Here is a 227,663-nt window from a genome sequence, read left to right on the forward strand (position 1 = left end):
TCAGCCGGCCGAAACGACGACCTGATCCACATCCTTCTTGGCTTCCGCCGTCGAGCGGAGCGACAGTTCGCGCATCTGCTTGTTGCTGGGCAGGCTGGGCGCGCCCATCAGCAAATCCTCGGCGCGCTGGTTCATCGGGAACAGCGAGATCTCACGGAGATTCTGCGCACCGCAGATCAGCATGACGATCCGGTCAACACCGGCGGCCATGCCACCGTGCGGCGGTGCGCCGTACTGGAAGGCGCGGTAGAGGCCGCCGAAGCGCTCCTCGACATCCGCCTTGGACAGGCCGACCTTCTCGAACGCGGCGACCATCAACTCGGGCGACTGGTTGCGGATCGAACCCGACGCGATTTCGAAGCCGTTGCAGACCAGATCATATTGATAGGCCTTCAGCGACAACGGATCGGCGGAGTTCAGCGCCTCCATGCCACCCTGCGGCATCGAGAAGGGGTTGTGCGCGAACTCGACCTTCTTCTCGTCCTCGTCCCACTCGTAGAAGGGGAAGTCGACGATCCAGCACAGGCGGAACGCGCCCTCCTCGATCAGGCCCAGCTGCTCGGCGACGCGGGTGCGTGCGAGCCCTGCCAGCTTGGCCGCCGCCTCGACCTTGCCTGCCGCGAAGAACAGCCCGTCATCGGGGCCGAGGCCAAGTGCAGCATAGAGCGCTTCCATGCCCTCGGTGCCATGGTTCTTGGCGATCGGACCGCCGAACTCGCCACCCTTGCGAGTGACATAGCCCAGGCCCGCATGACCTTCGGCGCGCGCCCACTCGTTCATCTCGTCGAAGAACTTGCGGCTCTTCTCGGCGGTCTTCGGTGCCGGGATCGCGCGGACGACGCCGCCCGAGCCGACGATCTTCTCGAACAGGCCGAAGCCCGAGGTCGTGAAATGCTCCGAGACATCGGTGATGATCAACGGGTTGCGCAGGTCGGGCTTGTCGTTGCCGTACTTCAGCATCGACTCCGAGTACGGAATGCGCGGGAATTGGCCGATCGGCGTGACGGTGCGACCGTCGGCGAACTTTTCGAAGATGCCGCCGATCACCGGCTCCATCGTCTCCCACACCTCTTCCTGGGTGACGAAGCTCATCTCGAGGTCGAGCTGGTAGAATTCGCCCGGCAGACGGTCGGCGCGTGGATCCTCGTCGCGGAAACAGGGTGCTATCTGGAAGTAGCGATCGAAGCCCGCGACCATCAGCAGCTGCTTGTACTGCTGCGGCGCCTGGGGCAGCGCGTAGAACTTGCCCGGATGGATGCGGCTTGGCACCAGGAAGTCGCGCGCGCCCTCGGGCGACGACGCGGTCAGGATCGGAGTCGAATATTCGGTGAACCCGCCCGCTTCCATGCGACGACGCATGTCAGAGATCACCTGGGTCCGGCGCACGATATTGGCGTGCAGCGTCTCGCGGCGAAGGTCGAGGAAGCGATAGCGCAGGCGGATATCCTCCGGATATTCCTGCTCGCCCGCGACCGGCATCGGCAGTTCCTCGGCCGCCGACAGCACGGTCGCGCCGCGCGCGAACACCTCGATCTCACCGGTCGCCAGATTGGCGTTGACGGTGCCCGCCGAGCGCGCCTTCACCACGCCGTCGATCGTCACGACCGACTCGACTCGTACGCTTTCCAGAATGGCGAGCGCGGGCGTGTCGCTGTCCGCGACGATCTGGGTGATGCCGTAATGGTCGCGCAGATCGACGAACAGCACGCCGCCATGATCGCGCTTGCGATGGACCCAGCCGGACAGGCGGACCGTCTCGCCGACCGCCTCAGCAGTCAGCGCGGCGCAGGTGTGGGTACGATAGGCGTGCATGGCGGACATTCTCTGTACGTCTGGGGAAAGTGCTGCCGCTTCCCCGCCCACCCCCAATTTGTCAATCCCAATGTGCCCAGGGTGGGCGTTTGCGCGTTCCTCTTTGTCAACCCGCGCGGGTCGGGCTATGTGCATGCGATGCACGTTCATCCGTTGATTACCGACAGCGCCACGCTCGCCAATCTCTGCGCCCGTCTCTCGCAGGCCGACTATGTGATGGTCGATACCGAGTTCATGCGGGAAAGCACCTATTGGCCGGAGCTCTGCCTGATCCAGATCGCCGACACCGAAGAGGCCGCCGCGATCGATCCCAAGGCGCCCGGGCTGGACATGACTCCGCTGCTCGACCTGCTGGTCAACAATGATCAGGTGCTGAAGGTCTTCCACGCGGGCGGCCAGGATATCGAGATCATCTACAACCTGACCGGCAAGACCCCGCATCCCCTGTTCGACACCCAGATCGCGGCGATGGCGCTGGGTCAGGGCGAGCAGATCGGTTACTCCAATCTGGTCGACAGCTGGCTGGGCATTTCGGTCGACAAGGGCGCGCGCTTCACCGACTGGTCGCGCCGCCCGCTCGACCAGCGCCAGGTCGATTATGCGATCGGCGACGTCACCCATCTGGCCGCGATCTTCCCCAAGATGCTGGAGCGTCTGCGCAAGACCGGGCGCGGCGCGTGGCTGGACCAGGAAATGGAGCGGCTGGCCGACCCGGCGCATTACGCCAACGACCCCGATGTCGCGTGGAAGCGTGTCCGCGTCTCGGGCCGCAAGCCCGATATGCTTGGCCGCCTGAAGGCGCTGGCCCGGTGGCGCGAGCTGGAGGCGCAGGCCAAGGATCTGCCGCGCGGTCGCATCGTCAAGGATGAGACGCTGGCTGACCTCGCCGGGCATCCGCCGCGCAAGCAGGCCGATCTTGCCAAGGTGCGTGGATTGTCGGCCACATGGGCGGGCAACGACATCGGCGCGCGCCTGATGGACGCGCTGGAGGCCGCCGAACCGCTGAGCGCCGACGAACTGCCCGCGCGGGACGATCGCAAGCCGGGACTGGGTCGCGAGGGCGCGCTGGTCGCCGATCTGCTCAAGCTGCTGCTGAAGATCCGGGCGCGCGACATCGACGTGGCACCGCGCCTGCTTGCCCGCGCCGACGATCTGGAAATGCTGGCGGCAGGGGTCCGCTCCGACCTGTCGGTGCTCGACGGCTGGCGGTTCGAGCAGTTCGGGCGCGACGCGCTCGATCTGGTCGAGGGCCGCACCGGCTTCGTCGTGAAGGGCGGCAAGCTCAAGATGGTCCGCACCGCCGAGGACGCGGCATGATCCGCCCGGCCGTCCTCCTCGCCCTACTGCCGCTCGCGGCCTGCATGACGACTCCGAAAGCCGAGGGACCCTCCGATGGGTCGGGATGCGGTGACGCCAAGGCGGCCGACCTGATCGGCAAACGCTGGACCGAGGCGCTCCGCGCGCCGACGCAGAAGCGCACCGGTGCGCGGGACCTCCGGGTCATTGCGCCGGGCGATGCGGTGACGATGGATTATCGACCCGACCGGCTCAACATCGAAACCGATGCCGAGGGCAAGGTCGTCCGGCTCAAGTGCGGGTAAGCCGCACCGGTGTCTTGCCCAGGGCAGTGGCGAGCGTTGCATGGCGACGCTCCACCGCTTCGCCATAAAAGCCCCGATCTGCTTCCAGCATCTCCAGACCGAGACGGGTGTCGTCCAGCACGAGCCCCGTCCGCTCCAGCGGTCCGGCCAGCCCGCCGCTGAGCCGCTGGCCCAGCCGGATCGCCAGGCCCCAGCTGGTCGCCAGCTTCAACTGCGCAGGGCTGGCCAGTTCGGCGAGCGGTGACGGCACGTCCAGGCCGCCGCCCAGGCTGGTGTGGAGGGCCTGCGCCAGCATCGCCCGCGCCTCTGCATCAATGCCGACCCAGTTGCCGTGAAGCGCGATCTCGACCCCGCGTTCGGCGCGGAATTCCGGGTTCGCTCGCCAGCCCACATCGGCCAGCAGACAGGCCGCGTGACGCAGCCTCGCCTCCGCCGCCGCTTCGCCCGCGAAGAGCGGTGCGATCCAGCTTTCCAGCAGATCGCCATGCTCGGGGAAGCGACCCAGCAGCCGCCCTTCCTCGCGCGCCGCGACGATCAGCGGATCGAGCGCCCGCGTCTTGGCGTCCAGCCCGCCATAGAGAAGCCCCTCCCGAAGGCCGAAGGCCGACACCACGGTCGTGCTGCTGCCCAGATGCTTCAACAGCACGCTGAGCAGCGCGGTCGCGTCCGCCAGCGTCGCGGCGCGGCTGGACGACAGCCCCTTCACTTCGCGCAGGCGGGCCTTGCTGAGATGCGGGATGGTCCGCGACAGGCGCAAAATGTCGAGCGGCGTCAGTTCGTAATGATGGATGATCGGCAGCGGATAATCGGCCAGCGTCATGTCCAGCCGCGCTAACGCCCGCCACGATCCGCCGACGAGGTAGAAGGGCAAACCACGCCCGCGCCCTTCCCAGCCGGCCTCCTCGATCAGACGGCCGATCAGCCGCTCGAACGCCTTGCTGCCCTTTTCGCGCAGCGCCGGGATACGCAATACGCCAAGCGGGAAGGACACCCGGTCCTCGACGCCGCCGTCCCGGACACGCACCAGTTCCAGGCTGCCGCCGCCCAGATCGCCGACGATCCCATCGGCATCGGGAATGGCCGAGAGAACTCCCTCCCCGGCCGCCTTGGCCTCCTGTTCCCCGGACAGAAGCTCAACCTCCAGCCCCAGCGATTCGGCACAGGCGATCAGTTCGCCGCCATTGGCCGCATCGCGCACCGCCGCCGTCGCGACCGTGCGGAGCGTGGTGACACCCATTTCGCGCGCGAGACTGGCGAAACGGGCCAGCGCGACCTGTGCCTTGCCGAGCGAAGCCGGATCGATCGCCCCCGTCGCCGCCAGTCCGCGCCCCAGCCCCGCCATCACCTTCTCGTTGAACAGGATCGCGGGGAGGCGTGGCGGCCCCTGATAGACGACCAGGCGGACCGAGTTGGAACCGATATCGATGATAGCCGTGCGCGGCGCGCGGGAACCTGCCATCTTTCAGCGCGCGCCCGTCAACGCTGCCGCCGGAGCGACAGGGTCGGCACCGCCTTGCTGGTGTCGAGCGCGGCGCCGCGCCCCGAAAGCGAGGGATTGGTCATGAAATACCGATGCAGGTTGAAGGGGCGCTGATCGCCGGGCTGATCGCGGACATAGCTGCCGTCCGGCTCCAGTTCCCAGCTCTGTTCGTTGTCGAGCAGATTGGCGACCATCACCTGGTCGAGGATCTGGTCATGGACGGTCGGGTTGAGGATCGGGAGCATATATTCGACCCGCCGGTCGAAATTGCGCGGCATCCAGTCGGCCGACGAAATGAAGACCTTGGCCGCGTCATGGGGCAGCACCTTGCCGTCGCCGAACGCCCAGATACGGCTATGCTCCAGAAAGCGGCCGATGACCGACTTGACCCGGATATTTTCCGACATGCCCGGCACGCCGGGACGCAGGCAACAGATGCCGCGTACGATCAGGTCGATCTCGACCCCAGCGCCGCTCGCCTCGTACAGCTTCTCGATCACCTGCGGATCGACCAGCGAGTTGACCTTCGCCCACAGGCTGCCGGTCCGCCCCGCCCGGGCATGGGCGATCTCGGCATCGATCAAGGCCATCAGATTATGGCGCAGATCGCGCGGCGACAGGCTTACCCGGTTCATGGCCACGGGTTCGACATAGCCGGTGATGTAATTGAACATCTGCGCCGCATCGCGCCCCAGCAGAGGGTCGGCGGTGAAGAAACTCAAATCGGTATAGATGCGCGCGGTGATGGGGTGATAATTGCCCGTGCCGAAATGGCAGTAGGTGCGGAAGTCGCTGCCCTCGCGCCGGACGACCATCGACACCTTGGCGTGCGTCTTCCAGTCGATGAAGCCATAGACGACCTGCACCCCCGCCCGCTCCAGCGCGGAGGCCCAATACAGATTCTGTTCTTCGTCGAACCGCGCCTTCAGCTCGACGATCGCGGTCACCGACTTGCCTGCCTCGGCCGCCGCGATCAGCGCGTTGATGATCGCCGACTGCTTGCCCGCGCGGTAGAGCGTCTGCTTGATTGCCACGACATCGGGATCGACCGCCGCCTGTTTCAGGAAGGCGATCACCACCTCGAACGTTTCATAGGGGTGATGGACGACAATGTCCTTGGCCTTGATCGCGGCGAAGCAATCGCCCGCAAACTCTCGGATACGCTCGGGAAAACGGGGGGAATAGGGCGGGAATTTCAGGTCGGGCCGATCCTCGTCGACCAGCATGTCGAGATCGCCGATGCCCAGCAGGTTGCCGCTCTCGGTGATGATCGCATCGGACCCGCCCAGTTCGCCGCGCAGCACATCGGCGAGTTCGTCGGGCATGCCCGTCTCCAGCTCCAGCCGGATCACCCGCCCGCGCCGCCGCCGCTTGATGGCGTTGGCGAAGTAGCGGACCAGATCCTCCGCCTCTTCCTCGATCTCGATATCGCTGTCGCGCAGCACGCGGAAGGTGGCGGCACCGTTGACGACATACCCCGGAAACAACAGCCCCGAGAAGCGGCGCAGGATCGTCTCGATCGAGACATAGCGGGCGCCCTCGCCGGGCAGGCGCACGAAGCGCGGCATGGTCGACGGGATCATGACCAGCTCGCGAATCGGCGCCTTGTCCGACACGCGGGTCAGGTCGAAGATCATCGACAGGCCCTTGTTGGGGATGAACGGAAACGGGTGTGCCGGATCGAGCGCCTGCGGGGTCAGGATCGGGAAGATCTGTTCACGGACATGCGTTTCCAGCCAGGTGCTCGCCTCCTGGTCGATGGCATCGCGTCGCAGAACGAAGATACCCGCCTCGTCGAGCAGGTTGCGCAGGTCGCCCCAGACCTCCTGCTGGCTGGCCATCAGGCGATCCGCCTCGGCAACGATGCCGCTCAGCTGCTGCCCCGGTGTCAGGCCGTCGACCGACCGCTGTTCGACATCCTGCGCCTGCTGCCCCTTCAGGCCCGCCACACGGACCATGAAGAACTCGTCGAGGTTCGATCCCGAAATCGACAGGAAGCGCAACCGCTCCAACAGCGGGTGCGCCGTATTGCACGCCTCTTCCAGCACACGCCGGTTGAAGGCCAGCCATGACAGCTCGCGGTTGAAGTACCGCCCGTTCGGCTCCGTCGCGAAATGATCGTCGTCGGGTTCTGACATTTGCGCGATATGGGCAGGACGGGTCATCATGTCTCGCTTAGGGCTTACGGCTCGGCGATCAGACCGGCCGCGATCAGAGTGGATCGTGCAAGGGGAATGGACAAGCGCGCGCGCCGTTCCATCGCCCCCTGGTCCAGCATATCCACCGCGCGGATGACAGAAAGGTGACTCCGTTCGATCCGAAGCGTCAGCCACTCGATGAGATCGGGGCGCGCATCCAGCCCGCGCCGCTCGAACAGATGCTCGAACAGCCCGGCGACCAGTTCGTCATCGGGCGCGCCGATCTCGGCGAGACTGCTGTTCGCCAGGCGCGAGCGGAGGTCGGGCAGCTTCACCTGCCAGCGCGGCGGCGGCGAATCGGCGACGATCAGCAATGGCAGCCGATCGGCCTGCGCCCGGTTCCAGGCATGGAAGATCTGCACCTCGGGCACGCGCTCGGCATCGTCGATGATCGTGCCCCCGCTCTTGGCCGCGAAGATTCGCGCCAGCAGCGACCGTCCCGACTTGCGCGGGCCGGTGAGGATCGCGGCCATGGTCGGCCACGCTTCCCATTGTTCGAGCATCCGTGCCGCCATTCGGTTGGAATCGGTCAGCAGGAACGCATCGGATCGGGGGTCCGCCGGCCATTGCAGCGGCAGCGCCATCTGGTTCATCCGGTAATCACAGTATCCGCAGGAGGCACCGGCGCGGGCACTTGCGGTGCGCGCCGGATGCGAAGGGTGGTGCCCGATCCGGACACCTGAAGACCGCGCTGCTCAAGCGCGCGGCGAAGCTGATCGGGGTCGCCGTCATAGGTGACGGCCATGATCGACACGCCGCCCAGCGCCAGGCTGGTCGTGCCCGCGCGCACCACGCCCGGGATGCCCCGGATCAGGCTTTCGGCATTGGCGACAGCACTGGCGGTCGGCGCATCATATTGCAGCGTGACGGCGATCCCCGCGCCGGACGACGCGATGGTCGCATCCAGCCCGGCAATCGGCTCCTCGCCCGGCGTCGTATCGTCGATCACGACGGCCTGCGGCTTGGGCGGCGGGGCAAGCGCGGCGTCGGGGTGCAGCGCACCGCTGGCCAGCGCCTTCTGATACAGCCCGTCGAGTCGCGCGACGCCGGTGTCCAGCAACTGCGACAGTCCATCGGTGCTCCCGACCCGCAAGGTGATCGTGCCGAGCAGTGTATTGTCGGGCCCATGTCGGGCCTCGAACACACCGATCACCGGACCGCCAGGCCATTGCCGGTAGAGGTGCACGACGGGGATCAGGATATCCGACGCGCCATATTGGTCGAGGATCGAGCGCCACCAGCCACGCGGGCGCCGCCCGATCTGCCCGGCATTCATCAGCAGCGGCTCTGCCCCGGTGCCCGAGGGGCGGATATAATCGATCGTGCTGTTGCCGGTGCGGAACCGGGCCCAGGCCTGTTGCCAGGGGGTGCGCGCCTCGAACATCTGCGACACGCCGCCCGAGACTTGCAGCGGCATCACCAGCATCGGCGGCGAGCGATCGGCATAGGCCGACACGCCCAGCACCGAGGCGGCGCGAACCCGGTCGAACAGCACACCCAGCTTGGCGACATAGCGGGTCGGGCCGATCTGTTCGTTCTCGACCACGATGCCGCTGACCAGCGAATCGAGCAGCCCGTCCGACGCCGCGGCGCCGCCGCGCCCCAGCCGCTGCGCCAATATCGCCCATGCCTTGCGCTGGGCGATCCGCCAGCCGCCGAGCCGCGCGGCCTCTGGCGTCTTGCCCGACACGTCGACCGCGACGCCGGTGACTTCGTAGGACCCGCCATTGTCGACCGGCGCGACGCCGCGCGTCTGCCCTTCGATCTGGGCGAGCACCGCGCCGCCCCCTATGCCGAGCCCGGCAAGGGCGGCCAGACCGGCCATGATGGAGGGCAATCGCAAACGCATCGCGGCCTTTTGGCGAAGCAGGCGTGGAAATCCAAGCGCGATATAGCTAACGGGCAAACATGACCGACAACAGCACGCCGTCCGCCAGCCCTTCGCCCTCCGATAAGGGCGCGTCCTACACCTATGCCGATGCTGGCGTTTCGATCGCCGCCGGTAACGCGCTGGTCCGCGCGATCGGCCCGCTCGCCAAGGCGACGCGGCGGCCGGGCGCGGATGCGGACCTGGGCGGCTTTGGCGGTTTCTTCGACCTGAAGGCCGCCGGTTTCACCGATCCGCTGCTGGTCGCGGCCAATGACGGCGTCGGCACCAAGCTGAAGCTCGCGATCGAGCATGACCGCCATGACGGGGTCGGCATCGACCTCGTCGCCATGTGCGCCAACGACCTCGTCGTGCAGGGCGCCGAGCCGCTGTTTTTCCTCGACTATTACGCCACCGCCAAGTTGGAAGGCGATGTGCCGGAGCGCGTCATCGCCTCGATCGCGGAAGGATGCCGCATCGCTGGATGCGCCCTGATCGGCGGCGAAACGGCCGAGATGCCGGGCATGTATGCACCGGGCGATTACGACCTGGCGGGCTTCTGCGTCGGCGCGGTCGAGCGCGACCAAGTGCTGACCGGTGCGACGATCGGCGACGGCGACGTGATCCTGGGTCTCGCCTCCTCCGGCGTTCATTCCAACGGCTTTTCGCTGGTTCGCCGCCTGGCCGCCGACAAGGGCTGGAAGCTCGATCGCCCGGCGCTGTTCGATCAGGACGTGCTACTGATCGAGGCGCTGATGGCACCGACTCGGATCTATGTCCGCTCGCTGCTTCCCTCGCTCAAGGCGGGCACGATCAAGGGCCTCGCCCATATCACCGGCGGCGGCCTGCTGGAGAATATCCCGCGCGTCCTGCCCAAGGATGCCCATGCCGTGGTCGATGCGGATGGCTGGGAACAGCCGCGCCTGATGGCCTTCCTCCAGGCGCAGGGCGGGATCGAGCCCGAGGAAATGGCACGCACCTTCAATTGCGGCATCGGCATGGCGGTGATCGTCGCAGCCGAGCAGGCGGAGGCACTGGCCGAAACGCTGCGCGCGGCGGGTGAGACGGTCGTCACCATCGGCCGTGTCGAAGCGGGCGAGCGCGGCTGCACCGTCAAGGGATCGGCGGGTACGTGGAGCGCCAAGGCGGACTGGACCGCGACTCATGTCGGCTAAGGTGCCGGTCAAGGTCGGCATCCTGATTTCCGGCCGCGGCTCAAACATGCAGTCGCTGGTGGCGGCGTCCCAGGCCGCGGACGCTGCCTATACCGTCGCCCTGGTTGCCTCCGACAAGCCGGAGGCGGCCGGACTGGCCTGGGCGCAGGAACAGGGGATCGCCACCTTTGCCCTGTCGCCCAAGGGGATCGGCAAGCCCGCCTATGAGGCGGCGATCGACCAGGCCCTGCGCGGTGCGGGTGTCGAGGTCATCGCACTGGCGGGCTATATGCGGCTGCTGTCCGGCGATTTCGTCTCGCGCTGGCGGGGTCGCATCCTGAACATCCATCCTTCACTGCTGCCGCTCTACAAGGGCCTCGACACGCATGAGCGCGCCATCGCGGCGGGCGATGCCAAGGCGGGATGCTCGGTCCATGTCGTGACCGAGGAACTGGATGACGGCGAAGTGCTGGGCCAGGCGGAGGTTCCGATCCTGTCCGGCGACGACGCAGCGGCACTTGCGGCGCGCGTGCTCGTTGAGGAGCATCGATTGTACCCGCAAATACTCACGGAGTTCGTGCGTCGATGACCGATTTCCTGTCCCGCATCCGCGACATCGCCCTGCTGCTGCCCGACACGACCGAGCAGGCTGGCGACGGCGAAACCCGCTTTCTGGTCGAGGGTGCGCCCTTCCTCCGGGTTAGCGGCACGTCGTCGGCCATCCATCTGTGCGTCGCCGATGAAGGACAGGAACCGCATTGGAGCGACGTGGTGCTCCAGACCGACAGCGACTGGACGCTGATCGAGGATCGTATCGCGCGCAGCTGGGAGCTGGTCGCGCCGACCGAGCTGCTGGAGGCGGGCGGGCGATGAGCGAACCGGCGGGCACCGAAGCCGCCGAGCGCGCCAAGTCGCGGCGGCGTCTGCTGACGCTGGCGGAGTTCGTCGCGGTCGCCGGGTTGATGGTGGCTGCGCTGACGCTGTACCTGAACTGGTCGCAGCGACGCAGCGATGCCGAGGACAAGGCCGCCTCCGCCACCGCCCAGCGGCAGGAGCGCGCCCGGCTCGACCTGACCGTCACGGTCGAGGGGGATGGCCGCCGCCTGGTGCTGCGCGATCCGAATCACGACCTTCAGGATGTCATGATCGACTTTCCCAAGGCGTCGGGTATCGGGCGTCAGGCTCCCGTCGGCGATCCGGCCATCGAGGCGGAGCCCATTGCAGGGCCGATCCTCGCCCTGACCGACGGCAAAGCCGATACTCGGGAGGGTCGCCTGCCCGCGCTGATCACCGTGCGGTACTGGGACGGCGATACTTCGCGGACCGTCACCGGCCTTTACGACATCATCTGGAGCACCCATGGCCGCCTGCTTCGCGGGCGGACGCTGCGACTGGAAGGATTGCGGCTGCGCGACCGGAACGGCACGCAAACCAAGCTCGACGCCGCCTGGGCGGCGCGCCGAGGTTAAGGACGCTACATTCCTCCCCTTGCAGGGGAGGAATAAGAGGCTGGCGGGCCTTCACAACTCTCGCGCATAAATAACATCGTCGAAGACGGTGTCGCCAACCCGGAACTGCCGGGTCCCCGCAAGCCTGAAGCCTTCCCGCTCGTAAAAGGCCCGCGCGCGTTCGTTGATGCCGAGTACGCCGAGAAGCATGCGCTGGCGCCCCATGGCGCGGGCGTCATCGATCGCCATGGCCATCAGCCTGTGGCCGAGACCGGTGCCGCTCGTCAGGGACAGGGTATAGATGCGGCGAAGCTCGATATCCCGCGCATCCGTCTCGACCGGCAGATCGGGTGATGTGAGCAGCGTATAGCCGACCGGCGCCGCGCCGTCGGGATGCTCCGCCAGGGTCGCCACGCAGGCCGGAACCGAAATCCAGGCGTCGAACTTGGCGGGCGAGCTGTTCAGGGTGCAATGACGCACCATGTCGGGACCGGCGATGGTCCCGGCAAAGGTCTCGAGGAAAGTGGCGGCCGCGACGAGCGACAGCGCGGGCGCATCGCCCGGCCCGGCCCGTCGCAGCCGCCATTCCATCAGCCGACGATTTCTTCCGGCTTGAAGAAGTACGCGATCTCGATCTCGGCATTCTCGTCCGAGTCCGAACCGTGGACCGTGTTGGCTTCGATCGACTCGGCCAGTTCCTTGCGGATCGTGCCCGGCTCGGCGTTCGCCGGGTTGGTCGCGCCCATGATGTCGCGGTTGCGCTGCATCGCGTTCTCGCCCTCGAGCACCTGCACGACGACCGGGCCCGAGATCATGAACTCGACCAGATCGTTGAAGAAGGGGCGCTCCTTGTGGACCGCGTAGAAGCCCTCGGCCTGCTCGCGGGTCATCTGGATGCGCTTCGAGGCGACGACGCGCAGGCCGGCTTCCTCCAGCATCTTGGTGACGGCGCCGGTCAGGTTGCGGCGGGTCGCGTCGGGCTTGATGATCGAAAAGGTACGGTTCGCGGCCATGATGGTCACGCAGCTCCTGAATAAATGAGTTGGCTGGAAGTGGCGCCGCCCTAGTCGGGGCGGGAGGCCAATGCAATGTCTTATAAGGGCAGACGCTCCCAACCTTTTCCTCCCCTGCAAGGGGAGGGGGACCAGCGAAGCTGGTGGAGGGGTGTAACCGCTGATGGGGATACCCCTCCGTCAGCCCTTCGGGCTGCCACCTCCCCTTCCAGGGGAGGAATATGCTACGCCGCCTGTTCCCAGCGGCCCTGATCGTTCTGTTTCCAGTATCGCCGCTCGACGCCTTCCCGGTCGGCCAGTGCCTTCCATGCGGTACGCGCCTCACCGATGCGGTCGCCGTCGAAGAAGTGAAACGCCCGGTCGAAGGCCAGCGCCTCGTCGCGCCAAACGCCGTCGGCCAGCGCGACATGACGGGCGCCATTGGTCGGCTGAACCTCGCCCGCGATCAGCACCGGCTGGGCGGCATCGTCGCCCTCACCCGCCTGGGCATGGGGAAGGAAACCATCCGCCGGGATCATCCAGAGCTGCCGGTCGAGCGCGGCGCGCTGGTCCGCGTCGCCGCTGACGATCAGCAACCGGCCGCCGCCCGCCATCACCCGATCGGCGATGACGGGCAGCAGACGGTCGAGCGGTGCGATCGTCAGATGATAGAAATCAACCTGCATCGCGCCGCCCCCTACCAGACTTACGCCTCGAACCGGTCCGCGACGAACTGGTCGAGCAGGCGAACGCCGTAGCCGGTCGCGCCCTTGTCGTGATTGACGCCCGGCTTGTCCGACCAGACCATGCCCGCGATATCCAGATGCGCCCAGGCGACGCCTTCGTTGATGTAACGCTTCAGGAACTGGGCCGCAGTGATCGAACCGGCGCCGCGCGGGCCGACATTCTTCATGTCCGCGATCTGGCTGTCGATCAGCTTGTCATAGGCATCGGCCAGCGGGAAGCGCCACAGCTTCTCGCCCGTCGCGGTGCCCGCCGCCAGCAGCGATTCGGCCAGCGTGTCGTCATTGGCGAACAGGCCGCCATGCTCGCTGCCCAGGCTGATGATCATCGCGCCGGTCAGCGTGGCGAGATCGACGATGGTCGAGGGCGCATGCGTCTTCTGAACCCAGGTCAGGGCATCGCACAGGACCAGGCGGCCTTCGGCGTCGGTGTTGATGACCTCGATCGTCTGACCCGACATGGAGGTGACCACGTCACCGGGACGCTGCGCATTGCCGTCGGGCATGTTCTCGACCAGACCCATGACGCCGACGACATTGGCCTTGGCCTTGCGCGCGGCGATCGCCTTCATCGCGCCCGCGACCGCGCCAGCGCCGCCCATGTCCCACTTCATGTCTTCCATGCCGGCGGCCGGCTTGATCGAGATGCCGCCGGTGTCGAAGGTCACGCCCTTGCCGACCAGCGCCAGCGTTTCGGCGTCGGCCGCGCCGCCATTCCACTTCAGGACGAGCAGGCGGCCTTCGCGCACCGAACCCTGGCTGACGCCCAGCAGCGCGCCCATGCCCAGATCGCGCATCTGCGCCTCGTCCAGCACGGTGACTTCCAGGCCCAGGCCCTCGACGTCGTTCAGGACGCGTTCGACGAAGGTTTCCGGGTACAGCTTGTTCGGCGGCTCGGAAACGAGCGTGCGGGTCAGCTCCAGCCCGCCATTGACCGCATGGACACGCGCATAGGCCGCCTCGGCCTCGTCACCCGCGCCGACGACGCTGATACGGGTCAAGGTCGGCTTCGACGTTTCGGGCAGCTTGGTGCGGTACACGTCATGCCGCCAGCCGCGCTGCACGGCGGCACCGGCAAAGCTCGCCACCGCATCGGCGGCAGGCTTGGTCGACAGGCCGCTGAGGTCGACCGATGCCGAGGAAGCGTTGGTCAGCAGCTTGGCGGTCACCGCCCCGCCCGCCTTGCGCCAATCGGCCTCCTTGCCTTCACCGACACCCAGCAGCAGGACGCGGCGCGGCGTGCCTCCGACTGCGGCGAACAGTTCGACGATCGAACCGGCCTCTCCCTTGAAGCGCGCGGCGTCGACCGCCGCCTTGGCGAGCGCGGCCGCACCCTCCCCTTCGATCCGGCCGGTATCGACCGCATCCTTCGGGAAGGGAAGGACGAGCACGTCACCGGCTTCGACGGTGGAGGTAAAGGCGATCTGCATGGAAACCCTCTGCTGAACTGGTAACAGTTGCTATCATCTAGGCTCTTGGACCGTGGTGGCAAGCGCGCGATTGCAGCAAGCCGCCGGTGATGCGATAGGCAGGCCTTTCAAGGCGTCGCCCTGCCGGGGGAGGCTTCATCATCGTGTCGGCAAGGACGGAACAGCTATCATCGTGCGCAGAATGACGCTTCTGACCGGCAGCGCCCTGCCCTTCGCCCTGTTCATGGCCATGCCTGCCGTCGCGCAGGACCTTCAGGATCGCCCCGTCTCGCCGCCGCCCAGCGAGGGCCCGGCTCCGGCCAATCCCGATCAGGTCCGCTTCAGCGCCGACCAGCTGGAATATGACATCAACGCCGATATCGTGACGGCGACCGGCGAAGTCCGGATGCTGCGCGAGGGCGAGCGGCTGCGCGCCGACAAGGTCACGTGGAACCGCAAGACCGGAAAGGTGCTGGCCACCGGCAACATCGCCGTCACCAATCCGCAGGGCGACATCGCCTATGGCGACCAGATCGAGCTGACCGATTCGCTGAAGGACGGCGTGGTCGACAATATGCTGGTCGTGCTCGAACAGGGTGGCCGCCTGGCCGCGGTTCGCGGCACCCGCCAGCAGGACGGTACGGTCAATCTGGAACGCGCCGCCTACACCCCTTGCGCGGTCGAGACGTCGGAGGGCTGTCCCAAGGAGCCGTCCTGGAAGATCACCGCCGTCCGCGTCACCTATCGCCCCGATCGCGAGCGCGTTTACTTCAACGGCGCCAAGCTCAACCTGTTCGGCCTGCCGACCATCCCGCTGCCGCGCCTGTCCGCGCCCGTAGGCCCTGGCGGCGACAGCGGGTTCCTGACGCCCGACATCCGGCTGGACCGGGTGAACGGGGTCGAGGTCGCGGTTCCATATTACTGGCGTCTGGCCCCCAATAAGGGCCTGACCGTCACGCCGCACGTCTTCACGGCGGTTCTGCCGATGCTGGAGGCGCAGTATGAAGCGCTGACCACCAAGGGCGCGTTCCGCGTCACCGGCTATGGCACGGCCAGCCGTCGCAGCGACGACCTGAACACGCTGAACCCGACCGATACCAGCCAGGCCTTTCGCGGCTATCTGGATGCGGTCGGCCGCTATCAGTTCTCGCCGGAATGGAGCCTGTCGGGATCGATGCGGATCACCACCGACCGCACCTTCCTGCGCCGTTATGACATTTCCCGCGACGACCGGCTGCGCACCACCGCCAGCCTGGAGCATATCGACGCCAACAGCTATTTCTCGCTGACCGGCTGGTATGTCGAAACGCTGCGCGTCAACGATCCACAGGGGCAGCAGCCGATCGCGCTGCCCGAGCTCGACTATCGTCGCCGGTTCGACGACGGGCTTCTCGGCGGCAAGTTCGAGGTGCAGCTCAACACGCTGGCCATCAGCCGGACGGCGGGACAGGATACGCAGCGCGCTTTTGCCAGCATGCGCTGGGACCTGCGCCGCCTGACCAACTGGGGCCAGGAGGTGACCTTCACCGCCTATGGCCGGGCCGACGCCTATAATGCCAACAACATCGCCTCGACGCCTTTGGTCTATCAGGGGCTGGCCGGGTTCCAGGGGCGCGGCATCGGTGCGCTGGCGGTGGACGTCAAATGGCCGTTCGTCGGCGAACTCTGGGGCGGCAGCCAGCGCTTCACCCCGCGTGTGCAGATCGTCGCCAGCCCGAAGATCAAGAATATCGAAATTCCCAACGAAGACGCGCGCTCGGTCGATCTGGAGGATTCCAACCTCTTCGCGCTGAACCGCTTCCCCGGTTACGATCGATTCGAGGATTCGACGCGCATCACCTACGGCGCGCAATGGGCGCTGACCCTGCCGGGCTTCACCTTCGATACGATCGTCGGACAGAGCTTCCGCCTGAACGACCGGCCGACCATCCTCTACCCGGGCACCGGCCTGTCGGATCGCTGGTCGGATATCGTCGGGCGGACGGAGATGCGGTTCCGCGACTTCGTCTCGCTGACCCATCGCTTCCGGCTCGACAAGGACAGCTTCGCGGTGCGCCGGAACGAGATCGACGCGACGGTCGGATCGCGCACCACCTATGCGCAGGTCGGCTATCTCCGCCTGAAGCGGAACATCTTCACCTCGATCGAGGATCTGCAGGACCGCGAGGAAGTGCGTCTGGCGGGCCGGGTCCAGTTCGCCCGATTCTGGTCGGCGTTCGGATCGACCGTCATCGACCTGACCGACCGGTCGGAGGATGCACTGTCGCTGTCGAACGGCTTCGATCCGATTCGGCACCGGGTCGGCGTGCAATATGAGGATGACTGCCTGCGGCTCGGCTTCACCTGGCGGCGCGACTATGTGCAGACGGGCGACGCGCGGGCGGGCAACAGCTTTCTGTTGACTCTGGCCTTCACCAATCTCGGTCGCTAAGCCGGTATTCAGCATGGGCGAAGCATATCGCGACGGTTACGCGCCTTCGTCAGGCGCGATGGGGATCACAGACACGGTGAAGCACGACATTCGTACCAAGGGCCGCGGCATCCGCGCGGGCGCAACGCTGATGCTGGTCGCACTGGCGACCGGCGCGCTGGCGCAGACCGTTCCGGATCAGGCCGTACCGGACACCGGCGGGCTGAACATCCCCTCGAACATGCAGCTGTTCGGCAAGCTGGACCCCAATGTCCGCAAGCCGACCGCGATCGTCAACGATACGGTGCTGACGCAGACCGATATCGACCAGCGCATGGCGCTGGCCATGGCGCTGAACAATGTGAACAACCTGTCGGCCGAGGATCGCGACCGCCTGCGCATGCAGATTCTGCGTCAGCTGATCGACGAGACGTTGCAGATCCAGGAGGCCAAGACCGCCGAGATCACCGTCACGCCCGACGAGATCAACCAGGCTTATGCCCGCTTCTCGCAGCAGTTCGGCAAGACGTCCGCCGCGATGACCACCTTCCTCCGTCAGGTCGGTTCGTCCGAAAAGTCGATGCGCCGCCAGATCGAGGGTGAGCTCGCCTGGAGCCGCTATCTGCGCAAGAAGGTTGAACCGTACGTCAATGTCGGCGACGAGGAAGTGACCGCGATCCGCAATCGCCTGGAAGCCGCCAAGGGTACCGAGGAATATAACCTCAAGGAGATTTTCCTCTCCGCCAACGAGGCGACCGGGCAGCAGGTGTTCAACAACGCCCGCCAGATTATCGGCGAAATCCAGAAGGGCCAGCAACCCTTCGAATATTTCGCACGCAGCTTCTCCGAGGCCTCGACCCGCGCGGTGAACGGCGACCTGGGCTGGGTCCGCGCGGCGCAGCTGCCGCCCGAGCTTCAGGCCGCCGTGGGCCAGATGCAGGTCGGTCAGGTCGCCGGGCCGATCCAGATTCCGGGCGGCTTCTCGATCCTGTACCTGACCGACAAGCGTCAGGTCCTGACCGCCGATCCGCGCGATTCGCGCCTGTCGCTCAAGCAGTTGACGGTCAAGTTCCCGGCGGGCACCACCCAGGCGCAGGCCAGCGCACGCGCGGCCGAGTTCGCCAAGGCGACCCAGGCGATCCGCGGCTGCGGCGACGTGCAGCGTGTCGCGACCGCGCTGAAGGCCGAGGTGGTCGACAACGATCAGGTGACGATCCGCCAGCTGCCCGCACCGCTTCAGGAAATCCTGCTGAAGCTGCAGGTCGGTGAGGCGACGCCGCCCTTCGGCTCGCCGGAACAGGGCGTCCGCTCGCTGGTCCTGTGCGGCCGCGAGGAACCACGCTCGGGCAACCTGCCGACCAACGACCAGATCCAGAATCAGGTCGAGCAGCAGCGGGTGAACCTGCGCGCGAACCAGAAGATGCGCGACCTTCGTCGCGACGCGGTGATCGAATATCGCTAAGATGATCCGGCCGCTCGCGATCTCGATGGGCGACCCGGCCGGGATCGGGCCGGAGATCATCGCCAAGGCCTGGGCCGCGCGCCGGGAGGCGGGGCTGCCGCCCTTCCTCGCGGTCGGGGACTCGCGCGCGATCGCGCGGGTCTGGAACGGGCCGACCATTCGCGTCTCGGACATGGCGGCCGCGGTGGCCGCGTTCGACGAGGCACTGCCGATCCTGTCGGTCGACGATGCGGGCGAAATTCGCCCCGGCCAGCCCGATGTCGAGGGCGCACGGTGCGCGCTTCACGCGCTGGAACTGGCGGTCGGGCTGGTACGCTCGGACGCGGCCAGTGCGCTCGTAACCGGGCCGGTCAGCAAGTCGCAGCTCTATGATATCGGCTTCACCCATCCCGGCCAGACCGAGTTCGTCGCCGAACGCTGCGGCGTCGCGGGCGAGAATGCGGTGATGATGCTGGCGGGCCCATCCTTGCGGGTCGTGCCGATCACCACCCATGTTCCGCTGGCGGCGGTGTCGAGCCTGTTGTCGGTGGAGCTGATCGTCGCCAAGGGCCGTGCGACCGCGCGCGGACTGTGCAAGAATTTCGGCATCCGCGAACCCCAGCTCGTCTTTGCCGGGCTGAACCCCCATGCGGGCGAGAGCGGCGCGATCGGGCGCGAGGAAATCGACTTCATCGAACCCGCCATCGCGCAGCTTCGCGCCGAAGGGATCGACGCGACCGGCCCGTTCGCGGCCGACACGCTGTTCCATCCGCGTGCCCGTGCCCGTTACGACGCCGCGCTCTGCTGCTATCACGACCAGGCGCTCGTGCCGATCAAGACGCTGCATTTCGACGAAGGCGTCAACATCACCCTGGGCCTGCCGATCGTGCGGACCTCGCCCGATCACGGCACGGCCTTTGGCCTGGCGGGGCAGGATGCCGCGCATCCCGGTGCGATGATCGCCGCCATCGCGATGGCCGGTGACGCCGCGCAGCGTCGGGCCGAAGCGGCCGCCTGACATGGATCCCATCACGCCGCTTCCCCCCTTGCGCGACGTCATCGCGCGCCACGGCCTGTCCGCCGCCAAGTCGCTGGGTCAGAACTTCCTGTTCGATGGCCAGTTGCTGGCCCGGATTGCCGCCATCCCCGGCGATCTGACCGACAAGCCGGTGCTGGAGATCGGTCCCGGCCCCGGCGGCCTGACCCGCGCGCTGTTGATGGCGGGAGCCAAGGTCACGGCGATCGAACGCGACCGTCGCTGCATCCCCGCGCTGGCCGAACTGGCGGGAGCCTTTCCCGATAGGCTCAAGGTGATCGAGGGCGATGCCCTCCGCATCAACGCGCCTGAGCTGTTCGAGAGCAAGCCGCATATCGTCTCCAACCTGCCCTATAATGTCGGGACGCCACTGTTGGTCGGCTGGCTGTCGGGCGCGTGGCTACCCTGGTGGCAGTCCTGCACGCTGATGTTCCAGAAGGAAGTGGCGGAGCGGATCGTCGCGGCGCCCGACCAGTCCTCCTATGGCCGTCTGGCCGTGCTGACCCAATGGCGGAGCGAATCGCGGATTGCGATGCCGGTCCACCGTTCGGCCTTCACACCACCGCCGAAAGTCATGTCCGCGGTCGTGCACATCACGCCCAAGCCTGCGCCCGAGGGGGTGAGCTTCCGAACGCTGGAACGCCTGACGGCGGCCGCCTTCGGCCAGCGCCGCAAGATGCTGCGCCAGAGTTTGAAGCCGGTTACCGGGGCCGTGGAGGCGATGGAGTCCATCGGCCTCGATCCCGCCCGTCGGGCCGAAACGCTTTCGGTGGACGAGTTCGTCGCCCTCGCTCGCGCTTTGGGGTGAACTATCCTCTCCGTTTCGGGGAGGTGGCAGGCCGAAGACCTAGCGGAGGGCGCTTGCTACCAATGACGCGGGCGAGAGCAGGATGATGTCAGGTTGATCCACCCCTCCCCTGAAGGGGAGGGGCTCAACTTGGGTCAACCCTATGTCATCCCGATCTAAGCCCCCCATTGGTGAGGGGTAACAGGCTTACGGCGTCGGTGGTGTCTTGCTGTCAACCTGCGCCGTCGTCACCGGTGCGGGCGGCCCCTTGGCGATTTGCGCAGATAGCGCGGTCGCGTCGGCACAATCGGTTTTGCAGAGCGTCTTGATCTTGGCGAGATTGTCCTTGGCGCGCGCCACCGCGCCGCGCTGGACCAATGCCTCGCCCTGCCCCCGCAGCGCCCGCGTGTCGTTGGGATCGAGCAGCAAAGCTTCGCGGTACAAGCGGATCGCCTTGCCCGGAAGGCCGCGCGCATCCGCGACTTCCGCGAGCAGGATAAACGCCCCCCGATTGCGCGGATCGACCGTCACGGCCGTCTCCAGCATGTCGGTTGCGCCATCGAGATTGCCTGCCGCCTTCAGCCCACGCGCCTGTTCGAGCAACTGCATCGAGCGGGCGTCGATCTGGCTGTCCGGGCGCTGACCGCTGAGCGAAGTGGAAAGCGAAACCACCGCCAATGCGGCGGCAGCAGCCAGGGACGACAAACGCATGAGGAACTCCGGACGTGGCACTAGGCCGAATGCTAGCATGGCGCCCGGAGGCAGGCGACAAAAAAGCCGTCCGTACCATAGGTGGCGGGATCAAGCCGCTGACCCAGGCCATGCGCTGTTCCGATCCCCGGTTCGATCGGTGCGACCGACCAGCCGGGATGGCGCGACAGGAAGGCCGCGACCTGCCCGCTCCCTTCTGCATCGAGCAGCGAACAGACGATATAGACCAGCCGTCCGCCGGGCTTGACCAGACCGGCACCGATGTCCAGCACCTGCGTCTGCATCGCACCCAGACGGGCCAGCCGCTCCGGGGTCAGACGCCAGCGCGCCTCGGGATTGCGCCGCCAGGTCCCGGTTCCGGAACAGGGGGCGTCGATCAGCACGCCATCCGCCCTGGCTGCCCAGTCCGAAAGCATTTCGGCTTCGCGCCCGGGGTTGAGCAGGCGGCTCTCTATGATCGTCGCCCCGGCCCGCTCGGCTCTCGGCGCCAGTCTTTGCAGCCTGGCACGGTCGATATCGCAGGCGAGCAGCGCGCCCTGATTGTTCATCGCCGCCGCCAGCTGAAGCGTCTTGCCCCCCGCCCCGGCGCAAAGATCGATCAGCCATTCCCCCGGCTTCGCCGCCAGCGCTTCGCCGACCAGCTGGCTGCCCTCATCCTGCACCTCGACCAGCCCGGCGCGGTACAGATCGGACTGTTCGACCGGCGTTCCGTTGGGCAGGCGGATGCCCATCGGCGCATGCGGCGTCGCAGTGGCGTCAGGCCATTGCTCCAATACCGCGTCCCGGGTCGTCGCCAGGCCGTTGACCCGCAGATCGAGCGGGGCTCGATCAACCAAGGCGGCCTGCTGCCCGGCATCCAGTCCGGAGGCGGTCAGAGCCTCGACTAACCAGGCGGGAGCAACCCCGCCCTCGGCGCGCGGCTCGTCGGGCGTCATCGGCGCAGGCCCATGACCCGTTCCGTCGAACGTTGCGGCAATCGCCGGATCCTGCTCCGCCACCGCCAGCACGGCCGCACGCCCGGACGACGGCACCGGCCCGGCCTGCCGGATGGCGGCATAGACCAGCTCACGCACCGCGCGCCGATCCTTCGATCCGGCATAGCGGCGCGCGGCGAAATAGCGTGCGATCAGCGTGTCCGCCGCCGCGCCGCCGCTGGCGGCCGCGGCGACGATCTCGTCCAGCAACTCGATCGCCGCCTGGGTGCGGGCGCCGGGGGTCATGCGAAGCGCTCCGTCAGCTTAGCGGGTCGGGTAATTGGGAGCTTCCCGCGTGATCGTCACGTCATGGACGTGGCTTTCCTTAAGCCCTGCGCCGGTGATCTGGACGAACTGCGCCCGCTCGCGCAGATCCTTCAGCGTCGCCGAACCGGTATAGCCCATCGCCGCCTTGATGCCGCCGACCAGCTGATGGATGACGTCGCGCGCCGGGCCCTTGTAAGCGACCTGACCCTCGATGCCCTCGGGCACCAGCTTCATCTGGTCCTTAATGTCGCCTTGGAAGTAGCGATCCGCCGAACCACGACCCATCGCCCCGACCGAGCCCATGCCGCGATAGGACTTATAGGCGCGGCCCTGATACAGGAAGGTTTCGCCTGGCGCCTCTTCGGTGCCAGCCAGCAGCGAGCCGACCATGCAGGCGCCAGCCCCCGCCGCCAGCGCCTTGGCAAGATCGCCCGAGGTGCGCAGACCGCCATCGGCGATCACCGGCACACCGGCCTTCCAGCCTTCCTCGGCACAGTCCATGACGGCGGTCAGCTGCGGCACGCCGACACCGGCGACGACGCGCGTCGTACAGATCGAACCCGGCCCGATGCCGACCTTGACCGCATCGGCCCCCGCATCGATCAGCGCGCGGGTGGCGGCGGCGGTCGCGACGTTACCGGCGATCACCTGCACCGTGTCGGACAGCTTCTTGGCGGCCTCGACCGCGCGCGCGACGTCACGGTTATGGCCATGTGCGGTGTCGATGATGACACAGTCGACCTCGGCCTCGATCAGCGCGCGGGTGCGCTCGAAACCCTTCTCGCCGACCGTCGAGGCCGCCGCGACACGCAGGCGACCCGAGCCATCCTTGGTGGCCGACGGATAGGTGACGGCCTTTTCGATGTCCTTGACCGTGATCAGGCCGACGCAGCGATAGCTGTCGTCGACGACCAGCAGCTTCTCGATCCGGCGGGCATGGAGCAGGCGACGCGCCTCGTCCTGGCCGACGCCGACCTTGACGGTGGCCAGGTCTTCATGGGTCATCAGCTCGGAGACGGGCTGCTGCGGGTTCTCCGCGAAGCGTACGTCGCGGTTGGTCAGGATGCCAACCAGGCGACCGTCGAACTCGACGACGGGAATACCGCTGATCCGGTGCCGCGCCATCAGCGCCTGCGCCTCGGCCAGCGTCGCGGTCGGCGAGATGGTGATCGGGTTGACCACCATGCCGCTCTCGAACCGCTTGACCTGACGGACGGCGGCGACCTGCTGCTCGACGGTCAGGTTGCGGTGAAGAACGCCCATGCCGCCCAGCTGCGCCATGACGATCGCCATGTCGGCCTCGGTCACGGTGTCCATCGCCGCCGACAGGACGGGGATGTTGAGCGCGATCGAGCGGGTCAGTTGCGTCCGCGTGTCTGCGGTGCTCGGCAGAACGTCGGACTCCTGGGGTATGAGGAGCACGTCGTCGAAGGTGAGGCCGAGGCGGATATCCATGGGGCTGCCAAATCCTGCGGAGGGAACAAGTGGCGGGCCATGTAACCAAAGCAAGCCGTTCCCGCTAGGCCCTTGGTGCATCGCCATGCTAGAACACCGGCGGACCGATTATGGGGGAAGCCGTCCATGGGCCTGATTATCGCCGCGCTCGCCGTCCTGCTGGTGCTGATGTATCTGATGATGTCGATCAAGATCGTCCGCCAGGGCTATCAATACACCATCGAACATTTCGGCCGCTATACGGGCACGGCGATCCCCGGCTTCAACTTCTACCCCGCCTTTTTCTATCGTGTCGGCCGCAAGGTGAACATGATGGAGCAGGTGATCGACATTCCGGGGCAGGAGATCATCACCAAGGACAATGCGATGATCTCGACCGACGGGGTCGTCTTCTTTCAGGTGCTGGACGCGCCCAAGGCGGCCTATGAGGTGTCGGACCTCTATGTCGCGCTGCTGAACCTGGTCACGACCAATTTGCGGACCGTCATGGGTTCGATGGATCTGGACGAGACGCTGTCGAAGCGTGACGAGATCAACGCCCGCCTGCTCAACGTCGTCGATCACGCGACGACGCCTTGGGGGGTGAAGATCACCCGCGTCGAGATCAAGGACATCCGCCCGCCGGTCGACATCGTCAACGCCATGGCGCGCCAGATGAAGGCGGAACGCGAGAAGCGCGCCAATATCCTGGAGGCGGAGGGCTCGCGCGCCTCGGAAATCCTGCGCGCCGAAGGGCAGAAGCAGGCGCGCATCCTGGAGGCCGAAGGCCGTCGCGAGTCGGCGTACCGCGACTCCGAAGCCCGCGAGCGTGCCGCCGAGGCGGAGGCCAAGGCGACGCGCGTCGTGTCCGAGGCGATCGAGTCGGGCGGCACGCAGGCGATCAACTATTTCATCGCGCAAAAATATGTCGAGGCAGTCGGCAAGTTCGCGACCAGCCCCAATGCCAAGACGATCCTGTTCCCCGTCGAGGCGACCCAGCTGATCGGCACGCTGGGCGGTATCGGCGAACTGGCCAAGGAAGCGCTGGGCAGCAGCAAGTCCGACGCCGCGACCCCACGCGTTACCACCAAGCCGGGGCCGTTCGACCAGTCACCGTCATGACGATCGGAGACCTCGACGCCGCCGCACTCTGGCTGGCGGGGGCCTTGGCGCTCGGGATCGCCGAATTGCTGGTGCCGGGCGTATTCCTGATCTTCCTTGCCGTGGCCGCGGGCGTGACCGCGCTGACGACCTGGGCGCTACCGGACTTGCCGGTCGGGCTGCAACTGGCCGATTTCGCGATCTGGAGCGTGGTCTGCGTCGTCATCGGGCGGCGCTGGTATCGCGACTTTCCCGTGGAAAGCGACGCCCCCGTCCTCAACGAACCCGCCCGGCGGCTGCGCGGGCAGATCGTCACCGTCACCACCCCGATCATCGGTGGCGAGGGCCGCGCCCGGCTGGGTGACGGCGAATGGCCGGTGCGCGGGCCCGATACGGTCAGCGGGACGCGTTTACGGGTCGCGCATGTCGATGGCGGCACGCTGCTGGTCGAGCCGATCGAGCCGGAGGCCTGAACCGGCCGGTCAGCCGCGCTGCTGGGCCAGCACCTCATAGGCCATGACCGCCGTCGCCACGGCCGCGTTCAGGCTATCGGCCTTGCCCAGCATCGGAATCTTGACCAGCGTGTCACAGGCCTCGGCATATTCGGGCGGCATCCCCTGCGCCTCGTTGCCGGTCAGCAGGAAGGTCGGCGCGGTATAGCGCGCGGCGCGATAGTCCGAGTCGGTATCGAGGCTGAGCCCCACCAGCTGCCCCTGCCCCTGCCGTAGCCAGTCGAGGAAAGGCTGCCACTCGGTCCGCACGATCGGCACGGTGAACAGCGCGCCCATGCTGGCCCGCACGGCCTCGACCGAGAAGGGATCGACGCATTCGCCGATCAGGATCAGCCCCCCTGCCCCGACCGCATCGCCGGTGCGCAGGATGGTCCCCAGATTGCCCGGATCGCGCAGACGCTCGGCGACCAGCCAGATACCGGATGCATCGCGGTCCAACTCGTCGAGCGTGACGCCCAACTCCTCGAACACGCCGACGACCGCCTGCGGGTTGTCCTTGCCCGACAGCTTCGACAGGATGTCCGGCGTCGTCTCGATCGCCTCGCCCTCCGACGCTTCGACCGCCTCGATCAGGTCACGGACCAGCGGATGACCCGCCGATGGCCGGGCATAGAATAACAGGGTCGGCAGCCGCCCCGTCTCTCGCGCCTCGGTCAGAATGCGCAGGCCTTCCGCCAGGAACTGGCGGGATTGCTTGCGATGACGCTTGTCGCGCAGGTCGCGGGCCCACTTGATCAGCGGGTTGGAGTAAGCGGTAATTTCACGGGGCATCAGTCTTCGCCGAACTTCGCTTCCACCAGCGCGGCCAGCGCTTCCACCGTCTCGCCCGCGCCGTCACCCGCCGCGCTGATCGTGATGGTATCGCCCATCGCGGCGCCCAGCATCATCAGGCCCATGATCGAGGTGCCCGTCACCGTGCTGCCGTCCTTGGCCACCCGCACTTCGCAGGGCTGGGTCGAGGCGAGCGTCACGAACTTGGCGCTGGCCCGCGCATGAAGGCCCCGGCGGTTGGTGATCAGGACGGATCGCGTCTGCTCCGTCATGCGGCGGCCTCGCCCAGCACTTCGGACGCGACCGAGATATATTTCCGCCCCGCCTCGCGCGCGGCGGCGACGGCATCGACGACCTGCATCGACTTGCGCGCAGAGCCCAGCCGGATGAGCATGGGCAGATTCATTCCCGCAATCACTTCGACCCGGCCCCGCTCCATCAGCGAGATGGCGAGGTTGGAGGGCGTGCCGCCGAACAGGTCGGTCAGGACGATCACGCCGCGCCCGGCATCGACGGTGGCGATGGCGGCGGCGATGTCGGCCCGTCGCTCCTCCATGTCATCCTCCGGCCCGATCGCGATGGTGGCGATCCGCTCCTGCGGGCCGACCACATGTATCATCGCGGTCACGAACTCATCGGCGAGCCGCCCGTGCGTCACCAGAACCAGACCGATCATGTCAGACACGCATATCCATCATTGTTTGGCCGGCCTGGCTTCCAAAGAGTCTTTCGGCACGGCACCCAAATCACGATGCACCACCGTGGGGGAAAAACCGCTCTGGCGCAACCGTCCCGCGATGCGTTCGGCGACATGCACCGACCGGTGTCTCCCGCCGGTACAGCCTATCGCGATGGTGATGTAAGATTTTCCGCTCGCAATATAACGTGGCACCAGCGTGTCGAGCAGCGTCTCGATCTGCCCCACGGCCGTCTCATAGGCCGGGTCATGCCGGATATAGTCGATGACCCCCTTGTCCAAGCCGGTGCCGGGACGCAGCTCGGCCGACCAGTGCGGGTTGCGCAGGAACCGCATGTCGAAGACCAGGTCGGCGTTGCGCGGCAGCCCCTTGGAAAAGCCGAAGGACATGACCGTCAGCACCGGCTCGCTGAGGCCGTCGACCGCGTAATTGGCGCGCAGCCAGTTGCCGAGGTCATTGCTGGTCATGTTGGTCGTGTCGAGCAGACGGTCCGCCATGTCGCGGACCGGGGCCAACAGGGCGCGCTCATGCGCGATGCCGTCATCGGCGGCCCGGTCCATCGCCAGCGGATGGCGGTGCCGCGTCTCGGCATAGCGGCGCTTCAACTCCGCGCCGCCGCAATTCAGGAACAGCGTCTCGATGGCCAGATTGGGGCGCTCGTTCAGACGCCGAATGCTCTGGGTGATCTGGTCGGGTGCGAAGTCGCGGGTCCGCACGCCGATGCTGATCGCCAGCGGCCGGTTCTTGCCCTCCATGCCCTGGGGCGGCGCGGCCTCCAGCAGACCGTTCAGCAGGAAGAGCGGCAGATTGTCGACCACCTCCCAGCCCAGGTCTTCCAGCGTCTTGAGCGTGGTCGAAGTGCCGGCCCCGGACATGCCGGTCACCAGCAAGATGCGTTTTCGGTCCATTACGGGCATTCCTTGAGGCGAGACGCCAGCAACTCGACCTTGATCGGGGCCGAAGCGGGACGCGGATTAAGCCTGTATATTGGGAGTGAGACGCCCGCGATCACGGTCTGTCGTGCCTCGGGCAGACGTTCTTCGGTATCCGGGTCGACATGCAGTTCGACGACGAGGTCGATGGTCGCGCTGGCCCGGTACGGATAAGGCAGGATGCCGACGCCGCGAACCTCGATCAGTCCGGCGATCCGCTCCGGCACGGTGACATGCAGAGTACCGTCCCTGGCCGTTGCCTCGACATAATCGTCCCCGATCAGCGCCGCTCCCCGGTCGATCAACCGCAGCGCCAGATCGGATTTTCCGGTTCCCGACGGTCCGCGCAGCATCACCCCGATGCCGCCGATCGTCACGCAGGTGGCATGGATGAGCTCGCCCATCAGACGATCGCAGCCAGCGGCAGGCGCACCACGAAGCGTGCTCCGCTCATCCGGTCCTCGCGCGACTCGACATGGATGCGCCCCTGATGCGCCTCGACGATCGTCCGGGCGATGGCGAGGCCCAGCCCGGAATGGCGTCCGAAATTCTCCGAGCTCGGCCGTATCGAATGGAAGCGGCGGAAGATCGCCTCGCGCGCTTCCTCGGGCACGCCCGGCCCCTCGTCCTCGACCCGCACGACCCAATCGTCCGGTTCGCCCGCAAGGCTGATCGCGACCACCGCCTCGTCGGGGGAAAAGGATAGGGCATTGTCGATCAGGTTCTCGAACACCCGCTCCAACCGTGCTCCTTCGCCGGATACCATCGCCGGGCCGGGCTCGGTCGAGTCGAAACGGAGGCGGATGCCCCGTTCGACCCCGCGTGCCTCGCGCTGCGCGATCAACCCGGCGAGAAGCGCATTCAGATCGACGGGATCGAATTTGGCCCGGCTCAGCTGGGCATCGAGCCGGGAGGCGTCGGAAATGTCGGTGATCAGCCGATCGAGGCGCCGCACATCGTCGCGAACGATCGCCAGCAACTGCGCCTGGAGGTCCGGGTCGTGGACCGTCTCTAGCGTGTCGACGGCGGAGCGGAGCGAAGCGAGCGGGTTCTTCAACTCGTGCGTCACGTCCGCCGCAAAGGCCTCGGTCGCGTCGATCCGGGCACGCAGCGCCAGGCTCATGTCGGAAAGCGCGCGGGCCAGCATCCCCAGTTCGTCGCGACGATCGGGCAGGCGCGGCACCACGACCTCCCGCGCCCGGCCCAGCCGAACCCGCACCGCAGCGCGTGCCAGCCGCCGCAACGGGCGGACGATGGTGCGCGCCAGGAACAGCGACAACAGCACCGAAATCAGCGCCACCAGCGCCAGCAACACGCTCAACCGAAACCGTTCGATCCGAACCGTCTCGGTGATGAAGCGCGCATTCTCGGTCGCCATGAGCGCCCCGCCGCTCGGCAACGGCGCAGCGGCGGTGATGACCGGCGTGCGATCGGGCGCACGCCAGACCGAGGCGGAGACACGTCCGTCCCGCGCCGCACGGACGTCCGGCCATTCGGCACCGCCGCGACGCTCACGATAGAGCGGCGGCCGGGCGGCGCCGACCACGGTGTCGATCCCCGCATCCAGGAAGCGGGCGATCGCCTGCCCCCAATCCTGCTTGTCCGGATCGCGGAGCACGACGTTGCGCACGCCCAGCGCCCGGCTGTCGGCGACCAGTCGCCCGGCGGCATCGAACAGCCGGATGCGCCCGCCCGTGTCGCGCGCCAGCCGGACGACCAGCAGGTCGCGTTCCTCGCTGCGTACCGAACTCAGCGCCTCGCCCATCAGCCGCACTTCGCGGAGCGACTGGGCCTCCCGGTTGTCGAGCAATCGGGCACGATAGGAATCGAGATAGAAAAAACCGCCCGCCAGCAGCAGCAGCGCAAAGATGTTGAGCGCCAGAATCCGCTGGGTCAGCGAAATCTGGCCCGACCAGCGCAACGCCAGGTCGGGGGCTTCACTCCTCGGAGAATCGGTAACCGGCGCCATAGAGCGTCTCGATGGCGTCGAATTCGGGGTCTACCTGACGGAATTTGCGGCGCAGGCGCTTGATATGGCTGTCGATCGTGCGGTCGTCGACATAGATGTCGTCCTGATAGGCCGCATCCATCAGCTGGTTGCGGGTGCGCACGATTCCGGGTCGCTGCGCCAGCGTCTCCAGGATCAGGAACTCGGTGACGGTCAGCGTGACTGGCTCTCCCTTCCACGTCACACGATGCCGCGCCGGGTCCATGGCAAGTCGTCCACGCGTCAGCGGCCCCTGCACATCGGCGGCGGGCGTGCCCTGCGGCGCACCGACATATTCCGACCGGCGCAGGATCGCCCGGATGCGGGCGATCAGCAGCCGCTGCGAAAAGGGCTTGGCGATGTAATCGTCCGCGCCCATCGCCAGACCCAGCGCCTCATCCAGCTCATCGTCCTTGCTGGTCAGGAAGATGACGGGAATCTGGCTCTTCTCACGCAAGCGGCGGAGCAGCTCCAGCCCATCCATGCGCGGCATCTTGATGTCGAAGATCGCCAGGTCGGGCGGGTTGTCGATCAACGCCTTCAGCGCCGCCTCGCCGTCCGCATAGACGCGCGTCACGAAACCCTCGGCCTGTAGCGCGATCGATACCGAGGTCAGGATGTTCCGGTCGTCATCGACCAGCGCAATGGTGGCCGTCATGCGACCGCTCCCGGACCCGTGTCATGCGAAAAGACCGCCATGGCCCTCGGTTAAGCCAAAGTGAGACACGGCTCAACCATCTTCGCCATACAGCGTGTTTGACGTGTTAAACAAATGGCGTATGGGACGATCCAACGCATACGTATTCGCGTGCGGTGAAACAGCGCCGGGCCGTCAGGACCCGCCGCCTTGGGGAACGAGGAAGCTCTTATGAACGAACGGATTCCGGAGATCGGTCTGCAGGCCCAGGGGATCGAGACCCGTGCCACCCTGCATTGGAACCTCGTCACCGCACGGCTGATCGAAACCGCCGTCGCGCGCGGTGAGGGCAAGCTGTCGGCCGACGGTCCGCTGGTCGTCGAGACGGGCGAGCACACCGGCCGTTCGGCGCAGGACAAGTTCATGGTCCGCGACGACACGACCCGCGACACCGTCTGGTGGGGCAAGACCAACAAGCCGATGAGCCCGGACGATTTCGCCGCGCTGAAGGCCGATTTCTTCGCCGCGCTTGGCCAGAAGGAAGACCTGTTCGTCCAGGACCTGTATGGCGGATCGCAGCCCGAGCACCGCGTCCGCGTGCGCGTCGTGACCGAGCTGGCCTGGCACAATCTGTTCATCCGCACGATGCTCGTTCGTCCCGAAGAGCATGAGCTGCGCAAGTTCGCCGCCGAATACACCATCATCGATCTGCCCAGCTTCCGCGCCGACCCCGCGCGTCATGGCTGCCGCTCTTCGACGGTAATCGCGGTCAACATGACCGAGAAGCTGATCCTGATCGGCGGCACGCGTTATGCGGGCGAAATGAAGAAGTCGGTCTTCGGCCTGCTCAACTATCTGCTGCCGACCACCGGCGTGATGCCGATGCACTGTTCGGCGAACATGGGCGCGGACGGCTCGACGGCCGTGTTCTTCGGCCTGTCGGGCACCGGCAAGACGACCCTGTCGGCCGATGCCAGCCGGACGCTGATCGGCGATGACGAGCATGGCTGGTCGGACACGGCGGTCTTCAATTTCGAGGGCGGCTGCTACGCCAAGATGATCCGCCTGTCGCCCGAGGCCGAGCCGGAGATCTTCGCGACCACCAAGCGCTTCGGCACGGTGCTGGAGAATGTCGTCATGGACCCGGTCACGCGCCAGCTCGACCTGAACGACAATAGCTTGGCCGAGAACAGCCGGGGTGCCTATCCGATCGACTTCATCCCCAATGCGTCGAAGGACAATATGGGAGGCGTACCGCGCAACATCGTGATGCTGACGGCGGACGCCTATGGCATCCTGCCGCCGATCGCCAAGCTGACGCCCGAACAGGCCATGTATCACTTCCTTTCAGGCTATACCGCGCGCGTGGCGGGTACCGAGATCGGCGTGACCGAGCCGGATGCGACCTTCTCGACCTGTTTCGGCGCGCCGTTCATGCCCCGCCATCCCTCGGTCTACGGCAATCTGCTGAAGGAGCGGATCGCCAAGGGCGGGGTCGATTGCTGGCTGGTCAACACCGGCTGGACCGGCGGCAAGTATGGCGTCGGCAACCGTATGCCGATCAAGGCGACCCGCGCGCTGCTCAACGCCGCGCTCGACGGCAGCCTGAACCAGGTCGAGTTCCGGACCGACCCGAATTTCGGCTTCCAGGTTCCGGTATCGGTGCCCGGCGTCGATGCAGCGATCCTGAACCCGCGCGACACCTGGGCGGACAAGACCGCCTATGACGCGACGGCCGCCAAGCTGGTCGGCCTGTTCAACGAGAACTTCAAGCAGTTCGCCGACCATGTCGACGAGGGCGTTCGCGCGGCGGCGCCGAAGGGTAAGGTTGCGGCCTGATGGATCGGGGAGGCGTTCTTAAGGGACGCCTCCCCGTCATTTGAAACTGGTATCCCAGGTTATCGCGAGATGATCGCCAACCCGGCAACCGCCCCCGCGAAATTTGGGATTTAGGGGCAATCGACAGCTATGCTGCCTGCACTTCCCTCTCCCCTGGATAGGGGAGAGGGTTAGCGGAGCTTGCCAGCCTGCTGGCTAGCGCAGCTTGGGTGAGGGGTTGAGCGAGCCTTTGGCTCGCGCGCTCGCAGAGCGAGCGCAACACCCCTCACCCAGCTTCGACTAGGCCTTTGCTTTCGCAAAGACCAAGTCTGCGCAACCCTCTCCCCTCTATGAGGGGCGAGGGGAAAGAATGTCGATCAGATTGACGGAAAAACCCTACTCCGCCTCCGCCTCGGTTAGATCCGCCACCGGCAGCAGCTTGGTCAGTGGACGCACCGCCTGTTCGCCGATCGGTGGCGAGTCGATGCTCTTGCCGCCGGTGTCGATATTCAACGCCTCGAAGCGTCGCGCGCTGGTCAGCACCTGGCTCTCCAGGCTGCCGACAAAGGCGTTGTAGGCCGTCATCGCGGTATCGAGGTTCTTGCCCAGCTTCGACACATGGCCGCCCATCACGGCAAGACGTGCATAGAGTTCCTTGCCCAGCGCCCCGATCTGCCGCGCTTCCTGCGCCAGCTTTTCCTGCCGCCAGACCGCCGCGACCGTCCGCGCGATCGCGATCAGATTGGTGGGCGTCGCCAGCAGCACACGCTTGTCGAACGCGAAATCCCACAGCGTCGGGTCATTCTCCAGCGCCGCCGACAGGAAATGCTCGCCGGGGACGAACATGATGACATAGTCCGGCGCGTCCTCGAACTGGTTCCAATAGCTCTTGTTGCCCAGGCCGTTGACGTGCGCGCGCATCGCGGCGGCATGGCGGGCCAGCCCCAACTGCCGCTCGGGCTCATCGACCGCGCCAAAGGCATCCTGATAGTCGTTGAGCGACACCTTGGCATCGATCACCAGTGCCTTGCCGCCCGGCACGCGCACGATCGCGTCGGGGCGCAGGCGACCGCCCTCGCCGTCATCGACGCTGACCTCGGTCTGGAAATCGGCATGTTCGGACAGACCGCAGCTCTCCAGCACGTTGCGAAGCTGCTGCTCGCCCCAACGCCCGCGCGCCTTGGGAGCGTTGCGCAGCGCATTGACCAGCTTGGCCGCCTCACCCGAGACGCGCTCCTGGCCGATCCGCATCGCCTCGATCTGACCCTTCAATTCGCCGAACGCATCGCGGCGCTCGTCCTCGACCTTGCGCACCCCTTCCTCATAGCGCTGGAGCCGCTGGTGAACGGGATCGAGCAGGGCCTTGAGCGTCTGGCCGGAGGCCTCTTCCGACTGGCGGAAGCGCGCCTCGGCGCGTTCCAGAAACTGGCGCTGGGCGACTTCCAGTGCCCGAGCAGCGGCCTCGCCAAACTGGGCGTTGATCTGTTCGCGGGCCTGCCCCAGCGCCTCCAGCGTCTGGGCATAGGCCGTTTCGCGCTCCTGCGCGCGAGCCCGCAATTCGGCCAGCTCGCGATGCGCGGCGTTGCGCTCGGCTTCGACGGCGTCGCGTGCCGCCCGGATGACATCGAGATCGGCGGCGCGGCCGCGCAGTTCGGCCAGCGCCTGAAGCGCCTCGCTCCGTTCGCGCTCGGCGGCGTCGCGGGCGGCGCGCAGCGGCTCCACTTCCCCCGCACGGGTCCTGGCGGTCGCCAGTTCGGCGGCCAGGCCATCGGCCTTTCGCCGCGCGGCCAGCCAGCCGACCACGCCCCCCAGCAACAGGGCGAGCAGGGCAACGGCGATCAATTCGGGCATTTCGACAACCTGTCAGACTGAGGGACAGGGCGGAACATAGAACGAACGAAGCCGGTCGAACAAGGTCATTCGACCGGCCGAGCCGGGAAAGGTCAGCCCTTGCGCATCTTGTTCAGCTTGCGCATCAGCATGTCGCGCTTCAACCGGCTGACATGATCGATGAACAGCACGCCGTTCAGGTGATCGATCTCATGCTGCATGCAGGTCGCGAGCAAGCCGTCGAGCTCCGCCTCATGCCCCTCGCCCTTTTCGTCCAGCCACTTCACGCGGCAGGAGGCGGGCCGCTTCACCTCGGCATATTGCTCGGGGATCGACAGGCAGCCCTCGTTATAGGTGGACAGCTCGTCGCTGACCGACAGGACTTCCGGGTTGATATAGGCCTTGGGGTTCTTGACCGGCTTGCCTTCCTCATCCTCTTCCTCCTGAAGGTCGATGACGAGAATGCGCTGATCGACGCCGACTTGAATCGCGGCAAGGCCGATGCCGTGCGCGTCGTACATCGTCTCGATCATGTCGGACACGAGCTGGCGGACGGTGTCGTCCACCGTCTCGACAGGCTTGGAGACGAGACGCAGGCGGGGGTCGGGAATTTCGACGATCGGAAGAATGGCCATGACGATTTCGCTACGGTCAGCGACCCGAACCGTCAAGCCAGCGGATCAGACCACCGGCCGCCGGGCGCGCAACGCCTGGGCCAGCGTGCCTTCATCCAGATAGTCCAGTTCGCCACCGACCGGCAGGCCATGGGCGAGCTGGGTCACGCGCACCGGGAAACGCTCGATTCGCTCGGCGATATAATGGGCGGTGGTCTGCCCCTCCAGCGTCGCGTTCATGGCCAGGACGACCTCGTCGACGCCGCCACCCTCGATCCGGCGAACCAGCGCGTCGATGGTCAGGTCTTCGGGCCGCACGCCCTCCAGCGCCGAGAGCCGCCCGCCCAGCACATGGAAACGCCCCGGAAACAGCCGCGACCGCTCCAGCGCCCAGAGGTCGGCGACCTCCTCCACCACGCACAGCGCGCCCGCGTCTCGCCTGGGGTCGGCACAGATCGCGCACGGATTGGCGGTGTCGATATTGCCACAGGTCGAGCAGGTCTCCAGCCGCTCCTCCACCGCCCCCAGCGCGGTCAGCAGCGGCACCAGCGCCGCCTCCCGCTTTTTCAGCAGGTGCAGGACCGCGCGGCGAGCCGATCGGGGGCCAAGGCCAGGAATACGCGCCAGCGCCTGGGTGAGCGCCTCGATCTCGGGGGATGCCATGTGTGAACAGATAGGGGGTTGCGCGCCGTCCCGCCAGCGCAGAGAGGCGTTGCCATGCGGATCATCTTCATGGGTACGCCGGGCTTTGCCGTCCCGGTTCTGCAAGCGCTGGTCGAGGCCGGGCATCAGGTCGTCGCCAGCTATAGCCAGCCGCCGCGTCCCGGCGGGCGGCGCGGGCGGCAGCTGGTCCCCTCGCCTGTGCAGCAGACGGCGGAAGGTCTGGGCATAACGGTGATGACGCCGGTGTCTCTGCGCTCGGCAGAGGAGCAGGCTCGGTTTGCCGCGCTGGAGGCCGATATCGCGGTGGTCGCGGCCTATGGGCTGATCCTGCCGCAGGCGATCCTCGACGCGCCGCGCCTAGGGTGCTTGAACGTCCATGGCTCGCTGCTTCCGCGCTGGCGCGGCGCGGCCCCCATCCAGCGTGCGATCCTGGCGGGCGATGTCGTGACGGGCGTAGGCATCATGCAGATGGAGGCGGGCCTCGACACCGGACCGGTCCGGCTGGAAGGATCGACGCCGATCGGACGCAAGACGACGGGCGACTTGACCGACGAACTGGCGACGATGGGGGCCGAGCTGATGGTCAAGGTCCTGGCCGACCCGGAACGCTATCCGGCGCGGCCCCAGCCTGCCGAGGGTGTCACCTATGCCGCCAAGATCGACAAGGCCGAGACGCGGCTGGATTTCGCCAGGAGCGCGGTCGAGCTGGAGCGGCAGGTCCGCGCCTTTCATCCCGCCCCCGGTGCGTGGTTCGAATATCAGGGTGAGCGGATCAAGCTGCTGTTGGCCGAGCCGGACGACGGCCATGGTGCCCCCGGCGAGGTTCTGGACGACCGGCTGACCATCGCCTGCGGCGAAGGCGCGCTCCGGCCGGTCAGCGTCCAGCGGGCCGGGCGTGGCGTATCGAGCGCCGACGATCTGCTGCGCGGCTTTGCCATCCCGGCGGGGACGCGGCTTTGACGCGATTTGCGCTGACGGTCGAATTTGACGGGCGGCCCTTCATGGGCTGGCAGCGCCAGTCGCATGGCCCCAGCGTTCAGCAGGCGCTGGAGGATGCCGTCCATGCCGTCACCGGCGAGCGCACTGCGGTTCACGCCGCCGGACGGACCGATGCGGGCGTGCACGGTCTGGCGATGCGCGCGCATGTGGACATCGCCAAGGTCATCGCCCCCTTCCGCCTGATGGAGGCGATCAACGCGCGGATCAGGCCGAACCCGGTCGCGGTGCTGAATTGCTTGACGGTGCCGGACGACTGGCATGCGCGCTTTTCGTGCATCCGGCGATCCTATGAATATCGCATCGTCAATCGCCGCGCGCCGCTGACCCATGAAACCGGATTGGCGTGGCAGGTGCCGCAGCCGCTCGACGAAGCCGCCATGGCGGACGCCGCCGCGCGGCTGGTCGGGCGGCATGACTTCACGACCTTCCGCTCGGTTCATTGCCAGGCGGACAGTCCGGTGCGGACGCTCGACCTGCTGTCGGTCGAGCGGGTCGATACACGGCTGTACATCCGCGCCGCCGCGCGGTCCTTCCTGCATCACCAGGTGCGGTCGATGGTCGGGTGCCTGGCACTGGTCGGCATGGGCCGCTGGTCACCCGGCGATGTCGAAGCGGCGCTGAACGCCCGCGACCGCGCGCAGCTGGGGCTGAACGCGCCGTCGGACGGGCTGTTCTTCGTCGCGGCGGATTATCCGGACGAAGGCTGACGCGAGAAACGGGCCGCCAGTTCGACATGGGTCGACCAGCGGAACTGGCCCACCGGCTGCACCCAGTCGAGCTGCCACCCCTGATCGACCATCGCCTTGGCATCGCGCGCGAAACTGGACGGATTGCACGAGACATAGGCGACCGCGCGCACCTCGGCGCTGGCCAGCGCATCGGCCTGATCCCGCGCGCCTGCACGCGGCGGATCGAGCACGATGGCGTCGAACCGGTCCAGCTCCGCCTTGGTCAGCGGGCGGCGGTACAGGTCGCGATGCTCTGCAAAGACCATCTTTCCTGCGCTATTCGCCGCACCCTTCAGCGACAGGATAGCATCGCGCGCGCCCTCGGCGGCATAGACCTTGCCCGGCAGCGCCAGCGCGAAGGTGCCGAGCCCGGCGAACAGGTCTGCGGTGGTGCGGGGATTGCCCACCGCCTCACGCACGGCGGCGACCAGAGCCGCCTCGCCATCGGCGGTCGCCTGTAGGAAGGCGCCGGGCGGCAGGGGAACCCCGACACCGCCCAAAGTGATCGTCACGGGCTCGGGCTCCCATCGCGTTTCCGCGCCCAGGCCGTCATCGACCGAGAAACGTGCAACGCCGTGCCGCTGGCAGAAGGCGATGATCGTCTCGGCCGCTTCCAGCCCGTCGGGTGAGAAGCTGGTGACGAGGATGTCCGCGCCCTGATCGGCCAGCGCCAGATGGACGTCGCCGCGGCGCTTGAACCCCAGCCGCTGGAGCAAAGCACGAAGCGGGGCGACCAGCGCGAACAGCGTGGGGTGAAGGATATGGCATTCGGCCATGTCGACGATGGCGTGGCTCTTTTCCTCCGAAAAGCCGATCAGCACGCGTCCGCCCTTTGCCTCAGCATGGAGGGTCGCGCGACGGCGGCTGTGCGAGGGCGAGCAATGCGCGGGGCGCAGCGGCGCGGTCAGGCCCTGCGCGTCGAGCGCGGAGGCGATGCGGTCGGTGACGAACCCGGCATAACTTTCGTCATCGAGATGCTGGAGCTGGCACCCGCCGCAGCGCGGGAAATGGCCGCAGGGCGGGGTCTGGTGATGCGGGCCGGGCATGACGGTGCCGTCGGCCGACAGGGTGTCGCCGGGTGCGGCAAAGGCGGCGTGGCGGCCGGTCGCGGTCACGCCGTCGCCCCGGGCGGCGACGCGGATGATGGTATCGCTCATGCGATCAGCCTCTGACGGCGGAAAGCGCGTCTGCCAAGTCGTCCGCGATGAAAGCCTTGCCCAGGCGTCGTGCGGCCTGGGCATGGAGCCATACCCCCGCCTCCGCCGCTGCCAGCGGTTCGAGCCCCGCCGCCAGCATTGCACCGATCGCTCCGGCCAGCACGTCGCCGGTCCCTGCGGTGGACAGCCAGGGGCTCGCCTCCGAACAGAGGATCGCCTGGCCATCGGGGGCGGCGATGACGGTATCGGCGCCCTTGTGCACGACGACCGCTCCGCTTTGCCGGGCGGCACGGCGGGTGGCGCTAAGCTTGTCGTCGGTGACTTCGCCGAACAGATGGGTGAACTCGCCGCCATGCGGGGTGAGGATCTTGGGTCCGGCATGGGCGGCCAGAGTCTCGATATCGACCGACCGGAGTGCGTCGCCATCGATGACCAGCGGTCGTCCGCTCGCAAGCGCTGCTCGAAGCCGTTGCGACGCATCGGCGTCCCGACCGAGGCCGGGGCCGATCACGACCGCACCGATCCGATCCTCGCCCAGTGCGTCTGCCCTATAGTCCCGCCGCACGATGGCGTGCGGGGCAGCCGAGCCGGATACCCCAGTGGATGCAAGGTGGAGCACATAACCCGCCCCCGCCCGCAAAGCCGCGAGCGCCGCCAGTTCCGAAGCGCCTGACATGCTGCCTGCGACGACGGCGACCATGCCACGGCTGTATTTATGCGAATTCGCATCCGGCTCGGGCAGGTTCGGTCGTGTCAGAGTACGCGCGTGCGATCGGGTAGCAACGCCGATATCCAGCAAGCGCACTTGACCCATGAGGCTGGCGGCGGGTTGCAGCAGATGCGACGGCTTCACCGCCCCCAGCGCAAGCGTGACGTCGAAGTGCGGCACCCTGCCCAGCGCCTTGCCGTTATCCGTCGCCACGCCGGTCGGAAGGTCCACCGCGATGCGCAGCCATGCCGCCTCGGCAAGTCGGGCCAGCACATTCTGGATTTCGTCGGAAGGCGGCCGCGACAGACCCGTTCCGAAGATCGCATCGACAAGGACGGGTGCAGGCGCCGCCCCATCCAGCGCTTCGACCGCGCCGCCCCAAATTGCGGCTGCCCGGCAGGCTCTGGTACTGCGCGGCGCTTCGCTGGCAGCCACCCGTACCGCCAAACCCTGCCGCTTGAGCGCCGCAGCCGCGATATAGCCATCACCGCCATTGTTGCCCGGGCCACATAGCACCAGTATCTCGCGCCCGGCGGCCAACCGGGCCACCGCCTGTGCAATGGCAGAACCGGCGCGATCCATCAGGGTCGCCTCGGTCACCTCCCCGACCATTGCCGCCTGTTCGGCCGCACGCATCTCGGCCCCGGTCAGGACGGGCAGGCCATCGATCGGGATCACCGTGTCCCCACCGTGGCAGGCAGGCGATAGCGGTCGCCACCGACTGCTATCTCAATCGTCCGGTCCCCGACGACCGTTACCGATGCGGGCTGGGCGCCGTCAGCAGCCTCTACGCCGCGCCCGTCACGCGTCACCTGAAGCCGCCGGAACCCACCATCGGGATGCCGCACGGTCAGCACGACCGCATTCCCTGCGCCCGATTGCTCCACCGTGCAGTCACGGGCGAAGGCCTGTGCCCCCGCCATTGCGCATTCGATCGCGAGACCGGGTTTCTGTTCGGCGGCGGGGCCGTTCTGTGCCGCCGCCTGCCGCTCTTCCTGTCCGCCCGAGCAGCCGGCCAGCGCCAAGGCGCCGACCAGCCACCGCGGATCAGATATCCGCATAGACGTGGCGCTCGGACTTGGCGCCGGGGTGCGTGACCGCGCCCTGATGCGCGGGGCCGACATTCTGGGCATAGCGCCACAACACACCGGCCTGATAATCGTTCACGCGCGGCGTCCAGCGCGCGCGGCGCTCGTCCAGTACGGCGGGCTCGACCAGCAGGTCGATCGTGCCCGCCTCGGCATCGATGCGGATGGAGTCGCCATTCTCAACCAGCGCGATCGGGCCGCCATCGGCCGCTTCGGGACCGACATGGCCGATGCAGAAGCCGCGCGTACCGCCCGAGAAACGGCCATCGGTGATCAGTGCGACCTTCTCGCCCAGCCCCTGGCCATACAGCGCGGCGGTGGTCGACAGCATCTCGCGCATGCCCGGACCGCCCTTCGGCCCTTCATAACGAATGACGACGACGGTGCCCTCGGTGATGGCGCGCGCCTCGACGGCGGCGAAGGCTTCTTCCTCGCAGTCGAAGACCTTGGCGACGCCCTCGAACTGGAGACGCTTCATGCCCGCCACCTTCACGATCGCTCCCTCGGGCGCCAGCGAGCCGCGCAGGCCGACCACGCCGCCCGTCGGGCTGAGCGGGGTCTTCACGTCGTAGATGACCTTCTGGTCGGGGTTCCAAGTGACCTCGTCGATATTCTCGGCCAGCGTCTTGCCGGTCACGGTGATGCAGTCGCCGTGCAGGAACCCGCCCGCCAGCAGCGTCTTCATCAGCATATAGACGCCGCCCGCCTCATACATATCCTTGGCGACATAGCGGCCGCCGGGCTTCAGGTCGGCGATATAGGGCGTGGTCTTGAAAATTTCGGCGACGTCGAACAGATCGAAGTCGATCCCCGCCTCGTTCGCCATGGCAGGCAGATGGAGCCCGGCATTGGTCGACCCGCCGGTTGCCGCCACGACGCGCGCGGCATTCTCGAACGCCTCGCGGGTGCAGATGTCGCGCGGACGGATGTTGCGTGCGATCAGCTCCATCACCTGCTCGCCCGCCGCCTCGGCGATGCCGTGGCGGTCGAGGAAGGGCGCAGGCATCATGTTGCTGTTGGGCAGCGACAGGCCGATCGCCTCGCCGACGCACGCCATGGTGTTGGCGGTGAACTGACCCCCGCACGCGCCGTGACCGGGACAGGCCACCTTTTCGAGCGCGATCAGGTCGTGGAGCGGGCAATTGCCCGCCGCATGCTGCCCAACCGCCTCGAACACGTCGACCACGGTCACGTCCCGGTCGTGATGACGGCCGGGCAGGATCGAGCCGCCATAGACGAAGATCGAGGGCACGTTCAGGCGCAGCATCGACATCATCATGCCCGGCAGCGACTTGTCGCACCCCGCAAAACCGACCAGCGCGTCATAGCAGTGGCCGCGCACCGACAGTTCGACCGAATCGGCGATGACCTCGCGGCTGACCAGCGAGGACTTCATGCCCTGATGGCCCATCGCAATGCCATCGGTCACGGTGATGGTGTTGAAACGGCGCGGCATGCCGCCACCGCGAATGACCCCCGCCTGCGCGGCATCGGCCTGCGCGTCGAGCGTGGTGTTGCAGGGGGCCGAGTTGTTGCCCGCACTCGCCAGCGCGACGAAGGGCTTGGCGATATCTTCTTCCTGGATGCCCATCGCATAATAATAGCTGCGATGGGGTGCGCGCTCCGGGCCGACGGAAACGTGGCGGGACGGCAGGCGAGACTTGTCGAATTGGCGTGTCATGGCGCAGGCCTATGTCGCCAGACAGCCCCCAGACGCAAGCAAATTTCGCAACGGCCCGCAATCCCGGGCCTTTGCAGGCGTCAGCGGGTCAGAGCGAACCCAATGCTTTCGCCACGCCATCCATCGTGAACGGCTTTTGCAGGCGGGGACGATCACGGAACCGCTCGTCCACCGCATCGTCGGCGCCGCCGGTGGCGAAGACGAACGGCACGCCACGCTCGGCCAACGCTTCGGCGACGGGGGTGCTCTTCTGGCCGCCCCGCAGGTTGACGTCGAGAATGGCGGCATCGATACCGCCCTCGGCCACCCGCGCGAGCGCATCGTCGACGCTGTCCACGGTGCCCGCGACCTGTTTGTCGAGGACGTCCAGGAAATCCTCGAGCATCATGGCGATCAGGGGTTCGTCCTCGACGATGAGGATCTGCACGGGCTCTGTCATCAGCATCGCCATAACATGCTTTGCGCCCCGCGCCAGCCGCTAGTTGCGATCCGGCCCCTGCCCGCCATCTTGCGTCAGCGCCGCCTGCGTCGCCTCGGCCAGTTGCTGGACCGAGAAGGGCTTTGGGAGAAAACCGACATTGGGCAGCGTGATCGACTTGCGCAGCTGTTCCTCGGCATAGCCCGACATGAACAGCACGGCGAGGTCGGGATAGCGTTTGCGGACCAGACCGACCATCGTCGGCCCGTCCATGGTCGGCATCACCACGTCGGAAATCAGCAGGTCGGGCTTGCCATGCTTGTCGAGCATCTCCAGCGCCGCCTCGCCATTCTCGGCGGAGATGACGGTATAGCCCTGTCGCGACAGCGCGCGTTCGGCGACGGCGCGGACCATATCCTCGTCCTCGACCAGCAGGATCGTGCCCGAGCCCCAAGGGGTCGTGACCTTGGCCGGTGGCTTTGCCGGACTTGCCTTGGTCGGCGAGACGGCCGGGGCGGCATGGACCGGCAGGTAGATGGAGAATTTCGCCCCGCCGCCCGACGGCGAATCGGCGAAGATATAGCCGCCCGATTGCTTGATGATGCCGTAGACGGTCGACAGGCCCAGGCCGGTCCCCTTGCCCAGTTCCTTGGTGGTGAAGAAGGGCTCGAAGATCTTGCCGAGGATTTCGGGTGGAATGCCGGTCCCGTTGTCGCTCATGATGAGGGCGGTGTAATCGGCGGCGGGCAGGATATCGTTGTTGAGCGCACGCGCGTCGGCCATCGACACGGCGCGCGTCTGGATGGTCAGGATGCCGCCGCCCGCCGGTTCATTCTCCAGGATCGCGTCGCGCGCATTGACCGCGAGGTTGACGACCACCTGCTCCAGCTGCCCCGGATCGGCGCGGACCGGGCCCAGATTGCGGCCATGGCTGACATCCAGCCGCACCCGCTCGCCGAGCAGCCGCTTCAGCAGGTTCGACACCTCGGAGACGACGTCGGGCAGTTGCAGGATCTGCGGCCGCAACGTCTGCTGGCGCGAGAAGGCGAGCAGCTGGCGGGTCAGGCTGGCGGCGCGGTTGGAGTTGGTGCGGATCTGCTGGATATCGTCATAGTCGCTGTCGCCGGGCGAGTGACGCATCAGCATCAGGTCGCAATGCCCGATGATCGCGGTCAGGATATTGTTGAAATCATGCGCGACGCCGCCCGCCAGCTGGCCGACCGCCTGCATCTTGGTCGCCTGCGCGACTTCGCGCTTCAGGCGGCTTTCCTCCGAATTGTCCTTCAGGCTCAGCAGCACTGCCGCTTCGCCAAGCCCGCGCGCGCCCGCGATGGTCAGCGCGACCGGCTCTTCGGGATGATCCTTCAGCCGGACGGCCATATCGGCCGAATGCGTCGCCCCGCTGGCGAAACGCCGGATCGCATCCGCCACCGCCGCCTTGTCCTCGCGCACCACCAGATCGCCCGGATAGAGCGGCGGCGCGGTGCCGTTGACCCCGGCGGCGCGCATAAAGGCCGAGTTCATCTGGATGAAGCGCCCGTCGCGGTCGACCAGCGCGATCCCGAAGGGCATCAGCGAGACGAGGCCACGAACATGGCTGCCCGCGCTCGTGCCTGTGGGGGCGATTAGTTGCTCATCTTCGTCGAGCAGCGCGACCAGCATCGGCGCGGCCTCCCCCTCGACAAAGGGAATTTGCAGGATGCGCAGGGGCTTGCCTTCGCCCTTCGCCAGTTCGGCGGCGAAGCGGACCTGCCCGCCCGGATCATGGGCCAAGAAGGTCGCGAAGTCGCGGCCGACGATCGAGATCATCTCGCCGCCCATCGCCCGAGCGCACAGCACGCGGTTGGCAGCGCGCACCCGGCCGTCGGGCGCGATCAATGCCGCCATGATGCCCGCCGTGCCCAGTCGGTCGCCATGGATGCCGCCGATCAGCCGCTCGACCGTCTCGGCCATGTCCTGTTCCTCGGCGATGGCGAAGCGCCAGACCAGCAAATCGGCCTCGTCACCGGCGCGCGTGACCAGCACCGACAATTCGGTGCCCATCACCGCGATCCGGTCCGCCCGGCCCAGCCTGTCGCGCCAGGCGGTCCGTCCAGCCTCCGCCAGCGTCTCCACCGACGCCGCATCGAGCGGCACGCCCGGCGGGGTCGGCATCGTCGGGAAGAGCGAGGCATAGGCGTCATTGGCGCAAACCAGCCGCCCGGCCCGGTCCGTGACGGCGATCGCATCCAGGCTGGCATCCGCCACGACGCGGGCAAAATCCCAGTCGACGCTGCGTCGGCTATGCTCGACCTTCGGCGTCAGGATGCGCCAGACCAGGATGACACCAAAGGCCAGCAGCGCGGCCGCCAGAAACCCCGCCGCGACGACCCAGCTGCGGATCGCCACGAACAACAGGGCGGCCGCGCCCGCTCCGCTCGCGACCGATACGGCGGCGGCAACGCGGGTGGGGTGAAATCTCTCGAGGGACGCGATCGCCATCGCTAACCCATCATCCGGCAACCCGGCATGGTCAAGCCCGATCCCTCGGACGGACGGCCCATGCCGGGAAGCGGATGCCGTTTACCAGATCCGGACGCGCTGTTCCGGCGTCAGATACAGCTTCTCGTCCGGCTTGGGGCTGTAGGCCGCATACCAGGGGTCGAGATTGCGCACGACCCAGGCGCGCTGCTGCGACGGCGAGTGCGGATCGGTCAGCAGCCGGTTGCGAAGATTCGCCTCGCGATAATTGCGCCGCCAGACCTGCGCCCAGCCCAGATAGAAGCGCTGGTCGCCGGTGAAACCGTCGATCACCGGCGCCGCCTTGCCCTTCAGCGAGGCGTGATAGGCATCATAGGCAACCGACAGGCCTGCCAGATCCGCGACATTCTCGCCAAGGGTCAGTGCCCCCTTCACATGCAGGCCGGGCAGCGGCTCATAGGCGTCATATTGCTTCACCAGAGCGCCGGTGCGTTCCTTGAACGCCGCGACGTCCTTGGCCGTCCACCAGTCGGTCAACTGGCCGTGCGCATCGAACTTCGAACCCTGATCGTCGAAATGATGGCTGAGTTCGTGGCCGATCACCGCGCCGATCCCACCGTAATTGACCGCCGGATCGGCCTTCGGATCGAAGAAGGGCGGTTGCAGGATCGCGGCGGGGAAGACGATCTCGACCATGCCGAAATTGGCATAGGCGTTCACCGTCATCGGGGTCATGCCCCATTCCCAACGCTGGATCGGCTTGCCGAGATGGCCGATATTGTCCTCGTGCCGCCACTGGGCCGCGCGCAGTGCGTTGCCGAAGGCGTCGCCGCTGACGATCTTCAGGCCCGAATAATCCTTCCAGCGATCGGGATAGCCGATCTTGGGGGTGAAGGCGGCCAGCTTGGCATGGGCCTTCGCCTTGGTTTCCGGGGCCATCCAGTCGAGCTGGTCGATCCGCTTGCCCATCGCGGCCAGGACGTTCTTCACCAGCGCATCGGCGGCCAGCTTGGTCGCGGGCGGGAAGTAGCGCGCGACATAGACCTTGCTCACCTCGTCGCCGAGCGCGCTGCTGGTGAAGTCGACCGCCCGCTTCCAGCGTTCCTGCTGCTGCGGGGTGCCCGACAGGACGGTGCCGTAAAAGGCGAACTGCTCGCGGTCGAACTGGGCGGGCAGGACATCGGCGAACTCGTCGAGTGAGCGGAGCAGCAACTGGTCCTTCAGCACCGCGATCGGCGTCGACTGGATCAGCGCGGCGATACCCGTCACCGCCGTCGGCTGCGCGACGACCAGCGTATCGACCGGCGTGCCCACGCCCTTCAAATAGGTCGCGAAGTCGAAGCCCGGCGCGCTCTTCGCCAGATCGGCCACGGTCATCTTGTTGTAGGTCTTGGTCCGGTCGCGGCTGTCGATCCGGGTCCAGTGCACCTTGGCGATCTCCGTCTCGAAGGCGACGACCGCCTGGGCCCGTGCCTCGGCATCGGGTTCGCCCGCCATGGTCAGCATCTTGGACAGATGCGCCTGATAGGCTGCGCGCTGGGCGGCGATCTTCGGATCGTCGCTGAGGTAATAGTCGCGGTCCGGCATTCCCAGACCCGCCTGGCGCAGACCGACGGTGTAGAGATTGGGCTGGCGTGCATCCTGCCCGACACCCGAGCCGAAGGGGATGCCGACGCCGTTGCGATCCGCCTCAGCGAGCAGGGTGGCATAGCCCGACTTGTCGGTCAGCCCCTTGATCCGGTTCAGCCAGGGCTGGATCGGTGCCAGTCCCTTTGCCTCGATCGCGGCGGTGTCGAGATAGGTGGCATAGGCGGTACCGATCTGGTTCCGCTGCCCCTTGGCCTGTTCCAGGATGGTGTGGGTCCGCTCCCGCGACAGGTCGGCGAGCTTGTCGAACGCACCATAGCTGGACTTGTCGGCGGGGATGGCCGTGGTCTTCGCCCATTCGCCATTAGCAAAGGCATAGAAGTCGTCACCAGGGCGGACGGACTTGTCCATGCCCTTTTCGTCGAAGCCGAACCGCCCATAGGTCGGGCCGTTGGCAGTGGCGGGGCGGTCTTGCGCGTTCAGCGCCACGGCCCCCGTGATCGCGGTCGCGCCGAGCAGCGCGGCGATAGCCAAGCTCTTCATCACTCTCTCCAAAACGCAAAAAAGGCCCTCCGGTCGGTGCCGGAGGGCCTGTCATTCAGTCGATCACCAGATGCGGACGCGCTGCTCGGGCGTCAGCGCCATCTTGTCGGTCGGCTTGACGCCGAACGCCGCATACCAGGGGTCGAGGTTGCGCACGGTCAGCACGCGCTCATGTCCCGGCGAGTGCGGATCGGACAGCAGCGCCTGACGCAGTGCCGGCTCGCGCCATTTGGTCCGCCACACCTGCGCCCAGCCATAATAGAAACGCTGGTCGCCGGTCGTGCCGTCGATCACCGGTGCCGCCTTGCCGCCCAGCGACTTGTGATAGGCGTCGAGCGCGACGGTCAGGCCCGCCAGATCGGCGATATTCTCGCCCAGCGTCAGGCCACCCTGGATATGCTGGCCGGGCAGCGGCTCATAGGCATCATATTGCTTCACCAGCGCGTCGGTGAAGGTCTTGAACCGCGCGACATCCTGCGCCGTCCACCAGTCGGTCAGCTTGCCGGTCGCGTCGTACTTCCGGCCCTGATCGTCGAAGTGGTGGCTGATCTCGTGCCCGATCACCGCGCCGATGCCGCCATAGTTGACCGCCGGATCGGCCTTCGGATCGAAGAAGGGCGGCTGGAGGATCGCCGCCGGGAACACGATCTCGTTCATCGGCGGGTTGGCATAGGCATTGATCGTCATCGGCGTCATGAACCATTCGCCGCGATCGATCGGCTGGCCCAGCTTGTTCAGGTCCCGCTGGAACTCGAAGGCATTGGCGCGCGCGACATTGCCGACCAGATCACCGCGCTGGATCTGCAGCGCGGAATAATCCTTCCACTTGTCAGGATAGCCGATCTTGGGCGTGAAGGCGGCGAGCTTGGCCAACGCCTTCTGCTTGGTCTCGGGCGCCATCCATTCCAGATTGCGCAGCCGGTCGCCCATCGCCGAGATCAGGTTCTTGACCAGCGCGTCGGCGGCGGCCTTCGACTCCGGCGGGAAATACTTGGCAACGTACTGCTTGCCGACTTCCTCGCCAAGGCCGTTGGAGACGAGGCCGACGCCGCGCTTCCAGCGTGCCTGCTGCTCGGGCGTGCCCGACAGGGTGGTACCGTAGAAGGCGAAGTTGGTCTTGTCGAAATCACTCGAAAGATAACCCGCATAGCTGCGCAGCACCTTCAGCATCGCATAGTCCTGAAGGACGTTCAGCGGCGCTTCGCTGTACAGCTTGGCTTCGCCGGTGATCGCGCTGGGCTGCGCGACCAGATAGGCGGAGCGGCCCGAGACGCCCAGCGTCTGCATATATTGCGCCCAGGGGAAGCCGGGCGCCTTGGTGGCGAAATCCGCCGCCATCCACTTGTTGTAGGTCTTGTCCGCGTCACGGCTCTCGATGCGGGTCCAGTGAACGCCCGCCAGCCCCTTTTCGAAGTTGAACACGGCCGCCGCACGCGGCTCGGCATTGGGTTCGCCCGCCAGCGTCAGCATCTTGGCGAGATAGGCCTGATAGGCGGTCCGGATCGTCGCCAGCTTGGCGTCGTCCTTCAGATAATAGTCGCGGTCGGGCAGGCCCAGGCCGCTCTGGCCGAAGTTCGGGATATAGGTGTCGGGCGCCTTGTCGTCCTGGCCGATATAGACGCCGAAGGGCGCACCGACTCCCTGACGCTGGAGCTTGGCCATCTCGACGGCCAGCGCGTCACGGCTCTTGGTCGCCTTGATGGCGCTCAGCCACGGCTTGACCGGGGTCGCGCCCTTCGCATTGACGGCGGCCTCGTCCATGAAGCTGGCGTAGAAGTCGCCCGCCTTGTTGCCCGGCTGCTTGGTCGCCTCGTCCAGGATGGTGCGCGTCTGCTCCAGCGAGCGGTCCTGCAGGACGTGGAACATGCCGTAGGACGAGCGATCGGCGGGGATCGTCGTGCCCTTGTACCAGGTCCCGTTCGAGTAATCGAAAAAGTCGTCGCCCGGCTTCACGGCCGTATCGCGGCCCGCCATGTCGAAACCGAAATCGCCGATCTCGGGACCGTTCTTGGCATTGGGCTTCACCGGGCCCACGGCGGCCTTGTCGACAGGGTTCGCCGTCTGGGCCATGACGGGGGAAATGGCGGTCGTAAGAAGAGCGGCGATCAGCAGAGAGCGCATCTGAATTCCCGAAAAGGAGATGGATGCCGCTGTTGTAGCGAGCCGATACGCCCAGTCAAACCGTTAGAAAGTCACGTCAAACCGCGATACCGCTATCAGATTGCCACGCTTTTCCGTCGGTTGCGCCATTTGCGCGCGATCCAGACGCGCCAACCGAGCGCCGAGGCGGCATAGCCGATCACCGCGCACCCGCCGGTCAGCACGCACAGGCCCAAGCCGAAGGCAGGCCCCTGCTCCCACAGCCAGTGAAACGCGCTCAACGCCCATTGCAGCCAACCGGTCGCGGCTTCGGCCACCGGCTGGGTGTTGATCGGCGTTTCGCTGCGCAACAGGAAGGTGCCGATGCGATAGGCGATGACCCAGATGATCGGCGTGGTCAGCGGATTGGTGATGAAGGTCGTCAGCGCCGCGACCGGCACATTGGCGCGGAAGGGCAGCGCGAAGACCGCAGCGATCGCGATCTGCGCGACCGGGAACAGGAACCCCGCGACCACCCCCAGCGCGACGCCACGCGGCACCGACCGCCGGGTGAAGCGCCACAGCTCGGGCGCCAGCACACGGTGGGCGACCGGCCGGAGCAGCCGATTGTTTTCCATCGAATCGCGGGTCGGCATGTTGCGCCGGACCCAAGCCAGGGAACGGCCCCACAAGGTGGGCACGGCCGAGGCCATCAGCCGCGATCGCGCAGGATACGGCCCTGCTCACGCTTCCAATCGCGTTCCTTGATCGAATCGCGCTTGTCGTGCGCCTTCTTGCCCTTCGCCAATGCCAGCTCCACCTTCGCGCGACCGCGCGAGTTGAAATAGATCATCAGTGGCACCAGGGTCATGCCCTCGCGCGCCACCGCACCGTGGAGCTTTTTTATTTCGCGCTCATGAAGGAGCAATTTACGAGGGCGCTTGGCTTCGTGATTGAAGCGGTTGCCGTGGCTGAATTCGGGCACGTTGGAATTGACCAGCCACACCTCTTCCCCGCGCACCTCGGCATAGGATTCCGCGATCGACCCCTCGCCGAAGCGAAGCGACTTCACCTCGGTCCCGGTCAGGGCGATACCGGCCTCATAGGTCGTCTCGATGGCATAATCGAAGCGGGCGCGCCGGTTCTCGGCGACGATCTTCTTCTTGTCGAACGTTTGGGGTTTCGGGCGCATGGACGGGCCGATGTAGGCGCTGAATGCCGTCATGAAAAGCCGCTGATGACGGCATCATCCCGTTTCTGGATCGGGGCGTTCAGGGCTTGCGGCGGCCACCCAGCGGGATGGTTAGCCGGATCATGGCCCGCTTGCTCGGCATGCCGCCGACATCCACCTGCTCGGCCTCCGCGGAAACCGTGCCGACGCCCGCTATGTCCGTGCGCGCCTTCGGTAGGGCCATGGGTTTGGAATAATCGGGAATGGTGCCGATCCGGTCCGCGTCGGACGAGCGGCCGCAGACCACCACATCGTCGCCCGTATCGCCGGGCGGACAACGCCGCGCCGTCGACGGCTTGCGCGGCGCGGGCAGGACGGGCCCGGCCACGGCACCCGCCTGCAAAGCGATCATCACCAGCGTCCACATCGGCCGACTCTCCCCATGCCGCCCATCGATCACACCGATGGTCGGCCGGGATTGCGGCCGAAGGAAGGCCGGGAAACGAACGTTGGGGTCAGATCAATCCGGCATGGGCCAGCGCCGCATCGACCTGCGCGCGCGAAGCCTCGGACGGCCAGGTCATGGGCAGGCGCACGCCTTGCGGGAAGTGCGGCATGATGCGGCTGAGCGCGTATTTGACCGGGCCCGGCGAGGCGTCGGTGAACATCGCCTCGTGCAGCGGGAACAGCCGGTCGTGCAGTTCCAGCGCCCGCGCCATGTCGCCGGCCGCGCAAGCCGCCTGGAAGTCGGCGCACAAGCGCGGGGCGACATTGGCCGTCACCGAGATGCAGCCCACCCCGCCCATCGCGTTGAAGGCGAGCGCCAGGTCGTCATTGCCCGACAGCTGACAGAAATCAGGCCCCAGCGCCCCGCGATGATGCGACACGCGCGCAAGCGCCCCGCTGGCGTCCTTCACGCCGACGAAGACTTGCGGCGCCGCCTTGACGACGCGGATCAGCGTCGCGGGCTGGATGTCGGTGACGGTGCGCCCGGGCACGTTATAGAGGACGATGGGCAGCGGCGCGTTCTTGGCCAGTTCGGCGAAGTGGAGCGCGATACCCTCTTGACTCGGCCGGTTGTAATAAGGCGGCACCATCAGCGCAGCGTCGGCACCCGCTTCCTGCGCGGCCTTCAGGTTTTCGATCGCGACGATCGTGTCGTTCGAGCCTGCGCCCGCGATCACCGGCACCCGGCCGCGCGCCTGGTCGACGCAGACGCGCACGACGTGGAAATGCTCGTCCTTGGGCATGGTCGCCGCTTCGCCCGTCGTGCCGCAGGCGACCAGCGCCGTCGACCCTTCCGAAATCTGCCATTCGACGAAATCCCGGAATTTCGCCTCGTCGAACGCTCCGCCGACATGACCGCCCTGATCGTCGAACGGCGTCACAAGCGCCGGAATGGACCCTGAAAACATGAGAGGAAATGCGCTCCTGCTGCGCCGAGTGGGACAATTTGTTCAGGACATGTACGGGTAGAGTCCCTATTCTGTCCACCATGATGGCATTGACGAAGGCGGGGGCGCTCCTCGCGACATTGGCTGGATCGATGATCACGCCGGGCGGGCAGGACCAGCTCGACCGGTATCGCACGCAAATGGCGAATATGAGCCCCAACCAGTCGACGCAGGGGATGCCCGCCCCCGCCGACGGGGCGATCGCGGCGGCGCTGGCCCAGTGGCGCGCGCTGCAACAGACCGATTCGCTGCCCTTCGACAGCTATGCCGGGTTCCTGATGGCGCATCCCGGCTGGCCCGGCGAAGCGGGCAACCGCCGCGCCGCCGAAAAGCAGGCGGCGAACTTCACCGCCGCACCGTCGAGCATCGTCGCCTATTTCCGTCGCTTCCCACCCCAGTCGGCGGCGGGCGGCGTGGCCTATGCCCGTGCCCTGCTGGCGACCGGCGCACCGGCGGACGCGGCGCAGGCCGCGCGAACGGCCTGGCGGCGCGGCGCGCTATCGCCGAATGACGAAGCGCTGGTCATGTCGACCTTCGCCTCCGCGCTGACGCCGGAGGATCAGGATGCGCGGATGGATGCGCTGCTCTGGTCGGGGCAGACAAGTGCGGCGGCGCGACAGCTGAATTATACCAGCGTGGCGCGACGTCCGATCTTCGCGGCCCGGCTGGCTTTCCGCACCAAGTCGGTGGATGCGCCCAGCCTGTCAGCGTCGACCGCCGAGCTTTATGCCAATGATGCGGGCTATGTCGCCGACCGCGCCAGCTGGCTGCGCGACACCGGTGACAGCCTGACCGCACGGTCGTGGCTCGCCCGGACGCGGCAACTGGCGACGCGCCCCGGCAATGTCGAGAAATTCTACGAGGCGTTGCTGGTCAACGCACGGGCGGCAGCGGCCGATGGCCAGTTGCAAACCGCCTATGACATCGCACGGCAGGTCGATGACGCCTATCCGGCGGGCACCGACGTCTCGACCAAGCCTTATGGCGAGCGCGACGACTATACGAGCCTGGTCTGGCTGGCCGGGCAGAGCGCGATGAAGCTGGCGCGCCCCGCCGATGCGATGACGCTGTTCGACCGGTACGGCCGGGGGAGCCAGTCGCCGCAGACCCGCGCGAAGGGCTTTTACTGGGCGGGTCGCGCGGCCGAGGCGGCGGGTCGGTCGACCGAGGCGGCAGGTTTCTACGGCCGGGCCGCGCAGTATCGTGACCAATTCTATGGCCAACTGGCGCTGGAGCGGACCGGCCGCCCGCTCGTCGCGCCGCCCGCGATCGCCGCGACCAATGTCGCGCCCGCCGTGCGCGCCGCCTTCGATGCGCGCGAGACCGTGCGCGCCGCCAAATTCCTGGGCATGATCGGCCAGTGGCAGGACCAGAGCGCCTTCATTCGCCAGATCGCGGCCGATGCGGAGGACGAGAACGACCATCTCCTCGCCGCCGACCTGTCGCGGAGCATCAACCGTCCCGACCTGGCGGTCATGGTCGGGCGCAGCGCGATGCAGAACGGGCTGACCGATTATTCGGCGGCCGGCTTCCCGACCATCCCGGTCCCGAGCGGCTATGAGCAGAGCTGGACGATCATCCATGCCATTGCGCGGCAGGAAAGCCAGTTCGACCGTGCCGCCGTCAGCCATGCGGGCGCGCGCGGGCTGATGCAGCTGATGCCCGCCACCGCCGCCGAGCAGTCGGGCAAGATCGGCCTGTCCTACTCACCCGCCGCACTGACCACCGATCCGAACCTGTCGATCCAGCTGGGCGCCAGTTACTTCGAGAGAATCCGCAACAATTACGGCAGCTATCCGCTTGCGATCGCCGCCTATAATGCGGGGGGTGGCAATGTGAACAAGTGGCTGCGCGCCAATGGCGATCCGCGCACCGGCACCGTCGACATCGTCGACTGGATCGAGTCCATCCCCTATATGGAGACGCGCAACTACGTGCAGCGGGTGCTGGAGAATGCGGTCGTCTATGACCTGATGAACCCCGCCCGCGCGACCAGCCGGGGACCTACGCCGCTCAGCTGGTATCTGGGCAAGTCGTCGCGGCCGGGTTGATCGCGGCTACATAGGCAATAGAGGGGGGCGATGGATCGTCCCAACTATATCACCCCGGCAGGCTATGCCGCGCTGCGTCAGGAATATGAGGCGCTATTCGCGGTCGAGCGCCCCAAGCTGGTCGACACGATCGCCTGGGCGGCGGGCAATGGCGATCGATCCGAGAATGGCGACTATATCTATGGTCGCAAGCGGCTGCGCGAGATCGACCGGCGGCTGGGCTGGCTGTCCAAGCGGATGAAGGCCGCCAAGGTGATCGATCCTGCCCGGCAGGAGGATCGCGGCAAGGTGTGGTTCGGCGCGACCGTCACCATCGCGGACGAGGATGACAATGAGCGCGTGCTGACGCTGGTCGGCGATGACGAGGCCGATGCGGGCCAGGGACGCGTCGGCTGGAACGCCCCGCTCGTCCGGGCGCTGCGCGGGGCGTCGGTCGGCGATCTGCGGCGCGTGACGCTGCCCGCGGGCGAGCGCGAATATGAGGTGATCGCCATCGCCTATCCCGATCCGTAACCGCATTCGCAACGGTTCGTTTCGCATCCGGTTCTTGCTGCGATTCAGACGGAAGGCAAAATATGCTCAAGGGACGGCGATCGTCGCGGTCCTTCGTGAATGAGTATCGGCCATGCCCGTCCCCGCCCGTTTCTCCGCCCCGCTTCTGTCGCTGTTCCGCGCCGTCTTCGGCCTGATGTTCCTGGCGCATGGCGTCTCGAAATTCTTCGGGCTTCCCCCCTTCCCCATGCCGCTCAATCCCTTGCTGACGGCGGCGGGCGTGTTGGAACTGGTCGGCGGCGCACTGCTGTTCGTCGGACTGTTCACGCGACCGGTGGCCTTCCTCCTGTCGGGCCAGATGGCGCTCGCCTATTTCATGGCCCATGCACCACAGAATTTCCTGCCGCTGGCCAACGGTGGCGAGGCGGCGATCCTCTATTGCTTCGCCTTTCTGTACCTCGCGGCGGCGGGTAGCGGTTCGATCGGCGTCGATGCGATGCGGCGTGGCGGCTGATCCGTTGCTCTGATAGTCAGGGCGGCATGAACGCCCTGACCCGCAACATCGCGCTGCTCATCGATGCCGACAATGCCCAGTCGGCGGCCATCGACCCCGTCCTGACGGTGCTTGCCGAGCTGGGCACGGTTAATGTCCGCCGCGCCTATGGCAACTGGTCCAAGCCCGGCCTGAAGGGCTGGCGCGACGTCATGGTCAAGCACGGGATCGAGCCGCAGCAGCAGTTCGACCTGACCAAGGGCAAGAACGCCACCGATATGAAGATGACCATCGATGCGATGGACCTGTTGTTCCGGGGCCGGATCGACGGGTTCGGCATCATGTCGTCGGACAGCGACTTCATGCCGCTGGCTACGCGCATCCGGCAGGACGGCTTTCCCGTCTATGGCTTCGGCAACAGCCGTACGCCCGAGGCATTCAAACAGGCATGCAGCCGCTTCATCGATGTCGGCGCGCTGATCGGCGAAGCGACCCGCCCCGCCAGCGCCAAGCCGGTTTCGGCCGATGTTCCGCTCGCCGACTCGCTGCCGCCCTCGATCGAACAGGCGAAGCGCACGGCGGGCACCCCGCGTCCGATCGACGAGGAACTGCTCAAGCTGCTCGTCGACGCCTATAATTCCGTAAAGCGTGACGAGCGGGGCTTTGCCAGCCTGTCGGCGATGGGCCAGCTGGCGGGCAATCGGTCGAGCTTCGACACGCGCAATTTCGGCTTCAAGCGGCTGTCCGACCTGATCGAGGCAGTCCCCAATTTCCAGACCGAGCGGCGAGAGGATGGCCGGACCTTCGTGAAGCGGGTGCGGTGAACGATCAAACTCCCTCGTAAGGGAGGAATCGGTTCAGTCCCTCGGATCGGGCATGGTCAGCGTCGCACAGGTGCCCGGCGATGCATCGTCGAACCGCACCTCACCCCGCAACTGCCGGGCAAGGCTGGTGATCATCCGCATGCCCAGGCTGTGGCGGGAAGCGACCTTCATGTCGAAATCAGCGGGCAACCCCTTGCCCTTGTCGCGCACCGACAGGACGATCTGCCCATCCCGCGCGTGAAGGCACACATCGATCACGCCGCCTTCCTCGCCATAGGCATATTTGATCGCGTTGGTCAGCAACTCGGTCAGCATCAATCCGATGGGGATCGCGGTATCGGCGTTCATCTCGATCGCCTCGATATCGCAATGCACCTCATGATCCTTGGCCTGCTGGGCCAGTTGCTCCGCGATGCCGCAGGCCAGATCGTCGAGCGACACCATGCCGACCCGCTCGCTACGCCACAGCCGGTCATGGGTCTGCGCGATGGCCGCGATCCGCGCCTGCGCGTCGTTCAGCATCCTCAGGACGCGGGGGTCGTCATCCTCCTGCTTCTGGAGGTTCAGCATCGCCGACACCAGGGCCAGGCTGTTCTTGACCCGGTGGCTGGCTTCGCGGGTCAGGAGCTGCTGATGCTCCACCGCCTCGGCCAGACGGCGCTCGGCCTCCTGCCGCTCGATGGCGACGCCGATCAGATTGGCGAACCCCTGCATGAAGGCGAGGTCGGCCTCCTCGAAACGGCCCTCATCCGGGCTGTCGACCTCCAGCACGCCGTAACGCTGGCCGGATGCCTCGACCAGCACGTTGATGGCTCGGCGGATCTTGTGGTCGGCCATGAACTGCGGCGTCCGGAACCGCTCTTCCTGGTCGAGATGATTGGAGATGACCCCCTGCCCGGTCTGGAGTGCAAAGCCCGCAGGTGAGCCCATATCAGTGCGCATCTCGGTCGAGCCGACGACACCCGGCCCCCAACCCACGCCCGTGCGAACCAGAAGCGTTTCCTGGTCCGCCTTGTATTCCAGAAACTTGCAGAAGGAAGATCGCATCCCTTCTGCACAAAGCTCGGTCGCCCGCTGGAGCATCGGGTCCAGGTCGCGGGCGCGCAGCGCCTCGATTCCGAAGGCGGCGAGGACGGATTGTTGGCGGAGCCGATAATGCAACTGCCCTGCGCCGGCGATCTCACGATCCTCGCCTTGCGCCTGCTCCACTACCGCCATTCCCAACCGCGCCCTTTGTTACCCTGTCGTTATAACGGTCGAAATGGGAATTGGCCGCATCGGTTTAAAGCCGTGGGCCAGCCCCCGATATGACGACGCCCTCCCCGATCGCTCGGGAAGGGCGCCATCCGAAACCGACGTCGCTGGGATCAGCGGGTCAGTTTCTTATAGGCCAGACGCGTCGGACGATCGGCGGCATCGCCCATGCGGCGACGCTTGTCCTCTTCATACGACTCGTAATTGCCTTCGAACCATTCGACATGGCTGTCGCCCTCGAACGCCAGGATGTGCGTGCAGAGGCGGTCGAGGAAGAAGCGGTCGTGGCTGATGACCACGGCGCAGCCCGCGAACGTCTCCAGCGCCTCTTCCAGCGCGCGCAGCGTTTCCACGTCCAAGTCGTTGGTCGGTTCGTCGAGCAGCAGGACGTTGCCGCCCTCCTTCAGCATCTTGGCCATGTGGACGCGATTGCGCTCACCGCCCGACAGCTGGCCGACCTTCTTCTGCTGGTCGGGGCCACGGAAGTTGAACGCGCCGACATAGGCGCGCGTGCCCAGCTCCTGCTTGCCGAAGCGGAAGACCTCCAGTTCGTCGGAGATTTCCTGCCAGACATTCTTGTTGGGATCGAGTTCGTCGCGGCTCTGGTCGACATAGCCGAGCTTGACGGTCGAGCCGATCTCGATGGTGCCCGCGTCGGGCTGTTCCTGGCCGGTGATCAGCTTGAACAACGTCGACTTACCCGCGCCGTTCGGCCCGATCACGCCGACGATACCGCCCGGCGGCAACATGAAGTCGAGACCTTCGAACAGCAGCTTGTCGCCGTACGACTTGGTCAGGCCCTTGGCCTCGATCACCTTGCCGCCCAGACGCTCGGGGATCTGGATCAGGATCTGCGCCTTGCCCGCGACGCGGTTCTCCTGCTTCTCCATCAGCTCCTCGAACGCGCGGATACGCGCCTTCGACTTGGTCTGGCGCGCCTTGGGCGTCTGACGCATCCAGGCCAGCTCGTCGGCGATCGCCTTCTGCTTGCCCGCCTCGTCGCGCTCTTCCTGCTCCAGGCGCTTGGCCTTCTTTTCCAGATAGCCGGAATAGTTGGATTCATAGGTGTAGTAACGGCCGCGATCGAGCTCGAGCACCCAGTTCACGACGTTGTCCAGGAAGTAACGGTCGTGGGTGACGAGGATGACGTTGCCGGTATACTCCTTGAGATAGTTCTCAAGCCACGACACGCTCTCGGCGTCGAGGTGGTTGGTCGGTTCGTCGAGCAGAAGGATGTCGGGCTTTTCGAGCAGCAGCTTGCAGAGCGCGACGCGGCGCTTCTCACCGCCCGACAGGCGGGTGACGTCGGCATCGCCCGGCGGGCAGCGCAGCGCTTCCATCGCCTGTTCCAGCTGGCTGTCGAGCGACCAGCCGTCGACCGCATCAATCTTGGCCTGAAGCTCGCCCATCTCTTCCATCAGGGCGTCGAAATCGGTGTCGTCCTTCGGATCGCCCATCTCGGCCGAGATGGCGTTGAAGCGATCGACCAGATCGGCGATCGGGCGCACGCCGTCCTTGACGTTGCCCATCACGTCCTTCGACGGATCGAGCTGCGGCTCCTGCGCCAGATAGCCGACGCGGACACCCTCGGCGGCCCAGGCCTCGCCGGTGAAATCGGTGTCCATGCCCGCCATCACCTTCATCAGCGTGGACTTGCCCGCGCCGTTCGGGCCGATGATCGCGATCTTCGCGCTCGGCAGGAACTGAAGGTGGATGTTGTTGAGGACAGGCTTGTTGGCGCCGGGGAAGGTCTTGGTCAGACCCTTCATCACATAGGTATATTGGACGGCCATGGCGGCGCGGGGCTCCGTGCTTTTGCGACTGTGGGATATTTGCCCGCCCATGTAGTGGTTGCGCGGGCGGTTGGCAAACGGGACCGGCTGCGTAACACTCCGGCCCATGAAGCGCTTTCTTCTCGCGGCCTTGACCGCCTCCGCCCTGTCCTCCCCCACCTTGGCGCAGCGGACCCCTCCGCCCCCGCCCGCCACCGTCGCACCCGAGATCGAACGGCTGCGCGATGCGGCGCTGAACGATACGGTCGCCTGGGATATCGTCGAGGGCCTGACGACCGAAGTCGGCCAGCGGCTGGCGGGCACCGAAGCCGAGGCGCGCGCCCGGGCATGGTCGGTCGCCAGGCTGACGGCGCTGGGGTTCAAGAATGTGCGGATCGAGCCCTATCGGATGCCGGTGTGGGAACGCGGCGCGGAGAGTGCGGAAATCCTGGCCCCCTTCCCGCAGAAGCTGACGCTGGCCGCGCTGGGCAATTCGGGTGCGACACCGGCGGGCGGTCTGACCGGCGAAGTCGCGGTCTTCGCCAGCATGGCGGCGTTCCAATCGGCGCCTGATGACGCAATCCGGGGCAAGATCGTCTATATCGGCAACGCCATGCCCCGGACCCAGGACGGATCGGGCTATGGCGCCTATGGCACGGCGCGCTTCACCGGCCCCGCGCTGGCGGCCAGGCGCGGCGCGGTTGCGATCGTCATCCGTTCGATCGGCACCGACCATCATCGCTTCCCCCATACCGGCACGACCAACTTCCCCGAAGGCGTGAAGCCCATCCCTGCGGCCGCCCTTCCCGTTCCGGACGCCGAGCAACTGGAACGAATCGCCAGCCGGGGCCAGCCGATCCGCATGAAGCTGGTCCTCACCCCGCGCATGGTCGGCACCCGCGAATCAGGCAACGTGATTGCCGAGGTGCCCGGCAGCGATCCGTCGGCGGGTATCGTGCTGGTCGGTGGCCATCTCGACAGCTGGGACCTGGGGACGGGGGCGATCGACGATGCCAGCGGGATCGCGATCACCGCCGCGGCGGCCAAGCGGATCATGGACGCGGGGCAGCCACGCCGCACCATCCGCGTCGTCTGGTTCGGCGCCGAGGAGGTCGGCGGCATGGGCGGCGAGGCCTATGCCAAGGCCCATGCCGGTGAGCGGCATGCCACGGCATCGGAAAGCGACTTCGGCGCGGACCGGGTCTGGCGGTTCGAGGTCAACCTGCCCACCACCGCCAAGCCGGTCGCGGACCGGTTGCAGACCGCACTGGCGCCGCTGGGCATCGCGCGGGGCAGCGGCCTGGGCGGTGACGGCACCGATATCGGCCCGACGATCAAGCTCGGGACCGCCGGGATCGACCTGAACCAGTCGGGATGGGATTATTTCGATACCCACCATACGCCCGACGACGTATTGGACCGCGTCGATCCGGCGGCCCTTCGCCAGAATGTCGCCGCCTGGACCGCCATGCTGGCGGTGGTCGCCAACGCGCCCGAGGCCATCGGCCCGGTCACCCCGCGCTGATCCGTCGGCCTGACGGTAACCTTTTGGTAACGCCAACGCCTTGAAAAAGCCCGATCCGTGCCATCGGTTCGTCGCGAACCTTGCGATCCGATGAATTTTGCGGATTGACCGCGATGAACCGCACGTTATTTGAGCCGCTTCGCGACGGCATTCGGGCCGGCCGCGATTTTTGCTTTGCTTGGGAGCATTCGAATGAAGAAGATCGCTTTCGTTCTCGCTGCCGCCGGCCTGATGTCCGTCGCCGCCTGCAACAAGTCGCCGGAAGCTGCCGCTGTTGAGAACAACGCGGACATGCTGGCTGACAACATGGAAATGTCGGCTGACAACCTGGATGCCGCTGCAGACAACACCTCGAACGCTGCTGCTGCCGCGACCCTCGAGAACGCCGCCGACAACATGAACGCCGCTGCCGACAACGTCCGTGACGCTGCCGACGCCAAGGCGGACAACATGCAGTAATAGTCGCCTCGGACCTTCGGGTCCGAAGCGCCGACTGCTATGTCGGAAAAGGGCGCTTCCCATGCGGAAGCGCCCTTTTTCTTTGCCCGATTTCCTGTGCAAAGTTGCCGCACGACGCTTGCGAAGTCCGGCCGCATCACGCTAACGACATTCGCGGTGGGGCCTGTAGCTCAACGGTTAGAGCTGGCCGCTCATAACGGCTAGGTTGCGGGTTCGAGTCCTGCCGGGCCCACCAATTTCCCGCTTAAAGAATTGTTTTTCCACAATTTTTCGGCTGAATATGTCTAACCCTAGGCCCAAGGTTAGACAAATCGGGTCATTTTTGATCCGAAAATCGGTTGATAGTCCGGTTGATCGCACCATCGGCGAGGCCTTCTTGATCGGCAGCGGCCGTATAAATGGCCACTTCGCTATCTCCCTTCCAACCGCCCACGGCCTTGATTTCCAGCTGGGTGGCTTGGCTCTGGGCCATTCGGCGGGCGATCGCCTTGCGGAGGCCGTGCGAGGTGCATTGGGGCAAGCCTGCCTCATCGCACCATTCGCGCATCTTGTTGCCGAAGCCATCCTTCGTGAAGGTCTTGCCAGCGGTGGTGACTAGGAACGAGCGCAGACCCACGCTGTCCATGGCGTCGATCGCGCGGCGTAGGTCCGGGGCCATCGGCAGCCAAAGGTCGGCCTGATTCTTTGCCGCTGTGAAATTGATTTTGCTCCGTACGACATGCGCCGGGCCGAACAGGCGTGCATCCCCTCGCCGCTGCCCCGTCCACAGCATGATTTCCAGCGCCAGCCTTGCGCGGGTGCCCAGCGGGTGCCGCGCCTTGTACTGCGCAATCTCCTGCTCGGTCCAAGTATGAAAGCCGGTCAGCTTGGTCTTCCCGATCGTCGCGGCATCCTCGACGGGGTTATGTTCGATCCACTTCAGCTTTTTGGCATAGGCGAACAGACGCCGCAGTTCCTTGCGCAGCTTCACCGCCGCGACTTGGCCGCCCATCGTCCGTTTGCGAGTGTCGTCCCAATGCTTCTCGGTGCGGGCCAGCAGGATCGCCTCGATATGCTCGAACCCGAAGTCCGACACCAAATCGTCCACAAAATCTTGTCGGAAACTGTCGATAAGATATTTGCGACGCGCTTGCGTGTCTGGCGTGCCTCGCCCTTTGAAATCGCCCGCCGCGTAATAGCGCGATACTAGATCGCCCACGCTGCCCGGCACGGCCGGACGTACGACGATCATCGGCCGCTCGGCCAACAAAGCCTCATATTCCGCTTTGAAACCTTTTTCGTCCGGCAGGTGCTTCATATAGACGGGCTTGCGGCCAGCCTTACGAAACCGCGCGCGAAGTTTGCCGTGGCGGTCGGGGTTTACCGTGACATTCTTATAGCGGGTCTTCACTTGGGCAGCAGCCTGTCGAGCGGGTTCGTGCGAGCAACTATTGTTGGTAAGTCACTGGCGTCGATAACCATGTTACCATGAACATCGATGGCGACGCGAACATGGCCAAAGCCCGCGTCTCGCGCGCCCTTCATGGCCCTGGTCACATCGGTCTTCGTAAAACGCGCGGGCGCAGTCATTGGACCGCCCTCCCCTTTTCCATTTCAGCCAACCGCCGAGCGCAACCCTGTGGGTCACTCGCGTAATGGCGATTTGTTCGATGCATTATGCGGCCGCCCGATCACGGCTGGCGGTATGTCGAACATAAGACGCCGCGATCCAGATATGGGGCATCGAGCCGGGGATGACCGGTTCGAAATGCCATGCCAGTGCCACGGCGCAGGCCGCCATGTCCTGATCGGGGCCCGTCACTGCGGCCTTGGCCACTGCGCGCAGGTCGATCAGGATTTCCGACCAGCTGGCCCCGTAGGTGCGCGGCCAGTCAATCGGCTCGATCAGGTCTGCCAGCCGCTCGACGTCCCGCCAGATAGCGACGATCGCGGCCATGACGCGCTCACGCTGGCGGGCGGTGTCGGGCGTCATGCGGCGCTTGGCGATCGATGCCGGATCACGCGCGCGCCTGCTGGCCAGCAACTGTTCGGCCGCCTGCGCCAGCTGCGACCATTGATCGCGCAGGCGCGGGGCGTACAGCGTGCGCCGCGTGTCGCGGTCGCGAAGGACCGCCTGCCAGTGGCGGCGATCCGCGGTGTCCGGCTGGGCGTCGGACAGGAGGCTGAAGCCGATCATGCCGCGGCGCCGTTTGCCGTGGAAATGGCCTTTGCCATCAGCACGGCACTCCGTCATCGGGGGAGAAGTTCTTGAGGAGGGCGCGGGCGTGGGCGGGGCCAGCGTGCGTGACCAATTCGTCCAGGCGGTCCACCATGTCCGCGCCGATCGGGCGCAGGCTGATAATCAGGCGCAGGGTGCGTTCGGCCATGTCCATGGCGGCCGCGCCGCATGTGTTTTCATGGCATTGGCACGCGCATTCCGGCGGAAGCTGCGAGGGGCCGCCTTCGGTATCTTGAAAAAGGCGGCGGCCGCGCGGTGTGGGCGCGTCGTCAATGAAACGCGCCGCGATCGGTTCGCCGCCCGTCATCATCACGATGTTAGCCCGATGGTAGATGAAGCCTTTCGCGGTCCTGACACGCCAGAAGCCGCCATTGGAAAGGACGCGACTAAGCCCCCGGTCTGTCCCCTGCCACGCCAGCAAGCGCCGGGCAGTCGAGAGTTTAAAGCGTGGGGGGAGGCGATCGAACTCGCTCATGCGTGACCTCCGATCCAGAGGCCATAGGCGACGCCACAGACGACATAGAGCGCCAGCGCCAAGGCCACGGCAAGGAAGGCCGCGCCAGCGCTGTCATTGCGGTTCGGGTCTTCGGGCTGCTGCTGGGGTTCGTCGCGATCGGCGGGCGTGCCCGCGTGGTGATCGCGGATCAGTGCGGGCAGCGCTTCAGGTGCGGCGCGCCAGCGTTGGACGCGGCCGGACAAGTCGGCAGGGTGGTGATGCACGATGGCCTCCATCGCCGCTCCATGCGGCGTGGCCATCTTGTGCGATTATCGCATTTACCGTGTCAATCTAAAACTGCGATAATCGCATATATTGACGTGGATCGGTTTTTGTTCCTAATCTGTTCCACGTCTAGTAGCGCGTTTGGGAGGACGTCGGGTGAGTTTGTTTTATCGGGTCAGCGTGTTTGGCGTGCCTAAGGGTCCATGGCGCGCGACGATACCGGCCGTCCGACGTGATGCCATAGAGGCAGGCGTTGGTAGTTATGACGAAGATCACAGATTCTTTCTGGATGCCGTTGCGAGCATAGACGCTGCACACGAAAATGAACTTATCCGTTCCGGCGCGGAATATCCCGGATCGTATAGGAGAAAACCCGGCCAAGGATTGTTATTGGCTCACCGCCAAGCATGATATCCGCATGTTCGTCATTAGACGAACAAGGAACCAGCCGTGCAGGATCAGCCTGAAATTCCTTGAAGGTGGTCCGGCCATCTTGTGTTTGTACAACGTACCGGCGACCGGGCCACAAAGCTTTGTCGTCGGGATCAACAATCAGCGTAGTGCCGTCCGGGACTATTAAGTCCATCGAATCGCCCTTCACTGTCAAACCATAAGCATGTGGCGGCGTTTCCGGGTCGGCAACCGGAATCCATCGCCCTGCGCGTTGCTCAGCCTCAGTGGGGCGACCCGCCGGAACTTCACCTAAAAGCCGTATCCTTCGAAGTGCGGGCTCTGGCTCGGGGTCAGCGGAAAATTCGCGTTCTATCGCGGCCATTTCATTGGCTTTAAAGCTACGTGTGCCGCCCAGCGCCTTCGTTAGATAATTCGGGTTCATTCCGATCGCATCAGCGAGGTCGGTGATGGACATGTTTCGCGACGCGAGTTCGGCGCGGATTTCCTGGGGCGTCAGCATGCCCAAACCATTCCGACGAACTGCGATAGTCGCAACTTCGATAATCGCATATTGTTGTTGCAGTACAAATGCGAATATCGCATTAAACGCACATGACGACCGTATCCGACCGCATCATTGACGCTCTCGGTGGCACGACTGCCGTGAGCCGGAAGGCCGAAACACCGCTCTCCACAGTCCATAGCTGGCGGAGAAACGGCATTCCCGCTTCGCGGCTCGCCCATCTCAAGCTGATCGCATCTGCCGAAAACATGCAGATTGATTGGAGTACGGGCGAACGGCTGAATCATGACGCAACCGATACGGTCGCTGTCGTTGCGTCGTCACCCAATATTTCGCGTCAGATTATCGGGCAGGTGCCCGCATGAGCGTGACCCGTCAGGCGCTGAAGCGCGCCACCGATGACATGTTATCGTCGCTGGGCGGCCAGACCAAGGCCGCGCCCTTCACTCGCGTCGGGCAGTCGACGCTCAGCACCTATGCTTCCAGGAACAACCCGGATGCCTTCGCGCCGATCGACGTCATCGCCGATCTGGAGCCGCTGACCCGCGAATTTCCCGACTATCCGGCTGTCACGCGCGCGCTGTGCGCGATCAATGGCGGTGTTTTCGTGCCGCTGCCTGATGTTCCGACCAGCGACGCGGACCTGCTGACCATGATGGGCCGCCTGTCGAAAGAGGCGGGCGACGTGACGCAGGAAATTTGTGCGGCGCTGTCGGACGGCCGGATCGATCGCGTCGAACAGGCCAAAATCCGGCGGGAAGTCCGCCACCTTCTGGAAATCGCGGTCGCGCTGGACGCGATCGTCGCCAACGTCCCTACCGAGGAACCCCGCTCATGAAGCTGAACCTGCCTGCTCGCGTCCCCAATGAGGGGGCGCGCCGCCTCGCCTATTACCTGAACGACAAGCCGGGCGCGTTCGCGCGGTTCGTCCGCAAGGCCGAGGTGTCGGAAACGATGGCGCAACGCCTGATCAATGGCGAGGTCATCCCCGACAACGATCTGGCCAAGGCCATATACCTCGCCACCGACTGCGCCGTCTGGTCGCGTCATTGGGTGTTCCGGCCGGAGGGCGGTTGGTTCGATCGTCCCACTATCCGCGTCGCGGCCTAATTCGGGAGGCGCGGGGATCACCATGGGGGGGCTTGCTGCCCAAACTAACGGTGCAACGCTGGCCGCGTCCGAGGCGGCGCTGCGGGCATGGGTTTTCACGGCGCAGCCCGGCGCGCGCCTGACCATCGCGACGGGGCAGGAACCGCCGCGTGACCAGCCGATCTGGTCGGCCGTGCGGGCCATGGTCGATATGGGGCTGATCAGCATGTTCAGCCCGCGCCGTCCCGATGGCCGGGGCTTCGACTATGTGGCGCATCGCCTGCCCAGCCCGGTTGCCGTCCATCGCGACGATGCCAGCCGGGAGGCGCGCGTTTTCGCGGAAATCGAACGGTGCGTGGCGATCGGCGAGCCGATGCCCACGGACAGGCAATTGGCCCGCCGCTGCGGCTTCGGGCACGCCGATGAGGCCAGCTATGCCCTGCGCAAGCTGAAGGCCCGCACCGCCGGTGATCGCCGCATTTGCGTCATCAATCACGGGCCGTTGGAGCATCGCCAAGCGATCATCCTGTCCACCGGCCTGACGACAATCCGAAGGAAATTCGTGGTGGAGGCCGCACATGGTTGACCCGTGGGAGGGCTGGACGGCCGGGGCGTTCGATGCGCTGGGCGTTGCTGAAGTTGGTGGTGGCTGGACGCCGTATCGGGCGGCGGGCTGGATCAAGGGCGCGTTTGCCTTGGATTTCCGCCCGATGCTGCCCCATGTGTGGGACGCGACGCCGAACGGGACGCCGCCCTTCGTCTGGGTGCTGACCCATCTGCCCACCCAATATGGGATGTGCGCGATGGCGGCTCCGGCGGAAACGGCGGTCGTGCTGGCCGACAAGATCGCGGCGATGACCGATTGGTCGGCCGTGACGGTGGAGTCTGCCCCCTTCCTGAATGGTCGGATGCAGGCGTTCATGGCGCAGCATCGCCGCATCTTCGTGTGTAATGGTAATCAGACGATCCCGCCCTGGGGTGACGTGGCATGAGCGGTCGTCTCGCCAAGACGCTCCGGCGCGATTTCGCGCTCTATCGCAGCCATATGGACGTGGCGCGCGATCCCGATGTCTATCCAGCCGATCGGCGAAAGGCGTGGGATCGTGCGGCAAATGCCCGCGTCCGGGTTGAACGCCAGATTGCCCGTATCGAGGCGGCGGGGCTGTGATGTGGCTTTGTCCTGTCCGTGGCTGCGGATCGTCGCGGCGCAAATGGCAAGCGGTGTGTGATCGCTGCTGGCCGAAGCTGCCCCGTGATCGGCGGGCCGATATCATGGAGACACGCGCCAGCGGTGCGAAGCATCTGGAGGCGCGTGCATCGATGGCTGCGGTGGACTGGCTGAACGCGCGCATAGCGCAGGCCGCGCGGCGGGTGGGCGATGATCCGCCCTGATCGGGCAGGCCCAGCCGCCACCATTTCCGACGATCGGGCGCGGCCCGGATCGTCACGACAGATTGAATTTCCGGGGGATCGCCTGTGACTTCGCAAACCCCGCTTAGCCCTATGGGGCAAGCGGCCCTCACTTATGCGCGCCGTGGATGGGCCGTTTTCCCATGCCGCGAACGCGACGAAACCGTTCAGATTGCCGGTGGCGGCGAACGAACGTTCAAGGCCAAGGCCCCGTACACGGGCAAGGGCCTGAAGGATGCGACGCGCGATGAGCGTCGCATTACCGCGTGGTGGCGTCAGCATCCGAATGCGCTGATCGGCGTCCCGCTGGGCGATAACGGGCTGTTCGTGCTCGATTTCGATCCGCGCGTGGATGACGAAACGGGCGAAGTCTTCACGCTGGAGCGGCTGAAGTACGATCTGGAGGCGCAGATGGGGTGCCCCCTGCCCCGGTCGGTCACGTCCATGACACAAAGTGACGGCGTGCATGTCTGGCTGAAACAGCCCGAGGGCGAGCCGATCCGCAACCGTGGCAACCTGCCCGATCATGTCGATGTGCGTGGCCTTGGCGGTTATGTCTGTGTGGCGCCGTCCGTGATGGCCGAAACGGGTGCGCGGTATCGCTGGCTGGATCGCGGGGACTGGCGGGACGATAGCGCCTTTGCCGAGGCCCCGGCCGCGCTGGTCGACATATTGCGCACGCGCGGTGGCAAGCCCGCCAAGCTGAAGCCCGCCCCGGCCGGGGGCGCGGCTGCGCCGCGATCGGCCGTTGACCAGGCGCTTTCCGAAGATGCGGCCGTGCGGAAGTATGCGCTGGCCGCGCTCGATGGCGAATTGGGCGAGGTTCGGCGCGCGGGCACCGGCAAGCGCAATGAGCGCCTGTTTGAGGCCGCGCTGAAGCTGTCGTCATTGGTGGCGGCCGGGGCGCTGGACGGGGCGATGGCGCGGCACGCACTGGAGGCGGCCGCGCGAGACAATCCCGGCCGTGATGATGAGGGCCAGCTGCAAGCCACGATCAACTCCGGCTGGTCAGCAGGAAGCGATAGCCCTCGCAATCTCAGCGAGATTGCGGCCGCTTCACGAGAGAGAGCGAACCGCCGTTCCCAAGGGCGATCCTCCCACCGTTCCGCGCCCGGCCCCGCCCCCGCTCCGGGGGGAGAGGCGGAACAAGACCGATCCTTCCACCGTGGAAGGGAGGAAAATCCAAACCCCGACATGGGGTGGGAGGCGCGCGAGCGGGTTTTTCGCCTTGCGGACGCGTGGTTGGGCCGGACCGTCGAACGATGCCTGCCCGTCGAGCATGACCTGAAGCGCGCGGCGTTCGGGATCGGGCGGCGTGTCGCGGCCGGGCTGTTGTGCGAATCGCTGGCGCGCGCTGCGCTGGCGACGGTCTATGACGGGATGGCCGACGCGGTAGCGCTGGGCAGTGCGGTGGATCGCGCCATTGGGGACGGCTGGAACCGGGGCTATTCGCTCGACCAGTCGGCCACCGGGCTGCAATGCGCTGTGTTCCCGATGACGGATTTCGGCATCGCCGAGCGGTTTCGCGCCCGTTACGGGGCCGATTACCGTTATACCACGGCAAAGGGTTGGCTGGGCTGGGACGGGCGGCGCTGGCGGGTGCTGGATCAAGACGAAAAGACGCCCCCGGCCGAGGTGATATCGGCCGCGTTCGACACCATCCGTTCGATACAGGAAGAGGCCCGCCTGATCCGGGACACGGGCGTTCAGGAAGCGTTGGTGACGGTCGGGAAAAGCACGTTCCTGCCCGAAGTGCATGTCGACGCGGCCGCCATGGATCGGTGGGTTCTGGTCGGCGTCACATGGAAGCGCCATTCCGACCTGATCGCGGCATGGGGTCGAAAATCAGAGACGGTCGACAAGCCCGCGTCCGTCGCGAAACTGGCGCGGCGATGGCTAACCGTGCCGATCGAAGCGTTCGACCACGATGCCTTCGCAGTGAATGTGCAGAATGGCACCCTCCGGTTCCGACGTGAGGAACGCCCGGACGGCAAAATCAAGGCCAGCGTGGAGTTGGGCGAGCATAGGCGGGAGGATCTACTGACCAAGCTGTCGCCTGTGGTTTATGATCCAGATGCGACATGTCCGCTGTACGATGCCAGCCTTGAATGGGCGCAACCCGATGAGGCCATGCGGCGCTACCTGCATCAGCTGGGCGGCTATTCGCTGACCGGCGATGCCAGCGAGCAAAAGCTGTGGTTCTGGTGGGGGCGCGGCCGAAACGGCAAGGGCGTGACCATCGAAAGCTGGACGCACGTAGCCGGTGACTATGCCGACACGATTCCGATCGGTTCGTTTCTGGATCAGGGCATTAAGAAGCGCGGTGATGCTGCCTCGCCCGATCTGGCCAAGCTGGGCGGCGTCAGGATGCTGCGTGCGTCCGAGCCGGGCAAAAACGAAACGCTGGACTCTGCGTTGATCAAGCTGGTGACGGGCGGTGAGCCGGTCGCGGTGCGCATGTTGCATCGCGGGTTCTTCAATCTGGTCCCTCTGTTCAAGCTGATCATCATCGGGAACAGCAAGTTCAACATTCCCGACACGGATGACGGCATTTGGGGCCGCATGAAGCTGGTGTCCTGGCTGCGGAATATCGAGAAACCGGAAGAGGGTGTGGCCAACTGGCCCAAAAAAGACCCGCATCTGGTCGACAAGATCAAAAAGGGTGAAGGCCCCGGCCTGCTGAACCGATTGGTGGCTGGCCTGCTGGACTATCTGGAAAACGGGCTTGTGGAGCCTGCCAGCGTCACGCAGGCCACGGAGGCTTATCGCGACCAGTCCGACCCGCTCGCGCGCTTCCTGCGCATGTGTACGGTCGCCGAGGCATCAAGCCGCGTGCAGTCGTCGCAGTTGCATGAGGTGTTCGTGGCGTGGGCCAAGGCGGCCGGTGAGCGCGAATGGTCGAACAAAGGTTTCTCCAATGCCCTTGCCGAGAAGGGTTATCAGAAAAAGGCGTCCAACGGGATGCAGTGGTTGGGGCTGAAGCTGATCAAGACGGTGGACGATTTTGTCGACATTCATGGCAAAGTGGTGCCATTGGAGGATCGGGACGACGATGATGTCCCGCCTTCAGTCGGTCAGCCGCCCCCCGGCACCGCGCCCCCGCCGCCACCGGATGACGATGGCGATGCGCTCTAAATCTCTCCTATCCTTCCGGTTGGAAGGGTCGTGGAAGGGTCATTGGAAGGCGAAAACGGCGGATATCTGCGCCTTTGGAAGGTTCGGAAGGATAATCGGAACATAGCATCGTTAGGCACATGCGCATGCGCATTATGCGCGCATGAAAGAATATCTCTTTTATCCTTCCTATCCTTCCAATCCTTCCAAACGAAAAAGATAAGGTAATAAAACCAATGGCATATGACTTCAGCAATGCCGGAAGGGTTGGAAACGAAGGTTCCGAGACCGGAAGGTTCATGACCTTTGAAGCGGTGGAGGCCCGTTTGGTGGAGGCAGTGCGGCTCTGCTGGCGGATGCCGGGCAACCACTGGCCGTTCGCCAAGGATGGGCCGTGGAGCCTGATCCAGAAGGACTGGTGGGATTGGGATGCACGGGATGAGCGGCCGATCCCGCGCAGCCCGCTTAGCCGGGTGGAGGTGATGGAACGGGATGAGGCCGTGGCATGGCTGCGCCTGATCCCCGGCGATGAGGATCGCCGCTTGGTGCTGCTGGCGGTGACGCAGCTGGCCAAGGCGACCAGCGACCGAGCGCGTGTGTCGTGGCTGAAGCTGCTGCGCCCGCTTGGCAAGACGCACGGGGCCGATGGGCTGCGGATGCGGTACGGCCGGGTGTTGAACGCCCTGACGGTCCGTATCAACGCTGTACGGGGCTGAAATGGCGGTTTTCCGCGTCCGGACATGTCAATCCACTTTAGGTCCGGACATGAAAATATCGCTGTTCGTTTCCGGACCTATATTGGCGTAAATATCAGTACGTTGGGGACGGGCCTTTAGCGGCGCGACTTCCACTCCTTCTTCGGCCTTTCAGGGCGGCGCGGCTTCGGCCTCGCCGCCCTTTCCTTTGGTGGTGCATGACGAAACTCAGGATGATGGGCGGGCCGCTTCGCGTGATGCGGTCATCCATGATCCGCGTGCCCACCAATGAGCGGGAGCGGGATGCTGCGCGGCGGGATCGGCCATGGCGGAAGTGGTACAAGACGGAGCGCTGGCGCAAGCTGCGCATAGCGACGTTCGTCCGGGATCACTTCACTTGCCAGTGGCCGGGCTGTGGCCGGGTGGAGGGCAACACCTCCAAGCTGGTCGCGGACCATAGGCGGCCGCATCGTGGTGACGAACGCTTGTTCTGGGATGAGGGCAACCTCCAGACCTTGTGCAAGCCCTGCCACGACAGCGCGAAGCAACGTGAGGAAGCCCGGCATCATCGCTGATGCGGGGAGGCCCACCCCCCTACCAAAAGTTCTGAACGGGCCGCCCCTCTGGACCCGCATTGGCCCCATTCGGAGATTTTATTTTCATGTCGGATAATAATGGCGAGGTGATCCAGGCGGCGTTGCCGTTGGTGGATGGCCACGGCATGCCTATCCGCATCTGCAAGCGGGGCCGCGGCCGTCCGGCGTTCGAAAAAACGCCGGAAATACAGCGGCTTGTGGCCATCATGCTGACTAAGGGCGCGAGCAAGGATGAGATCGCGGCGGCTATCAGCTGCTCGGTTCGCACCTTGGAGCGCTATTTTAGTCCTGAATTGGAGCGGGCCGGTTCGGCCCGTCTGCTGGCCGAAGCGCGCAACGTCGACCGCCTCATGAACGCGGCCGACAAGGGCAATGTCTCCGCCATGGTCCAGATCGACAAGAAACTGGATCGGTGGGCCATCGCCGCGCCGCAGGCCAAGCCCAAGCTGGAACCCAAGGTTCGGAAGCTGGGCAAAAAGGAACAGATCGTCGCGGAAGCGCACGAAGCCTCACAGAGTGGTGAATGGGGCTCGTTGCTGAAGCACTAGAGCGCCGGTTCGCTGATCCGTCCTGGGCCGTGTTTGCGTGCCCTGATTGGGCGGATCGGTTGGCCGGACGGCGTTCGCTGATACCGGACGAACTGCGCGACCTGCTCGACTATGCCGAGGCGGAACGGGCCGTCGCCATCTTCAACAAACTGCGCCTGCCGGACGTGCCGGGGCAGCCGACGATGGCGGAAGCCGCTGGCGAGTGGCAGCGCGATATTATTCGCGTGCTGTTCGGGACGATCGATCCCGACACGCGGGTGCGTCTGTTGCGCGAAATCTTCGCGTTGGTGCCGAAAAAGAACGCCAAGACCACGGGCGGCGCTGCCATCATGATTACGGCGCTGCTCATGAATGAGCGGCCCCGCGCCGAGTTCGTTCTGGTCGGCCCGACGCAGGAAGTTGCCGACACGGCTTTTCAGCAGGCCATGGGCATGATCGAAGCCGATGCGTTCCTGCAAACCCGGTTTCACGTCGCTGCCCATAACAAAACGATCACGGATCGGGTCAGCAAGGCCCGGCTGAAGGTCAAGACGTTCGATATGAAGGTTGCCACCGGGTCTAAACCGGCGGGCATCCTGTTGGACGAATTGCACCTGATGGCCAGCATGGCCGATGCTGGGCGTGTTATCGGCCAGCTGCGAGGCGGCATGATCGCCAACCCGGAAGCGTTCATGGTGATCATCACCACGCAATCCGACAAGCCACCGGCCGGGGCGTTCAAGACCGAGTTGGATTACGCGCGCGGCGTGCGAGACGGCCGGATCGTGCAGGACGTGGCCATGTTGCCGCTGCTCTATGAAATGCCCGAGGCAATGCAGCGGGATGGTTCATGGCGTGATCCCGCGCACTGGCACATGGTGCTGCCCAATCTGGGGTTGTCGATCACGCTGGAGCGGCTGGCATCCGAATATCGGGCGGCGCGGGATAAGGGGGTTGAGGAAGAACGCCGCTGGGCTTCGCAGCACCTGAACGTGCAGATCGGTCTGGCGCTTCATACCGACCGTTGGCTGGGGGCCGATCACTGGGAGAAAAGCGAGGATAAAACCGTCACCCTCGCCCAGATGCTTATCCGCTGCGAAGTGATCGTGGGCGGCGTCGATGGCGGCGGGCTGGATGACCTTATGGCGCTGGCGCTGCTCGGTCGGTGCGCGGAAACCCGCGACTGGCTGGGATGGGTCAGGGCATGGGCACAAGATGCGGTCTGGGAGCGGCGGAAGGAAATCAGTCCGCTTCTCGACGACTTCATTGCCGATGGCGATTTGATCCGTTGCACCAGCCCGACGCAGGACTTGGAAGAAATCGCTGCCTTGCTGGTGACGGTGAAGGACGCGGGGTTGCTGCCGGAAAAGGACGGCGTGGGGCTTGATCCCTTTGCCATCGGCCCGTTGATTGAAGCCTGTCTTTCCGCTGGTCTGACCGATGAGGACATGTTCGGCATCCGACAGGGCAGCGCGCTTTCGCCTGCCATCTGGACGGCCGAACGCAAACTTGCTGACGGGACACTCTGGCACGCCGCTCAGGCGTTGATGGCGTGGTGTGTCTCGAACGCGAAGGTGGAGCAACGTGGCAACGCGGTGCTGATCACCAAGGCCGTCGCAGGCAAAGCAAAAATCGATCCGCTGATCGCGTTCTTCAATGCGGTGATGCTGATGAGCCGCAACCCTGAAGCGCGACGGCGACCTGTTTACCTGAAGCGCGGCGTTCGCCGCATCTGAGGAGGCCCATGTCACCTGACGACTATCGCCGGGCGGCGGGCTATCGCCGTTCCGCCTCCGCTGGCGCGCCCGCAATGGGGCATAATCGTGGCCCGGACGTAAAAGCCTTTGAGACGCTGGACCTGACCAGCCCGCTGCTGCGCGAGTTCATGGGGGCCGGTCGCACGGCGGCATCGGGCGTGACTGTCACGCAGATGATCGCCCTGCGCAACAGTGGCTTTTTCCGCGCGACGAACCTGATTTCGTCATCGGTGGGAATGCTGCCGACCCAGCTGCACCGCCGCATGGCGGACGGCACGACCGAAAAGGCCAAGGATCACCCGCTCTACCGCGTGCTGCACAAGCGCCCGAACGGCTACCAGACGGCGTTTGAGTTCAAGAGCTACATGCAGTTGTGCGCGTTGCTCGACGGCAATGCCTATGCGCGTGTGGTCTGGGGGATGCGCAAGGGCCGCAGGGCGGTCCTGGCGCTGTTGCCCTTCCCGCGCGGATCGGTGCAGCCAAGCCTGTCCGACGGTCTGGAACTGACGTTCAAGTACAACCCGAAGAATGGCGGGCAGCAGACGTTGGCCGCATCCGAAGTTTTCCACTTCCGCCACCCCGTGACGCTAGACGGGATCAAGGGCGTGAGCCTGCTGGACGTGGCGGTCGAAACGCTCGGGCTGGCGGCTGCGGCCGAACGTGCGCTGGGCAAACTGATGGCGCAGGGCGTGCTGGCGGGCGGCGCGATCGAGTATCCCCGCGAACTGGGGGATGAGGCATTTGAGCGACTTCGCTCCAGTATGCACGACGATCATTCGGGCGTGGAAAACAGCGGGTCGTGGTTCATCCTAGAGGACGGGGCCAAGGCCAATCCGTTTCACAATGCCAAGGACAGCCAAACCGACGAAACCCGCAGGCGACAGACGGAGGATTTGGGGCGGTTTACCGACATTCCCCGCCCGCTGCTGATGCTGGACGAAACCAGCTGGGGTTCCGGCATTCGGGAATTGGGTCTGTTCTTCGTCAGCTACTGCCTGACCAAGTGGTTTGTCGCATGGGAACAGGCGATTGAGCGTTCCTGCCTGACCGAAGCCGAGCAAGACGACGATGAACTGTACGTCAAGTTCAATGACGGCGCATTGCTGCGCGGCTCGCTGAAAGAACAGGCCGAGTTCTTTTCCAAGGCCCTTGGCAACAACGCCGCGTGGATGGTGCCGAACGAGGTTCGGGGAGCCTTTGAACTTAACCCGCACCCGGATGGGGACGGGCTTCCACAGCCAAAGCCGTCCGGGACTTCGCCCACAACCAAAGAGGACAACAACGATGACTGACCAGCGCCCCGCGTCGCCTGCATCCGGCGCGGTCAAGACGATCAATGGCCGCCCGGTTCCGGGCAGCAAGCCGAGTGGCCAGACGCCCGGCCGCCCTCGCTCGATCATCGGCGGGGTTCAGGCGCGCGCTCGCCCGGCTGCTCTGCCCATTCCGGCTGATCGCCGGGTTTCGGCCTTTTCGCCGTTGCCGGTCATGGAGCGGTGGGGCGAGGACGCGGCGGGCATCCGCCCGTCCGCGCTGGAATCCGGTGACAATGTGATCACCATGTTCGACGTGATCGGCGAGGACTGGTGGACCGGGGGTGGTGTCACCGCAAAGAAAGTGGCGTCGCAGCTGCGCGCGATCGGCGATCGGCCGGTTGAGGTGCAGATCAATTCGGGCGGCGGGGACATGTTCGAGGGCCTCGCCATCTACAACGTGCTGCGCGAACATCCCCAACCCATCACCATGAAGGTCATGGGCATGGCGGCGTCGGCCGCGTCGGTGATCGCGATGGCGGGCGATAGCGTCCAGATCGGCGCGGCCTCGTTCATCATGATCCACAATTGCTGGGTGATCGCGTCGGGCAACCGGCACGACTTCGCAGAGGTCGCGGCCTATCTGGCTCCCTTCGATCAGGCCATGGCCGATGTGTATGCGGCGCGCAGCGGTCAGACCACGGCCGATTGTGCCAAGTGGATGGATCAGGAAAGCTGGCTTTCCGGCTCGCTCGCGATCGAACGCGGCTTTGCCGACGAACTGCTGGCGGCAGATCAGATGAAGGTCGACGACAAGGCCAAGGCTTCCGACCGTGCCGCCAACGAGGTCCGCGCCCTCGAAATGACACTGATCAACAGCGGGATGACGCGCACTCAGGCGCGCGCCCGCATCAAGAGCCTCAAGGGTACGCCCGGCGCTGCCCCTGACGATGCCGACACGCCTGGCGCTGGCGGCGACCCCGAGCTGCTGGCTGCCATGCAGTCCCTGCTCAACGACTTCCGCAGCTAACCAAAGAGGCAACCATGAAGTATCAGACGAAGACTGCCCTTGCGGCGGTGGCGACGGTGCTCGCCCATCCCATTCGCGCCCTGCTCGGCACCGGCAAGCCGCAGCTGACCCTGACGGCCCCGACGCTCCAGCCGCGCGGCCGGGTCAATATCCTTGGCGACCTAGGCGAATATGGCGAACTGGATACGTCGCCCACCGTTCGCGAAGTCATCGCGGCCATGCCGCGTGCGCTGATCGCGACGCCGATCCGCGCCGATGTGACGGGCGATCCCAAGGCCATGATCGCGGCCCTTCAGACTGCCCATAATGAGTTCAAGGGCACGATCGAAGCGAACTTGGGTGCGAAGGCCGATAGCGCCGAGGTGCAGGCCAAACTGGACGCGATCAACGGCACGCTGAACACGCTGGAGGCGGCGCTTAACGATCATGCCTTGAAGGCGGCAGGATCGGCGCTTTCCGGCGGGCGGATTGCCCCGTCCGACCCGGAATATTCCAACGCCTTCGCATCGTTCATGCGGGCCGGTGGCCGTGAGGACGAGTTTAAGCTGTCGGCCGAACAGAAGAAGGGGCCGCGCGCTGCCATGTCCGAGGGCGTGCCCGCCGATGGCGGCCTGCTGACGCCGCAGGAATGGGACCGTTCGATCACCGGCCGCCTGAAGCTGATCACGCCGATGCGGGCCGAATCGACCGTCATCACGATCAGCAAGGCGGGGTTCACCAAGCTGTTCACGGATCGCGGCGTCGGCTCGGGCTGGGTCGGTGAAACCGCGTCGCGCCCTGCGACGGCCACGCCGCAATTCAAGTCGCTGCCCTTCGGGCTGGGGCAGATTTACGCCAATGCGGCCGCGTCGCAGGACGTGCTGGATGACGCAGAGATCGAACTGGAAAACTGGCTGATCGGTGAAATCGACACCGAGTTTTCCCGTCAGGAAGGCGTCGCGTTCGTGGCCGGTGACGGCACCAACAAGCCGCATGGCTTCCTGAACTATGCCACCGGCGGTTCGGCGGCCGATCGTCATCCGTGGGGTGCGATCGAAGTCGTGGCCAGCGGGGCCGCAACGGCGATCGGGGCGGATGCGGTGGTGAGCATCGTCTATAAGCTGCCCGCCATCTACACCCCCAACGCCAAGTTCTACACGAACCGTTCGACGCTGGGCAGCATTCGCAAGCTGAAGGATGGCCAAGGCAACTACCTGTGGCAGCCGACTTTCGTTGCAGGGCAGCCTTCGACCCTGGCGGGCTATCCCCTGATCGACATGCCGGACATGCCCAACGTCGAAGCGGGGGCACTGGCGCTGGGCTTCGGCGACATGCGGGAAACCTATCTGGTCATCGACCGGACCGGCTTCCGCGTCCTGCGCGATCCCTACACCAACAAGCCCTACATCAGCTTCTACTGCACCAAGCGGGTCGGGGGCGGCGTGAAGAACGTCGACTCGATGAAGCTCATGAAGATCGGCGCCAACTGATCGCTCCGGGCTGGCACTTCGCCAGCCCGGTTCATCCAAGGCGTGCGTCCGGCACGGTTTCGGTGAACCCCAAGGAGGATGTTATGGACGATGTGACGAAACTGCTCGATGGCAGCATCGACAATGTGAAGGCGGGTCTGTCGGGGTTGAGCCACGACGATTTGCTGCGCCTGAAGGCGGCGGAAGAGGCAGGCAAAAACCGAAAGGGCGTGCTGGACCTGATCGGCGCGGCATTGACTGACGTGGATGCGAAGCGGGCGGGCGGCTTCGTGCAGAACGCGCCGATGACCAGCAATTCGGTTGCGGCGGATACCGTCACCACCGCCCCCGCGAATATCCCTCCCGCGACCACGATCGACACGTCCGGAGCGCCGCAGCAGATCGTCGGTGACGTCGATATGTCGCACCCTGCCGTGGATGCCGACCCGCGCGCGGGCACGACCGACGATATGAACCGGATCGACTTCAACGATCCGAACCTGTCCGGCCCCGATGCCGTCGCCAAGATGCTCGACGCGAACAAGGGCTGATCAATATGGGCCGCCCGGATCGGGTGGCCCTTTTCATGCGAGGGGACGATCATGGCGGGCATCACGCTGGATGAAGCGAAACGCCAGCTGCGCCTTACGCCGAGCAACACGTCACAGGACGAGGAAATCAAGGGTTTCCTTGCCGACGCGCAGGCTTGGGTGACGGGTTATACGGGATTCCTGTTCTCCCCGCAGGCCGTGACCGAAAAATTTCGTGTGCCGGGGCGGCGGATTGAATTGCGCTCATGGCCGGTGAAGCCGGGGGCGATCGTGACGGTTTCCTATCCCGATACCAATGGGAACCCGGCCATTTTTCAAGGCGCGCAGGTCCAGTTCGATGCCGGGCGGGTCAGCCTGACGCTACCTTCGGGGCGGGGTTGGCCGTTGTCGGATACATCGCAATCCTTGACGATCACGACCGAAGCGGGCTTGCCTGATGGAGTCGCGGTGCCCGGCGAAATCCGGCGGGCGCTCCTGATGCTGATCGGTGCCTATGATGACGATCGCGAGGGCGGCGATACGATCGCGAAGGCCGAGGCGACCGCGCGGCGGCTTTGCAGGCGTTTCCGACAGGGTGGCCTGTGAAAAAGGGTTCGCTGGATCGGCTGATCCGCATCGAGCGCAAGGTCAAGAACGCCTCTTTCGCCGGGGCCGGTAGCGCCAAATGGGAGTTGGTCGCGGAAGTGTGGGCGTCGGTGCAGGATGCGCTGCCCAGCCGCGCCGAGCGGCTGGCGGAGGGCATGACCATGACCGCCCATCCGGCGCGGGTGCGTATGCTCTATCTCGACGGGATCACCACCGCGATGCGGTTCGTGGAAGGGGACCGCATCATGCAGATCGTGTCCGGCCCAGCGATGCTGGGGCGGCGTGAAGGCATGGAGTTTATGGTGGAGGACTACAGTCCCGCCGGGAACCCAGCCTGATGGCCAAGGTGACGGGTCGCGATGACGTTAAGCGCTATATCGCAGCCGTTCCGGGGTACTGCCGAACGAAACTGCTGCCCGGCGCGGCCCGTGCCGGAGCCAAGGTTATTGCCACTGAGGCCCGCGATCGGTGCGAGTCCGATCGCGTTGCGGCCGATATCGTTGTTAAGGCGCGGCCCATATCGGATGACGTGATCCGCGTAGTTGTCACGGTGAAGCGGGGCTTTTCGTACTCGCTGGGCATCTGGCTCGAATACGGGACCGCGCCGCACTTCATCGCAGCCGTTGGCGGCGTCGGCGCGCGGAAGCTGAATGAGAAACTGAAGGACAGCAAGGCCAGCCCAACCCTTGTGGTCGGTGGGCGGCCGGTCGGGCCGGAGGTCTTTCACACCGGATCGCGCGCCTTTCCGTTTCTGCGTCCGGCGCTGGACGTGAAGGAAACCGAGGCGATCCGCGCCGCGCAAAAATACATCACCACCCGCCTGAGCCGGAAAGGCCTGGCCCCCGACGACATGGACGATGACGCATGAGCGACCAGCCTATCCCTGACGTGATCGACGGGGCGACGATCATCGGCGCGGTGTTGCAGGCCTATGCGCCGCTGCTGGCGCTGGTCGACCGCGACAGCATCAAGGGCGGCCGCCTGTCCGGTGACGAACCCTTGCCCGCCCTGCTGGTCCGCACGGTCAGCGTCGTGGACCGCAAGCGGCTGAAGCGCAGCACGACCCGGCGTTGCATCGATCGCGTATCGGTGACGGTCCGCGCGGTCAGTTGGGCGCAGCAGCGCGCCGTGATCGGCTTGGTGGCCGACGCGGGCGCGGATCGCACCGGCAAGATCGGAGGCGGCTTGAACGTGTCCATCCTGCTCGCCGGGCGCGGGCCGGACGTGGATGGCCCCGGCGACACTTACGAACAGGCCCAAGATTTCCGCGTCACTTACGACGCCCTCACTGGAGCATGACCATGACTGATACGACGACCGAAGCCCCCAAGTTCAAGGCCACGGTGCTGCGCGATTTCACCGACGCAGGCACCGAGACCAATTACGCGAAGGATCAGGAGGTCCAGCTTACCGCTGGCGAACTGCTGAACCTGTCGCTGGCCGGTCTGGTCGAAAAGGTGGCCGACGCCCAGCCCGACGAGGGCAAGACCAAGGGCAAGGCGACCAACGCCTGATCCATCCCGCCGCTTAACAGGAGCAACACACTATGACTTCGCAGACTGCGGCGGGCACCACGCTCGCCATTTCCGCCGCTGCGCCCGCCACTCAGGACAAGGCCGGTTTTGCCGCCCTGTCGTTTCTGGTCATCGGGCAGGTGGAAAAGCTGGGCACCTTCGGCACCAGCTTCGCCAAGGTTGAATTTCAGCCGATGAAGGGCGGCAAACAGAAGTATAAGGGCTCGCCCGATTATGGCGCGCTGTCGCCGACGATCGCGCTCGACAGCGCCGATGCCGGGCAGACCCTGTTGCAGACTTCGGGCGATGACGAGAGCCAAAAGCTCTATTCCTTCGCCGTCACCTATCAGGACGGCGCGATGCGCTATTTTCAGGGCCGCACCTTCGGGATGCCCGAAACGGCGGACGGTGCCGACACCATGCTGACCGCTGCCCCGGCCATCGAAATCTGCACCAAGCCGGTGAAGGTCGCCGCCCCCGCCTAACCCCCTTCCGGCTCCAGCCGGATCAAGAGCATCGGCCCGCCCCGCGTTGCGCAGGACGGGGCGGGTCGGTGCATCCCGCGCAATCCCGCCGCAAAGAGGTTTCAATGCTCGATATCACCACCAAGGCGATCAGCACCGCCGCGCCGCTGCACCTGAAGGACGCCAGCGGCAATCTGATGTACGATGGCGGCCTGCCCGTCCGTATCCATCTCTATGGCCCGGCCTCGCCGCAATATGCCCGGATCGAAGAACTCCAGACGGCGCGCGCGCTGAAGCGGGCGCAGGACAATGAGGGCAAGCCGTCCGCCATGTCGGCCGATCAGCGGCGCGAAACCACTGCCGAAGACTATGCGGCCGTCACCGTGTCGTTCGAGAATTTCACCTACCCGCCTGCTGGCGACGCCACGGGCGCGGACCTGTTCCGCGCGACCTATGCCGATCCGGCGTTGGGCTTCATCGTCAACCAGATTACCCGGTTTCTGGCTGACTGGGGAAACTTCAAGCGAGCGTAGGCCAAGGCCTGACGCTCTACGTTCGGCAAATGGCGTGGCTGGCCGCCACGCCAAAGCCCGCCGAGGGGTCCAGACGGGCTGAACGGTGGGAAAAGGCCCCGGCCGCCACAAAGCGCAGCCGGGCCGAAAGCATGGGGAAAAAGGCGGCGGAAAACGCCATGCCGCCCAATCCCATGCCGCACCTGATCGAACGGTTCATGGAAATGGGCATGGTCGAAGCGACGGGCATGGGCACCGTCGCGCTTAGCTGGCCGACGATCGCCGCATGGTCGCATATGACCGGGGTGCGGCTCTGCCCGTGGGAGGCCCGGCTTATCCGCCGCCTGTCCGTCGAATATCTGGCGGAAGGGCGGCGGGCCGAGGCAGAGACCTGCCCTGCCCCGTGGAAAGCCCCGGTCAGCAAGGCCGAGATTGACGCGGAACGGGCCGGGCTGGAGCGGTTGCTAGGCTGATCAGCGATGATCCGTGACGTAGCGCTTCAGCACATCGTCCAGACGGGATTGCCAGCCCGACCCGGTGGCTTCGAAATAGTCGACCACCTCCGGGGACAGCCGGATCGTCTTGGGGATTTTGGTCGGCTTTTTCTGTGGGCCGCGCACGCGGCGCATTTCGGCCGCCATAGCGGGCAGTGCTTCGGCGAACGGCCGGGCGCTGGCCAGCTGGGCGTCGGTCAGTTCGGGGTTGTCTGACACGGCATCCATGTCCGCTTGGGTGTAGGGTTTCGTCATTCCACCAATTTCCTTTCCTTGGCGCTGGCGGGGCGGGCCGAGATGATCGAAAGCCCTTCGGTGCCCAGCGTGGCGAAAATCACGGTGATGACGCCGTTCAGGCGTCCAACCGCGAACCAGCGGCCTTGTTTCGCTTCGCCGATCATTGCGGACAGGAAGAACGCTTCGTCGATATCGGCGAAATCAATGCCGTGCTTGGCAAGGTTCGCGGCGCGCTTCGGTTCGTCCCATACGATCATCATGGGTTTTTTGTACGCACGAAAAGCCTGAGCGTCAACATAAATTGTAAGTACAAATAGGGCTGTCCGTTCGGGCGGCCCTTTTTCTTTTGGAGCGCCGCTGATGGACAATTTCGAAGGTGCGGCGCTTGGCGTCGGGTTCGATATCGATACCGGCGGTTCGTTCGAAGCGCTGGCGCGTCTGGATACGGCTATCGACCGGGCCAGCGCGAACGCGATCGACGAGTTCAACCGGGTTGAGCGTGCGTCCGCGTCGATGCTGAACCTGAACGGGGCGCAGGCTTCGCTGCGGACCTTCGGTGCAGAGACGACGCAGGCGGCGCGTGCGGCCATCCGCGAACTGGCGTCGGTGGAAAAGTCCGGGGAGCGGCTGGTTGCCCAGATTGAACGCCAGAACGGTGCCTTTGGGAAAACCCGTGAGGAAATGCGGCTCGCCAAGGTGGAGGCCGCCGCACTGGCGGCCGAACAGCAGGGCCTGACCGAACTGGCCGGGCGGCTGCGCGCGGCCGAATCCGAATTGGCGGGCAAGGAACTGGCGGCCGCCCGGCGTGCCCGGATGGAGGCGCAGGCGTTGACCGAGGCCCGCGCCGAGGCGGAGGCCAAAGCTGCGATTGAGGCCGCACGGGAACGCGCGCGTGCCGAGGCTGCTCTAAATGCCCAGTTGATGGAGCGTTCGCGCCTGCAAGGGGCGCTGGAGCGCAATTTTGGCGTCGGCCAGCCCCGTGCCACCGATGCCGGTGCGACCTTCAGCGCATTGGCCGCCCGCGCGGCCGAGGAAGAAGCGCAGGCGCTGCGATCTGCCGAACGTGCCCACCAGATGTTCGAGGCACGGGTTAAGGCGGGTGTGACCGCGATGCGAGAGCATGAGGCGGCCGAGATAGCCGCAACGCGGGAACATGAGGCGCTGGCATCAGCGGCCGAGCGGCTGCGCGCGTCGATCGATCCGGCTTATGCCGCGCAGGCCCGGTTCAACAAGGAAATCGGGGATGCCCGCAAACTCATTTCGTCGGGCGCGATCGGGCTAGACGAATATGCGGCCAAGCTGCGGATGGAACAGGCGCTGCTGGACCGCGTAACGGGCGCGCATGAGGGCATGACCGAGGCGCAGCGCCTGACTGCCTATGAAACGCTGAACCTCACGCGCAATCTGGCTGACGTCGGCGTGACCGCCTCCATGGGCATGGACCCGTTCATGATCCTTGTGCAGCAGGGGCCGCAAATCTGGGACGTGTTCCAGCAGATTGAGGCGCGCGGGGGCAGCGCGGCCGCCTCGATGCGCCAGCTGGGGCAGGACGTGCTGAAATATGTCGTCGACGGCTTTGCCAAGATCGCGCCCTATCTGACGCCCACCAATGCACTGCTGGCGGGCACGGCTCTGGCCGCCGTCGCGGCGGTTCGTGCGCTGGGCGAATATGGCATTGCCATGCAGCGGCTGGAGGGTGTCGCGGCCGGGCTTGGCCGCACCTCCGGCCAGACGGCGCAGCAGCTGGAGGCGTTCGCCGAGGCCGCCGCATCGGCGGGCAATCGGTCGCTGTCGGCCACCCGCGATAGCGTCGCGGCCTTCGCGACGGCCGGGATCGAAAGCGGCCAGACGATCACCGCGTTGGCGGCCAATGTCGAGAAATATGCCAAGCTGACCGGGCAGGATGCCCCCGCCGCGCAAGCCGCACTCGCCGAGGCCATGTCCGATCCGGCGCGGGCGGCCGACACCTTCACGCAGCAGCTGGGGCTGCTGACCGGGGCGCAGTATGAGCATATTCGTGCATTGGCGGCGCAGGGGGATGGCGAGAAGGCCGCGTCCGAGCTGACCCGCATCCTGACCGCCGATCTGGCCGCGAATAGCCATGAGGCCACCGGGCTGGCACATTACATGGATGCGCTGGGCGATGCCGTGTCCGGCGTGGCGGTGATGTTCGGTCGCCTTGATCAGCGGATCAAGAATGCGGGGGCTTCCTATGATGCCTGGCTAAAGCGGAATGTCGGTGGCTGGGCGGTCGATCTGATCGGCACCGGCAACACCATGCCCACCGGGCCGAACGCAGCGGCCGGGCGCAATCAGGACCAGATTGCCGCGCTGAACGCATCGCAGGCGCTCAACACCTCCGGCATGAAGCAATTCAACGATTTGCTCGCCCAACAGCGCATCCTGCAAAAGGGGCTGGCGGATACGACCGGCCTGACCACCGCCCAGATTGGTGCCCTGCGCCATGACTATTCGGCCGTCACCGACACCATCAATGTCAACCGCAACGCCTCTGGCCAGTGGATCACGACGCAGGAACGCGCCCACCTGATCGCGCAGGCGCAGGCCCGTCTGGGGGCCGCGCGTAATCAGACCGACAAGGCTGCGGCGCAGCAGCAGCTGACCCGCCTTCAGCTGGGCAATCAGGTGCTGACGCAGCAGGAGCGCGAGACGCAGGCGCAGGACGCTTATGCCCGTGTCGCGGATCGCTATCACCGCAACCGGGACAACCACGCCGCGCAGCTGGCCCGCGATGCCGAGGCCGTGCAGGCGTCCATCCGCAACCTCTATTCGCTGGCGGATGCCTATGGCGTGTCGGGCTCTGCCGCGCTGATCGCCGAGGCGCGGGTGCGCGCGGAAAGCCAAGCCATCCGCCAGCGCGGCGATATCGAGGCGGCGGTAAACCGCCAGATTGAACTGGCCATTGCGCAGCGTGTCGCGGACGGCGCGAAGTCCGTCCAGTCGATGAACGATCAGTCGCGGATTCAGGCTGACGTGAATGCGGCGGTGGCCGATGGCCTGATCCCGGCGGGCCGCGCTAACGAGATGCTGCGCGACCGGATCGCGGAATTGCCCTTGCTGGCGGCTCTGGAGGCCGCACAGCAGCGCGGCCTGACCAAAGGGGCGGCCGAGGCGCAAAAGGCGCTGGACGCCCTGCACGACGCCCAGAAGCGATCGAACGCGGCTGCGGTCGGTGCGCGTTTCTTCGCGGCCGATCAGGCCGCCGATCGCCGGTTGGCGCAGCTGGAAAAGGAACGGGATCTGATCGGCGCAACGGACGCCGAGCGGATCAAGGCTTTAGCAACACTAAAGGCCACGCAGGAACTGCCGGACCATGACTTCACGGGTAGGTTCGCGGACGATTACGTCGCCAAGCAAGTCCAGATTGCGGAAAATCAGCAGCAAATCCAGCTGCTGACCAACGCCTACAACGACAGTCTGAAGCATCAGGCCGAATTGTTCGACGCGATCGCCGCGAATGTTCAGAATGCAGGGCAAGGCATGGCGGAAGCCTTTGGCGAGGCGGGCCGCGCTCTGGGCGATATGGCGTCCGTCTTTGCGGGGCACCTGTCCGATCGCCAGCGCCTGAACGACTGGCAGCACAAGGAAATGCGGGATGCCAGCCAAATCACGGTGGCCGAGGTCCGCGCCCGCAAGGAACGAGAAATTTCCGCGCTCTACGCGGCCCGGTCCAGCACGATGCAAATCGCCATGTACGGCGACCTTGCGGCTTCGGCGCGCGGGTTCTTCGACGAAGGTTCGACCGGGTATGAGGCGATGGCGGCGGCCGAAAAGGCGTTCCGCGCCGTCCAGTTCGCCCTGTCGGTGCGTGCCGTGGCGCAGGATGCCATCGAGACGGGCAGCGCCATCGCCAAGAGCGGCGCGCGGTCGGCCGCCCATGCCGTCGAGGCGGTGGCCAAGGCGATTGCAGGCCTGCCCTTCCCGCTGAACATCGCGGCCGGAGCCGCGACAGCGGCCGTGCTGGCGTCGATCGGGCTGTCCGTGGCCGGAGCATTCGGCAAGGGCGGCGGTGATCTGCCCAAGGCCAATGCGGGCACCGGCACGGTGCTGGGCGATAGCGCGGCCAAATCGGAAAGCCTGAAACGGTCGCTGGATGCGCTGAAGGAAGTCGATACCGTCACCTCCGTCTATGCGCGCGAAATGGCCACCTCGCTGCGGTCGATCGATGGCCAGATTGGCGGGTTGGCCAGTGTCGTCGTGCGGGCGGGCAACATCAATGCGTCCGGGGGCGTGGCCGAGGGGTTCAAGACGGACCTGACCGGCAAGCTGCTATCCAGTGCGGTCGACCCGCTGGGCATCCTGTCCAAAATCCCGGTGATCGGCGGGCTGTTCAGCGGCCTCAAGGGGCTGGTCGGCTCGCTGTTCGGCTCCACCACCACCGTTGTCGGCAACGGCCTGTATGGCGGCGCGCAGTCGCTGGGCAGCATCCTGTCGGGCGGGTTCGATGCGTCCTATTATTCGGACGTTGAGAAGAAAAAGCGGTTCCTGGGGATCACGACCGGCAAGTCCTATTCCACCCAATATACCGGGGCGGATGCGGGGCTGGAGAATCAGTTTACGCTGATCCTGAAGGAGTTCAACGCGGCGATCGTCGCGGCGGCCGGGCCGCTGGGCGCAGCGACCGGCGATATCCAGAACCGCCTGAACGGCTTTATCGTCGATATCGGCAAAATCGACCTGAAGGGCCTGACAGGCACGCAGGTTCAGGAAAAGCTGACCGCCGTATTCGGTGCGGCGGCCGATCGCATGGCGGATGCGGCATTCCCCGGTTTCCAGCGCTTCGCAAAGGTCGGGGAAGGCGCGTTTGAAACGCTGGTGCGGGTCGCGTCGACGGTGGAGGCCGCGACCACTGCCCTGACCGCTCTGGGCGGCGCGGCGCAGGCGCTGGGCATCGACGCGAAAATGGGGCTGGTCGGGCAGTTCGATAGTGTCAGCGCCTTCACCAGTGCCACGGACGCCTATTTTCAGGCTTATTACAGCAAGGCCGAACAGTCGGCCGCCAAGACCGCCCAGCTGGGGCGTGTGCTCGACAGCCTTGGCCTGTCGATGCCCGCCAGCCTGTCGGCCTTCCGCTCGCTGGTCGAAGCGCAGGACCTGACCACGGCGGCCGGACAGGCGACCTATGCCACGCTGCTGAAGCTGGCGCCTGCCTTTGCCGATCTGCAATCGGCCTTGGAGGGCGTGAAGAGTGCGGCGGATATCGCCAGCGAACGCGCCGATTTGGAGCGTCGCCTACTGGAGGTGCAGGGCAATACCGCTGCGATCCGGGCGCTTGATCTGGCCGAGCTGGATAGCAGCAACCGGGCGCTCCAGATGCAAATCTGGGCCATTCAGGACGCGCAGGAAGCCGCCAAGGCGGCCGATGAACTACGCAAGGCTTGGTCCGATGTGGGCGACAGCATCATGGATGAGGTCAAGCGTATCCGGGGCCTGACCGAGGCGGGCGGGGAGGCCAGTTTCGCCAGCCTGATGGGGCAGTTCAACGCCGCCAATGCGTCGGCGCGGGGCGGCGATCAGGATGCGGCCAAACTGCTGCCCAGCCTGTCGCAGTCGCTGCTGACCGCTGCGGCCAATGCCGCGACCAGTCGGCAGGAACTGGACCGGGTTCGCGCACAGACCGCCGCCCAGCTGGAAGCGACGTGGGCGGCCATTCAGGGGCGCAGCTTTACCCCCGTGACCGGCAGCGCGCTGGTCGCGGGTTCGGCCTCGCCCATGCCGGGCGTCGACACGGCGCAGGCGATGGCCCCGGCCAATGACGATCTGGTCGCCGAACTGCGCCAGCTGCGGGACGAAGTGGCGCAGCTGCGGCAGGACAATAACGCGGGCCATGCGGCGACGGCGAGCAACACCGGGGGCATCAAAAAGACGCTCGATACCGTCACCGCCGAGCATGGCGGGCAAGCGGTCAGCGTGGCGGGAGCGGCGGCATGATGGAAGTCGTAACCGCCTCCGGCGAGCAGTTCGCGCTGGGCGAGGTGGAGGCGTCGGCCACGGTCGGCATCATCGACTATAGCCGCCGCGTCACCGATGATTTCGGTGTCACGACGGTCGTGCAGCGCGGGTTCGCACGCCGCATGTCGGTTCGGCTGGCCGTGCCGTCCGATGACGCCAGCGCGTTGCAACGGCGTCTAGCCGATCTGCGCGCCACGTCCGCGCGCTGGATCGCGGATGATCGGTTCGACTGGTTGAGCCCCACCGGCTTCTACAAGGATTTCGATATCGACATGGCGGTCCCGCCCTTGTCCTATTGCACCTTGTCGGTGGAGGGGCTGGCCCAAACCGAGGCCGGGGCCGATCCGGGTGGCGATCCTGCGCCGGACGGCCACCCGTCCACGCTTCAGCTGCTCCAGCCCTACGCCGTCACTGAAGCGATCCTGACCGCCTCCAGCGTGGCGGAAGATGATGCGCCCGCTTGGGCGGCCGCGACCGGCTATACCAAGGGCGCAAAGGTGCTGCGCCAGCACCGGGTCTATGAGGCGCTTGTCGCCAATGGCGGGGCCGATCCGCTGGCGGCCGGTGGGCAATGGCTCGATACCGGCCCGTCAAAGCGCTGGGCACCATTTGACCAGGCGCTTGGCACCGTGGCGCAGGCCGATGGCCAGATGACCATGCGACTGGAAACGGCGCGCATCGAGGGCGTGGCGCTGCTCGACGTGAAGGCCGCGACGGTGCGCGTGCAGGCGGATGGCTATGACCGTACGCAGGCTGTGACCGGCGGGGCCGTCACCTTCCTTGATCTGGGCGGCAAGGGCCGGGTCACGGTGACGATCGCGGGGGCAGGCGCGGTGACGGTCGGCACGCTGCTGATCGGCCGTGTCGTGGCGCTGGGTACGACCGAGGCGTCCCCAACGGCCGGAATCACCGATTTCAGCCGCAAGACGGTCGACGACTTCGGCGAGGTAACGATTGTGAAGCGCGGCTTTGCCAAGCGCATGACCGCCAAGGCGCTGATCCGCACGGACGCGCTCGATATCGTCGCCAATCGCATCGCCACGGTGCGGGCGATGCCGTCGCTATGGATTGGACAGGATGGGCTCGACTGCCTGACCGTCTACGGCTTTTTCCGGGATTTCTCGATTGAGGTCGGGCCGGGCGTGTCCAAGCTGTCGCTGTCGATCGAAGGGTTGAGCGCGGCCGACAAGACCGCGCCGCTGGTCAGCTGGCCCGATCTGGGCGACCCTGACGGCACCAAGCCCGAAGACAACGCGACCAACGGGGCGACGGGCAACGCGCCGATCGGCGGGGTGAAGCAACCTGACGGTACCGTGCAGGGTGCGCGCCCGGCCGCCACGGTGCTTGCGGATCTCCAGCTGAACGCCCTGACGATCGCGGCCGAACAGATGCGCAATGGCACATGGCGGGCCGAACAGGATCGTATCAATACCAATGCGGACGGGCTGACGTGGCGGCAAGTCACCCAACAGCTGGGGCTGATCACCGAACTGCACCAATCCTTCATCACGGAGCAACGGACGGTCGACAGCAATGGCTATGCGAAAGCCGCCCTGTCCATTCGAGGCGACAATGCAATTGCGGGATTTGTCGGCTTTGCTGGCGGTGGTCGAAGTGGGTTCAAGATTATTTGCGATGAGTTCAGCGTGGCCGATCCTGACCCGAACGGCATCGGCGAAATCTATCCGCTGATCATCAAGGATGGCGTTGCCTATTTCGACCATATCAAGGTCCGGCAATTGGACCGCGATGTGGCAGGCACCGACAACATCCAGTCGGACGCGATCCGCCAGCATTATGGTTCGGAACTGGCGGCCAATGTGGCGCTGCCTCAGAACAGCGGACAAAAGACACGATATCTAAGCGTCGTCGTCAACAAAAAGCTGGCCGAGAGCGGGCTTCGCATCGAATCCCTCATGCGCCCTCGCCCCGGCCGCGATTACGCCTGCTATTTCCAGATTGGCCGGACCACGAACGGGCAGGACGTGGTGATGGATACGATCTGGTATTGGGTGCCTTCGGCGGTGATCAACGATGCCCGATCCGTCCGCATTCCATTCTACTTTGGCCGAACCTTCGCGGGCCTGCCCGCCGGGCAGCACACGCTCTGGATCGAAGCCGTCGCTTACGGCGGGGGCAACGACGCCGGGTTCATGGAAGTCGGCTCCAATTTCGACATTGAAGAGGTGAAACGGTGACGCTGTATCTTGTCAGCGGTGCGGACGGTGAGCCGCGCCGGAAAATCTCATGTCCTCCCGCCGAAATCGAGGCGCAGTTGGGCGAGGGCGAGACGTTCGCGGAAGTGGACCCGCTGGTCGACGGCTTTGGACTGACCACGCCTTCGGGTGACGCATGAGCGACGATCAGGCCAGTTTTGCCGAACTGGTGGCCAAGGCCGGGGCCGGGCTGGCGGCGTGGCGGCGCTCGGTCGCCGAACTGGACGCATGGCGGGCGGGGACGGCCAATGGTGGGCCGAACGGGGACGGTGCTTATCCCATGACCGGGGCGGATGATCAGGTGAAGCTGATCCCCTGCCCGGCCAAGATTGCCACGCTGATGCCCACCGGCCAGCCCGTCGACCTGATCCTGCAATGCTATGCCGATCAGGCGGTGGTGCGTGTCGGCTCGCGCCTGTCGCCAGTCCGGGTTGCCCGGCCGTTGACGATCACGGGGATACGCGCGTCGCTGGTCCTGGCTGATCAGTCCCCGGCCGAGACGGGCGGCCTGCGCATGGATGTGAAGGTCAATGGCGTGTCGATGCTGTCCGCGCCCCTGCTGATCAAGCCCAACCAGCTGTCGAGCCGGGCGGCAGGGACCGCGCAGCCGGTGATTTCGGCGCCCGCGATCCCGGACGATGCGGAAGTCTCGGTCGATGTGGTGGCCGAGGGCTTGGGCGCGCGGGGCCTGCGGGTCATGCTGGTCGGGAATTACGCATGATCATTCAAGCCCCCAAAAGCGTGTCGGCCCTCCGGCTCGACTTCGCGGGCACCGCTTACGCCGCTGGCGACAGGGCATATCCAAGCGCGGGGGCCATACCCGAGGTGCGGATATCCGGGCCGGGTGGCATCGCTCTCGCGCCGGACGGAACGCTGAAGCTGTCGCCTGCCGGACAGCCGATCGTCGCGGCGGGGGTCGGGGTGGCGCTGGAGCCGCCCGCGACCAACCTTCTGGCCATGAGTAACGCCGCGCCTACGTCCACGGCCGGATGGACCTTGCTCAGCAACCGGCCGACTGACGCCACCATAACACTGGTCGACGATCGCACGGCGATGGACGCGGCGGGCATCTTCGCGCAGTTGCTCGCGGCCGGGGTGATGAACGGCAAGGCGGTGCGGTTCTACAACCCCTCCCCCGATACCGAATTTGCCATCCCGTTTTTCGGCGCTGGCGGCGCGGCCTATGCGATCAGCGCCTATGTCCGGTGCCTGAAGGGTGGCGGCTATATCACCGTCACCGGAGGCGGCGGCCAGACGCCCATCTTTACAAATGGTGGGTGGCAGCGTGTCGGCCGGGTCCACAATGCCGGGCAACAGGCCCGGTTGGTCGTGCGGCCCCAATCGGAGGTGCTGGTGATCCTCGCGCAAGTCGAGGCCGCCCGGATTACCAGCCCCATCGTGGTGTCGGGCCAGCCCGTGACGCGGAGCGCCGCGCCCCTGATGATCGTGGGCGGGCACCTGTTTGGCCGCCCGCATACCATCGTACTGGAGGTGGAGATTGCGCGGCAGGACAATGCCGAACGGACGATGCTGCACCTGACCAATGGTGCGGGCGAAGGTTACACGCTCGCCCGGACGAACGACAACGCCCTGACCGGCACGCAGAGCGGCAGTTTCCGCCGCCCCTGTGTTCCCCGGCTGACGGGGCCGGGGCGGGTTCGCATGGCCCACCGTGTCAGCCCACGGGGTCAGACGATCGGCGCGGCGGGACTGCTCGCCCACGCGCCTTTCATGGAAGCGACCGCCGGGCTGGACCGCGTGGCGATCGGCGCGCGGGTGGACGGCACCTTGCCGATGACGGGATGGGTTCGCTCCGTCGAAATCCTGTGTGAGGTCGGGGACGACGACTTGGAGGCGATCGTGGCCGGACCGGCCGACGCCTTCCTGCCCGAGACGCGGCGCTATATCAGCCCGGCCGGGAGTGATGACAGCGACGGCCTGACGCCCGCCACCGCATGGCGGACGCTCGCCAAGGCAACGGACGTGACGCTGTTCTGGCCGGGTACGCATTTCTTTCTGGAGCGTGGCGGCGCGTGGTCCGAGACGCTGCTGCCCAGCACTCGCTGTACCTATCGACCCTATGGCTCGGGCGCAGCGCCGCAAGTCGGGATCGGCCAGACCTATGGTGTCGACGAAAATGCGGCCAATGATTTTCGCATTCAGGGCCTGCATATCACCCGTGCCAAATCGCGGGGCGTGAACTGCTATGGCGCGTCGGGCGTCATGATCGTGGATTGCGAGGTATCCGGCAACGGCTCGCAGGCCGATGACAACGCGATCGGCGTCGCGATCCGGGGCAACACCCGCCGCGCCGAGTCCAAATTGCTGTCAAAGCCTGCGGCGGTCAACGTGACCGAATATTCGACCAGTGAGGCGGCCTTGACCGGCACATTCGTCGCGCGGTGCGTCAAGGCGGGCACGGGTTCGCAAATGCAATGGCAGGTATTCCGCCCAGACGGTTCGCTCATCACCATCACGCAAAACGACGGGACAGTGATCCGGGTTTTGACAGGCGGCACCCGCTTCTCTGGCGGCGGTATCGCGCTTAATCTATCCGGGTCGGGAGCCGTCGGCGACGAGGTAAAGGTCAGGGCGAAGGCCTTCAGTGAAATCGCCCTCCCCGGCAACGCGTTGGCCGAAGACGTTTTGGTCGAGCGCTGCTATATTCATGACAATATCGGCAAGGCTGCGGGCGATGCGCTCTATATCGAGGGCGTTGGCGGCATTTGCCTTGTGATCGCCAATCTTATCCCGCCACCTAAAGGTGTTGCCGCTGACTGTATTCAGATTGGCCGAAACAATCGCTTCTATGTGGCACGCCCGGCCTACGCGATCGTTCGCGGCAACAGGGTTGCGGCCTTTACGGGCGGCGGCAAGGGCGCGATCGTTGTCCTATCGGAATCATGCCTGATCGAATGCAACCATGTTCGCGGGCACAATTTCTGCATCTCGCTCAACCCCCTAACGTTCGCCATCGTCCGGTGGAATTATTGCTATGAAGCCGATCTCTACAACTACTCTTGGGGGATCGGCGTCGGATCGGACTTCGACTGTATCGACTTGGCGATTTACGGAAACATCATCATCGGCTGCAATCGCGCCGTGACCCTGTCCGGGAATGGCACCAGCACTTTCACGCTCGATGGGCGCGTTGTCCGGTTCCAGTATCGGAGCCGCGTCGCGGTGAACGACAACGACATTCAGGATTGCCCGGTCGGCATCTTCGTCGATCGCCCGACCAGCGGGCGTTTCCAATTCAACCGCTTCAAAAACGTGCCGCTTCTGATCGAGCGCCGCACCACCGCTTTGCCGCCCGGCGAGGCTGATCTGCGCATCGGGTTCAACCGGCTGAACTGACGCCGGACCTTCAGGGAGATAATTATGGATAATCTATGCTTCGCGGCCTTGGAGGCCGTGAAATGACGGCGCTTGCCCATATCGTCAGCGTCGTCGCCATCTGGACATTGATGTTGTTCGGCGTCCGGTTCGCCGTGTCGGCCGGTCATTGGCTCGTGCCGTGCGGCGTGGCGCTATGGCATCTGGCGCGGTGCCGGGGGCCGGACAAAAGCGAGTGCCGCGCCGCGTTCCGGGCTGCGATTGTGCAACTCCATGCTGATTTGGTGTCGGCCATCAAGACGCCGTGGAGCGCGACCCTGCTCTTTGGCGGGTCCGTGCTGATCGGTCTGGGCTATTTCTTCGGATCGGCGGGGGATGCGGCGCGGCTGGTATCCGCCCAGCCTGACCACTGGATCGCGTTCGATGTGGCCACGGACTGCATCGCGTCCGTCTTAGCCGTGACGGGCATGAGTTTCGTGCTGGCGGCCTTTTCCTGCCATCGGACCGCCAGCTTTCTGGTCAGCGGCGTCCTGATCCTGACCGGCCTGGGGATAGGAGTATCAACGCTGTGAAGGACTGGCAGTTCTACGCACTGGCGGCCTTTGCGGTCGCGTCGGGGCAAGTGCTGAAGATCGGCCGTAAGCTGGAGGCGGGCCGCGCCGTGACATGGCGCGATATCATGGTTCTGTGCTCGATCCTGCCCGCGTTCGGCGCGATCGGCGGGGCCATGGCCGTCCATTTTAACATGCCGGTGTGGTCCGTGCTGTTCGCGGGCACCTGCGCCGGTTGGACGGGCATCGGGACCATGCGCGTGATGCTGGCGGCGCTGCCGTACATCCTGCCCGAGGGGCTGGCGAAGCTGTTCCGCCCGATGATCACGGACAAGGATCAAACCGGGGCCTGATCCCCCCCCCACCAACCAAGGACATGGATAGATGACAAAACCAGCGGGGCCACGGCCCGCGCGGGCTACGCTCGCGCGTGCCGCAAAAGGGGGCAGTGTCGCGGCGATCGTCGCCGCGATGATCGGCGGGGTGATCACCCTTGAGGGCGGTTATGTGAACCACCCGGCCGATCCGGGCGGCGAGACGAACAAGGGCATCACCAAGCGGGTTGCGGTGGCGCATGGCTATACCGGCCCGATGCGGACGCTGCCCGACAGCGTGGCGCATAGCATCTATTACGCCGATTATCTGGTGAAGCCGGGCTATGCCCCGCTGATCCCGATCGATGCGGCCGTGACGGAAGAACTGTTCGATACCACGGTCAACATGGGCGCGGATCGGCCGGGGCGCTGGTTCCAAACCGGGATCAACGCGACGTGTGGCACGCGGCTGGCGGTGGACGGCAAGGTAGGGGCCGCGACGATCGCCGCCTATCAGGCGTGCCAGACGCAATACGGCGCGGTCCGGTTGTGCGTCACGATGCTGGGCCTGCTCGATGGGCAGCAGCGGGCAGAATATGACCGCTTGGTCGCGGCCAATTCCCGCCTGAAGGTTTTCCATGTCGGCTGGATCGCGAAGCGGATCGGCAACGTCGATCGCCGCAAATGCGATCCGGCGGCATGATCCGGCTTGCGGCGCTGGGGCGCTTCTGGCCGCTGATCCCCATTCTGTTGCTTGCCGTGTGGGGCTGGCGCGTTGACCAGCTGCGCGCGGTCCACCTGCTCGATTTGACCAAGGAACGCGGCGATCGGCGCGCCGAGGTCGCGGAAGCCAAGCGGGATGCCGCGTCGGCCGAGGCCGCCCATGCTGACCGGATTGCGACGGCGACCGAGCGGTACGCGGCCGCCATGGCCGATCGCCAACCCATCATCCTCCACTCGAAAGATACGGTGACACGCTATGCGCAAACTGATGCTGGCCGTGTCGTGTGTCGCGGCCCTGACCGGGTGCGCGACCTCGACGCGCTGGACGCCGCCCTATTCACGCCATCGCGATCCGCCGACGGCGGCCTTGGAACCGTGCGTTCCGACGCCGCAACATCGCCAGCCGGACGGTAGCGCCACGGCGGCCGATGATGACGCCACGATCCGGGACGGCCGGGTCGATCTGGCGGCCTGTGACGACAAGCGCCGTCTGTTGCTGGGCAGCTGGCCGCGCAACCCCACTCCACGAAAGGACTGACCTATGAAAAGCATCCTGCGCGCGGGTTTGATCGCGCTCGCCTGCCTACCGGCCGATGCCGTAGCCCAGACCAGCTACCCCAAAATCATATCTCCATCGACCATCGTGCCGCCCGCTGGAGCGGCATTCACCGATTCGTCGGGCGAAACCCGGATTGCCTCCCCTACCTCGCCGCTGCCCGTTACTGCGGTCCTGCCGCAAATCACCGCGACCAGCCGGAGCGGCCTTTTTGGCACGACGGCTGCGCAGCTGATGCCCGCGAATCCTTCGCGACGTTTCATCCAGGTGCAGGTTCAGAACAGCGCCACCTGCTACATCAGCGGCCTTTCCACCGCGACGGCCGATCAGAACAGCCTGTTGCTGCCCGGCGGGGGGCAGCTGTTCGAAAGCAGCACGCACGTCACGACTGGCGCGATTTCCATCATTTGCACGGCGGCTTCGACCCCCGTTTATGCAAGGGAGGGCTGACGCATGGGCTTCAAATTCAACGTGGGCGGTAGTGGTCCGGGCCTGTCGGCCAGCAAGTCCACCTATTATACCTCCATCGCGCAAGGGGCGCTCATTGCGTCCCTGACCGATCCTTTCGGTTCGGGTGCGACTTACGCGGTTGTGGGCAGCACCCCCTCTACTTTGGCGCTGGCATCGGGCGGCCGGATCGTCGCGGGGGCGGGTGCGCATGCCGATGGGCAGGCGTCCACGATCATCATCCGGGCGACCAAGGGCGCGCGGGCGGTGGAAGAACCGTTGATCTTCACCGCCATCCCGATCCCGCGCGCGGCGTCCTATCCCAAGGCGGGCGATCTGGTCTTTGGTTTGTCGCCGTACCGCACGGTCGGCAACGGTTCGACCACGCTGGCCTATGCCCCGGCAAGCGGTTTCCTGAACGAGGTGGCCGACAATTTCATGCCCGCCCAGCCTGCCGGGTGGCGGCCGGTCTATTTCAATTTCGGCCTGAACAGTGCCGACAGCGCAGGCCCGACCGCGCTGGAAACCTCGCCGGGCAATAGCAACACCCTCGACTGTTCCGTGACCTTTACGGCCGCCAATGGCGGCGGGACGCGGGTGGCGGGGACGTTCGGCGGTGCGGCCTCGTTCGTCATGCCTGATGGTGGTTTCGCGATAGAGGACGCCCGCCCGGCCTTTGCCGGTGGCTTCCACCGGGTCAGCCTGACCACCCCATCGGGCGGCAAGCGCCCGACCGGCTGGAATGCGGATGCGGCCTTTGGCGAATATCGACGGCGCGGCGGGACCTATGCGTCGAGCAATGCGGCCGGCGGACAAATCTCCGGCAGCGCGCCCGACAGCAATCGGGGATACAAGCCGCACGGCGTGCTGATCCCGTTCAACGGCTCGACGCCCTCCGTCCTGTTGATCGGCGATTCGATCACGCAACAGAACGACCTGCGGTTCGATGCGCGCCAGCTGGTCGGCGGGATCGTGAAGGCGCTGGGCGATCCGTCCGGGCCGGGATCGTTCGGGGTGGCGAATTTCGGCCACCACGGCGCGGCGATGGAAGACTTGATGGACGTGACGCCGGGCAGCAACCGCTTCAGCCTGCGCTACGCCATGCTGGCCGCCGCGCGGGATATGAATGGCGGTCGGTGGCCGTTCACCCATATCTGGTCGCAGGGTCTGCGGAACGACTTCTCCGGCATGGTGTCCGCCGCGACGCCGGAGGATGCGCTCGTTCTTCTCAAGGCACGAGCGCAGGCATGGTGGGATTTTCTCGCCAAGACCTTCCCCGGTATCCCGATCATCCAGTCGACGATATCGGCCCGCGTCACGAACGACAGCGCGACCAATTACACGTTGGTCGATGGTCAGCAGCCTCGCCCGGCCACGGCGGGCATCGCGCTGGAGGCGTTCAATACGTGGCTTGTCCAGACCACTCCTGCCCCGCTGGCGATGGCCGTGGATCTTCAGGATGGGCAACGCGAATTGCGAAGCGACCCGAACTTTACCGGCCAATCTCCGGTCTGGGCGCGGTTGGCCTTTGTGAAGGCCGGGGGCGGCAAGCTGGCCACGGCATTGGCGGCCGGGACGGCCGTCTCGACCATCAAAATCACCGCCAGCACGGCCCCGGCGGTGGGCAGCGCCTGCTATTTCGAGCCGGGCACGTCGTCCGTCGAGATGAAGGGTAATATCTCAACCGTTACCGACAATGGCGATGGCACGTTTACGCTGGGACTAGCCTCAAACGTTACACCCAGTTATCCTCATGCGGTAGGAACTGTATTCATGACAGCACCAACCACCGACGGCACACATCCTGAAAGCGTTGTGCATGATATTTGGGCTGCGACCATTCGATCGCTAAAACCTCTAATCGCTAATATTTAGTTTAAATCCCGGATCGGCTTTCATTGCCGATCCGGGATTATGCTCTGTGGAGTCGTCGGGCCGACCGTTTAACGGCTGTTGACTATGTAATTGGTTCATCACTCGCAGACGGCGATTCGTCCATTATCACGGAAACCCTGACAAAGAAGTACGCTTCGTCACGCGATGAATTACCGGATGCGGAGTGGACCATTTTACGGAAATGCCTAGTTAGCTTCATAAGATACTCCTCCTCAATTTGTAACTTTCCGGCTATTCTCCATATAAATGAGCTATGACGGAAAAGATTGAGTAGGTTAAATATCTCACCACTTCGCTCAAAATCAGTCCACAATGCCGCATGACACCTATCGAACAGGCTGCCCATCCGCTCGTTATATAGGAAATGATAGGCATCAAGAAGTCTGATCCTATTATTCTGCGACAAGGGCTCAGGACCCAAATGACGACCAGCTAAGCTAACAATAGCACGAACATTATTATATGTATCTTGACCGCCTTCTGGCGAATTTATTATTTGAGATAGTAGTGATGTTGCCGATTCTTCATCATCCTCCTCTAAGGATAAATTCAATAGAATCGTATTTATCAGCGTCGTGATTTCCTCTCTTCGCGCTATTACAAGAAGCTTTTTTAATTCTAAAATTTTTTCCTCAGGATCAGCGATCTGTTCAGCCAAGATCGTCTTGGCGTGGATGGCCGCGACGGACTTTTTGTCTATGGCGAGCACCCGCCGCGCTGCGGCCGCAGCTGCAGCATCGTCACCCACTTGCCCCGCCACCAAGGCCAAATTGAGTTCGGCCCTTTGCCGCTGCGGCTTCGACAGCAAATTTAGATTCAAATCTTGTAGCGTTGACTGGGATTCTGGCGCGCGCCCAATCATCCGAAGCCCTCGAGCAAGCTCGTATTTCAGAATGTTTAGCTCATGCTCGTGGTCACCAAACTGCTCAAGTGACAGGATCATATCTTCGCAGAGAGACACCGCCGCCCTGAAATGATCGCCGCTCATAAGCGACTCAATGAAGGCAGACGCGAGCCTTATCAAACCTTCGGCATCGACGTTATTTCCCTCCGAAAGTGCGCGCCTAGTGCTTCGAACTATAAGAGCACCCGCATTCTGGATCTCGTATCCGTCACAAAGCGCCCTCTTGACCCGCTTTCCAATTGGCGAATTTCTTATCTCGCCGTTTGACCACTCATCACCAAAGTAAAGTTCAAGTGCCTTGCGATCCATAAGACGTGATGTCTCGTCTTCCATGATCAATCTAACGTATTCTCGCACCGGGCGCGGAACGATTAAGACTTTCTGGGTATCGTCTCCGGGCATACCCTCTAACGCTTGGATTGGAGATGTATCAATTAGCGATCGCTCCAAAAGCGTGCGCGCATGAGGTGCTAAAAATGGATGAGGCCCTAAAAATCTGGTAAGTCGAGAAAGACGTTCACCCTGAGGCAGGGAGGCCAATGCTAATAGAAGCTTATACGCTCGCTCCTCCGCCCTATCATCAGAGGATGCTAACTCGCTTACTGATGCGATAAGCGCAGGCGGTGTTTTCGCCACAGATGCCGACGAGTCTCCGTAATCGGGATTTGCAGTCATCAGATCACCAAGTGATATGATTTCCAAATCGCGCAACGCATCATCTATCCGAGAAGGAACACCGTCCGTGTGTCTATATAATAGAGAAACGGCATCAGGCTTCGCATAGCGGTCACTGCCTAATTCGCTATCTCTTACGTAGATAGCAACGTCAGGTTCATCTAGTGGTTTAAGCTCAACAACCGGCAAAGAAAATCTGCGCGGCCTACGACGGGATCGTATTATTATACGAGCTTCAGCCGCAAAATCTTTAAGGGGATCAATAAGTTTTTCGATCCGCTCTTCTGTTCCGAGCGGGGATGACGATACGTCAACGTCGTCGAGAACGAATATACAACTACCGATATCGGAGATCGCTTCAAACATTTCTTGGAACGATCCGCCAAGTAGCGTTCTCATATTGTCTATAAACGATGGATCGTTAGAAAAACCCGAAAAATCAACACTATATACGTGCGAATGCGGGATATTAAGGTTATCACATAGGGCAAAAATGAATCCGTCTTTGCCCATACCCCAGTCAGAAGCGAGCCAAGCGGCTTGATGACTATCAAATGCCGAAGCAATAGCGTTTTGCTCGACGCGTCGAACTTTTGTATGCGCCTTTGCTTCAAGCATATGAAGCTGTATTTTTGTTAAATTAAATGACGATCCCGATATAATATTAGCATGACCATCTACCCGTTTTAATTGACCATTATCGGCTGACGCAATCGTGCTGCCTATCAGCCTACGGTCAACATGATAATCGACTTGATAACTTCCGGTATCTTCATTGATATCTTGCTGTGAATCTGGAGCGATTTTCATTTTGCTGTCGCTGACAGATATCATGCGCCTAGGCCACGATGTAAGGGTACGGGCTGACCCACTGCCGGAAATTTGGCTCGATGAGTACCCTTGAATGCGCTCGACCCCATCCCCGTAGGTTTCTAAACCAAAGAGCGAAGCCGCCTGCACATGCCTCCGCGCGCGCCCTCCACCATGAGATATGCTAACCATATCAGGTTTATGCATGTGCCCATAAAGGTGTGCGTCAAATCGCCCAGATGGGTTCACGTCGTTGTCCCACCCAGACATTTTATCACTTCGTATCCATGAGGCGGGCTGGTGGGTTATTAAAAGGTTGACATCGTTATTTCGAGCCCAGTCATCCGGGCTGCCGTCAGTGACGGCGAGAATTTGCCTGGTGTCGACATGTAACTGATTGGTGTAGTCTCCACCACCTAATTGAAGCCAAGTTGAATTTAACGCAATCAAACCTGTTTTAGATGAACACGTCTCGACAATATATGAAGCGTCGCCCGGCAGTATGCCACGAGAAGACGGCTCTATATGAATACCTCTCGATATAGCCCTATCTTGCCACTCCAAGTAATATTTAAATGTGTTGTTTAAAAAATCGATGTAACCTGCATTTGTTTTCCACATGCCCTCCTGCAATGTTGGATTGCTCCAGTATTGAGCGAAAGCCATTGCAAACGGGTTGACCGGATCTGGGCGAATCAAATCGTGGTTCCCAGGTACGGTAATTAAAGGAGGAACAGGACCGAACTCGCTAATTCGATTAAGTATAGAGTCTATTACTTTGTCGAAACGATCAAATTCGTCTTTCGTGCCTTTTTGGACTAAATCACCTGAGAAGATAATGCAGTCAAATCCGCCAGTTTTGCGATATGCGGTTTCGAGATCGTCCAGCAAAAGCGTGGACGACCGTGGCCAGAGCTGGTTTTGGACATTCATCCCGACGTGAAGATCGCTGAGATGCAGCCACCGGAACGAAAAAGGAGAAGTCATTTTGCGCATCCATTCTCAACGGTCATCTGGAAAGGCGGAGCCCACAAACGAAACGCCACGTTAGTGGCTCTTACCTCGCTGGCAATTCAAATGCTAAGAATCGCAGACAGAACCTCGTAATCGCCGAAAATTAGGCGAACCGTTACAGCGAGGCTAAACTGCGCGTCGAGATAGAAGCCTGTCAGACATAGGTGCTAAAGAATGCCGGGGTGGGAGCGCCGCTCCAGAATCGTGGCTGATCCCTTTGTGAAAATTTAAGCTCCAGCCAAACCGCAAAACGGCCGTTCGCAAACGGTAAGGCAGCACTTCGAAAGGCTGTCGGATCGCTCCGCGGAATACCGGAATGGCTAAACCAACTCCGCACCGTCACCTAGCATTCAGGCATCGGCGTCGTGACAACTGCCGTGGCCGGCAACCCTTCGATGAGTTTGCGGTGAAACGTTAGCCACTTTTAACGTGGCACCGAGAGGTGCGGCGTTATAAATACGAGCGGTGAGGCGGCCTAAGCCATTAAGTTGACTAGATTATTTGACACCTGCCGGGCCCACCAAAGACTCCTGATAAGCTATTGTATTTACTACGTTATTTGGGGATATTGTCTAATTAGGACTGCCATCTACGATGGCAGATCGAGCGTCAGGGGATTTCCGCTTGGAGGTGCTGGAACGTTTTCCTGCAAAATAGGTGTTGTTCACGGCAAATCTGACAAAACAGATAAGCGTTCATGCCTAGCGAGGCTTGCAGCTATAGAACAGGCTTCCCTTGCAAATCACGTTGCCCTATTTTTTTCCAGCATTTTCGCAGCAGCTGTTGCCTGATCCTCATAGGCGTACATTACTGGTATCCATAAAGAATCTTTTTTTGAATACACACCCCAACGGTCGGTGAATGGAGATTCGGGCCACGGCCCGACCACGTAATTACTATCTTGTGTTGCAGTGATGGTTCGGGATTTTTTACGCCCAACGTCGGCAGGGTAATCGCTCAATTTGAATGCCCTTTTAGTCGAATTTCAATTCGGACGGAGACGTTGTTTTTGACCGACCCGTTTGACGGCTGCTTAATGTTATGGATTTATTGTTAGGGCATTTAGCGGCGGGTGGCCAAAACAGCACACACCCCTGCCCAGAATTCGATATCCTCAGGCTTTGATGACGTCTGGAGACCTACCTTTGCTGCGGCTATCGCGTGCTCTCCGTGGGTCTCCTGCAGAGCAGCAGCATAATCGAAAACCCTTTGGGCACGAGTCGGGGCATCCTCATTCATGCCTCGCTCATAAATTAATATTTGTTAATTGCCAGACCAGAGGAATCTTGAACCCCAGGGGGTCCTCGGCCCCCTTCCGTCCAAAAGCGGACGCGCACCATCATGCGAAAAAGGTTAGCCATCGTTGACGTGGCACTGAGGGGCATGGCGGTTTCAATTTGGTGGGTTGGGCATATTAAGTCATCGTAGTTGGGACTTTATTTAACACCTGCCGGGCCCACCAAATTTTCACTATAAGCCTCTGTATTTATTGGATTATTTTGCACTGCCTTAACTTATCGGGACTGCAACCTGCGGTGGCCGTCCGAGAGCCAAGGGGCTAATGACGGCTTTCACTTAGGCACTCGGCACCGCAACGGCTCGGACCAGTCCGTGTGGCAAATGCGTCCGAACTTTAAATTAAGCCAACCTATGTTGGTTAATGGATATTCTGACGTGGCATGCAGTTGTGTGCAAATGCCCACATATTCTATCGAAATAGCCGATAATCTACCTGTACAGGCGGACGGTTTCGAAGCGCCTGACTTTGACCGAGCTCTCGCGGTACTGGTCCGGGTAGCGGGTGAAAGCCTAATTCACGAAAGCCATGGAGAGCCTACCATTTCGCTCTTTAGGAGCTTCGACTTGATGGATGAGACAGGTTTGATCCTGTACTCCCTTTCGGTTCAAGGTTACCGGTCAGCGGCAATGGGACGGCGGGGGTGATATGCCCCGAGCTTGCGTGCTACTTAAGAATTAAACCCGTCTCATACTGCTGCCTTGTCGAACAATAGTGTCAGCTGAAAGCTGCTGTCTGGAAGAACGCACAAGGATCGTTGATCTTTAAATAATGGTCGATGCACCTTGATGTTAACTTTTTGCAGCTACACAGGACTAATGGATCAGACGCTCGCCGAACATCATCGGAAAATAACAGCAGGCATAGCTGAGATTCGAGACCATTGCAGCCGGCCCATCCCTGATGTGGCCGCGCTCGGGGCAGCCCGCCTTCGTCTGAGTCGGGCAAGCGGGGCACGGTCGCAGTATATACACGACGTATTGCTTCCAAAGCTGAAGGTCGGAGCTGATAGCGCGCTGCTATCGCGGCTTGACGACATGCAACGTGCGTTTGCGGCGAAACGGCTCGCATCGAGTGAGCACGTCACGAAGTGGAGCAGCAAGACCATCGTAGACGATTGGGAGGGATATCGCCAAGCCGCTCGTCGCATCTGGGCTATGATGGAAGACCAAATGGCTCGCGAGCGCGGTATATTTGGATAATTATTCCTCCATCGTCGGAGATAAAGTGATCGATATAGCGGTAAATTGGGTACCGCTGATCGCCCGGCGGTTTGGTGCCCCCCCCAATTAACTCAACGCCGCGCTCATGCGTAGGTCGAGCCCTTAAAGGTTAGACAGTTTTGTCTCAAACGGAGAGGCAACGGGACCTGATACGCGTCAGTTAGACAAACTATATATCTGTTTTTATTAACTTATTTAAATCCTGCCGGGCCCACCAATACCCGCATCGATATTCCCCGTTACCGAACCTTGTCTTCGGCAAGTTCGAGCGACGCCGCGTTGATCCGGCTGATCTCCACCAGCACATCCGACGTCTCGACCGAGAGGTTGCGCACCTCTTCGGCGACGACCGCGAAACCGCGCCCCTGGGCACCGAGCCGTGCGGCCTCGATACTCGCGTTCAGCGCGACCAGCCGGGTATTGGCCGATATCCGGCCTACCCGTTCCAGCATGGCCACGGTCTCGCGGTTTAGATCATCGCGTCGCCGAATCACGCGCGTCAGATCGCGCTCGTGCGTCACGTCGACAAAGGTCAGCACCGCACCAAGATCGGGTTGCGGGTGATAGGTGATCTCCAGCACATGACCGTCATCGAAATGATGATCGAACTGGCGCCGCACCCCCTCGCGGGCCCATTGCCGATGATTATCGAGGATCGCCGCCTTTCGGACATCCGACCAGCCCACCGCGTTGCCGACATGGTGGAGATAATCCGCCAGGCTCGATCCTGCGGTCACGGCACTGTCCGACAGGCCGAAGATGCGGCTGACATACTGATTGATCAGGAGAATTCGCTCGTCCTGATCATAGATCACAATACCGTGCCGGACATGTTCCATGACAAGGGCCAGCTGCTCCGCCGCACTCACCGACACCCGTTAACCTCATTTTTGATAACTTATGTTGCCCCTAGCAGCTTTCGCCAAAGATGAAAGCGCGACGCATTTTTACTTATGAAATCGGCCTTGTCGGGGTTGCCCATGGTCTTCTAAGGTGCCGCCAAACACGTTCAAGAAAGGCGAGATCCATGGCAGTTAAGGGCGATCCGAAGGTCATCGAGTATTTGAACGAGGCGCTCAAGAACGAGCTGACCGCGATCAACCAGTATTTCCTGCATTACCGGCTGCTCGACCATTGGGGCGTCTACAAGCTCGCCCAGTTCGAATATCACGAATCGATCGACGAGATGCGCCATGCCGACTGGCTGGCCGAGCGCATCCTGTTCCTGGACGGGCTGCCCAATTTCCAGCTGCTGGGGCGCCTGCGCATCGGCGAGACCGTCGAGGAAGTGCTCAAGGGCGATCTGGCCATCGAGGTCGAAGCCGTTGCCCAGCTCAAGGAAGCCATCGCCTATTGCGAGGAAGTCCGCGACTATGTCAGCCGCGACCTGTTCCAGCGCATCCTGGCGAGCGAGGAAGAGCATGTCGACACGCTGGAGCGCCAGTTCGAGATGATCGCACGCATGGGTATCCAGAACTATATCCAGCTGAACGCCATGGCGGAGAACGACACGCCAAAGTCGGGCGCGGCGCCGCACCTTCAGGGCTGAGAATGCGGGGCGGGTCCGATGGCCCGCCCCTATTCCCCGAAAATTGTACTCCCAACCCGTTCAGGCTGAGCGAAGTCGAGGGCCACGGGAATCAAATCGGTTATGGCCCGAGCCTTGTGTCGGCCCCTGGACGACTTGGCTCCGGCTGAACGGCGATCAGGAAGGGGCGCCCGCCCCTCCCCTCAGTCCTTCGTGCCGAACGGGTTCTTCGGCGCCCGCAACGTCAGACGCACCGGCACCGCGCCGAAACCAAGCTCGCGCCGCATCGAATTGACCAGATACCGCTCATAGCTGGCGGGCAACTGGTCCACGCGCGTACCGAAGATCACGAAGCTCGGCGGACGCGACTTCACCTGGGTGACGTAGCGCAGCTTGATCCGCTTGCCGCCCGGCGCGGGTGGCGGATTGGCTTCGACGGCGCGCTCGAACCAGCGGTTGAGCTCGCCGGTCGGCACGCGCTTCGACCAGGCGGCGCGCGTCTCGAACGCCGCTTCGATCAGCGTGTCCAGCCCCTTGCCGGTCGCGGCCGACACCGCCAGCAGCGGCACGCCCTTGACCTGGCTGAGCCCGTCTTCCAGCGCCTTGCGCACGCCGTTGAACAGCGACGACGGATTTTCCGCGACGTCCCACTTGTTGAGCGCGATCAGCAGGGCACGTCCCTCTTCCAGCACGCGGTCGGCAATGCGCAAATCCTGCGACTCCAGCCCCAGCGTCGCATCGAGCAACAGCACCACGACCTCGGCAAAATCGACCGCACGCAATGCGTCGGCGACCGACAGCTTTTCCAGCTTGTCCTGCACCTTGGCCTTTTTCCGCATGCCCGCGGTGTCGATCAGGCGGACCTGCCGCACCTCGCCGTTGCGGTCGTGCCATTCCCAGTCGATCGCGATCGAATCGCGGGTGATCCCGGCTTCCGGCCCGGTGATCAGGCGATCCTGACCCAGGAAACGGTTGATCAGCGTCGACTTGCCCGCATTGGGACGCCCGACGATCGCCAGCTTCAGCGGAGCGAAGGGGTTTTCGAGATCGACTTCCTCCTCTTCCTCGACTTCACGGTCGATAAAGGGGAGCAGCGCTTCGAACAAGTCGCCCACGCCTTCGCCATGCTCGGCGGACAGCTGGACCGGATCGCCGAAGCCGAGCGCCAGTGCCTCCAGGATACCCTGTTCGGCCGCACGGCCCTCCGCCTTGTTGGCGGCAAGCACGATCGGGGTGTCGGAACTGCGCAGCCAGCGGGCGATCTCCTCGTCCAGCGGCATGACTCCGGCGCGGGCATCCACCAGGAACAGCGCGACATCGGCCTCGCTGACCGCCGCCTCGGTCTGGCGGCGCATCCGGCCGGGGAGCGTATCGGGGTCTTCGTCCTCATAGCCCGCCGTATCGATGATACGGAAATCCAGGCCCAGAAGATGCGCGTCGCCTTCGCGCCGGTCACGCGTCACGCCGGGCCGGTCGTCGACCAGCGCCAGCTTCTTTCCGACCAGACGATTGAACAGCGTCGACTTGCCGACATTGGGACGGCCGACGATCGCGACGATAGGGAGATTAGCCATCGCCGTCCGTTAGCGAAAGGCGGGCCTTTCGTCACGCCTATAGCGGTACGAAATGCACCGCCCCGTGGAACAATTGTCCCACGGGGCAAAACCGCATTACTTATAGGCCGCGATCCGACCCTTCTGGTCGAGGACGTAGAGCACATTGTTGGCGACGATCGGCGGCAGCGCGAACGGCGTCTTGGTGTCGACCGTCGCCTGGACCGATCCGTCACCCGGATTGGCGTAGACGATCTGCCCTTCCGAGTTGGTCAGGATCAGGCGGTTGCCCGCCAGCACCGGGCCGAACCAGGTGATCGCGCCGGTCTTCTTCTTTTCCTTATGGAAACGCTGAAGCTGCGCGATCCAGCGCGCCTTGCCGCTCGACCGGGCCAGTGCGACCAGACGCGCATCGTCGGTGACGAGGAAGATCCACTCACCCGCGATCCACGGCGTCGAAAGCCCGGCGAAATTCTGCTCCCAGAGACGCTGGCCGGTCGACAGTTCCAGCGCGACCATACGGCCGCCCTGGCCCAGCGCATAGACGCGGCCCTGGTCGATCACCGGCGCGGCGTCGATATCCGACAGCGTCGACACCGAGGTGGAGATGCTCGTCCGCGACAGCGCGTCCTGCCACAGCAGACGGCCGTTTTCGTAACGATAGGCGTTCAGCTCGCCGCTCGAGAAACCGGCGACGACCGTTCCCTGGCTGGCCGATGGAGCCGCGACGCCGTACACGCCCTGCGTCTCCAGCGTGCCCTGCCCGGCCCAGACGATCTTACCGTCCGTCTGGTTGATGGCGTAAAGCTGATTGTCCTGGGTCAGGACATAGACATTGCCGTTGGCGATGGTCGGCGATCCGCGCAGCGGGCCGCTGGGCTTGGCACGCCACAGCACCTTGCCGTCGGCGGCGCTGGCCGCGATCACATCGCCCAGACCGTCCGATGCAAACACCGTGCCGCTGTCATAGCTGGCGCCGCCGCCAAAGCGGGCCAGACGGTTCGCGTCACCTTCGGTGATACCGGTCGACCACAGGCGCGCGCCGGTATCGGCGTTCATCGCGACGAGATTGCCCTCGACATCGACGACGAACAGCTTGCCCTCGGCCACGACCGGGGCGGCGCCCAGCGGATCGCGCGCCGAACCGCCGTTGATCGTCGCGGTCCACAGGCGCTGCGGCTGCTCCGCCAGTGCGAGCTGCCCCATCGACTTGGCGGCGTTGCCGCCCGGCTGCGACCATTCGGGGTTGGCTTCGGGTGCGGGCAGCAGGACCTGTACGTCGGCGATCGTCTTGTCCGCCTCGACCCCCGTTTCCGAAACCAGGATCGGCACGCGGTTGCCCACGGTCGGCGTCTTCTTGGGCGCGCTCTTGAATACCCCGCAGGCGCCCAGCGCCATCAGCGCGGCGAGCGCCGCCGAGGTGCGGAAATGCTTCGTCATTGGGTCTTGGTGTCCTCACTCTGGCCGACCGCGTCGACCCCCAATACGCCGGCCATCTGAACCGCACGTTGCCGCAACGTATCGGGCACATCCTTGTCGCTGGCAATCTGGCCGAACAAACGGCCCGCCTGGTCGCGCTTGTTCATGCGCAGATAGGCCACCGCGACCATCTCGCCCGCGCTGCCGAAATAGGCGTTGCCAGGCACCGCCATGCTGCCCAGTCGTGCGACGACCGCCTCGGGCTTCATCGTGTCATATTCGGCCATGGTCTGGCGAACCAGCGCCAGGTCGCGGAACGGCTGGGCGAGCGAGGCGTCATTGGCGATGGCGGCGAAGCGTGCCGCGGCGCCCTTCATGTCGTCACGCTGGAGCAGAATATCCGCCTGGGTGAACTCGGCGAGGGCACGATAGGCGTCGACATTGGTGTCGGACAGCGCCTTCAGCTTCTCGCCCGCCGTCTTGGTGTCGTTCTGGCCCAGCGCGTCATAGGCGGCCTGCAACTGCTCGCCATCGACGCCCGCCGCCTGATGCTGGCGGTGCTGCCAATAGAGATAGCCGCCGAACGCCGCGAGCGCGACGACGATAGCCGCACCGACGATAAGGCCCCACCGGGTCCAGAAAGACGTCAGCCTTTCGCGACGCAGTTCGTCGTCGACCTCGCTCAAGAAGGCCTGGCTGGATTGGGGCGTTAGGGCCAAGACGGGCTCCGCTATTCTGGATCAAGGCAAGATAGAAGCCGCGACCTTTAGCGAGGAGCGGCCCCTGTGGGAAGCAGGCTTGGCTTATCCCCCATCGCGGTTGGCTTCCCGGGGGGCATAGGTCTGCTCCGGCCCGGGGAAGCGGCGGGCGCGGACATCCTCGGCATAGGCGCGTGCCGCCTCGCCGATCCGCTCGCCCATCGTCTCGTAACGGCGGACGAAGCGGGCGGTACGGTCGAACAGGCCGAGCATGTCCTCGCCGACCAGCACCTGGCCGTCGCACTCCGCCGACGCACCGATCCCGATGGTCGGGCAGGCGATACGCTTGGTGATCTCGATCGCGATCGGCTCGACCACGCCCTCGATCACGACCGAAAAGGCGCCCGCCTCGGCCACCGCGACCGCGTCGGCGATAATCTTCTCGGCTTCCTCGGGCGTGCGGCCGCGCGCGCCATAGCCGCCCAGGACGTTCACCGCCTGCGGCGTCAGGCCGACATGGCCCATGACGGGAATGCCGCGCTCGACCAGGAAGCGCACGGTCGGGGCCATCGCGACGCCGCCCTCCAGCTTGACCGCCGCCGCGCCGGTTTCCTTCAGGAGCCAGGCGGCATTCTCGAACGCCTTTTCCGGGCTCGCCTCATAGCTGCCGAAGGGCAGGTCGATGACGACGACCGCATGATAGCTGCCCCGCACCACCGCAGCACCATGCGCCGCCATCATCTGAAGCGTGACCGGCACGGTCGAGGGCAGGCCGTAAATCACCTGCCCCAGGCTGTCGCCGACCAGCAGCATGTCGCAATGCGGATCGAGCAGCTGCGCCGAGCGCACCGTATAGGCGGTCAGCATGACCAGCGGCGTCTGACCCTTGGCGCGGCGGACGGCAGGTACGGTCAGACGCTTCATCGGCGCGGGCGTGGGATTGGCGCGGCTGGTCGCGGTGTCGAGCGTGTAGGTCGTGGACATGCCAAAGCCTCTAACCCGTGCGCGCCGCGCGCTCCACCCCCTTGGTCCGTCAGAAGATTTCGGCGTAGACCTCGGGCTTGAACCCGACCGTCAGCGCGCCGTCGCGGTCGAGCGCCGGCCGCTTGATGAGCGAGGGCTGGGCCTGCATCAGCCGGATCGCCTTGTCGGCATCGATATCCTGCCGGTCCACCTCGTCCAGCTTGCGGAAGGTCGTTCCCGCGCGGTTGAGCAGCTTTTCCCAGCCGACCTGATCGACCCAGCGGCGAAGCGTGGCTTCGTCGATGCCGTCGGTTTTGTAGTTGTGGAAGCGGTATTCGACGCCGTGCTGGTCGAGCCAGACACGGGCCTTCTTCATCGTGTCGCAGTTGGGGATGCCGTAGAGGATGATGGTCATAAAGCCTCGAACTTCTGGAGCGTCCGGCGCTTAGCGGAATGCATCGGGATAGGGGAAGTCGAAGGCCAGCAGGGGAAACCCTCTCATCCTAACCCGTGGCAACCCACACGGGCTAGCGCCCCCCTTCCCGCGCCGCTATCCCGAGAGGATGCAGGATCACCCCTTTTACGCGCTTCACACCCATGGCCTGATCCGCGTCGCCGCCGCGACGCCCGCCGCATCGGTGGGGGATGCTTATGCCAATGCGCAAGCCATGCTCGATCTGGCGCGCAAGGCAGATGAGGACGGGGTCGACCTGATCGTCTTTCCCGAATTGTCGCTGACCTCCTACGCGATCGACGATTTGCATTTGCAGGGCGCGATGCATGCGGCGACGCTCGCGGCGCTGGGCGAGATGGTGGATGCCAGTGCGGCGCTGTCGCCGGTCATGCTGGTCGGCGCGGCGCTGCCGCGTAACGGGCGGCTCTACAACTGTGCCGTCGTCATCGCGCGCGGGCGGATTTTGGGCGTGGTGCCGAAGACCTTCCTGCCCAACTACCGCGAATATTACGAGAAGCGCTGGTTCGCGAGCGGCGCGGGGCTCACCGGCCAGACCATCGAGCTGGATGGCCAGAGCGTGCCCTTCGGCACCGACCTGATCTTCGCGGCCGAGGATGTGCCGGGCTTCGTCGTCCATGCCGAGATTTGCGAGGATTACTGGGCCCCCACCCCGCCCTCGACGCTGGGTGCGCTGGCCGGGGCGACGATCTGCTGCAATTTGTCGGCGTCGAACATCGTCATCGGCAAGGCGCGCGACCGGGCGATGCTGGCCGCCGCCCAGTCCGCCCGCGCCGCCTGCGCCTATGTCTATTCGGCGGCGGGCATCGGCGAGAGCACGACCGATCTGTCCTGGGACGGCCAAGGCCTGATCCACGAACTGGGCGAGACGATCGCCGAGTCCGAGCGTTTCCTGCGCGAACCCGCGCTGACCACCGCCGATATCGATGTCGAGCGGATCGTGCAGGAGCGTCTGCGCTTCGGTACCTTCAACGATGCCGCCGCATTTGCAGGTCATCCCGAACAGCGTTTCCGCCGGATCGGCTTCGTCCATGGCGCGGAGGCGAGCGATCGGGGGCTGCGGCGCGCCGTCCACCGCTTTCCCTTCGTGCCGGACGATCCCGCCCGGCGCGATGCCGACTGCTACGAAGCCTACAACATCCAGGTCGAGGCGCTGGCCAAGCGGCTCGATGCCAGCCGCGCCAAGACGCTGGTGATCGGCGTGTCCGGTGGGCTCGATTCCACCCATGCGCTGATCGTCGCGGCCAAGGCGACCGACCGGTTGGGCTGGTCGCGCGACCGTATCCTGGCCTTCACCATGCCCGGCTTCGCCACCGGCGCGGGCACCAAGGCCCATGCCTGGGCACTGATGCGTTCGCTGGGCGTGACAGCGGAGGAAATCGATATCCGTCCCGCCGCCCACCAGCTGCTGGAAGACATGAGGCACCCCTTTGCGCAGGGCGAACCGGTCCATGACGTGACCTTCGAGAATGTGCAGGCGGGTCTGCGCACCGATTATCTGTTCCGCCTCGCCAATCAGCGCGGCGGCATCGTGCTGGGCACCGGCGACCTGTCGGAGTTGGCATTGGGCTGGTGCACCTATGGCGTGGGCGACCAGATGAGCCATTATGCGGTCAATGCGGGCGTACCCAAGACGCTGATCCAGTTCCTGATTCGCTGGTGCATTCGTACCGGGCAATATGACGAGGCGACGAACAAGATTCTGGCGGCGATCCTGGCGCAGGAAATCTCGCCCGAGCTGGTTCCCGCCGACGCCAGCGGCGCGATGCAGTCCACCGAGGCGATGATCGGCCCCTATGCGCTCAACGACTTTTTTGCGCATTATGTCATCCGCTATGGCCTGAAGCCGTCGAAGATCGCCTTCCTCGCCTGGCATGCCTGGCAGGATGCGGAAGCGGGCGGCTGGCCCGAGGACCTGCCGCAGGATGCGCGCGTCGCCTATGACCTGCCGACGATCCGGCACTGGCTGGAGCGGTTCCTGACCCGCTTCTTCCAGACCAGCCAGTTCAAGCGTTCGGCCCTGCCCAACGGTCCCAAGGTCTCGGCGGGGGGCGCCCTGTCGCCACGCGGGGACTGGCGGGCGCCGTCGGACGGCACCGCAGCGGTCTGGATGAACGAACTTCAGGATGCCCTGCCGCCCGGTGTATGACACGGACTTGGCAGGCTGTGGGGAACAGGGCTATGCTGAAGGCTTGTTCGTTACATTTCCCCATAAATTACAGGCTCCTCCCGGCCTGTCGGCACGAGAGAATCCATGAGCCTTGTCGTTCGCACCCTGTCGGAGCAGATCTTCACGATCATTCGCGAGCGGATCATCAGCGGCGACCTGCCGGAGGAACAACCGATCCGGCAGGACGCGCTGGCCAATGAGCTGGGGGTCAGCAAAATTCCGCTGCGCGAAGCGCTCGCCCGGCTGGAGCAGGAAGGGCTGCTGACCAGCCAGGCCAATCGCGGCTTTTTCGTCCGCTCGCTGGGTGCGGGCGAGGCGGAGGAGATTTACGAACTCCGCCTGGCGCTGGAACCCGATGCGGCGGCGCGCGCGGCGCGCGTGGCGACGGCGGAGGATCAGGCCATTGCGCGTGAGGCGCTGACCGCGCTGGACGTCGCGGCGCGCGACGCATTGCACGAGGTCGCACACCGCAACCGCGCCTTTCATCTCGCACTGGTCCGCCCGCTGGGTGCCGCGCTGACCTTCCAGCTGATCGAACGATTGCAGGTGCTTGCCGAACGCTATGTCGTCCAGCATCTGAAGCCTGCGGGTCGCGAGGACCGCGCGCATGAGGAGCATCATGCGCTGCTCGATGCCTGGTTGGCGCGTGACGAGGCGCGGGTGGCCGGTTTCCTGACCGAGCATATCGGCGCGACGCTGGTCGACCTGCGCGCCCAGTTGATCCGCTGACCCCCGTCAGCCGGGCGGGCGGCCAATAGGCGTGGTGATGATCCGGGCACCACGCCGATACGTCAGATAACGCCACAGCCATTGCAGGCTGACGCGGATACGCTGCGCGAAATTGACCAGCAGCACGACATGGACGATCGCCCAGAGCATCCAGGCCGGATAGCCCTTCATCCGGAACCGGCCGAAGTCGAAGATCGCGGCGTGACGCCCGATGATCGCCGCATTGCCGCGATTGTGGAAGCGGAAGGGCTTGGGCGCCGCTCCGCCCGTCAGTCGCGCCCGTAACGCCTTGCCCAGATACTCGCCCTGTTGCTGCGCGACCTGAGCCAGGCCGGGCAAGGGCTTGCCGTCTTCGTCCAGGCAGGCGGCGACATCGCCCAGCGAATAGACATTCTCCAGCCCCTCGACGCTCAGGTCCGGCCGCACCGCGACGCGTCCGCCCGGCCCCGGCGCTATGCCGAGCAGCTTGGCGGCCCCCGTCGGTGCCACACCTGCGCCCCAAAGGACGGTGCGGGCCGGGATGAACCGTCCGCCGGCGGTCAGCCCCTCGGCCGTGATCGCCTCGACCGGCATGTTCGTCATCACCTGAACCCCCAGCCGCGCCAGCGCCCGTTCGGCATAGGTGGCAAGCGAGTCCGGGAAAGCCGCCAGGATCCTCGGCCCGCCCTCGATCAGGATGATCTTCGCCGTCTCCGGCCGTATCCGGCGAAAGTCGGAGGTCAGGGCATGGCGCGCCAGCTCGGCGACCGACCCGGCCAGTTCCACGCCGGTCGGCCCGCCGCCGACGATGACGAAGGTCATCAGTGCCTCGCGATCCGCCGCCCCGTCGCGTTCCGCTTCCTCGAACGCGCCCAGCACGCGCGAGCGGATGACCCGCGCTTCCTCGATCGACTTGCAGGCGGGGGCATGGCGGCGCCATTCGTCATGGCCGAAATAACTGCTGGTCGATCCCGTCGCGACGACCAGCCGGTCATATTGCAACGTCTCGCCCGTGGCCAAGGCCACGTGCCGGGCATCGGTATCGACCTGCGTCACCTCGCCCAGCACGACCCGGATATTGGGATAGCGGCCCAGGACATGGCGGATCGGCTCGGCGACATCGGCGGGCGACAGGGCGGCGGTCGCCACCTGATAGAGCAGCGGCACGAACAGATGATAGTTGTTGCGGTCGACCACCGTCACTCGCACAGGCGCACGCGCCAGTTGCTGCGCCACCGCAAGCCCGCCGAACCCCGCGCCGACGATCACCACATGCGGCCAATTGGGATCGACGCCTGTTCTCGTCATGTCCAGTCCCCCGTCATCAGAAGGTCACGGCGATCTTGCCGAAATGATCGCCGCTTTCCTGATAGCGGAATGCATCGGCCAATTCATCCAAGGTGAAGGTTCGATCGACCACCGGCCGGAACGCCGCATCGTCCAGAGCGCGGACGAATTCCGTCTGCATCCGGCGGCTGCCGACGATAAGGCCCTGCAACCGCGCCTGCTTGCTCATCAGGGTGGCGGTCGGCACGTCGCCCGCAAAGCCGGTCAGCACCCCGATCAACCCGATATGCCCGCCGATCCGAACAGCGTCGATCGACTGGGCCAGCGTACCCGGCCCGCCCACCTCGATCACATGATCGACACCCTCGCCCGCCCAGTCATGGACGAGCTTCCCCCATTCGGGGTGGGTGCGATAATTGATCGTATGCGCGGCCCCCAGCGAGCGGGCCCGTTCCAGCTTTGCGTCGGAGGACGAGGTGACGACCACCTGAGCGCCCATCATCCGCGCGATCTGAAGCGCCCAGATCGACACGCCGCCGGTCCCCAGAACCAGCACGCGGTCCCCCGCCTTCAAACCGCCGTCGACGACCAGGCTGCGCCATGCGGTCAACCCGGCCGTGGTGATGGTCGCCGCCTCGGCATGGCTATAGCCCTTCGGCGCGCGGGTAAAGGCGGTCGCGGGGGCGACCACCATTTCGCAGGCATAGCCATCGATCCCGTCCCCCGGCACGCGTGAAAAGTCGCCGATCCGGGGCGGCCCTTCCTGCCAGTCGGGGAAGAAGCAGGAGACGACCGAATCGCCCGCCACGAAGTCCTGGACGCCCTCCCCCACAGCCTCGACGATGCCCGCGCCATCGGCCATCGGGATACGCCCATCCTGGGTCGGCATGCGGCCCGCCACGACACCATAGTCATGATAATTCAGCGACGTCGCGTGTAGCCGCACCCGGATCATACCCGGTCCCGGCGCACCGGGATCGGGGCGGTCGACCAGTCGCAGACGGTCCAGCCCACCGGGTGCATCGAGGATCATCGCCTTCATGCCGTCGCCTTCATCGCTGTCTGTCGATGAAAAAACCAACGCTGCTGCGGTGCAATGCGATCCCTCAGCCGGTCGCCAGAGACCACCCGTCGGGCAGGAAATCGACTGACATATAATAGTAAAAGGCACAGCTGCCGTCGCCGCCGCGATAGCTGCCGCCCTTGACGATGCCGTAAGCCATACCGCCGAGGAAGACCGGCCCGCCACTGTCCCCGCTGCGACAGGTCGGTCCCCGCACTGCAACCCAGGTCGGGGTACAGCCGCCGCCGCACAAATCCCCGGCGGGCGCAAAGTCGGGTATCCACACCTCGGCGCAGCTATAGCCCGTCCGCTCGCCGCGATGGCAGACGATGTCGCCCGCACGGGTCTGGTCGCGGCTCCTCTGCCCCGTGACGCGGCGGCTGATCGTCTTGGCCGTGTCGCTCCAGAAGGTGGGCGACAACGACATCGGGCTGCCATTCACCTGCACGTCCTGATAGCCCCATCCCCATTGGCCGAGAAAGGGCAGCGGATGCTCGCGCCGTTCCGCGTCGGTCCAGACCAGATTGTCGGGACAATGGGCGGCCGTCACGACCGCGCTGTCGCTCCCGCGTCGGACGACGAACCCGCTGGTGCAGGCATAGCGTCGACCATTGCCGGGATCGATACCGGTCAGCCGCGCGCCACCCTGGAGGTCGGCCAGATCGCTGTCCGGCGCATCCAGCGTCGCGATCCGCACCGGCACGCCTGCGATCCGGGCGATCCGATCCCGCAGGGCATCACCCGGCTCCGCCTCGGCATCCGCGCGGGCCACCATCACGACCAGCGCCCCGATCCGGGGATCGACGCCGATGCCCGGCGGCTGGGTCAGGCTGGCGCGGATTTCGGTCTGGTGGAGCGCGAGTGCGACGACCAACTGGCGGTGTGTGGCATAGGCCCCGGTCCGGAAGCGAACCAGGACCGGACTTCCCGCCACCTGCACCACCCGGTCCGCGACGGGCGTATCGCCGGTCAGCAATATGTCGATATGGAAAGGCGCATGACCGACCGACAGTCCGGCGAGGCGGCCGGCGAACTCGGCCTTGAGCGCGTCGGTCAGCGGCACCGACGCCTCCTGCACCGCCAGTTCGTGCGCAACCGCCATCGGCGTCTGCCCGGACAGGCTGGCATATTCCGCCGCATCCAGAGCAAGGGCGGCATTCCCGTCGAGCGACCCCGCAGCCTGCGCCCATGCGCCGCCCGGCATCATGACAAACAGGGCCGCCGCCCATCGCGGGAAAGCCCATCTATCCCGCCGACAAAATTTGCGCTGGTTATATCCCATTGGTTTAGTATGTATTACTCATGAGGAGCCGATAAGCGGCGATACACGGCATAAACGACCAAGGGGACCGAATTGATGTTGCGACGCCATGCCCTTCCGCTGCTTCTGATCGCATCGGCCGTCCCGCTGGCCGCGTGCTCCAAATCGGAGCCTGCCAACAGCACCGCCATCGACAATGGCGGCGTGACGAACGACGAGCTTCTGGCCAATGACGAAGGGCCCGTCGACGGCAATGCGACGTTCGGCAACGACGTGCTGCTCGACAATGAAGCGGCGCCGGGCGGCGCGAACGCGAGCTAAAATTTCCTTCGGTGGCATGGGGCCCCTTTCCGGGCTTCGTCACCGCTCCTGCCTCGCCAAAGGAAGCTCCCTGTGGCGATCGACTGGTCCGGCGGTTACGCAAACCGCCGGACCGTTTTTATGTCAGCGTTCGGGAATGCCCAGCGTGCGCAGGACGCGCATATCCTGTTCGACCACCCCGGCCGAGAAGCGCTCGATCAGCCGCTGCGCCTGACGCCACATGCCGGTCGGCGCAGGCGTGGCGCGCGGCGGGGCCAGCAGGCGACCGCCGCAGATGCTGGCCAGTGCCGGGCCGTGATTCGCACCCTCGACGACCAGCGAAGGAAAGGGCAAGGCCGCCTCGGGCGAGGCGAACATTTGGCCGCTCTGGCGGTCGAGCGAATCGGCGGCGGGCGGCTGGAAGAACAGCGCGCCTGCGACCTTGGATACATAATGGCTGGGCGACAGCCGCGCCCACCAGATGCTGGCCAGACACGCCGCACCCTCGGCCACCAGCAGCACCGCCTTGTCGGCATGCGCCACCGCATGGTCCAGCCGAGTCGCCCAGATATCGCGGGTCTCCCGCGATCCGTCGTCAAAGGGAAGTTGCAGATCGCCCTGCCGGGGCCAGGCGAACAGGCTTTCCCACGGCATGGCGCGCTCGCCGCCGGGTTTGCCCGCGATAGGCCCCACCACAGGCAGGGTGATGATCGAGAAGGGGTCGTTCAGACGCAGTTCGGCCGCCATGGTCTTCTCCGTCACTGATCCTCACAAGGTACGTCAGTTTCGGGGAAGGGCAAGGGGTGACGGACGCACCCCCGCCTCACCTCGTCTTTACTCGGCCGCCATGGGCCGGGCCAGCCGACGCGAATCGCTCAGCGCGGTCGCGATGCTGTCGACCATCAGCTCATACTGGTCGGGGGTGTAACCGGCGGCCAGGAAGGCCCGAACCTCGTGCGAGGGCACGCTATAACCATGATGCCAGCTCAACACCGCCATCCGGCGCAGCGCCTCCAGCGAGGGATCGGCCAGGCGCGGGTTGCGGGTCTCGCCGAAGATGCTGCCGATCGCGCGGATCAGCTTGGTCGGCTCGCGCAGGCTGGACAGGCGGTCGCGGCGGGCGAGTGCGACGACCTGCCATTCGAGGGCCGACAGACGGGCATCCGGGCGGATGGCCGCCGCGCCCTGCTGTGCGATGGCGGCATCGACGGCGATCCGTGCGGCACCGATTTCCTGAAAAGCGACATAGGCCATGATGCAAACCCCTTTTTGCGCGGGACATCCTGCCCCGGCCAGCATCACGCCCGCTCGAGGAAGCGGCACCGGGCCGCCTTGCCTGCTGTCTCGCCATTTCGATCGCGAAGGTGAGGATCACCTTCCATACCGGCTGGTATATTAATCCGCCGTACAGGCGTCAATGATTTTCATACCAACCGGTATTAAAAAATTCCGGCCTAGCGTGAGGGCCATAGCGCCAACGCCGCATCGACCATCGATTGCAACTGCTCCGAAGGGACACCGCACCCTGCCTGGACGCCCATGCCCTGCAACACGGCGAAGATCAGATTGGCCAGTCCCGCCGGATCGACATCCGCAGGCAGATCGCCCTCGTCCACCGCGCGCTGGAAACGTCCGACGATCGCCGCCTGCGACGACGCACGCCGCGCCACCACTTCCGCCTTGATCGACTCGGCTTCCGATCCGCAGGCGACCGAGTGGATCACCCCCAGGCAGCCCTTCGGCTCCCATTGGCTGGTCATGGCCTTCAGCGCACCGCGCAGCAGATGCTCGGCGACGCCGCGCGCCGTGGGCTGATCCAGCGCTTCGCGGATATAGGCGAGCTTCTCCGCCTCGTAGAGGTCGAGCGCCTTGTGGAACAGCGCCTCCTTGTTGCCGAATGCGGCATAGAGGCTGGGCTTGGTGATACCCATCGCCTCGGTCAGGTCGGCCATCGACGCGCCCTCATAGCCCTTGCTCCAGAACACACGGAGCGCGGAGGCCAGGGCTTGATCGGTGCAGAATTCACGCGGGCGGCCCTTACACGCGGGCAGAGCATTTTCCATAACGGTCGGTATAGAATTTCGGCGGCGTTTTGGAAAGCCTTTCCCGCACAAACGAAGAATGGTCCGTTTTCGGAACCATATTAAGCTTTTTGCAACGGCCCATGGAACAAAGTGTCGCCAGGGGGATGACACATATGATGCTCAACATCGTAGGGTGCATTATCGGGCAGCATGATCCCTGGTTGATATTGCCCGCTCTGGGTGTGTGCGTGCTGGGGCTGGTCGCTTTGTTCCTGCTGCACGACCGGGCCGACGAATGCGTCGAGGTCCGCCGACGCAACTGGGTGGCGCTGGCAGCGATCACGGGTGGCGTCAGCATCTGGTGCACGCATTTCCTGTCGATGCTTGCCTATCGGGGTCCGTTGCCGCTGGGCTTCGACCTTCCCTTGACCCTGAATTCTATCGCGGCGCCCTGCCTGACCCTTTGGATCGCGCTCGGCCATATCCGCCGACGGCGTGACATGGCCGGCTGTCTGACCGTTGGCGGGCTGACCATGATCGGGATCGGCGCCATGCATCTGGTCGGGATGGCCGCGCTGATCGTCCCGGCGAAGATCCGTTACGACCTCTGGGGGCTGGCCACTGCATTTCTCAGTGCCATGCTGCTGCTGACGGGCGCATTCCATATCCATGTGCGGATGCGGGGACGGGGCCGTACCGTCCTGTCCGTCGGCGTCGCGGCACTGGGGATCGTCGTCCTGCACTTCGGGGCGATGACGGCGACGACGCTGGTTCCCGGTGGCGTGGTCGTGGATTCGAACCTTCATCCGCTGCAGCCGCTCAACCTCGCGCGCATGGTCGGCCTGGTGACGGCAGCTATCGTGGTCGCCTTGGTCGCGGCGGCGCTGCTCGACCGCCATCTCACCGACCTGCGCGGCCTGACCCAGGCGACGCGCGAGGGGATCGCGATCCTGAACCACGGCCGGATCATCGAGGCCAATGCCAGGCTTGCGACGATGCTTGATATAGAGCCGGGTCGGCTGACGGGCTCGCGCCCCGAAGACTGGCTGGAAGCGGTCGACGGCACCCCCCTCTCACTCGTCGACGGCGGGCTGATCGAAACCCGGCCGCGCGATATCACTTCATCCGACCGCCATCTGGAGATCGCGGGCCATGAAATCGAATATCGAGGCCGCCGCGCCATGGTCATGTCGGTACGCGACCTGACCGAACAACGCCGCGCCCAACGCCAGATCGAATTCATGGCGGTCCACGACCCGCTGACCGAGCTCCCCAATCGCGCCTTTTTCAACCAGGCGCTGGAAAGCGCGATCGCTCAGGCCGATCACAAAGGCCCGTTCGCATTGCTCGCACTCGACCTCGATCGCTTCAAGGCGGTCAACGACCTGTTCGGCCATGCCGCGGGTGATGCCATATTGTGCCGCGTCGCGGCCATACTGACCGCCGCGATCGATCAGGCGGGCGTGGTCGCGCGGGTCGGCGGCGACGAATTTCTGATCCTGCAACGCGGCATTGAGGACCCCGAATGTGTCCGCAGGCTGACCGAGTCGATCCTGGAGGCCTTTGCCACCGAAATGGACCTAAGCCGCGATCCGATGGCGGTCGGGGTCAGTATCGGCGTCTCGCTATTTCCCCAGGACGCGACCGACGCCCAGTCGCTGCGGCAGAATGCCGATGTCGCGCTCTACCGCGCCAAGACCGGCGGTCGGGGCACTGCATCCTTCTTCGACCAGGACATGGATCGAACGATGCGAAAGCGCCTCGCGCTGGAGCACGACCTTCGCCACGCCCTGCCACGCGGCCAGATGCGGCTGGCCTATCAACCCCTGGTGTCGACCGACAGCATCGCCGTCATCGGCCATGAAGCGCTGTTGCGCTGGGAACATCCCGAGCGCGGCATCATAGAGCCCGGCGAGTTCGTGCCGCTGGCCGAGGAGACCGGCATCATCCTGCAACTGGGTGAATGGGTGCTGTCGACGGCGTGCCGGACGGCCGCCGCCTGGCCCGCACCCATGACGCTGGCGGTCAATGTCTCGCCCATCCAGTTCCAGCTGCCGAACCTGGCCGAGATTGTGGCGCGGGCCATCGACGAGAGCGGCTTTCCCGCCCATCGGCTGGAGCTGGAGATCACCGAGAATGTGCTGCTTCACGATCGCGAGTCGACGCTGAAGACGCTTCATCAGTTGAAGGCGATGGGCGTCGGCATCGTCATGGATGATTTCGGCACCGGCTACAGCTCGCTCAGCAACCTGCAATGCTTTCCGTTCGACAAGATCAAGATCGACAAGAGCTTCATCTCGGGCGTCGCCACCGATGCCGCCGCACGCTCGATCGTCCGGGCGATCGTCGGGCTGGGGCATAGCCTGAACCTGCCCGTCGTCGCCGAAGGGGTCGAGACGGCCGAACAGCATCGCATGGTGCTGGAGGAAGGATGCCCCCAGGCCCAGGGTTATCTGTTCGGCCGCCCCGCCCAACCTCTGGTCGGGGTTCAGCCCTTGGCCAGGGCGCTGCGCTGACGCCCATAGGCGAAGTAGAAGGCCAGACCCGCCAGGTTCCAGATGATGAAGCGGACGATCGTCGCGCTCGGCAGGCTGAACAGCAGGTAGATGCAGCCCAGAATGGCGAGCGTTCCGACCAGATAGGGCTGCGGACAGCGGAACAGCCGCTTGGCCTCCGGTGCCCGGCGCCGCAGGACCATCAGACAGGCCCCGACCGCGATGAAGGCCAGCAGCGTGCCCGCATTGGCCAGCTCGGCAATTTCGTCGAGGCGGAAGATGCCCGCGACGATCGCGATCGACACGCCCGTGACCAGCGTGATGCGGGTCGGCGCACCGCTGCGCTTGCTCACCACCGCCAGCGACTGGGGCAGCAGGCCGTCACGTGCCATGGTGAAGAAGATGCGGCTCTGGCCGTACATCATCACCAGGATGACCGAGGGCAGCGCGATGACGGCGGCCAGCGCGATCAGGTGCGCCGCCGTCGGCTGGCCCAGCGAACGCAGGACCAGGGCCAGCGGCTCGGGCGAATTGGCAAGTTGCTGGAAGGGCATCGAGCCGACCGCCGCGATCGCCACCGCCATATAGATCAGCGTGCAGACCAGCATCGAGCCGACAATGCCGATGGTCAGGTCGCGGCTGGGATTCTTGGCTTCCTCGGCCGAGGTCGCGACCGCGTCGAAACCATAAAAGGCGAAGAAGACGATTGCCGCCGCCGCCATCACGCCGCGCTTGGCACCGTCGACCTCATGCGCGGCAAAGCCATAGGGCATGAAGGGGTGCAGGTTGTTGCCGTTGAAGGCCGGCAGGGCAAAGGTGACGAAGACGCCCAGCGCCACCAGCTTTATGACGACCAGAATGATGTTCAGGGTCGCACTTTCACGGGTGCCCGCGATCAGCATCCCCATCACCGACAGCGCAACCACGACGGCAGGCAGGTTGACGATGCCGCCGCCATGCGGACCGGACAGAAGCGCGGGCGGCAGATGCACCCCCGCCGCCTGGATCCAGCCGACCAGATAGCCGCCCCAGCCCACCGCCACGGCCGAGCAGGACAGCGAATATTCAAGGATCAGGCTCCACCCCACGACCCAGGCGAGCGTTTCGCCGAGTGCGGTGTAGCTGAAGGTATAGGCGCTGCCCGCCGCCGGGATCAGCGTCGCCAGCTCGGCATAGGCGAGTGCGGCGCAGGCGCAGACCGCGCCCGCAATGGCAAAGGCCAGGATGACGGCGGGTCCCGCCCGCTCCGCCCCGACGCCGGTCAGCGTGTAGATGCCGGTGCCGACGATCGCGCCGACCCCCAATGCGATCAGGTGCGGCCAGCTGAGCGTCTTGGCCAGCGCCTGCCCCTCCGCATGCTGGGTCACGCTGCCCAGCGATTTCCTCGGTCCGAACATCGTCGAAAAATCCCCCCGCCCCATGGGCTTGTCATTGTCACTCGACGGGTGCGAACCCGCCTTTCAGGTCCATCAGGGTGGACCGGATATGCGTATCAAGCAATGCCTTAACCCGGTCGGCGTCGCGCGCCAGAAAGGCGTCGAGCTGTTCGCGATGCTCCAGATGCGCCCGCGCGTCGCGCCCGGCGGGCTGCAGATGCGCGACGACGTAGCGTTCCGCCAGCAGCGCGAGTTGACGGATCAGCTGGATGGTCAAGGGCTGTCGCGTCGGGCGGACCATGGCCATGTGAAAACGACGGTTGCAGATGGCGACGCGCGCCAGATCGCTGGCCGCCGCCTGGTCGAGCGCTTCGAATGCGGCGATCAGGGCGGCGCGGTCCCCGTCATCGGCGACCAGCGCGGCGCGCGCGGCGGCCGCGGGTTCCAGCTTCAGACGCAGGCCGTAAATGTCCTCCGCCTGCGCGGCGGACAGCGCGCTGATCATATAGCCGCGGTTGGCGACGCCGTGGAGCAGCCCCTCCTGCTCCAGCCGGGCCATCGCCTCGCGCAGCGGTATCTTGCTGACGCCCAGTTCGGCGGCCAGCGCATCTTGGCGGATCGCTCGATCAGCGGGGATGGCCCCCGCGATGATCCGTTCGCGTATGATCGCGAAAATGCGATCCGCCAGGGTCTGCACGACAATGACGCCCTCGCCCCGATAACGCCCGTCATCCAGGGCGACGTCGGGTAGCGAGAGCGCCGTCGCCATCAGGCGGCCTTGGCCTGGCCCAGGTTCGGGCGGGTCGCGGCGGCCTTTTCGACCATCGCGATCACCTCGGCGCGGCGCTCGCCTTCCAGGACATAGCGCGGCGGCAGGACGCGCTCCGAACCACGGCCCATGACCTGCTCCGCCAGCTTGATCGACTGGACCAGATCATGCTCGGCATCGAGGTGGAGGAGCGGCATGAACCAGCGATAGATTTCCATCGCCTTGGCATGATCGCCACGGTCGAACGCCGCGACCAGTTCGACCGATTCCTTCGGGAAGGCGTTGGTCAGGCCCGAAACCCAGCCCTGCGCGCCCAGATACAGCCCTTCGAGCGCCACGTCGTCCAGACCGGCGAACAGGGTGTAGCGATCGCCGAACGCGTTGCGGAAATCGGTGAAGCGGCGCGTGTCGGGGGCCGATTCCTTGACCGCGACGATGTTCTTCACGTCGACCAGCGCTTCGAGCACCGACTGGTCGATGACCGTGCGGTACGCGGGTGGATTGTTGTACAGCATGATCGGCAGGCCGGTCTGGTCGGCCACGCCCTTGAAGTGGTTCACCAGCTCATGCGCCTTGGGCACATAGACCATCGGCGGCAGCAGCATCAGGCCATCGGCCCCGGCCTTTTCGGCAGCCTGCGCATAACGCACCGCGCGGCGCGTGTCATATTCCGAACAGCCGGTGATCACAGGTACGCGGCCCGCCACCGCCTCGACGATGGCGGTCAGGACCGTGACCTTCTCGTCATAGTCGAGCGAGTTGTTCTCGCCGACCGTGCCGAGCGCGATGACGCCGGTCACGCCGTCATTGACCAGATCGTCGACGACGCGCTGCGTGTCGGCGAGATCGATCGACATATCCTCGCGGATCTGGGTCGTCACTGCGGGGAATACGCCGCGCCAGCCGATGCTCACTATCTGTTTTCCTGCCATTGTTTTAGATATCGTATACTGTTTAACGCGTCATATCCGTGCGGTCAATCGTCATTCCTCATCGGGATACGGTCCCTTGCCTCCTTCGGCGATGAAACGGTCGGTCCGCTGGTCGATGACCGGCAACGGAACATAGCCCAGTTGCAGCATCGCATCGTGCCAGGCGCGGATATTGAACTTCGGCCCCAGTGCCTTTTCGGCCTTGGCCCGCGCCCGCTGAAAGGCAAGCTGCCCCATATAATAGGACAGCGCCTGACCCGGCCATGCGATATAGCGATCGACCTCGGTCTCGATCTCGTGATTGGACAGGGCGGTATTATCGCGCAGATAGGCCTGCGCTTTTTCGCGGCTCCAGCCCATGGCGTGGACGCCCGTGTCGACGACCAGCCGCGCGGCACGCCATGCCTGATAGGACAGCATGCCGAAGCGATCGTAAGGCGTCTTGTAGAAGCCCATATCCTCGCCCAGTGCTTCGCAATAAAGCGCCCAGCCCTCGCCATAAGCCGACAGATAGCTGTCGCGCCGGAAGGCGGGCAGGCTCTTGTTCTCTGCCGCCAGGGGCATCTGGAAGGCGTGACCCGGCGCGCTCTCATGCAGCGTCAGCGCGGGCATCGCATAGAGCGAGCGCGACGGCAGGTCATAGGTGTTGACCAGATAGATGCCCGTACCGCCGCGCCCGGCGGTGTAGAAGGGCGCGATATCGGCGGGCACCGGCTTGATCGCGAACCGGCTGCGCGGCAGGCGGCCGAACCAATCCGACGCGATCCCGTCGAAGCTCTTGGCCAGCCATGCGGCCTTGTCGAGCAGTTCCTGCGGAGTCTTGGGGTAGAATTGCGGATCGGTGCGCAGGAAGGTCAGGAAGGCCGGGAAATCGCCCTGGAACTTCACCTCCTTCATCACGCCGTCCATCCGCGTGCGGATCCGCTGCATCTCGGACAGGCCGACCGCATGGACCTGTTCGGGCGTCATGTCGGCGGTCACATATTCGCGGATCTTGGACCGGTAATAGGCCTGCCCATCGGGCAAGTCATAGGCCGCCGTGCTGGCCTGGGCATGGGGGATATAGTCCTCGCGCAGGAAGGTCAGCAGCCGCCGATGCGCGGGCAGCACGTCGTCCCGGATCGCCACGATCGCCTCCGCACGGAGCGCCGCGGCGGTCGCGGGCGCCATGCTGGCGGGCATGGTCTTGAACGGCTCGTAAAAGGGCTGGGCATCGCCGGTCCCGGCATCGACCACCTGCGCGACGCCGATCTCGCGTCCCTTCAGCGTGACGCGCGGCACGGTGAAGCCCCGCGCGAGACCGGCCCGCATGTTCGCGATCTGCTGGTCGTAATAGCGCGGCATCTGGCGGAGCATCGCGATATAGTCGCGATACTGGCTTTCCTTGGTAAAGCTGCCCCGCGCCCAGCTGGCCAGATTGCCCCAGAAGCTGGTGTCCGAATTGAGCGGCTTTTCATATTCGCGGAACCGCTGCGCCGCGAGCAGCGCATCGATCTGGCCGCGATAGACCATATAGTCGGTGCGCACATCGGGGGAGAGCCTGGCCGGATCGATCGCATCCAGGGCCTTGGCGGTCGCTTCCCAACGTGCCAGCCGCGCGGCCTGGGCCGCCGGGCCGACATCAGGCAATTGCCGCGAGCCCGCGCTGCCGCTGTCCTCATCGGCCGCATTCTGGCTGATCCGCCATTGATATTCGGCATCCGACAGCGCGCGGAACCGGGCGTCCGGCGTGGCGGCCGTCTTGTGTGCGGCCTGGGGGCGGCCCTTGGCCTGTGCCCCGCCCAGCGGCGTCGCCACCAGAGCCACGCCCGCCAGCAGCCATCCGATCCGGTTCGTCATGCTCATAACCCCCTTGCTCAACCCTTCAGCGCCGTCACGTCGCGGTAGAGATCGGCCGAAATCTCGACCCCCTCGACCAGCGACACCTGACGCGCGCTATAGCGGCGGGCAGAGGGCAGCCGTGCCCCCTGCCCCGTAATCGCGGCAAACATCGCCTCGGCCCGATCCTGATTTTCGGGAAGAAGATCGCCCAGGAAGCCTTTGGGATCGATAGCAATAATCAATTCGCCACCCAGCGGCGAGCCGCCGCGCCCGCCATCCCAGTCGATCGACTCGCGGCTGGTCATGTCGCCGATCAGCGGCCCGGCGAGCAGTTCGACCATTGCCGCCAGCGCCGATCCCTTATGCCCGCCGAAGGTCCGCATCGCGCCCGACAGGATCGCTGCCGGGTCGGTGGTCGGCCTGCCATCGGCATCGACGCCCCAGTCGTCGGGCACGCTCTTGCCTGCCCGGCGATGGAGTTCGATCTCGCCGCGCGCGACCATGGAGGTTGCAAAGTCGAACACGAAGGGCGGCCCGTCCGGGCGCGGCCAGCCGAATGCGATGGGATTGGTGCCGAACACCGGCTCGGCCCCGCCCGAGGGCGCGACCCAGGCATGGCTGGGCGTGAAGGCCAGCGCGACCAGTCCCGCCTCGGCCAGTTCCTCGACCTCGGGCCAGAGCGCGGCGAAATGCACGACATTGTTGAGCGCCAGCGCGGCGATGCCGTTGGCCTTCGCCTTTTCGATCAGCGCAGGCTTGCCGGTCTGGAAGGCCAGCTGCGCAAAGCCGCCGCCGCCGTCGACGCGGACCAGCGCGCGGGCGGGATGCGACAGGACCGGCTCGGCATCGGGGACGACCACGCCCTTTTGAATGCTGGAGACGGCGACCAGCAGGCGGTAGATACCGTGCGAGGTGCATCCATCACGCTCGCCCGCCACCATCGTCTCGGCCACCGCTTCGGCATGGGCGGGGGCCAGCCCCGCGCCCAGCAGCTTGGCCCGCGCCAGCGTGCGCAATTCGTCTAGGGTCATCCGCACGCCGCTCACGCCGTGGCCCCCGCCTTGGCCGCAAACAGCCGCATGCCGAAGATCGGGCCCGCCGTGTTGCGATCATGCGGCACGATCCGCACACGCACGCTCTTCTTGCCCGCCGTCAGCGCGGGCGGCAGCGGGTATTCGACGTCGAAGAACGCGCCGGGCTTGTCGTTTTCCAGATGCTGGGTGGCGACCTTCACATTGTCGACCAGAATGTCGAAGTCCCGCGCCCGCTCTTCGCCCCAATAGGTGCCCTGCAGGATCATCGGGCCGGGACGCACCGCCATGGTGAACTCGAAATAGCCCCCCGACCGCGCATCACGCCCCTGTCGCCCGCGATAGGAGACGGGGTAGGAGATGTCGGAGGTCAGGCCATGATCGCGCTCCGGCTGCATCTCGCCCAGATGCATGACATCGACCGAACGCGCGGCGATATCGCGTGCCCGGGCCTGATCGGCCAGGAACGCCGCCTCCTGCGTCTTCCATCCTGCTTCGGTGAAGCGCTTGAAATAGACGGCGCTGCGGCGGTCATATTGGCTATAGAACGGCACGAAGCTGAGGTCCGCCGGACGGAAGACCCCCGCCGTCCTGTATCGCGCGGTCGCCGGATCGGCGGCGGTGAAGCCCGCCAGCGGATTGGCGCCGACCAGCACCGGGTCGGGCGAGTCCCACTTGTCCTCGCGCCCGCCCAGATCGGCCGCCATCACCATCGGTCCGCGCAGGACCGCCACGACGCTATCGTCGCCGGGCGTCGTCTCGACCCGCAGGTCGAGCGGCAGGCGGATGGAAACCGTATCCCCGGTCTTCCACCGACGATCGACTACGGCATAGCCCCGCTCGAAGCGCGGGGACACGGCCTGGCCATTGACCTCGACCTGCGCCTGCCCGTTCGCCCAGCCCGGCACACGCAGCGCCAGCGGGAAGCGACCCGCCCGGTCGAGGCGCGTGAAGCTCAACCTCGCCTGCCCTTCCATCGGATAGGCGGTGTCGAGCGTCACGATCGCACCGCGCTTCTCCCACCGCGCCTCGGCCGGGATGTAGAGATTGACGAAGAAGGTGTCGCCGCCCTGCCAGAAGATGGACTCGCCATGCTTGGCATGCGCCTCCATCCCTGACCCGACGCAACACCAGAAGGCGTCGTCCTTGTCGGTCGAGAACTCGCGCACCACGCCGCTCATCAGCGGCGTCATATAAGTGAAGCCGCCATTTTGCGGATGCTGGGCGGCCATCGCGTGGTTCAGATGCGCGCGTTCATAATAGTCGAAATAGCGCCCGTCCGGCTGCCAGCCATAGAGATGCCGGGTCAGCTTCATCATGTTATAGGTGTTGCAATGCTCGCACGTCTGGTCGGTGACGTGCCGCGCGATCGTATCGGGTTCGGAGAAATATTCGCGGTCGGCATTGCCGCCGATGACATAGCTGTGATGGCCGGTGACGGTTTCCCAGAAGAAGCTGGCCCCCTTGGCGGGTTCGGGCTTGCCGGTGATCTCGTGGATACGCGCCAGCCCGATCAGCTTGGGCACCTGCGTATTGGCGTGGAAATTGGCCAGCTTGTCCTCGCCCGCGACCAGCGGGTCGAGCACCTTGCGGTCATAGATACGCTCGGCCAGTGCGAGCCACTGACGGTCGCCGGTCCGCTGGTAAAGCTCGGCATAGCTTTCGTTCAGCCCGCCATATTCGCACCCCAGCACCGTCTGCATCTGCGCATCGTCGAGCGCGGCGAAGACACGTGCGAAATAACCGCCCAGCTTGACCGCGACGTCCAGTGCCTGCGCATTGCCCCAGCCGCCATGGATGTCGAGCAGACCCGCGAACAGCTTGTGTACCGTATAGAGCGGCGACCAGGAACCGTTGAGGTCGAAGCCGCCCGACTTGATCTTGCCGGCCATGATCTCGGGGAAAATCTCCTCGCCATCGACCACCTTGCCGTCGGCCCGCTTGCGCCCGAGCGCGCCGACATAGCCGGTGCCGCGCTTGGCCTGCGCCTCCGCCAGTTCGGCCACGATATAGTCGGCGCGGCGACGCATCTCGGTGTCGCCGGTCTGCTGCCAGGTCAGGACCAGCGCCGACATGTAATGGCCCAGCGTATGACCCGCGATCGTGTCGCTTTCCCAGCCGCCATAGATTTCGGCCTTCGGCTCGAGCCCGGCATAGGCGCGGAAATTGTGGAGCAGGCGATCGGGGCTCAGACGGTAAAGATAGCGGCGGTTGGTCTCGACCGCGGTCGCATAGACCGAGGGGCGCAACCGCACCGCCGACAGCGGCAAAGGCTCGGCCTTGGCCGGAAGAATCGACGGCGCAGCCCCCACCGCGCGGGTCGCCATTCCCATCAACGCGACGCCTGCCGCCCCCTGCATCCATTCGCGTCTGCTCGACCGCAGCATCTTGCTCTCCCGGTAATACTGTATACCAATATAGACAGAACGGGAGGGGGGTCAATTGCGATGGTCCCGCAGAGGAGCTTCCCGAGGTCAGGGATTTTATCGTCATGCGCCAGAGCCTTATCCGCCTTTTGCCCGTCACGCTGGCCACGCTTTCGATCGCGGCAAGCGCGCATGACGCAGGCCGCGCTGCCCCCCGAAAGACAGCCGGTGTTTCGCAGAAGGCCGCGAATTCCCGTTTCCAGGTCGGTGCGTTCCACCTGATCCTCGACCCCGTCAGCCAGACCGCGCGCGGCCTTTCGCCGGTCGCGACGCCCGACTTCGACTTCCTGCCCATCGGCCGCGCCAAGGAACGTGCAGGCAATGGCTATAACCATCTGGGCGACATCCATCTGCGCCTGCGCCGGGGCGGGGGTGCGTGGCAGGACTATTCGTCTTCGCGCGAACGTCGACCGGTGCGGGCGCTGCCCGCACGCGGCGCGGTTCTGGCGGCGGCGGATATCGGCGGGTCGATGGGCACCAGCATGCCGCTGCGGATCGTGCGGGAATGGGTGAACGACAAGGGCACCCCGGCCCTGCGCTTCACGCTGACCAACACCTCCAACGCGCCGGTCGAGGTCGGCGGGCTCGGCCTGCCGATGGTGTTCGACAACATCATTTCCGACCGGACGCTGGAACAGGCCCATGCCCAGGCCAGCTTCGCCGACCCCTATATCGGTCGCGATGCGGGCTATGTGCAGGTCACGCGGTTGAACGGCGCGGGCCCCGCCCTGCTCGTCCTGCCCGAACGCGCCACCCCGCTGGAGGCCTATGTCCCGATCCCGACGCTGCGCGAGACCAAGGGCCAGGCGGTAATCTCGGAGGCCAGCCCGCGCGCGCAGACCTCGGAAGGCTTTTACGACTGGACCATCGCCAGCGCCGCCTATGCCCAGACCGATTGGGCCAAGGCGGGCGCGCCGTGGAACGAGGCGACCAGCTTCACCCTGGCTCCCGGTCAGAGCCGCAAGATCGGCCTGCGCCTCGTCACCGCGCCCAGCATCCGCGCGATCGAACCGACGCTGACGGCGCAGGGGCGTCCCGTGGTGGTCGGCGTACCCGGCTATGTCGTGCCGACCGATCTCGACGCGGCGCTGTTCGTGCGGTCCCCATCCGCGATCACCGGCATGGCCAGCTATCCGGCAGGCGCGCTCGATGTCACGAAGGCACCCGGCAAGCCGGGCTGGACCCGCCTGACGGTGCACGGGCGCCAATGGGGTCGGGCGCGCCTGACCCTCAGCTATGCCGATGGCACCGTCCAGACGGTCCAGTATTTCATCACCAAGCCGCTTGAACAGACCATGGCCGATCTCGGCCGCTTCTCGACGACGAAACAATGGTTCGAAGGCAATGGCGATCCGTTCGGCCGCTCCCCCGCCATCCTGACCTATGACCGCGAAGCGGACCGCCTCGTCACCGCCGATCCGCGTGTCTGGATTTCGGGGATGAGCGACGAAGGCGGCGCGGGCAGTTGGGTCGCGGCGGTGATGAAGCAGCTCGACAATCCCAACGCGGCCGAGATCGCCCGGATCGAAGAGCTGGTAGACAAGACGATCGTCGGGCGGCTTCAGGTCGCGAGCGGCCCCCAGGCCGGGGGCGTGAAGAAGAGCCTGTTCTATTACGACCCGGCCGCTTTCCCCGACCTCTACAAACCCGATGCGGCCTGGAAGAGCTGGACGTCGTGGAAGAAGGATCAGGCCGACGATCTCGGCCGCGCGTATAATTATCCGCACGTCGCGGCGGGACATTGGGCGCTGTACCGGATCGCGCGCAATCATGCCGGGCTGACGCGGGTGCATGACTGGTCATGGTATCTTGACCATGCCTATCAGACGATTGTCGCGATGATGCGCGATGCACCGCATTATGCCCAGTTCGGGCTGATGGAGGGCGACGTTTTCGTCGACATCCTGACCGACCTGAAGCGAGAGGGCTGGACCGACAAGGCCGCCGAGGTCGAACGCCTGATGAAGGGCCGTGCGGATCACTGGCGCACCCTGCAATATCCGTTCGGCAGCGAGATGGCCTGGGACTCGACCGGCCAGGCCGAGGTCTATGCCTGGATGCGCTATTTCGGTTACGGTCCGCAGGCCGATGTCACGCGCGAGGTCATCTTGGGCTATGACCCGTCGATCCCGCACTGGGGTTATAACGGCAATGCCCGGCGCTATTGGGACTTCCTGTACGGCGGCAAATATCCCCGGCTGGAGCGGCAGATCCATCATTACGGATCGACGCTGAACGCCATTCCGCTGTTCGATTCGTTCCGCCGCAATCCCGCCGACCTGCATCTGCTGCGTGTCGCCTATGGCGGGTTGCTGGGCGGTATCACCAATATCGACCAGAACGGCGCATCTTCCGCCGCCTTCCACAGCTGGCCCGACCGGATGGAGTGGGACCCGTATAGCGGTGATTACGGCATGGGCTTTTTCGGTCATGCCTATGCCGCGGCCACCTATGTGGTGAACGATCCGACGCTGGGCTGGCTGTCCTATGGCGGCAACCTGTCGCAAAATGCCGGACAGGTTCATGTCGAGCCGCATGACGGTGCGCGCGCGCGGGTCTTCGTCGCCCCCGCCGGGCTATGGCTGACGCTGGAGGCGGGGAAGTTCAAGGCGGTCGATTATGATCCGGCGAGCGGCGCGGTCCGCCTAACCCTCGATCCGGCGACCGGCGACGCGCCCGCCGCGCGTCTGTTCGTCGAGACGACGACGCCCGGCGGCCGTGCCTATCGCCCCGAGCGGGGTACGTTCGAGCGGGGCGGCTATACCGTTCCGTTGTCGGGCGCGGCATCCGAGCTGCTGCTGTCCGCCAGATAGGCGGCGAGCTGGCGGACGAGCGGCCCGTCGGCGGGCGGCATGGGCCAGGCATGCATATCGGCGGGCTGGCACCAGGTCAGCCCGTCCGCCTCCAGCGCGACCGGCATGCCCGACCAGGACCGGATCACATAAAGCAGCAGGAGCAGATGGCGACCGGGCAATGGCTCGGTCGCGAAACCCGCCGGTTCCAACGCTTCGGCGGCGACCGTGATCGCCAGCTCCTCGTGCAGTTCGCGGACCAGCGCCGCCTCGGGCGTCTCCCCGGGCTCCAGCTTACCGCCCGGAAACTCCCATAGCCCCGCCAGCGCCTTGCCCGCAGGGCGCTGTTGCAACAGCACGCAGCCATCCGCATCGACCAGCGCGGCGGCAACGACGGGAAACAAGACTGGCAAGGTCGGGCTGTCGATCATTTCTTAACCTTGGGCACCTATATGGCGGGCGTCATGGGAGTGCGTGCGATCACGAAGATGCTGCAACGCCTGCTGGCCGATTCGCGCGGCGCGTCGGCGGTGGAATATGGATTGATCGTGGCCGCCGTGATGCTGGTCATGATCGTCGGCCTTTCCCAATTCGGCCTCAGCCTGGAAAATCTGGCCAATCGTATCGCCACCGAACTGAATCGCGCAAATCATTAAATTTGATTCGGAAACGGCCGCCTTCAAACCTTTTTAACCAGTGGGCCGGTAAAGCGCCAAAAGCTGAACCGGCGCTCCGGCTCAGCCGGGTGATCGATCAAATCAGGACTGAACGGAGACCGGAATGAAGACGTTTCGCAAGATGCTGAAGAACAACAAGGGCGCGACGGCCATCGAATATGGCCTGATCGCGGCCCTGATCGCGGTTGCGGCTATCGGCGCCATGAAGACCATCGGCACCACGCTGAACACGACGTTCACCAACGTCAGCAACAAGCTGGCGAACCCGCAATAAAATCTACCGGGCAGGAAGCGACCATTGTCCTCCCTGCCCGTACCGAACGGGTTACAAAAAGAGGGGGCGGTCAACCGGGTTGACCGCCCCCTCTTTTGCATCCGTTGTGCGATCAGAGCCGCCCCATCGCCAGGAACTTGGCGGCCCGCCCGCGCTTCAGCTCGTCACGGCCCAGGCCGCCCAGCTCGCCCAGCGCCTTTTCGACCGCGTCGCCCAGATTGGCGATTGCGCCCGCATGATCGCGATGCGCGCCGCCCACCGGCTCGGGCACGATGGTGTCGATCACGCCGAAATGCTTCAGGTCCTGCGCGGTGATGCGCATCGCCTCGGCCGCGTCCGATGCCTTGTCGGCGGTCCGCCACAGGATCGAGGCGCAACCCTCGGGGCTGATGACCGAATAGACCGCATGCTCGAACATCAGTACCCGGTTGCCCGCCGCTAGCGCCACCGCGCCGCCCGAGCCGCCTTCGCCCACGATCGCCGAGACGACCGGCACGCCCGCCGCCAGGCAGGCCTCGGTCGAGCGCGCGATGGCTTCCGCCTGGCCGCGCTCTTCGGCCTGGATACCGGGGAACGCACCCGAGGTGTCGACCAGCGTCACGATGGGCAGGCCGAACCGGTCGGCCAGCTCGACCAGGCGAATCGCCTTACGATAACCCTCCGGCTTGCCCATGCCGAAATTGTGGCGGAGGCGGCTGGCGGTATCCTCGCCCTTTTCATGGCCCAGCACCATGACGCGCTGGCCGCGAAACTGCGCGAAGCCGCCCATGATCGCCTGGTCGTCGCCGAACGCACGGTCACCCGCCAGCGGCACGAACTCGTCGAACAGCCCGGCGACATAATGTTTGAAGTGCGGACGCTGCGGATGGCGCGCGACCTGCGTCTTCTGCCACGGGGTCAGCCTGGTGAAGGTATCGCGCAGCAGCTTGTCGGACTTGGCCTGGAGCTTGGCGATCTCCGCGCCGATATCGACCGTCCCTTCGGCGGTCGTGTCGCGCAGCTCGTCGATCCGGCTCTGAAGCTCGGCGATCGGTTTCTCGAAATCGAGGAAGGTCGTTGACATGGCGCTATCGCCTAAGGGCGCTTGTCCCGAAAATCAACGAGCGGGTGTTTCGCATTGACGAGTTCGACCAGCCGGCTCGCCTCGACATGGGTATAGATTTCGGTCGTGGCGATGTCGGCATGGCCCAGCATCGCCTGCACCGCGCGCAGATCCGCCCCCCCGCCGAGCAGATGGGTGGCAAAGGCATGGCGCAGGACATGCGGACTGACCCGATCGGGTGGAATGCCCGCCTCGGCCGCCAGCGCCTTGATCAACTGATAGAGGCGGATGCGGGTCAGATGCTTCTTGCCGCCGGGAAAGAGCCAGAGCTTGTCGGCCGGGACATGCGCCCGCCACGCCGCCACCGCCGCCCGCGCCCGGTCCGAGATCGGCACCATCCGCTCGACGCCGCCCTTGCCCTTCAGGATCAGGAAGGGACGGTCCGGGTGAACGGCATTGCGCGGCAGGGCGACCAGTTCGCTGGCGCGCAGGCCCGAGCCATAGAGCAACTCGACCAAGGCCGCGAGGCGTAGATCGTTTGCGCTGGGATGCGCGGCGCCCGTCCGCTCGGCGATGGCGGCGAACAGCCGGTCGATATCGGCATGGCTGAGTATCTTGGGCAACGCCCGCCGCTGGCTCGGGCGCGGCAGCACCGAAGAGGGATCATCCCCGCGCAGACCTTCTTCATACAGGAAGGCATAGAAGCGCCGCAGCGCCGCCGCCTTGCGCGCAACGGTGGAATTGGCCAGCGACGCCCAGCCTTCGGCCAGCCTCTGGAGCGCCCCCTCATCGGCCTCGCTCAACCCGTCCATCGCCTCGGTGGCGAGGCGCAGGTCGGAGCGATAGGCCGCCAGCGTATTGCCCGCCGCGCCGGCCTCCGCCGCCATCATCTCCAGAAAGCGGTCGACCAGCGCGGCGTCGCGCATCCTCATGTCCGGGCGATCGCCTCCGCCGCGATCATCCGCGCCTCGCCATCCAACCCGACCGCGCGCAGCGCCTCGACGATGCGATAGAGCGCCTGGGGCGGCACGCCGCGCCAATCGCCGGTCTGCATCCCGACCGCGCAGAGCAGGACGACCATGCCCGTCTGCTCGTCCGCCACCGCCTGATCCAGCGCCTCGGTCCAGGCATTGCGCTGGCCGACGCGCACGTCGAGCGCCTCGGCGCCTTTTTCGATATCGGTGCGCGACAGCCGCCCGAGCCCCGCCAGTCCGGCAAAGAACATACGCTGTTTCAAGGCGTCGGCGCTGTAGTTCGAGACCTGATCATAAGCCAGCTGGCCTTGCCGGTCGGGATCGCTCAGCATGATCATCGCCCAGGCATCGCTGTTCTGCTTCGCCGCATCGCGCCAGCGCGCTGCGCTGCGATCGAGCCCGGCCGACAGCATCGACGCGACCAGCCGGTCGGCCTCGCGCCCGTCGCTCGTCACCGGCAGCCGCGCGGCGGCACGGGCCGTCAGGATCAGTCGGCCATAGGGCGTAGGCGTATCGTCACCCCAGAGCGAGAGCATGGCCGACAGTCGCTGCCCCTCGTCCCCGGCGGCATAGGCGTTGCGCAGGTCGTTGCCGATCGCCGACTGGGCCCGACTGGCCTGATCGTCGTCGGTCAGACCGGAATAGAAATCGACCAGCGCGGCATTGGAGAGAACGCCCAGCGCCGCCGCCTGATCGACCACCCCGGCCCGCTCGGTCGCGGGTACCGAGGGCGAGGTCGCCAGCCAGCCGCGCACCTGCGGCCCGACATAGGACAGATAATCCGGCGGCACCGTCACGCCCGTCGCCGTCGCCAGGCCGAACCGCCAGACCGTGAGGCGGTCGGCCCCACTCCAATCGACGCTCACCGCCTTGCGCGCGGACCCTGCGCCCATCAGCTTTTCGGCGAGCTTCAGGTCGAAGTCGTCGGTGGTCCGCTGGCGACGCATCTGGCGAACGGTCGCGGTGGCGCGCGCGCCATCCCCCGTCAGCGCCGCGCACCAGCCCTGCGCCAGCCGATAGCCGCCCAGCCCGGTCACCGCGCTGCCGCGATCGGCCAGCGGGCACAGCCCCGCCGGGTCGCTGGAGGCGAGCAGCGCGTTCATCGCGACCTGATAGAGTTTGGGCGTGTAATTGGCCGGATCGACCGACTGGACGACCGCCCGCGCCACCTGCGCTTCGCCCATGCGCAGCAGCAGCCAGGCCCGTTCGGCGGCGAAGTCCGAGCCGTTGACGCCGCGCGGCGTCTCGACGTGCGCGGCCAGGGCGCGACGCAGCAGGATCGAGGTCCAGCGCGACGGCAGGGGCGCCGACAAGCGCCGCATCAGCGTTTCGGCGACGCGACCATCGGCGCCGGCAAAGATAGTCTGGTCCAGCGCCCCTTCGCGCGGCCCCGCAGGACCGACCACCGCCAGCGACCGCCGGGACGAAGCGGGCAGCTCATATTCGGCCAGCGTCGCCGCATCCATGGTGGGCGTCGGCGACGGCGTCGGCGTCGGGACCGTGGTCGCCAGCGTATCCAGCAGCGCCCCCACGGCGTCGGCGGGGGTCGGCGCAGGCGTCGGCGTGGCCAGGGGCGTAGCACCCGGCACGGCACCTGCGACCGGGCGCGCCGTCGACCGGGGGGTCGGCCGGGCACTGGGCTGCGCGGCGGGCTGGCCGAAGCCGGGAGGCAGCAGCGATTCGGGACGGTCCTGGGCCGCGGCAATGGCTGCGGCCCCGACCATCAGCAGGGCGACGGCCCTGGGCAGGTGGCGAAAAGCGCCCCCCCGCTTATTGCAGGTTGCCAAGCGAGACCGCCTTTTCGACCTGGGTGGTCGGCCGTTCGGTCGCCCGGCCCGAGAGCAGGAACAGCCCGCCGACGACGATGACGAGAAGGACGATGAGCGAAACGACCATACGGGACATGAAACGCAAAACCTTATAATGGACCCGTGAAAGCCCGGCCGGTGTTGCCGGGCGCGCGCCCGCTGTATAGCGCAGAGCGCAATGTTGCAAAGCCACAACCCTGTAGATGCAAGCTGGAACGGGTCGCCCATCGTGCTCGTCGGTCTGATGGGCGTGGGCAAGTCGACCGTGGGCCGCCGTCTGGCGAATCGGTTGCGCGTGCCCTTCGTCGATGCCGACACCGCGATCGAGCAAGCCGCCGGCATGAGCATCCCCGAAATCTTCGAACATTACGGCGAACCCTATTTCCGCGACGGCGAGCGCCGCGTGATCGCCCGGCTGGTCGATGGCCGCCCCAAGGTGATCGCGACCGGCGGCGGCGCGTTCATCAATGACGAGACGCGCGCGCTGATCCTGGAACAGGCGACCGCCATCTGGCTGAACGCGAGCCCCGAGGTCCTGGCCGAACGCGTCAAGCGGCGCGACACCCGGCCGCTGCTGCGCGGCAAGGACCCGCTGAAGGTGCTGCGCGAACTGTCGGCGGTACGAAACCCGATCTATGCGCTCGCGCCCATCCATGTCTCCAGCAAGCGGGGGCCGCACGAGGCCACCGTCAACGCCATCCTGAAAGCCATCGGACGATGAAGACCGTCACCGTGTCGCTCGGCGACCGCAGCTATCCCATCCATATCGAAGCCGGGCTGCTGCCCCGCGCCGCCGAGCATCTTGCGCCCCTGTCGCGCGGGCGTCGCATGGCGATCGTGACCGACGAGAATGTCCGGCCGCATCTGACGGTGCTCCAGGCATCGCTGGAGGCAGCGAGCGTCGCGAGCGAGGCGATCATCCTGCCGCCGGGCGAGAAGACCAAGAGCTGGGCGATGCTGGAGCATGTCTGCGACCGGCTGCTCGAACTCGGCATCGAGCGGGCGGATCATGTCATCGCACTGGGCGGCGGGGTGATCGGCGATCTGGTCGGTTTCGCCTGTTCGATCGTCAAGCGCGGCTGCCGCTTCGTACAAATCCCGACGACCTTGCTGTCGCAGGTCGATTCGTCGGTCGGCGGCAAGACCGCGATCAACACCTCGGCGGGCAAGAACCTGATCGGTGCCTTCCACCAGCCCGCCATGGTGCTGATCGACCCGGACATGCTCGACACGCTGCCCGCGCGCCAAGTGCGGGCGGGTTATGCCGAGGTCGTCAAATATGGCCTGATCGACGACTTCGCCTTTTTCGAATGGTGCGAGGCGAACGCGCCTGCATTGCTGGCGGGGGATGCCGATGCGCGAGTGCACGCCATCGCACATTCGGTCGCGGCGAAGGCGCGGATCGTGGCGGCCGACGAGCATGAGACGAACGGCATCCGCGCGCTCCTGAACCTCGGCCATACTTTCGGCCATGCGCTGGAAGCGGAGGCGGGCTTTTCCGACCGGTTGCTCCATGGTGAGGGCGTCGCGGCGGGCTGTGCCCTCGCCTTCCGCTATTCGGTGCGCAAGGGTCTTTGCGAGCGGCAGGATGCCGAGCGGGTGGCAGCACATCTCCGCGCGATCGGCCTGCCCGACGGCTTGGCGGCCGCCGGGATCGATGCACCCTCCGCGACGTTGGTCGAGCATATGAAGCACGACAAGAAAATGGCGGCGGGCACCCTGCCCTTCCTGCTCGCACGCGGGATCGGGCAGACCTATCTCGACAAGACGGTCGATCTGGCTGACATCGCCGCCTTCCTCGACGCCGAGCCGCGCTGATGCCCAACGGCGTCGCCAAGCAAAACCTGCCGAGCAAGACCTGCCCGGCGTGCGGGCGGCCCTTCACGTGGCGCAAGAAATGGGCGCGGGATTGGGACCAGGTGGTGTATTGTTCGGATGCGTGCCGGAAGAAGCGGTAATCCCCCCCCCCCCCCGGCCGTTCGCATCGAGCGAAGTCGAAGCGCACGCCCTGACCTAGCCACGCATCTTCTTTGCCGCCGCCAGGGCCCGCTCCCGCCCTTCGCGGTGCCCGATGATCTTGGCCGGATAATCCTTCGGCCGACACCCGGCCTCCTCCGGATCATGGATCGCGGCGTCCGACACATGCTTCAACTCCGGCACCCATTGCCGGATATAGTCGCCGGCGTCGAACTTCTCCGACTGGCTGAGCGGCGCCATGATCCGGCCGAACATGTTCGAATCGATCCCCGTCCCGGCGACCCACTGCCAGTTGACGGCATTGTTCCCGTAATCGGCATCGACCAGACAGTCCCAGAACCAGCGCTCGCCCTCGCGCCAGTCGATCAGCAGATGCTTGATGAGGAAGGAGGCGGCGATCATCCGCACCCGGTTGTGCATCCACCCTGTCGTCCAGAGCTGGCGCATGCCCGCGTCCACGATCGGATAGCCGGTGCGGCCGGTCTGCCACGCCTTCAGGTCCTCGTCCGCCTCCGCACCGCTCCGCCATGGCATCGCGTCGAACGCGTCGCGGCCGTTGCGATCGGCATAGTCGGGCAGCGCCATGACCACGCCATCGGTAAAGTCCCTCCAGGCCAGTTCCTTGCGAAACGTCTCGGTATCCCCGCGCCGGGCGAGCGAATGCCACACGGCGCGCACCGAGACCTCCCCGAAATGCAGGTGCGGCGACAGGCGTGAGCTGCCTTCCTCGGAGGGCATGTTGCGCGCGCTGTCATAGGCGACCGCCTTCTCGCCGAAGTCCGCCATCTGCTCGCGCGCGGTGGCCTCGCCCGGTATCCAGTCCTCGTCGAAGCCGGTCGACCAGTCGGGCTTGGTGGGGAGCAGTGACCAGTCGGCCAGCGCCTCGCTTTTCGGCCAATGCCCAGGCGCCTCCAGCGTCTCGGGGCGGTCGCATGGATGCTCGGGCGGCAAATGGCCCTGCAATCCCTTCCAGAAGGCCGAGTAGATCCGGAACGGCTTGCCGCTGCCCGTCGTCACCAGTTCCGGCCGTGCCAGATGATTGCCGTCATGGAGCGTCAGACAATCGTCCAGCACCTCCTCGGCCTTGCGCCACCAGGGTTCGTAATGACGGATGGCATGGACCTCGCTCGCGCCTGTCTCCTCCATCAAGGCGCGCAGGGTTTCGACGGCCTTGCCCCGCCGCAGGATCAGGCGGCTGCCCAATTCCTTCAAGTCCTTCGCAAGCGACGTCAGGCTGTGATGCAACCACCACCGCTGCGCCGCGCCCATCCGCCAGTCGCCCGGCGTTTCGTCGTCGAGGATATAGACCGGGATGACCGGCCCGGCCTCGGCCGCCGCGAGGAGAGCCGGTTGATCGTGCAGGCGAAGATCCTGGCGAAACCACAGGATCGTGGGGGAAGCTGTCATCCAGCCGCTACGCTTCGGCCTCCGCCGGGTTCCGATGGGACAGTCTTTCGCCCAGAGTCTGGATCGCCGTGACGTGCCGTTCCGCGATCGCCATGACGTCATCGCCATAGCCGCCGCCGACCGTGCTGGCGACGGGAAGCCCGCGGGCCAGTGCCAGATCAGCGATCAGGTTTTCGCGGGCGATCAGCCCCTCCTGCGTCACGGCCAGGCGCCCCAGCCGATCCTCGACGAACGGATCGACCCCGGCCTGATACAGGATGATGTCGGGCCGATGCTCGTCGAGGAACGGCGTCAGGGTCGCGGCCAGTTCGGCGAGATAGCCGTCATCATCCACGCCGTCGGGCAATCCGACGTCCAGTGTCGAGCGGGCCTTCCGTGCCGGGAAATTCTTTTCGGCATGGATCGAATAGGTCGCGATATCCGGCCGCCCGGCGGTCAGCGCGGCTGTGCCGTCGCCCTGATGCACATCGCAATCGACGATCGCCACCCGGCCGACGATAGCTTGCTCGACCAGCCGCACCGCCGCCACCGCCAGATCGTTGAATACGCAATATCCTGCGCCCGTATTGGACAGCGCATGATGGCTGCCCCCGGCGGTATTGGCGGCGAAGCCATGCTCCAGCGCCAGCAGCGCGGCGGTCCATGTCCCGCCCGGCACCGCCCGTGCCCGATGGGCGACCTGCTCGGTGATCGGAAAGCCGATCCGCCGCGTCTTGTCGGGCGGCACGCGTGCCTCCAGCACCTCGGCGACATAATCGGGGTCGTGCACCGCCTCCAGCCAGACCGGCGGGATCAGTTCCGGCTCGGTCCAGGCTACCACATCGCCCTTTGCCCGCAGCAGATCGCGGATCGCCCCGTTCTTGCCCCAGCGATAGGTGGAACGCGCCGGTGCCTCGGTGACATAGGCGGGGTGATGGACGACATGGATCATCGCCCCTAGGTAGGAAGCCATGACCCGCGATAGGAGGACCACGGCCCCGCTGCCCGAACTGCGTGCCCCAAAACTGCGAACCGGCGTGGCGCGCTTTCTCGGCTATTACAACCGTCTCCCCGGCCCGCCCCAGCAGGAACTGGGTCCCGAGGCCGCCCGCCAGATGATGCGCGCCGCGCGCGACCTGACCGACCCGCCGGTCGGGCCGCTCGGGCTCGACGAGGCATTCACGATCGAGGGTCCGGCGGGGCCGATTCCCGCGCGACGCTTCGACCCACGCGAACGGCGCGAGCCGGGTCCGGTGGTGCTGTTCTTCCATGGCGGCGGCTTCGTGATCGGCGACGTCGACACCCATGCGCCGCTCGCCGCCGAGATGGCGCGCGCGCTCGACCTGCCCGTTTTCTCGATCGGCTATCGCCTCGCGCCCGAGCATCCCTGGCCCGCCGCGCCCGATGATTGCGAGGCGGCGGCGCGCTGGCTGGTCGGGCAGCCGGGAACGACCGGGCTGATCGTGGCGGGCGACAGCGCGGGCGGCACGCTCGCCACCGTCACCGCCATGAGCCTGCGCGATCGGCCCGCCGATGTGCCCGTGATCGCCCAAGGGCTGCTCTATCCGGCCACTGACATGGCGCGCGCGCATCCCTCGCTCCGGGACTTTGCCGAGGGGTATTTCCTGACCCGCGCGATGCTGGACTGGTTCGTCGCCTGCTACGCCGCCGATCTGGGCGACGTGCGCGCGGCGCCGATGCGCGGCGAACTGGCCGACATGCCCCCCGCCGTCATCATGACCGCCGAGTGCGACCCGATCCGCGACCAGGGCCGAGCCTATGCCGCCGCGCTGGCCAAGGCCGGCGTACCCGTCACCTTTCGCGAGGCACGCGGTACGATCCATGGCTTTGCGACGCTGCGCAAGGCGATCCCCTCCGGCGTGGGCGATCTCACCGCTTTCCTGCTTGCGTTGAAAGCCGTGATCGTCGAGGCGGAGGGCATCCGCCCGATGGGACAATGATGATGACCGACCTTCCCTATCGCCCCTGCGCGGGCGTCATCCTGATGAACCGCGACGGCCGCGTCTTTGTCGGCCAGCGGATCGATTCGACGCTGGAGGCGTGGCAGCTTCCGCAAGGCGGCATCGACCCCGGCGAGGAGGCCGATGCGGCAGGGCTGCGTGAGCTGTTCGAGGAAACCGGCGTCACCGCCGACAAGGTCGAACTGATCGCGCGCGCCCCGCATGAACTCACCTACGACCTGCCCGAGGACATGATCGGCAAGGTGTGGAAGGGCAAGTGGCGCGGCCAGCGGCAGATCTGGTTCCTCTACCGTTTCCTGGGGCAGGACAGCGACATCCGCATCGACACCGAGCATCCCGAATTCCGCGCCTGGCGCTGGGCCGAGCCGGAAACGCTGCCCGCCATGATCGTGCCGTTCAAGAAGGCGCTCTACGAGGAACTGCTGGTCGTCTTCGCAAAGCATTTCACCGCAACCCACGGGAATGCGGCGGTTTCGGTCGACGGGACGAAGGGCTAAGGCACCGGACCATGAAGACGCGGCTGTTCCTGATCCCGATGGCGCTCGGCCTGCTCGCCAACGCCGATCCCAAGGACCCGGACCCGGCGCTGATCCCGCCCCAGATCCGTTCGATGCTGGAGGCCGCGATTGCCAGCGGCAACGAGAACGACATCACCACGGTCGTCCGCTACGCCCGCAATGCCGTGCCCGAGGCCGCCGACGCGATCGATGCGATGGCCGATGTCTGGCGCGACGAAAAGACCGCCAGCCGCAGCCGCACCCTGCGCGAGGCAACCTTTTTCGACCTGTGGCACGGCCGGGTGGAACTGGGCGGTTTCGCGACGACCGGCAACAGCCAGAATATCGGCCTGACGGGCATTGTCGACCTGACCCGCGAAGGGCTGCAATGGCGACACAAGCTGCGCTTCCAGGGCGATTATCAGGAAAGCTTCAGCGTCGTCAGCCGCGAACATTATGTCGCGTCCTATGAGCCGAACTTCAAACTGAACGCCAACAACTATGTCTATGGCGCGGCGCAATATGAAAGCGATCGCTTCCTCGGCTATTTCAACCGTATCTCGGCGTCGAGCGGGGCGGGCTATAGCGCGATCCGCAAGCCGCGCATGACGCTGGACGTCGAACTCGGCCCGGCGTTCCGGCATACCGAATTCACCGACGGCCGCATCGAAAGCGCGCTGGCCGCGCGCGGCAATCTGAACTTCGTGTGGAAGCTGACCCCGGCCATGACGTTCAACCAGAACGCCTCGGCCTATGTGCAGAAGTTCAACAGCACGGTCAGCACCAACTCGGCGCTGAACGCCAAGCTGTTCGGTCCGCTCTCGGCCGCTTTGTCCTACAACGTCCAATATGAAAGCGAGCCGCCGCTGGGCCGCCGGACGACCGACACGATCACCCGCGCCTCGGTGGTGTACAGCTTCTAATTTCGGGGACGGGGTTCACCTTTGCCGTTTTCATGGCCTAGGCTACCGGCCATGGAGAGACTGAACACGATCGAGCGGGACGCGGTGGCGTCCGCCGCCGCCTATCCCATGCTGACGCTGGTCGAGAAATGGGCCGCGATCAACAGCGGGACCCGCAATATCGCCGGGCTGGCGATCATGGCCGACCGGCTGGCCGAGCATTTCGGAACCCTGCCGGGCGATTTGACCCTGGTCGAGCCCGAGCCGGTCGAACGGATCGGCAGCGACGGCCGCGCCGCGCCGCTGGCCCATGGCCGCCATCTGCTGCTGTCGGTCCGCCCGGACGCCGCCCGCCGGATGCTGTTCACCGGCCATATGGATACGGTCTATCCGGTCGATCACCTGTTCCAAGCCGTCACGCGGATCGACGAGAACCGGCTCGGTGGGCCGGGAGTCGCGGATATGAAGGGCGGGCTGGCGGTGCTGCTCGCCGCGCTGAAGGCGGTCGAGGCAAGCCCGCTCGCCGAACGGTTCGGCTATGATGTCCTCATCAATTCGGACGAGGAAACCGGATCGGCCTCTTCGGCCGCGCTGATCGCGAAATGTGCGAGCGGCAAGGTCGCCGCGCTGACTTACGAACCCGCTTTGCCCGACGGCACGCTGGCAGGCGCACGGGGCGGCACCGGCAATTTCACCATCGTCGTGCGCGGACGCAGCGCCCATGCGGGCCGCAATCCCGAGGAGGGGCGCAACGCGATCGTTGCCGCCGCACGGATCACGCTGGAGCTGTCGCAGCTCGCCGCCGACGACATCACCGTCAACCCGGCCCGGATCGATGGTGGAGGGCCGAACAATGTCGTTCCCGATCTGGCGATGCTGCACGTCAATTTCCGTCCGCGCGCGCTGGCCGCGATCGAGCGGACCGGCGCGGCGATGAAGGCGATCGCCGAACGGATCGCCACCGGACACGATGTGCGCGTCGAGGTCCATGGCAGCTTCAATCGCCCCCCCAAACCCATCGACGACGGCGCAGCCGCCTTGTTCGAGACGGTTCGCGGCGCAGGCGCCGATCTGGGCCTGACCATAGGCTGGCGCGACACCGGCGGCGTGTGCGACGGCAACAACATCGCGGCGGCGGGGGTGCCCGTCGTCGACACGATGGGCGTTCGCGGCGGCGCGATCCACTCTCCGGACGAATATATGCTGATCGACAGCCTGGCCGAACGTGCGGGCTTGTCGACGCTGACCATCCTGCGCATCATCGGTGCCGCATGAGCAGCTTCTGCATCCGCCCCGCGGTCGATAGCGACCTTCGCCACCTCTATGAAATGGCCAAGCTGACCGGCGGCGGCTTCACCAACCTGCCCCCCGATCGCCGCGCCCTGACCGCCAAGCTGGCGCGCAGCCATGACGCCTTTGCGGGCGATGGCGACGGCAAGGTCAAGGACGAGCTGTTCGTCCTGATGCTGGAGGACCGCGCGACCGGCGAAGTACGGGGTACCTGCCAGATCTTCACCCATGTCGGGCAGAAGCATCCCTTTTACAGCTATCGCATCGGCACGCTTACCCAGCACAGCCGGGAACTCGACCGCACCTTCCGCGCCGAGATGCTGTCGCTGACCACCGATCTGGAAGGCGCGAGCGAGGTCGGCGGGCTGTTCCTTCACCCCGGCGAGCGCGCCGGTGGTCTGGGCCTGCTGCTCGCCCGCAGCCGTTACCTGTTCATGCGCGCCAATCGTCCACGCTTTGCCGACCGGGTGCTCGCCGAGCTGCGCGGGGTGATCGACGAGGCGGGCGGATCGCCCTTCTGGGACGGTCTGGCGGGGCGATTCTTCGGGATGAATTTCCAGGAGGCCGATCAGTTCAATGCCATCCACGGCCACCAATTCATCGCCGACCTGATGCCCAAGCACCCCATCTACACCGCGATGCTGACCGAGACGGCCCGCGCCGCCATCGGCCTGCCCCATCCCTCGGGGCGGGCCGCCATGCGGATGCTGGAGAATGAAGGGTTCGCCTTCGAGCATTATATCGACATTTTCGACGGCGGGCCGACGATGACCGCGCGAACCGATCAGGTGCGGACCATCCGCGACGCGCGCGAAAACACGGTCGTCGCGATCGACGCGCATCCGGGGCGCGAGGCGCTGGTCGCGACGGGGCGGCTCGCCGACTTCCGTTGCGCGCTGGCGGAGATCCGCGACGGCGATGGCGGGATCATCCTGTCCGAAGAGGCCGCCCGCACGCTCGACCTGACGGTCGGCGATACCGTCCTGCATATCGATCGGTGAGCATCATGCTGAGAGAGATCAACTTCGACGGCATCATCGGGCCGAGCCACAATTATGCCGGGCTTAGCCACGGCAACCTCGCCGCGACGCGCAATGCGGGCAAGACCTCGCATCCCAAGGCCGCCGCGCTTCAGGGGATCGCCAAGATGCGCGCGAATCTCGACCTGGGGCTGGTGCAGGGCGTCCTCCTGCCGCATCCCCGCCCCGATCATGGCTGGCTCGGGCGGCTGGCGACCGATTATGACTCGGCCTCGCCGGTCCTGAAGGCGCAAAGCCTGTCCGCCTCGGCGATGTGGGCGGCCAACGCCGCGACCGTCTCGCCCGCGCCCGACACGCGCGACGGGCGCTGCCACCTCACCGTCGCCAACTTGCTGACCATGCCGCATCGCAGCCATGAATGGCCCGCAACGCTGGCGCAGCTGCGGATGATCTTCGCCGACCCGGCCTTTGTCGTCCACCCACCGGTGCCTGCACCCTTCGGCGACGAGGGTGCGGCCAATCACATGCGGCTGTGCAGCGGCCATGATCATCCGGGCGTGGAAATCTTCGTCTTCGGCGAGAGCGGTGGCCCCTTCCCCGCCCGCCAGCATCGCCAGGCCTGCGAGGCGGTCGCCCGCGCGCATCGCCTGTCGCCCGACCGGGTGCTCTTCGCGCGTCAGTCCGATACGGCCATCGCGGCAGGGGCCTTCCATAACGATGTCGTCGCCGTCGCCAACGAACGGGTGCTGTTCGCGCATGAACAGGCCTTCGCCGACCGAGAGACATTCTATGCCGACCTGCGCACCCTGATGCCCGATGTCGAGATCGTCGAAGTGCCCGCCGAGCGCGTCAGCCTGGAGGATGCCATCGCATCCTATCTCTTCAACGCACAGTTGGTCACGCCGCCAGGCGGCGAGCCGACGCTGATCGTGCCGCAGGAGGCGCGCGACAATACCCCCGTCTGGTCCTGGCTTCAGGAGCATGTCGCGGGCAATGGCCCGATCCGGCGGCTGGAGGTCGTGAACGTCCGCGAATCGATGGCCAATGGCGGCGGCCCTGCCTGTCTGCGACTGCGGGTGGTGGCCGATCCGGCAACCATCGACTCGCGCTTCCTGGTCGATCATGCCGCGCTGGACCGCATCGCCGCCGTGATCGAGGCGCATTGGCCCGACGCGATCGACCCCACCGAAATCGGCGACCCCGCATTGATCGGCCGGATCGAGGCCGCGCGCCTCGCCCTCCTGACCGAGCTCGACTGTCTCAAATTGGCAAGCGGTTGACCCTTGGCGACGACGCGATCCGGTGGTGTAACGGCGCCATGTGGTCCCGCCTGGTCGCCCTGTTCACGATCAAGTCGAAGTTCGAGGCTTTTCTGGTCATCTATGGCCTGGGCCTCGGCGCGGTCGAGCGCGGGATGCATTATCTGACCGCTTATCCGGGACTTCCGGGCAAGATCCTGTTCGCCGCCTGCCCCATCGCGGTGTTCATGGCGGGTGCGCGCATCCTCGACTCGCTGGAGCGGGACTATCGCGATTGACAGGATAAGTTGGTCGCGCGGTTCGCTGGCGACATTATCTGACAATCCGATGACTGGCCTTACCCACCTGCAACGCCTCGAAGCCGAGAGCATCCATATCCTTCGCGAAGTGGTCGCCGAGACCGAGCGCCCGGTGATGCTCTATTCGGTCGGCAAGGACTCGGCCGTGATGCTGCATCTGGCCAAGAAGGCGTTCTTCCCGGCGCGCCCACCCTTCCCGCTGCTCCATGTCGACACGACCTGGAAGTTTCGCGCCATGTACGAGCTGCGCAACCGCGCAGCCGAGGCGGCGGGGATGGAGCTGATCGTCCACCGCAACCCCGAGGCCGAGGCGCTGGGCATCAACCCGTTCGACCATGGCAGCCGCCATACCGACATGTGGAAGACCGAGGGGTTGAAGCAGGCGCTGACCGCGGGCGGTTATGACGCCGCGTTCGGTGGCGCACGGCGCGACGAGGAAAAGAGCCGTGCGAAGGAGCGCGTCTTCTCCTTCCGCTCCGCCGCGCATGGCTGGGACCCCAAGGCGCAGCGACCCGAGCTGTGGAACCTGTACAACAGCCGCATCCACAAGGGGGAGAGCATCCGCGTCTTCCCGCTGTCCAACTGGACCGAACTCGATATCTGGCAGTATATCCTGCAAGAGGGCATCGAGATCGTGCCGCTCTATTTCGCCGCACCCCGCCCGACGGTGGAGCGCGACGGCATGCTGCTGATGGTCGATGACGACCGTTTCCGCCTGAGGCCCGGCGAAGTGCCGGTCGATCGCTCGATCCGCTTCCGTACGCTCGGCTGCTATCCGCTGACCGGTGCGGTCGAAAGCGAGGCGGCGACCCTGTCCGAGGTCATCCAGGAAATGCTGCTGACCACCACGTCCGAGCGGCAGGGGCGCGCGATCGATCACGATCAGGCGGCCAGCATGGAGAAGAAGAAGCGCGAGGGGTATTTCTGAGATGACCGCCTATCAACCCGATGCGCTGATCGCCGCCGATATCGACGCCTATCTCGCCACCCATGCCGCCAAGTCGATGCTGCGCTTCATCACGTGCGGCTCGGTCGATGACGGCAAGTCGACGCTGATCGGGCGGCTGCTGTATGATTCGAAGACCATCTTCGAGGATCAGCTGAGCCAGCTGGAGGCGGATAGCCGCCGCGTCGGCACGCAGGGGGCGAATATCGACTTCGCGCTGCTGGTCGATGGCCTCGCCGCCGAGCGCGAGCAGGGCATCACGATCGACGTGGCTTACCGCTTCTTCGCGACGGAGAAGCGCAAGTTCATTGTCGCCGATACGCCCGGCCACGAGCAATATACCCGCAACATGGTGACCGGCGCGTCCACCGCCGACCTGGCGGTGATCCTGATCGACGCGCGCAAGGGCGTGCTGACCCAGACGCGGCGGCACAGCTATCTCGCGCATCTGGTCGGCATCAAGGAGATCGTGCTGGCGGTCAACAAGATGGACCTGGTCGGCCACGACCAGTCGGTCTTCGAGGCGATCGTCGCCGACTATGCCGCGTTCGCCAAGACGATCGGGATCGAGCGGTTCACGGCGATCCCGCTGTCCGGCCTGACCGGTGCGAACGTCACCACACCCTCTCCCGATATGCCATGGTATGACGGTCCCGCCCTGCTCCCGCATCTGGAGACGGTGGCTATCGACGGCGACCGGGCGGTGGCCGCATCATTCCGGATGCCGGTGCAATGGGTCAACCGACCCGATCTCGACTTTCGCGGCTTTGCGGGCCTGATCGCAGGCGGCCGGGTGTCGGTCGGCGACCGGGTGCGGATCGCGCCCTCGGGCAAGACCACCCGCATCGCACGGATCGTCACCTATGATGGCGACCGCGAACAGGCTATGGCGGGCGAGGCGGTGACATTGGTGCTGGCCGAGGAGGTCGATTGCTCGCGCGGCGACGTGATCGCTGCCGCCGAGGACCCGCCCGAGGTCGCCGACCAGTTCGTCGCCACCATCGTCTGGATGGCCGATGCGCCGCTAGTGCCGGGGCGCAGCTATTCGCTGAAGCTGGGAACCCAGCTGGTCGGCGCAACGGTCCAGCCGCCCCGCCATGTCGTCGACGTCAACAGCCAGGAGCAGCATCCTGCCGACACGCTGGCGCTCAATGATATCGGGCTGGCGGAAGTCTATGCCGACCGCCCGATCGTGTTCGAGCCCTATGCGAAAGGCAGCGCGCTCGGCGGCTTCATCCTGATCGACCGCGCGACCAATGCGACGGTCGCGGCAGGGATGATCGACCATGCGCTGCGTCGGGCGCAGAATGTCCATTGGCAATCGGCGGTGGTGACGCGCGAGGCACATGCCCGGCAAAAGGGACAGGCTCCCAAGGTCCTGTGGTTCACCGGCTTGTCCGGTTCGGGCAAGTCCACCATCGCCAACATGGTCGAGCAGAAGCTGCACAGCATGGGACGCCACAGCTTCCTGCTGGACGGCGACAATATCCGCCACGGCCTGAACCGCGACCTGGACTTCTCCGAAGCCGGGCGGGTGGAGAATATCCGCCGGGTGGGTGAGGTTGCCAAGCTGATGGCCGATGCGGGCCTGATCGTGCTGACCGCCTTCATCTCCCCCTTCAAGGCCGAGCGCGACATGGTGCGTGCGCTGCTGCCCGAGGGCGAGTTCGTCGAGATCTTCGTCGATACTCCGCTGGATGTCGCCGAAGACCGCGACGTGAAGGGCCTTTATGCCAAGGCGCGGGCTGGCGAGATCGCCGAGTTTACCGGCATCTCCAGCCCCTATGAAGCGCCCGAGCGGCCCGAAATCCGCATCGACACGACGAAGGAGACGGCGGAACAGGCCGCATCGCGGATCGTCGAGCATGTGCTGGGCATCTGGAGTTACGATCTGTGACCGACGCCGAACTGGCTCGCTCGGTCGCGGTCGAGGCGGGCGAGCTGCTCAAGTCCATCCGCGCGTCGAGTGGATTGGAAGGCGCTGCCCTTGGCGCGCTGGGCGACAGGGATGCCAATACGCTGATCCTCGACCGTTTACGTGCTGCACGGCCCGACGACTTCATCCTGTCGGAGGAGTCTGTGGACGACCGCGCCCGCTGTGCCGCCAGCCGGGTGTGGATCGTCGACCCTCTCGACGGCACGCGTGAATATGCCAGCGGGTCGAGCGAATGGGCGGTGCATATCGGCCTGGCCATCGACGGTCGCCCGGCCCTGGGCGCGGTGTCGGTACCCGATCGCGATCAGGTCTTCGCGACCGACGACCTTCCTCCCAGACACCCTCCCTGCCCGGCGGGCCTGCGCGTCGTCGTCAGCCGCAGCCGCGCGCCCGATATCGCGCGTTGCGTCGGCGACCGGCTGGGCGCGACCATGATCCCCATGGGTTCGGCGGGTGCCAAGGCGATGGCGGTGGTCGAGGGCCGCGCCGATGTCTATCTGCATGACGGCGGGCAATATGAGTGGGACAATTGCGCCCCCGCCGCCGTCGCGCTGGCAGCCGGGTTTCACGCCTCGCGCATCGACGGCAGCCCGTTGGTCTATAATTGCCAGAACCCCCTGCTGCCCGATCTGCTGATCTGTCGGCAGGAAGTGGCGGCCACCGTGCTGGAAGCCATCGCGCGGGGTTGAGGCGGATCGATACAGGTTGCATAAATGTGACCTTGTAACGTCTCATGGCTTGGTTCATGGGTCGACGATGCCGCACCCATTTTCCGTCGCTCTTGTCGTGCGGACGCTTCCATGACCCTTGTCCCCCTCGCCTTCGGCTTTGCCGCCATGCTCGCCACGCTGGCGGGCGGGCTGCTCGCCCTGCGACTGCGTCATCGTATCGGGCTGGTGCTGGGCGTGACCGCCGGGATCGTGGTCGGCGTGGCCTTGTTCGATCTGGTGCCCGAGGCATTGGAGCTGGCGGGGGACCGTTGGACGGTCCGCGCGATGATGGCGTTCAGCGCGATGGGGCTGGGCGGCTATATGCTGCTCGACCGTGTGCTTGCCCGGATACCACGCGCCGCGGCCGCGTCATGGCGGGGCGATCTGGGCCCAGCCATGCTCTGCCTGCACAGCCTGATGGACGGGCTGGGCATCGGCATCGCGTTTCAGATCGATACGGCGGCGGGTTGGATGATCGCGCTGGCCGTCCTGACCCATGACGTGGCGGACGGCGTCAATACCGTCAGCCTCAGCCTGGCCGCGCGGTCGGAAGCGGCGGCGCGGCGCTGGCTGGTGCTCAATGGGGTCGCCCCGATGCTGGGGGTCTTGATCGGCCTGGGGCTATCGATCCCGGCGGGCATGCTGGCGCCGCTGATGGCGCTGTTCGCCGGGATTTTCCTCTATATCGGTGCCTGCGAGTTGGTGCCGCGCAGCCAGTCGCTCGATCCGCGACTTCGGACCAGTGTCGCGACACTGGCGGGCATCGCGTTGATGCTGAGCGTAACACACTTCGCCCACTGACGCCCTATTTCGGGTACCGTCGCCGGGAAGGGTAGCCGACGACGGTACCCTCGACCTCAAGCGGGCTGGGCGGCCTCCGCCGCCGCATTCGCCCCGCCTTCGGCCATGCCGGTGAGCTTTTCGTCGGTCGCCTTTTCCTCGGCCAACGTCTCGTCCAGGATCGCCGCGCAGTCGCTGCGCCCCAGCTGCCGTGCCCAGGACACCAGCGTGCCGTAGCGCGCGATCTCATAATGCTCGACCGCCTGCGCCGCCGCGATCAGCGCGGCGTCGAGCACCCGCTTGTCGGCGACTTCGCCCGCGACCTCATTGGCCTCCTTGATGATGCCGTCGATGGCCGGGCAGGTGACCGCCTTGGGCGTTTCGCCGTGCATCTCGAACACCTGTTCCAGCCGCCGGATCTGCCCTTCGGTTTCGCGCAGATGCTGCTCGAACCCGGCCTTGAGCTGCGGGTCCGTCGCCTTCTCGATCATCTTGGGCAGCGCCTTGGTGATCTGATGCTCGGCGTAGTAGATGTCCTGAAGCTGATGGACGAACGGGTCGTTCAGCGTCGCGATGTCCTTGGAAAACAGGCCCATGATCCGTCTCCTGATGGGGTGGTCTTAGCGGTCGGCCGAGCCGGGCTCGGCGATCTTGCGATGGGCTTCGGCCAAGACGGACTGGGGCACGACGCCCGAACCCGCGACCTGCAACTTGTTCTTCAGCCCGGTGGTGATGTGCCCCTCGCCCGCCTTCATCGCGTCCCAGCCCTTTTGGGCGACCTCGGCGGGATCGTCCTTCTTGCTCTGGCCGACATTGGTGTCGAGCATGTCGGCGCGGGCGAAGAATTCGGTGTCGGTCGGCCCCGGCATCAGGGTGGTCAGGGTCACGCCCTTCTCGTCCTTCAGCTCGTTGCGCAGCGCCTCGGTAAAATTGTCGATGAACGCCTTGGTCGCGTTGTAGATGGCGTTGAACGGACCGGGGATGAAGCCGACGATCGATCCCGTCACCAGCACCTTGCCCTCGCCGCGCCGGACCATCGCCGACAATATGCGTTGCAGCAGATAGACCGTGCCGGTGACGTTGGTGTCGACCGAGCGCCGCCAGTCCCGGACCGACTGGTCGAGGAAGGCCCCGCCCTTGCTGTTGCCCGCATTGGCGCACAGCACGTCGACGCTCCGGCCATCGGCGGCGGCGAGCAGCGTATCGACGCCCTCCAGGGTCGACAGGTCCGCCTCGACCGCCTGGACCTGCGCGCCCAAAGCGGACAGCTTGCTGGCGGCCGTGTGGATCGCGGCCTCATCCGCGACGATCAGCAGGTCATAGCCGTCACGCGCCGCGCACGCCGCCAGATGATAGCCGATGCCCGTCGAGGCACCGGTCACGATTGCGAATTTCTCTGCCATGGCGTGGTTCCTTATTGACCGGGCTTCAGCACGATCTTGGTCACTTCGTTCTGCTTGTCGTGGAACATGCGATATCCCTCGGGCGCCTGTTCCAGCGGCAAGCGGTGCGAGATCAGGAAGGTCGTATCGATCTTCCCCTCCATGATCGCGTCGAGCAGACCGGGAAGGTAGTGCTGGACATGGGTCTGCCCGGTCTTGAGCGTCAGCCCCTTCTGCATCACCGCGCCCAGCGGAAACTTGTCGACGAAGCCGCCATAGACGGCGGGCATCGACACGCGGCCGCCCTTGCGACAGGCGATGATCGCCTGGCGAATGGCATGGATGCGATCGGTGCCAAGGAAGGTCGAGGCCTTGATCTGGTCGATCGCGTTGTCGACGAACAGGCCATGCGCCTCCAGCCCGACCGAGTCGATCACCGCATCGGGGCCGATCCCGCCGGTCATCTGCATCAGCGCGTCATAGGTCGCGGTCTGCTCGTAGTTGATCGTCTCCGCACCGAACGTGCGCGCCAGTTCCAGCCGATGCGGGAAATGGTCGATCGCGATCACCCGTTCGGCGCCCATCAGGAAGGCCGACTGAACCGCGAAAAGCCCGACCGGACCACAGCCCCAGACCGCGACCGTGTCGCCCGGTTCGATATCCGCATTCTCCGCCGCCATCCAGCCGGTGGGCAGGATGTCGGACAGGAACAGCACCTTCTCGTCCTCTACCCCGTCGGGGATGACGATCGGGCCGGTATCGCTGAACGGTACGCGGACATATTCCGCCTGCCCGCCCGCATAGCCGCCGGTCATATGGCTATAGCCGAACAGTGCGGCCATCGGGTGGCCGTACAGCTCGCGGGCGATATCCTGATTGTCGGCCGGGTTGCCGTTCTCGCAGCCCGAATATTGATGCTTGCCGCAATGATAGCAGGAGCCGCAGGCGATGGTGAACGGCACCACGACCTTCTGCCCCTTCTTCAGCGTCGAGCCCGATCCCGTCTCGACAACCTCGCCCATGAACTCATGGCCCAGGATGTCGCCCGACTGCATCGTCGGGATATAGCCGTCATAGAGGTGAAGGTCGGAGCCGCAGATCGCGGTCGCGGTCACCTTGATGATCGCGTCGCGCGGATTGACGATTTCCGGGTCGTCGACATTGTCGATGCGGACGTCATGCTTGCCATGCCAGGTCAGCGCTTTCATGCGGCCTGCTCCTCACGCTGTTTGGGGTTCATCGCGTTGGTGGCGACCTCGCCGGTTTCCATCAGCTGCTTGAAGCGGGCGAGATCGCGGCGGACCTGGATATTGGGTTCGCGCTGGAACAGCTTGGCGACCAGCTTGCCGATGACGCCAGCTGGCGGATCATAAAGGATGGTCGCGGTGACGACGGTGCCCCGCGTGCCCGCATCGCGGAAGGTCACGCGGCCCGAATTGGCGATATCCGCCCCTTCCGCCGAGGCCCAGGCGATCAGTTCGCCCTCACGCTCCTCGGTGACGATCGCGTCCCATTCGACATGGGTGCCGCCCGGCGCCTTGACGATCCAGTGCGAGCGCTTGTCGTCGAGCACTTCGACCCGCTCGACATTCTCCATCACGCTGGCGAGATTGGAGAAGTCACGCCACCAGGCATAGAGCTCTGCGGATGGGCGGTTGATCGTCACCGCCCATCCGGCAAAGCTGTCCCCGCGATCCTCGACCCCCTCGGCGGTGGCGATCCTGACGGCGGCATCCTGGTCCTTGGACGTCGACACGGGGGCGTCGTCATGGGGTCTGTCGGCGATGTCCGGCATAAGCCTCTCTCCTCATTCCATGCCCGGACAGCGTTGGGTGAGGCGCGATGTTCCTTATTTTATCATGTTTTTCCAGTATCTTGATACATATCAATCGATAGAGGGATCAGCCCGCCGTCACTCGGATCTGGGCACGGCCGACCTTGCGCGCCAGCGCCTTGGGATCGGGAATGGTCATGGATCGCGACGACCAGATCAGGTCGCCCGCCCGCCGCGCCGCCTGCAACATGCGGTTCACGTGCACCGCCGTCAGGCCGAGTGCATCGGCCAGAGTCTCTTGCGTGATCGGCAGATCGAAGCTGCGGCCATGGGTCATTTCGCTGAGTTCCAGACGCTCATGCAGTTCGAGCATCAGGTCGCCGATGCGCTCCATCGCATTCATCCGCCCCAATCGCGCGATCTGGGCCAGCAGATAGGCCTCGTCCATCGCATGGGCGACCGCATAGGCTTCGTCGAGCGCGGGCAGCGTGCCCGGCTCGGGCGGGGCGCAGGTCATGACCTCGGTCAGGGTGATGATGCTCGTCGGTGCCACCGGGCGCCGGTGATGATAGAGACCGACGACATCGCCCGGCAGCAGGAAGTTGAGGAACTGCCGCCGCCCGTCGAGCAGGATGCGCACGCGTGCCGCCCATCCCGACAGGATCAGATGCGGGCTGGCGATGTCGCGCCCCTCGACCATCAGGTCTCGCCGGGGCCGGAATTGCTGGGGCCGGGCGATCGCCTCGCCAAGCGCCGAGAACGAGGCATGGTCCAGGGGCGCAAGCCGCGACAAGCGATGGAGCGCCGGCGCGATCGGCCGGATGCTGCGCGTAAGCGGAATATTCATGGTTTGCCCTTCGCCGTCATCAGGAAAAACGGCCCATCGACCGGGCGGCCCAAGGGAAGCATGGTACGCAGCGGGGATCGAAACAAATTCATCGCAACTCTCCTCATCCTGCCACTGACCTGAATTGGCCATGCGGCGAGAGCGATGACGCGACAGACGCCACCGGGTAATGCATAAAGGAGTTCGACAGCGCCCAACCGGCAACAAACCACCGGATCGATCCGCCATCACGGTCATGACGAACCAATCGAGGACTGTCGTAACGCTTCCGTGTGCAAGGTGTACGAACAACCGTCCGCTGCGCTCCATAATGCACATCAATATCCGGCGTTTTTCGGGTGTTAACGTGAAAAACGGGGTGGGACGTGTGAAATAGACGGCACGACACCGCCGTCTTTTGCATCCCTTCAGACTCGTTTTGAAACGCCGTGGCGTTGCAGGCGGCGGCGACCACGACAAAGGCCATCCCTCATTCCCTTTTGAGCCCGAAACCCTATGGTGCGCGCCTTTCTGTCCAAGAGGCTCCTCCATGCGTTTCGCCACCCTCACCCGCCAGCCCGACGATCCCCTGCTGCGGATCATCGGCCAGCACGCCGCCGACCCGCGCACGAACAAGATCGACCTGGGCGTCGGCGTGTTTCGCGACGAGGAAGGCCGCACGCCCGTCATGACGGCAGTGAAGGCGGCCGAAGCCCGCCTGCTGACCGAACAGTCGAGCAAATCCTATCTGGGACCGGAGGGCGATATCGGCTTCGTCCGGGCGCTGGCGACGCTGGTGCTGGGCGACGCGGTTGCGGCCGAACGGGTCGTCGGACTCCAGACGCCCGGCGGGACCGGGGCGCTGCGCCTTGCCGCCGAACTGTTGGCGCGGGCGGGCGTCGAACGGATCTGGATCGGCAGCCCGAGCTGGGCCAATCACGCGCCGCTCTTCCGCCAGGCGGGGGTCGAACCGGCGATGATCCCCTGTTTCGACCTGAACACCCAGAGCTTTGACCTTGACGGCTTCCTGACCGGGCTGAGCGAAGCGGGTGCGGGCGATGCCGTCTTGCTGCATGGCTGCTGCCACAATCCGATCGGGATCGATCCCGATGCAGCGGGCTGGCATGCCATCGCGTCCCTCGTCGCCGAATGCGGGCTGCTGCCGGTCGTCGATCTTGCCTATCAGGGCTTGGGCGATGGCTTCGATGTCGATGCCCAGGGCGCGCGCACCATATTGGCGGCGGTGCCCGAGGCGCTGCTCGCCTATTCCTGCGACAAGAATTTCGGGCTGTACCGCGAGCGGACCGGCGCGCTGTTCGCCGTCACCCCCGATCGGGACAGCGGCGCGACGGTGTTCTCCAACCTGCTGGCGCTGGCACGGGCCAATTGGTCGATGCCGCCGGATCACGGCGCGGCCATCGTCCGTATCATCCTGGAAGATGAAGGCCTGACCGCTGAGTGGCGTGACGAGCTGGAAACGATGCGCCAGCGCCTCGAAAGCCTGCGCGCGGCGCTGGCCGCCGGGGGGCGGATCGGGACGATCGATCTGGCAGCCGTGGCGCACGGCAAGGGCATGTTCGCCACCCTGCCCCTCTCGCCCGCGCAGGTGGAATGGCTGCGCGATCGTCATGCCGTCTATATGGCCGGGTCGGGCCGGATCAATATCGCCGGGTTCAATATGGCGGCGGTCCAGACCTTCCATGAAGCGCTGCGGGACATGGTGGCGAACGGGGTCGTGTGATCCGGGCTATCCCGCCGTTCCTTTGGGGCGGCGGCATTCCCTTGGCCACTCGGCCAACAAAAAGGGGCGCATCCGAATGGCCGGATGCGCCCCTTTCCGTGAGGGTATAGGCCGAGAAACCCCGGCCCGCCCCGCCTTACTTGCCCGAGTGCACGATGCGGTTGACCAGGTTCTCGATCCGCTCCTGACGGCCCGAACGGGGCTTCGGATCGATCGCCTTCTCGACCGCGAGGTCCGCGATCCCGGCCAGGTCGAGACCACCGACCTTCTGCCCGAAATCACCATCCCAACCGGCATAACGCTCGGACTTGATGGCATCCAGACGACCGTCCTCGATCAGCGCGGCGGCGTTGAGCAGGCCCTTGGCCACCACGTCGATCCCGCCGACATGGCCGTGGAACAGATCGACCGCGTCCATCGACTGGCGACGCACCTTGGCGTCGAAGTTGAAGCCGCCGGTGGTGAAGCCGCCCGCCCGGATGATCTCCAGCACGGCCAGCGTCAGTTCCTCGACCGAGTTGGGGAACTGGTCGGTATCCCAGCCATTCTGGTGGTCGCCGCGATTGGCGTCGATCGACCCGAAGATGCCCAGCGCCCCCGCGGTCGCGATCTCATGCTCGAAGGTGTGGCCGGCCAGCGTGGCGTGGTTCGCCTCGATATTGACCTTCACTTCGTTCTCCAGGCCATAAGCCTTGAGGAAGCCGTACACGGTGGCCGTGTCGAAGTCATACTGGTGCTTGGTCGGCTCGTGCGGCTTCGGCTCGATCAGGATGGTGCCGGTGAAGCCGATCTTGTGCTTGTGCTCGACGACGAGGCTCAGAAAACGGCCCAGATTGTCCAGCTCGCGCTTCATGTTGGTGTTGAGCAGCGTCTCGTAGCCCTCGCGACCGCCCCACAAAACGTAGTTCGCGCCGCCCAGACGGTGCGTCGCTTCCAGCGCGTCGCGGACCTGCATCGCACCGAAGGCATAGACTTCGGGGTCCGGGTTGGTCGCGCCACCGGCGGCGAAGCGCGGATGGCTGAACAGGTTGGCGGTGCCCCAGAGCAGCTTGCGACCCGACGAGGCCTGCAGCTTTTCGAGATGATCGACCGCTTCGGCGAAGTAACGGCGATGCTCGGCAACGCCCTGCGCATCGGCCATCACGTCGACGTCGTGGAAGCAGTAATAGGGCACGTCGAGCTTCGAGAAGAAGTCGAACGCGACCTCCCGCTTCTGCGCGGCGGCCGCGCTGTCGTTGGCGCCCGCATGCCAGGGGCGGTTGAAGGTGCCGCCGCCGAACACGTCCGAACCCGGCCAGCAGAAGGTGTGCCAGAAGCAGGCGGCGAAGCGGAGATGCTCCTCCATCGTCTTGCCCAGCACGACGCGGTTCTTGTCGTAGAAGCGGTAGGCGAGCTCGTTGTCGCTGTCCGGACCTTCATAGCGGATCGTCGGGATGTCGGCGAAAAAGTCGGTAGCCATGTTACGAATTCCTCGGAGTGATGCGGGAATAGCTGTCGCGGAAGCGCGCGATCTTGGGGGCGAAACGCTCGGCGAGCGCAGCGTCCGGAGCGATGGTGTGGGACACGGGCGGCGGTGCGCAGACCTCTTCCGGCGAGCCGCCATCGACCGCCAGCTGGGCAAGGCGCGCCGCACCGAGCGCCGGGCCGACCTCGCCACCCTTGAGATAGACCAGCTCGACGTTCAGCGCGGCGGCCAGCGTCTGCCCCCAATAGGACGAACGCGCACCGCCGCCGATGACCGACAGCTGCGACAGCTCGGTCCCGGCATCGCGGAGTACCGAGAGACCGTCGGCCAAAGCAAAGGCCACGCCCTCCAGCACCGCCTGCGCCAGACGCTCCGGCGTGGTGTCGTGGTCGAGGCCCAGGAACGCCCCGCGCACCTCGGCATCGTTATGCGGCGTCCGCTCGCCCGACAGATAGGGCAGGAAGATTTCGGGGCCGCTCGCAGGACCCACGCTTTCGGCGCGGGCGAACAGTTCAGCCGCGCCGGGCGTGCCGGTCAGCCGTGCGACCCAGTCGATGCAGGCCGCCGCCGACAGATGCACCGACATCTGATGCCAGACATCGGGCAGACAGTGGCAGAAGGCATGGACGGCCCCCGCCGGATTGGGCCGGAATTCCCTGGTCGCGGCGAAGATCACGCCCGACGTGCCCAGCGACAGCAACGCATCGCCGTCCTTGACCACGCCCACGCCCGCGGCCCCGGCGGCATTGTCGCCACCACCGCCCGCGACCGGCACCTGGTCGATGCCCCAGGCTTCGGCAACCTCGGCGCGCAGCTTACCGGTCTGCGCCGTGCCCTCGACCGCCTGCGGCATCTGCTCGCGGGTCAGGCCGGTCGCGGCGAGGATATCGTCGCTCCATTCGCGGCGTTCGACGTCCAGCCAGAGCGTACCCGCCGCATCCGACACGTCCGACGCCTTCTCGCCGGTCATCCGCAGACGGACATAATCCTTGGGCAGCAGCACGGTACGGATCTTCGCGAAGGTTTCCGGCTCATGATGCTGCACCCATAGCAGCTTGGGCGCGGTAAAGCCCGGCATGGCGAGGTTGCCCGCGACCCGGTGGAGATCGGGGGCCTTGACCTCCAGCTCCGCACATTCGGCATGGCTGCGCCCGTCATTCCACAGGATGCCGGGGCGCAGGACCTGATCGTCCGCGCCCAGCAAGGTGGCGCCGTGCATCTGCCCGGCCAGGCCGATGCCGCGCACCGCCCGACGCACCGCCGGATCGATCGCCCGGACGGCCGAAATCGTCGCCTGCCACCAGGCCTCCGGGTCCTGTTCGGACCAGAGCGGGTGGGGACGCTGCACGGTCAGCGCCGCCGTCCCCTGCCCCACCACAGCGCCATGTTCGTCCAGCACGACGGCCTTCACGCCCGACGTGCCGATATCGATGCCAAGGAACATCCCGCGTCCTTACTTCACGAACGGGTCGATGGTCGGGATCGTCCCGTCCGGGTTGAACTTCAACTCGGTCATCTTGACGTTACGCAGGTGGTTCTTATCCGACAATTGCGTATCGGCGTAGAAAAGCCACCACTTGCCCTTCCACTCGACGATCGAATGATGGGTGGTCCAGCCCTGCACCGGCTTCAGGATATGGCCCTTATAGGTGAACGGGCCATAGGGGCTGGTGCCGATCGCATAGTTCAGGAAATGCGTGTCGCCGGTCGAATAGGTGTAATAATATTTGCCGTCGCGCTTGAAGACCCAGGACGCCTCGAAGAAGCGCTTGTCATGGTCGCCGCCCAACACCGGCTGGCCCTTTTCGTCGAGGATCACGACGTCGCGCGGGGTTTCCGCGAAGGTCTTCATGTCGGGGTTCATCTTGGCGATCTTGCCCGAGATGGCGGGCTGGTCGTCCTGCTTCAGGTCGGTATCGCTGCCGTTCGGATCATATTTGCCGTCCTTCCAGCGCTGAAGCTGACCGCCCCAGATGCCGCCGAAATACATATATGCCGTGCCGTCCGCATCCTGGAACACGGCGGGGTCCATCGAGAAGCTGCCGGCGATCGCCTCCGGCTCTGCCTTGAACGGACCCATCGGATTCTTTGAGGTCGCGACGCCGATGCGGAACGCGCCCAGGCCGTTCCGGTCCTTGGTCTTATCGCGTGCCGGGAAATAGAGATAATAAGTGCCGTCCTTATAGGCGGCGTCGGGTGCCCACATCTGCTGCGAGGCCCAGGGCACGTCCTTGACGTCGAGCGCGACGGGGCCGACCGTGACCTTGCCGCCCGGCTCGTCCATGCGCAGCACGCGATAGTCGCGCATCGCATATTGATTGCCCAGATCGTCGTTCGGCGTGTCGGTCGGCACGTCGTGGCTGGGGTAGACATAGAGCTTGCCGTCGCTCCAGACATGCGCGGACGGATCGGCGGTGAAGATCTCGCGCACCAGCGGCTGCGACAGGTAATGACGACCATCGGGCGAGGTCGGATTGGCATCGTTCGACGCCGTTGCCGTCGTGTTTTCGCCCACGGCATTGTCGGCCTTTTGCGCCGTCCCGCAGGCCGCCGTGCCGAGCCCCAGCACGAGGCTGGCCATCATCAAGCGCTTCATCGCTTTTCCTCTCCAAGCGCTCCATCTTTGGAGCTTTGAAAGTACGATAGCGCTATCAGGACACGGGATGCAAGGCCGGTTCAGCGTTTTGCGATGGGACGGGGCTTTGCTTGACAACAGCCATGTCGGCATTGTTGGTAACGATATTCGGCCCCGCTCCTTCCACCGTGGGCCACCCATTCCAAAGACCGACGCCACCAGGTCGGCACGCTTTCAGGATAGAGGATGACCCGCATGGCCCTTCGCTTCTTGCCGTCACGCTGGCTGCTTGCCGCAAGCGTCGCATTGATCCCAATCACAGCCGCACCTGCCCAGATGGCGACCCAGCAACCGGCCGTCGTGCCGGGCGCCAAGCCGGTCACGGTCGAGCGGATCAAGGTTCATTCCGCCGCGATCGAGGGCAATCTGGAGGGCAACAGCGCCGATCGCGACGTCATCGTCGTCCTGCCCCCCGACTATGCCAAGAACCGTACGCGCCGATATCCGGTGGTCTATGCGCTGCACGGTTATTCGATCGGCGCGGACCAATGGACGAAGGAAATCCATGTCCCCGCCTCGGTCGAAGGGGCCTTTGCCCGCGGCGTCCCGCCGATGATCCTGGTCTTTCCCGACAGCAAGACGATGCACAACGGGTCGATGTATTCCTCGTCGCAGACGGTGGGCGATTTCGAGCGGTTCATCAGCCACGATCTGATCGCCGCGATCGACGCGCGCTATCGCACCATCCCGCGTCGCGAAGCGCGTGGCCTCGCTGGTCATTCGATGGGCGGATATGGCACCACGCGGATCGGGATGAAACATGCCGACATGTACGGCGCGATCTATATGATGAGCCCCTGCTGCCTGTCGCCTCGCGCGATGGCACGGCCGGAGGGGACGGATGAAAAACTGCTGACCAGCCTCACCTCACCCAGCGAGTCCGCCAAGCTCAACTGGGGCCAGCGGGCGATGCTGGCAGCCTCGGCCGCCTGGTCGCCCAATCCGAAGAATGCGCCGCTCTATCTCGACCTGCCGATCAAGGACGGCAAGGTGCGCGACGATATCGTCGCCAAGTGGCTGGCCAACACGCCGCTGGCGTTCGTCGACCAATATGTCACGCCCTTGCGCACCTACCGCGCGATCGGGCTGGATGTCGGGTCGCAGGACGGGCTGAAAGCCGATGCGCAGGCCCTGCACGAAGCGCTCGACCGTTATGGCATCGCCCATAAGTTCGAGATTTACGACGGCGACCATGTGAACCGGATCGGCGTACGGTTCCAGGAACAGGTGCTGCCGTTCTTCGGGCGGGCGCTGGCGACGAAGTAAATAAACTTTCCTCCCCTGCAAGGGGAGGGTGACCATGCGCAGCATGGTGGAGGGGTGTCGCGCTCTCGATAGGGCAACACCCCTCCGTCAGGCCTTCGGCCTGCCACCTCCCCTTGCAGGGGAGGAATAACATTGGATCTCAATCTGCAATGGGCGTCGCCGTATCGATCCGGAACGGCGCGCTGCGCACCGGCACGCCGGTATCCGGCTGGCCCGAGCCGACCGAGGCGCGATAGTCGCCTTTCATCACCAGCCGCTGGCCATCTCGATCCACCGCACTCAGGTCGCGCGGGCTCAGTGTAAAAGTCAGGCTCTTCCGCTCGCCGGGATCCAGATGCACCCTCCGGAACCCGCGCAGTGCGACACGCGGCACGCCCTCCACCTTGGGGAAGTTGAGGTACAACTGGGCCACCTCGTCGCCCTCGCGACGACCGGTATTCCGCACTTCGGTCGTGACGGTCATGCTGCCGTCCGCATCGGCCTTCACCGTCAGCGGTGCATAGGCGAAGCTGGTATAGCTGAGCCCATAGCCGAACGGGTAGACCGGCGTGCCGGTGAAGTAGCGATAGGTCCGCCCCTTCATCGCATAATCGCCGAACGGCGGCAGGTCCTCCACCGAACGATAGAAGGTCAGCGGCAGTCGCCCCGCCGGGTTGGTCTTGCCCGACAGGACATGACCGACCGCCAGTCCGCCCGCCTGGCCCGGATACCAGGCCTCAATGATGGCATCGGCATTCGCCTTGGCCCAGGCGAGGTTCACCGGGCTGCCGTTCATCAGCACGACGATCAGTGGACGTCCGGTCGCCTTGGCCTGTTCGAGCAGCGCCTGCTGGTCGGCGGGCAGGTCGAGCGTCGTCTTGTCGCCCCCCTTGAAGCCGGGGACCGAGATCGGCGCCTCCTCCGCCTCCAGATCGGAGGTCAGCCCGACGACCGCGACCAGCGCGTCGCTGGCTTTGGCGACCGTGCGCAGCTCGGCCACGGGGTCGTCGGATACCCGCTTCCAGACCAGATTGATGCCGGTCAGGATACGCGCCTCGGTCGTGACGGTGATCGGGTAGCGCCGCCCCTTTTCCAGCGTGACGGTACGCATCGTCGGAAGGCTGTTCCACGATGCCTTGGTCAGGTCGACGAACGGCTGTCCGTCCAACGTCATCGCGCCGTTGAAGCCCGCTATGCCCAGCCTGTAACGCCCGGTCTCCGGCGGCACGAGATAGCCGGTCCATACCGCCCGGTGCACGTCACGGACGGACGACAGGTCCAGGCTGCGCGAGGCGGCGTTGGCCTCGACACGGGTGACGACGGGGCGATCCTCGAACCGGGCAGTCTTGAGCCATTCGTTCAGGGCACCGGGGGCGAAGCGATCGGGGATGCGCCCGACGACATTATAATAGCGTGCGGTCAGGCCCGGCGCGCCGCTCTCGGTCTGGAGCGCGGTCGTCGGGATCGGATCGCCATCGGTATAGGTTTCGGCAAAGGGCACATAGCGTACCTGCGCGCTCGGCATGGCCTGCCGCAGCCCCTCGACCACCGATACCTGCGGCCCCGACAGCGCGGAGGAATAGTTTCCACGCAGCACCCGCGTCGCATCGCCCAACGGCCCGATGACCGCGATCCGCGCATGGGGTTTCAGCGGCAAGATGCCCTTGTTCTTGAGAAGGACGAGGCTCTTTTCCGCGACGTCCAGCGCCAGCGCGCGGTGGGCGGGCGTGTCGATGTCGCGGGGCGAACTGGTCTGGGTCGACAGCGGACGCAGGCCCGGCAGGTCGCCGGTCCGATAGCGCGCCGCAAACAGCCGCGTCAGCGAACGGTCGATATCCGCGACCGAGATCAACCCGCGCGACAGCGCCTCGCGATACGGATTGGTCAGCCCGTCCGTATCGGTCAGCGTCGCGTTGTTGCACTCGTTATCGACGCCCGCCCGCATCGCCGCTGCCACCGCGCTCGCCGCATCGGGGGCATAGTGATGGTTCGCGGCAATATCCTTCACCGCATCGCAATCCGACACGACATAGCCGCGAAAGCCCCAGTGTCCGCGCAGATGATCCTTCAGCAACAGGTCGCTTGCGCAGGCGGGCTGGCCGTCGATCCGGTTATAGGCGCACATGATCGATCCGGCCCCGCCCTCGACGATCGCGGCACGAAAGGCGGGCAGATAGGTATCGACCAGATCATGCTGCGAAACATAGACATTGGCTTCGTGTCGGGTCGATTCCGGACCGCTGTGCACGGCATAGTGTTTGGGCGTGGCGACGACATCGATCCGGGTCGGATCGTCGCCCTGCATCCCACGTACGAAGGCGACGCCCATCCTGGCGGTCAGGAACGGGTCCTCGCCATAGGTCTCCTGCCCCCGCCCCCAACGCGGATCGCGGAAGATGTTGATGTTGGGCGACCAGGTGTCGAGCCCGGTACCGATCCGACCCATCCGCCCGGTCGTCCGCGCCAGCGCATGGAGCCCGCGCACTTCGGCGCTGATCGCCTGTGCCGCGCGTCCGACCAGCGCGTCATCGAAGGTCGCCGCCAGCCCCACCGGCTCGGGGAAGTTGGTCGTCGGCACCGGGCCCAGCGCGCCATGCAGTGACTCCGTCCACCAATTATAGGCAGGCACTTCCAGCCGTGGGATGGCGGGCGCGGTGTTGAGCAGTTGGCCGAGCTTTTCGTCGGTCGTCATCCGACCGACCAGCCGCGCGGCCAGCGCCTCGGCCTGTTCCGGACCGGCCGCCGCCTGCTGCTGCGCCAGCACCGTGCCGGAGGTCGATAACGCCAGAGCCGAAAGGATCGCCGCACGCCATGAATTCATGCCAAATCACTCCCCTGAAACCATATTTTTGGTAACGGTATCACGAAAGCCGTCGCCGTCCAGCATTCGATTTTCATACGGTTTTTCAACGGTGCAACGGTGGACAGCCCGGGTTTAGTCGGACAAGATCGCCCAAAGACCATTACGGGGAGGATCATCATGCGGCCCATCATCGCCAGGGTTTTCGCGAGCGCTATCGCCATGGCCTGGATGGCCTCCGGCCCCGCCTCGGCGGCGGACAAGACCGATCCCCTGGCCCCGACCGGACGGTGGAGCGCCAATCAGGATGGGCAGGCCGCGCTGCCGCCGATGGGCTGGAACAGCTGGAACGCGTTCAACAGCGATGTCGACGAGGAAAAGGTCATGGCCTCGGCCCGGCTGATCGTCGAAAAGGGCCTTCGCGAGGCGGGCTATCGCTATATCAACATCGATGACGGCTGGTGGCTGCGCCGTCGCCAGCCCGATGGCCGCTTGGTCATCCGCGCCGACAAATTTCCCTCCGCCGCCGCTGGTGCAAACCAGCAGACCAGCTTTCGACCGCTGACCGACCGGCTTCACGCCATGGGGTTCAAGGCGGGAATCTATTCGGATATCGGCCGCAACAGCTGCGGCCAGGTCTATACCCCGAACTTCGCCAACCAGCCCGAGGGCACGGTCGCCGAGCGCGAGGTCGGGCTGTACGGTCATATCGATCAGGATATCACGCTCTATTTCCGCGAATGGGGCTTCGACTATATCAAGGTCGATGGCTGCGGCATTCGCGGGCTGGGCAAGGACAGCGACCATGTCCGCAAGGGCGACTATCGCGAACTGACGCCGCTGATCGACATGAACTCGCTGGCGCGGACGAACATTCCCGCGGTGCGTTCGCTCTACGATCAGGTTGCGACCGCCCTGAAGCGCGAAAACCCCGATGGCGACTATCTGTTCTCGTTATGCCTGTGGGGCTCGTCGGACGTGCGCAGCTGGGGCAAGCAGATCGGCAATGTCTCGCGGACCAGCGACGACATCACCGCCCATTGGTCGCGGATGCTGACCAATCTCGATACCAGCGCCAGTCGTGCGCTCTATGCCCATCCCCATACGTGGAACGACCCCGACATGCTGTTCGTCGGATCGGGCGAGTTCGATGCCAACCACATGACCGAGGCGCGGTCGCACTTCGCGATGTGGGCGATGATGAACGCACCGCTGCTGATCGGCTTCGACCTGCGCAAGGCCAATGCCGAGCAACTGGCCCTGCTCGGCAACCGGGCGATCATCGCGCTCAACCAGGACGCGGGGGCGAACCAGGCGGTGCCCGCCTATCTGTCCAATGATGTGCAGATTTTCGTGAAGAGCCTGGCCAATGGCGACAAGGCGGTGGCGCTCCTCAACCGTACCGCCGCGCCCGTGCAGCCGGTGCTGACCGCCGATCATCTGAAGCTGCGCGGCGATGTCTCTATGACCGACCTGTGGACGGGCGCGACGAGCCGCTTCTCTGGCGAAACCAAGCTGACCCTCGCGCCGCACCAGACGCTGATCTACCGCGTGACCGGCGCGCATCGTCTGGCGGATGGCCACTATCTCTCCGAGACCCCCAGCGATGTGAACCCGGCCGAGGACGGCATCGTCACGCCGGAGGGCGATCCGGCCATCCATCACGAACTCAGCCCCTGGGGCGGCAGCAAGGGGCCGGGCGATTTCCCGCAATATGCCGGTTGGGGCGGCGCGCAGGCCGATCGCACGCCCTTCGGCCGACCATTAAGGCTGAGCGGCAAGGTGTACGACGCCGGCATTGGCGTGCTCGCCAATTCCCGGCTGGAGGTGCGCAATCGCGGCCAGGCGCGGTTCAGCGCCATGGTCGGCATCGACGACTCCGCCACCGCACGCGGACGGCGGGTGGTGTTCGAGGTTTATGGCGACGGCAAGCTCCTCACCCGCTCGCGGGCCGTCGCGCTCAACGAAGCGCCGGTCGCCGTCGAGGCGGATGTGCGCGGCCGCAAGCTGATCGAACTGGTCGCCCGTGTCGATAGCGCTCCCGAGGCGCCGCTGCCCGTCGTCTGGGCGGATGCGCGCCTGACGGGGTGACGAACATTCGTGCCGACTTTCATGGCCTTGCCGTTTGGCGCGGGCCATGCAAAAGTTCGGGCAAAGGACAAGGGAGAGGGTGATGAAACCCAATTGGCAGGGGCCATCGCTGACGCGTCGTCAGCAACTGGCCGGGATCGCAGGCGGCCTCGCTTTGGGAGCGCTACCTGGCTCACTATGGGCGCAAACTGCCCCGTCGTTGCGCGATCTGGCCGCGCAGAAAGGCATCCTGTTCGGCACCGCGATCAATGCGGGCCGGGGTTCGCCGATCAACGATCCGGGTTACGGTGCCATCGTCGCGCGCGAGTGCGGCGTGCTGGTCCCCGAAAACGAGATGAAGGTCTATGTGCTGGGCAACGATCCCGCGCATCTGAACTTCGCCCCCGCCGACCGGATCGCCGGGTTCGCCCGCGACAACCGCATGAAGCTGCGCGGGCATACGCTGCTCTGGAATTACGAGAAGTACATCTCGCCCGCGCTGGCCGAGACGGTGACGAAGACCGGCGCGGAGAAATGGCTGCGCAGCTATATCGCGGCGGTGGCAGGGCATTTCGGCGACCAGATTTACAGCTGGGATGTGGTTAACGAAACGATCGATCCCAAGACCGGCGAAGTCCGGGGCACGGTGTTCGACAAGGCGCTGGGCTTCGACGTGTTCAAGATCGTCTATGAGGCCGCACGCGAACACGCCCCCCATGCCCAGCGCGTCTATAACGACTATATGTCGTGGGAGGTCGGCAACGAGACGCACCGCGCGGGCGTGCTCCGCCTGCTGGAACGGTTCCGCAAGGAGAATGTCCCGGTCGATGCGCTCGGCATCCAGAGCCATCTCGGCAATGACGGCAGCCATTCGAAGGTCCAGCGCGCCGAGTGGAAGCGCTTCCTCGATGCCGTCACGGCGATGGGCTATCGCCTGCTCATCACTGAATTCGACATCAACGACCGCGAGATGCCGAAGGACATCGCCCGGCGCGATACGCAGGTCGCCTCGGTCGCCAAAAGCTATCTCGACATGATGCTGTCCTATCCGCAGCTCGACCAGCTGCTGTGCTGGGGCCTGTGGGACAAGCATAGCTGGCTCAACGGCTTCGCCCCGCGCGCCGATGGCCTGCCGCAGCGTCCCCTGCCCTATGACGATGCGCTGAAAGCCAAGCCGCTTCGCGCCGCCATCGCCGCTGCGCTGAGCGCCGCCCCCGTCCGAAAGTCCATCGCATGATCCGCCGTCCCCTCGCCGCCCTCGCCCTGTCGCTCCTCATGACGGGCGCGGCGTCCGCCCAGACCGCGACATTTGACCGCTTTACCTATCAGGGCCGCTCGATCGAGCAGGTGAAGCCAAAGGCGGGCGAGTATCTGAACCCCATCGTCTCCGGCTATTATCCCGACCCGTCGGTGACGCGGGTGGGCAAGGACTATTATCTCGTCAACTCGTCCTTCGCGCACTTCCCCGGCCTGCCGATCTTCCACTCGACCGATCTCGTGCACTGGACCCAGATCGGCAATGCGATCGACCGGCCGGGCCAGCTCGACTTCACCGGGCGCTCGGTGTCGGAGGCGGTGTTCGCGCCCGACATCAGCTACCATGACGGCACCTTCTATATCGTCAACACCTGCGTCCAGTGCCGGGGCAATTTCGTCATCACCGCCAAGAACCCGGCGGGGCCATGGTCCGACCCGATCTGGCTGCCTTTCGAGGGGATCGACCCGTCCATCACTTGGGATGGCGACCGCGCCTATATCGTCAACAATCGCGCGCCCGATGAGACGCCGCGCTATGACGGCCACCGCGCCATCTGGATCCAGGAATATGACTGGCGCGCGGGCAAGATGGTCGGCGAGAGCACGCAGCTGGTCAATGGCGGCGTCGACCTGTCGAAGAAGCCGGTCTGGATCGAGGGGCCGCATATCTTCAAGAAGGACGGCTGGTATTATCTGACCGCCGCCGAAGGGGGCACCAGCGTCAACCATTCGCAGGTAGTCCTCCGCTCGAAAGAGCTTCGCGGCCCCTATGTTCCGTTCGCGAACAACCCGATCCTGACCCAGCGCGATCTCGATCCGAAACGCCCGCACCCGATCAGCGCGGCGGGCCATGCCGAGCTGGTCCAGACGCAGAATGGCGACTGGTGGGCGACCTTCCTTGCGACGCGGCCCTATGCCGATGATTTCTACAATATCGGGCGCGAGACCTTCCTGCTGCCCGTGACCTGGAAGGACGGCTGGCCGATCATGCTGGACAAGGGCGAGACGGTACCCTGGACCCACAAGGTTCCAAACCTGCCCGCTTCGCCCGCCCCCAAGCTGCCGACCAGCGGCGATTTCGGCTATACCGACGAGTTCGACGGCACCCGGCTGGCGATGCAATGGATCGGCGTACGTACGCCGAAGACGCCATTCTATTCGGTCGCGAAGGGTGTGCTCACGATGAAGGGCGGTGATGCGCTGGGCGATCGACAGGGCGTACCGGGCTTTGTCGGGCGGCGACAGCAACATGCGATCGCGGATGTCTCGACCACGCTGCGCTTCACTCCGACCAGGGACGGCGCCCGCGCCGGGCTGGTCGCGATGCAGAACGACTATGCCTATCTGTTCTTCGGCCTGACCCGCATCGACGGCCAGCCCCGCATCGCGCTCTACAAGCGGGAGGGCAAGAACACGCGCGACGAGACGGCGGCCGAGACGCTGATCGCCTCGGCCCCCTTCGCGCCCAAGGGGCCGGTGACGCTGACCCTTCATGCCAAGGGCGGGACGATGGGTTTCGACTATGAGAGCGGCGGCAAGCGCGCGACGCTGACAAGCGACCTCGATACCCGCTTCCTCAGCACCGAGCGGGCGGGCGGCTTTGTCGGGACCGTGATCGGCCCCTATATGTACAACCCGCGATGAGATGGCTTCCGCTCGCGCTGCTCGCCACCCTGCCTGACTTGGCGGGCGCGCAGGCCTGGCAGTCGGATCGTGGTGACGGCACCTATGCCAATCCACCGCTCTATGCCGATTATCCCGATCCCGACATCATCCGGGTCGGGCAGGACTTCTACTTCATCACCACGACCTTCGCGAACGTGCCCGGCCTGACCATCATGACCTCGCGCGATCTGGTGAACTGGCGGTTCGTCGGCCATGTCATCGACCGGCTGGAGGGGCTGCCGCAATATGATCTGAAGGACGGCGGCGCGTATCGGAAGGGCATTTTTGCGCCCAGCCTGCGCTACCGCGACGGGGTCTTCTATATCGCGGTGACCCCGGTGGGCGAGAAGACGCGTATCTATCGCTCCAAGGACATTCGCGGTCCGTGGGACATGAACCGGATCAACGAGGCCGCCTTCGACCCGGGTCTGTTCTTCGACACCGATGGCAGCGCCTATATCATGACCTCGGTCGGGTCGGACGGCACCAACACGCTGCTCAGCCTGGACCGCGACCTGCGCACCGTCACCGACAAGCGCGTCGTCTATTACAACAAGGGCGCGGAGGGCTCGAAGCTCGTCAAGCGCGGTGACTATTACTACATGTTCAACGCCATCCCCCGGCGGCTGGGCATGACCGTGTCGCGCGCGAAAAGCCTGTTCGGCCCGTGGGAGACGCGCGACCAGATCGACGACAAGACCGGCGGCCACCAGGGTGCGATCGTCGATCTGCCCGACGGTAGCGACTATGGCTTCGTCATGGTCGATGCGGGCGCGGTCGGGCGGATGACCAATATCAGCCCCATGTTCTGGAAGGACGGCTGGCCGGTCTGGGGTACGCCGCAAGCCCCAGGCCGCGTTCCCGCCACCGCGACCAAGCCGATCCAGGGCCAGTCGGTCAGCATCCTTCCCGCCTCGGACGACTTCTCCGCGCGGACGCTGGGGCCGCAATGGCAGTGGAACCACAATCCCGTCGCCAGCGGCTGGTCGCTGACCGAGCGGCCGGGCTGGATGCGGCTGCGCGCGGGTCAGGCTCCGGCCTTGTGGAGCGCCCGCAACACGCTGCTGCAAAAGGGGCAAGGACCGTTCAGCCGGGGCACGGTGGCGATCGACACCTCGCATATCCGCAATGGCGATCAGTGCGGCTTCGGCACCTTCGGCAAATATAGCGGCCATATCGCAGTCGGCCGGGGCAGCGACGGACGGCTGACCCTGACCATGCGGGTGATCGAGGATGTCGCGGCCGAAAAGGGCACGACGCAGAAGACCGATATGCGGGTCGATGCACAGCCGGTTACGGGGCAGCGCCTGTTCCTTCGCACGGACATGGACTTCAAGACCGACCGGGCCAGCGTCGCCTATAGTGTGGACGGACGGAACTGGCAGGCGCTGGGCGGGGAATTTCCGCTCGCCTTCGATTGGCGGACGGGCACGTTTCAGGGGCAGCAATATGTGCTGTTCTGCTACAATCCCGGTGGCAAGGGAGGGTGGATGGACGTCGACGGGTTCACACTGACGGGGCGGTGATCGCGTGGCCTTCGACTGCGCTCAGGTTGAACGGAGCGAAGGGCGAAGGCCACCATCCCTCAGATCGTCGGCAGCCCCCGCTCCACGATCTTGCGGATCAGATCGCGGTGCTTCGGCAACCCCGCCAGCAACCGCCCGGTCTGCACGTCATTCTCCCGCCGCGCCCGCTGGGCCACAATCGTCTCGGCGATCAGGCTGCCCGGCGCGATGTCGGTGCGCTGGCCCATGCCGTACAGGACATATTGGTAGCTGGCCGAAGGAAACACCTCCTCCACCCGGTCGAACTCGTCATGCATCCACGGCGCCTGATAGCGCCAGAGTTCCATCAGCTCCTGCAACCGATCCGGCATCGTCTCAGGCCGACAATTGTCGCGCCAGAAGTCGCTGTCGGTCCGCTGTGTCAGCGAATAATGCAGCTTCAGGAAATCGACGATCCGGCCCCAGCGGTAGAGCGTCGTGTCGTTGAACCGCTTGGCGACGGTGTCCATCACTTCGCGACAGGCGGGCATCTGCTCGGCGATCAGCTTGGCCGAAAGCTCGATCAGCACGATGGCCGACGCCTCCAGCGGCTCCAGGAACCCCGCCGCCAGCCCGACGCCGACGCAGTTGCGCTCCCAGAAGCGGGTGCGATGGCCCGCCCGGATCTTCAGTTCGCGCACCGGCAGGTCACGCCCCGCCTCGCCCAGATAGGCCCGCAGCTCGCGCTCGGCATCGTCACGATCGATATGGCTGCTCGAAAAGACATGCCCCACCCCGCGCCGCGTCGGCAGGCCGATGTCCCAGATCCAGCCGGAGGACTGCGCCGTCGAGATGGTATGCGACGCGATCGGCGCCTCGGGATCGTCATAGGGCACCTGGATGGCCAGCGCGGTGTCGCAGAACAGCACGTCGTTCAGCGGCTTGAACGGCACCCCCATCGCCTCGCCGAGCAACAACGAGCGAAAGCCGGTGCAGTCCACGAACAGGTCGCCCGTCACCTCACCCGCCTGCGCCGTCCGCACCGCGCGAATGTCACCGGTTTCGGTCAGCAATACCTCTTGGACATCGGCCAGCACATGCCGAACGCCCAGCTTCTCGCAGCAATGGCGGCGCAAAAAGTCGGCGAATTTCCCGGCATCGAGGTGATAGGCGTAATTGGCGATCGCCTCATATTCCGGCGTCGCGATCGTCTTGGGCGCCAGCCCCGCATCACAGATGCGCCCCTGCGGCGTCACCGCATCGCAGAAGCTGACCTGCTCGCCCTCCGCCGTCAGCCAGTGCGGGGCCAGGTTCACCTGCGCGAAACTCTGCGGCAGCATCAGCGGATGGTAATAGCCATCGTCCGCCGCGCCCGTGGTCCAGCGATTGAACCGCGCTCCCTGTTTGAACGAAGCGTCGCATTCGCGGAAGAACGCCGTCTCCGACACACCCATCTTGCGCAATGTGGTGCGCAGCGTCGGCCACGTCCCCTCGCCCACCCCGATGATGGGCACATTGGGGGACTCGACCAAGGTGACGGTGAAGCCATGCGGCCGCCGCCCCTGATGCCGGGCGGCGATGACGCCGGCGGTCAGCCAACCGGCCGTACCGCCGCCGACGATCACGATATTCTGAACGGGCTGAACCATGGGTCAGTAGGTCCGAGAAGCGGCGGGGATGTCAAGCCGAAGCCCGCCATCCCCGCCACCGGCCATCATCAGAAGCGGTAGCGCGCGCCGAGCGTGAAGCGGCGGCCATAATCGAACACATCGAGCAGCTGGTTCTTGAACCGGCCATGCGTGCTCTGCTTGTTCTTGTTGATATTGAGCGCTTCACCGAAGATCGAAAAGTTCTTCGTGACGTCGTAGCTGCTGGTCAGGTCGACCTGGAAGCTCTGGTTCACGAAGGTCGGCTCGGCACCGTACGACCCGGTATTCTGGTTCTGGCCAAAGCCCGCCAGATATTCGTCACGCCAGTTCAGCGCGGTCCGGAACTGGAAGCCGTTCTTGTCATAGAAGCCGACGAAATTCGCGGAATTCGCCAGACCGGTCACCGCGAAGCCGCTCTGCCCGACGATCTTCGGGTCATAGGGCTTGTTGGTGTTGACGAAGGTGCCGTTGGCTTGGAAGCCGAAGCCGCTGTCACCGAACACCTGCTGCCACGCAATTTCGACACCACGGACCGTCGCGTCGGGACCGTTGACCTGCGCCGTGATGGCGAAGACCGCCGGGTTGCCCGTCGTCGGATCGATCACGCCGCCCACCGTCTGGTTGGTCACGCCGCCGACGATGAAGTTGCTGACGTTCTTCAGGAAGAGGTCAACCGCGATGTACGAGTTGCGCTGATAATACCATTCCGCCGCCACGTCGAAATTGCTGGCGAGGTAGGGCTTCAGGTTCGGGTTGCCCCCGCTGCCCGACAGGGCACCGACACGCTGGCCGTTGCCGATGCCGACGACGGGGTTCAGCAGGCTGAGGCCCGGACGGGTCAGCGTGCGCGACGCGTCGAAGCGAAGCTGTAGGGTGTCGGTCACTTCCAGTCGCAGATCGACCGAAGGCAGAACATAGGTGTAGCTGCTGCGGTTCGAGATCGGCTGGACGTCGGTGAAGGCGATCGACAACAGCGTCGGATCGGCGGCACTGCGCGTGATGACCGTGGGCGCACGACCCTGGCCGATCGAGCGGAGGCGGGTGTTCTCGGTCCGCACGCCAAAGGCGGCGTGCAGCGGCATGCTGCCGATCTGACCTTCCATCTTGCCGCTGAAGAACAGCGACAGGGTCTTTTCGTTGACCGACAGGATGCTGCCCGGATCGACCGCTTCGGTGAATTGGCCGGTGAAGCCGTTTACGCCACCATTATAGTTGAAGCCAGGGACGTTCTGCGCCTGCGGGTTGCCCAAGCTGGTCAGATAGTTCTGATAGGCCTGCGGGCTATAGACCAGGACCGACGGTGGTAGCGTGCCGCCAAAGCCAGGGATGAAGTTGTTGAGGCTGATCGATCCCTGATACAGGCTCGACGGCAGCGGCGAGACGCCCGAGCCCTGGCCCGACGGCGCACCGTAACCGGCATAAGCCTGCCAGAAATTGTTGGTGAAGGTGCTGCGGTTCAGCAGGTTGAAGGTGTCGTCGGTGTACTGACCACCCGCCTTGAGGGTGATGTTGTCCTCTTTCCAGGTCACGACGCCGCGGAATTGCTTCAGTTCGTCGGTGTTCTTCTGGGTTTGCAGGACGGTGACGTGCGACCCGATCACCGTCGGATCGGCCCAACGGCCACCGTTACCGGCGGGACCGAAGTTGCTGATCGACGGGAACGCCTTGTTGCTGTCGGCGGTGATGTTGAAGCCCAGATTGGTGCCCAGCGCGCCGCCATAGCCGATGTCGCCGTTGCTGCTGCCGATGGTGTTGCCGGGGTTCAGCCAGCTCTTGGCATAGGCGCCGTCCGCCTCGACGGTCAGCTTCTCGGTGACGTCCCACTTGACGTTCAGACCGGTCTGGTTGGTCTGAAGGATCTGCTTGTTCATCGCTGCGGTGAAGTCGGTTGGAGAACCGGCCTGGGTAAAGCTGACCGCCGTGCCGTTGGCATCCTGCTTGACGTTGCGCAACGCATCCTGACTGAACCACACGCCGAAGCCGTAAACGTCCGTCGAGATCGTCTGGCGCGAGAAATTATTGTCCAGCGTGACCATAAGGTCGTTGCTGGGGTGCCATTGCAGAGCGACGCGACCATCGACGCGCTCGTCCTGGGTCCGCTGCTGTTCGGCGCCATATTGCTGCGGGAACCAGCCGGTCAGGGTGCGGCGTTGGCTGGGGTCAGCGTTGGGGTCGAAGGTAGGTCTGCAGACGGTGGCGGTGCTGCCTTGCAGCTGGCAAGGCGCGAAGTTGCCGCCCGGCCAGCCCGACACGAAGACGCGGTTGGTATCGGTATCACGGCGGGTATAGATGAAGCTCGACAGGATACCGAGCGTGTCATCAGCGAACGTGTCGCTGACCAGCGCGCCGAGCGTCGGCACGACATGGCCCGCGCGGTCCTGAAGCGACCCGGAAGCGCTGACGGCGGCGCGGAAGCCGGGGTGGTCGAACGGCTTGGGGAACTGGATGTCGACGGTCGCGCCGATCGAGCTGGACGCCAGCGACACGTCCGGCGTCTTCAGGACACTGATGCCGCCGATGAAGTCCGAGCCGACGGTGCTGAAGTCGATCTGGCGACCGCCGGTCGCGGTCGAGATGCGGCGGCCGTCATAGAGCGTGGTGTTGAAGTCGCCGCCAAAGCCGCGAACGGTGATGCCGGTCGGCTCGCCACGGGCACCGGACCGCTGGATCGAGACGCCCGGCAGGCGCTGGAGCGAGGCCGCGACGTTGGAATCGGGGAATTTGCCGATGTCTTCGGCCGAGATCGCGTCGACCACGCCGGTCGCGGTACGCTTGATGTCGAGGTTGCGCTGCAAGGAGCTACGCAGGCCGGTGACGATGATGTCGGCGGTGGTCGCCTCGCCGGCGGGAGACGGGCTGTTATCGGCTTCGCTGGGGGCGGTCGACTGGTCCTGCGGGGTTCCGGCCTGCTGGGCGGTGGTGGTGTTGGCCTGGACCGGCACGTCCGGGCGAACCGCGCCGCTGGTCTGGGCGAAGGCCGTTGCGGGCGACACCATGGCGAGGGCCATGAGCGGCGAGACGCCCGCCATCAAGGTCCGGCGCGAAACGAATGCAGCCACAAATGCAGTGCGAGCCACCATCTTCCCCTCTCCTACGTTTATCATATTCATGCGCGGCCGACGTTCTTGCGCCGTACCACCCATTCGATGATTCGATGTTAGCGTTATAATAAATGCTCCACAAGCCATTTGTCAGAGCGGATGCGAACGGCTATCCCGTGGCTTGACGGCAGGCGCATGGGACGGACACAGTCCCGGCCTGACCGCCCGCTTCGCACGTAACGCGACGGGACCAGAGGGGATGAAGGGACCGACCGGCATGGCCGAAATGGAATTGCTCGACAGCGCGCGTCATGCGGCCCTGCGCATCTCCCCCGCCCCCGATGCGGGGCGTCACTTCGTCCAGCTTGTGGCCGACGAGTTCCTGGCCGCCGCGCTCCATTACCCGATCCTGATGGCCCGGCATCCCGAAACCGGCGATCTCTATCCCGGTGCGCTGATGGGACTGGTGCCGGACGAAAATCTCTGCCTCGCACCGAACGGCACGCTGGCGGACTATCGCCCCGCCGATCTGGAGCGTCAGGGCTTCTACGTCTCGGGCGAGAATATCGCGATCGACGTGCATCATCCCGCCCTGACTCAGATGGACGGCGCGGCCGTGTTCGACACGGACGGCGGCCCGGCCCCGGCGCTTCGCCGGGTGCAGGCGGCGCTGCGGCGGCTGCATGTCGGCCTGCCGGAGACCGAGCAGTTCCTGCGGCGACTGGAGCAGAACAGGCTGGTCGAGCCGATCGACCTGAGCTTCGAATTCGACAATGGTGAAAGCCTGCGGCTCGACTCGCTCTATACGATCAGCCTGGATGCGGTGCATGCGCTTCCCGACGACGTCGCGCTGGCGCTGTTCCGCTCGGGCGACCTGCAGCTCATCTATGCGATCACCGGATCGGTCCGGCATATCCCGGCGCTGGCGCGGCGGCGCAACGAGCGGCTGAGCGGCCTCACCCGATGACCCTGGCGGCGGCCGAGATCGACCGCGCGGCGCTGGACGGGCAGGACGCCTTTCGGCGGCTGGTGGTCGAGCCCTGCCGCCCGGTCGTCATTCGCGGCGCGGCGTCGGACTGGCCGCTGGCAGAGGCCGCGAAGATTGATGGCGACGCCCTCACCGCCTATCTCGCGCGCTTCGATGCGGGTCGACCGGTCGAGGCGTTCGTCGGCGATGCGGCGATCAGCGGCCGCTACGATTACAACGACGATTTGTCGGGCTTCAACTTCCGGCGACAGGCGATGGCGCTGGGCGAAGCGGTGCGGCGTATGACGGCTGGGAGCGACAGTGAGACGCTTTATGTCGGCTCCTTGCCGATCGCCAACGCCCTGCCCGGACTGGCCGAGGACAATCGCCTGCCCTTCGCGCCGCCGGGCGTATCGCCGCTGATCTGGATCGGCCATGCGTCGACCGTCCCATGTCATTACGACATGATGGACAATATCGCCTGCGTGGTGGCCGGGCGGCGGACCTTCACCCTATATCCCCCCGACGCGATCGGCGACCTGTATGTCGGGCCGATCGATCACACGATGGCAGGCCAGCCGGTCGCCCTCGCCGCTGGATCCGAACCCGGCGACCCGCGCTATCCCCGGTTCGAGCAGGCGCGCGACCGGGCGATCACGGCCGAGCTGGGGCCAGGCGATGCGCTCTACATGCCAAAGCTCTGGTGGCACCGGGTCGAGGCGACGGGCGCGCTCAACATCCTGGTCAATTACTGGTGGGACGCCTTCCCGGTCGGCCCCGATCAACCTTTCCCGACCATGCTCCTGGCGATGAGCGCAATCGCGGGCCGCCCGCCCGCCGAACGGGCCGCGTGGCGGGCCTGGTTCGACCATTATGTCTTCCGCCCCGAGGGCCATCCGCTCGCCCATCTGCCCGAGGAGCGTCACGGGGTTCTGAGCGACGGTCCGGACCATGCCAAGATGGTCCGGGCGCACGCGATGCGGATGCTGCGCGGGGGTTAGCGCGGGCTAAGCGTCACCCCCTGAACCACGACTTCAGGATCGACCAGCCAGAGGGTGACGCGGTGCTTGCCCGCCGACAAGGCAGGCAGCACGGTCGAGGCGACACGCCGGTTCTCGATCACGGAACGGCCCCACGTCTCTTCCGTCTCGCCCGCCATCAGGTCCAGGACGATCGGCGCACCGTCATCGACCGACACCGCGATCCGGTGCTTGCCCCCGCCCCGCACGTCGAGGCCCGGTGCCGCGACCACGCCCAGCGTTACCGGCCCGGCTTTGGTCCAGTTCACGTCATAGACGATATGCGGGCTGTCGCCGCCCGGCCGTTCGATCACCGGCGCGGTGGTCGGCGTCGCGACCATGGCGGCGCCCTCGGCGGTGAAACCCGCGACACGCTGCCACCGGATACCCCGCCCGTCGACCGCGCGACCGGCATCGGCGGCGATCCGGACCAGCGGTTTCGGCGTGACCGGCGGCAGCGGCAAAGGCTTTTCGACCGTCGCCAGCGCGGGCATCACATCGGCATCGGGCTGCTGCCAGCCGGTATAGCCGATATGGGTCTGGGCCATCATGCTGGTCCATTTGCCGCCCGCGGTATCCACCTCGTAGCGGCGGCGGATCACAGCATCCTGCGCGAAATAGCCGCGCGCGGCATCGGCGAAGCGCTTCGCCTTGGCTGCATCCCCCGCCTGCGCCGCCGCGCGATTGGCGGCGACCCCTTCATACAGCCGGTGCAGGTTGGTCATCGCCTCGACCCGGTGGAGGACCAGCTCATAATAGGCGTCGCGCAAATTGACGGGCAGCGTCGCCCCGACCCGGCGCGCTTGCGCCTCCAAGGCATTCCACTCGCCCAGGACCCGCGCCCATTCACCATCGGCATAGCCATAGGTCGTCGCATCGATCAGCTCGGGCTTGCGACGGCTGGCCAGCTGGCCATAGCGGGTCAGGAGTCCACCGATTTCCGTCCCGTGCGAGGCGCCGAACTGCGCCGTCGCCCATTTCGCCGGATAAGCCTGCATCGCGGCCAGATTCATGCGCCTGGGGTTCCACGCCATGTCGAGGAAGAAGCCGATCGGATATTCCATCGGCTTCAGATCGCCGACATTGACGATCCACAGGCGATCCGCACCATAATCATCCGCCATCCGCATCTGTTGCCAGACGCGGGGGACGGCGTTGGTGTCTAGCCACTTATAGTTGCGCGGCCCGCCGACATAATCGAAGTGGTAATAGACGCCCGCCCCGCCCGCGCGGCGCTCGCCGATCGGGGGCAGGCGCCGGATATTGCCCCAATTGTCGTCGGCGAACAGCAGGGTCACGTCGTCGGGGACGCGCATCCCCTTGTCGTAATAATCCTGCACCTCCTTGTAGAGCGCCCAGACCTGCGGCGTCTCTGCCGCCGGACGCTTGGTCACGTCGGCGATGATCTGGCGCTGGTCGCGGACGATCCGCTCTAACAGATCGGTCGCCGTGCCCTCGGTCATCGGTTCGTCCCCGTCGCCGCGCATGCCGATGGTTACGGGGTCTTCGGCCTTGCCGCGCCGCTCGATGCCTTTCCGCCAGAAGGACCGAAGCACGGGGGCGTTCTTCGTGTAATCCCAAGGCCCGGTACCCTCACGCTTCCAGTCGGCCTGCGCCCGCTGCATCGGTTCGTGATGCGAGGTGCCGAGCAGCACCCCCATCTCCTGCGCCAGCGGAGCCGAGGCGGGATCGTCCTCCCATAGCGACTTGCCCCACATGGCGGGCCAGATAAAATTGGCCTTGGACCGCAGCAGCAGGTTGAACACCTTCTCATAGGCCAGGTGATTGACCCCGCCGAACTTGGTCCGCGCCCAGTTGCCGAAGCCCGGCTCCTCGTCATTGATGAAGATGCCGCGATACTTGACCAGCGGATGATCCGCGACGCGCCCCGCCGTCAGATAAAGGGTCGGGTGGCGTTGCGCGGGCACATCGGCCCACCAGGTCCAGGGGCTGACGCCTGCCTTCGCGCTGATGTCGTACAGGCCGAAGATCGTGCCGCGCCGATCCGCCCCGGCGATGACGAGCGCACGCGCGACACCGGGCGCGGGATCGTCGACCACCTGCTCCACATAGCCTTCCCACTGGCCCGCGAGGCCCGAGACATCCAGCTTGCCCGCCTTCACCAGCGCATCGATCACCGCGCTATGGCCCAGCGTCCCCGCGATCACCGTGGCCCCGCTCGAAACGTCGCGGGCGAGCCTGACCTCGCCGCCGCCGACCGCTTTCAGATCGGCGACCAGGTCGCTGGCGGCGCGCGCCACGCCGGGCTCATCACCCGCATCGACGACGACCGTCGCCACGCGACCCGGCACCAGCAGCGACAGCGCCCCCGGCGTCGATCGCTCGCAGGCCGCGACCGCGCCAGCGCAATCAGGCGCGGCCCAGGCGGCACCGGGGATCAGCGCCGACAGCGCGGCGGACAGGAACAAATGGCGCATCGTCTCTCTCCGCGCCCCGTCCTTGAAAAGCGGGGCGTTCTTCATTGGATTTCCCGCCCGTTATCGCTACCATCAAGCAAAGCCGCAAGCGCGGATCGACAAGGGAAGAGGATGGGGATGACGCCGTTCAGCCAGTTTTACCGGGCCGCAGGGCTGATCGCGATCGCCACGGCGATGACCGCCGCCGCGCCGATGCCGGGCGCGCGCTGGACCCCGGCCTGGGGTTCGTCGCAGATGCGAATCGACGGCGCGAATGCCGACAAGCTCGCCAAGACCGGCCCTGCCACCATCCGCCAGATCGTCCACCCGACCGCGAGCGGCAAGACTCTCCGCCTGCGCCTGTCCAACATCGCAGGCGCAACCCCGCTGAAGATCGGGGCGGCGACCATCGGGCTGGCGACGCCGGGCCGCTCGGACGTGTCTGCGATCCTGCCGGTGCGGTTCGACGGTGCCACGGACGTGATCGTGCCGCCGGGGGCCGAACTCTACTCCGACCCCGTCACGCTGCCGGTCGAGGCGGGGCGGGACGTGGCGGTCAGCCTGTATTTCCCCGAAGCCGTCACCACCCCGACCGGCCATTCGGGCGCGCGGTCCAAGACCTTCCTGACGGCGGGCGACGCCACGGCGCGGAACGCGCTGCCCGATGCGCAGGTCATCGGCGGATGGTGGGCCTTGTCGGATATCGAGGTGCGCGACGCCGTCCAGAAGCAGACGGTCGTGACGATCGGCGACTCGATCACCGATGGCTATGGCATCACCGACGACAGCAACACCCGCTGGCCCGACGATCTGGCACGACGGCTGGCCGCCTCGCCTGCCACGCGGAGCTTTTCGGTCGTCAATGCCGGGATCGGCGGCAACCGGGTGCTGCTCGACGGACTTGGCCCCAATCTGATGGCCCGTTTCGACCGCGACGTGATCGCGCGGCCGGGCGTGACCCATGCGATCCTGCTGGAGGGCGTCAACGATCTGGGCGTCATGACCCGCGAGCAGCCGGTCGACGCCGCCACGCATCAGGCGATGGTACGCCGGATCACCCAGGCCTATCGCCAGTTGGCCGAGCGCGCACATGCCCATGGCATCAAGCTGATCGTCGGCACGATCACGCCCTTCCAGGGCAATGACTATTACCATCCCGGCCCGGAGACCGAGGCCGATCGGCAGGCGATCAACCGCTTCATCCGCACGGCGGGCATCTTCGACGGCGTGATCGATTTCGACCGGGTGGTGTGCGATCCAGCCAAGCCCGACCGGTTGCTCCCCGCCTATGACACGGGCGATCATCTCCACCCCAGCATGGCGGGCTATCGCGCCATGGCGGACGCCATCCCGCTGTCGCTGTTCACGCGCCGCTGATCAGAAGGCGGCGTCCAGCCCGATCCGAAGCGTGCGCGGCCGCAGCGGCGTCACCTGATCGCGCCCCGTCGTAAAAGGCGTGCCCAGGGCGAAGCGATTGCCGCGCACATCGGCCAGGTTGGTGATACCGGCGGTTACGCCGTAGCGGCCCAGCCCCAGTCGCGCGGTGACGCCGCTGTCCAGATAGCTGCCCTGCCGCTCGCCCAGGATCGGCCCGACACCCAGCCGCGACGATCCGACATAACGCAGCCAGCCGTCGATCCGCAGGTCCCGCCCGCCCGACAAGGTCCGGCGATAGACCGCCCCCGCCCGGCCGGTGAAGCGCGCGATATTGGGGATCTGGCTTAACCGCGCCAGGATCGTCGCCCGGTCGGCGGCTTGTCCGTCCATCAACGCAAAGGCCTGCGCGCTCGACGGCTCGTCGATGCGACTGTCATTATAGGAGACCGCGCCCTCCACCCTCAGCCCCGGGGCGATACGAAAGCCCGCCAGCGCCTCTATGGTCCAGAGCTGGCCGTCGCCGATATTGGCGGTGCTGGGCAGGCCGGTGGCGTCGATGAAGTCGGCCTGGATATCGCGCCATGCCGTATGCGCCAGGGTCAGCGACCCGTCGAAGCGGTCCCGCCCCGGCTGTCCGCTGCGCAGGCCCGCCTCGATCGTCGCGACCCGGTCGTTGCGGAACCGGCGGACCAGCGGCCCCTCGATCGTCAACCCGCCGGGACGAAACCCCTGCTGATAACGCAGGAACAGCTGTGCGCCGGGCGTCAGGTCGATCAGCGCCGAGGCGGAGGGAAGCAGGATCGTCTGCGCCCGCCGCGCGGTCACCTCACGCAGCCTGGCCAGCGCCTGGAACGACAAGGCAAGCGGCAAATCCTCGCCCGCGCCGTCCAGCACCGACCGGGTGACGCGCAGGCCGCCGGTGGTGAGCAGGCCCGGCAACAGCCTCAGGCTCGCCTCGCCATAAAGCGTCGCCTCTTCCACCGTATTGACGACGCCGGTGCGCGGCAGCAACTCGCCCGGCTCACCGAACAGCCGCGTCAGCCGGGTGCGGTTGTGAACATAGCTGAACCCCGCCAGCCAGCCCGATCCGTCCGGTGCGGAATGCCAGGCGCGGGTCTCGTTGGCCTGCATCCGGGTGGCATTGGCCTGAGCGAACAGTTGAACGGGACCACCCGGCGGGGTCGCGTCATAACGCTCCATCAGGTCGTGCGCCGTGATGCCGCTGCTGGAACGGAAACGCACCTGCCCGATCCGGCCGGACAGGACCAACTGCGCCTGCCCGAAATCGGCGGAGAAACCCTCGGTGACGGGTGCCGAGCGGGTCAGCGGCGGGCCTTCACGATCGGCATATTGGCTGTCGGCACCGCGGATACGCTGGCCGATGCCGACCGCCTCGATGCTCCAGCCGCCGCCCAAATCCGCTTTCACCGCCGCGCGACCGCCCGCGATGCGGGTGCGGTTGACGTCGGTACGGCCGAGCAGCGGCTTGTCGATATAGCCCCCCTCGCTCGCGCTGTCGGCGACCAGCCGGATCGCCAGCCGGTCGGCGATGACGGGCAGGTTGAGCACCGCCTGCGCATCCGCGCCCGGCGCGCCGTTGGCGGTGGCCGATCCGCCCAGCATCGCCGAACCCCCGAACCGCGTCGGGTCAGGCGCATGGGGCACCAGCCGGATCAAACCGCCCAGCGATCCCGCGCCATACAGGGTGCCCTGCGGCCCCTCCAGCACCTCGACCGCCGCGAGATCGGCCAGCCGCAGATCGGGATCGGGCGCATTGTAGCTAAGGCGCAGGTCGCCGAAATACTGGCCCACGGTCGCCTGGGTCGGGCCGGTGAAGCTGGAATCGGCGATGCCCCGGATGAACAGCTTGTTGCGCCCCGCACCCAGGTAGGTGGAGGCGATAGCGGTCATCCGGTCGGCCAGCTTCGACGTGCCGCCCGCCCCGCCCAATTCCAGATCGGCCCCCGCGACCTGCACCACCTGCCCCGCAAAGTGGTCGCGGGTGGTGTCGCGCTTGCTGGCGGTGACGACGACATCCTCGCCCTGTACGTCCGCTGGCGGCCGGGGACGCGGTTTCGGCTTCGGCGCGGGCGAGCGAAGGCGCGGGGTCAATCGCCAGCTTCCGGGTCCCAGCGCCTCGACCCGCGCGCCGCTGCCGCGCGCGATGGCGGCCAGCGCCTGTTCGACCGACAGAGCCCCGCGCAAGGGGGGCACCGGGCGACGCCATAGCCCGGCATCGGGGACCACGATATTGGCGCGCGCAACGCGACCCAGCGCTATCACCTGGGCCCCCACGGTTCCGGCGGGCAGGTCGAGCGAAACGCGATCGGCGGCGGTCGCGGGCATCGCCGCCACCACCGCCACCAGACATCCGATCCCGCCCCCGATGGATCTCACTCGCGCGGTTCCAGCGTCCAGCCGGTCGCAGCTTGTCGCACCCTCACATCCATCAGCGGCCCCAGCACCGCCGGATCGCGCCGGACCGCTTCCAGGTCGATCGTCCCCCGGAAAGGCCGCGCGGCGATGGCGGGCGCGACCGTCACCGGCCGCGCCAGGAAACGCGACACATCCTCCGCGACCACACCCAGCGGCGTGCCGTCAAAGGCCAGCCTGCCCTCGCGCCAGCCGCCGACCTCTTCGGGCTCCACGGCCGATCGGGTCAGTCGGCTGCCATCGACCGTCACCGCCTGCCCGGCGTCGAGGCGGAGCGCGGCCCCCTTGGGGTCGACCATCACCGCACCCTCGGCCACGGCGACACGGGTTTGCCCGCCCATTCGCACGTCGAACACCGTGCCCAGATCGACCAGGGCCAGCGTCCCGGCCTGAACCGTAAAGGGGTGCTGCGCATCATGCCGCACCTGGAACAGCGCCTCGCCGCGAGCCAGCACCGCCCGGCGCGGTTCGGCATGGTCCAGCTCGACACGGCTCAGCCCCGCCAGGGTGACGCTGCTGCCATCCGACAGCGGGACGCGGCGGGTTTCCCCGGCGGCCGTCTCGACCGCATAGGGTTGGGGCCGGTCCTGCCAGGCGCTCACGCCGATCGCACCGATCAGCGCCGCCGCCATGGCCCCGCCGATCCAGCGCAGCGGATGCCGTCGCACGGGCTCCGGCTCCGGCGCGATCGCGACGGGCGCTACGACCTCGGGCTGCGCCGACAGCGCCTCCTCGGCGTCCAGCAGGGTCGCGGCCGCCCGGTCGTACCGCTCGGCATGGCCGGGATCGGCCTCCAGCCAGTCGGTAAAGGCGTCCCAGTCGGCGCGCGCCGGATCGGCCATGCGCAGCGCCCAGTCGAGCGCGACCGTATCGACGCCGCGCGCGGGGGAAATACGGTCCTGGCTCATTCGATCCGTTCCTTCAGCGCGGCCAGCGCATGGGCCGCCATACGGAGATCGCTTTCGACGGTGCTGATACTGACACCCAGTTCGGCCGCCACCTGACGCTGGGGGATAGCGTCGACCCGAACGCGGCGAAAGACGGTGGCGGGTCGCTCCCCCAGGCCCGCCAGCGTGGCGGCGACCTGTTCGGCGGTCTGGCGCGCCGCCACTGCGCGTTCGGCGCCGGGGGGCTGCTCCGGGCCTGCGCCCTCTGCCCAATCCTGTTCGCGCAACTCGGCCTGACGCCGCGACCGATAACGATCGATCATCAGCATGTCGGCCGCGCGGTAGAGATAGGCCAGCGGATTGGCGATCGGCCCGTCCATCCGGACCGCGACCTTCAGCCACAGATCCTGCACCAGATCCTCCGCCGCATCGCCCGCCCCGCGCGCCGTCAGGAAACGGACGAGCTTGTCGCGATTGGCAAGGAAAACGGCCTCAAGCCCGGTGGGCGGCATGGTGGAAACCGGCAAAATCAAGTGGGAGTGCCGTCGTTTAGACGAAGCAGGCTCCCGTGAAAAGGAGCCCCACCGGGACGCAAGGTGGGGCTCCCGTCGCCCGCGCGCGCTACAGGGGGGATGCACGCGGACGAACCCCGTCAAAAGGCGAATTGCAAGGCGGCGCGCGCCGACAACGCGACATTGCCCAGCCGCTGTTCGGCATTCACTTCGCCGCTCAGCCGGATCTCGCTGGTGCCGGTGATCGCGCGCACCCGCCCGACCCAGCCGCCGTCGCGGGCCTCGGGATCGAGGATGAAGGGCGTGCCGTCGCCGAAGCTGGCGACCGTGCGGCCCAAGGTCCCGGCGATCCGCTCACGCCGACCGCCCTCGACCTCCAGCCGGCTCCACTGCGAATAACGGTCATTGCCACCGAAATTGATGCCCGCCGCGACACTGGCGGTCAGCGCCAGTTCGTCGCTGGTCCGTTTGCGCACCGTCAGATCATAGCCGGTGCCGCCGCCCGTCTCGCGATAGGCATCCTCGTTCAACCGGTAATAGTCGACCGCTAGGATGGGGCGCACGTTGAACTGGCCGACCCAATGCTCCCACGACACCGAGCCCGAGCCGGAATAGAGCATACCCTTCCAGTCGCCGGTCGCGCGGCGTTGCACCGCCTCGGTGCCGATCACGCCATCAAACTGGCGCTGCGAGTCGAAGGACAGGAAGGCCGCCGAACCGCGTGCCTGCGCCGCCAGCGCGCCCCAGCGCGCGCGCCAGAAACCGGCCAGCTCATATTGGCTGTGGTTGACGCGGTTGACCGCCGAACCCTCGTTGTCGCGACCGCTCATATAGGAGAGCGAGGCGCCGAAATTGCCCGCATCGGTCTTGTGCTCGATACCGCCGCTGACACCCCAGCCGCGCACGTCATAGCTGCGGGTCGAGCGGGTGCCCTTGGACGCGTCCCAGCCGAGCGGGGTCAGCCAATAGCCCCATTTGCCTTCCTCGCTGAACTCGCCCGCCGGTTCGCGAAGCTGCGCCGCCGCCGCGCGCGAGGCCAGCGTCACGCCCTCGAACACGCTGCCGGTATAGTTGGGCAGCATCTGTTCGACCGCGCCCCGGAAGGCCGCGCCGTCATAGATGCCTCGGATCGAGTCGGACAGCTTGGCGTCGCTGCCGATCGCGGCGTCGATCGCGTCGAAGGCGCTGACGCCCGCGTTGCTAAGCCCCAGTTCGGTCTTGGCCTTGCGGCTGACCTCGACCGCGATCTCGTTGGGCTGGGCCGCGACGATCGCGCCCTTGTAGAGGAAGGGCATGGCCGAGGGGGCGAGCGTCAGGTTGTTCGCGCCGGTCAGCGTGCCGGAGCGCAACACGACATAGCGGCCGGTCACGTCGGTCCCGCCCGACACGCGCAAGGCAAGCTGGCTGTTCGCCCCGATCGTCGTCGCACCGCCGACCTGGATCAGGTTCCCGGTCGGATTCGCCTTGTCGAGCGCGACGCTGAGGATCGACTGGTCGCCCAGGCTGAGCGAGGCGATGTTGGTCACGCCGTTCGCCGCAAAGGTCCCGCCGCCGTTCGCGACCGTCACCGCGACGTGCGAGGCGTTGGCCAGCCGTCCGGCAAAGACGCCCTTGCCGGTGATCGCCAGCAGGTCCTGCCCCTGCCCCGCAAAATCCGCCACGCCGTCGAAGCGCGCCGTGTCGCCGATGGTCAGCGTGTCCGCCCCGGTGCCGAAGGTCGCGGTGCCCGCATAGGTGCCGGTTCCGCTCATCTCCAGCCGGTTGTTGCCGGTCCCGAAGCTGACATCCCCGCTGACCGATCCCGCGCCGATCTGAAGCCGGTCGTCACCACTGCCGAAGCGGATCGCGCCGGTGATGCTGGGTGCCGCGGCTCCGGTGGCGGGCGCGATCTGGCGCACCACGGCGCCGCTGGCGTTTGCCGACAGATCGATCGCGACGCTGCGCGAACTGTCGGCGCCTGCGCCCGCGATGGTGCCCGCATTCTCGACCAGCGTCAGGCCGCCGGTGCGGTCTAGAATGGCGGTCGCATTGGCCGAGGTAGACGCCGCCCGGATCGACCCGGTATTGCGGATCGTAGGGACGGACGCCCCCGCCTCGATCAGAACGGCGGTGGTCAGCACCCCCGGCGCACCGCCGCCGGTCGCCGCAATGGTGCCGCCATTGCGCAACTCGGGCGTCGAGGCCCCCGCGCCGAAGCGGATCGCGGTCGCTTCCGCACCATTGGCCGTCGCCTGGACCGTGCCGCCGATAGCGACGCCTTGCGCGATCTGGACATTGCCGCCCAGCCCGCCGATCGCCAGCGCGGTCGAGCGCACGCCGCTATACACCCCGGCCGAGGTGATGCGGCCATTGACGACCAATCCTGGCGCGGGCGTTGCGCCGCCGGTCGCGCCGATCACGACCGCGCGGGTCGCCGATCCGATCTGCATCGTCGGTGCGGCGCCGTTGGTGACGAGGTCCGCCGCCTTGCCCGTCGCATTGCCCAGCGTGATGCCGCCCGCGACATTGCCCCCCACGACCAGCGCCGATCCGCCTTGGAGCAGATCGTCGGGATCGAGCTTCGACACATCGGCCGGAGGCGTCGTATAGCGATAACCGGTCGAACCGATCCCGCCCTCGATAGTCAGCGCGCCGCCGATATCGCCGTCGATCCGCGCACCGACCGCAGCTTCGCCGATCGCGACGATCGTGCCGCCGATCGTGACGTTGCCCGACACGGCCCCCGTGCGTATGCCGACCGAGCGGTCGCCCAGCACATTGACCTTGCCAGACTGGACCAGATTGCCGGTCAGCGGCCCGTTCAGATAAATCCCCGCCGAGTCGTTGCCCTCTACGGTGATCTCACCGCTATTGGTGATATTGCCGGTAAAGGCTCCGGCCGTACGGATGCCGGTCCGCCGCGCCCCTTGCGCGAAGGGGCCGTCCAGGTCGCCGTCCTTGTCGATATCGACCGGCGTATAGGTCTCGTCGATAACGATCTTGCCGGTGTTCGTGATCTCGCCGGTGACGCCTGCCGCCGCGCCGATTCCGACCGCGTCATTGGCGTCGGTCGTCTGGATCGCTCCCGCATTGCCCAGCTTGTTGTTGCTGTCGAGCGTGACGGCGGTGCCGCTGCCGGTCGTCACCACGCTGCCCGCCGCGACGATGCTGATGTCAGCGGCGGCCCCGTTGTTGACGGTGGCGGTACGGACGGGCGTGGTCCGCTTGGTATCGATCACGGTCTGGGCCGAGGCGGCCGTCCCCGCCGCCAGCGCAAGCGTGGCGGTCGAGGCGAAGAGCAGGCGATGCACGAATAGGGTCCCCTTTATGTGCCTTTGCCCCTCCAGACGGAGCCGCCCGGCCGATCCCTTGGTGCCCGGATTAAAATTTCGTCACGCGGCCCGCAGGTGTTGACGATTGCAGCCTTGAGGATCAGAGGGCGGCTCAGGCGCGGGAGCCCCCGCGTCGTTCCAGAAAGCGAGAACATGTCCAGCGACAGTTCCAGTAGCGCCGCACGCCTCGGGGTCGTCCGCTAGTTTCGCAACTGGCTTTCGTCCGCCCCGGGTCGTGCGGACGAAAGGTTTGAAATGGTCAACGATCTGATTGCCGGTGTCGCCGCCGGTTTCCGTTCCTCCCGGCGCGGCCTGTCCATCGCCGATCTCGTCGATACGCTTCAGTCGCTCTCCGTCGAGGAAGCGGCCGACGCCCTGACGCAAATGCCCGACGCGCGCGCCGTCGCCGTGCTCGACAGCCCCGAACTGCGCTCGGCCGCCGATATCCTCGCGCACCTGACCGCGGCGCGCGCCGCCGCCCTGCTGTCGCAGATGGCCGAGGACCGCGCCGCCGACGTGCTGACCGACATGGACGAGGGCGACGCCCTCGCGATCCGGGCCGAACTGCCCGCCCCCGTCGTCGCGTCGATCGATACTCTGCTGCGCTGGCCGCCTGACAGCGCGGGCGGGATGATGACGACCGAATATGTCGCCTCTGCCGCCGACGCGACCGTTGCCGAGGTGCTGGCGCATATCCGCACCGTCGAGCGGAGCCGCGAAACCGTCTATTCCGTCTTCCTGCTGGAGCCGCAGGGGCGCCTGGTCGCCACCGTCTCGCTGCGCCAGCTGATCGCCGCCGAGCCGACATCGCGCGCGATCGACCTGGCGCGGGGGCATGACCCGATCACCGTCGCGCCGAGCACCGATCGCGAGGAGGTGGCGCATCTGATCCGCCGCCACGACCTGCTGGCGCTGCCGGTAGTCGACGAACAGGGCCGCCCGATGGGGATCGTCACGGTCGACGACGTGCTCGACGCGCTGGTCGCCGCACATACCGAGGATACGCAGAAGTTCGGCGGCGTCGAGGCGCTGGACGGCCCCTATCTGGAAACCGGCTTCCTCGCGATGATCCGCAAGCGCGCCGGGTGGCTCAGCATCCTGTTCTTCTCGGAAATGCTGACCGCCAGCGCGATGCAGCATTTCGAGTCCGAGCTGGAGCGCGCGGTCGTGCTGACCCTGTTCATCCCGCTGATCATGAGCTCGGGCGGCAATAGCGGCAGCCAGGCGACCTCGCTGATCATCCGCGCGCTGGCGCTGGGCCAAGTCCGCCTGCGCGACTGGTGGCGGGTGGCGCTGCGCGAGCTTCCGGCGGGCATGACGCTGGGGGCGATCCTAGGGCTGCTGGGCATGGCGCGGATCGCGCTGTGGCAGACGCTCGGCTTCTACGATTACGGCCCGCACTGGGTGCTGGTGGCCACCACGGTCGGCACCGGGCTGGTCGGCATCGTGACCTTCGGCTCGCTGGCCGGGTCGATGCTGCCATTCCTGCTGCAACGCATGGGCTTCGATCCGGCCAGCGCCTCGGCGCCGTTCGTTGCGACTTTGGTCGATGTGACCGGGCTCGTGATCTATTTCACCATCGCGCTGGCGATCCTGTCGGGGACGCTCCTCTGATTCCTCCCCTTACAGGGGAGGAGTGGGCTTACCGCTTCCAATAGCGCACATAATCCACCTTCATCGCCTGGGGCAGCGCAGCGTCGTCCACGCCCTTCTGCCCGCCCCAGTCACCCCCCACCGCCAGGTTGAGGATCAGCGAATAGGGGCGCGTAAACGGCCAGGCTGCCGCGCCGCCCGGCCGGTCGTTCCTCACGCGCATATAGGCCCGCCCGTCGACGCCGATCGTGATCGCCTCGGGCGTCCATTCCAGCTGATAGCGGTGATAGTCGGTGCACGCCCCCGACACGCGCAAATCGGCACCGCGCTGGGTCTTCAGGCGGTGGTTGAAGGCCGCGGAATGGACGGTCGCGTGGATCACGTCGGGGTCGAAGCCGACCATCTCCATGATGTCGATCTCTCCGCCATCGGGCCAGCGCGAGCCGTCCATCGGCAACAGCCAGATGGCGGGCCACATGCCCCGCCCGCAGGGTAGCTGGGCACGCACTTCGTAGAAACCGTAGCCCAGCGTCTGCTTCGCCACCAGCTTGGCCGAGCTGTAGCGCTGGCCGCCCCAATCCGGCTCGTTGCGCAGCGCCTCCGCCCGCGCCTCGATGACCAATGCGCCTTTCTCAATGCGGGCGTTGGTCCGGTCGGGACCGGCATAATATTGCAGTTCATGATTGGGCCAGCCGGTCTTGTTCTGGCCCGTGTCCCAACGCCAGCGCCGCTGGTCGATCGCCCCGTTGAACTCGTCGCCGAAACTCGGCCGTGTGGCGGGGGCCGCCATGGCGCCGTCATAGGCATAATTGGTCGCACCGAGCGACGGGGCCGTGACCTGTTGGGCGGAAGCCCCGGTGGCCAGCAACGTGACGCCAGCCAGCCACCAAGTCGTTCTTTTCATTGCCATCCCCTCTCAACTTTTGAGAGGGTATAAGCCGATAGGCGAACGGACGCCAAGTCGCGCCGGTTCAGCCCGCGATGGTGAAGACCGAACCGGAGTCGACGCGGATGCCAGCCCCGTTGATGAAGCTCGCCCGTTCCGACACCAGGAAGGCGACGGCGGCGGCGACCTCTTCGGGGCGACCGCGCCGCTTCAGCGCCATGCCGGGGCGTTCCTCGTCCAGGAACGTCTCGATCGCCTCGTCGAAGCTCATGCCCTTCTCCTCGGCGCGCTTCTCCATCATCTTGTCGGTCATCGGCGTCGCGATGAAGGCAGGCGAGACGGTGTTCACCAGCACATTGTCGGGGCCGTAAGCCTTGGAAAGCCCCTTGGCGAGGCTGAGGATACCCGCCTTCGCCGCGCAATAGGGCAGTTCGTCGATATAGGGCTGCACCGCATCTTCGGACGCAAACAACACGATCCGGCCCCAGCCTTTGCTGCGCATCGCCGGGATCGCCTCTCGACACATGCGCACCGCACCCATCAGGTCGATATCGATGGTCTCCAGCCAGCCCTTGTCGTCGATCTCCAGAAAATCGCCCGTCGCGCCGGTCACGCCCGCTGCGTTCACATAGATATCGGGGTCGCCAAGCCGCTCGCGGACCTCGGCCCAGATGGCCCGCACCGCCTCGACCTGGGTCACGTCGCCCGTGACCGCGATCACCTCGCCCAGCGGCGACAATTCTTCGACCGCCTCGTCCAGCGTCCCGTCCGGCTTGTCGGTCAGCGCGACGCGCACGCCCGCCTCCAGCAACAGGCGCGCGGTTTCCTTGCCCATGCCGGAGTCCGCGCCGCTGATGAGCGCAATGCGCCCCTTGATACCCAGATCCATCGTCATTCTCCTTGGACAGTGCGGCCGGCGGCGCGTGCTGATGTCGATCATCGATATGGATCAACCGTCCCGGCCATGAAGTGCCGAGGCCCGATAGGGTTCCGCCAATTGGCGCCGATAAGTCTTTGATCTCCAGCGGAACGGCCGACCTCCCCACCCGTTCGAAAAGCCCCGCCATCTTGCTGGAGTGCCGGTCGTTGCGCATGTTGTCCGAAGCCGAGATCGCCACCATGCCTCCCACCGGAGACGGCCCCCTACCGCTGCCGGGCATTGCCGAACTGGCGGCGGGTGCGGCGGAAATCCTCGAGCGATCGGACATCATCCTGGCCGTCACCGATGAGACGCGCGCGCTGGGCGTGACGCGGATGCTGGAGGCAATGGCCCCCGACGCGACCATCCTGTTCTGCCCGGGGTCCGACGCCCTGCCGGGCGACGACGCGCCCGCCTCGCCCGCCAATGTGGGGCAGCGCGTGTCGGCGCTGCATCGTGCGCAGATGGCATTGGCGGCGAAGGACCGGGGTCGCATCGCCCTCGTCACCTCCGGCGAGGCGCTGGCCCGCGCACTGCCGCCGCCCGAAACCTTTGCTGCCGAGCCGCCCTGCGTCGCGATCGACGACGCGTGCGATCTGGCGGACCTCCACGCGATGCTACTCGACCTGGGCTATATCGCCGACGAGCGAGTGGACGAGCCCGGCGAAGTCGCGTTGCGTGGCCATGTGCTGGATGTGTTTCCCGCCGACGCCGAACAGCCCCTGCGCATTGAGGTCGCGGACGGCCGGATCATCGCGATCCGATCCTACGACCCCGCCGACCAACGGAGCACCGGCGAGATCGAACGCCGCGAACTGGGCCGCGTGGCCGAACCGCCGCTCGGGCAGACGCAGACCAGCCTGCTCGATCACCTCCCCGGCGCCTGTGTCATCGTCGAGCCCGCCGCCAATGAGCGTCGCCGCCGCCTGTTGCTGCTGAGCGCCGATGTCGCCAAGCGCGGATCGAAGCGCGCCGCCCGCGACATGATCGACGAGCGTCACTGGAAGAAGGCGCTCGATCAGCGCCAAACCGCCGAGATCGCCCGCATCGCAGAGCCCCCGCCGCGCTTCGTCGAGAGCCGTTCGCCTCTGCGCGATTTTGCCGTCACCGCGCGCGCCGCGATGAAGGAAGGCACGCGCGTCGTCCTGATCGGTAGCGAACGCGACCTGCGCTTCCTGGGCAAGCGGGTAGACAATGTCCTGCGCAAGACCGCGAAGCGGGCGGAAAGCTGGCAGGCTATATCGAAGGCCAAGGCCGGATCGCTCCTGACGCTTGTCGCACCCGCCGAACGCGGCTTTGCGCGCGACGGCATCCTCGCGGTCAGCGCCGCCGATTTGCTGGGCAGCCGTGCCGAGCGGGAGGACGGGGCCGCCCCGCATGTCGACCTGTCGCTGATGCAGACCGCCGAAATCCGGGTCGGCGACACCGTCATCCACGAGGATCACGGCATCGCCACCGTCGTCGGGCTGGAGACGATCGACGGGCAGGACGGGGTGTCGGGCGACGCGATCAAGCTGGAATATGCACGCGATGCGACCCGTCTCGTCCCCGTCGCCGAAGCCGACCGGCTGTGGCGCTATGGCGGCGAGGACGACGCGGTTCGCCTGGACACGCTGGACGGCAAGAGCTGGCACGAACGACGGCGCGGCATCGACGAGGCGATCGCGACGACCGCGCGTCAGCTGACCGATATGGCCGCGGAGCGTGCCGAGCGTCATGCGCCCGTGCTCGATCCTCCCGTCGCGGATTATGAGCGCTTCGCGGCGGGGTTCCCGTATAGCGAGACCCCGGATCAGCTCGCCGCCATTGAGGCGGTGCGCGCCGATCTCGCCTCCGGCCGCCCGATGGACCGGCTGGTCGTCGGCGATGTCGGCTTCGGCAAGACCGAGGTCGCCCTTCGCGCCGCCGCGATCGCCGCACTTGCCGGGCGGCAGGTGGTGGTGGCCGCGCCGACCACCGTGCTGGCCCGGCAGCATCTCGACAGCTTCGCGACGCGGTTCGAGGAAGCGGGCATCGCGGTCGCCGGTCTATCCCGCCTGTCCACCGCCGCCGAAAAGCGCAAGGTCAAGGCGGGGCTGGCCGATGGCAGCATCCGCATCGTCATCGGCACCGGCGCGGTGGCGGCCAAGGGCGTGACCTATAAGGACCTCGCGCTGGTCATCGTCGACGAGGAACAGCGTTTCGGTGCCGCCGACAAGGCCCGGCTCCAGGCGCTGTCTTCGGGGCATGTGCTGACCCTGTCCGCCACACCGATCCCGCGCACGCTTCAGGCCGCGTTGGTCGGCCTGCGCCAACTGTCGATGATCGCCACCCCGCCCGCCCGGCGGCAACCGATCCGTACCGCCGTCTCCACCTTCTCGCCCGAGACGCTGCGGGCGGCGCTGCTGCGCGAGCGGTCGCGCGGCGGGCAGAGCTTCGTTGTGGTGCCGCGTATCGCCGACATGGCGCCGCTTGCCGAAAAGCTTGCCCGGATCGTACCCGAGCTGGAGGTCATGCAGGCGCATGGCAAGCTGCCGGCCGCGGAGATCGACGACGTCATGGTTCGCTTCGGTCGAGGCGAAGGCGATGTCCTGCTGGCGACCAATATCATCGAGGCGGGGCTGGACGTGCCGCGCGCCAACACCATGGCGATAGTCCACGCCGACCGTTTCGGCCTGGCCCAGTTGCATCAGTTGCGCGGCCGCGTCGGGCGCGGGCATCGGCGTGGGCAGGTCCTGCTATTCGCCAAGGGCGAGGACGCCATCGCGCCGCGCACCCTGAAGCGGCTGCGTACACTGGAGGCGTTCGACAGGCTGGGCGCAGGGTTCGCGATCAGCGCCCGCGACCTCGACATGCGCGGCGCGGGCGATCTGCTGGGCGATACCCAGGCCGGTCACATGCGGCTGATCGGGGTCGAGCTGTACCAGCAACTGCTGGAGGACGCGCTGCGCACCGCGCGCGGCGAGACGGTCGAACGCTGGATGCCCGAGCTTCGCATCGGGGTGGAGGGTCGCCTGCCCGAGGCCTGGATCCCGGACGAGGATTTGCGCATCTCGCTCTATGCCCGGTTGGGGCGGCTGCGCGACGATGCCGCGCTCGATGCGTTCGAGGCGGAACTGGAGGATCGGTTCGGCGAACTGCCGGAGGATGCCGCCACGCTGTTGTCGCTGGCCCGGTTGCGCGAGCGGATGCGGGCGCGGTCGATCGCGCGGATCGATGCGGGACCCGCCGCCATCGCACTGACCCCGCACGGCGAGGAACCCGACCTGGACGGTATCGAGGGGCTGGAGGAGAAGGACGGTCGCCATCTCCTGAAGGAGCGGCACGACAGTTCTGCCGATCGGCTGGCGCGGCTGGGCGAACTGCTGGCTTGACCCATGCCATTGGCGGCGACGCCCGCGCGGCGTAGAGCCACAGCCGAACAGAGAGGATTTTCGCCATGGCTTTTCCCGAACCCTATACGGCCGACCCCGCGCGCTATGACGGCCGGATGCCCTATCGCCGGACCGGACGCAGCGGACTGAAGCTGCCCGCGATCAGCCTGGGGCTGTGGCAGAATTTCGGCGGCACGGATGTCTTCGAGACGGGCCGTGCGATCCTGCGCCGGGCCTTCGACCGGGGCGTCACCCATTTCGATCTCGCGAACAATTACGGACCGCCTTACGGCTCGGCCGAGGAGAATTTCGGGCGGGTGATGGCGAGCGACTTCGCCGGCCACCGCGACGAACTGATCCTGTCGACCAAGGCGGGCTGGGACATGTGGCCGGGGCCTTACGGCGATATCGGTTCGTCGAAGAAATACCTGATCGCCAGTTGCGACCAGAGCCTGAAGCGGATGGGCGTCGATTATGTCGACATCTTCTATTCGCACCGTGTCGACCCCACGACGCCGCTGGAAGAGACGATGGGCGCGCTGGTCCAGCTTCATCGCCAGGGCAAGGCGCTTTATGTCGGCATTTCTTCGTACGACGCTGGGCTGACCCGGCGCGCGGCGGCGATCCTGGCGGAAGAGAAGGTGCCGCTGTTCATCCACCAGCCGAGCTATTCGATCCTGAACCGCTGGATCGAGCCCGAGCTGCTGGCCACGCTGGAGGAGCTGGGCACGGGCTGCATCGCCTTTTCGCCGCTGGCGCAGGGCATGTTGACGGGCAAGTATCTGGACGGCGTGCCGCAGGATGCGCGTGCCAGCCGGGGCGGTTCTCTGTCGCAGTCGCTGCTGACCGAACAAAATCTGGCGGCGATCCGGCGATTGAACGACATCGCCCAGGCGCGCGGGCAGACGCTGGCGCAGATGGCGATCGCCTGGGTGCTGCGCGATCCGCGTGTCACCTCCGCACTGATCGGCGCACGGACGGTCGCGCAGCTGGACGACTCGCTCGATGCGGTGGCGCGGCTCGATTTTACCGCCGACGAACTGGCCATGATCGACCAGGCCGCCCAGGATGGGGGCATCAACCTCTGGGCCGAATCCTCCGACATTGCTAAGCTGCCCGCAGCGCAGGGAATTTCAGCCTGACGACGTTCTGAGAACGGGCGATGGCCTTTCCATCGCCCGTTCCGACATGTTTTGTCATAGGTGAATGCTGGTATTTGTCGGACAGTTGAATTAGTCTTCCGCAAAAAGGGGAGACGTTCATGAAGACATTGATCCGTAGTTGCGCCGCCATCGGCGCCCTTTTCGCGACCACGGCGATCCATGCCGGCGGACAGGCACCGGCCGCCGCCCCCCGCCGACTGGAGATCGTGGCGAAGGACAGTCTGCCCAAGCCGCCCGCCCCGCGCGACGCGCGGACCGCCTATCTGATGACCTACTTCACCGACGAGGATCACTCGCTCCACTTCGCGACATCGCGCGACGGCTACAGCTTCACCGACGTCAATGATGGCAAGCCGGTGATGGACGGGCGGGAAGCGGCCGAGCAGAAGGGCATTCGCGATCCGCACATCATGCGCGGCCCCGATGGCGGTTTCTATATGTCGATGACCGACCTTCACATCTTCGCCAAGCGCGAAGGGTTGCGCGACACGCAGTGGGAGCGGCCCGAGGAGCAATATAGCTGGGGCAACAACCGCAACATGATCTTCATGAAGTCCTATGACCTCATCCACTGGTCACGGTCGCGGGTCACGCCGTCGGTCCTGTTCCCGCGCTACCGGGATGCGGGCAATATGTGGGCGCCGGAGACGATCTACGATCCGCAGCGCAAACGCCTGATGGTCTATTTCACCACCCGGGACGGCAACGGACCGAATTATCTGGTCTATTCCTATGCCGACAAGGACTTCAGCACCCTGACCGAAGAGCCCAAAAAGCTGTTCGACTATCCCGATCCCAAGGTGAACGTGATCGATGCCGACATTACCAAGGTCGGCGGCAAATATCACATGTTCTATGTCGCGCATCAGGCGCCCGGCAATATCCGCCATTCGGAGTCCTCGCGGATCAACAGCGGCTGGACGAAGGACCTGCGCAAGGTCGATCCCGAGACCGTCGGGACGGAGGCGCCGACATTGTGGCGGCGCAACGGCACGAACACCTATGTACTGATGTACGATGTGTTCGGTATCAAGCCGAACAATATGGGCTTTTCCGAAACCACGGACTTCGTGACCTATCGGAATATCGGTCGTTTCAACGAGCCTGGATCGCCGATGAAGGCCACCAACTTCACCCGACCCAAGCACGGCGCGGTCGTCGCGATCAGTCCGGCCGAGGCTACCCGCCTGGAGCGGTATTTCGCCGCGCGTTGAACATGAAGATGCGCCCGACCATGACAGGTCGGGCGCATCCCTAGGTCCGGTTACTTCGCGGCGCTGCTCACATCGCCCTGGCCCATGGCCGAGACCAGGACATTGCCGGAGCCGGAGAAGTTCGCGGCGGGCAGGTTGGCGACCCTGTCGCCCACCTTCACCAGCACCCGCTCCACCACGCCGCGTGCGTTGGTGCGGACCGACTGGACCGCGCCGATCGCCCGGCCCTGCGTATCGTTGACGACCATGCCGGTATTGACCGGGAAGGCCCCGCCCTGCGCCGCGCCGCTACCGGCCAGCGCCAGATTGCCCGCCAGCGAACCGTTGCCGCCCGTCGCCGATGCGTTGCCCGAAGCCGAGCCTGCCACGCTGCCACCCGCGTTGGCGGCACGATTGGTCAGGTTGGAGACGGTGCCCCGCGCCCGGTTGCCGACCGCCCCGGCGGTGTCGCGCACCCGTCCGGCGACGTTACCGACCGTGTTCACGCCGCGCCCCGCGGCATCGCGCACCGCGTCGGTGCCGACCAGCTGGGCATCCACGCCGCCGCCGACCGTGCCCGAGGCCGAGCCGTTGGCGCCGCCCGACTGGTTGCCGACCCGCGTCGCGCTGTCCAGCGTCGAGCCACCGCCGGCTTCACCCGATGCCGTCACCCGGCCACGGCGCAGATCGACATTGCGATCGCCACGCACCGAGCCACGCGTCCGGGTCGCCGTGTCGGTTGCGGCGCGGCCGGTCTGGCCGACCCCGCTCAGCGTGCCGTTCGCCCCGCCGGTCAGGCCGCCGGTAACACCGCCCAGCTGACCGCCCAGGCCACCACCACCGACCAGGCCACCGCCGCCACCAAGCAGCTGCGCCGAAACGGGCATCGCGACAAGCGCCGCAGCAAGGATCGCGGTGCCGGAAAGAAGGGTCTTCATCATCGTTCTCCTTAACTTCTGAAGAGACAACGAAAGGGCCTTCCGATTTAATCCCGAAAAAAATTCGCCTTTTACTGTGCAGGCGTCCGGCAATCGGCGCAAACCATTCCACGGCCGAGAAATTTTTCCTCATTTCTCCGGCCATTTTTTTTGGCTTCGGCATCGACATCGGCCAGTGCAGCACGGATTCGGCCGGGGTCCAGCGACGGATAGGCGGCGGCCACACGCCCCGCGACCAGCGGCGCGGCAAAGGACGTGCCCCGCACCTTGAAGCGACGACCCCCGACACCGGCGGCCAGCATGTCCGCGCCCGGTGCGGCGTAAGCGAGATGGCTCGCCCGCCCCGCCTCAATCAGCGGACGTCCCCGCCCGTCGACACCGGTCACGGCAATGACGCCGGGATAGGAGGCCGGATAGGCGGGTGGCGCGGCCGGGCCGTTATTGCCGACCGCCGCCACGATGATGAGGCCCCGCTTCTGTGCCGCCGCGACGACACGCGCGAGCAGCGGGTTGGCGGGGCCGACCAGGCTGATCGTCGCCACCGACACGCGCTGTTCGACCAGCCAGCCCAGCGCCTTGGCGATGGCGGTGGCATTGCCGCCCGCCGGATCGCTGCCATAGACATCAGCCGAGGCGATCCGCGCACCGGGCAGCGACCCGCGGATGCCATTGCTCCCGGCGATCAGCGAGGCGACCGCCGTGCCATGGTCATTGGCGCGCGGAGCGCCCGTGGCGAACCCCCTGGTCACCGCCGCGCCCTCGGCACCGCCGTCGATCTCGCCGACCATGGTGCCGCGTGCCGCGCCGCCTTGCGCTGCCGTCGGAACGGCCGGTGTCCCCGCGCCGCTCGGCAGGTGAAGCTGATCGGCGCTCACCTCTCCGCCCAGTTTCTGAAGAATGCCGAGCGCGGCCCTTAACGACTGGCCCGGCGGCACGCGCAGCCGGACGAAGCCGACACCCAGCACATCGTCGCGCTCGATCACCGTAAAGCCCAGCCGCCCGACCGTCGCCAACAACGCATCGCTGGGGGCATCGACCACCACCTCGCCCGCGCGCGCCGGAAACCCCATCGGGTCCAGCGCGATGGCATCCGGATGATCGCGGACCAGTTGCGCGAAGGTTGCGCGGCGGACCTGCTCCAGCTGCCGCACGGTCGCGCGCGACGCGGCGTCCACCCGGTCGATGACAGGGTCGGCGAGCGACGCAATCCCTCGCCCGACCGAGGGCAAACCGCCGGGAAGCGACGGCATTCCGGGCAGCGAGGGCACGAGTTGCGCCCGCCCCGCCGTCACGCCCAGCGCCAGACCCGCCGCCGCCATCGATAATGCCAGATAGCGGGTCGTCCGCTTCATCGCCGTTCATCCATTGTCAAAATTCATGCTGACATGGATTAAACGATGAACCTCATCCGTTTCATCCCTGCAACAAGGAAATAGGTTTGGCCGCTTTCGAGACCGAGTTGTTGGCGCTGCTCCCGCGACTGCGGCGGTTCGCGCGATCGCTCACCCATGATGGGGCGGATGCGGACGATCTGTGCCAGGTCACGATCGAAAAGGCGCTGATGGCGCGGAACGCGTGGCAGGCGGGGACACGATTGGATAGTTGGATGTACCGGATCATGCGCAATGCCTGGATCGACACCGCCCGCGCCCGGTCGCGCGCGGCGGAGACCTTCGTCGCCGAGGAGGCTGGACTGGGCGTCGGCGGCGCTGGCAATGCCGAGGCGCGGGTCGCGCTGAACGAGGTGGATGCCGCGATGCGCACCCTGCCCGACGAACAGCGCGAGGCGGTGGCGCTCGTCCTGGTCGAAGGAATGGCCTATAAGGAAGCGGCCGAGATACTGGACATTCCGATGGGCACCCTGACCTCGCGCCTGGTGCGTGGGCGACAGGCGCTGATGGCGCGGCTGGGAGAAGCGGCATGACGATCGAACCCGAAATGCTGATGGCCTATGCCGATGGCGCACTCGATCCGCTGACGACCAAGCGCGTGGAGCGCGCCATCGCCGCCGATCCCGCCCTAGCCGAGGACGTCGAGCGCCATCGCCGCTTGAAGGCGAAACTGGGCGCGGCCTATGCCCCGGTCGCCGACGAGCCCGTGCCCGACCGGCTGGCAGCGATGCTGACCAGCAACGTCGTGCAGATGCCCCAGCGCCAGCCCCGCCCCTCACGCGTCTCGGCCGCCTGGCGTTCGGCGGCGGCGATGGCCGCGTGCCTCGTGGTCGGGGTGCTGGTCGGGCGCGGCGTACAACAGGACGGGCCGGTCACGGCGACCGACCATGGCCTTTATGCCGCCGGTTCGCTCGCCAGGGCGCTCGACGATCAGGCGAGCGGCGCGAAGGGCCCGGTGCGCATCGCGGTCAGTTTCCGCGCCGAGGACAACGGCTTTTGCCGCGTCTTCCAGTCGACCGAGGCGGACGGAATCGCCTGTCGCGATCCGAAGGGCTGGTCGTTGCGCCGGACCATGCCGGGCAGCGCGCCCGGTACAGGCAGCGGCTATGTCCAGGCGGGATCGTCGGACGCCGAACTGATGGCTGCGGCGCAGGACATGATGGCCGACATGCCGCTGGACGCGGCGGGCGAGAAAAAGGCGATTGCGGGTCACTGGCGCACGCGCTGACCGGTGATTTCGGAAAGCGATCGTTTCCACCACGTCGGTGGACCGATCGCGCATTCGCCCTATCTTGAGCATATGAAAAAGATCGGTTTCCTCTCGTTCGGCCATTGGTCGCCCTCGCCTCAGTCCGCCACGCGCTCGGCGCAGGACGTGTTGCTCCAGTCGATCGACCTTGCCGTCGCCGCCGAGGAGCTGGGCGCGGACGGGGCCTATTACCGGGTCCACCACTTCGCGCAGCAGCTGGCCTCGCCCTTCCCGCTGCTCGCCGCCGTCGGAGCGCGAACCAGCCGGATCGAGATCGGGACCGGCGTGATCGACATGCGCTACGAGAACCCGTTCTACATGGTCGAGGATGCCGGATCGGCCGACCTGATCAGCGGCGGGCGCCTGCAACTCGGCATCAGCCGGGGCTCGCCCGAACAGGTGATCGATGGCTGGCGGCATTTCGGCTATGGCCCCGCACAGGGCGAGACGGATGCCGATATGGGCCGCCGCCATGCCGAAGTGTTCCTGCACCTGCTGAAGGGCCAGGGCTTCGCCAAGCCCAATCCCCGCCCGATGTTCCCCAACCCGCCGGGCCTGCTCCGGCTGGAGCCGCATTCGGCGGGGCTTCGCGACCGCATCTGGTGGGGCTCCGCCTCCGACGCCACGGCAGTCTGGGCCGCCAAGCAGGGAATGAATCTGCAAAGCTCGACCCTGAAGGCCGATGAAAGCGGTGAGCCCTTCCATGTCCAGCAGGCTCGGCAGATCCGTGCCTATCGCGAAGCCTGGGCGGCGGCCGGGCATGACCGTGCACCGCGCGTCTCCGTCTCACGCTCGATCTTCGCGCTGACCACCGATCAGGACCGCGCCTATTTCGGTCGCGACGACAGTCAGGATCAGGTCGGCATCATCGACAATATGCGTGCGGTCTTCGGCCGCTCCTATGCCGCCGAGCCCGAGCGACTGATCGAACAGCTGCGCGCCGATGAAGCGATTGCGGAGGCCGATACGCTGCTGCTGACCGTGCCCAACCAGCTCGGCGTCGATTACAACGCGCATGTGATCGAGAACATCCTGCGCCACATCGCACCCGCGCTCGGCTGGCGCTGACGACGGGACAGGCCCCGGCCATGGTCGGGGCCGAAGCCCGTGGTGCCGATGATGGGTAAGAAATGGCGCGCCCGGAACGATTCGAACGTCCGACCCTCAGATTCGTAGTCTGATGCTCTATCCAGCTGAGCTACGGGCGCGCATGGGGTCTCTGTCGAGACCTGATTTTGATCCACTGGCGCGCCCGGAACGATTCGAACGTCCGACCCTCAGATTCGTAGTCTGATGCTCTATCCAGCTGAGCTACGGGCGCGCTGTGGAGGTGGGCTGATAGAAGCGCTTCGGAACCTTGGCAACCCCTTTGCAAAGGTTATCCACATTTTTTCTGGGGCCGGACCTTCACGGTGCTTTGCGGCATTTGGTCAGGTCTCCTGTTGCGGTTAGGAAGATCGCGATGACGCCCTATCGCCCTGCCCCGTCCGCCCGGCCCGCCTCTCGCTTGGCCCCCTTCATCCTTATCATCGGCTTGGCCTTGGCCGGGTGTGCGCGGGACCATGACACGACGCCTTACCCGTCGCTGGCGGTTCGGCCGGTCGAGAAACAGGGCTTTGCCGAACCCGCCGCCAAGCCGGTCGTACTCCGGCCCGATCCGGCGCTTGATGCGCAAATCGCGGAAATGACCCGCCGCCTGACCGCCGTCGAACAGGAATTCACCAAGGCGCATGACCAGGCCCGCACCGATGCCGCCAAGGCGCGCGGGGCGGCGGTGGGCAGCGAGGCATGGCTGACCGCGCAGACCGAGCTGGCAACGCTGGACGAAATCCGCGCGCGCACCTCCTCGCTGCTGACCGAGATCGACGACCGCGCGATCCAGCGCGCCGCCGCGCTGGAGCCGGATTATCCCACGCTGACGAGCCTGCGCGACCGGGCGTCGGCGGCGGTCACGCGGCAGGCGGCGCAGATCAAGGCGATCAGCGACAGCCTGCCTGCCGCCTGATCCCGTCAGAACTCGCGGATGAAGGGCAGGATGCTGGAATAATCGTCGGTCCAGGCGGCGAGACCCCGCGGCGCCACCACCGGGGTCCAGTCTCCCCCTCGTGCCTCCAGCGTCTTCAGCACGCGCGCGTCCCGCGACAGCGCCAGCCAGACCGAGGCGGTGGCCTGCGCCTCGCGATCCAGATCGGTCGGCACATAGCTCATCCGTGAAACCGCCCAGCCCCCTTCCCGCGCGGCGGCGGCGACCAGCGGTTCCAGATCGACGAAGCGGTTGGAGATATGGACGAGCAGCAGTCCGCGCGGTGACAGGACGCGGGCATAGGTCCCGAACGCCTCACGCGTCAGCAGATGCGCCGGAACCGCGTCCGACGAAAAGGCATCGAGCGCCAGCAGGTCCAGGCTGGCCGGTGCCTCGGCGGCCAGGCGGATGCGCGCGTCGCCGATGCGGATGACGGGATCGGGCTGGCACCGGCGCAGATAGCCGAACTGGCCGGTATCGCGCGCGATGCGGACGATGACCGGATCGATCTCGTAGAAGCGCCAGCGCTGGCCCGGCTGCGCATAACAGGCGAGCGTCCCCGTCCCCAGCCCGACCACGCCGATCCGCGCCGCCGATCCGTACAGCATCGGTGCGGCGCGCATCGCCCGGCCGACGCCCGAATAGGGGGCGTAATAGGTGGTCGCCGTCCGTTCGCGCGCCGCCGAACCGCGAAGCTGGATGCCGTGGACCGTCGAGCCATGGTCCAGCTCGCGATAGCCTGCTCCGTCGCGCACGGTATAGACGCCGAAATAGCTGCGCATCCGCGCATCGCGCTCCATCGACAGCGACAATGCGCGATAGCCGCCGAACAGCACGAGCGCTCCGCCGAGCAACAGTACGAAGCCGGTGCGTGCGCCGATAGTCAGGAACCCAAGCGTGGCGATGACCAGGAACACCGTCCCTTGCCGCTCCTCGCCGAACCACGCCGCAGGGCCGACGAGTCGCAGCTCAAGGACCAGACCGATCACCACCGCCAGCGCGACCAGCATCGCGCGGGGGTGTCGCCACCAGAGGTCGCGGATTACCGGCAGGATGAACTGCTGCGGGATCAGCATCCCCGCCGCCAGGATCAGCAGCGGATACTCGTACGTCCAGTCGAACAGCACCGGCGCCAGGATGCCCGCGAACACCCCGCCCAGCGCGCCGCCGACGGCCATCCAGAGATAGAAGCCTGTCAGCCGGTCGACCGCAGGCCGCGCGCAGTACATGGCGGTGTGCAGCGCGACCGACACCATGAACAGCAGCAGCAGCGCGACGACGACATTGGAATAGGGCCGCTCCGGATAGCCGCCCATGATCACTCCGCCGAACAGCAGCAGCGTCACCGGCGCGATCCGGGTCAGCGTGTCCGCCGCGCCCCGCCGCGTGGCGAAAGCGATGATGAAGCTCGCCAGATACAGCCCCAGCGGCAAGACCCAGAGCAGCGGCATCGCGACGATATCGGTGGTGATATAGGTCGAGGTCGCCAGCACCAGCCCCGAGGGCACCGCCGCCAAAGCCACCCAGTAACCGATCCGCCGCCACCCCGGCGCGGCCGAGGTCGGCGCGGGGTCGGCCGCCGGGTCGCGCGACGCGGGGAGCCGCGTCGCACATGCCACGACCAGCAAAGCGAGCAGGCCGTAGCCCAGGCTCCACAACAGGCTCTGGCCGTGAAGCGTCATCGCCGGTTCGACCAGCAGGGGATAGGCGATCAGCCCCGCGAAGCTGCCCAGATTGGACGCCGCATAGAGCGCGTACGGATTACGCCCCGGCTGGGCGAGCGCGAACCAGCGCTGGATCAGCGGGGCCTGCGCCGACACCGCGAAGAAGAGCGGCCCGATGGACAGGCCGAGCAGCCATGGCACCCACAGCGCCGGTTCGGCATCGGGCGGCAGGTCCACGGCCATCAACCCGATCGGCAACCACAAGGCCGCCGCCGCCAGAAGCAGGATATGCACCCCCGCCTGCACCTTCGGCCGCCAACGCCCCAGCGCATGGGCATAGGCATAGCCGCCCAGCAACAGCGCCTGATAGACGAACATCGCCGAGTTCCAGACGGCGGGCGCACCGCCCAGCCGGGGCAGCGCCATGCGCGCGACCAGCGGCTGGACCAGGAACAGCAGGAACGATCCGGTCAGGATCGTCGCCACGAACAGCGCGCGCGCCGCCAGGTCGGGGATACGGCGTGTCACGGGGAAAAGGTTCAGGCGTTCAGCAGTCGTGCGGCATGGGCGGCATGATAGGTCAGCACGCCCGAGCATCCGGCACGCTTGAATGCCATCAGCGTCTCCAGCACCATCGCGTCGCGGTCCGCCGCGCCCGCCGCGACCGCCGTCTCGATCATCGCATATTCCCCCGACACCTGATAGGCGAAGGTCGGCACGCGGAACTCGTCCTTCACCCGGCGGATGATGTCGAGATAGGGCAGGCCCGGCTTCACCATCACGCTGTCCGCGCCCTCGGCGAGGTCGAGCGCGACTTCGCGCAGCGCCTCCTCGGCATTGGCATGATCCATCTGATAGGTGCGCTTGTCGCCCTTCAGCAGACCGCGCGTGTTCACCGCATCACGGAACGGCCCGTAAAAGGCGCTGGCATATTTGGCGGCATAGGCCATGATCTGAACGTTGACGAAGCCCTCGCGCTCCAAGGCGGCGCGGATCATGCCGATGCGGCCGTCCATCATGTCCGACGGTGCGATCACGTCCGATCCGGCGCGCGCCTGGGTCAGCGCCTGCTCGACCAGCGCATCGGCGGTGTCGTCGTTGACGACATAACCCGCCGCATCGACCAGCCCGTCATGGCCATGCGTCGTATAGGGGTCGAGCGCGACATCGGTCAGCACGCCGATCTCGGGCACGGCATCCTTGATCGCGCGGATCGCCCGGCACATCAGATTGTCGGGGTTCATCGCCTCGCGCCCGTCATCGGTGCGCAGGTGCGCGGGCGTGTTGGGGAACAGCGCCAGACAGGGAATACCCAGGTCGGCGGCTTCCCTGGCGCGCGCGACGATCCCGTCCAGCGACCAGCGCGACACGCCGGGCAGGCTGGCGATCGGTTCCTCCACGCCCTGCCCCTCGGTCACGAACAGCGGCCAGATCAGATCGGCCGGGGTCAGCACCGTTTCCGCATGGAGTCGACGGCTCCACTGCGAGGCACGAGTACGACGAAGGCGAAGCGCGGGATAAGATGCGGTCATCAAAAGGGCTTGTGCGGGATCGGACCGCGCTTGCCAAGCGTTGCGTGCAAAGCGTTCCGGGGGCGAAAGGAATATAGGCGTGCGAGAGATTCGATCGGCAGCGATGGTGGTGAATGCCAAGTCGCGGCGCGGCCAGGCCTTGTTTCAGCGGGCCTGTGCGGCGATGTCGGACCTTCCCTACAAGGTCGACGCCCGCGCGGTGGAGGATCCGAAGGATCTAGAGCCGACCGTGCGCGAGTTGCTGGCGGCCAAGCCCGACCTGCTGATCCTGGGTGGCGGCGACGGGACGATCAGCGGGCTCGTCGACCTGATGGTCGGGCATGACGTGATGCTGGGCGTCCTGCCGCTCGGAACCGCGAACAGCTTCGCCCGCTCGCTCGGCATTCCCCTGACCATCGAAGGCGCGGTCGACGTGATCCGCACCGGCCGCCCGCGCCGCATCGATCTGGGCATGATCGACAATGACTATTACGCCAATTGCGCGGCGATGGGGATCAGCCCCAAGATCGCCGAAACGGTCCCGCACGGCCTGAAGCGCGTGGGCGGACGGCTGGGCTATCTCGCCTGGGCGGCCTATCAGTTCCTGCGCTTCCGCCCCTTCACCCTGATCGTCGAGCAGAATGGCGAGCGAGAGCGACTGCGCGTCGTCGAGGTGCGCATCTCCAACGGCCCCTATCATGGCGGCACCGAGTTGGTGGATGCCGCCGCCGTCGACTCGGGCGAGATCGTCGTCCAGGCCGTGTGCGGTCATGTGAAGCGCCGCCTGATCGTCAACTGGGCGGCCAGCATCCTGCGCAGCGACTATCGCAAGGAAAAGGTCCGCGATTTCCGGGGGCGCGAGATCAAACTCACCACCATCCCGCCGCTTCCCATTTCGATCGACGGCGAAGTGCTGGCGCGTACGCCGGTGACGGCGAAGATCGCACCGGGGATCATCGAGGTCATCGCGCCCGCCTAAACGACCCTCACCCTTCCCACCCGCTTGCAGCGGGCGGGCCCCTTCCCTCTCCCACCGGGAGAGGGAGGGAGGCGCAAAGCGCCGGAAGGGTGAGGGTATTTGACTACATACAGGGGCACCCTACCCCACCGGCATCGCCTTGTTCGTCGGCTGCCCCTCGGCCAGCGCCTGTTCCTCGCATTCCTCCTTGCCCGCCGCCGGAGCCATCCGCCCCTTGCGCCAGCCGCCATGCCGGTAATAACCGATGGTCATCAGCATCGAGGCGAGCGAGCCCGCCGGAAAGCTCCACCAGATCGCGTCCGCGCCGAGGCTCGGCTCGAGAAGGTTGGCCAGGCCGAAGCGCACCGGGAACATCGCGATCGCCAGAATGACGAGCGGCCCGACCACCGCGCCATTGGCCCGCACCGTCGCGGCCAGCACCATCGACACGCCGAACAGCATGAAGCTCCACCCGCCGATCAGGTTGATCTTGGCCGCAATGCCGATCGCGCCCTGTTCGTTCCCCAGGAACAGCCACAGCACATGCCGGTCGAGCAGCGTGACCGCCAGCACCAGTACGCCGGTCAGCAACAGGTTCATGCGCAGGCCCGCACGGGTGATCCGGTCGACCCGGTCCCACTGCCCCGCGCCGATATTCTGCGCCGCCATCGCGCTGACCGCCGCGCCGACCGCCATGGCGGGCATCTGGATATAGGTCCAAAGCTGATTCGCCGCGCCGTAAGCCGCCGTCGTCGAGGTGCCGTGTCGGTTGACCAGCCCCATCATCGCCAGCGCCGAAGTGGAGACGACCAGCATCTGGAGCCCCATCGGGAACCCCTTGACCACGATGGTCTTCAGCAACTCGGCGGTCGGGAGCAGATAGCGCCACTCGGCGCCGCGCAACCGGATGACCAGATCCTTGGCATAGAGATAGGTGACGAGCGCCAGCAGCGATCCGGTATTCGCGATCAGCGTGGCGATCGCCGATCCCTCGATCCCCAGCGCCGGGATCGGTCCCAGCCCCAGGATGAAGACCGGGTTGAGTGCCACGTCGAGGACCGAGCCGAGCGCCATGAACTTCAGCGGCGTGATGGAATCACCGACCCCGCGCAGCGCCATGGTCAGCAACACCGAGATGAAGCCCGGCGGCATCGCGACGAAGATCACCCGCAGATAGGCGAGCGCGAGCGGAAAAACTTCGGGCGGGGTCGCCAGCGCGCGCAGGATGGCGGGCGCGGCCAGCCATCCTACTCCCACCGTCGCGGTCGAGATCACCGCAAACAGCCCCAGCGCCGATCCCAGCACCCGGCGCATCGCCTCCACGTCGCGCCGTCCCATCGCCTGCCCGATCAGGATGGTCGCGGCCATGCCGAAGCCGAAGGTCGCCGCGACCAGCAGGAACATGATGATATTGGCGTTGGTCGTCGCCGCCAGCGCCCGCTCGCCTAGAAACTGGCCGATCCAGATCGCGTTGATCGACCCGTTCAGCGATTGCAGCACGCTCGACCCCAGGGTCGGCAGCGCGAACAGCAGCAAAGTCTTGCCGATCGGTCCGGCGGTCAGGTCGCGGCGTCCGCTTGGCGGTTTCACGGTTTCTCGTCTCCGGCGGTCCATTCGTCCTCGATGAAACGCGTCATCGCGGCATATTGGATCATCGGTGATCGATTTCCGTACCCCGTGTAAAGGCCGCGCCAATAACCCCAGTCGCACGCCGGCAGTCCGATGCGGGGCATGACCGCCCTCAGCACGCCGGGAGCCTTGGCGAGACAGGGCGACACGGCCCGGCCCCGCCGGATCATTTGCCTGCGGTTTCCTCGCGGATGGCGCGCGTCATCTCCGACACCTGTTGCGCCCCTTGCGCATGGGGGCGACTGTCATAGAGTCCGCTCAGCAATCCCCGGTCGAACGCCGTCAGTTCCGCAGGAGCGGCCGCATCGGTGTCGAACAGGGTCAGGATCGTCGCCGACGTCATCCCCTCGACCGGCCTGGTCGCGGCCATGGTCCGCATCACGGCATAGTCGGCAATCTGGCCCAGCGTCTTGTTCAGCAGGGCCTGACGCTTGATGACCACGACCGAGGCGGCGATGTCCTGACGGATCGGACTCAACAACCGCGACGCCGCACCGAGTTTCATCTCGGGCCAGTTCGCCGTGGGGCTGTCCTGTTGCAAAACGAGATCGCCGTCGCGCGATACCCGCATGGCAGCGTTCCAGGCATAGACGGGTCCCGCCCCCTTCACGATGCGGCTGACCGCCGGGCGGGACAGGTCCCCGAATATCTGGGGAGACCGCTCGCGCAACGCCGATAGCTGTTGCTGCGGATCGTCGGCGAACAGGACCAGGATATTCGGCGTGCAGCCATCGGGGGCCATCTTCATGCCCAGCGACTCGACCGTCGCCATCATGCGGCGAAGGATCTCCTCGCTGGCCGAGACCGGCAGCCCGGCGGTGCCGATGCAGACGGGCGCACGAAACCGCATGAGCGGCATGGCCGATGTCGGTCGCCCGGTGACGCCGACGACCTGATCGCGCACTTCGCGCTCGGTGGCCTGGGGCCGTGCGGTCACGACGACCGCCTCGCCGGTCGTGGTGGGGGGCGTAGGGGTCTGCGGCGGTGCCGTTTGCGCCAGGAGCGGCGATGGCAAGAGAAGCATGGCCCCCGTCAAGAAGGCCGTCGTCATTCCCCTGCGCATCGCCACTCTCCCCTGGCTAGTGAAATTACCCCGCGATCGCGTCCCGGACCGCCTGGAGCGCCTCGGCGCCCTTGGTGCCGTCGGGACCGCCGCCCTGGGCCATGTCGGGACGGCCGCCGCCGCCCTGCCCGCCCAGCGCCGCCACCGCCTTGCGCAGCAGCTCGACGGCATTGTGCTTGCCCGTCAGATCGTCGGTCACGCCGACCGCGACCGAGGCGCGGCCGTCATTGACCGCGACCATCACCGCGACGCCCGATCCGCCCAGACGCTGCTTGGCATCGTCCACCGCGCCGCGCAGCCCCTTCGCCTCGAAGCCGTCGAGCACCTGGCCGATGAACGCCACGTCGCCGATCTGCTCGGGGCCAGCCGCCGCACCACCGGCCCCGCCGCCCATGGCGAGCGCCTTCTTCGCCTCGGCCAGTTCGCGTTCCAGACGGCGCCGATCCTCGACCAGCGCGGCGATGCGCGCAGGCACCTCGTCCGGCGTGGTCTTCAAGGTCGCGGCAGCGGCCTTCAGCATGTCGTCGCGGTGCGACAGATAGGCGCGCGCGCCCTCGCCGGTCAGCGCCTCGACACGGCGTACGCCGCTCGACACCGCGCCTTCCGACACGATCTTGAACACGCCGATCTCGCCCAGCGCATTCACATGGGTGCCGCCGCAGAGTTCGAGGGAGTAGGTGCCGTCGGCATCCTCACCCATCGACACGACGCGCACCTCGTCGCCATATTTCTCACCGAACAGCGCCATCGCGCCCATTTCGATCGCTTCGTCGGGCGTCATCAACCGAGTGACGACCGGGCCGTTGCCGCGCACCTGCTCGTTCACCTTCGTCTCGACCTCGGCAATGTCGTCGGCAGTCATGCCGACCGGCTGCGAGAAGTCGAAGCGCAGGCGTTCGGGGGCGACCATCGAACCCTTCTGCGCGACATGGGTGCCCAGCCGCTGACGAAGCGCCTCATGCAACAGGTGCGTCGCCGAATGGTTGGCGCGGATCGCGGCGCGGCGCGCGGTGTCGATGGCCAGCTTGACGCTGTCGCCGACCTTGATGCCGCCTTCCTGGATCTCGGCATTGTGCACGAACACGCGGCCAAGCTGCTTGGAGGTGTCGGTGACGACCGCCTTCAGACCCGTATCGCTGGAGATGGTGCCGCTGTCGCCGACCTGGCCGCCGCTCTCGCCATAAAAGGGCGTCTGGTTGACGATGACCGATACCGTATCGCCAGCGGCAGCGCTGTCGACCCGCGCCCCGTCCTTGACCAGCGCGAGCACTTCGCCCTCGCCGGTGTCGGAGGCATAGCCAAGGAATTCGGTCGAGCCCGTCTCTTCCGCGATGTCGAACCACACATCGTCCGACGCCTTCGCGCCCGAGCCCTTCCAGGCGGCGCGCGCGGCGCGCTTCTGCTCGGCCATGGCGGCGTCGAAGCCCGCGCGGTCGACCGACAGGTTCTGCGCGCGCAACGCGTCCTCGGTCAGGTCATAGGGGAAGCCGAACGTGTCATAGAGCTTGAACGCCGTCTCACCCGCCAGCGTCGCGCCGGGCGCCATGCCCGCCGTCGCTTCGTCGAGCAGCTTGAGGCCCTTGTCGAGCGTCTGGCGGAAGCGCGTTTCTTCCTGCTTCAACGTAGCTTCGATCAGCGGCTGCGCGCGGACCAGTTCGGGATAGGCCGCACCCATCTCGGCGACCAGCGCCGGGACCAGCCGGTGCATCAACGGCTCCTTGGCGCCCAGCAGATGCGCATGCCGCATCGCGCGGCGCATGATGCGACGAAGCACATAGCCGCGCCCCTCATTGGCGGGCAGCACGCCGTCCGCGACCAGGAAACCGGCCGAGCGCAGATGGTCGGCGATCACGCGGTGCGATGCCTTCTGCCCGTCCTCCGCCTTGGTGTGGGTCAGTTCGCACGACGCGGCGATCAGCGCCTTGAAGGTGTCGGTGTCGTAATTGTCGTGCACGCCCTGCAGGACGGCGGCGATCCGCTCCAGCCCCATGCCGGTGTCGATCGACTTCTTGGGCAGCTCGCCGACGATCTCATTGGCTTCCTGCTCGAACTGCATGAAGACCAGGTTCCAGATTTCGACGAACCGGTCGCCATCCTCCTCCGGGCTGCCGGGAGGGCCGCCATAGATATGGTCGCCGTGATCGTAGAAGATTTCGGAGCACGGCCCGCACGGCCCGTTCTCGCCCATCGCCCAGAAATTGTCCTTGGTCGGGATGCGGATGATCTTGTGATCGGGCAACCCCGCGACCTTCTTCCACAGGTCGAACGCCTCGTCATCGGTGTGATAGACGGTGGCGGTCAGCTTTTCCGGGTTGATGCCCCAGACCTTGGTCAGAAGGGTCCAGGCATGGGTGATGGCCTGTTCCTTGAAATAGTCGCCGAACGAAAAATTGCCCAGCATCTCAAAGAAGGTATGGTGGCGCGCGGTATAGCCGACATTGTCGAGATCGTTATGCTTGCCGCCCGCGCGCACGCATTTCTGCGAACTGGTCGCGGTGACATAGGGCCGCGATTCCAGGCCGGTGAACACGTTCTTGAACGGCACCATGCCCGCATTCACGAACATCAGCGTCGGGTCGTTCTGCGGCACGAGCGGCGCGGAGGGCACGATCTGGTGCCCTTCGCTTCCGAAATAGTCGAGAAAGCCGCGGCGGATGTCGTTGGTCGAGGTCATAAGCGCGGGCTTAGGCGAGGTTTCGCGCGCGCTCAAGCGCCCGCGCGTTCGGCTCGTTCCGTCGCATCGTGGCGAGCGGCGGGGCGACGCCACCACAGATACCGGATCAGGACGAACCCCAGGCCATCGCCAACCAACCGGCCGATGGGATGCCCGGCCATGTCGGCGGCATGCTCGAACCGCCCCAGCGTCAAGCCAAGGGCGAACAGAATGGCGGGCAATCGCGGCTCGGTCACGCCGAAAACGCGGCCGAGGAGCCAATAGGCCAGCGCACAGATGATGACGGCGTTCAGCAGGCCGTTGGCAAGGCCCACCAGCATTTCAATCACGAGATCAATGGTCATGATAGCCTCCCCTGCCCCTCCGTGCCCCAGCGCAAACCACCCGGCAAGTCATCCGCCGACAGATCGATCTGCAAGACCCGCCGGTGCCGCCCCGGTCCGGCGCGGGCCGAGGCGTGAAGGATCAGCGTGCGGTACAGCCAAACCTCGCCCGCCCCAGCCAGACAAACAGCCTCGCCCAGCTGACCGACGACGCCCTCAATCGCATCCTCGGCGATCAGGCCCAGCCGGTGCGATCCCGGTGCGACCAACAGCGGCGCATTGTCCGCATCGACGGGATCGAGATGGAGGCGGACCGTGAGCATGCGCTCCAGCAGCGACACCGGCGGCGCGACATGGACGCGGCCCTGCTTGACGGTCCATGGCCCGAACCCCGCGACCTCGCGTCGCTCGACCACCTCGATGGTCCGGTCCTGGTGCCAGCCCAATGCCCAGTTCGCGCCGTCCTGCTTGTCGAACAGGATCGCGCGGACCGGCCGCACGCCTTCGCCGACAACCGACTTCATCGCAGCGCAGAGCCGGTGCACGGAGGACAATCCGACGGCGCGGGCCGGATCGATCCGCCGTCCCGGACGACCGTCGGGCCAGTCGCCGAACAGCGCCGCCAGCTCGGCCAGTTCTTCGTCATCCAGCCGCGAGGGCCACAGGGCATAGCCGCGCGCGTCCAGCTCGGCGATCATCCGATCGGCGCCTCGATCGCCTTGGGCGGCGTCGAGAACCAGAGCGGCCCGCTATCGGTCATGTGGAAGCAATCCTCGATCCGGATGCCGAACTTGCCCGGCAGATACAGCCCGGGCTCGTTGGAGAAACACATGCCGGCGGCCAGCGGCGTCGCTTCGCCATGCACGAGATTGACCGGCTCATGCCCATCCATGCCGATGCCGTGCCCAGTCCGATGCGACAGGCCGGGCAAGCGATAGCCGGGACCATAACCCTGCCCTTCGTAGAAACGCCGCACGGCATCGTCGATGCTGCCTGCGGGCGCGCCGATCCGCGCCGCCGCGCGCGCGACCTGCTGGCCCTTCGCCACCGTGTCCCAGACCTTGCGCTGTTCCGCACTGGCGTGGCCATGGACCCAACTGCGAGAGACATCGGACTGATAGCCCTGTACCGTGCAGCCGCAGTCCATCAGCACGACCTGGCCGTCCGCCACCCGGTGCACCTGCTTGCTGCCATGCGGGTAGGCCGAGGCTTCGCCGATCAGCGCCATGCTGAACTCCGGCGCGCCGCCCAGCTTGCGGGTGGCGGCGCTCATCAGTGCGCCCATCTCCGCGCCGGTCATGCCCACCTCGACGCGGGGGTAGACCCAGCGATAGGCCGCCATCGTCACATCGGTCGCCACCTGCATCAGCGCGATCTCGGCGGGCGTCTTCATCATCCGGCATCCGCGCACCACCGGATTGGCCGAGACCAGCCGCATGTCGGGCAGCAACTTTCGCATCCCGTCGAATGCGAAGAAGCGCGCCGTCTCCTCAATCCCGACCGGGCGGTTCGCCAGCTTGCGGTCGCGCAGGAACCCCGCGACGACGGCCAGCGGATTTTCGTCCTCCTGCCACACCCGCACCTCGGCGGGCACGGCCAGCGTTTCCCGGACCGAGGGCTTCTCGAAAAACGGCGTGACGATGCACGGCTGACCCTCGACCGGGATGACCACGGCGGTCAGCCGCTCGCTGCGCCACCATTGGACGCCGGTGAAATAGACCATGGTCGAGCCGGGCTCGATCAGGATCGCCCCGATCCCGTTCGCCTTCATCAAGGCCTGCGCCCGCGCCAGCCTCCGCGCCCGTTCCTCCGGGCCGATCGGCACCGCCCCGCCGGTGATGTCGGACAGCGCCGACAGGTCCGGCTCGGCGGCACGCAGCAACCCCGGCCGGACGAAGAACGGCAGGGCGGCGGCCGCGATGATCGCGCGGCGGGACAACAGGGTCTGCATGACGGTGACGATAGAATTCTTGACCTGAGCGCCGCAATGCCCTTGGCTCGCTCGTGGATTTTAATTTGGGGTATGCATGGCCAAGCGGCTGACCTTGTACATCTTCATCGGCCTCGTCCTGGGGCTGATCGTGGGCCTCTCGCTCAACCTGTCGCTGAATGACGGCAGCGCGGCGGCAACCGCGCAACTCAAGACGATCGCGGGCTATTTTGCGATCGTCACCGGCCTGTTCCTGCGCCTGATCAAGATGATCATCGCGCCTTTGGTCTTCGCGACCCTGGTGTCGGGAATCGCACAGATGGGCGATACCAAGGCGCTGGGGCGGATCGGGGTGCGCTCGCTCGCCTGGTTCATTTCGGCCAGCCTCGTCTCGCTCAGCCTAGGCATGTTGCTGGTCAACCTGCTCCAGCCCGGCGTCGGCCTGAACCTGCCGTTGCCCGCCGTCACCGCCGATAGCGGGGTGGTCAAGGCCGGGTTCGACCTTCAGAAATTCGTGACGCACCTCGTCCCCGCCTCTCTGATCGAGGCGATGGCGACCAACGAGGTTCTTCAGATCGTCATCGGCTCGCTGTTCCTGGGCGTCGCGATCACGGCGGTCGGCGAGCGCGCCGCGCCGCTGGTCCGGGCGGTCGATGCGCTGGTCGCGGTGATGTTGCAGGTGACCGATTACGTCATGCGGGTCGCGCCGATCGCGGTCTTCGCCGCCGTCGCAGGCACGCTGACCGAGCAGGGGCCGTCGGTGATCGGCAAGCTCGCCATCTTCATGGGCAGCTTTTACCTGGGCCTCATCCTGTTGTGGTGCGTGCTACTCGGCATCGCGGCGCTGTTCATCGGCCCGCGCGTGCGCGACCTGATCGCGCATATCCGCGCGCCTTTGATCCTCGCCTTCTCGACCGCGTCGTCTGAGGCCGCCTATCCGCGCATCCTGGAGGGGCTGGACCGGTTCGGCGTACCGCCGCGCATCGCCAGCTTCGTCCTGCCGCTGGGCTATTCGTTCAATCTCGACGGCTCGATGATGTACATGACCTTCGCGTCGCTGTTCATCGCGCAGGCTTACGGCATCGACCTGTCGATCGGGCAGCAGATCACGATGCTGCTCGTGTTGATGGTCACGTCGAAGGGGATTGCGGGCGTGCCGCGCGCCTCGCTGGTGGTGATCGCGGCGACCATGCCGATGTTCAACATTCCCGAGGCGGGCCTGCTGCTGATCCTGGCGGTCGACCATTTCCTCGACATGGGGCGCTCGGCGACCAACGTCATCGGCAATGCCGTGGCAAGTGCGGTCATCGCCAAGTGGGAAGGTCCGCTCGATCCGCCCGAGCCGGTGGATGTGGCGTCGCTCCACGCACCCTCGGGCACGCCTCCGAAGGATGCCCCCGACAGCTTCCGCCAGGTCGGGGGGCATTGATCGTCGGACCCTATGCCTCACGCATAGGCATAGGGTCCGCCCTTGGCGAGCGCCGCCTGATAGGCCGGGCGGGCATGGATACGCTCCAGCCAGGCGATGGTGGCCGGGCGGCGCTCGTCCAGACCGGCACGGGACCGCGCGGCCTCCAGCGGAAAGCTCATGATGATGTCGGCCGCCGTCATCTGCTCGCCCGCGAACCAGGGCGAGCGCGCCAGTTCGCTTTCGACATAATCGAGATGGCGGTCGACCATCGGCTGAAAACGCTTCATCGCCACCTTGCCCATGACCGGGATGCGGCTAAGCACCAACGTGACGAACAGCGGCGGCATCAACGATCCCTCGGCATAGTGCAGCCAGAAGCGCCAGCGCTGCATCGCCTCCCGGTGCGCGGGCGGGCCAAGACGGCCATCGCCCTTGCCGACCAGATATTCGATGATCGCACCCGTCTCTGCGATCACCAGCCCGTCATCCTCGATCACCGGCGACTTACCGAGCGGATGCACGGCGCGGAGTTCGCGCGGAGCCAGCATCGTCTTGGGGTCGCGCTTATAGTGCTTGACCTCATAGGGGAGGCCCAGTTCCTCCAACATCCACAAGATGCGCTGCGACCGGCTGTTTTCCAGATGATGGACGATGATCGTCATGGCTTTTCCCCTCGATTGCGCGGCTCAACGCGCCAAGCGGGATAGCGGACGCATCGGGGGGCTGGTCCTGTGTTGCAGGCTCGAAAACTCAGCGAAAAGATCGCTGCCCGGATCCGCAACCGGCCTCTTCGTCCCTCTCTATTGGAGCGGGGGAGGGTTAGCGCGGCTTGGGTAAAGGGTTGAGCGATCCAAAGGCTAGCGCGCTTGGCCAGCGAGCGACCACCCCTCACCGAGCTTCGACCAGGCCTTTGCTTTCGCAAAGACCAAGTCTGGGCCACCCTCTCCCCTCTATGAGGGGCGAGGGAAGAAGAGGACGGCTGAATGTCGATCCACTCTAGATCGATCCACCCCTCCCCTTCAGTGGAAGGGCCGGGGGTGGCGCGCTTCCGCAAACGCCATATCTTTGGTGATCCCCCACCCCAACCCAGCACCAGGTCGAGCAGGCTCCCAGCCTGATCTAAACCGCGCAGGGTGCGGTTTACCTGATGCTCCTGAAGAGGAGGGGCTCGACACGGGTCGACCCTATGTCATCTCGATCCAGCTCCGCCATCCCCATGCGCAACGGCCCGCCATATCCATGCCGAGGCGGGCAACGCGATCCGGTCGCCGGTGCGATACCGCAACAGCGCTTCCCGCAAGGCCGTCTCCATCCGCCGCCGTTCATCGGGGGCGGCCTGCGCCAACGCCCGCGCAGCGGGACCGATTTGCGACAGGAAGGACAGCGCGTCCTCGACCGGATCGTCGCCTTCGCCCACCACATAGTCGAACGGCACGCGCGCGGCGCCGTCAGTTTGCCATCCGCTTTCCATGAACCACGCCCCGACCTGGTTCATGTCGGCAAAGGCAAAGGGGCTGGGCGCGTAACCCTCGTCCTGCGGGGGAGCGATACCGATCGCGGCATCCGCCAGCGTCGCGAAACCATTGGCGGCGCGTTCCGCAAAGCAGGAAAAGACCAGCCGAGCGCCGTCGCGTGCGGCGTGCCGCAAGGTGGTGAGCGCCTCGACAGGATCGGGAAAGAACATCACGCCATGACGCGAGCATAGCAGATCGAACGGCCCTTCGGCGGCCGCCACGGTCAGCGCATCGCCGCACCGGAAACGCAGGCCATCGCCAGCCGCGTCGCCCGCCCGCGCCCGTGCCACCGCCACCAATTCCGGCGAGAGGTCGACGCCCGTCATGCGCAATCCCGGCCGCGCTGCCCGGAGCGCGAGGCTGGTCGCCCCCGCCCCACAACCGATATCGAGTGCATGGCCCCGTTCGGGCGCCACCGATGCGATCGCCACGTCGAGGTGACGGGACAGGTCCGCCAGGCTGCGGTCGGTCCGGCGCCATTCCGCGGCCCAGACATCGCCGACCCGCCCCCGCCAATCCATTCCGCCCGTCACGATCCAGCCCCCGATGCTCTCAAACAAAAAGGCCCGCCATTGCTGGCGGGCCCCATAGTCTTAGATGTCGTCCTCGGCATCGGGGCCGGTCATCATCTCCTCGGCGACCTTTTCGGTGCGCTGGCGGATCGCCCGTTCCAGACGATCGGCCATGTCGGGATTGTCGCGCAGGTAATTTTTGGCATTCTCACGCCCCTGCCCGATGCGGACCGAGTCGTAGGAGAACCAGCTGCCCGACTTCTCGACCAGACCCGCCTTGACGCCCAGGTCGAGGATCTCGCCGATCTTCGAAATGCCTTCGCCGTACATGATGTCGAATTCGACCTGCTTGAACGGCGGTGCGACCTTGTTCTTCACGACCTTCACGCGGGTCGCGTTGCCGGTCACTTCCTCACGATCCTTGATCGCGCCGGTGCGACGGATGTCGAGCCGGACCGAGGCATAGAATTTCAGCGCGTTGCCACCCGTCGTCGTCTCCGGGTTGCCGTACATCACGCCGATCTTCATGCGCAGCTGGTTGATGAAGATCACCATGCAGCGCGAACGGCTGATGGAGCCGGTCAGCTTGCGAAGCGACTGCGACATCAGGCGGGCCTGAAGGCCGACATGGCTGTCGCCCATCTCGCCCTCGATTTCCGCGCGCGGCACAAGGGCGGCGACCGAGTCGACCACCAGCACGTCGATCGCGTTCGAGCGGACGAGCGTATCGGTGATCTCGAGCGCCTGCTCGCCGGTATCCGGCTGCGACACGATCAGTTCGTCGATATTGACGCCCAGCTTCTTGGCATAGACGGGGTCGAGCGCGTGTTCGGCGTCGACAAAGGCAGCGGTGCCGCCCATCTTCTGCGCCTCGGCGATGACGTGCAGCGCCAGCGTAGTCTTGCCCGAGGATTCAGGGCCATAGACCTCGATCACGCGGCCGCGCGGCAGGCCGCCGACACCGAGCGCGATGTCGAGGCCGAGCGAGCCGGTCGAGATCGCCTCGACCTGCATCGCTTCCTTCTGGCCCAGCTTCATCGCCGAGCCCTTGCCGAATGCCCGGTCGATCTGGGCGAGTGCGGCGTCCAGCGCCTTTTGCCGGTCTGCGTTTGCGGTTGCCATGCCTGTTTCGATCACTTTCAGATTGGCGGCCATCAGATGCTTCCCTCGCTAGACCAACCTTGTGGTCCATTCAACGCATCTGCAATGTATGTGTTTTGTTCCATGAGAACAAGATGCGAACAAAGCCTATCGCAAAAAAGTCGGCAGCGCCCACCAACCCTGCGTCCGCGCCGCGTCTGCCGCCGCATCGCGCGCGTCGGTATCGGCGAAAATCGCAAAGCAGGTCGCGCCCGATCCCGACATGCGCGCCAGATCGACGCCCGGCGCGCTCGCCAGCAGGGCCAACACCGCGTCGATCTGCGGCGCGATGGCACGGGCGGGCGGCTCCAGGTCGTTGCGCCCCGCCGCCGCGACGGTCATCACATCCCCCTGCCCCAACGCTCCCCGGTCCATACCGTCCCAACGCCCGAATACCGCCGCCGTCGACACGGCGACGCCCGGATTGACCAGCAGGACCGGCCGCTCGCCCAGCGGCTCCAGCGGTTGCAGCGCATCGCCCTTCCCCTCGCCGCGCGAGGTCCGGCCGAGCAGACAGGCGGGAACGTCCGCGCCCAGCTCAGCCGCCAAGGCGAACAATACGGGATCATTTATTGCCACGCCGTGCAGCCGCGCCAGCGCACGCAAGGTCGCCGCCGCATCCGCCGAGCCGCCGCCAATGCCCGACGCGACGGGAAGATGCTTGTCGAGGGTAATGGCATGTCCCTCGCTCACCCCGAACCGCGCGCCAAAGCCGAGCGCCGCGCGCATGACGAGATTGTCGTCCTGCGATTCGCCCGCCAGCACGCTGGCGAACGGGCCGGTCAGCGTGAGGCTGGGTCTGTCCGCGCGCTCGACCGCGACGACATCCCCGTCACGGCAAAAGGCGAACAGCGTCTCCAGCTCATGATAGCCATCCTCACGACGACGTCGCACATGGAGCGCCAGATTGATCTTGGCCGGGGCGGTTTCGACGATAACGGTCATGCCCATCCCATGCGTCGCACGGGCGCGCTCGGCAAGGCCGGTCAGCCCGCGATCTTGGCGGCCAGCTTGGCCTGCTCCGTGTCGTCCGCCGTCAGTGCCGCCGCGCGCCAGGCATAGCGCGCCTCGTACCGCCGCCCCAGCGCCCAGTATATGTCGCCCAGATGGTCGTTGATCTCGCTATTGGCGGGCTCGGCCATGGCGGCGCGCTCGACCAGCGGCAGGCCGCGCCTGGTCTGCCCGGCCTTGTGATAGGCCCAGCCGAGCGAATCGGTGATCGAGGCATCCTCGGGGGCCAGTTTGCTCGCCTTTTCGAGCAGCGCGAGCGAGCCCGGCACGTCCCTGCCCCGCTCGATCCGTGCATATCCCAGATAGTTGAGCGCCAGCGGCTGGTCCGGGCCAAGCTCGACCGCCTTGGCCAGCGCCACATCCGCCTCGTCCTTGCGCCCGGCCTGATCCAGCGCCCCGCCATATTGCAGCCATGCCGCCCAGGGCAGGGCCGGGTCGGCGCGGGTGACGCGCTCATACCAGGGGACCGCATCGGCCGGGCGCTTGGCGGCGATCAACTGGTCGGCATAGACCTGCCAATCGTCGAGGCTGGAATCCTTGGCGGTCGCCAGCCCTTGCGCGAGCATCAGCGCCTCGCCCTGTCGCCCCGCCTCGGCGAGCAGGCCGATGCGGACGATCGCGGCGCGGTGGGTGAAGGCGCCGCGTGGCCGCACGTCCCGGATCGCGGCGATGGCGGCATCCCACGCCTCGTCCTTCGACAGGGCCTCGGCCATGATCAGCCGGGCGCGGTCATTGTCGGGGTCGGCGATCAGGGCGGTGCGGGTCAGGGCGATGACCAGCGGGCGCGGCCCCTCGCTCGCCAGTTCGCCGCCGATCCGCACCAAAAGTTGCGACACGCCGAAACCGAGATCGGGCTTGGCGCCCAGTGACTTGCGATCGGCCAGGACGAGCGGATCGCTGAGCAGCGCGCGGGCATTGGCCTCGTCGCCGCGCCCCGCCACGATCTCGGCGGCGGCGATCCGGGTGTCGGGGGCCGCGCGCATCGTCTCCAACAGGACACGGACCGAGGCCGGGTCGATCCGCTTGCTCGCCAGCGCCAGCAATATACGATGCTCGTCGGCCAGCCGCTTGGCCACCGGTTCCTTGCCCGCGCTGTCGAGGCCGGGCTCGACCGGCTGCTTGCGATCCCACGCGGCCCAGGCGCGCAACACCGGCGACAGGATGCGCAGCGCGCCGCCATCGATCCGGGTCAGCGCGGCGTCATATCCTGCCCGGTCGCCTTTGCGCGCCGCGATCGCCAGGTCGAGCAGCGCGACGTCGAGCGGCGCGACATTCTCCGCCTCCATCACCCGCGCGGACTTCAGCGCCAGCGGGACGTCGCCGCTGGTCATCGCCTCGCGATAGGCGCGCACCGCGACGGCGGGGTCGTCGGGCCAACCGGCCAGCGCAACGGCATAATCGTCGCTGGCCGCCGCCGAGCGCCCTTCCGACGCCGCGACCCGCGCCGCCAGATAGGCCGATAACGGCGAGCGGGGCACCTCCACCGCCGCCAGCGCCGATGCGGACCAGCAGGCCCCGACCAGCATCAATCCGGTCAGGGCACGGAAAAACGGACGCTTACATATTGGGATAATTGGGTCCTCCGCCGCCTTCCGGCACCACCCAGTTGATGTTCTGGGTCGGGTCCTTGATGTCGCACGTCTTGCAGTGGACGCAGTTCTGGGCGTTGATCACGAATTTCGGATCGCCCTCTTCCACGCCCACCACCTCGTAAACACCGGCGGGACAGTAGCGTTGCGCAGGCTCGTCGAACAAGGGCAGGTTGTGCGCGATCGGCACATCCGCGTTCTTCAGCGTCAGGTGGACCGGCTGATCCTCTTCGTGATTGGTGTTCGACAGGAACACCGAGGACAGCCGGTCGAAGGTCAGCACGCCGTCGGGCTTGGGGTAGTCGGGTTTCTTGACCTGATCCTTGCGCCACAGGCTTTCGTGATCGGGCTTGTGCTTCATGGTGAAGGGCATCTTCAGGCCGAAATGCTCGGCCCACATGGTCGCGCCCGCCAGACCCGAGCCCAGCGTGTCGCCATATTTCTTGACCAGCGGCACGACGTTACGGACGGTCGAAAGCTCCTTGTGGAGCCAGGACGCACGGAACGCCTCGGGATAATCGGTCAGCTCGTCGCCTTCGCGCCCGGCCTGCACGGCGGCGAAGGCCGCCTCGGCCGCCAGCATCGCCGACTTCATCGCGCCGTGCGTACCCTTGATGCGCGGCACGTTCAGGAAGCCCGCCGAACAGCCGACCAGCACGCCGCCCGGGAAGGTCAGCTTCGGGATCGCCTGAAGCCCGCCGTCATTGATCGCGCGCGCGCCATAGGAGACGCGCTTGCCGCCCTTCAGCAGTTCGGCGATGACCGGATGGGTCTTCCACTTCTGCATCTCCTGGAACGGGGAGATATAGGGGTTGGTGTAGTTGAGCCACGTCACGAAGCCGAGCGCGACCTGCCCCCCCGCCTGGTGATAGATGAAGCCGCCGCCATTGGCGTCATGCCCGAGCGGCCAGCCCTGGGTATGGATCACCCGGCCCGGCACATGCTTGGCGGGGTCGATGTCCCACAATTCCTTGATGCCCAGGCCATAGACCTGCGGATCGCTGTCGCGGGCCAGATCGAACTGGCGGATGATCTCCTTGGACAGGTGACCGCGAACGCCCTCGGCGAAGAAGGTGTATTTAGCGTGCAGCTCCAGGCCCGGCTGGTAATCGGGCTTGCGGGTGCCGTCGCGCGCGATGCCCATGTCGCCGGTCGCGACACCCTTTACCCGACCATCCTCGTGGAACAGGATTTCGGCGGCGGCGAAACCAGGGAAGATCTCGACGCCCAACTCCTCGGCCTTGCCCGCCAGCCAGCGGCACAGATTGCCGAGGCTTCCGGTATAGGTGCCCTTGTTGTGCATGAAGGGCGGGGTCAGCGCGTGCGGCAGGTTGCGCTGCTTCGTCGCGCTCAGGATCCAGTGGAGGTTCTCCGTCACCGGCACCTCGGCCAGCGGACAGCCATCCTCGCGCCAGTCGGGCAGCAGCTCGTCGAGCGCGATCGGATCGATCACCGCGCCCGACAGGATATGCGCGCCGACCTCCGATCCCTTTTCGAGGACACAGACGGCCAGTTCGCCGCCCTGTTCGGCCGCAAGCTGTTTCAGGCGGATCGCCGCCGACAGGCCCGCCGGACCCGCGCCGACGATCACCACGTCATAAGGCATCGATTCGCGTTCGCTCATGGCATCCTCGCTTTTTGACCGCGCCGCTGCCGTAGCGTCCCGTTTGGCGGGCTCGTCCGGGCGCGGACGGAAAACATCTTGTCCTGACAGCCGATCCGACAGATTGACGCGCACGTCAACCTTGCAGCATGGGCTTACCCCATATGGGGGCTCTCTCAACGTTCGATACCGCACCGTTTGATGGTGCCCTGGCCGTCAGCGTACTGGACTGGTGGCATGATGCGGGCGTCGACCTGCTGGTCGAGGACGACCCCCGCGACTGGACGGCGCCGGAGCCGGCGCGCGCGCCGCTCGTCATGCCCGGCCAGGCGCCCGCCGCCGCCCTGCCCGTCGCGGGACCGGCGAGCTCGCTGCCCGATACGCTGGAGGCGTTCCTGGCCTGGCGTCTTTCCGATGCCGCGCCGGAGGCGACATGGGACGGCATTTCGCTCACCGCGACCGGGCCCGCCGATGCCGCTCTGATGGTGCTGGTCGACTGTCCCGACCGCGATGACGGCGATGCCGGTCAGATCCTGTCGGGTGCGCCGGGGCGGCTGTTCGACCGGATGCTTGCCGCCATGGGCCTGTCGCGTGAAACCGTCCATGTCGCCTCGGTCTGCGCGCGGCGGCCGATCGCGGGACGCACCCCCGCCGGGGTGGAGACGCGGCTGGCCGAGATCGCGCTGCACCATGTCGGGCTCGTCGCCCCGCGCGGGCTGCTGCTGCTCGGCAATGCGGCGAGCCGTGCCGTGCTCGGGACCGAATTGACCGACGCGCGCGGACATTCACATGTCATTGACCATAAAAGCGGAAAAACGAACGTCGTCGCCACGTTCCACCCGCGCTTCCTGATCGAGAAGCCGATGGCGAAGGCGGAAAGCTGGAAAGACTTGCAAAGGGTCATGGGGGATTTGCGCGCATGAAGCTGGGCCGGACGATCGCGAAGGGCGCGACCATCGGGGCTTTGTTGACGGTCGTCGGCGGCGCAGCCCTTGCCGCCGAACCTGTCCCCAACGCCGACGTCCGCAGCCCCGCCGCGCTCAAGGCCCCACCCGCCATCCCCGCATTGCTAGATGCCGATCAGAAGGCGGGCTATATGCGCGTCTTCGCGGCGATCCGGGACAGCCGCTGGACCGACGCGCAACTGGAACTCGACGCGCTCAAGCCCGGTCCGCTCCACGCCATCGCGCGCGCCGAACTCTACACCGCCAAGGGTTCGCCCAAGGTGGAGGTCGAGCGGCTGGTTGCCCTGCTGAACGAAGCGCCCGAACTGCCCCAGGCCGAGCAGCTGGCCCGCCTCGCCCGCTCGCGCGGCGCGCATGACCTGCCGCCGCTGCCCGAAGCGCACACGCTGATCTGGCAGGACGGCGCCCCCCGCCGCACCCGCGCCAAGAGCGTGCGCAGCGACCAGATCGCCGCCGATCTGGCCGTCAGGATGCAGCCCTTCGTCAAGGCGGACGACGGCCCCTCCGCGCGCGCGCTGCTTGAATCGACGCAAGGCCTGTCGCCCGAGGCGCTGACCGAGTGGCAGCAGAAGGTCGCATGGATCTATTTCCTCAGCGGCGACGACGCCAATGCCCGCATGCTGGCGGCGCAGGCCGCCGAAGGATCGGGCGACTGGGCCGTACAGGGTCGTTGGACTGTCGCCCTGTCCGCATGGCGTCAGAATGACTGTCAGGCCGCCGCCACCGCGTTCGAGGGTACGGCGGCGCGCGCCACCGATGTCGATCTGCGCGCCGCCGCGCTTTATTGGGCCGCGCGCGCCGACATGGTCTGCGGCCGTCCCGACAAGATCGAGGGCCGCCTGCGCTCCGCCTCGCAGTTCCGCGAGAGTTTCTACGGCCAGCTTGCGCGGCAGGCCCTGGGGATGCGCGGCGATCGCGAGCCCAAGGGACAGCTGGTCGCCACCGACTGGGCCGCACTGGATCGCCGCCCCAATATCCTGGTCGCCGCCGCACTGGTCGAAGTCGGCGAGACCGACCTCGCCGATCAGGTCATCCGCCAACAGGCGCGGATCGGCCAGCCGACGGAGTTCCGCAGCCTCGTCCGCCTCGCCGAGTCGCTGGACTTGCCAGCCACCACCGTCTGGCTGGCGCACAACTGCCCGGCAGGCGTGACCGCCACCGCCGAGGCACGCTATCCGACGCCGAACTGGGCACCCGACAGCGGTTGGCGCGTCGAAAAGGCACTGGTCTATGCCCATACGCTTCAGGAAAGCGGCTTCCGCAACAAGGTGGTCAGCCCGGCGGGTGCCTATGGCCTGATGCAGATCATGCCCGCCGCCGCGACCGATTTCGCGCGCGAGCGTGGCGTGTCGATCGACCG

At 65.9% G+C, this 227,663-nt stretch carries 206 protein-coding genes and 3 tRNA genes (1 of these 209 running past the window's edge); 100 read left to right on the forward strand and 109 right to left on the reverse strand.

Annotation, left to right across the window (positions count from 1 at the left end):
• Window positions 1-1,812: an aspartate--tRNA ligase gene (gene aspS, locus ACQR50_RS08830; RefSeq protein ID WP_428970674.1), complete on the reverse strand. Its 1,812-nt coding sequence runs from the start codon at window positions 1,810-1,812 to the stop codon at window positions 1-3.
• Between the two features lie 138 nt (window positions 1,813-1,950).
• On the opposite strand from aspS, the gene rnd reads away from it, so the two are divergent.
• On the forward strand, window positions 1,951-3,129 hold the full coding sequence (gene rnd, locus ACQR50_RS08835; protein ID WP_428968010.1) for a ribonuclease D: 1,179 nt from the start codon (window positions 1,951-1,953) through the stop codon (window positions 3,127-3,129).
• On the forward strand, window positions 3,126-3,413 hold the full coding sequence (locus tag ACQR50_RS08840) for an I78 family peptidase inhibitor (protein ID WP_428968011.1): 288 nt from the start codon (window positions 3,126-3,128) through the stop codon (window positions 3,411-3,413). The genes rnd and ACQR50_RS08840 overlap by 4 nt, the downstream gene beginning before the upstream one ends.
• Here the strand turns inward: ACQR50_RS08840 and ACQR50_RS08845 are convergent.
• The 4 genes from ACQR50_RS08845 to ACQR50_RS08860 are packed head-to-tail and all read right to left on the reverse strand — an operon-like array spanning window position 3,400 to window position 8,940.
• Window positions 3,400-4,872: a Ppx/GppA family phosphatase gene (locus ACQR50_RS08845; RefSeq protein ID WP_428968012.1), complete on the reverse strand. Its 1,473-nt coding sequence runs from the start codon at window positions 4,870-4,872 to the stop codon at window positions 3,400-3,402. The two genes, ACQR50_RS08840 and ACQR50_RS08845, sit on opposite strands and share 14 nt — an antisense overlap.
• A 17-nt stretch (window positions 4,873-4,889) precedes the next feature.
• Complete coding sequence (locus ACQR50_RS08850; RefSeq protein ID WP_428970675.1) at window positions 4,890-7,058, reverse strand: RNA degradosome polyphosphate kinase; 2,169 nt, start codon at window positions 7,056-7,058, stop codon at window positions 4,890-4,892.
• A 17-nt stretch (window positions 7,059-7,075) separates the two neighbouring features.
• On the reverse strand, window positions 7,076-7,684 hold the full coding sequence (locus tag ACQR50_RS08855; protein WP_042482335.1) for an HdaA/DnaA family protein: 609 nt from the start codon (window positions 7,682-7,684) through the stop codon (window positions 7,076-7,078).
• Window positions 7,681-8,940, reverse strand: coding sequence for a heavy-metal-associated domain-containing protein (locus ACQR50_RS08860; protein ID WP_428968013.1), 1,260 nt, complete (start codon window positions 8,938-8,940; stop codon window positions 7,681-7,683). The genes ACQR50_RS08855 and ACQR50_RS08860 overlap by 4 nt, the downstream gene beginning before the upstream one ends.
• A 59-nt stretch (window positions 8,941-8,999) precedes the next feature.
• Here ACQR50_RS08860 and purM point away from each other — a divergent pair, with 59 nt between their 5' ends.
• Genes purM through ACQR50_RS08880 form a run of 4 tightly spaced genes read left to right on the forward strand, consistent with a single transcriptional unit; the run spans window position 9,000 to window position 11,581 of the window.
• A complete protein-coding gene (purM, locus tag ACQR50_RS08865; protein ID WP_428968014.1) occupies window positions 9,000-10,133 on the forward strand; it encodes a phosphoribosylformylglycinamidine cyclo-ligase in 1,134 nt (377 codons plus the stop codon).
• Entirely contained in the window at window positions 10,123-10,701 is a 579-nt protein-coding gene (gene purN / locus ACQR50_RS08870) for a phosphoribosylglycinamide formyltransferase (protein WP_428968015.1), read from the forward strand. Before purM ends, purN begins: the two co-directional genes overlap by 11 nt.
• Window positions 10,698-10,985, forward strand: coding sequence for an MmcQ/YjbR family DNA-binding protein (locus ACQR50_RS08875; protein ID WP_428968016.1), 288 nt, complete (start codon window positions 10,698-10,700; stop codon window positions 10,983-10,985). The genes purN and ACQR50_RS08875 overlap by 4 nt, the downstream gene beginning before the upstream one ends.
• The gene (locus ACQR50_RS08880; protein WP_428968017.1) at window positions 10,982-11,581 is read left to right on the forward strand and encodes a hypothetical protein; all 600 of its coding nucleotides are present in this window, start codon (window positions 10,982-10,984) and stop codon (window positions 11,579-11,581) included. Before ACQR50_RS08875 ends, ACQR50_RS08880 begins: the two co-directional genes overlap by 4 nt.
• Before the next feature lie 51 nt (window positions 11,582-11,632).
• On the opposite strand, the gene ACQR50_RS08885 is transcribed toward ACQR50_RS08880, so the two are convergent.
• From ACQR50_RS08885 to ACQR50_RS08900, 4 genes are all read right to left on the reverse strand, one after another.
• Window positions 11,633-12,151 (reverse strand): GNAT family N-acetyltransferase, encoded by a 519-nt coding sequence (locus tag ACQR50_RS08885; RefSeq protein ID WP_428968018.1) that lies wholly within the window; start codon window positions 12,149-12,151, stop codon window positions 11,633-11,635.
• Window positions 12,151-12,573 carry a nucleoside-diphosphate kinase gene (ndk, locus tag ACQR50_RS08890; RefSeq protein ID WP_007403624.1) on the reverse strand — a complete coding sequence of 141 codons (423 nt, stop codon included), beginning with the start codon at window positions 12,571-12,573 and terminating at the stop codon, window positions 12,151-12,153. The genes ACQR50_RS08885 and ndk overlap by 1 nt, the downstream gene beginning before the upstream one ends.
• A 224-nt stretch (window positions 12,574-12,797) precedes the next feature.
• Window positions 12,798-13,238, reverse strand: coding sequence for a DNA polymerase III subunit chi (locus ACQR50_RS08895; protein WP_056434871.1), 441 nt, complete (start codon window positions 13,236-13,238; stop codon window positions 12,798-12,800).
• 20 nt (window positions 13,239-13,258) lie between these two features.
• Entirely contained in the window at window positions 13,259-14,725 is a 1,467-nt protein-coding gene (locus ACQR50_RS08900; protein ID WP_428968019.1) for a leucyl aminopeptidase, read from the reverse strand.
• Between the two features lie 181 nt (window positions 14,726-14,906).
• Here ACQR50_RS08900 and ACQR50_RS08905 point away from each other — a divergent pair, with 181 nt between their 5' ends.
• Genes ACQR50_RS08905 through rsmA form a run of 4 tightly spaced genes read left to right on the forward strand, consistent with a single transcriptional unit; the run spans window position 14,907 to window position 20,399 of the window.
• Entirely contained in the window at window positions 14,907-17,135 is a 2,229-nt protein-coding gene (locus ACQR50_RS08905; protein WP_428968020.1) for an LPS-assembly protein LptD, read from the forward strand.
• A 58-nt stretch (window positions 17,136-17,193) separates the two neighbouring features.
• Window positions 17,194-18,576: a peptidylprolyl isomerase gene (locus ACQR50_RS08910; protein ID WP_428968021.1), complete on the forward strand. Its 1,383-nt coding sequence runs from the start codon at window positions 17,194-17,196 to the stop codon at window positions 18,574-18,576.
• Window position 18,577: 1 nt separating this feature from the next.
• Window positions 18,578-19,573 carry a 4-hydroxythreonine-4-phosphate dehydrogenase PdxA gene (gene pdxA, locus ACQR50_RS08915; RefSeq protein WP_428968022.1) on the forward strand — a complete coding sequence of 332 codons (996 nt, stop codon included), beginning with the start codon at window positions 18,578-18,580 and terminating at the stop codon, window positions 19,571-19,573.
• Between the two features lies 1 nt (window position 19,574).
• Entirely contained in the window at window positions 19,575-20,399 is an 825-nt protein-coding gene (gene rsmA, locus ACQR50_RS08920; protein WP_428968023.1) for a 16S rRNA (adenine(1518)-N(6)/adenine(1519)-N(6))-dimethyltransferase RsmA, read from the forward strand.
• A 186-nt stretch (window positions 20,400-20,585) separates the two neighbouring features.
• Here the strand turns inward: rsmA and ACQR50_RS08925 are convergent, their stop codons facing one another.
• The 3 genes from ACQR50_RS08925 to guaB are packed head-to-tail and all read right to left on the reverse strand — an operon-like array spanning window position 20,586 to window position 23,785.
• The gene (locus ACQR50_RS08925) at window positions 20,586-21,089 is read right to left on the reverse strand and encodes a tetratricopeptide repeat protein (RefSeq protein WP_428968024.1); all 504 of its coding nucleotides are present in this window, start codon (window positions 21,087-21,089) and stop codon (window positions 20,586-20,588) included.
• Between the two features lie 32 nt (window positions 21,090-21,121).
• Window positions 21,122-22,309 (reverse strand): RsmB/NOP family class I SAM-dependent RNA methyltransferase, encoded by a 1,188-nt coding sequence (locus ACQR50_RS08930; protein WP_428968025.1) that lies wholly within the window; start codon window positions 22,307-22,309, stop codon window positions 21,122-21,124.
• Window positions 22,310-22,327: 18 nt separating this feature from the next.
• A complete protein-coding gene (gene guaB, locus ACQR50_RS08935) occupies window positions 22,328-23,785 on the reverse strand; it encodes an IMP dehydrogenase (protein ID WP_076716391.1) in 1,458 nt (485 codons plus the stop codon).
• Between the two features lie 126 nt (window positions 23,786-23,911).
• Here guaB and ACQR50_RS08940 point away from each other — a divergent pair, with 126 nt between their 5' ends.
• Together ACQR50_RS08940 and ACQR50_RS08945 are read left to right on the forward strand one after the other, a co-directional pair.
• Window positions 23,912-24,886, forward strand: a complete 975-nt coding sequence (locus ACQR50_RS08940; protein WP_428968026.1) for an SPFH domain-containing protein — start codon at window positions 23,912-23,914, stop codon at window positions 24,884-24,886.
• Window positions 24,883-25,338: an NfeD family protein gene (locus tag ACQR50_RS08945; RefSeq protein WP_428968027.1), complete on the forward strand. Its 456-nt coding sequence runs from the start codon at window positions 24,883-24,885 to the stop codon at window positions 25,336-25,338. Before ACQR50_RS08940 ends, ACQR50_RS08945 begins: the two co-directional genes overlap by 4 nt.
• A 9-nt stretch (window positions 25,339-25,347) precedes the next feature.
• On the opposite strand, the gene ACQR50_RS08950 is transcribed toward ACQR50_RS08945, so the two are convergent.
• From ACQR50_RS08950 to ACQR50_RS08980, 7 genes are read right to left on the reverse strand one after another with little or no spacing between them, the layout of a single operon-like run.
• The gene (locus ACQR50_RS08950) at window positions 25,348-26,148 is read right to left on the reverse strand and encodes a TrmH family RNA methyltransferase (RefSeq protein ID WP_428968028.1); all 801 of its coding nucleotides are present in this window, start codon (window positions 26,146-26,148) and stop codon (window positions 25,348-25,350) included.
• A complete protein-coding gene (locus ACQR50_RS08955; protein WP_056434862.1) occupies window positions 26,148-26,420 on the reverse strand; it encodes an HPr family phosphocarrier protein in 273 nt (90 codons plus the stop codon). Before ACQR50_RS08955 ends, ACQR50_RS08950 begins: the two co-directional genes overlap by 1 nt.
• Complete coding sequence (locus ACQR50_RS08960) at window positions 26,417-26,824, reverse strand: PTS sugar transporter subunit IIA (RefSeq protein ID WP_042482384.1); 408 nt, start codon at window positions 26,822-26,824, stop codon at window positions 26,417-26,419. Before ACQR50_RS08960 ends, ACQR50_RS08955 begins: the two co-directional genes overlap by 4 nt.
• Window positions 26,825-26,842: 18 nt before the next feature.
• Entirely contained in the window at window positions 26,843-27,754 is a 912-nt protein-coding gene (rapZ, locus tag ACQR50_RS08965) for an RNase adapter RapZ (RefSeq protein WP_428968029.1), read from the reverse strand.
• The gene (locus tag ACQR50_RS08970; protein ID WP_428968030.1) at window positions 27,754-28,182 is read right to left on the reverse strand and encodes an HPr kinase/phosphorylase; all 429 of its coding nucleotides are present in this window, start codon (window positions 28,180-28,182) and stop codon (window positions 27,754-27,756) included. The genes rapZ and ACQR50_RS08970 overlap by 1 nt, the downstream gene beginning before the upstream one ends.
• Window positions 28,182-29,747, reverse strand: coding sequence for a sensor histidine kinase (locus ACQR50_RS08975; RefSeq protein ID WP_076716401.1), 1,566 nt, complete (start codon window positions 29,745-29,747; stop codon window positions 28,182-28,184). The genes ACQR50_RS08970 and ACQR50_RS08975 overlap by 1 nt, the downstream gene beginning before the upstream one ends.
• Window positions 29,716-30,423: a response regulator gene (locus ACQR50_RS08980; RefSeq protein ID WP_428968031.1), complete on the reverse strand. Its 708-nt coding sequence runs from the start codon at window positions 30,421-30,423 to the stop codon at window positions 29,716-29,718. Before ACQR50_RS08980 ends, ACQR50_RS08975 begins: the two co-directional genes overlap by 32 nt.
• 210 nt (window positions 30,424-30,633) lie before the next feature.
• Between ACQR50_RS08980 and ACQR50_RS08985 the strand changes: the two genes are divergently transcribed.
• On the forward strand, window positions 30,634-32,241 hold the full coding sequence (locus ACQR50_RS08985; RefSeq protein WP_428968032.1) for a phosphoenolpyruvate carboxykinase: 1,608 nt from the start codon (window positions 30,634-30,636) through the stop codon (window positions 32,239-32,241).
• Between the two features lie 375 nt (window positions 32,242-32,616).
• On the opposite strand, the gene rmuC is transcribed toward ACQR50_RS08985, so the two are convergent.
• The 3 genes from rmuC to recR form a co-directional block, all read right to left on the reverse strand.
• Window positions 32,617-34,071 carry a DNA recombination protein RmuC gene (gene rmuC, locus ACQR50_RS08990; protein WP_428968033.1) on the reverse strand — a complete coding sequence of 485 codons (1,455 nt, stop codon included), beginning with the start codon at window positions 34,069-34,071 and terminating at the stop codon, window positions 32,617-32,619.
• A gap of 92 nt (window positions 34,072-34,163) precedes the next feature.
• A complete protein-coding gene (def, locus tag ACQR50_RS08995) occupies window positions 34,164-34,685 on the reverse strand; it encodes a peptide deformylase (RefSeq protein WP_428968034.1) in 522 nt (173 codons plus the stop codon).
• 45 nt (window positions 34,686-34,730) lie between these two features.
• Window positions 34,731-35,327 (reverse strand): recombination mediator RecR, encoded by a 597-nt coding sequence (recR, locus tag ACQR50_RS09000; RefSeq protein WP_058744229.1) that lies wholly within the window; start codon window positions 35,325-35,327, stop codon window positions 34,731-34,733.
• A 54-nt stretch (window positions 35,328-35,381) separates the two neighbouring features.
• On the opposite strand from recR, the gene fmt reads away from it, so the two are divergent.
• The gene (gene fmt / locus ACQR50_RS09005) at window positions 35,382-36,287 is read left to right on the forward strand and encodes a methionyl-tRNA formyltransferase (protein WP_428968035.1); all 906 of its coding nucleotides are present in this window, start codon (window positions 35,382-35,384) and stop codon (window positions 36,285-36,287) included.
• Window positions 36,284-37,033, forward strand: a complete 750-nt coding sequence (gene truA, locus ACQR50_RS09010; RefSeq protein WP_428968036.1) for a tRNA pseudouridine(38-40) synthase TruA — start codon at window positions 36,284-36,286, stop codon at window positions 37,031-37,033. Before fmt ends, truA begins: the two co-directional genes overlap by 4 nt.
• Here the strand turns inward: truA and ACQR50_RS09015 are convergent.
• The 12 genes from ACQR50_RS09015 to dapA form a co-directional block, all read right to left on the reverse strand.
• Complete coding sequence (locus ACQR50_RS09015; RefSeq protein WP_428968037.1) at window positions 37,015-38,211, reverse strand: class I SAM-dependent RNA methyltransferase; 1,197 nt, start codon at window positions 38,209-38,211, stop codon at window positions 37,015-37,017. The genes truA and ACQR50_RS09015 overlap by 19 nt on opposite strands.
• 4 nt (window positions 38,212-38,215) lie before the next feature.
• Window positions 38,216-39,598, reverse strand: coding sequence for an NAD(P)H-hydrate dehydratase (locus ACQR50_RS09020; RefSeq protein WP_428968038.1), 1,383 nt, complete (start codon window positions 39,596-39,598; stop codon window positions 38,216-38,218).
• Complete coding sequence (locus ACQR50_RS09025) at window positions 39,595-39,981, reverse strand: hypothetical protein (RefSeq protein WP_428968039.1); 387 nt, start codon at window positions 39,979-39,981, stop codon at window positions 39,595-39,597. Before ACQR50_RS09025 ends, ACQR50_RS09020 begins: the two co-directional genes overlap by 4 nt.
• Window positions 39,968-41,689 carry a dihydroxy-acid dehydratase gene (gene ilvD / locus ACQR50_RS09030; RefSeq protein WP_428968040.1) on the reverse strand — a complete coding sequence of 574 codons (1,722 nt, stop codon included), beginning with the start codon at window positions 41,687-41,689 and terminating at the stop codon, window positions 39,968-39,970. Before ilvD ends, ACQR50_RS09025 begins: the two co-directional genes overlap by 14 nt.
• Window positions 41,690-41,777: 88 nt before the next feature.
• Window positions 41,778-42,140, reverse strand: coding sequence for a response regulator (locus tag ACQR50_RS09035; RefSeq protein ID WP_428968041.1), 363 nt, complete (start codon window positions 42,138-42,140; stop codon window positions 41,778-41,780).
• 27 nt (window positions 42,141-42,167) lie between these two features.
• Complete coding sequence (locus ACQR50_RS09040) at window positions 42,168-44,588, reverse strand: response regulator (protein WP_428968042.1); 2,421 nt, start codon at window positions 44,586-44,588, stop codon at window positions 42,168-42,170.
• Window positions 44,589-44,669: 81 nt separating this feature from the next.
• Complete coding sequence (locus ACQR50_RS09045) at window positions 44,670-46,697, reverse strand: M13 family metallopeptidase (protein WP_428968043.1); 2,028 nt, start codon at window positions 46,695-46,697, stop codon at window positions 44,670-44,672.
• 63 nt (window positions 46,698-46,760) lie between these two features.
• Complete coding sequence (locus ACQR50_RS09050) at window positions 46,761-48,818, reverse strand: M13 family metallopeptidase (protein ID WP_428968044.1); 2,058 nt, start codon at window positions 48,816-48,818, stop codon at window positions 46,761-46,763.
• 95 nt (window positions 48,819-48,913) lie between these two features.
• Window positions 48,914-49,489 carry a DUF2062 domain-containing protein gene (locus ACQR50_RS09055; RefSeq protein ID WP_056434844.1) on the reverse strand — a complete coding sequence of 192 codons (576 nt, stop codon included), beginning with the start codon at window positions 49,487-49,489 and terminating at the stop codon, window positions 48,914-48,916.
• The gene (gene smpB, locus ACQR50_RS09060) at window positions 49,489-49,968 is read right to left on the reverse strand and encodes an SsrA-binding protein SmpB (protein WP_428968045.1); all 480 of its coding nucleotides are present in this window, start codon (window positions 49,966-49,968) and stop codon (window positions 49,489-49,491) included. The genes ACQR50_RS09055 and smpB overlap by 1 nt, the downstream gene beginning before the upstream one ends.
• A 79-nt stretch (window positions 49,969-50,047) precedes the next feature.
• Window positions 50,048-50,362 (reverse strand): 5'-nucleotidase, encoded by a 315-nt coding sequence (locus tag ACQR50_RS09065; RefSeq protein WP_428968046.1) that lies wholly within the window; start codon window positions 50,360-50,362, stop codon window positions 50,048-50,050.
• Between the two features lie 100 nt (window positions 50,363-50,462).
• On the reverse strand, window positions 50,463-51,362 hold the full coding sequence (gene dapA, locus ACQR50_RS09070) for a 4-hydroxy-tetrahydrodipicolinate synthase (protein ID WP_428968047.1): 900 nt from the start codon (window positions 51,360-51,362) through the stop codon (window positions 50,463-50,465).
• Between the two features lie 80 nt (window positions 51,363-51,442).
• Here dapA and ACQR50_RS09075 point away from each other — a divergent pair, with 80 nt between their 5' ends.
• The 4 genes from ACQR50_RS09075 to ACQR50_RS09090 all read left to right on the forward strand — a co-directional run bounded on the left by ACQR50_RS09075 (window position 51,443) and on the right by ACQR50_RS09090 (window position 55,261).
• Window positions 51,443-53,452: a transglycosylase SLT domain-containing protein gene (locus ACQR50_RS09075; RefSeq protein ID WP_428968048.1), complete on the forward strand. Its 2,010-nt coding sequence runs from the start codon at window positions 51,443-51,445 to the stop codon at window positions 53,450-53,452.
• A gap of 30 nt (window positions 53,453-53,482) precedes the next feature.
• Window positions 53,483-53,965 (forward strand): transcription elongation factor GreB, encoded by a 483-nt coding sequence (gene greB, locus ACQR50_RS09080; RefSeq protein ID WP_428968049.1) that lies wholly within the window; start codon window positions 53,483-53,485, stop codon window positions 53,963-53,965.
• A 112-nt stretch (window positions 53,966-54,077) separates the two neighbouring features.
• Window positions 54,078-54,458: a DoxX family protein gene (locus ACQR50_RS09085; RefSeq protein WP_428968050.1), complete on the forward strand. Its 381-nt coding sequence runs from the start codon at window positions 54,078-54,080 to the stop codon at window positions 54,456-54,458.
• A gap of 26 nt (window positions 54,459-54,484) precedes the next feature.
• Window positions 54,485-55,261 carry an NYN domain-containing protein gene (locus tag ACQR50_RS09090; RefSeq protein WP_076716427.1) on the forward strand — a complete coding sequence of 259 codons (777 nt, stop codon included), beginning with the start codon at window positions 54,485-54,487 and terminating at the stop codon, window positions 55,259-55,261.
• A gap of 33 nt (window positions 55,262-55,294) precedes the next feature.
• Here ACQR50_RS09090 and ACQR50_RS09095 read toward each other — a convergent pair whose 3' ends face one another.
• On the reverse strand, window positions 55,295-56,479 hold the full coding sequence (locus tag ACQR50_RS09095) for a sensor histidine kinase (RefSeq protein ID WP_428968051.1): 1,185 nt from the start codon (window positions 56,477-56,479) through the stop codon (window positions 55,295-55,297).
• Window positions 56,480-56,628: 149 nt separating this feature from the next.
• Window positions 56,629-58,308, reverse strand: coding sequence for an energy-dependent translational throttle protein EttA (gene ettA / locus ACQR50_RS09100; RefSeq protein ID WP_056434837.1), 1,680 nt, complete (start codon window positions 58,306-58,308; stop codon window positions 56,629-56,631).
• 106 nt (window positions 58,309-58,414) lie between these two features.
• Here ettA and ACQR50_RS09105 point away from each other — a divergent pair, with 106 nt between their 5' ends.
• The 3 genes from ACQR50_RS09105 (at window position 58,415) to ACQR50_RS09115 (ending at window position 60,506) form a co-directional block, all read left to right on the forward strand.
• A complete protein-coding gene (locus ACQR50_RS09105; RefSeq protein ID WP_428968052.1) occupies window positions 58,415-59,812 on the forward strand; it encodes a M20/M25/M40 family metallo-hydrolase in 1,398 nt (465 codons plus the stop codon).
• A 192-nt stretch (window positions 59,813-60,004) separates the two neighbouring features.
• Window positions 60,005-60,271, forward strand: a complete 267-nt coding sequence (locus tag ACQR50_RS09110; protein ID WP_428968053.1) for a hypothetical protein — start codon at window positions 60,005-60,007, stop codon at window positions 60,269-60,271.
• 159 nt (window positions 60,272-60,430) lie between these two features.
• A tRNA-Ile gene (locus ACQR50_RS09115) sits at window positions 60,431-60,506 on the forward strand.
• Window positions 60,507-60,587: 81 nt separating this feature from the next.
• On the opposite strand, the gene ACQR50_RS09120 is transcribed toward ACQR50_RS09115, so the two are convergent.
• From ACQR50_RS09120 to ACQR50_RS09145, 6 genes are all read right to left on the reverse strand, one after another.
• Window positions 60,588-61,661 carry a tyrosine-type recombinase/integrase gene (locus ACQR50_RS09120; RefSeq protein WP_428968054.1) on the reverse strand — a complete coding sequence of 358 codons (1,074 nt, stop codon included), beginning with the start codon at window positions 61,659-61,661 and terminating at the stop codon, window positions 60,588-60,590.
• Entirely contained in the window at window positions 61,658-61,840 is a 183-nt protein-coding gene (locus ACQR50_RS09125; protein WP_428968055.1) for a hypothetical protein, read from the reverse strand. The genes ACQR50_RS09120 and ACQR50_RS09125 overlap by 4 nt, the downstream gene beginning before the upstream one ends.
• Before the next feature lie 85 nt (window positions 61,841-61,925).
• Window positions 61,926-62,447 (reverse strand): hypothetical protein, encoded by a 522-nt coding sequence (locus ACQR50_RS09130; protein ID WP_428968056.1) that lies wholly within the window; start codon window positions 62,445-62,447, stop codon window positions 61,926-61,928.
• Window positions 62,448-62,484: 37 nt separating this feature from the next.
• Window positions 62,485-62,964 (reverse strand): hypothetical protein, encoded by a 480-nt coding sequence (locus tag ACQR50_RS09135; RefSeq protein ID WP_428968057.1) that lies wholly within the window; start codon window positions 62,962-62,964, stop codon window positions 62,485-62,487.
• Window positions 62,961-63,245 (reverse strand): hypothetical protein, encoded by a 285-nt coding sequence (locus ACQR50_RS09140; protein WP_428968058.1) that lies wholly within the window; start codon window positions 63,243-63,245, stop codon window positions 62,961-62,963. Before ACQR50_RS09140 ends, ACQR50_RS09135 begins: the two co-directional genes overlap by 4 nt.
• A gap of 293 nt (window positions 63,246-63,538) precedes the next feature.
• Complete coding sequence (locus ACQR50_RS09145) at window positions 63,539-64,123, reverse strand: LexA family protein (protein ID WP_428968059.1); 585 nt, start codon at window positions 64,121-64,123, stop codon at window positions 63,539-63,541.
• A gap of 92 nt (window positions 64,124-64,215) precedes the next feature.
• On the opposite strand from ACQR50_RS09145, the gene ACQR50_RS09150 reads away from it, so the two are divergent.
• From ACQR50_RS09150 to ACQR50_RS09265, 24 genes are all read left to right on the forward strand, one after another.
• Window positions 64,216-64,491, forward strand: a complete 276-nt coding sequence (locus ACQR50_RS09150) for a carph-isopro domain-containing protein (protein WP_428968060.1) — start codon at window positions 64,216-64,218, stop codon at window positions 64,489-64,491.
• Entirely contained in the window at window positions 64,488-64,964 is a 477-nt protein-coding gene (locus ACQR50_RS09155) for a phage regulatory CII family protein (RefSeq protein ID WP_428968061.1), read from the forward strand. Before ACQR50_RS09150 ends, ACQR50_RS09155 begins: the two co-directional genes overlap by 4 nt.
• The gene (locus ACQR50_RS09160; RefSeq protein WP_428968062.1) at window positions 64,961-65,236 is read left to right on the forward strand and encodes a hypothetical protein; all 276 of its coding nucleotides are present in this window, start codon (window positions 64,961-64,963) and stop codon (window positions 65,234-65,236) included. The genes ACQR50_RS09155 and ACQR50_RS09160 overlap by 4 nt, the downstream gene beginning before the upstream one ends.
• A gap of 22 nt (window positions 65,237-65,258) precedes the next feature.
• Window positions 65,259-65,801: a hypothetical protein gene (locus tag ACQR50_RS09165; RefSeq protein WP_428968063.1), complete on the forward strand. Its 543-nt coding sequence runs from the start codon at window positions 65,259-65,261 to the stop codon at window positions 65,799-65,801.
• On the forward strand, window positions 65,794-66,207 hold the full coding sequence (locus ACQR50_RS09170) for a hypothetical protein (RefSeq protein ID WP_428968064.1): 414 nt from the start codon (window positions 65,794-65,796) through the stop codon (window positions 66,205-66,207). The genes ACQR50_RS09165 and ACQR50_RS09170 overlap by 8 nt, the downstream gene beginning before the upstream one ends.
• Window positions 66,204-66,383, forward strand: a complete 180-nt coding sequence (locus ACQR50_RS09175) for a hypothetical protein (RefSeq protein WP_428968065.1) — start codon at window positions 66,204-66,206, stop codon at window positions 66,381-66,383. Before ACQR50_RS09170 ends, ACQR50_RS09175 begins: the two co-directional genes overlap by 4 nt.
• 53 nt (window positions 66,384-66,436) lie before the next feature.
• Complete coding sequence (locus ACQR50_RS09180; protein ID WP_428968066.1) at window positions 66,437-66,607, forward strand: hypothetical protein; 171 nt, start codon at window positions 66,437-66,439, stop codon at window positions 66,605-66,607.
• Between the two features lie 111 nt (window positions 66,608-66,718).
• Window positions 66,719-69,760, forward strand: coding sequence for a phage/plasmid primase, P4 family (locus ACQR50_RS09185; RefSeq protein ID WP_428968067.1), 3,042 nt, complete (start codon window positions 66,719-66,721; stop codon window positions 69,758-69,760).
• Window positions 69,761-70,038: 278 nt separating this feature from the next.
• Window positions 70,039-70,455 carry a hypothetical protein gene (locus ACQR50_RS09190; RefSeq protein ID WP_056434819.1) on the forward strand — a complete coding sequence of 139 codons (417 nt, stop codon included), beginning with the start codon at window positions 70,039-70,041 and terminating at the stop codon, window positions 70,453-70,455.
• A gap of 197 nt (window positions 70,456-70,652) precedes the next feature.
• The gene (locus ACQR50_RS09195) at window positions 70,653-71,009 is read left to right on the forward strand and encodes an HNH endonuclease (protein WP_428968068.1); all 357 of its coding nucleotides are present in this window, start codon (window positions 70,653-70,655) and stop codon (window positions 71,007-71,009) included.
• Window positions 71,010-71,095: 86 nt separating this feature from the next.
• Window positions 71,096-71,578: a hypothetical protein gene (locus ACQR50_RS09200; RefSeq protein ID WP_428968069.1), complete on the forward strand. Its 483-nt coding sequence runs from the start codon at window positions 71,096-71,098 to the stop codon at window positions 71,576-71,578.
• Window positions 71,554-73,293: a terminase large subunit gene (locus tag ACQR50_RS09205; protein WP_428968070.1), complete on the forward strand. Its 1,740-nt coding sequence runs from the start codon at window positions 71,554-71,556 to the stop codon at window positions 73,291-73,293. Before ACQR50_RS09200 ends, ACQR50_RS09205 begins: the two co-directional genes overlap by 25 nt.
• A gap of 8 nt (window positions 73,294-73,301) precedes the next feature.
• Complete coding sequence (locus tag ACQR50_RS09210; protein ID WP_428968071.1) at window positions 73,302-74,606, forward strand: phage portal protein; 1,305 nt, start codon at window positions 73,302-73,304, stop codon at window positions 74,604-74,606.
• Window positions 74,599-75,594 carry a head maturation protease, ClpP-related gene (locus tag ACQR50_RS09215; protein ID WP_428968072.1) on the forward strand — a complete coding sequence of 332 codons (996 nt, stop codon included), beginning with the start codon at window positions 74,599-74,601 and terminating at the stop codon, window positions 75,592-75,594. Before ACQR50_RS09210 ends, ACQR50_RS09215 begins: the two co-directional genes overlap by 8 nt.
• A gap of 14 nt (window positions 75,595-75,608) precedes the next feature.
• Window positions 75,609-77,063: a phage major capsid protein gene (locus tag ACQR50_RS09220; protein ID WP_428968073.1), complete on the forward strand. Its 1,455-nt coding sequence runs from the start codon at window positions 75,609-75,611 to the stop codon at window positions 77,061-77,063.
• An 83-nt stretch (window positions 77,064-77,146) separates the two neighbouring features.
• On the forward strand, window positions 77,147-77,593 hold the full coding sequence (locus tag ACQR50_RS09225) for a hypothetical protein (RefSeq protein WP_428968074.1): 447 nt from the start codon (window positions 77,147-77,149) through the stop codon (window positions 77,591-77,593).
• A 51-nt stretch (window positions 77,594-77,644) separates the two neighbouring features.
• Complete coding sequence (locus ACQR50_RS09230) at window positions 77,645-78,178, forward strand: head-tail connector protein (protein WP_428968075.1); 534 nt, start codon at window positions 77,645-77,647, stop codon at window positions 78,176-78,178.
• Window positions 78,175-78,516: a head-tail adaptor protein gene (locus tag ACQR50_RS09235; RefSeq protein ID WP_428968076.1), complete on the forward strand. Its 342-nt coding sequence runs from the start codon at window positions 78,175-78,177 to the stop codon at window positions 78,514-78,516. Before ACQR50_RS09230 ends, ACQR50_RS09235 begins: the two co-directional genes overlap by 4 nt.
• On the forward strand, window positions 78,516-79,046 hold the full coding sequence (locus ACQR50_RS09240) for an HK97 gp10 family phage protein (protein ID WP_428968077.1): 531 nt from the start codon (window positions 78,516-78,518) through the stop codon (window positions 79,044-79,046). Before ACQR50_RS09235 ends, ACQR50_RS09240 begins: the two co-directional genes overlap by 1 nt.
• Window positions 79,043-79,477 (forward strand): hypothetical protein, encoded by a 435-nt coding sequence (locus ACQR50_RS09245; protein WP_428968078.1) that lies wholly within the window; start codon window positions 79,043-79,045, stop codon window positions 79,475-79,477. Before ACQR50_RS09240 ends, ACQR50_RS09245 begins: the two co-directional genes overlap by 4 nt.
• A 2-nt stretch (window positions 79,478-79,479) precedes the next feature.
• A complete protein-coding gene (locus tag ACQR50_RS09250) occupies window positions 79,480-79,692 on the forward strand; it encodes a hypothetical protein (RefSeq protein WP_428968079.1) in 213 nt (70 codons plus the stop codon).
• 32 nt (window positions 79,693-79,724) lie between these two features.
• Entirely contained in the window at window positions 79,725-80,177 is a 453-nt protein-coding gene (locus tag ACQR50_RS09255; protein WP_428968080.1) for a hypothetical protein, read from the forward strand.
• A gap of 104 nt (window positions 80,178-80,281) precedes the next feature.
• Complete coding sequence (locus tag ACQR50_RS09260) at window positions 80,282-80,689, forward strand: hypothetical protein (protein ID WP_428968081.1); 408 nt, start codon at window positions 80,282-80,284, stop codon at window positions 80,687-80,689.
• Window positions 80,690-80,718: 29 nt separating this feature from the next.
• Window positions 80,719-81,141 (forward strand): phage tail assembly chaperone, encoded by a 423-nt coding sequence (locus ACQR50_RS09265; protein WP_428968082.1) that lies wholly within the window; start codon window positions 80,719-80,721, stop codon window positions 81,139-81,141.
• On the opposite strand, the gene ACQR50_RS09270 is transcribed toward ACQR50_RS09265, so the two are convergent.
• Window positions 81,142-81,417 (reverse strand): BrnA antitoxin family protein, encoded by a 276-nt coding sequence (locus ACQR50_RS09270; protein ID WP_428968083.1) that lies wholly within the window; start codon window positions 81,415-81,417, stop codon window positions 81,142-81,144.
• Window positions 81,414-81,656 carry a BrnT family toxin gene (locus ACQR50_RS09275; protein ID WP_428968084.1) on the reverse strand — a complete coding sequence of 81 codons (243 nt, stop codon included), beginning with the start codon at window positions 81,654-81,656 and terminating at the stop codon, window positions 81,414-81,416. The genes ACQR50_RS09270 and ACQR50_RS09275 overlap by 4 nt, the downstream gene beginning before the upstream one ends.
• Before the next feature lie 103 nt (window positions 81,657-81,759).
• Between ACQR50_RS09275 and ACQR50_RS09280 the strand changes: the two genes are divergently transcribed.
• The 11 genes from ACQR50_RS09280 to ACQR50_RS09330 all read left to right on the forward strand — a co-directional run bounded on the left by ACQR50_RS09280 (window position 81,760) and on the right by ACQR50_RS09330 (window position 97,390).
• The gene (locus tag ACQR50_RS09280; RefSeq protein ID WP_428968085.1) at window positions 81,760-87,351 is read left to right on the forward strand and encodes a phage tail length tape measure family protein; all 5,592 of its coding nucleotides are present in this window, start codon (window positions 81,760-81,762) and stop codon (window positions 87,349-87,351) included.
• On the forward strand, window positions 87,348-89,570 hold the full coding sequence (locus ACQR50_RS09285; protein ID WP_428968086.1) for a hypothetical protein: 2,223 nt from the start codon (window positions 87,348-87,350) through the stop codon (window positions 89,568-89,570). The genes ACQR50_RS09280 and ACQR50_RS09285 overlap by 4 nt, the downstream gene beginning before the upstream one ends.
• A complete protein-coding gene (locus tag ACQR50_RS09290; RefSeq protein ID WP_156361233.1) occupies window positions 89,567-89,728 on the forward strand; it encodes a hypothetical protein in 162 nt (53 codons plus the stop codon). Before ACQR50_RS09285 ends, ACQR50_RS09290 begins: the two co-directional genes overlap by 4 nt.
• Window positions 89,725-90,309, forward strand: coding sequence for a hypothetical protein (locus tag ACQR50_RS09295; protein WP_428968087.1), 585 nt, complete (start codon window positions 89,725-89,727; stop codon window positions 90,307-90,309). The genes ACQR50_RS09290 and ACQR50_RS09295 overlap by 4 nt, the downstream gene beginning before the upstream one ends.
• Complete coding sequence (locus ACQR50_RS09300; protein WP_428968088.1) at window positions 90,306-92,945, forward strand: hypothetical protein; 2,640 nt, start codon at window positions 90,306-90,308, stop codon at window positions 92,943-92,945. Before ACQR50_RS09295 ends, ACQR50_RS09300 begins: the two co-directional genes overlap by 4 nt.
• A 62-nt stretch (window positions 92,946-93,007) precedes the next feature.
• Complete coding sequence (locus ACQR50_RS09305) at window positions 93,008-93,496, forward strand: hypothetical protein (RefSeq protein ID WP_428968089.1); 489 nt, start codon at window positions 93,008-93,010, stop codon at window positions 93,494-93,496.
• The gene (locus ACQR50_RS09310) at window positions 93,493-93,828 is read left to right on the forward strand and encodes a hypothetical protein (protein ID WP_428968090.1); all 336 of its coding nucleotides are present in this window, start codon (window positions 93,493-93,495) and stop codon (window positions 93,826-93,828) included. The genes ACQR50_RS09305 and ACQR50_RS09310 overlap by 4 nt, the downstream gene beginning before the upstream one ends.
• A 31-nt stretch (window positions 93,829-93,859) precedes the next feature.
• A complete protein-coding gene (locus ACQR50_RS09315; protein WP_428968091.1) occupies window positions 93,860-94,492 on the forward strand; it encodes a glycoside hydrolase family 108 protein in 633 nt (210 codons plus the stop codon).
• On the forward strand, window positions 94,489-94,926 hold the full coding sequence (locus ACQR50_RS09320; protein WP_428968092.1) for a hypothetical protein: 438 nt from the start codon (window positions 94,489-94,491) through the stop codon (window positions 94,924-94,926). Before ACQR50_RS09315 ends, ACQR50_RS09320 begins: the two co-directional genes overlap by 4 nt.
• A 127-nt stretch (window positions 94,927-95,053) precedes the next feature.
• Window positions 95,054-95,518: a hypothetical protein gene (locus tag ACQR50_RS09325; protein WP_428968093.1), complete on the forward strand. Its 465-nt coding sequence runs from the start codon at window positions 95,054-95,056 to the stop codon at window positions 95,516-95,518.
• A 3-nt stretch (window positions 95,519-95,521) separates the two neighbouring features.
• On the forward strand, window positions 95,522-97,390 hold the full coding sequence (locus tag ACQR50_RS09330; RefSeq protein WP_428968094.1) for a hypothetical protein: 1,869 nt from the start codon (window positions 95,522-95,524) through the stop codon (window positions 97,388-97,390).
• A gap of 82 nt (window positions 97,391-97,472) precedes the next feature.
• Here ACQR50_RS09330 and ACQR50_RS09335 read toward each other — a convergent pair whose 3' ends face one another.
• The 3 genes from ACQR50_RS09335 to ACQR50_RS09345 form a co-directional block, all read right to left on the reverse strand.
• Complete coding sequence (locus ACQR50_RS09335; protein WP_428968095.1) at window positions 97,473-100,796, reverse strand: metallophosphoesterase; 3,324 nt, start codon at window positions 100,794-100,796, stop codon at window positions 97,473-97,475.
• A 760-nt stretch (window positions 100,797-101,556) separates the two neighbouring features.
• Window positions 101,557-101,775 (reverse strand): hypothetical protein, encoded by a 219-nt coding sequence (locus ACQR50_RS09340; RefSeq protein WP_428968096.1) that lies wholly within the window; start codon window positions 101,773-101,775, stop codon window positions 101,557-101,559.
• A gap of 1,798 nt (window positions 101,776-103,573) precedes the next feature.
• Entirely contained in the window at window positions 103,574-104,209 is a 636-nt protein-coding gene (locus ACQR50_RS09345) for a PAS-domain containing protein (protein ID WP_428968097.1), read from the reverse strand.
• 152 nt (window positions 104,210-104,361) lie between these two features.
• On the opposite strand from ACQR50_RS09345, the gene bfr reads away from it, so the two are divergent.
• Window positions 104,362-104,883: a bacterioferritin gene (gene bfr / locus ACQR50_RS09350; RefSeq protein ID WP_056437268.1), complete on the forward strand. Its 522-nt coding sequence runs from the start codon at window positions 104,362-104,364 to the stop codon at window positions 104,881-104,883.
• A gap of 182 nt (window positions 104,884-105,065) precedes the next feature.
• Here the strand turns inward: bfr and der are convergent, their stop codons facing one another.
• The 5 genes from der to ACQR50_RS09375 form a co-directional block, all read right to left on the reverse strand.
• Window positions 105,066-106,436, reverse strand: coding sequence for a ribosome biogenesis GTPase Der (gene der / locus ACQR50_RS09355; protein WP_428968098.1), 1,371 nt, complete (start codon window positions 106,434-106,436; stop codon window positions 105,066-105,068).
• Window positions 106,437-106,532: 96 nt separating this feature from the next.
• Window positions 106,533-107,855: a PQQ-binding-like beta-propeller repeat protein gene (locus ACQR50_RS09360; RefSeq protein ID WP_428968099.1), complete on the reverse strand. Its 1,323-nt coding sequence runs from the start codon at window positions 107,853-107,855 to the stop codon at window positions 106,533-106,535.
• Window positions 107,852-108,520 carry a tetratricopeptide repeat protein gene (locus ACQR50_RS09365; RefSeq protein WP_294311217.1) on the reverse strand — a complete coding sequence of 223 codons (669 nt, stop codon included), beginning with the start codon at window positions 108,518-108,520 and terminating at the stop codon, window positions 107,852-107,854. Before ACQR50_RS09365 ends, ACQR50_RS09360 begins: the two co-directional genes overlap by 4 nt.
• A 117-nt stretch (window positions 108,521-108,637) precedes the next feature.
• Window positions 108,638-109,516, reverse strand: a complete 879-nt coding sequence (gene panB, locus ACQR50_RS09370) for a 3-methyl-2-oxobutanoate hydroxymethyltransferase (RefSeq protein WP_428968100.1) — start codon at window positions 109,514-109,516, stop codon at window positions 108,638-108,640.
• 49 nt (window positions 109,517-109,565) lie between these two features.
• Window positions 109,566-109,910, reverse strand: a complete 345-nt coding sequence (locus ACQR50_RS09375) for an ArsC family reductase (RefSeq protein ID WP_428968101.1) — start codon at window positions 109,908-109,910, stop codon at window positions 109,566-109,568.
• A gap of 148 nt (window positions 109,911-110,058) precedes the next feature.
• On the opposite strand from ACQR50_RS09375, the gene ACQR50_RS09380 reads away from it, so the two are divergent.
• Together ACQR50_RS09380 and ACQR50_RS09385 are read left to right on the forward strand one after the other, a co-directional pair.
• Window positions 110,059-112,116 (forward strand): NAD(+) synthase, encoded by a 2,058-nt coding sequence (locus tag ACQR50_RS09380; protein ID WP_428968102.1) that lies wholly within the window; start codon window positions 110,059-110,061, stop codon window positions 112,114-112,116.
• 105 nt (window positions 112,117-112,221) lie between these two features.
• A complete protein-coding gene (locus ACQR50_RS09385) occupies window positions 112,222-112,866 on the forward strand; it encodes a GntR family transcriptional regulator (protein ID WP_428968103.1) in 645 nt (214 codons plus the stop codon).
• 6 nt (window positions 112,867-112,872) lie between these two features.
• On the opposite strand, the gene ACQR50_RS09390 is transcribed toward ACQR50_RS09385, so the two are convergent.
• From ACQR50_RS09390 to ACQR50_RS09400, 3 genes are all read right to left on the reverse strand, one after another.
• A complete protein-coding gene (locus ACQR50_RS09390; protein WP_428968104.1) occupies window positions 112,873-114,153 on the reverse strand; it encodes an NAD(P)/FAD-dependent oxidoreductase in 1,281 nt (426 codons plus the stop codon).
• Between the two features lie 16 nt (window positions 114,154-114,169).
• A complete protein-coding gene (locus ACQR50_RS09395; RefSeq protein ID WP_428968105.1) occupies window positions 114,170-115,174 on the reverse strand; it encodes a zinc-dependent alcohol dehydrogenase family protein in 1,005 nt (334 codons plus the stop codon).
• Between the two features lie 64 nt (window positions 115,175-115,238).
• Window positions 115,239-116,402 carry a hypothetical protein gene (locus tag ACQR50_RS09400; protein ID WP_428968106.1) on the reverse strand — a complete coding sequence of 388 codons (1,164 nt, stop codon included), beginning with the start codon at window positions 116,400-116,402 and terminating at the stop codon, window positions 115,239-115,241.
• A gap of 150 nt (window positions 116,403-116,552) precedes the next feature.
• Here ACQR50_RS09400 and ACQR50_RS09405 point away from each other — a divergent pair, with 150 nt between their 5' ends.
• Window positions 116,553-116,777, forward strand: coding sequence for a hypothetical protein (locus ACQR50_RS09405; RefSeq protein ID WP_428968107.1), 225 nt, complete (start codon window positions 116,553-116,555; stop codon window positions 116,775-116,777).
• Window positions 116,778-116,900: 123 nt separating this feature from the next.
• Here ACQR50_RS09405 and ACQR50_RS09410 read toward each other — a convergent pair whose 3' ends face one another.
• The 3 genes from ACQR50_RS09410 to ACQR50_RS09420 all read right to left on the reverse strand — a co-directional run bounded on the left by ACQR50_RS09410 (window position 116,901) and on the right by ACQR50_RS09420 (window position 118,819).
• Complete coding sequence (locus ACQR50_RS09410) at window positions 116,901-117,503, reverse strand: alpha/beta hydrolase (RefSeq protein ID WP_428968108.1); 603 nt, start codon at window positions 117,501-117,503, stop codon at window positions 116,901-116,903.
• An 87-nt stretch (window positions 117,504-117,590) separates the two neighbouring features.
• Window positions 117,591-118,010: a hypothetical protein gene (locus ACQR50_RS09415; protein ID WP_056437302.1), complete on the reverse strand. Its 420-nt coding sequence runs from the start codon at window positions 118,008-118,010 to the stop codon at window positions 117,591-117,593.
• 200 nt (window positions 118,011-118,210) lie between these two features.
• Window positions 118,211-118,819, reverse strand: coding sequence for a TetR/AcrR family transcriptional regulator (locus ACQR50_RS09420; protein WP_428968109.1), 609 nt, complete (start codon window positions 118,817-118,819; stop codon window positions 118,211-118,213).
• 134 nt (window positions 118,820-118,953) lie between these two features.
• On the opposite strand from ACQR50_RS09420, the gene ACQR50_RS09425 reads away from it, so the two are divergent.
• Window positions 118,954-121,296 (forward strand): bifunctional diguanylate cyclase/phosphodiesterase, encoded by a 2,343-nt coding sequence (locus ACQR50_RS09425; RefSeq protein ID WP_428968110.1) that lies wholly within the window; start codon window positions 118,954-118,956, stop codon window positions 121,294-121,296.
• Here the strand turns inward: ACQR50_RS09425 and ACQR50_RS09430 are convergent.
• The 6 genes from ACQR50_RS09430 to ACQR50_RS09455 all read right to left on the reverse strand — a co-directional run bounded on the left by ACQR50_RS09430 (window position 121,269) and on the right by ACQR50_RS09455 (window position 129,591).
• Window positions 121,269-122,672 carry an amino acid permease gene (locus tag ACQR50_RS09430; protein WP_428968111.1) on the reverse strand — a complete coding sequence of 468 codons (1,404 nt, stop codon included), beginning with the start codon at window positions 122,670-122,672 and terminating at the stop codon, window positions 121,269-121,271. The two genes, ACQR50_RS09425 and ACQR50_RS09430, sit on opposite strands and share 28 nt — an antisense overlap.
• A 37-nt stretch (window positions 122,673-122,709) precedes the next feature.
• On the reverse strand, window positions 122,710-123,420 hold the full coding sequence (locus tag ACQR50_RS09435) for a GntR family transcriptional regulator (protein WP_428968112.1): 711 nt from the start codon (window positions 123,418-123,420) through the stop codon (window positions 122,710-122,712).
• Entirely contained in the window at window positions 123,420-124,334 is a 915-nt protein-coding gene (locus tag ACQR50_RS09440) for a dihydrodipicolinate synthase family protein (RefSeq protein ID WP_058744152.1), read from the reverse strand. The genes ACQR50_RS09435 and ACQR50_RS09440 overlap by 1 nt, the downstream gene beginning before the upstream one ends.
• 69 nt (window positions 124,335-124,403) lie before the next feature.
• Window positions 124,404-126,191, reverse strand: a complete 1,788-nt coding sequence (locus ACQR50_RS09445) for a DUF885 domain-containing protein (RefSeq protein ID WP_428968113.1) — start codon at window positions 126,189-126,191, stop codon at window positions 124,404-124,406.
• A gap of 17 nt (window positions 126,192-126,208) precedes the next feature.
• Window positions 126,209-127,204 (reverse strand): Ldh family oxidoreductase, encoded by a 996-nt coding sequence (locus ACQR50_RS09450; RefSeq protein WP_428970676.1) that lies wholly within the window; start codon window positions 127,202-127,204, stop codon window positions 126,209-126,211.
• 11 nt (window positions 127,205-127,215) lie between these two features.
• Window positions 127,216-129,591 carry a beta-L-arabinofuranosidase domain-containing protein gene (locus ACQR50_RS09455; RefSeq protein WP_428968114.1) on the reverse strand — a complete coding sequence of 792 codons (2,376 nt, stop codon included), beginning with the start codon at window positions 129,589-129,591 and terminating at the stop codon, window positions 127,216-127,218.
• A gap of 104 nt (window positions 129,592-129,695) precedes the next feature.
• On the opposite strand from ACQR50_RS09455, the gene ACQR50_RS09460 reads away from it, so the two are divergent.
• Window positions 129,696-132,443 (forward strand): DUF5695 domain-containing protein, encoded by a 2,748-nt coding sequence (locus ACQR50_RS09460; protein ID WP_428968115.1) that lies wholly within the window; start codon window positions 129,696-129,698, stop codon window positions 132,441-132,443.
• On the opposite strand, the gene ACQR50_RS09465 is transcribed toward ACQR50_RS09460, so the two are convergent.
• Window positions 132,389-132,853 (reverse strand): (deoxy)nucleoside triphosphate pyrophosphohydrolase, encoded by a 465-nt coding sequence (locus tag ACQR50_RS09465; RefSeq protein ID WP_428968116.1) that lies wholly within the window; start codon window positions 132,851-132,853, stop codon window positions 132,389-132,391. The genes ACQR50_RS09460 and ACQR50_RS09465 overlap by 55 nt on opposite strands.
• A 21-nt stretch (window positions 132,854-132,874) precedes the next feature.
• Here ACQR50_RS09465 and ACQR50_RS09470 point away from each other — a divergent pair, with 21 nt between their 5' ends.
• Both ACQR50_RS09470 and ACQR50_RS09475 read left to right on the forward strand, forming a co-directional pair.
• Complete coding sequence (locus tag ACQR50_RS09470) at window positions 132,875-133,078, forward strand: Flp family type IVb pilin (RefSeq protein WP_428968117.1); 204 nt, start codon at window positions 132,875-132,877, stop codon at window positions 133,076-133,078.
• Window positions 133,079-133,202: 124 nt separating this feature from the next.
• Window positions 133,203-133,373, forward strand: a complete 171-nt coding sequence (locus ACQR50_RS09475) for a Flp family type IVb pilin (RefSeq protein WP_428968118.1) — start codon at window positions 133,203-133,205, stop codon at window positions 133,371-133,373.
• 112 nt (window positions 133,374-133,485) lie between these two features.
• On the opposite strand, the gene ACQR50_RS09480 is transcribed toward ACQR50_RS09475, so the two are convergent.
• Genes ACQR50_RS09480 through ACQR50_RS09495 form a run of 4 tightly spaced genes read right to left on the reverse strand, consistent with a single transcriptional unit; the run spans window position 133,486 to window position 137,294 of the window.
• Entirely contained in the window at window positions 133,486-134,436 is a 951-nt protein-coding gene (locus ACQR50_RS09480; RefSeq protein WP_428968119.1) for an acetyl-CoA carboxylase carboxyltransferase subunit alpha, read from the reverse strand.
• 11 nt (window positions 134,437-134,447) lie between these two features.
• Complete coding sequence (locus tag ACQR50_RS09485; protein ID WP_428968120.1) at window positions 134,448-135,347, reverse strand: tyrosine recombinase; 900 nt, start codon at window positions 135,345-135,347, stop codon at window positions 134,448-134,450.
• The gene (locus tag ACQR50_RS09490; protein ID WP_428968121.1) at window positions 135,344-137,113 is read right to left on the reverse strand and encodes a hypothetical protein; all 1,770 of its coding nucleotides are present in this window, start codon (window positions 137,111-137,113) and stop codon (window positions 135,344-135,346) included. Before ACQR50_RS09490 ends, ACQR50_RS09485 begins: the two co-directional genes overlap by 4 nt.
• A 46-nt stretch (window positions 137,114-137,159) precedes the next feature.
• The gene (locus ACQR50_RS09495) at window positions 137,160-137,294 is read right to left on the reverse strand and encodes a hypothetical protein (protein WP_257575576.1); all 135 of its coding nucleotides are present in this window, start codon (window positions 137,292-137,294) and stop codon (window positions 137,160-137,162) included.
• An 81-nt stretch (window positions 137,295-137,375) separates the two neighbouring features.
• Between ACQR50_RS09495 and ACQR50_RS09500 the strand changes: the two genes are divergently transcribed.
• Genes ACQR50_RS09500 through ACQR50_RS09510 form a run of 3 tightly spaced genes read left to right on the forward strand, consistent with a single transcriptional unit; the run spans window position 137,376 to window position 139,155 of the window.
• On the forward strand, window positions 137,376-137,918 hold the full coding sequence (locus ACQR50_RS09500) for a shikimate kinase (protein WP_056437338.1): 543 nt from the start codon (window positions 137,376-137,378) through the stop codon (window positions 137,916-137,918).
• Window positions 137,915-139,015, forward strand: coding sequence for a 3-dehydroquinate synthase (aroB, locus tag ACQR50_RS09505; RefSeq protein ID WP_428968122.1), 1,101 nt, complete (start codon window positions 137,915-137,917; stop codon window positions 139,013-139,015). The genes ACQR50_RS09500 and aroB overlap by 4 nt, the downstream gene beginning before the upstream one ends.
• On the forward strand, window positions 139,015-139,155 hold the full coding sequence (locus ACQR50_RS09510) for a DUF2256 domain-containing protein (protein WP_082442294.1): 141 nt from the start codon (window positions 139,015-139,017) through the stop codon (window positions 139,153-139,155). The genes aroB and ACQR50_RS09510 overlap by 1 nt, the downstream gene beginning before the upstream one ends.
• 55 nt (window positions 139,156-139,210) lie before the next feature.
• On the opposite strand, the gene ACQR50_RS09515 is transcribed toward ACQR50_RS09510, so the two are convergent.
• A complete protein-coding gene (locus ACQR50_RS09515) occupies window positions 139,211-140,581 on the reverse strand; it encodes a cryptochrome/photolyase family protein (protein WP_428968123.1) in 1,371 nt (456 codons plus the stop codon).
• Between the two features lie 7 nt (window positions 140,582-140,588).
• Window positions 140,589-141,512: a histone deacetylase family protein gene (locus ACQR50_RS09520; protein WP_428970677.1), complete on the reverse strand. Its 924-nt coding sequence runs from the start codon at window positions 141,510-141,512 to the stop codon at window positions 140,589-140,591.
• Between the two features lie 19 nt (window positions 141,513-141,531).
• Between ACQR50_RS09520 and ACQR50_RS09525 the strand changes: the two genes are divergently transcribed.
• From ACQR50_RS09525 to ACQR50_RS09575, 11 genes are all read left to right on the forward strand, one after another.
• Entirely contained in the window at window positions 141,532-142,521 is a 990-nt protein-coding gene (locus ACQR50_RS09525; RefSeq protein WP_428968124.1) for an alpha/beta hydrolase, read from the forward strand.
• Window positions 142,522-142,523: 2 nt separating this feature from the next.
• Window positions 142,524-143,039: an RNA pyrophosphohydrolase gene (locus tag ACQR50_RS09530; protein ID WP_428970678.1), complete on the forward strand. Its 516-nt coding sequence runs from the start codon at window positions 142,524-142,526 to the stop codon at window positions 143,037-143,039.
• Between the two features lie 11 nt (window positions 143,040-143,050).
• The gene (locus tag ACQR50_RS09535) at window positions 143,051-143,962 is read left to right on the forward strand and encodes a DUF481 domain-containing protein (RefSeq protein ID WP_076716470.1); all 912 of its coding nucleotides are present in this window, start codon (window positions 143,051-143,053) and stop codon (window positions 143,960-143,962) included.
• A gap of 51 nt (window positions 143,963-144,013) precedes the next feature.
• Window positions 144,014-145,216 (forward strand): hydrolase, encoded by a 1,203-nt coding sequence (locus tag ACQR50_RS09540; protein WP_428968125.1) that lies wholly within the window; start codon window positions 144,014-144,016, stop codon window positions 145,214-145,216.
• Entirely contained in the window at window positions 145,213-146,232 is a 1,020-nt protein-coding gene (locus ACQR50_RS09545; protein ID WP_428968126.1) for an arginine N-succinyltransferase, read from the forward strand. Before ACQR50_RS09540 ends, ACQR50_RS09545 begins: the two co-directional genes overlap by 4 nt.
• A 5-nt stretch (window positions 146,233-146,237) precedes the next feature.
• Complete coding sequence (locus ACQR50_RS09550) at window positions 146,238-147,491, forward strand: N-succinylarginine dihydrolase (RefSeq protein WP_428968127.1); 1,254 nt, start codon at window positions 146,238-146,240, stop codon at window positions 147,489-147,491.
• A 38-nt stretch (window positions 147,492-147,529) separates the two neighbouring features.
• Complete coding sequence (locus ACQR50_RS09555) at window positions 147,530-147,748, forward strand: hypothetical protein (protein WP_042482538.1); 219 nt, start codon at window positions 147,530-147,532, stop codon at window positions 147,746-147,748.
• Window positions 147,749-147,797: 49 nt separating this feature from the next.
• Window positions 147,798-148,697: a sulfate adenylyltransferase subunit CysD gene (cysD, locus tag ACQR50_RS09560; protein ID WP_056437359.1), complete on the forward strand. Its 900-nt coding sequence runs from the start codon at window positions 147,798-147,800 to the stop codon at window positions 148,695-148,697.
• 1 nt (window position 148,698) lies between these two features.
• Window positions 148,699-150,612 carry a sulfate adenylyltransferase subunit CysN gene (gene cysN, locus ACQR50_RS09565; protein ID WP_428968128.1) on the forward strand — a complete coding sequence of 638 codons (1,914 nt, stop codon included), beginning with the start codon at window positions 148,699-148,701 and terminating at the stop codon, window positions 150,610-150,612.
• Window positions 150,609-151,340 carry a 3'(2'),5'-bisphosphate nucleotidase CysQ gene (locus ACQR50_RS09570; protein ID WP_428968129.1) on the forward strand — a complete coding sequence of 244 codons (732 nt, stop codon included), beginning with the start codon at window positions 150,609-150,611 and terminating at the stop codon, window positions 151,338-151,340. Before cysN ends, ACQR50_RS09570 begins: the two co-directional genes overlap by 4 nt.
• A 111-nt stretch (window positions 151,341-151,451) precedes the next feature.
• On the forward strand, window positions 151,452-152,162 hold the full coding sequence (locus ACQR50_RS09575) for a ZIP family metal transporter (RefSeq protein WP_428968130.1): 711 nt from the start codon (window positions 151,452-151,454) through the stop codon (window positions 152,160-152,162).
• A 56-nt stretch (window positions 152,163-152,218) separates the two neighbouring features.
• On the opposite strand, the gene ACQR50_RS09580 is transcribed toward ACQR50_RS09575, so the two are convergent.
• From ACQR50_RS09580 to ACQR50_RS09605, 6 genes are all read right to left on the reverse strand, one after another.
• Complete coding sequence (locus ACQR50_RS09580) at window positions 152,219-152,737, reverse strand: ferritin-like domain-containing protein (protein ID WP_428968131.1); 519 nt, start codon at window positions 152,735-152,737, stop codon at window positions 152,219-152,221.
• A 24-nt stretch (window positions 152,738-152,761) separates the two neighbouring features.
• Window positions 152,762-153,544, reverse strand: a complete 783-nt coding sequence (locus tag ACQR50_RS09585) for an SDR family NAD(P)-dependent oxidoreductase (protein WP_428968132.1) — start codon at window positions 153,542-153,544, stop codon at window positions 152,762-152,764.
• Window positions 153,545-153,555: 11 nt separating this feature from the next.
• The gene (locus tag ACQR50_RS09590) at window positions 153,556-154,731 is read right to left on the reverse strand and encodes a zinc-dependent alcohol dehydrogenase (protein WP_428968133.1); all 1,176 of its coding nucleotides are present in this window, start codon (window positions 154,729-154,731) and stop codon (window positions 153,556-153,558) included.
• Window positions 154,728-155,318, reverse strand: coding sequence for an SRPBCC family protein (locus ACQR50_RS09595; RefSeq protein WP_428968134.1), 591 nt, complete (start codon window positions 155,316-155,318; stop codon window positions 154,728-154,730). Before ACQR50_RS09595 ends, ACQR50_RS09590 begins: the two co-directional genes overlap by 4 nt.
• A gap of 106 nt (window positions 155,319-155,424) precedes the next feature.
• Entirely contained in the window at window positions 155,425-156,144 is a 720-nt protein-coding gene (locus ACQR50_RS09600) for a Crp/Fnr family transcriptional regulator (protein WP_428968135.1), read from the reverse strand.
• 103 nt (window positions 156,145-156,247) lie between these two features.
• The gene (locus tag ACQR50_RS09605; protein WP_428968136.1) at window positions 156,248-156,610 is read right to left on the reverse strand and encodes a hypothetical protein; all 363 of its coding nucleotides are present in this window, start codon (window positions 156,608-156,610) and stop codon (window positions 156,248-156,250) included.
• A 63-nt stretch (window positions 156,611-156,673) separates the two neighbouring features.
• Between ACQR50_RS09605 and ACQR50_RS09610 the strand changes: the two genes are divergently transcribed.
• Complete coding sequence (locus ACQR50_RS09610) at window positions 156,674-157,864, forward strand: aromatic amino acid transaminase (RefSeq protein ID WP_428968137.1); 1,191 nt, start codon at window positions 156,674-156,676, stop codon at window positions 157,862-157,864.
• Window positions 157,865-158,000: 136 nt separating this feature from the next.
• Here the strand turns inward: ACQR50_RS09610 and xylA are convergent, their stop codons facing one another.
• From xylA to ACQR50_RS09625, 3 genes are read right to left on the reverse strand one after another with little or no spacing between them, the layout of a single operon-like run.
• On the reverse strand, window positions 158,001-159,323 hold the full coding sequence (gene xylA, locus ACQR50_RS09615; RefSeq protein WP_428968138.1) for a xylose isomerase: 1,323 nt from the start codon (window positions 159,321-159,323) through the stop codon (window positions 158,001-158,003).
• 1 nt (window position 159,324) lies between these two features.
• Entirely contained in the window at window positions 159,325-160,773 is a 1,449-nt protein-coding gene (xylB, locus tag ACQR50_RS09620) for a xylulokinase (protein WP_428968139.1), read from the reverse strand.
• Window positions 160,774-160,782: 9 nt separating this feature from the next.
• Window positions 160,783-161,925, reverse strand: coding sequence for a glycoside hydrolase family 43 protein (locus tag ACQR50_RS09625; RefSeq protein WP_428968140.1), 1,143 nt, complete (start codon window positions 161,923-161,925; stop codon window positions 160,783-160,785).
• Between the two features lie 234 nt (window positions 161,926-162,159).
• Between ACQR50_RS09625 and ACQR50_RS09630 the strand changes: the two genes are divergently transcribed.
• Window positions 162,160-163,230 (forward strand): alpha/beta hydrolase, encoded by a 1,071-nt coding sequence (locus ACQR50_RS09630; protein WP_428968141.1) that lies wholly within the window; start codon window positions 162,160-162,162, stop codon window positions 163,228-163,230.
• A 139-nt stretch (window positions 163,231-163,369) separates the two neighbouring features.
• Here ACQR50_RS09630 and ACQR50_RS09635 read toward each other — a convergent pair whose 3' ends face one another.
• Window positions 163,370-166,030, reverse strand: a complete 2,661-nt coding sequence (locus ACQR50_RS09635) for a glycoside hydrolase family 3 C-terminal domain-containing protein (protein ID WP_428968142.1) — start codon at window positions 166,028-166,030, stop codon at window positions 163,370-163,372.
• A 159-nt stretch (window positions 166,031-166,189) separates the two neighbouring features.
• On the opposite strand from ACQR50_RS09635, the gene ACQR50_RS09640 reads away from it, so the two are divergent.
• From ACQR50_RS09640 to ACQR50_RS09655, 4 genes are all read left to right on the forward strand, one after another.
• Window positions 166,190-168,100, forward strand: a complete 1,911-nt coding sequence (locus ACQR50_RS09640) for an NPCBM/NEW2 domain-containing protein (RefSeq protein ID WP_428968143.1) — start codon at window positions 166,190-166,192, stop codon at window positions 168,098-168,100.
• A gap of 82 nt (window positions 168,101-168,182) precedes the next feature.
• On the forward strand, window positions 168,183-169,316 hold the full coding sequence (locus ACQR50_RS09645) for an endo-1,4-beta-xylanase (protein ID WP_428968144.1): 1,134 nt from the start codon (window positions 168,183-168,185) through the stop codon (window positions 169,314-169,316).
• The gene (locus tag ACQR50_RS09650) at window positions 169,313-170,980 is read left to right on the forward strand and encodes a glycoside hydrolase family 43 protein (protein WP_428968145.1); all 1,668 of its coding nucleotides are present in this window, start codon (window positions 169,313-169,315) and stop codon (window positions 170,978-170,980) included. The genes ACQR50_RS09645 and ACQR50_RS09650 overlap by 4 nt, the downstream gene beginning before the upstream one ends.
• Complete coding sequence (locus ACQR50_RS09655) at window positions 170,977-172,527, forward strand: glycoside hydrolase family 43 protein (RefSeq protein WP_428968146.1); 1,551 nt, start codon at window positions 170,977-170,979, stop codon at window positions 172,525-172,527. Before ACQR50_RS09650 ends, ACQR50_RS09655 begins: the two co-directional genes overlap by 4 nt.
• A gap of 59 nt (window positions 172,528-172,586) precedes the next feature.
• Here the strand turns inward: ACQR50_RS09655 and ACQR50_RS09660 are convergent, their stop codons facing one another.
• On the reverse strand, window positions 172,587-174,134 hold the full coding sequence (locus ACQR50_RS09660) for a tryptophan halogenase family protein (protein ID WP_428968147.1): 1,548 nt from the start codon (window positions 174,132-174,134) through the stop codon (window positions 172,587-172,589).
• A gap of 68 nt (window positions 174,135-174,202) precedes the next feature.
• A complete protein-coding gene (locus ACQR50_RS09665) occupies window positions 174,203-177,214 on the reverse strand; it encodes a TonB-dependent receptor (RefSeq protein ID WP_428968148.1) in 3,012 nt (1,003 codons plus the stop codon).
• 220 nt (window positions 177,215-177,434) lie between these two features.
• Here ACQR50_RS09665 and ACQR50_RS09670 point away from each other — a divergent pair, with 220 nt between their 5' ends.
• Together ACQR50_RS09670 and ACQR50_RS09675 are read left to right on the forward strand one after the other, a co-directional pair.
• Complete coding sequence (locus tag ACQR50_RS09670; RefSeq protein WP_428968149.1) at window positions 177,435-178,142, forward strand: SapC family protein; 708 nt, start codon at window positions 177,435-177,437, stop codon at window positions 178,140-178,142.
• Window positions 178,139-179,143, forward strand: coding sequence for a cupin-like domain-containing protein (locus ACQR50_RS09675; protein WP_428968150.1), 1,005 nt, complete (start codon window positions 178,139-178,141; stop codon window positions 179,141-179,143). Before ACQR50_RS09670 ends, ACQR50_RS09675 begins: the two co-directional genes overlap by 4 nt.
• Here the strand turns inward: ACQR50_RS09675 and ACQR50_RS09680 are convergent.
• Window positions 179,140-181,599: a glycosyl hydrolase 115 family protein gene (locus ACQR50_RS09680; RefSeq protein ID WP_428968151.1), complete on the reverse strand. Its 2,460-nt coding sequence runs from the start codon at window positions 181,597-181,599 to the stop codon at window positions 179,140-179,142. The two genes, ACQR50_RS09675 and ACQR50_RS09680, sit on opposite strands and share 4 nt — an antisense overlap.
• A 117-nt stretch (window positions 181,600-181,716) precedes the next feature.
• On the opposite strand from ACQR50_RS09680, the gene ACQR50_RS09685 reads away from it, so the two are divergent.
• On the forward strand, window positions 181,717-182,955 hold the full coding sequence (locus ACQR50_RS09685; protein ID WP_428968152.1) for an SGNH/GDSL hydrolase family protein: 1,239 nt from the start codon (window positions 181,717-181,719) through the stop codon (window positions 182,953-182,955).
• Here the strand turns inward: ACQR50_RS09685 and ACQR50_RS09690 are convergent, their stop codons facing one another.
• The 4 genes from ACQR50_RS09690 to ACQR50_RS09705 form a co-directional block, all read right to left on the reverse strand.
• Complete coding sequence (locus ACQR50_RS09690; protein ID WP_428970679.1) at window positions 182,956-185,301, reverse strand: TonB-dependent receptor domain-containing protein; 2,346 nt, start codon at window positions 185,299-185,301, stop codon at window positions 182,956-182,958. It abuts the gene before it with no gap.
• A 47-nt stretch (window positions 185,302-185,348) separates the two neighbouring features.
• A complete protein-coding gene (locus ACQR50_RS09695) occupies window positions 185,349-186,296 on the reverse strand; it encodes a FecR family protein (protein WP_428968153.1) in 948 nt (315 codons plus the stop codon).
• Entirely contained in the window at window positions 186,293-186,787 is a 495-nt protein-coding gene (locus ACQR50_RS09700; protein ID WP_428968154.1) for an RNA polymerase sigma factor, read from the reverse strand. Before ACQR50_RS09700 ends, ACQR50_RS09695 begins: the two co-directional genes overlap by 4 nt.
• A 140-nt stretch (window positions 186,788-186,927) precedes the next feature.
• Window positions 186,928-190,077, reverse strand: a complete 3,150-nt coding sequence (locus ACQR50_RS09705) for an autotransporter outer membrane beta-barrel domain-containing protein (RefSeq protein WP_428968155.1) — start codon at window positions 190,075-190,077, stop codon at window positions 186,928-186,930.
• A gap of 276 nt (window positions 190,078-190,353) precedes the next feature.
• On the opposite strand from ACQR50_RS09705, the gene mgtE reads away from it, so the two are divergent.
• Entirely contained in the window at window positions 190,354-191,712 is a 1,359-nt protein-coding gene (gene mgtE, locus ACQR50_RS09710; protein WP_428968156.1) for a magnesium transporter, read from the forward strand.
• Between the two features lie 28 nt (window positions 191,713-191,740).
• Here mgtE and ACQR50_RS09715 read toward each other — a convergent pair whose 3' ends face one another.
• Window positions 191,741-192,595: a glycoside hydrolase family 16 protein gene (locus ACQR50_RS09715; RefSeq protein ID WP_428968157.1), complete on the reverse strand. Its 855-nt coding sequence runs from the start codon at window positions 192,593-192,595 to the stop codon at window positions 191,741-191,743.
• Window positions 192,596-192,662: 67 nt separating this feature from the next.
• A complete protein-coding gene (locus tag ACQR50_RS09720) occupies window positions 192,663-193,466 on the reverse strand; it encodes an SDR family NAD(P)-dependent oxidoreductase (protein ID WP_428968158.1) in 804 nt (267 codons plus the stop codon).
• 230 nt (window positions 193,467-193,696) lie between these two features.
• Between ACQR50_RS09720 and ACQR50_RS09725 the strand changes: the two genes are divergently transcribed.
• The 3 genes from ACQR50_RS09725 to ACQR50_RS09735 all read left to right on the forward strand — a co-directional run bounded on the left by ACQR50_RS09725 (window position 193,697) and on the right by ACQR50_RS09735 (window position 199,226).
• Entirely contained in the window at window positions 193,697-196,849 is a 3,153-nt protein-coding gene (locus ACQR50_RS09725; RefSeq protein WP_428968159.1) for a helicase-related protein, read from the forward strand.
• Between the two features lie 65 nt (window positions 196,850-196,914).
• On the forward strand, window positions 196,915-197,991 hold the full coding sequence (mgrA, locus tag ACQR50_RS09730; RefSeq protein WP_428968160.1) for an L-glyceraldehyde 3-phosphate reductase: 1,077 nt from the start codon (window positions 196,915-196,917) through the stop codon (window positions 197,989-197,991).
• 119 nt (window positions 197,992-198,110) lie between these two features.
• Window positions 198,111-199,226 (forward strand): glycoside hydrolase family 43 protein, encoded by a 1,116-nt coding sequence (locus ACQR50_RS09735; RefSeq protein WP_428968161.1) that lies wholly within the window; start codon window positions 198,111-198,113, stop codon window positions 199,224-199,226.
• A gap of 50 nt (window positions 199,227-199,276) precedes the next feature.
• Here ACQR50_RS09735 and ACQR50_RS09740 read toward each other — a convergent pair whose 3' ends face one another.
• Both ACQR50_RS09740 and ACQR50_RS09745 read right to left on the reverse strand, forming a co-directional pair.
• Window positions 199,277-200,143, reverse strand: a complete 867-nt coding sequence (locus ACQR50_RS09740) for a hypothetical protein (RefSeq protein WP_428968162.1) — start codon at window positions 200,141-200,143, stop codon at window positions 199,277-199,279.
• Window positions 200,144-200,214: 71 nt separating this feature from the next.
• Window positions 200,215-201,495 carry a S8 family serine peptidase gene (locus ACQR50_RS09745; protein ID WP_428968163.1) on the reverse strand — a complete coding sequence of 427 codons (1,281 nt, stop codon included), beginning with the start codon at window positions 201,493-201,495 and terminating at the stop codon, window positions 200,215-200,217.
• An 80-nt stretch (window positions 201,496-201,575) separates the two neighbouring features.
• Here ACQR50_RS09745 and ACQR50_RS09750 point away from each other — a divergent pair, with 80 nt between their 5' ends.
• From ACQR50_RS09750 to ACQR50_RS09760, 3 genes are all read left to right on the forward strand, one after another.
• A complete protein-coding gene (locus ACQR50_RS09750) occupies window positions 201,576-202,067 on the forward strand; it encodes an RNA polymerase sigma factor (RefSeq protein WP_428970680.1) in 492 nt (163 codons plus the stop codon).
• A complete protein-coding gene (locus tag ACQR50_RS09755; RefSeq protein WP_428968164.1) occupies window positions 202,064-202,762 on the forward strand; it encodes an anti-sigma factor family protein in 699 nt (232 codons plus the stop codon). Before ACQR50_RS09750 ends, ACQR50_RS09755 begins: the two co-directional genes overlap by 4 nt.
• Window positions 202,763-202,834: 72 nt before the next feature.
• Complete coding sequence (locus ACQR50_RS09760; RefSeq protein WP_076718207.1) at window positions 202,835-203,851, forward strand: LLM class flavin-dependent oxidoreductase; 1,017 nt, start codon at window positions 202,835-202,837, stop codon at window positions 203,849-203,851.
• Between the two features lie 63 nt (window positions 203,852-203,914).
• Here the strand turns inward: ACQR50_RS09760 and ACQR50_RS09765 are convergent.
• Window positions 203,915-203,991: transfer RNA gene (locus ACQR50_RS09765), tRNA-Arg, on the reverse strand.
• Between the two features lie 36 nt (window positions 203,992-204,027).
• Window positions 204,028-204,104 (reverse strand) — tRNA-Arg (locus ACQR50_RS09770).
• A 141-nt stretch (window positions 204,105-204,245) separates the two neighbouring features.
• Between ACQR50_RS09770 and ACQR50_RS09775 the strand changes: the two genes are divergently transcribed.
• Complete coding sequence (locus tag ACQR50_RS09775; RefSeq protein ID WP_428968165.1) at window positions 204,246-204,788, forward strand: hypothetical protein; 543 nt, start codon at window positions 204,246-204,248, stop codon at window positions 204,786-204,788.
• A 5-nt stretch (window positions 204,789-204,793) separates the two neighbouring features.
• On the opposite strand, the gene ACQR50_RS09780 is transcribed toward ACQR50_RS09775, so the two are convergent.
• Together ACQR50_RS09780 and hemB are read right to left on the reverse strand one after the other, a co-directional pair.
• Entirely contained in the window at window positions 204,794-206,998 is a 2,205-nt protein-coding gene (locus tag ACQR50_RS09780) for a spermidine synthase (protein WP_428968166.1), read from the reverse strand.
• 11 nt (window positions 206,999-207,009) lie between these two features.
• Window positions 207,010-208,002: a porphobilinogen synthase gene (hemB, locus tag ACQR50_RS09785; protein WP_428968167.1), complete on the reverse strand. Its 993-nt coding sequence runs from the start codon at window positions 208,000-208,002 to the stop codon at window positions 207,010-207,012.
• Between the two features lie 103 nt (window positions 208,003-208,105).
• Here hemB and ACQR50_RS09790 point away from each other — a divergent pair, with 103 nt between their 5' ends.
• A complete protein-coding gene (locus ACQR50_RS09790) occupies window positions 208,106-208,960 on the forward strand; it encodes a diacylglycerol/lipid kinase family protein (protein WP_428970681.1) in 855 nt (284 codons plus the stop codon).
• Between the two features lie 120 nt (window positions 208,961-209,080).
• Here the strand turns inward: ACQR50_RS09790 and ACQR50_RS09795 are convergent, their stop codons facing one another.
• Genes ACQR50_RS09795 through ACQR50_RS09825 form a run of 7 tightly spaced genes read right to left on the reverse strand, consistent with a single transcriptional unit; the run spans window position 209,081 to window position 216,579 of the window.
• Window positions 209,081-210,529, reverse strand: a complete 1,449-nt coding sequence (locus ACQR50_RS09795) for an MATE family efflux transporter (RefSeq protein ID WP_428968168.1) — start codon at window positions 210,527-210,529, stop codon at window positions 209,081-209,083.
• Window positions 210,526-210,738, reverse strand: a complete 213-nt coding sequence (locus tag ACQR50_RS09800; RefSeq protein ID WP_428968169.1) for a hypothetical protein — start codon at window positions 210,736-210,738, stop codon at window positions 210,526-210,528. The genes ACQR50_RS09795 and ACQR50_RS09800 overlap by 4 nt, the downstream gene beginning before the upstream one ends.
• Complete coding sequence (locus tag ACQR50_RS09805) at window positions 210,735-211,619, reverse strand: hypothetical protein (protein ID WP_428968170.1); 885 nt, start codon at window positions 211,617-211,619, stop codon at window positions 210,735-210,737. Before ACQR50_RS09805 ends, ACQR50_RS09800 begins: the two co-directional genes overlap by 4 nt.
• Window positions 211,620-211,656: 37 nt before the next feature.
• Complete coding sequence (gene alaS / locus ACQR50_RS09810; RefSeq protein ID WP_428968171.1) at window positions 211,657-214,305, reverse strand: alanine--tRNA ligase; 2,649 nt, start codon at window positions 214,303-214,305, stop codon at window positions 211,657-211,659.
• A gap of 32 nt (window positions 214,306-214,337) precedes the next feature.
• Window positions 214,338-214,649 (reverse strand): hypothetical protein, encoded by a 312-nt coding sequence (locus tag ACQR50_RS09815; RefSeq protein ID WP_428968172.1) that lies wholly within the window; start codon window positions 214,647-214,649, stop codon window positions 214,338-214,340.
• Window positions 214,646-215,326, reverse strand: coding sequence for a phytanoyl-CoA dioxygenase family protein (locus tag ACQR50_RS09820; protein ID WP_428968173.1), 681 nt, complete (start codon window positions 215,324-215,326; stop codon window positions 214,646-214,648). The genes ACQR50_RS09815 and ACQR50_RS09820 overlap by 4 nt, the downstream gene beginning before the upstream one ends.
• Window positions 215,323-216,579 (reverse strand): M24 family metallopeptidase, encoded by a 1,257-nt coding sequence (locus ACQR50_RS09825; protein WP_428968174.1) that lies wholly within the window; start codon window positions 216,577-216,579, stop codon window positions 215,323-215,325. The genes ACQR50_RS09820 and ACQR50_RS09825 overlap by 4 nt, the downstream gene beginning before the upstream one ends.
• A gap of 76 nt (window positions 216,580-216,655) precedes the next feature.
• Here ACQR50_RS09825 and ACQR50_RS09830 point away from each other — a divergent pair, with 76 nt between their 5' ends.
• Window positions 216,656-217,987 carry a dicarboxylate/amino acid:cation symporter gene (locus tag ACQR50_RS09830; protein WP_428968175.1) on the forward strand — a complete coding sequence of 444 codons (1,332 nt, stop codon included), beginning with the start codon at window positions 216,656-216,658 and terminating at the stop codon, window positions 217,985-217,987.
• Window positions 217,988-218,004: 17 nt separating this feature from the next.
• Here ACQR50_RS09830 and ACQR50_RS09835 read toward each other — a convergent pair whose 3' ends face one another.
• From ACQR50_RS09835 to ACQR50_RS09860, 6 genes are all read right to left on the reverse strand, one after another.
• Complete coding sequence (locus ACQR50_RS09835) at window positions 218,005-218,631, reverse strand: glutathione S-transferase family protein (RefSeq protein ID WP_058744062.1); 627 nt, start codon at window positions 218,629-218,631, stop codon at window positions 218,005-218,007.
• A 527-nt stretch (window positions 218,632-219,158) separates the two neighbouring features.
• A complete protein-coding gene (locus ACQR50_RS09840) occupies window positions 219,159-220,043 on the reverse strand; it encodes a class I SAM-dependent methyltransferase (RefSeq protein ID WP_428968176.1) in 885 nt (294 codons plus the stop codon).
• A gap of 33 nt (window positions 220,044-220,076) precedes the next feature.
• Window positions 220,077-221,150: a recombinase RecA gene (gene recA / locus ACQR50_RS09845; RefSeq protein WP_042482753.1), complete on the reverse strand. Its 1,074-nt coding sequence runs from the start codon at window positions 221,148-221,150 to the stop codon at window positions 220,077-220,079.
• 93 nt (window positions 221,151-221,243) lie between these two features.
• Window positions 221,244-222,080, reverse strand: coding sequence for a 4-(cytidine 5'-diphospho)-2-C-methyl-D-erythritol kinase (locus tag ACQR50_RS09850; protein WP_428968177.1), 837 nt, complete (start codon window positions 222,078-222,080; stop codon window positions 221,244-221,246).
• A gap of 41 nt (window positions 222,081-222,121) precedes the next feature.
• Window positions 222,122-223,672, reverse strand: a complete 1,551-nt coding sequence (locus ACQR50_RS09855; protein WP_428968178.1) for a tetratricopeptide repeat protein — start codon at window positions 223,670-223,672, stop codon at window positions 222,122-222,124.
• A 31-nt stretch (window positions 223,673-223,703) separates the two neighbouring features.
• A complete protein-coding gene (locus tag ACQR50_RS09860; protein WP_322538955.1) occupies window positions 223,704-225,359 on the reverse strand; it encodes an electron transfer flavoprotein-ubiquinone oxidoreductase in 1,656 nt (551 codons plus the stop codon).
• A gap of 143 nt (window positions 225,360-225,502) precedes the next feature.
• Between ACQR50_RS09860 and ACQR50_RS09865 the strand changes: the two genes are divergently transcribed.
• Complete coding sequence (locus tag ACQR50_RS09865; RefSeq protein ID WP_428968179.1) at window positions 225,503-226,261, forward strand: uracil-DNA glycosylase; 759 nt, start codon at window positions 225,503-225,505, stop codon at window positions 226,259-226,261.
• Window positions 226,258-227,663: the 5' portion of a lytic transglycosylase domain-containing protein gene (locus ACQR50_RS09870; protein ID WP_428968180.1), read on the forward strand. Its footprint extends 460 nt past the window's final position; only the first 1,406 of its 1,866 coding nucleotides appear in the window; the start codon lies at window positions 226,258-226,260; its stop codon lies beyond the right edge, outside the window. The genes ACQR50_RS09865 and ACQR50_RS09870 overlap by 4 nt, the downstream gene beginning before the upstream one ends.

The sequence above is a fragment of the Sphingomonas sp. Xoc002 genome (assembly GCF_050408055.1).
Taxonomy (GTDB): domain Bacteria; phylum Pseudomonadota; class Alphaproteobacteria; order Sphingomonadales; family Sphingomonadaceae; genus Sphingomonas; species Sphingomonas yabuuchiae.

Coding starts and splice junctions, on each gene's coding strand:
- aspS (WP_428970674.1), bottom strand. CDS start 1,812: ATGCACGCCTATCGTACCCACACCTGCGCCGCGCTGACTGCTGAGGCG.
- rnd (WP_428968010.1), top strand. CDS start 1,951: ATGCACGTTCATCCGTTGATTACCGACAGCGCCACGCTCGCCAATCTC.
- ACQR50_RS08840 (WP_428968011.1), top strand. CDS start 3,126: ATGATCCGCCCGGCCGTCCTCCTCGCCCTACTGCCGCTCGCGGCCTGC.
- ACQR50_RS08845 (WP_428968012.1), bottom strand. CDS start 4,872: ATGGCAGGTTCCCGCGCGCCGCGCACGGCTATCATCGATATCGGTTCC.
- ACQR50_RS08850 (WP_428970675.1), bottom strand. CDS start 7,058: ATGACCCGTCCTGCCCATATCGCGCAAATGTCAGAACCCGACGACGAT.
- ACQR50_RS08855 (WP_042482335.1), bottom strand. CDS start 7,684: ATGAACCAGATGGCGCTGCCGCTGCAATGGCCGGCGGACCCCCGATCC.
- ACQR50_RS08860 (WP_428968013.1), bottom strand. CDS start 8,940: ATGCGTTTGCGATTGCCCTCCATCATGGCCGGTCTGGCCGCCCTTGCC.
- purM (WP_428968014.1), top strand. CDS start 9,000: ATGACCGACAACAGCACGCCGTCCGCCAGCCCTTCGCCCTCCGATAAG.
- purN (WP_428968015.1), top strand. CDS start 10,123: ATGTCGGCTAAGGTGCCGGTCAAGGTCGGCATCCTGATTTCCGGCCGC.
- ACQR50_RS08875 (WP_428968016.1), top strand. CDS start 10,698: ATGACCGATTTCCTGTCCCGCATCCGCGACATCGCCCTGCTGCTGCCC.
- ACQR50_RS08880 (WP_428968017.1), top strand. CDS start 10,982: ATGAGCGAACCGGCGGGCACCGAAGCCGCCGAGCGCGCCAAGTCGCGG.
- ACQR50_RS08885 (WP_428968018.1), bottom strand. CDS start 12,151: ATGGAATGGCGGCTGCGACGGGCCGGGCCGGGCGATGCGCCCGCGCTG.
- ndk (WP_007403624.1), bottom strand. CDS start 12,573: ATGGCCGCGAACCGTACCTTTTCGATCATCAAGCCCGACGCGACCCGC.
- ACQR50_RS08895 (WP_056434871.1), bottom strand. CDS start 13,238: ATGCAGGTTGATTTCTATCATCTGACGATCGCACCGCTCGACCGTCTG.
- ACQR50_RS08900 (WP_428968019.1), bottom strand. CDS start 14,725: ATGCAGATCGCCTTTACCTCCACCGTCGAAGCCGGTGACGTGCTCGTC.
- ACQR50_RS08905 (WP_428968020.1), top strand. CDS start 14,907: ATGACGCTTCTGACCGGCAGCGCCCTGCCCTTCGCCCTGTTCATGGCC.
- ACQR50_RS08910 (WP_428968021.1), top strand. CDS start 17,194: ATGGGGATCACAGACACGGTGAAGCACGACATTCGTACCAAGGGCCGC.
- pdxA (WP_428968022.1), top strand. CDS start 18,578: ATGATCCGGCCGCTCGCGATCTCGATGGGCGACCCGGCCGGGATCGGG.
- rsmA (WP_428968023.1), top strand. CDS start 19,575: ATGGATCCCATCACGCCGCTTCCCCCCTTGCGCGACGTCATCGCGCGC.
- ACQR50_RS08925 (WP_428968024.1), bottom strand. CDS start 21,089: ATGCGTTTGTCGTCCCTGGCTGCTGCCGCCGCATTGGCGGTGGTTTCG.
- ACQR50_RS08930 (WP_428968025.1), bottom strand. CDS start 22,309: ATGACCCCCGGCGCCCGCACCCAGGCGGCGATCGAGTTGCTGGACGAG.
- guaB (WP_076716391.1), bottom strand. CDS start 23,785: ATGGATATCCGCCTCGGCCTCACCTTCGACGACGTGCTCCTCATACCC.
- ACQR50_RS08940 (WP_428968026.1), top strand. CDS start 23,912: ATGGGCCTGATTATCGCCGCGCTCGCCGTCCTGCTGGTGCTGATGTAT.
- ACQR50_RS08945 (WP_428968027.1), top strand. CDS start 24,883: ATGACGATCGGAGACCTCGACGCCGCCGCACTCTGGCTGGCGGGGGCC.
- ACQR50_RS08950 (WP_428968028.1), bottom strand. CDS start 26,148: ATGCCCCGTGAAATTACCGCTTACTCCAACCCGCTGATCAAGTGGGCC.
- ACQR50_RS08955 (WP_056434862.1), bottom strand. CDS start 26,420: ATGACGGAGCAGACGCGATCCGTCCTGATCACCAACCGCCGGGGCCTT.
- ACQR50_RS08960 (WP_042482384.1), bottom strand. CDS start 26,824: ATGATCGGTCTGGTTCTGGTGACGCACGGGCGGCTCGCCGATGAGTTC.
- rapZ (WP_428968029.1), bottom strand. CDS start 27,754: ATGGACCGAAAACGCATCTTGCTGGTGACCGGCATGTCCGGGGCCGGC.
- ACQR50_RS08970 (WP_428968030.1), bottom strand. CDS start 28,182: ATGGGCGAGCTCATCCATGCCACCTGCGTGACGATCGGCGGCATCGGG.
- ACQR50_RS08975 (WP_076716401.1), bottom strand. CDS start 29,747: ATGGCGCCGGTTACCGATTCTCCGAGGAGTGAAGCCCCCGACCTGGCG.
- ACQR50_RS08980 (WP_428968031.1), bottom strand. CDS start 30,423: ATGACGGCCACCATTGCGCTGGTCGATGACGACCGGAACATCCTGACC.
- ACQR50_RS08985 (WP_428968032.1), top strand. CDS start 30,634: ATGAACGAACGGATTCCGGAGATCGGTCTGCAGGCCCAGGGGATCGAG.
- rmuC (WP_428968033.1), bottom strand. CDS start 34,071: ATGCCCGAATTGATCGCCGTTGCCCTGCTCGCCCTGTTGCTGGGGGGC.
- def (WP_428968034.1), bottom strand. CDS start 34,685: ATGGCCATTCTTCCGATCGTCGAAATTCCCGACCCCCGCCTGCGTCTC.
- recR (WP_058744229.1), bottom strand. CDS start 35,327: ATGGCATCCCCCGAGATCGAGGCGCTCACCCAGGCGCTGGCGCGTATT.
- fmt (WP_428968035.1), top strand. CDS start 35,382: ATGCGGATCATCTTCATGGGTACGCCGGGCTTTGCCGTCCCGGTTCTG.
- ACQR50_RS09015 (WP_428968037.1), bottom strand. CDS start 38,211: ATGAGCGATACCATCATCCGCGTCGCCGCCCGGGGCGACGGCGTGACC.
- ACQR50_RS09025 (WP_428968039.1), bottom strand. CDS start 39,981: ATGCGGATATCTGATCCGCGGTGGCTGGTCGGCGCCTTGGCGCTGGCC.
- ilvD (WP_428968040.1), bottom strand. CDS start 41,689: ATGACACGCCAATTCGACAAGTCTCGCCTGCCGTCCCGCCACGTTTCC.
- ACQR50_RS09035 (WP_428968041.1), bottom strand. CDS start 42,140: ATGGCGATGCTGATGACAGAGCCCGTGCAGATCCTCATCGTCGAGGAC.
- ACQR50_RS09040 (WP_428968042.1), bottom strand. CDS start 44,588: ATGGCGATCGCGTCCCTCGAGAGATTTCACCCCACCCGCGTTGCCGCC.
- ACQR50_RS09045 (WP_428968043.1), bottom strand. CDS start 46,697: ATGAAGAGCTTGGCTATCGCCGCGCTGCTCGGCGCGACCGCGATCACG.
- ACQR50_RS09050 (WP_428968044.1), bottom strand. CDS start 48,818: ATGCGCTCTCTGCTGATCGCCGCTCTTCTTACGACCGCCATTTCCCCC.
- ACQR50_RS09055 (WP_056434844.1), bottom strand. CDS start 49,489: ATGGCCTCGGCCGTGCCCACCTTGTGGGGCCGTTCCCTGGCTTGGGTC.
- smpB (WP_428968045.1), bottom strand. CDS start 49,968: ATGCGCCCGAAACCCCAAACGTTCGACAAGAAGAAGATCGTCGCCGAG.
- dapA (WP_428968047.1), bottom strand. CDS start 51,362: ATGTTTTCAGGGTCCATTCCGGCGCTTGTGACGCCGTTCGACGATCAG.
- ACQR50_RS09075 (WP_428968048.1), top strand. CDS start 51,443: ATGATGGCATTGACGAAGGCGGGGGCGCTCCTCGCGACATTGGCTGGA.
- greB (WP_428968049.1), top strand. CDS start 53,483: ATGGATCGTCCCAACTATATCACCCCGGCAGGCTATGCCGCGCTGCGT.
- ACQR50_RS09085 (WP_428968050.1), top strand. CDS start 54,078: ATGCCCGTCCCCGCCCGTTTCTCCGCCCCGCTTCTGTCGCTGTTCCGC.
- ACQR50_RS09090 (WP_076716427.1), top strand. CDS start 54,485: ATGAACGCCCTGACCCGCAACATCGCGCTGCTCATCGATGCCGACAAT.
- ACQR50_RS09095 (WP_428968051.1), bottom strand. CDS start 56,479: ATGGCGGTAGTGGAGCAGGCGCAAGGCGAGGATCGTGAGATCGCCGGC.
- ettA (WP_056434837.1), bottom strand. CDS start 58,308: ATGGCCGTCCAATATACCTATGTGATGAAGGGTCTGACCAAGACCTTC.
- ACQR50_RS09105 (WP_428968052.1), top strand. CDS start 58,415: ATGAAGCGCTTTCTTCTCGCGGCCTTGACCGCCTCCGCCCTGTCCTCC.
- ACQR50_RS09110 (WP_428968053.1), top strand. CDS start 60,005: ATGAAGAAGATCGCTTTCGTTCTCGCTGCCGCCGGCCTGATGTCCGTC.
- ACQR50_RS09125 (WP_428968055.1), bottom strand. CDS start 61,840: ATGACTGCGCCCGCGCGTTTTACGAAGACCGATGTGACCAGGGCCATG.
- ACQR50_RS09130 (WP_428968056.1), bottom strand. CDS start 62,447: ATGATCGGCTTCAGCCTCCTGTCCGACGCCCAGCCGGACACCGCGGAT.
- ACQR50_RS09135 (WP_428968057.1), bottom strand. CDS start 62,964: ATGAGCGAGTTCGATCGCCTCCCCCCACGCTTTAAACTCTCGACTGCC.
- ACQR50_RS09140 (WP_428968058.1), bottom strand. CDS start 63,245: ATGGCCACGCCGCATGGAGCGGCGATGGAGGCCATCGTGCATCACCAC.
- ACQR50_RS09145 (WP_428968059.1), bottom strand. CDS start 64,123: ATGCTGACGCCCCAGGAAATCCGCGCCGAACTCGCGTCGCGAAACATG.
- ACQR50_RS09150 (WP_428968060.1), top strand. CDS start 64,216: ATGACGACCGTATCCGACCGCATCATTGACGCTCTCGGTGGCACGACT.
- ACQR50_RS09155 (WP_428968061.1), top strand. CDS start 64,488: ATGAGCGTGACCCGTCAGGCGCTGAAGCGCGCCACCGATGACATGTTA.
- ACQR50_RS09160 (WP_428968062.1), top strand. CDS start 64,961: ATGAAGCTGAACCTGCCTGCTCGCGTCCCCAATGAGGGGGCGCGCCGC.
- ACQR50_RS09165 (WP_428968063.1), top strand. CDS start 65,259: ATGGGGGGGCTTGCTGCCCAAACTAACGGTGCAACGCTGGCCGCGTCC.
- ACQR50_RS09170 (WP_428968064.1), top strand. CDS start 65,794: ATGGTTGACCCGTGGGAGGGCTGGACGGCCGGGGCGTTCGATGCGCTG.
- ACQR50_RS09175 (WP_428968065.1), top strand. CDS start 66,204: ATGAGCGGTCGTCTCGCCAAGACGCTCCGGCGCGATTTCGCGCTCTAT.
- ACQR50_RS09185 (WP_428968067.1), top strand. CDS start 66,719: ATGGGGCAAGCGGCCCTCACTTATGCGCGCCGTGGATGGGCCGTTTTC.
- ACQR50_RS09190 (WP_056434819.1), top strand. CDS start 70,039: ATGACCTTTGAAGCGGTGGAGGCCCGTTTGGTGGAGGCAGTGCGGCTC.
- ACQR50_RS09195 (WP_428968068.1), top strand. CDS start 70,653: ATGACGAAACTCAGGATGATGGGCGGGCCGCTTCGCGTGATGCGGTCA.
- ACQR50_RS09200 (WP_428968069.1), top strand. CDS start 71,096: ATGTCGGATAATAATGGCGAGGTGATCCAGGCGGCGTTGCCGTTGGTG.
- ACQR50_RS09205 (WP_428968070.1), top strand. CDS start 71,554: ATGGGGCTCGTTGCTGAAGCACTAGAGCGCCGGTTCGCTGATCCGTCC.
- ACQR50_RS09210 (WP_428968071.1), top strand. CDS start 73,302: ATGTCACCTGACGACTATCGCCGGGCGGCGGGCTATCGCCGTTCCGCC.
- ACQR50_RS09215 (WP_428968072.1), top strand. CDS start 74,599: ATGACTGACCAGCGCCCCGCGTCGCCTGCATCCGGCGCGGTCAAGACG.
- ACQR50_RS09220 (WP_428968073.1), top strand. CDS start 75,609: ATGAAGTATCAGACGAAGACTGCCCTTGCGGCGGTGGCGACGGTGCTC.
- ACQR50_RS09225 (WP_428968074.1), top strand. CDS start 77,147: ATGGACGATGTGACGAAACTGCTCGATGGCAGCATCGACAATGTGAAG.
- ACQR50_RS09230 (WP_428968075.1), top strand. CDS start 77,645: ATGGCGGGCATCACGCTGGATGAAGCGAAACGCCAGCTGCGCCTTACG.
- ACQR50_RS09240 (WP_428968077.1), top strand. CDS start 78,516: ATGGCCAAGGTGACGGGTCGCGATGACGTTAAGCGCTATATCGCAGCC.
- ACQR50_RS09245 (WP_428968078.1), top strand. CDS start 79,043: ATGAGCGACCAGCCTATCCCTGACGTGATCGACGGGGCGACGATCATC.
- ACQR50_RS09250 (WP_428968079.1), top strand. CDS start 79,480: ATGACTGATACGACGACCGAAGCCCCCAAGTTCAAGGCCACGGTGCTG.
- ACQR50_RS09255 (WP_428968080.1), top strand. CDS start 79,725: ATGACTTCGCAGACTGCGGCGGGCACCACGCTCGCCATTTCCGCCGCT.
- ACQR50_RS09260 (WP_428968081.1), top strand. CDS start 80,282: ATGCTCGATATCACCACCAAGGCGATCAGCACCGCCGCGCCGCTGCAC.
- ACQR50_RS09265 (WP_428968082.1), top strand. CDS start 80,719: ATGGCGTGGCTGGCCGCCACGCCAAAGCCCGCCGAGGGGTCCAGACGG.
- ACQR50_RS09270 (WP_428968083.1), bottom strand. CDS start 81,417: ATGACGAAACCCTACACCCAAGCGGACATGGATGCCGTGTCAGACAAC.
- ACQR50_RS09275 (WP_428968084.1), bottom strand. CDS start 81,656: ATGATCGTATGGGACGAACCGAAGCGCGCCGCGAACCTTGCCAAGCAC.
- ACQR50_RS09280 (WP_428968085.1), top strand. CDS start 81,760: ATGGACAATTTCGAAGGTGCGGCGCTTGGCGTCGGGTTCGATATCGAT.
- ACQR50_RS09285 (WP_428968086.1), top strand. CDS start 87,348: ATGATGGAAGTCGTAACCGCCTCCGGCGAGCAGTTCGCGCTGGGCGAG.
- ACQR50_RS09295 (WP_428968087.1), top strand. CDS start 89,725: ATGAGCGACGATCAGGCCAGTTTTGCCGAACTGGTGGCCAAGGCCGGG.
- ACQR50_RS09300 (WP_428968088.1), top strand. CDS start 90,306: ATGATCATTCAAGCCCCCAAAAGCGTGTCGGCCCTCCGGCTCGACTTC.
- ACQR50_RS09305 (WP_428968089.1), top strand. CDS start 93,008: ATGACGGCGCTTGCCCATATCGTCAGCGTCGTCGCCATCTGGACATTG.
- ACQR50_RS09315 (WP_428968091.1), top strand. CDS start 93,860: ATGACAAAACCAGCGGGGCCACGGCCCGCGCGGGCTACGCTCGCGCGT.
- ACQR50_RS09320 (WP_428968092.1), top strand. CDS start 94,489: ATGATCCGGCTTGCGGCGCTGGGGCGCTTCTGGCCGCTGATCCCCATT.
- ACQR50_RS09325 (WP_428968093.1), top strand. CDS start 95,054: ATGAAAAGCATCCTGCGCGCGGGTTTGATCGCGCTCGCCTGCCTACCG.
- ACQR50_RS09330 (WP_428968094.1), top strand. CDS start 95,522: ATGGGCTTCAAATTCAACGTGGGCGGTAGTGGTCCGGGCCTGTCGGCC.
- ACQR50_RS09335 (WP_428968095.1), bottom strand. CDS start 100,796: ATGCGCAAAATGACTTCTCCTTTTTCGTTCCGGTGGCTGCATCTCAGC.
- bfr (WP_056437268.1), top strand. CDS start 104,362: ATGGCAGTTAAGGGCGATCCGAAGGTCATCGAGTATTTGAACGAGGCG.
- der (WP_428968098.1), bottom strand. CDS start 106,436: ATGGCTAATCTCCCTATCGTCGCGATCGTCGGCCGTCCCAATGTCGGC.
- ACQR50_RS09360 (WP_428968099.1), bottom strand. CDS start 107,855: ATGACGAAGCATTTCCGCACCTCGGCGGCGCTCGCCGCGCTGATGGCG.
- panB (WP_428968100.1), bottom strand. CDS start 109,516: ATGTCCACGACCTACACGCTCGACACCGCGACCAGCCGCGCCAATCCC.
- ACQR50_RS09375 (WP_428968101.1), bottom strand. CDS start 109,910: ATGACCATCATCCTCTACGGCATCCCCAACTGCGACACGATGAAGAAG.
- ACQR50_RS09380 (WP_428968102.1), top strand. CDS start 110,059: ATGCAGGATCACCCCTTTTACGCGCTTCACACCCATGGCCTGATCCGC.
- ACQR50_RS09385 (WP_428968103.1), top strand. CDS start 112,222: ATGAGCCTTGTCGTTCGCACCCTGTCGGAGCAGATCTTCACGATCATT.
- ACQR50_RS09390 (WP_428968104.1), bottom strand. CDS start 114,153: ATGACGAGAACAGGCGTCGATCCCAATTGGCCGCATGTGGTGATCGTC.
- ACQR50_RS09395 (WP_428968105.1), bottom strand. CDS start 115,174: ATGAAGGCGATGATCCTCGATGCACCCGGTGGGCTGGACCGTCTGCGA.
- ACQR50_RS09400 (WP_428968106.1), bottom strand. CDS start 116,402: ATGATGCCGGGCGGCGCATGGGCGCAGGCTGCGGGGTCGCTCGACGGG.
- ACQR50_RS09405 (WP_428968107.1), top strand. CDS start 116,553: ATGTTGCGACGCCATGCCCTTCCGCTGCTTCTGATCGCATCGGCCGTC.
- ACQR50_RS09410 (WP_428968108.1), bottom strand. CDS start 117,503: ATGGCGGCCGAACTGCGTCTGAACGACCCCTTCTCGATCATCACCCTG.
- ACQR50_RS09415 (WP_056437302.1), bottom strand. CDS start 118,010: ATGGCCTATGTCGCTTTTCAGGAAATCGGTGCCGCACGGATCGCCGTC.
- ACQR50_RS09420 (WP_428968109.1), bottom strand. CDS start 118,819: ATGGAAAATGCTCTGCCCGCGTGTAAGGGCCGCCCGCGTGAATTCTGC.
- ACQR50_RS09425 (WP_428968110.1), top strand. CDS start 118,954: ATGATGCTCAACATCGTAGGGTGCATTATCGGGCAGCATGATCCCTGG.
- ACQR50_RS09430 (WP_428968111.1), bottom strand. CDS start 122,672: ATGTTCGGACCGAGGAAATCGCTGGGCAGCGTGACCCAGCATGCGGAG.
- ACQR50_RS09435 (WP_428968112.1), bottom strand. CDS start 123,420: ATGGCGACGGCGCTCTCGCTACCCGACGTCGCCCTGGATGACGGGCGT.
- ACQR50_RS09445 (WP_428968113.1), bottom strand. CDS start 126,191: ATGACGAACCGGATCGGATGGCTGCTGGCGGGCGTGGCTCTGGTGGCG.
- ACQR50_RS09450 (WP_428970676.1), bottom strand. CDS start 127,204: ATGACCCTAGACGAATTGCGCACGCTGGCGCGGGCCAAGCTGCTGGGC.
- ACQR50_RS09455 (WP_428968114.1), bottom strand. CDS start 129,591: ATGCTGCGGTCGAGCAGACGCGAATGGATGCAGGGGGCGGCAGGCGTC.
- ACQR50_RS09460 (WP_428968115.1), top strand. CDS start 129,696: ATGCGCCAGAGCCTTATCCGCCTTTTGCCCGTCACGCTGGCCACGCTT.
- ACQR50_RS09465 (WP_428968116.1), bottom strand. CDS start 132,853: ATGATCGACAGCCCGACCTTGCCAGTCTTGTTTCCCGTCGTTGCCGCC.
- ACQR50_RS09470 (WP_428968117.1), top strand. CDS start 132,875: ATGGCGGGCGTCATGGGAGTGCGTGCGATCACGAAGATGCTGCAACGC.
- ACQR50_RS09475 (WP_428968118.1), top strand. CDS start 133,203: ATGAAGACGTTTCGCAAGATGCTGAAGAACAACAAGGGCGCGACGGCC.
- ACQR50_RS09480 (WP_428968119.1), bottom strand. CDS start 134,436: ATGTCAACGACCTTCCTCGATTTCGAGAAACCGATCGCCGAGCTTCAG.
- ACQR50_RS09485 (WP_428968120.1), bottom strand. CDS start 135,347: ATGAGGATGCGCGACGCCGCGCTGGTCGACCGCTTTCTGGAGATGATG.
- ACQR50_RS09490 (WP_428968121.1), bottom strand. CDS start 137,113: ATGGTCGGGGCCGCAGCCATTGCCGCGGCCCAGGACCGTCCCGAATCG.
- ACQR50_RS09495 (WP_257575576.1), bottom strand. CDS start 137,294: ATGTCCCGTATGGTCGTTTCGCTCATCGTCCTTCTCGTCATCGTCGTC.
- ACQR50_RS09500 (WP_056437338.1), top strand. CDS start 137,376: ATGTTGCAAAGCCACAACCCTGTAGATGCAAGCTGGAACGGGTCGCCC.
- aroB (WP_428968122.1), top strand. CDS start 137,915: ATGAAGACCGTCACCGTGTCGCTCGGCGACCGCAGCTATCCCATCCAT.
- ACQR50_RS09510 (WP_082442294.1), top strand. CDS start 139,015: ATGCCCAACGGCGTCGCCAAGCAAAACCTGCCGAGCAAGACCTGCCCG.
- ACQR50_RS09515 (WP_428968123.1), bottom strand. CDS start 140,581: ATGACAGCTTCCCCCACGATCCTGTGGTTTCGCCAGGATCTTCGCCTG.
- ACQR50_RS09520 (WP_428970677.1), bottom strand. CDS start 141,512: ATGATCCATGTCGTCCATCACCCCGCCTATGTCACCGAGGCACCGGCG.
- ACQR50_RS09525 (WP_428968124.1), top strand. CDS start 141,532: ATGACCCGCGATAGGAGGACCACGGCCCCGCTGCCCGAACTGCGTGCC.
- ACQR50_RS09530 (WP_428970678.1), top strand. CDS start 142,524: ATGACCGACCTTCCCTATCGCCCCTGCGCGGGCGTCATCCTGATGAAC.
- ACQR50_RS09535 (WP_076716470.1), top strand. CDS start 143,051: ATGAAGACGCGGCTGTTCCTGATCCCGATGGCGCTCGGCCTGCTCGCC.
- ACQR50_RS09540 (WP_428968125.1), top strand. CDS start 144,014: ATGGAGAGACTGAACACGATCGAGCGGGACGCGGTGGCGTCCGCCGCC.
- ACQR50_RS09545 (WP_428968126.1), top strand. CDS start 145,213: ATGAGCAGCTTCTGCATCCGCCCCGCGGTCGATAGCGACCTTCGCCAC.
- ACQR50_RS09550 (WP_428968127.1), top strand. CDS start 146,238: ATGCTGAGAGAGATCAACTTCGACGGCATCATCGGGCCGAGCCACAAT.
- ACQR50_RS09555 (WP_042482538.1), top strand. CDS start 147,530: ATGTGGTCCCGCCTGGTCGCCCTGTTCACGATCAAGTCGAAGTTCGAG.
- cysD (WP_056437359.1), top strand. CDS start 147,798: ATGACTGGCCTTACCCACCTGCAACGCCTCGAAGCCGAGAGCATCCAT.
- cysN (WP_428968128.1), top strand. CDS start 148,699: ATGACCGCCTATCAACCCGATGCGCTGATCGCCGCCGATATCGACGCC.
- ACQR50_RS09575 (WP_428968130.1), top strand. CDS start 151,452: ATGACCCTTGTCCCCCTCGCCTTCGGCTTTGCCGCCATGCTCGCCACG.
- ACQR50_RS09580 (WP_428968131.1), bottom strand. CDS start 152,737: ATGGGCCTGTTTTCCAAGGACATCGCGACGCTGAACGACCCGTTCGTC.
- ACQR50_RS09585 (WP_428968132.1), bottom strand. CDS start 153,544: ATGGCAGAGAAATTCGCAATCGTGACCGGTGCCTCGACGGGCATCGGC.
- ACQR50_RS09590 (WP_428968133.1), bottom strand. CDS start 154,731: ATGAAAGCGCTGACCTGGCATGGCAAGCATGACGTCCGCATCGACAAT.
- ACQR50_RS09595 (WP_428968134.1), bottom strand. CDS start 155,318: ATGCCGGACATCGCCGACAGACCCCATGACGACGCCCCCGTGTCGACG.
- ACQR50_RS09600 (WP_428968135.1), bottom strand. CDS start 156,144: ATGAATATTCCGCTTACGCGCAGCATCCGGCCGATCGCGCCGGCGCTC.
- ACQR50_RS09605 (WP_428968136.1), bottom strand. CDS start 156,610: ATGGCCTTTGTCGTGGTCGCCGCCGCCTGCAACGCCACGGCGTTTCAA.
- ACQR50_RS09610 (WP_428968137.1), top strand. CDS start 156,674: ATGCGTTTCGCCACCCTCACCCGCCAGCCCGACGATCCCCTGCTGCGG.
- xylA (WP_428968138.1), bottom strand. CDS start 159,323: ATGGCTACCGACTTTTTCGCCGACATCCCGACGATCCGCTATGAAGGT.
- xylB (WP_428968139.1), bottom strand. CDS start 160,773: ATGTTCCTTGGCATCGATATCGGCACGTCGGGCGTGAAGGCCGTCGTG.
- ACQR50_RS09625 (WP_428968140.1), bottom strand. CDS start 161,925: ATGAAGCGCTTGATGATGGCCAGCCTCGTGCTGGGGCTCGGCACGGCG.
- ACQR50_RS09630 (WP_428968141.1), top strand. CDS start 162,160: ATGGCCCTTCGCTTCTTGCCGTCACGCTGGCTGCTTGCCGCAAGCGTC.
- ACQR50_RS09635 (WP_428968142.1), bottom strand. CDS start 166,030: ATGAATTCATGGCGTGCGGCGATCCTTTCGGCTCTGGCGTTATCGACC.
- ACQR50_RS09640 (WP_428968143.1), top strand. CDS start 166,190: ATGCGGCCCATCATCGCCAGGGTTTTCGCGAGCGCTATCGCCATGGCC.
- ACQR50_RS09645 (WP_428968144.1), top strand. CDS start 168,183: ATGAAACCCAATTGGCAGGGGCCATCGCTGACGCGTCGTCAGCAACTG.
- ACQR50_RS09650 (WP_428968145.1), top strand. CDS start 169,313: ATGATCCGCCGTCCCCTCGCCGCCCTCGCCCTGTCGCTCCTCATGACG.
- ACQR50_RS09655 (WP_428968146.1), top strand. CDS start 170,977: ATGAGATGGCTTCCGCTCGCGCTGCTCGCCACCCTGCCTGACTTGGCG.
- ACQR50_RS09660 (WP_428968147.1), bottom strand. CDS start 174,134: ATGGTTCAGCCCGTTCAGAATATCGTGATCGTCGGCGGCGGTACGGCC.
- ACQR50_RS09665 (WP_428968148.1), bottom strand. CDS start 177,214: ATGGTGGCTCGCACTGCATTTGTGGCTGCATTCGTTTCGCGCCGGACC.
- ACQR50_RS09670 (WP_428968149.1), top strand. CDS start 177,435: ATGAAGGGACCGACCGGCATGGCCGAAATGGAATTGCTCGACAGCGCG.
- ACQR50_RS09675 (WP_428968150.1), top strand. CDS start 178,139: ATGACCCTGGCGGCGGCCGAGATCGACCGCGCGGCGCTGGACGGGCAG.
- ACQR50_RS09680 (WP_428968151.1), bottom strand. CDS start 181,599: ATGCGCCATTTGTTCCTGTCCGCCGCGCTGTCGGCGCTGATCCCCGGT.
- ACQR50_RS09685 (WP_428968152.1), top strand. CDS start 181,717: ATGACGCCGTTCAGCCAGTTTTACCGGGCCGCAGGGCTGATCGCGATC.
- ACQR50_RS09690 (WP_428970679.1), bottom strand. CDS start 185,301: ATGCCCGCGACCGCCGCCGATCGCGTTTCGCTCGACCTGCCCGCCGGA.
- ACQR50_RS09695 (WP_428968153.1), bottom strand. CDS start 186,296: ATGAGCCAGGACCGTATTTCCCCCGCGCGCGGCGTCGATACGGTCGCG.
- ACQR50_RS09700 (WP_428968154.1), bottom strand. CDS start 186,787: ATGCCGCCCACCGGGCTTGAGGCCGTTTTCCTTGCCAATCGCGACAAG.
- mgtE (WP_428968156.1), top strand. CDS start 190,354: ATGGTCAACGATCTGATTGCCGGTGTCGCCGCCGGTTTCCGTTCCTCC.
- ACQR50_RS09715 (WP_428968157.1), bottom strand. CDS start 192,595: ATGAAAAGAACGACTTGGTGGCTGGCTGGCGTCACGTTGCTGGCCACC.
- ACQR50_RS09720 (WP_428968158.1), bottom strand. CDS start 193,466: ATGGATCTGGGTATCAAGGGGCGCATTGCGCTCATCAGCGGCGCGGAC.
- ACQR50_RS09725 (WP_428968159.1), top strand. CDS start 193,697: ATGCCTCCCACCGGAGACGGCCCCCTACCGCTGCCGGGCATTGCCGAA.
- mgrA (WP_428968160.1), top strand. CDS start 196,915: ATGGCTTTTCCCGAACCCTATACGGCCGACCCCGCGCGCTATGACGGC.
- ACQR50_RS09735 (WP_428968161.1), top strand. CDS start 198,111: ATGAAGACATTGATCCGTAGTTGCGCCGCCATCGGCGCCCTTTTCGCG.
- ACQR50_RS09740 (WP_428968162.1), bottom strand. CDS start 200,143: ATGAAGACCCTTCTTTCCGGCACCGCGATCCTTGCTGCGGCGCTTGTC.
- ACQR50_RS09745 (WP_428968163.1), bottom strand. CDS start 201,495: ATGAAGCGGACGACCCGCTATCTGGCATTATCGATGGCGGCGGCGGGT.
- ACQR50_RS09755 (WP_428968164.1), top strand. CDS start 202,064: ATGACGATCGAACCCGAAATGCTGATGGCCTATGCCGATGGCGCACTC.
- ACQR50_RS09760 (WP_076718207.1), top strand. CDS start 202,835: ATGAAAAAGATCGGTTTCCTCTCGTTCGGCCATTGGTCGCCCTCGCCT.
- ACQR50_RS09775 (WP_428968165.1), top strand. CDS start 204,246: ATGACGCCCTATCGCCCTGCCCCGTCCGCCCGGCCCGCCTCTCGCTTG.
- hemB (WP_428968167.1), bottom strand. CDS start 208,002: ATGACCGCATCTTATCCCGCGCTTCGCCTTCGTCGTACTCGTGCCTCG.
- ACQR50_RS09790 (WP_428970681.1), top strand. CDS start 208,106: ATGGTGGTGAATGCCAAGTCGCGGCGCGGCCAGGCCTTGTTTCAGCGG.
- ACQR50_RS09800 (WP_428968169.1), bottom strand. CDS start 210,738: ATGATCCGGCGGGGCCGGGCCGTGTCGCCCTGTCTCGCCAAGGCTCCC.
- ACQR50_RS09805 (WP_428968170.1), bottom strand. CDS start 211,619: ATGACGACGGCCTTCTTGACGGGGGCCATGCTTCTCTTGCCATCGCCG.
- alaS (WP_428968171.1), bottom strand. CDS start 214,305: ATGACCTCGACCAACGACATCCGCCGCGGCTTTCTCGACTATTTCGGA.
- ACQR50_RS09815 (WP_428968172.1), bottom strand. CDS start 214,649: ATGACCATTGATCTCGTGATTGAAATGCTGGTGGGCCTTGCCAACGGC.
- ACQR50_RS09820 (WP_428968173.1), bottom strand. CDS start 215,326: ATGATCGCCGAGCTGGACGCGCGCGGCTATGCCCTGTGGCCCTCGCGG.
- ACQR50_RS09825 (WP_428968174.1), bottom strand. CDS start 216,579: ATGCAGACCCTGTTGTCCCGCCGCGCGATCATCGCGGCCGCCGCCCTG.
- ACQR50_RS09830 (WP_428968175.1), top strand. CDS start 216,656: ATGGCCAAGCGGCTGACCTTGTACATCTTCATCGGCCTCGTCCTGGGG.
- ACQR50_RS09835 (WP_058744062.1), bottom strand. CDS start 218,631: ATGACGATCATCGTCCATCATCTGGAAAACAGCCGGTCGCAGCGCATC.
- recA (WP_042482753.1), bottom strand. CDS start 221,150: ATGGCCGCCAATCTGAAAGTGATCGAAACAGGCATGGCAACCGCAAAC.
- ACQR50_RS09850 (WP_428968177.1), bottom strand. CDS start 222,080: ATGACCGTTATCGTCGAAACCGCCCCGGCCAAGATCAATCTGGCGCTC.
- ACQR50_RS09855 (WP_428968178.1), bottom strand. CDS start 223,672: ATGCTGGTCGGGGCCTGCTGGTCCGCATCGGCGCTGGCGGCGGTGGAG.
- ACQR50_RS09860 (WP_322538955.1), bottom strand. CDS start 225,359: ATGAGCGAACGCGAATCGATGCCTTATGACGTGGTGATCGTCGGCGCG.
- ACQR50_RS09865 (WP_428968179.1), top strand. CDS start 225,503: ATGGGGGCTCTCTCAACGTTCGATACCGCACCGTTTGATGGTGCCCTG.